Below are 222984 nucleotides of genomic sequence, written 5' to 3' on the forward strand. Positions count from 1 at the left end.
GCGATCTGCTGGCCCGGCACCTGCTCCGCGCGGGCGATCTGAAAGGCGGCGTCGCGATAGTGCAGAAACGCAATATCCGTTGGGCGCAGCGCGTGGGCCACAGCCGCCATCCCCTCGTGCCCGGATGAGCCGATGGTATAGAACCCCTGCCCCGCCTTCTGCATCGCGCGGCTGGTGCGATCCAGTGCCCGGCTTAGCACCTGCGAGCGAAACAGAGATACCGCTTCGGGCGCAGGCAGTCCCGACTGAGGAGGCGCACCATGGGGGAAATCGCGTTGCGCCACACGGGTCAGGAAATTCTCATGAACGATCTGAGCGCGATCCATTTGCGGGTCCTTTTGGTTCAACCTGGCGGCAACATCAGAAATACAGCGCCCCCTTCTTGCAGGCATTCAGCAGCTTACGCAAAGGAAATGCCTGTGATGTGTATCGGGCTGGCGCAGCGCAAATACCAGTGATATTCCCTCCCAAAGGTATGAGGATTTATCATATGATCGCGCCCCGTCGTTTCCTACCCTCAATCCCGTCGCTTCTGGCTTTGGAAGCGGTAGACCGGCTAGGCAGCGCCTCGGCTGCAGCCGAAGAGCTGTCGTTGACCCAAAGCGCGATCAGTCGACAACTCAAGGCAATGGAAGAGCAACTGGGCGTTGATCTGATTCAACGCAACCAGATGCGACTGAACCTGACGCCCGCGGCAAAAGAATATGTTCAGGTCGCCCGGTCCAGCCTGAGTCAGCTTGCTCGGGCGTCTCTGAAGCTGAAGGCCAACCCGACCGGCGGCTCACTCAATCTGTCGATTCTGCCAGCGTTCGGGATGCACTGGCTGGCCCCCCGCCTTCAGGATTTCGCCCGCAAACACCCCGAAGTCACCGTAAACCTGAACACGCGTCTTAGACCGTTTGAGTTTGAAAACGAACACTTCGACGCCGCGATTCACTTTGGCGGACGGACATGGGCCGGTGTGAACTACTTGCCGATCATGCGGGAAGATGTTCTGCCGGTCTGCGCGCCAGATCTGCTTCCGACACAGAACGATGACCCCGACTGGCTTTTGAGTGCACCCTTGTTGCACTTGGAAACGCGGCCAGATGCGTGGGAAAGGTGGTTCGCTGTACAAGGTCGATCCGTTAGTGGTATTTCTGGCATGCTATTTGACCAGTTTTCGACGATGGGTCAGGCGACAATCCACGGGCTGGGGGTCGCGTTGCTGCCGACTTATTTGATCGAAAACGACTTGAAAACGGGCAAACTGGTGCTTGCATGGAACGGCCCGAGTGTCAGCCTTGGCGACTTTTTTCTTGTCTGGCCCCAATCCCGAGCGGAATCTGAACCGCTCCGATCGTTTCGAACATGGCTACAGGATCAAATCTCTTTAGCCTGAACCAATAGACAAGACTTACCGAGCAAAACTGCGCGGCCTCCCGCCTTGCGTACAGCGGACAGCAAGGGCCGGGCAGGCGCGGGCTGCGCCCGCGCCTGCCCGGCCCAACGGAAGGAGATGTTTCTTCAGAAACGTCGACGACGGGCGGGAGTATCCCGTCGGGCTTTATGTGTCCAAGGAACGTGCGATGAGTTCCTTCATGATCTCATTGGTGCCACCATAGATCATTTGAACGCGCGCATCGGCGTAGAGGCGCGCGATAGGGTACTCCATCATAAACCCATAGCCTCCGAACAACTGCAGGCATTCATGCATGACTTCGTTCTGCACCTCGGAACCCCAATACTTGGCCATCGATGCCGTCGCTGCGTCCAGCGTTCCAGCTTCAAGCCGAGCGATACAGTCATTCACAAAGCTACGCAGAACCTCGGCTTTGGTTTTGCACTCGGCCAGTTTGAATCGTGTGTTCTGGAAATCCATAACCCGCTGACCGAAGGCTTTGCGCTCTTGCGTGTAACGCACCGTCTCGGCAATCGCGAAGTCGATCGCGCCAAGTGCGATGATCGCAATCGTCATACGCTCCCACGGCAACTGCTTCATCATTTGATAAAAGCCCTGCCCTTCTTCCGGGCCGATCAGGTTGGTCATCGGCACCTTTACGTCCTCGAAGAACAGTTCGGCCGTGTCGTTGCCCTTCATCCCCAACTTCTTGAGGTTGCGCCCCTTCCGGAACCCGTCCGCGCCTCCGGTCTCGACCGCCACCAACGAAACACCTTTCGAGCCCAGCGATTTGTCCGTTTTTGCTGCGACAAGGATAAGATCAGCCGACTGACCGTTAGTAATAAAGATTTTCGAGCCGTTTATGCGGTATGAATTGCCATCTTTATCGGCAGTTGTCCGAATGCCTTGAACATCGGAACCAGTGCCGGGCTCAGTCATCGCCAACGCGCCGACCATTTCACCCGAAGCCAGCTTGGGAAGCCATTTTTGCTTTTGCTCTTCACTGCCATAAGCGGTGATGTAATGGGTCACAATCGATTGGATCGGGTAACCCCATCCACAATCTCCGTGCGACGCCTGCGCGTACATCGTAACCGCGTCGAAACCAAGACCGCCCCCGACACCGCCATGTTCCTCGGAAATCGACCCGGCCATAAGACCCATTTCCCCAGCCTTGTGCCAGAACGCTCGATCAACTTGCCCCTGATCGCTCCAGCGTTCGGCGTTGGGGACCAATTCATCCTGCATGAAACGGTCCGCCATCTCTGCGAACATCCGATGCTCTTCGGTTACCCAATTGGCGGCATTCGTAAACAAAGACATTTCGTGTCCCCTCAAGTCAGTTTCCTTGAAGGTAACCCCCGCGATCCGGCAATCCAATGCGCCAGGAGCTTTGCTACGCAACGTCTTTTGAACGTAACGCCTCAGACCGGCAGCGCATTCGCCAATAACACCCGCGCTGCTTCCTTGGCGTCGCGCGCAGGATCACAGCTTTTCAGCAGAACAGCAGTGACAATCGCGCCTTCTTTCAACAGCAGAATCTGACATCCCAGCTTTTCAGGCTCGCGGGCGCCTGCGTCGCGGGCCAAATCAGTGAAATATTCGAGCAGCAGACGTTTGTGCTCGGCTGCTTCCAGATGGATGGGGTGGTCTTTGTCCTGATATTCGGCTCCGGCTTTGATGAACATGCAACCGCGATAGCCGTCCTCTTCAAACCACTCTCCCAAGGCATCGAAACTGGCCAGCAGTTTTTGCGCGGGCGTTTCGGCAAGCGCATCGATCCTGCCATAGAACCAGTTGCGGAAATTCTCATCCCGCAAGCGCAAGGCGGCAACGATCAATTCCTCTTTGGTTCGGAAATGCTTGTACATCGAGGTCTTCGACACACCCGTCTCTGCCACCAGTTTGTCCATACCGGTGGCGTGAAAGCCATCCCGGTAAAAAACCTGCAGAGCATTGCGGACCAGCTCGTCGCGTTTGTTCGGGCGCATGATTCGGCTCCTGAGTGTACTGATCAGTACATAACCATGGTTTCATTTCGCGACAAGATTGCCGGGAACTCAACCCCTGAAGCCTTTAAATTATAGCTCTTTAAAGGTCATTCAAAAATTTTCTCAAATTGAGACTTGCAAAAGTTTACCGATCAGTACACATTGACTTCAAGATGTACCGATCAGTAAACCTTGGAGCTAGACGATGAAACGCCGCAACAGCCCATTTTCCCCTCAGTATGTCCCCTTCCTGTTGACCCTAGCGCTGCTTGCCGCCGCACTGACCTGAAAGAACAAGATATGAGCCGACCCCCTCTGCCACCCTTCACCCTTGAGACCGCCACACAAAAAGTCCGTATGGCGGAAAACGGCTGGAACAGCCGCGACCCCGATCTTGTGACACCCGCCTATACCGAGGACAGCCAATGGCGGAACCGCGCCGAATTCTTGTCGGGCCACGAAGACATCCACGCCTTCCTGACCCGCAAATGGAACAAAGAGCTCGACTACCGTCTGATAAAGGAACTGTGGGCATTTACGGAAAACCGAATTGCCGTACGCTATGCCTATGAATGGCATGACGATAGCGGTCAGTGGTTCCGGTCCTATGGCAACGAGAACTGGGAATTTGCCGAAGATGGCCGGATGGCCAAACGCCACGCCTCGCTGAATGACCTGCCGATTGACGAAGAAGATCGTCTGTTTCACTGGCCCCAAGGCCCCAGACCCGAAGACCACCCCGGCCTGTCTGATCTGGGTCTCTAGAAAGGATCACCCATGCCCCGCGCCTTTTCTGAACTGACCTTTACTCCCGCCGTCCGCGCCCATCAGGAAAGAATGGGATCGGCCAAGACCTATGCCAAATTCATAGAAGGCGGGCCACAACAGGGGCATCAGATCGGCCCTGCGGAAAAAGCGTTTATCGAGGCGCGGGATGGGTTTTACCAATCTACTGTGTCCGAGACCGGTTGGCCCTATGTGCAATATCGCGGCGGGCCAATCGGGTTTCTAAGGGTGCTTGGGCCGACAACCATCGGATACGCCGATTTCTCGGGCAACAAACAGTATATCTCTCGCGGAAATTTGGACGGAAACGACCGGATTGCCATGATCCTGATGGATTACGCCAACCAACGGCGGTTGAAAATACTGGGCCGGGTCGATTTTACCGAAGGCGAAGCCGCCGCCGCCAGCCTCTATCCCGACGGGGCGGAAACGCCCGCGGAACGCGCCGCAATCATCCGGGTCGAGGGGTTGGACTGGAACTGCCCCCGCCATATCACACCTCGCTTTACCGAGGCCGAACTGCGCCCCCATCTGAATACGCTTGGTCAGCAATTGGCGCAACTTCAGGCCGAGAACGAAAAATTAAAACAGGAACTGGCAAAACGGGGCTGAACCGAATTGCGATCCGCCCTCAGATTGGAAACAGGGATTACCATCATGCTGCGTTCGACACTGAACCTCGCCAGTTTCTGCCTTTTTGGCATGTTGATGTGTGTGGCCATTCTGATGCTGGGGTTTTTCGCGTCTCCAGAAGCTGTCCGCAGCGCGCCGCCCGCCCAATACAACTCGCTTTTGCTCGAGGTTTTTTCAGATCGCTGACCCCAAACGCATGGCAGATATGCGTTGAAAACCCACGCAACCCCTTGACCTTCCCGTGACTGGAACCCCCATTTAAAGGAACGAAGATCTACACGGGATGAGTCGGATGACAGCCGTACACGAAACCAGGCTGAACATAACCGGAATGGGATGCGCATCATGCGTGGGACGTGTCGAAACGGCCCTGCGCGCCGTGGATAGCGTGACCGATACTTCGGTGAATTTCGCAACCAAAGTGGCGCAGGTTACCCACGACGGCCGGATCACCCGGCTAACCGATGCGCTGGACGCCGCCGGATATCCCGCCGCAACAGCCACAGCATCGCTGAAGATCGAGGGGATGAGCTGCGCCTCGTGCGTGGACCGGATCGAGCGTGTCTTGCAGGCCGACCCGGCCGTGATCAGCGCCCAAGTCAACCTCGCTACCGAAGGCGCAACAATTCAGTACGTTGAGGGGGCCAGCGATCCCTTAGCATTGGCCAGGCTATGCGCTGACGCGGGTTATCCAGCGCATGTCGCGCAGATGGATGAGGGCGCGACGGATAAGGCGCAAGAAGCCACAGCACTGACGCGCACGACCCTCATAGCTGCGGTACTGGCTCTGCCCGTCTTTGTCCTTGAAATGGGTGGGCACATGGTCCCGGCCTTTCATCACTGGGTGCATCAGACCATTGGGATGCAGACCAGCTATTTGATTCAGTTCGCGCTTACCACGGCTTTGCTGGCTGGACCGGGAAGAGTGTTTTACGCAAAGGGTGTTCCATCCCTGTTACGCCGCGCACCGGATATGAATGCGCTGGTCGCGATGGGCACGGGTGCGGCTTACTTGTATTCGATTGTCGCCACATTCGCACCGGGTCTCTTGCCGCAAGGCAGTGCGAATGTGTATTTCGAGGCCGCCTCGGTCATCGTTGTCCTTATTCTTCTGGGGCGCGCGATGGAGGCGCGGGCTAAGGGCCGCACCGGCGCTGCGATCCGCAGATTGGTGGGCCTGCAACCAAAGACGGCTCGGGTTGAACAAGGTGGTGCCACTGTAGATCGTCCCATTGCCCAGATCGTGGTGGGTGACATTCTGCAAATCCGCCCCGGTGAACGCGTCGCAGTGGATGCCGTGGTGCTGGAGGGTACGTCATACATTGACGAAAGCATGATCAGTGGCGAACCCATTCCGGTCGGCAAAGCACCAGACGACCCGGTTGTGGGTGGCACGGTGAATGGCACCGGCGCGTTGCGCGTCCGTGCAACGCGGGTTGGGGCCGACACGGTCCTGGCGCAAGTCATTCGCTTGGTCGAACAGGCGCAGGGAGCTAAGCTGCCAATTCAAGGGTTGGTCGATAAGATCACTGCTTGGTTCGTTCCAACCGTGCTGGTCATTGCGCTGCTGACCATTGCGGTCTGGCTGATCTTTGCGCCCGCGCCGGCGCTGCCAATGGCGCTGGTCACCGGTGTTTCGGTCCTTATCATTGCATGCCCTTGCGCGATGGGTCTGGCGACGCCGACCTCGATCATGGTTGGCACCGGGCGCGCGGCTGAGTTGGGTGTTTTGTTCCGCAAGGGCGACGCGCTGCAACAGTTGCAGCAGGCAAAGGTGGTCGCGTTGGACAAGACTGGCACTCTGACACTGGGTCGGCCCGAATTGGAAAGCATCACCACCGTCAACGGATTCGACCGCGATGATGTTCTGCGTCTGGCCGCTTCGATTGAGGCGCGGTCCGAGCACCCGATTGCCACCGCGATCACACGCGCCGGACCTGCGGATCTGCTGCAGCCAGTCGAATTTGAGTCTCTGACCGGATTGGGCGTGCGGGCCGTGGTCGAAGGGCGCGAGGTGTTGATCGGGTCGCCTCGGTTTATGGATCAGGGCAGCGTGAACCTGTCTGAGCTGACGCCCGAGGCAGATCAACGCGCCGCCGCAGGGGCCACGCCTTTGTTCGTTGCCGTGGACGGTCGGGCTGCTGCTTTGCTGACGGTTTCCGATCCGATCAAGCCGGGGACGGCCGAGGCTTTAGACCGGTTGCACGCGATGGGCCTGACTCTGGCCATGGTCACAGGAGACAACGCACGTACAGCGCAAGCCTTGGCCGACAAGCTGGGTATAGATCATGTCACCGCCGAGGTTCTGCCCGACGGCAAACTAAAGGCGATCAACGCACTGCGCGACCGGTTCGGTGCGCTGGCCTTTGTGGGTGACGGTATCAACGATGCGCCTGCGCTTGCCTCTGCTGATACTGGAATTGCCATCGGCACGGGCACGGATGTGGCGATCGAAACGGCCGATGTTGTGCTGATGTCCGGAGATCTGCGCGGCGTCGCCAATGCGGTCGAGATCAGCCGCCGGACAATGCGCAACATCCGCCAGAACCTGGGTTGGGCATTCGGGTATAACGCAGTGTTGATTCCGGTCGCGGCGGGTGTTTTGTTCCCCTTCGGCGGACCGTTGCTGTCCCCGGCCTTGGCGGCAGGGGCGATGGCCTTGTCCAGCGTCTTTGTCGTGACCAACGCCCTACGCCTGCGACGGGTGCGGGCCACGCTGCCCGAGCGGCAGACAGAACACCAACCTCAGACGGTGACCCCATGAATATCGGAGATGTTTCGGCCCGGACGGGCCTGCCCGCCAAGACGATCCGCTACTACGAAGACATCGGGCTGGTCAAACCACTGAGGGATAACAACGGATACCGTGTGTTTCGCAGCCAGGACGTGCACAAGCTGAACTTTCTGGGCCGCGCCCGCGCCTTGGGATTCACCATCGAAGATTGCCGGACCCTGATGGCTTTGTACGAAGACGAGACCCGCGCCAGCGCTGATGTGAAAAAAGTCGCGCGCGCGCATCTGGCGCAGATCGAGGCCAAAATCGCCGACTTGAATGCGATGCGGGATACGCTTGGTCATCTGGTGGACGCCTGCGCAGGCGATGACCGTCCAGACTGTCCAATCCTTCAAGATTTGGGTGGGAACCCTTAGCACAGGGTTGCCCTTTCCTCGCAGCTTTGATTTGTCTCTGCTGAACATTCCGGACTGCTGCGCTACGTGGTTGTCGGACAGCAGAGAGGATCTCCACATGGCAAAAGTCGCGTTTCTGGGTTTGGGTGTAATGGGCTATCCGATGGCCGGTCACCTACAGGCTGCAGGCCACGATGTCACCGTCTATAACCGCACCACAGCCAAGGCCGAGGCTTGGGTGGCCCAACATGGTGGCTCAATGGGAACGACGCCGCGCGAAGCCGCTGAGGGCGCGGAATTTGTCATGGCTTGCGTGGGCAATGACGATGACCTGCGCATGGTCTGCACCGGAGAGAACGGCGCGTTTCACGGCATGTCCGAGGGGGCGATTTTTGTCGATCACACAACAGTATCCGCCAAGGTGACGCGTGAGCTATACCACGCAGGCAAAGCCGCAGGTATCGCGTTTGTGGACGCTCCGATCTCGGGCGGTCAGGCTGGGGCCGAGAATGGGGTCTTGTCGATCATGTGTGGTGCGGATCAAGCGGCCTATGATGCAGCAGAACCGGTGATGCAGGTGTATTCCAAAATCTGTCGCCGCATCGGCGAAAGTGGCGCAGGGCAGATGACCAAGATGTGCAACCAAATCGCCATTGCCGGTTTGGTGCAGGGTTTGAGTGAAGCTCTGCATTTCGCTGAAAAGGCCGGATTGGACGGGCGCTCGGTCGTTGAGGTGATCAGCCAGGGGGCGGCCGGCAGCTGGCAGATGGCCAATCGCTATGAGACGATGCTGGACGATCATTTCGACCACGGCTTTGCCGTTGACTGGATGCGCAAGGATCTGGGGATTTGTCTGGATACGGCGGATGAGACTGGGGCATCGCTGCCGGTGACGGCTTTGGTCGATCAGTTCTACAAGGATGTGCAGAAGCTGGGCGGCGGGCGCTGGGATACGTCCTCGCTGATCAAGCGGCTGCGCGCTTTGGGGTAACGGGTCAGGGGGGCTGTCTGCCCCCCATCGCGCCGGGGCGCGATTCCCCCCGAAGGTATTTTTAGCCAGATGAAGAGGATCCCGTTTGGAAACGGGGCAATTGTGGAAATGGAAAACATGACGGAGTTCTGGGCCGGTGCCTTGCGCCAGCATTGGGGCCTGGAGGCCAAGCTGACGCGGCTGGATGGCGAGTATGACCTGAATTTCATGGTCCATGCCACCAATGGTCAGGATTACGTTCTAAAGGTCATGCGCGCGGGCTGCGAGGCCGAATTCGTCGATCTTCAGGTCAAGGCGCTGGAGCATATCGCGACTGAGGCACCGGGTCTGCCGTTTCCCAAGGTTTTCCCTGATCTGAACGGCCGTCTGCTGCCCGAGATTGCGGATCAGGACGGACAGCCCCGGCCGGTCTGGTTGCTGGAGCGCCTGCCTGGCGAGTGCTATGCCAAGGCCGCTCCGAAATCCGAGGCCCTGATCCTGAAGCTGGGCCGCGTTTTGGGGGCGACCGACCGGGCGCTGGAGGGGTTTGCCCATGACGGCTTGCAGCGCAGGGATTTCAAGTGGGACATGATGCAGGCGGGTTGGATCACGGATCAGCTTGAGGCGATCTCCGATCCCGCGCGGCGCGCTTTGCTGGCCGAGGTTTGTGCCGGGTTTGACGCGATATCACCGGTTCTGTCCCGACTGCCCAAACAGGCCATCCACAATGACGCCAATGACTATAACATTCTGGTCGAGGGTGAGATGGGCCAGCGGCAGAGCGTCTCGGGCCTGATTGATCTGGGGGATATGTGCGCGGCACCCCGCATCTGCGATCTGGCGATTGCCGGAGCGTATGTCGTGTTGGACCATCCTCAGCCCGAACGCGCGCTGACCGCCTTGGTGCAGGGCTATCACGCCGCGAACCGCTTGCGCGCGGATGAGGTTGATCTGATCTGGCCGCTGTTGCGGACGCGGCTGGCGGTGTCGGTGGTGAACTCGACTCTGATGGCCGTCGACAACCCGGATGATCCGTATGTGACCATCAGCCAGGCCCCGGCCTGGCGGTTTCTTGAGAACGCTTCAGTCAATGGCGGGTTAATGGCGGCGCGGCTGCGCGTGGCCTGCGGGCTGCCTGTGACAGATGGGGCCGAGCGCGTCCTCGACTATCTTGCCGCGCATCGCGGACAGTTCGCACCGATGTTTGGACAAGATCTGGCTGATCTTCCGATGGGGTCGCTGTCGGTGGAAAACTGCGTCTGGCCGCAGAACCCGTTTCATATGCCACTGGCCGAGGCCGCCCGCGTGGGCGAGGAATATGGCGAGGGCCTGTGGCTGGGCTATTACAATGAGCCGCGCCTGATCTATGCCGAGCCGGGGTTCCGTAAGGGGCCGTGGAAAGCCTCGGACCGGCGCACGGTGCACTTGGCGGTGGATGTGTTCGCCCAGGCGGGCACCGTGTTGCACGCGCCGATGAGCGGACGGGTTGAGGCGGTGGAAAACCGCGACGCCCATCTGGACTATGGCGGCGTGGTGATCCTGCATCACGAAACGCCCGAGGGGGACACGTTCTATACGCTCTATGGTCATCTGGACCCCGAGGTCTGTGATCGGCTGAAACCCGGTGATCCTGTGGCGCAGGGCGCTGCGTTCGCGCGATTGGGGGACGCCACACAGAACGGCGGCTGGGCCCCGCATGTGCATTTCCAGCTGGCGATGACCACGGACGGGATGCAGAACGACTGGCCCGGCGTTGGTGACCCCGATGAGATGGAGCTGTGGCACGCGGTTTGCCCCAACCCGGCGGCCTTGCTGAACCTACCTGATGACAAGGTGTTCTATCAACCGACCGACAAGCAGGCGATCTTGCAGGGGCGGCACGACCATTTTGGCGGCAACCTCAGTCTGACCTATGACGACCCGGTCATGCTGGTGCGCGGGTGGAAACACCACCTGTTCGATGAATGGGGTCGCCCCTATCTGGACGCCTATAATAACGTCCCCCATGTGGGCCACGCGCATCCGCGCATTCAGGCGGTGGCGGCGGATCAGCTGAGGCGCATGAACTCGAACACGCGCTATCTGCACCCGGCGCAGACCGCTTTTGCCGATAAGGTACTCTCGAAACTGCCCCACCACCTTGAGGTTTGTTTCTTCGTCAACTCCGGCACCGAGGCGAACGAGCTGGCCCTGCGGCTTGCCCGCGCCCATACCGGGGCCAAGGGGATCGTGACGCCCGATCACGGCTATCACGGCAATACGAATGCGGCAGTCGCGATCTCGGCCTATAAGTTCAATAAACCCGGCGGCGTGGGTCAGGCGGCTTGGGTCGAACTGGTTGAAGTGGCTGACGACTATCGCGGATCATTCAAGCGCGATGATCCCGACCGCGCTACAAAATTCGCGGATCTTGTGGACCCGGCGATTGCCGCCTTGCAGGACAAGGGCCACGGCATCGCCGGTTTCATCGCCGAGACCTTCCCCTCGGTCGGCGGGCAGATTATCCCGCCCAAAGGCTATCTGCCTGCGGTCTATGAAAAAATCCGCGCCGCAGGAGGGGTCTGTATCGCTGATGAGGTGCAGACTGGGCTGGGACGTCTGGGTGAGTATTATTTCGGTTTTGAGCATCAGGGCGCCCTGCCTGATATCCTGGTCATGGGCAAACCCATCGGCAACGGGCACCCTCTGGGCGTGTTGGTCACCACCAAAGAAATCGCGCAAAGCTTTGACAACGGGATCGAGTTCTTCTCGACCTTTGGTGGATCAACCTTGTCCTGCCGGATCGGGAAAGAGGTGCTGGACATCGTCGATGACGAGGGGCTGCAGGACAATGCCCGCGTAATGGGCGCGCAGCTGATGGACGGGTTGCGCGGGATCGAGGCCGACTTCGGCTGTGTTGGCGACGTGCGGGGCATGGGCCTGTTTCTGGGGGTCGAATTGATCAACCCCGACGGCTCCGAGGGCACCGAGATTTGCAAATACGTCAAGAACCGGATGCGCGATCACCGCATCCTGATCGGCAGCGAAGGGCCCAAGGACAATATCCTGAAAATCCGCCCGCCCCTGACGATCGAGGCGGATGACGTCGACATGATCCTGTGGGCGCTGCGTGATGTGCTGACCGAGGTCGGCGACTATGCCCCTGCCCCCGCCTGCGATCACCACCATGCCGGTTGCGGGTGTTGCTGAATGAACAAACCCCCGGCCTAACTGGGACGGGGGTCTGAGCCTGACCGAGCTGTTAATGCAACACGGCAGAGGGGGTTACGTGGCCGGTCGAAGGAAGCGGGGCCGCGACTGACATGCGACGCAATGCCAGCGCCAATTCCTCGGACAAGGCAGCAAGGGCGGGTGCGAAATCCGGACGGACGATAAGCGCCGCCAACATCATTGTGTCTTCGCGCGCACCTTCCGAGGCTGCGGCGATCATCTGCGCGAAACAGTTCTCATCCGCGCCCAGACAGGAACACCCCAGTCCGTGGCGGATCAACGGTCGTCTGCCATGATGAGCACAGAGTGAACACAAGCGATCCATAACACTCGTCGCGACACTGTCCTGATCGGATTCTTGCGCCAAACCATCTGCGCGCGCCAACGCTGCATCGCTCCACTGCCGCAAGTACAGAACCGCGCTGGCTTCAATAGGGCTAAGGTCTGCCAGTCGACCAACGGTAGCCCCGCCGCGGGCAAAACGCGCGCTCATTTCGTCAGGATCAGTTTGCCAGCGCGGGTGATGCGCAGGGTGTAAAGCTGATCACCCAGCTCAATATGAGCCAGATTTCCGCCTTTCGTCAGTTCTTCGGCTTTATGTGCCGGCAGCATGGATACGGGGTAGGATTGCGTGGGGTTCGGGTTCTGCACATTCATCAGGTCAACTCCAGAGGGTCACGGGCGAAAGGCCGATTTCTGTTCGCGTTTTCAGTGGCTGGCTGACCCGAATCCGGGTTGGCTTGGTGTCTTGATCCTTAATCTGATAATTTTACTCAGGTATGTCAAGCGTCAAAATCATACCTCATTCATCCGCGTGGAATTGCGCTGCTTTGGCGATCGGGCTAAGCCTGATGCGACAATTCAAACGCCCGAGGTTTTCCATGACTGCAACGCTCATGTTCGATCTGGACGGAACGCTGATCGACAGTTTGCCTGATATCGCGGCCGCCGCGAACCGCATGCTGCAGGACGAGGGACGCCCCCATCTTCCACAAAAGACAATCCAGCAATTCGTTGGGAATGGCCTTCCCAAATTGGTCGAACGTGTCATCAGGCATTGCGACATGCCACTTGATCGCCATGCAGAACTGACTGAGCGTACACTTGCACATTATTCCGCCGCATCCAGTGCGCTGACCGTGCCCTATCCCGGTGTTTCCGAGGCGCTACAGCAGCTGCGCGATATGGGATGCGTTTTGGGCATTTGCACCAACAAGCCCGAGGCCCCCGCCCGCGATATTCTGCGGGATTTGGGCCTCGCTCATCATTTCGATACCGTCTTTGGCGGTGATACTCTGAACGCACGCAAGCCCGACCCCGCGCATCTTCACGCCAGTTTCGCCGCCGTCACCCCGACCGGTCCGCGCCTGTTTATTGGCGACAGCGAAGTCGACGCCGAAACCGCGCAACGTGCGCAGGTTCCGTTTCTGCTGTTCACCGAAGGGTATCGGAAGTCACCTGTATCCGAAATCCCTCATGCACTTAACTACGACCACAACGAAAAGCTGCCCTCGTTGGTCCAGCAAGCGATATCGAAACTGGAAGAAACGGCCTGATCCAAGGAACTGAGGGGCCGGCCGAGGGGGTAAGAAGCCAGCCCCTCAAAGGGGGAAATGTCCTTGGTAAAACCTTGGATGATTTACAATTAAGGTATTTCGTATTTGCAAGATATTGGGGGTTTCCCGTAGAGGCAGGAAAACCTCCAACCGTCGTTCGAATTCAATCGCCCTTTTTGCAGCCCTGAAACAACTAAGGCGAAGTGGTTCCCCACCCCGCCTTAACTCTTTGCAACGGATTGTCCGGATCAGATCGCCAAATATTCCTCACGCAGTTGCGTATTCTCCAGCACTTCGCTGGCAGTGCCGTCAAACACGATACTACCTGTATCCAGGATGATTGCGCGGTCGGCCAATTCCAATGCACGCACGGCGTTTTGTTCAACGATGATCGTGGTCATGCCCTGTTGCTTTACGTGGATCAGAGTCTTTTCGATCTCATCCACGATCACCGGGGCCAATCCTTCGTAGGGCTCGTCCAACAGCAAAACCTTGATGTCGCGTGCCAATGCACGCGCTATAGCCAGCATTTGCTGCTCGCCACCTGACAGGGTCACACCCTCTTGCTTGCGTCGCTCGCCAAGACGGGGGAACAACTCGTAGATACGTTCAAGCGACCAGCCAATTGGTGGCGCAATCTGAGCAAGTTGCAGGTTTTCCTCGACTGTCAAGCCGGGGATGATCCGGCGATCCTCGGGGACAAGACCAAGACCGGCCGCTGCGGCCTCGTAGCTTGTTTTGTTGTGCAGAGGCTGGTGGTCCAGCCAGATCTCGCCATGGCGCACTTCGGGGTCATCAAGACGCGCGATCGAGCGTAGGGTCGAGGTCTTACCAGCCCCGTTCCGGCCGAGCAGAGCCAGAATCTCGCCCTCGTGCACGTTGAAGCTGACACCTTGAACGATGTAGCTTTCGCCGTAGTACGAGTGCATATCCCACACCGAAAGAAAGGCGGGCGCAGTTGTGGCCATATTGGCGTTTTTCGAAAAGTCCGGTTTCTGATTCATAGCTTTTCCTTACGCTGCCTCGCCCAGATAGGCTTCGCGAACCTTGGGGTTACCGCGAATGTTCTCTGGCGCGTCTTCCACCAAGGGTGTGCCCTGTGCCAGCACGGTAATCCGTTCGGCAAGGCTGAAGACCACATGCATATCGTGCTCAATGATCGCGATGGTGATGTCGCGTTCATCCTTGATTTGTTTCAGCAGGTCGATCGTGTTGTTGGTATCGGCCCGCGCCATGCCAGCCGTCGGTTCATCCAGCAGCAAAAGACGCGGGTTCTGGCTAAGGCACATGCCGATCTCAAGCCGACGCTTGTCACCACGCGACAAGGAAGCGGCATGCATTTCGCGCTTGTCGGCCATGTTCATCTCGACCAGCATCGCTTCGGCCTGTTCCACGATGTCCTTTTCCTTGGCAATCGTCTCATAGGCGTGCATCCGAAACGCCCCGTCTCGCATGGCGAAAATCGGGATTAACATGTTCTCCATCACCGTCAACTCACCGAAAATCTCGGGGGTCTGGAACACACGGCTGATGCCCATCTGGTTGATCTGAAACGGTTCGAGCCCTAGCACCGAGTTGTTGTCAAACAGGACCGACCCGGTGTCCGGCATCAGTTTACCCACAAGACAGTTCAGCAGGGTCGACTTGCCGGCGCCATTGGGGCCGATGATGGCATGAACCGAATTTTCCTCGACGTTCAGGTTCACGTCCGTCAGCGCCTTTAGGCCACCGAAGCGTTTACTGACGTCTTTTACACGTAGAATTGCCATAGTCGCCTCCTTTATTCCGCTGGCTCGGTTTTGCCCGAAGGCGCATCATCCGCACCGGATTTCCGACGTTTGAACCAGTTCGATACCCGCTGTCCGCCTTCGACAAGGCCGCCAGGCAGATAAATCACCACCAACATGAACAGGATACCCAATGTCAGGTGCCAGCCTTTGCCGATGAACGGGTGGATGATGAACACCACCGCGTCCTCCAACCCGTCGGGCAGGATGGCAAACCAGCTGTGCAGGACGTTATCGTTGATTTTCGAGAATATGTTCTCGAAATACTTGATGAAGCCCGCGCCCAGAACCGGACCGATCAGCGTTCCGGTACCGCCAAGGATGGTCATCAGAACCACCTCGCCCGAGGCCGTCCACTGCATCCGCTCGGCCCCGGCCAGCGGATCCATCGCGGCCATCAGGCCACCAGCCAGACCGGCATACATGCCAGAGATCACAAAGGCCGCCAGCGTATAGGGTTTCGAGTTCAGCCCGGTGTAGTTCATCCGCTGCTGGTTCGACTTCACCGCCCGCAGCATCATCCCGAAAGGCGACCGGAAGATACGGATCGCCAGATAAAACACGACCATCATAACCACCGCACACAGGTAGTAGCCTGCGTTGAAGTCAAAGCTCCACGCGCCTATGTCCAGCGTATAAGTCGCGCGCATGGGTAATCCGAAAAGGTGCGGCAGGTCGGGCGCATTGGCCCCCTGCAGGATCTGCGGGTCATCTGCATAGACCTGAAGGCCAGTCTCCCCGTTGGTCAGGTTGAATTTGGGGTTCGACAGCACCGAATAGGCCAGCGCAAAGCTCATCTGTGCGAAGGCCAGCGTCAGGATCGAGAAATAAATCCCTGACCGCCGCAGGCTGACATAACCGATCAGCAAAGAGAACAACCCAGCGATCACCACGCTCAGCGCGATGGCGGGGATGACGTTATAGCTGAGCAGCTTGAACATCCAAACGGCCGAATACGATCCCACGCCCAGAAAGGCCGCATGGCCGAAGGACAGGTATCCGGTCAGGCCAAACAGGATGTTGAACCCGATGGCGAAGATGCCAAAGATCACGAACCGCTGCATCAGGTCGGGGTAGCCCGCGTTGAACTGCGCCATGGCGCTGTCCGCCGGGAACGGGTTCAGGATGAAGGGGGCCAGCAGCGTCAGAATCCCAACGATGATCAGCAGCCCGGTGTCTTTCTTGTTCAGTCCAAACATGGATTAGTCCTCCATCACGCCTTTGCGCCCCATCAGCCCGCGTGGCCGCAGCAGCAGCACGATGATGGCGACAAGGTAGATGATGATCTGGTTGATGCCCGGAATCGTGGTCGTGGCCCAAGTGGTCGAGGCAAAGCTCTCGAGGACCCCCAGCAAGAACCCCGCCAACACGGCACCAGGCAGCGATCCCATGCCACCTACAACAACCACAACAAAGCTAAGGACCAAGAAGTCCATCCCCATGTGATAGTTGGGCGGATTGAGCGGCCCGTACATCACCCCGGCCAGTCCTGCCACCGCCGCAGCGATCCCGAACATGATGGTAAATCGGCGGTCGATGTTAATGCCCAACAAACCCACGGTTTCCCGGTCGGCCATACCTGCGCGAACAACCATGCCGAAGGTGGTGAATTGCAGGAATGAGAAGACTGCACCTATAATGGCAACCGCAAAGCCGAAATAGACCAGACGCCAGATCGGATAAATGATTGCGTTCGGATCGAACCCGATCATGGTGCCCAAATCGATAGAGCCATTAAGCGCTTCGGGCGGCGGGGTCTGGATCGGGTTGGCCCCGAAGAAATACTTGACGACCTCTTGCAGTACGATAGCCAGACCAAATGTCACAAGGATCTGATCCGCATGGGGGCGTTTGTAGAAATGCTTGATCAGCCCGCGTTCCATCACGTAGCCGACCAACAGCATGATCGGGATCGCGAACAAGATCGCCAGAGGCACCGACCAGTCGATGATTGACGCACCGACCTCGGGACCGAACCACGCCTCGACATAAGGTGTCTCGACCTTCAGCGGATTACCCAGAAAGTCCGTCTGGGTTTCGTCGATGGTCTGAAAGCTGAGGCTAAACAGCTTTTGCAGGGTAACAGCACAAAAAGCGCCGATCATGAACAGAGCCCCGTGGGCAAAGTTCACAACACCCAGCGTGCCAAAGATCAACGTCAGCCCTAGCGCGATAAGCGCATATGCCGATCCCTTATCGAGCCCGTTTAGGATTTGAAGAAGTATGGCGTCCATTGTCCCCCCCCTTTTGTTGCCTTCAAGGCAGGCTCCCCTGCGTCAGCAGGAGAGCCCAGTTTCAGGTACAAGAATTTTCGTCGAAAATTCTGAGGCGCGGATTATGCGCCCGAGTTACAGGAACCCAGGTCACCGCCGGCGAACATCGGATGATCAGGTGCATAGGTCACCTGTTCAACCGGGGTCACCTCGACGATTTCCAGCGTGTCATAGGCGTTGGTCGGGTTTTCGTTGCCACGCACGACCAGCACATCTTTGAAGCACTGGTGGTCTTCGGCGCGGTACAGCGTCTTACCGTTGCCCAGACCGTCGAACTCGAACCCTTCCAGCGCTTCGACAACGCCACAAGGGTTGAACGTACCCGCACGCTCGACCGCATCGGCATATAGCAGAACCTGCGCATAGCAGGTCTGGGCCGAGTTGGATGGCGGCTTGCCGTACTTTTCACCGAAGGATTTCACGAAGGCCTTGGTGCCCTCATCCTGCAGCTGCCAGTTCCAGTTCATCGAACCCAGCACGCCTTTGATGTTCTCACCCGCACCAGCGGCCATCAGTTCGGAATACAGCGGCACGACAATCTTGAAGTCCTTGCCATTGGCCACCTTGTCCAGCAAGCCGAACTGAATCGCGTTGGTCAGCGAGTTCACCATGTTGCCGCCATAGTGGTTTAGAACCAGAACATCCGCGCCCGAGTTCAGAACCGGAGCGATGTAGGACGAAAAGTCCGTTGACGCGAGTGGTGTTTTGACTGTGTTGACCGTTTCCCATCCCAAGGCTTCGGTCGAAGCAACAATCGACTCTTCCTGGGTCCAGCCCCAGTTGTAGTCAGCTGTCAGGTGATAAGCGCGGCGTTCCTTGCCCATCTCAGCCGCCAGCACCGGCGCCAGCGCGGCACCCGACATATAGGCGTTGAAGAAGTGGCGGAAACCGTTGGCTTTCTTGTCTTTACCGGTGGTGTCATTGGCATGGGTCAGACCCGCCATAAAGATCACGCCCGCCTCCTGGCACAGACCCTGAACCGCAACGGCCACGCCCGAGGACGATCCGCCGTTGATCATCACGGCCCCGTCTTTTTCGATCATCGACTTGGCCGAAGCGCGGGCTGCATCCGATTTGGTTTGTGTATCACCGGTTACGAACTCGACCTTTTTGCCAAGGATACCGTTCCCCTTGAGCGCCTTGGACGTAAAGGTGTTCAGGCAACCGCCATCGCCTTCGCCATTCAGATGCTCGACCGCCAGCTGTTGCGCCAGAAGTTCATCATTTCCTTCTTCGGCATATGGCCCGGTCTGCGGGACGTTGAAACCAAGGGTAACCGAAGACCCTGTGGGCTCGTTAGTGTAGGCTGCTGCTGACGAAGCGGTGAAGATCGTAGGCAGGGCCAGACCGGTTCCCGCAACGGCACCGGACTTCAGCACGCCGCGGCGTGTGACAGATTTGTTAGTCATTCATTCCTCCCATTTCCCAATTTTCACTCTCTGGCTCCTCTTCCAGCGAGTGAAGGCGCATTTCTGCGTTCTATGAGTATGGAGGCCCATCCGAAAATTTCTCAACAACCTATTAAACTTGCAACGATGTTAGGTAAACAAATACACAAGAAATGCGAAAATCAGTTAATGTTTGGTCATTTTTGAGTTTTTTACTTTTTAATTACAGATGTTTAATTGTGAATCCAATATTCTTGTCAAAAACCTAAAACCGTCGCCAAGCTCGCTGATTCAAGATGCACCCTTAGGGCCAAATGCAAAGAGTTCTCACAATGACACTTATCCGCGCCGCATTGAAACACCTGAGAGCACATTCTGAAGAGCTTAAACTTGCTGATCTTTGATGAACTTTTTTATCGCTATAACTGACATTATGAACACTCATAACGACTCAAGCCAGAGCGCATAACACGCCATGAAAGAAACAGTCTAAAGGAGCTCGCTCGTTTGTCCCCAGAAAGGAGGCCATAAAGTCACAACTTTCATTCGTTGCTCTAAATTTATGTTCCATTAATTTTCAGTTAATTTTTTAGGTGGTACTTTAGACTTTCAAAAGAATCGTTAAAGAATCGAGTGGGCATTTGTCCGCTTTTGGCGTAAGCCGCATTTTTGTTGTAATTAGTATGGAATGGTGACGTATGAATGGGGGGAAGGCTCAAACTGGAGCGTGGCTGCCAAATGCGCTTCATGCACGAGCAATCATAAATTTCATTCATTGGAGTCAGGGCGGCCTTGTTCTGGACGCAGCTCTCAATGGTATAGTGGAAGCCTTCGGTGCAGACTGCGCCGTAATAAGCCGTTTGTGGCTGAACAAAGGTGCCCACAGGGTGGCCGCGCGCTCGGACACGCGCGATCCATCAATCAGCCGCCCTCTGTTCTTGTCCTATGCCAATGACGCGCTTGGACCTTTTCGCAACATGCCGAAAAGGGCATCTGTTTTCAGTTTGCGTGAAGATGGCGAGGACCCTGCGAAACTGTCACCGGTCCTGACGGATTGGATTGCGCATCGCAAAATCTCGGACATCCTGTTCCTGTGTCTGGACCATCAGGCTGGCGAAATAGACTTTCTTGAGCTGCACTTTGGTCAGAATCCCGAACCCGGCTATAAGGAGGCAATCGAACAGATTGCTCCACAGTTGTCCGAGACGTTTCAGAGCCGGCGCGCTGGCCTTGTGACCGAGGCATTGTCCCGGCAGACCGTCGCAACCATCCGCAAGACAAGCATTGAAGTGCCTATCCTGAGCACCGAAAACCCTGCGGGGCTTACCCGTGCCGAATGGCGTGTGTGCGTATTGGTGTCTCGTGGCATATCATCCCAAGGTATCGGCGCTGAGTTGGGAATTGGACCTGCAACTGTCAGGACACACCTCAAACATATCTATTCGAAAACCGGTCTGGATAATTTCCATATGCTGGCACGCAGACTAGTGTCGGTCGAAGAGCGCGAGGCGCTGTACGGGAAACTGCATCAAGCAAGGGCTTAATGCCTGAATTAGACTGGCAAAATTGGATTGCCCTATGGCTGTTCGCGCCGCTGTTTGTGGCTACAGCGTGGACTGATTTCACTCAGTTGCGAATTCCTAACACTTATTGCATCATCGGCCTGGTCATTTTCGTGGCCACCGCCCCGTTTCTGGAATGGCACGAGTTGTTCATGCGCCTCATGATTGGCGGAGCGTGCTTTCTGCTTTGCTTTGGCCTGTTCGCAGTCAGATGGCTGGGCGGCGGGGACGCCAAGATGCTTCCTGTCGTGTTTCTCATTGTTCCAAGCCCAGCAGTTCCCGACTATTTACTGCTCTTGGCCGCAGGTATGGGTCTGGGGCTTGTTGGGATGGCCTTGGTACGACGTTATGCCAAAACCCTGTCTCCGCGCTTCAAATCAACTGCCCAATCGCGAGAGTTTCCAATGGGGATCGCAATCGGGTCTTCGGGGCTGGTTTTGACCCTGCATTCTGTCCTTCTGTATGCGTAGTCAGCCTTAGCTTCCAAAAGTCTCCATGTACCGAATCACGATGGGAGCCAGGATCAAACCAGCAATAGCTGGCAACATCAGGCTGGCCATGACTGCCGACATCTGGACGGGCAGTTTGTTGGCCTTTTCCTGAGCGCGTACTTCACGCAGTTCCCGCATCTCTTCCGCATACGTGTTCAACGCAGCAGCAAGCGGAACACCAAACCGGGTCGACTGAAGAACAACACTTACAAAAGCACTCATTTCCTCGATCCCGGTTCGACGCGCCATACGCATAAGAGCTGTGTCACGATCCCGGCCTGCCTGAATCTCGCTTAGCGCGATCAGTATTTCTTCGGACAGTTCTGGAGCAACCAATTGCATTTCGACGGCCACTTTCAGCAGAGCCTGATCGAATCCCATACCAGCTTCGATCCCAATCTGCAGAAGATCCAGCATGTTCGGGAAGGCGCTCTCCATCTGCCATTTACGCTCTTTGATACGAGCTTGCATCCACAGATGAGGAACGTAAAAACCGATCGCACCCAAAATGACCACGTTTCTTAGGGTCGCCAGCATGTCCAGACCGCCCATATATTCTGCGATCCGCGCGCCAAAGTTGTTCGGCGGCTGCCAGTTGAGCAAAAAGATAAAGGTCATCGGCAAAAACGTCGCCAAGCCCAACCGGATAAAGTAGTAACCCGCAATCGCGTTCTTCCCGCGAAAGCCAGACTTGGCCAGCACCTGCCCGACTTCGAGACGCTCGCTTGCATCAGCAGGGATAAGCGCTGCGCTCAGGCCAGTCGGCGTTTCGCCTTCCAGTTTATCCGGCGTTCCCCGAGCCAAATTTTGGCGCGGCCGGCTTGGCGCCATGCGATCAGCAGCGGTTGAACGTTCTCTGAAAGCGGACGAAATTCCGAAAAAGGCGAGCACTGCGCCAAGGATCACAATTGCAAGCAAAAGGATTTGTGACCCAATTTCGTCAGCAAGAATAGAATTGATATATTCCATCGGAGAAACTCCTTATATCCGGAAATTCACCAGCTTAAACAATACGATGGCATTCAGGACCACCGCTACCGCGATCACCCCCATTACCGGCCAGAACGACGGAGCATCCGCAACATCTCCGTAATAGGTCGGTGTCATGATCGTCATAAAGACAGCAATGAGGACGGGAATACTGGATAGGATAAATGCGGTCATTCGACCTTCAGCCGAGATCGCCTTGACTTTACGGCGCAGCGACATTCGCGCGCGAATAACCCGCGCCAGAGTTCTGAGGATTCCGGCAAGATCACCCCCCGTACCATGCTGCATCATCAACGCAACGGCCAGGTATTGAATGTCTTCTTCGTCAATACGCTCAGCAAGGGTTTTCAAGGCATCCGGCAGTTCTTCGCCGTAGGCAACCTGGTCGACAATCAGCCCGAACTCGGTGCCGATAGGATCAGGCATCTCTTCGGCAACGCTCTGCAACGTAGTGTTCAGCGGATGCCCAACTTTCAAACCCCGGGCCATAAGGTCCAGCGCATCAGGCAGTTGCTTGATCAGCATGGCCTTACGCTTTCTCAACGTGCTTCCGAGGACAACAAGCGGGCCAAACAAGAAAACCACGGCCGAGATTGGCACAACCTGCACTGGATTGGACACGAGCGAACCGCCAATTGCGCAGACAAGAAAGGCCGCAGCACAAGCTATCAGGAACACCTCGGGGGCCATGTTCAAACCGGACGCTTTCAACGCTGCCGGAAGATCCCCCACAAACGGGAAATTCCGGATCAGCGGCTTGGCTTCCTGCGGTTTAAGCAGGTTTAAAACATCTTCACCGCTCTTACCTTCGTTTAGCAGCTGAACGCGACGATTGATCGCTTCTTCACGGTTTTCACCCCGCCGCAGGAATTGCCGCAGCCCTTCCCATGCGATCAGAGCCCCCAGGAAAACAGCCAACGCGAGAACAAAGCGCGCATCAAAACCGAAGATTTCCATCTCGGGCCCAACAATTCCGTTGATATCGAGATTGGAAAAGAATGATCGAATTTGCTCGAACATGACCCGCCTCCTTAGGTGAACTGGACGGTGGACAGGTCTACCCCAGCAGCGGCCAATGCTTCGCTCGACTTCGGCCGGATACCGGTTGCCATGAACCGTCCCAAAACTTTGCCGTTCTCATCTTTGCCTTCGCGCTTGAAGACAAAGATGTCTTGCATGGTCACAATGTCCCCTTCCATGCCGGTCACTTCAGCAATGGAAGTCACGCGGCGGGTACCGTCTGACATGCGGTTCAACTGCAGAACAAAGTGCACTGCCGAGGCAATGGTGGCGCGAATGGCCGAATGCGGCAGTTCCATTCCACCCATCTGGACCATCTGTTCGACACGCGACAGGGCATCTCTTGGGCTGTTCGCGTGGACCGTAGTCATCGATCCGTCGTGGCCTGTGTTCATGGCCTGCAGCATGTCAAAGGCTTCCGAACCGCGTACCTCGCCCACGACGATACGGTCCGGGCGCATCCGCAGCGCGTTTCGAACAAGGTCACGCTGCGCCACCGCTCCTGTTCCGTCCAGACCAGCCGGACGCGTCTCCATGCGCAGCACATGTTCCTGCTGCAGCTGGAGTTCCGCAGCATCTTCGATTGTCACGATCCGTTCGTTCGCACCAATGTAAGAAGAAAGCGCGTTCAGCATCGTCGTCTTACCAGAGCCTGTACCGCCCGAGATCAGAACATTCATCTTGGCGTCAACCAGCCCTCTCAGCAGATTTGCGGCACTGTCGTTCAGGGCGCCGTTGTTCACCAAACGCTGCATCGTCAAAGGAACGCGAGCAAATTTACGGATCGACAGGGCAGGGCCATCCAAAGCGCAAGGCCGAATAATAGCGTTCACACGGCTACCATCCTCTAGACGCGCGTCCACCCAAGGCTGACGTTCATCAATACGGCGACCAACCCGGCTAACGATTTTGTCGATGATACGCAGCAGGTGGCGTTCATCACGGAACCGGGCTTCAGTTTTTTCAAGGATACCAGCGCGTTCGACAAAGATCTGCTCATGGCCGTTGACCAGGATATCGTTGATCGTCGGGTCGGCCAGCAACGGCTCGAGCGGGCCAAGGCCCAGGACTTCATGCATCAGCTCTTCGACAAGCTCTTTGATCTCTTCGCTGCGCATCGCACGGCCTTCATGGCGCAACAGATCCGTAGCGTGCTTGCCAATCTCGCCGCGCAGAGTGTCCTCTTCAACCTTGTCGATTACAGCGAGGTTCAGCTTGTCCAGCAGCGAGTTGTGCATCCGCGCCTTCAGGTCAATACGATCCTGCTGTCTTTCGCGATCAACGACCTTTTTCTCGGCTTCAAAGGCTGCGATGTCTGATACGTTAGAGTCCAGCTTCTTGGTATCCAAGGGAACGACCTTGGGTGCGCTGGGTGCTGTACGGCTCGTTCTGTCAAATTCACGAAACATTCTTTCAACCTTTTACTTTATCTTACATCACGGCTTGGGGAACGGGCGTCAGCTGTTCACGCGCGGCGGCAGAGAAGCCCGCGTGTCATCCGCCAGCTTCTTGATCGCCCGTGTCGCTGGTGCCCGGTTGGACACGTCCTGCAAGGGAACGCCTCGATCAACGGACTCGCGCACTGTACGCTCGTCCTTTGGCACCCAATACGAGAAGTCTTTTTCAAGTAGCTTGGTCGCCGCGCGGTGATGGGCCGCGGGGAACAAGGGCTTTTTCTCAAGGCTTGCAACCAGTTGAATGTCCAAAGCCGGGTTTTCGCTGTGATAAAAATCAATCAGCTTGCGGGCAGAGCGCACCGACGGTACGGCCACATCCGTAACCAGATACAGCCGGTCCGCCTGAGCGAGCACCGGAGTGATCCACTCGACCAAAGCACGCGGCAGATCAATCACAACGTAGTCGTGAGACCGGCGCAAACTGTCCAGAATAGCGTCAATCTGTTCGGCTTTGATGGCAGATAGCGGGCCATAACGTGATGGAGCTGCCAGAACATCTACACCGCATGGTGCTTTGGCCATTGCCTGATCCAGAAACGCAGTGTCAGGAATGCTTTCGTCCATTGCCATGCGCCACATGGCATCGCTTTCTTCCACGTCCATCAGGGCCGCGATGGAACCAAACTGGAAGTCCAGATCAACCACTGCAACCTCGTTGGCCGCTTTCTTCTTGAAGAAACCTTCTTTCTGCTGCAACTCGTTGGCCATGTTTGCGGCCACAAGCGAAGAACCAACACCACCACGAGATTTTGCCACGGCAATCACTTTGCCCAGCGTTGCATGACCGCCCCAAACCGCAGGCAACTGAGCTTGGCGACGAGTCCGGATCGCATCAACCTGCGGCACGATCTCCTCGTTGATCGCGGTCCGGGGTAAAACGTCATCGACGCCCAATTTCTTAAGCTGTCGAGCTTTTTCAAGCGGCAGATCTTCCGGGGCCAGCGCAATGATAATTGCGTTGGGCATCCGCGCATCGCAGATGCTCTGTGCTGTTTCCAGCATTTTGTCGCTGTCTTCCTCGACGTCGAACAGAACCACATCATTCAGCGCCGTAAGCGAGATGGCCGAACCGTTCACACCCGAGACCGTGTCTTTTCGGCCAGTGAACTGGCAGTTCTCCTGTTCAGCAAGAGACCCTTCAATCGCCGAGTAGATCTCTTCGTCGGGCGAAATCAACAATACTGAAATCTGTTTTCCACTCATTATCTTTCTCCTTACTCTGCTGCCCCGATGCCCAAGTCTTCGGCAGGAACCGAAGTGCTCATCGCGGGAAGGGAAATACTATTTGGGGTGTTTGAAGTTACCGCCGGGCTATTGGAAGCCAGTGCTGCCAGTCCGGCCAGCGGCATTACGAAATCGAAGTCCACATCAATCAATTCGGCCGTAACAACCGGCGTATAAGGGCCACCCAGAAAACCCAAGCGTGGATCGTGAGTATAGGCGAACTGCACATTCGTCGGGGTTGTGCCCGGTGGCAGAAGCGGTTGGATTTCATCCCAGATACGCTCACCGTAGGCAGTGCTTGTGTCCAGACGGCACGGGGCAGGCAAGTTCGGCACTTCACAGATGCCACCTACGCGGCACAAGGTTCCGAACCGAGGAGTGCCTGATGGATTGTTTACCAACTCATGTGACGCAGGCAACGCTCCGCACTGCGCAGGACCGACAGTTGCCAGCCGTGCTGCTTTTTGCATCGCCTTCTGAGCCGTTGTTGTCGACCAGTACAGGCGACCATAATCCACGATGCCAAACATCAGTAGAAGGAAAAGCGGAACGACCAGCGCCATTTCAACAAGGGCTGCACCACGTTCTTGCGTACGGAAATTGCGAAAGATGTTAACCAGACGTGTCATATTCCAAACACCCTGCTTTGATCCGAGATTTCCATGTTCAACGGGCCCAGAGCGCCACCGAACAAGCTGAAAACGTTGCCAAACAAGAACTCGACGCGAACCTGAGCGGTCACTTCCACCACCGAGGCCGGGTTGACCCTATAGGCGCCATCGCGACGCAGGCAGGTGGGGATCACGTCCACGACGGATGTGCCAATCGGCATGATCGATGTGCCGCCAAGCTGGTTTGTGACGATTGTCGTCGCTGTCGTTTCGTAGTCACCGCCCAATGTGACCGGCCCCGTGGCCGTCGCGCACAAGTCAATCGGAGCCGTCCTTGCGATCATCCGGGAGGCGTCGCGGACACCGGCAGCAGCCGCCTGATGCGCCCAGGTGATCCGGCTGCCTTCGATAATCACTGCAATGAACAGCATCAGCAGCGGAAGAACCATCGCGAATTCGACCATCGGTGCGCCAGATTCACAGCGCTTGAGGCGTTGGATATGCGAGATCAAACGTTTCACCGGTACAACCTCACGACATCGCGGAAAATACCGTCATCTTCACTGCCGCCCAGACCGGCGCCGCCGACTTGTTCGACCACTTCAAGGTAAATGTCGAAATCGGTACCCGATGAATTCGCCAGAGGCTGGATCATGAAGCCTTTGACATATTCCTCAACCGGAACATCTACGGCACGGCCTTGAACGTTGTTCGCGGCGCAGTCGATCGCAGCCAGAATAAAGGTGCGGCGGTCGGGATCAGTCGACGCAGGCGTAGAGCACTGCGCGCGCCCTGTTTCCGAGCGATTAGACAGGATCGGACCGCCTGAGAATTGATTGATCTCTTCAAGATACATTTGGTAGCGCGTTGTTCCGCCTGCAGATGGCAGTCCAGTCGGCATGTTACGGATCACATTGGCTCCGTCGGAATTGTTTACCGGCAGCGGATTGTTTAGAGGATCAAGGCCCGCGCCATAGTTCACATCCAGATAATCCTGGCGACCATTGGACCAATCGCCATTTCCAAACCGACCACCGCTGTTGGGGACTAGCGAACCGCAGGTATCATCTGCAAAACAGTCATCCGGCGGGAAAGGCATGGTATCTGTGGACAGCGTGGGCTGACCGCTGATGCAGCTGTTGCCGCCTCCATTGCCATTTCCATTGCCAGTGGGTTGAACCCATCCTGAAATAACCTGCGGCCCCGGCGCGTAATCGGGATCATTTCTTTCGTTGGTCAAGGTCGACGTAAAATAGTCAAAGCGCGAGTTATAGATTGCTCCACCGATGCCCTGGCGCTGACCGGGTTCGGTATCAACACCCCGCTGCACAACGCAACGACCTTTGTTACCTTGGGCAGCGATTAGGCAAATGTACAGGTTCGAGCCGTTCAGTCCCGCACATGGCCCCTCCGGATTGATGCCAAAATCAATCGGATCAAGAAACCCAAAGTTACCCGGACCCCATTCAGCATTGGCCTGACCAGTGCGCAGCTTGATCGTGGATCCGATATTCGCGTTAGCAGTCCAGCCCGACGGGATGCAGAACATTAGCGGAGTGACATCACACGCGTAGGCCGTGAAACCTGCAATCGCCTGTGCGCTGACCTCGGCATCTTGCGGGGTCGCACCAAGCAAAGTTGCCAAAGCGCGCGAGAATGGAAGGAAAACTGTCCGGGGCGTTGCAGTAACCTCAGCCATGACGGCCAAAGTCGGGTCGGTTGTCACAAAACTGGCGACAGAAGCTTCGTCACGCGCGTCATTGGGCAAACCGGTCAAAAACCGAATATCGAAGTCTGCGGCCGAGGCCAATGCACGATCGCCTTCGGCAAAAAACTGTTCGTCCGCAATCATCGCAGCGGCAGCGACCTCAGCCCGGGTAATCGCATCTCCGTTGCCGTCCAGTTCACCAGCGGCAGCCAGCGCAACGTGGTCAGCGTAGGATTGGAGGTCGGTTTGGGTGGAAACGACACGGCCAAGGTCAAAAGTCAGCGCGACAAAGCCGAAGATGAAAACCAGGCTCATTCCAACAAAAACCAGAATTGCGCCGTCTTCTTCTTTCTTGAACTCTTTAACCGAAAACATTGTCAAACCCTCCCAAACACTCCGTGCTTTAGTTCACTGTCCCGGACGTGTCCGTGACGGGGACGTCCTGTTCGGCAGACGCCGCAGTGGGATTTTCCACCCTGAACTCCTCGACCTCGGAAATACCGCGACGTACTTTGACAATCGGCTGCGGTTCACCATCTTCTGCTGGTGACTTTTCCAGAAGAATATCGCTCAGGCGTACTGCTTCGAGCGGCTCATCGTCTTCTGTGTTCAGCGAACGCAGCGAGAGGCTCAACTGGCCTGCCTTTTGCGCCAGGGCCAAACGCTGACCTTGCTGCGGGGTGACTTCAACCGTCACGGTCCGTGCGATACCGGGTTGATCCAGTTCCTCGTCCGCAGTTTGGTCGACGCCGATAATGCGAATATTTTGAAGAATGGTAATGGCGCGCAGCTCATCGTTGGACCCGCGGGTCAACACGATATCTACAAAATCGCCAGGTGTTACGAAACCGCCAACGCCGGTTTGCGCATCAACACTGATGGCAACCGCCCGGTTGTTTTCCCCGATCGTCTGCACAATCGTGACTTTCTCACCAAAGTCCGAGACCTTTGAGGCCAACAAAATCTCACCCTGTGCCAATGCGCGCTTTGCGCGGCGCGGGTCTGCTCCGGGTTCAGGTAGAACATCATCAAAGTTGGTAAACACGCCAGCCGGTACCGACTCTGCCGGCCAATCGATCGTGGTCAGCTTGTACCTTTCGATCGGTGTTCCAAATGGAATGTCTTCGGCGACTGCAACAACGCGGACGATCGATGCGTCTGCAGCAGCTTCCTGATTTCGTTGAATTTGGTCCTGGGCAATAAGAACGGCACCGCCTGCCAAACCGACACCCAAGAATGTCATCAAAAAAGACTTAACGCGCATAGTGCCCTCCAATTTCCGAAGTCGGTTCAGGCCGTCAGATTGGGGCGAATTGCTGTCTTCATTAACAAACCGACTGATTAACTGACGAAAAACCGTTTAATTCTGATGTGACACCCCGACTTTTGGCCGGGGAACCAACGTTTTAACCTATCGTCGAAGATTGGTTAGTTGGACCGGGTCGCAGCACCAACCGCGTCTGAGAAGTTCGAGCTAGTCGTGTCGGCCAAACCGGTCAGAACCACGCCGCCAACAATAATCGCAACAAACAGGGCAATGCCATATTCAACCAATGTTGCTCCGCGCTCATCTTCACGCAGTCTCAAGAAAACCTTGCGGATAGAATTTTTCATAAGTTCATACTCCATAATGTTTAACCGAGTACGAGATTTAAACGCAAACCCGTGGTGGGTGCCTCTACTTAAACTGATACCTCAATGATGTTTTTCTTCAACAACGTATGAGGTATCAGCTGTTCAATCTCGTGTCGCCGCACGGGATTGGTTAGTTGGACCGGGTCGCAGCACCAACCGCATCCGAGAAGTTCGAACTTGTTTGGTCGGACAGCTGAGTGAGCACTGTACCGCCAACAACGATGGCAACAAACAGAGCAATGCCATATTCAACCAGGGTCGCGCCGCGCTCGTCTTCACGCAGTTTCAGGAAAATCTTGCGAATTGAATTCTTCATAATTTGTACTCCAGACTGTTTTACCAAGTGCGAAATGACCGCACACACACGAGGTTCACATCCCCGTTAACAAAATTGATACCAAGCGAGGCGCGATGGAACCTCCCCCCAAACGAAAAGGTTTTCCCGCATAACGGGAATTTTTTTTCAACTTAGGCGGATTTGTGGCCAGAGTTAGGCTGAACATGACCGCCAAACACAAAAATTCACAGATTCGCCACCCACACGAATCGTGCTTTGACAGCTCGCGTAAGCCCTAAAGCCCGACAAAACACCGAAAACCAGTGCACTTTTCCGAAGTTGACCGGAAAACCTAAGCCACAAAATGCAAAACGACCCCTCGCTCGCTCGGGGGCCGTACAGCGTTTTTCGTCTTAAGTTGCTAGACGTTAGACCGTCACGCCCTGTAAAACCTGCTCTCGCGACAAGTCCTGCCTTGCCCCTTCCATCAGGATGGAACCACGTCTGAGCACGACAAAACGGTCGGCAAGGTCGTAGGCAAAGTCGAAATACTGTTCGACAAGAACGATGGCCATCTCACCCTTGCTTCTGAGATGCCGAATGACATCGCCAATCTGTTGGATGATATTGGGCTGGATACCTTCGGTCGGCTCATCCAGCAAAAGCAGTTTGGGTTTGGTGATCAAGGCACGCGCAATTGCCAGTTGTTGCTGTTGGCCACCCGACAGGTCGCCTCCCCGGCGATTTTGCATTTGCTTCAGGACAGGAAACAGATCGAAAATCTCGTCCGGGACGAAATGCTCGTCCTTCGGCAAGCACGCAAACCCGGATTCAAGGTTTTCGCGAACAGTCATCAATGGGAAGATTTCGCGACCCTGCGGAACATACGCCACTCCTTTCCATGCCATCTTATGTGCGGGCAATGGCGGCAACGCTTCGCCATTCAGCTCCAACTCACCGCCCGAACGCGGGTGGGTGCCGGAAATCGCCTTGATCAGACTGGTCTTTCCGACACCATTGGTGCCCATCACGCAGGTCACCTCGCCCAGCGCGGCCTGCATCGAGATGCCGTGCAGGATTTGCGAATGCCCATAGTGCAGAGTCAAGTCAGTCAGTGTCAGCATTGTCTAACGCCCCAGATAGACGTCAATGACGTCCTGATTTGATGTCACGTGGTCCAGAGACCCCTCGGCCAGAACCGCGCCCTCGTGCAACACCGTGACCTTGCAGTTCAGGCGACGGACAAATTCCATATCGTGTTCCACGACTACCACGGCGCGGGTCTTGGCGGCCTGCACCAGCAGGTCGGTGGTGTGTTCGCGTTCCTGCGGGGTCATCCCGGCAGCGGGTTCGTCTACCAAAAGCAAGCGCGGCTCCTGTGCCAGAAGCATCCCAATCTCGAGCCATTGCTTCTGCCCGTGGCTGAGTTCGCCCGATTTGCGGGTCAATTCGTCCTTCAAGCCGATCTCGGCGGCCAGTTCCTCGACTTTCTCCAGATCACCCTTTGAAGGGCGATAGAACAGCACACCCAGCCATCCGCGTTTGTTCTTCAACGCCATCAGCAGGTTTTCCTGCACGCTCTGGTCTTCGAACACTGTAGGTTTCTGGAACTTCCGCCCGATCCCGGCCTGCGCGATCTTGGCCTCGCTCATGCGCAGCAGGGATACGGATTTCTCGCCCCATATGACGCGGCCTTCGTCGGGTCGGGTTTTGCCGGTGACGATATCCATGAAAGTGGTCTTGCCCGCGCCGTTCGGCCCGATCACCGCGCGCAATTCTGCGTTGCCGATCTGGAAAGACAGGTTGTTGATGGCGCGGAACCCATCGAAGGAGACGGAAACGCCGCTGACTTCTAGCAAAGTACTCATTCCGTGGCCTCCTTCTCGCGCAGTGCGCTTTCATCGGGCCCAAGGGCCGCGCCGTGGCGCTGCGGTGCGCGACGATTGGTCCAGAGGTCGAACAGCCCCCCGATCCCCTGCGGGGCGAACAGCGTGACCAACACGAAGGACACGCCCAACAGCACCTGCCACCAGTCGACCCATTTGATTGTATAGAACCCCAGCGGGATGTCCGGGGCCTGCCCGCCGGTGAACCATGTGCTCAGCAGGCTGACGAACGCCGCGCCAATGACGGCACCGTACAAGCGACCGCGCCCACCGATGGCGACCCAGACGGCCAGATAGATCGAAGCGATGGGCGCCATCTCTTCGGGGTTGATGATGCCCGCCTGCGGGTAATAAAGCGCGCCCGCAATGGCCGCGATGCAAGCGGTCAGGGTGAAGACGGCCAGTTTGTAGACCTCGACTGAATAGCCAAGGAACCGCACCCGGGCCTCGTTATCGCGGATGCCGCGAATGACCGAGCCGAACTTGCCCGACACCACCCATGCCGCCAGCATGTATCCCAAGCCAAGCGCAAACGCCGAGGCCCACAGGAACCAGACCGACACCACGTCCTGTGAGGCAGTGACACCCGGCAGGTTTTGCAAGCCCGACAGGCCATTGTTGCCGCGCAAGCCGCTGTCGTTCTGGAACAGATACAGCGCCAGAGCCAAGGTCATGGCTTGGGTCAGGATCGACAGGTAGACACCCGTGACACGGCTGCGGAACGCGAGCCAGCCGAAGATCAGCGCCAGAAGTCCGGGCACCAACACGACCAGTGCCAGTTGCAGGAACAGGCTGTCGGAAAAGGCCCAGATCAGCGGGAACTCGGACGACCCGACGACGCCGAAGATTTGCGTGCCGATGGCGTCCACGACCTCGGATGACGTCGGAGGAATTTCGGCTTGCGACAGTGACTCGACCACAATCAGGCGGGTACGTTCGTACATTAGCCACATTCCGATCATGTAGCCGCCCAGCCCGAAAAAGGCGAAATGGCCAAGGGACAGGATGCCGGTAAAGCCCCAGACCAGATCCATCGCCACGGCGATCAGGCACAGGCACAGGGTCTTGCCCAGCGTCTTGACGAAACTGGTTGAGATCACGCCGATGCCGAACCCTTCGGACAGGACGGTAACGCCCAAGGTGAACAAGGACAGGATGGCCAGAAAGACAAGCACCGAGGGATTTTTGGCGACAAAGCTACGTTCCATGGCTCAATCCCCCGCCGCGCGGCCCTTGAGGGCGATGATGCCCCTTGGCCGGAACTGAATGAAGATAATGATGAAGATGATCATGTAGGTTTGCGCCGCGAGGGTGTTCGACGGGTTCATCCACTCGATCCCCTTTTGCAGGAAGCCGATCATGCCGGCCCCCGCCAGTGCCCCCCAGATATTGCCGACACCGCCGACAACCACCGTCATGAAGCTCTGCACGATATAGTCGCTGCCCAGATCGGAGGTCACCTTGGCGAACAGGCCAATCGCGACACCCGCGATCCCGGCGATGCCCGAGCCCAGCCCGAAGGTCAGCATGTTAACCCGACCCGGATTGATGCCCATAGACCCAGCCATGCGCGGGTTCTGCGTCACGGCGCGCATCTCAAGCCCCAGCCGTGTGCGCTTCATGATATAAAGGAACAGCCCCAGAAAGATCATCGCCAGCACGAATATCGCAATGCGGATATAGCTGATTGAGACCACATCGTTCAGCACCCATGCTCCGTCCAGCCAGCCGGGCGCAGTCAGCGGGCGGGCCTGCGTGCCAAAGATGTTCTTAGCCAGCTGTTGAAGCGCAATCGAGATACCAAAGGTCGCCAGCAGCGTTTCCAGCGGACGCGAATACAGCCAACGGATCACCAACCGCTCCATCGCGACGCCCATGGCGAAGGTAACGGCAAAGGCCATCGGGATTGCGACAATGATCGACAGCGTATGATCGGGGATGAACTGCTGCACCACGTATCCGGTGTAAGCGCCCATCATGATGAACTCGCCATGGGCCATGTTGATGACGCCCATCACACCAAAGGTGATGGCCAAACCGATGGCCGCAAGGAAATAGATCGAGGCCAGAGAAATCGCGTCCAGCGTCAGGTCGAGGGTCTGGTTCAGGCCGACCTTCAGCTCGATCTGCTCCAGCGCCTTTTCCGCGGCGGCTGTGACTTCGCCCGACGGCTCTGCATAGGTTTCAAAGAACACATGCGCGCCCAGCGCTGCATCGATGTCAGTCTGCGTTATCAACGCGGGAACAGTTCCGGCTTCGGCCAATGCCGCATAAGCCTGCGCGCGGGCGGCGTCGGAGTTCAGTTGCGCGACCGGAACACCGCCCACGCGGCCTCCGTCGATATTGGCAGCCAACGCCGCACGGATGTCATCCGCCGAAACACGCGGCGCGGCCAAATCGCTGGCGACCAACAGGTCATAGGCCGCATCACGCGACAGGTCATCCGAGCCGGGTTGCAGAACACCGGCGATATTCACATCCGAAGGTAAGTCTGTCGCCGTTTGCAGCCTGGTCACGACCAGAGGGTTCAAAGCCGCGCGCACGTCCACACCCAGATCGTCAGACATCTCCTCGATCGCGGCCACACGGGCTGCAGTATCTTCGTCGTAGCCGATGGTCAGCAACCGCTCGAGGCGTTGCTTCTGCGCTTTCAGATCGGCGTCGGGTTCTTCATCAATCGACGCGCGCAGCGGCTCAAGCAGAGCGCCCTCGGGATCGCGTTGGATAGATGTCAAAGCAGCCAGACGTTTTGCACGATCCGGGTCGGTCAACTGGAATTGTACCAGCGCCGTGCCGATCATCGCGCGGATGCCGCTATTGGGTTTCAACTGTTTCAGGTCGGATTTCTCAAACGTCCCGACGATCTCTCCGGTGTCGAAATCGGTCAGCTCATACGACCGCCCCTCACCCTTTTTGCCGGCAAAGAACAGGCCATCGGACTTGCGCATCCACACGTTTTTGGCGGCCCACGTCTCAAGCATGACCTGCGCTTGCGGCAACCCGCTGCTGGCAATCGCTTCAATCGCCGGTCCGATCGTCTTGCGCGAGCTTTTGGCGATGATCTCCTGATGCTCTTGCAGGATCGGTTGCAAACCGCCCTCTTGCGCGTTGGCAGTCAGGCAGGCGCACAGGATTGCGAGGCCCGCAAGGAATAGTCGTAGCATGTGGAGAAACCCGAGTGTCTTTAGGGGCAAGGCGGGCGGTCACACCCGCCTTGCGTATCGTTTAGTAGTTCGACAGCGTCTGAACGCAAGTCTTGGTCTCGGTGTTGTACATACCGCAGCCCAGCTCTTTCCAATCCGAGATCAGCACGGCCGATTCCGGCAGGAAGTCGGTCCAGGCATCGCCCGGAACAACGTCGGTCTCGCTGATGATGTCGAACTGGCCGTCTTCCTGAATCTCACCGATCAGAACCGGTTTTGCCAGGTGGTGGTTCGGCAGCATGACCGCAGTACCACCGGTCAGGTTCGGGAATTCCTGTCCGTACATCGCGGCGCGCACATCGTCGACTTCGGTCGAACCGGCTTCGGTCGCGGCGTTCACCCACATGTTGAAGCCGATGTAATGCGCCTCCATCGGGTCATTGGTCACGCGCTCGTCGCCCATGGTGGCTTTCCATGTTTCAACGAATTCAGCGTTCACATCGGTGTCTGCCGACTGGAAGTAGTTCCACGCGGCCAGATGGCCCACAAGGTTCGCGGTATCCAGACCCGACAGCTCTTCCTCACCTACCGAGAAGGCCACGACCGGAATGTCATCGGCTGAGACGCCCGCAGCGGCCAGTTCCTTGTAGAAACCGATATTCGCATCGCCGTTGATGGTCGAGATCACGCCAACCTTCTTGCCATCGGCACCCAGCGCGACAACGTCCGCGACGATCTTGGACCAGTCGGAGTGACCGAACGGTGTGTAGTTGACGAAGATATCCTCGTCCGCGATGCCTTTACCCTTCAGGTAGCTTTCCAGAATGTTGTTCGTGGTCCGCGGGTACACATAGTCAGTGCCCAGCAGCGCGAATTTCTCGACACCTAGCTCGTCCAGGAAGTAGTCAGTCGCAGGGATCGCCTGCTGGTTCGGTGCGGCACCGGTGTAGAAGACGTTTTTCGACGATTCTTCGCCCTCGTACTGAACCGGATAGAACAGCAGGCCGTTCAGCTCTTCGATCACGGGCAGAACCGATTTCCGGCTGACCGAAGTCCAGTTGCCAAAGATCACATCCACCTCATGCACAGTCAGCAGCTCGCGTGCTTTTTCAGCGAACAGCGGCCAGTCCGATGCGGGGTCGACGACAACCGCCTCAAGCTGTTTGCCCAGCAGGCCACCCTTGGCGTTTTGCTGGTCGATCAGCATCAGCATAGTGTCTTTCAGCGTGGTTTCCGAGATCGCCATTGTGCCCGACAGCGAGTGCAGCACGCCCACCTTGATGGTGTCTTCTTCGGCCAGCGCGGCGGTTGCCATGGCAGCAAAGACAAGCGAACCGGCAAGTGTGGATTTGAGAGATGTCATAAAGATCCTCCTGGCAGGGCGCAGGTGAGGGCTTGCGCAGCAGCGCGCCTTTCTTCTACCTGATCCCCGCAACTGTTGTTGCGTTCCGTGTGGCGGTTGTGTCCGAGGTCCAATTCGCGCAGCCGTCACACACCCCCAGGGATCGTCCCCGTGGCGGGCACCCATACGGTTTCTGCATCGCAGAGAATTTAGCAAATGGTTGACAGATCATTTCCCTCGATCCGTCGTGTTTGTTTAATTTTAAGGCAGTCGTTAACGTGATCGCCTAAAAATTAATCCGCCACACCGAAACACCACCCAAATCCGACACGGAAGAATAGAGTTCCGACGCCCAAACGGTGAAACAGGCGGCATAACAACGTGATCCGCAGGTGCCCCATTACACATCATGCCTCGATATTGCCCACGCAGGCCGCGCAACCGCCGCGCGCACAGGGTGCGATTCGGCTGAGTGCCAAACGATTGGGCAAAACCTCGGTTCTGGATGGGTTCCGGCAGTCAGGCTCTTTCAAATGCCTGTTCCCGCGCACCGATGGTGACGCGCTGGACGCGGTGCTGCTGAACACCGCTGGCGGGATCACCGGAGGCGACACGTTCCGCTTTACCGGCCACGCGGGCAAAGACACGACCCTGACGCTAACCACTCAAGCCTGCGAACGCGCGTACAAAGCCAAACCCGGCCCCTCGGGTCAGATCGTGAACCACCTGAACGTCGCTTCGGGCGCGCGGCTGAATTGGCTGCCTCAGGAAACCATCCTGTTCGACGGCAGCGCGCTGGATCGTCGGCTGCAGATAGACCTCGCCCCGGATGCCACTGCACTGATGGTAGAACCGCTGGTCTTTGGCCGCATGGCGATGGGCGAGACCCTGACCGATATCCGCCTGCGCGACCGGATCGAGATCCTGCGCGATAGCACCCCCCTGTTTCTGGACGCGATGCAGTTCACCGGTGATCTGCACGCCCATCTCGCCAAACCGCATATCGCAGGCGGCGCGGGGGCGATGGCGCTGGTGGCCTTTGTCTCACCCACCGCCGAGGGCCAGCTGGGCCCCATCCGCGACATGCTGCCCGACACCGCCGGAGCCTCGCTGATCCAGGACGATCTGCTGGTGATCCGGGTGCTGGCCGAGAACAGCTTTGCCCTCCGCCGCACGCTGATGCCGATGCTACGGCGGCTGAACAATGACACGCTTCCCCGATGCTGGATGATCTGACATGAACCTGACCCCCCGAGAAAAAGACAAACTGCTGGTCGCCATGGCCGCCGAGGTCGCCCGCAAACGGCTGGCCCGCGGCGTCAAGCTGAACCACCCCGAGGCGATCGCTCTGATCACCGACGCGGTGGTCGAAGGTGCGCGTGACGGCCGATCGGTGGCTGACATGATGCAAGCCGGGGCCGAAGTGATCACCCGCGCGCAATGCATGGAAGGCGTACCCGAGATGATCCACGAAGTTCAGGTCGAAGCCACCTTCCCTGATGGCACCAAACTGGTGACCGTCCACAACCCTATTCGCTAACAAAGGAAAACTGATATGACCCGTATGCTCTTCCCCGCCCTGATCCTTGCTGGCCCCGCTGCGGCCCACAACGGCACACATGTCCACGCGCATGGAACAGACTATGCCACTTTGGGCGTCGGTCTGGCGGTTGTCGCGCTGGCCGCCGTCGCATTGATGGTAAAGCTAAACAAATGATCCCCGGAGAGCTGTTCCCAGCCGAGGGTGAGATCACCCTGAACGCGAATGCCGAGGCGATCACCCTCATGGTCGCCAATACCGGCGACCGCCCGGTTCAGGTCGGCTCGCACTATCATTTCGCCGAAACCAACCCGTCACTGGATTTCGACCGCGCCGCCGCACATGGCCTGCGTCTGGACATCGCGCCGGGCACCGCCGTTCGGTTCGAACCCGGTCAGGCGCGCGAGGTCTCGCTGATCCCCATCGGAGGGGCACGCAAGGTTTACGGGTTCAACCAGAAGGTCATGGGGTCACTCTGATGCCAGCAACAATCAAACGCTCTGACTACGCCGCAATGTTCGGCCCGACCACCGGCGACAAGCTGCGGCTTGCCGATACCGATCTGGTGATCGAGGTGGAACGCGACCTGACCGCAGAACGTGCGGGCGCGGCTGCAACCGGGGGGACCGGAGACAACGCGTTGCTTTACGGCGAAGAGGTCAAATTCGGCGGCGGCAAGGTGATCCGCGACGGGATGGGGCAGTCTCAGGCCACGCGGGCCGAGGGGGCCGTGGACACGGTCATCACCAACGCGCTGATCTTGGATCACTCGGGCATCTACAAGGCGGATGTGGGTCTGAAAGACGGACGCATCGCCAAGATCGGCAAGGCCGGCAATCCCGACACGCAGCCCGGTGTTGACATCATCATCGGTCCCGGCACCGAGGCCATCGCGGGAGAAGGGCGTATCCTGACCGCCGGCGGGTTCGACAGCCATATCCATTTCATATGCCCGCAACAGATCGAAGATGCGCTGCATTCCGGCCTGACCACCATGCTGGGCGGCGGCACTGGCCCGGCCCATGGGACGTTGGCCACCACCTGCACACCTGGCCCCTGGCATATCGGGCGGATGCTGCAGGCCGCCGACGCGTTTCCGATGAATCTGGCTTTTGCGGGTAAGGGCAACGCCTCGCTGCCCGCCGCGCTGGAAGAACAAGTCAACGCGGGGGCCTGTGCTCTGAAACTGCACGAGGATTGGGGCACAACCCCTGCCGCCATCGACTGCTGCCTGACGGTGGCCGATGCGATGGACGTGCAGGTGATGATCCACACTGACACGCTGAACGAATCCGGCTTTGTCGAGAACACCGTGGGCGCCATGAAGGGCCGCACGATCCATGCCTTCCACACCGAGGGCGCAGGCGGCGGCCATGCCCCGGACATCATCAAGATCTGTGGCGAGAACCACGTTCTGCCGTCCTCGACCAACCCGACGCGCCCCTTCACCGTGAACACGGTTGAGGAGCATCTGGATATGCTGATGGTGTGCCACCACCTCGACAAATCCATCCCTGAGGACGTGGCCTTTGCCGAAAGCCGCATCCGGCGTGAGACGATTGCCGCCGAGGATATCCTGCACGATATGGGTGCCTTCAGCATCATCGCGTCCGACAGTCAGGCCATGGGTCGGGTCGGAGAGGTTCTGATCCGCACATGGCAGACCGCAGACAAGATGAAGAAACAGCGCGGCCGCCTGCCCGAGGAGACCGGCGAGAACGACAATATGCGCGTGCGCCGCTATATCGCCAAATACACGATCAACCCGGCGATTGCCCACGGGTTGAGCCATCAGATCGGCAGTATCGAAGAAGGCAAACGCGCCGATCTGGTGCTGTGGAACCCCGCCTTTTTTGGGGTCAAACCCGAGATGGTTCTACTGGGCGGCACCATTGCCTGCGCGCAGATGGGCGACCCTAATGCTTCGATCCCCACACCGCAGCCGGTCTATAGCCGACCGATGTTTGGGGCCTACGGGCGCTCGGTCGAGCATTCGGCGATCACATTCGTCTCGGGCGCGGCGCAGGCGGCGGGGATTGGTGATACACTGGGGCTGGCAAAGCAAACCGTTGCGGTAGAGAACACCCGCAATATCGGCAAGCGCGACCTGCTGCTGAACAACGCCACGCCGCAGGTTGAGGTTGATCCCGAAACCTACGAAGTCCGCGCCGATGGCGAATTGCTGACCTGCCAACCGGCCGAGGTTCTGCCGATGGCCCAGCGGTACTTTATGTTTTGACCAAAAATTGTGCTGCGTTGCTGCATTTGCAACGCGGCCATGACCAAAAACCCACTACTCAATGAGGCTGACATGACACATTTTCAAGCTCATGGGAGGACCAACGGAAACGAGGGTCCAAATGGCACATTCAGCAACTCATACCCCGACGCGGTTCTCGCTATTCGGGCTGATCGCAAACTTCGCAACACGCGTCAATTCCATGCTGTTCCGCATGGCCGAAGCTCAGACACGGGTTCGGCAAGTCGAGTTCCTACAATCGCTCAGCGACGAGGAACTGCACAAACGCGGCCTGACCCGCGACCGGATCGTTCACAGGGTGTTTGCGGACTCGATCTGGCTCTGACCGCACGCGCTGCAGAGGGGGCCAAACTATGACCGCCCTGCTCTGCACTGCTCGTCGATACAGTGACCATACGCACGGTGATCCCGCGGATCACCTGTCGCTTACCTACGAGGACCGTTTTCTGCGTCGTAAAGTTCTGACCTGCGACAGCGGCGAACAAATCCTTATTGATTTGTCCCAGACCACATCACTGGACCATGGCGGCGCATTGGTTCTGGAAGACGGGCGCGAGGTTCTCATTCAGGCCGCGCCTGAAGCGCTGCTTGAGGTCACATCCGACGATCTCACCCGCATCGCGTGGCATATCGGCAACCGCCACACACCGTGTCAGGTAGAACCGGATCGCCTTCTGATACAGGTCGATCACGTCATCCGCGATATGCTGTTGAAACTGGGGGCAACTGTGCGCGAAATCCGCGGGCCTTTCACCCCCGAAGGTGGCGCCTATGGCCACGGCAGGACCCATGGCCACGCCCACTGACGCCGATATCCTGACGCTGACGCAATGGCTGTCGCCCACATACCCTGTGGGCGGCTTCGCCTATTCCCACGGCCTGGAATGGGCCATTGAAAGTGGCAGCGTTTCCTCGGCCGCCGAAACGGAGGAGTGGATAGCCGATGTGATCCAGCACGGCTCAGGGCGCGCCGATTGCATCTTTCTGGCCGCTGCCCACGCTGGGTCGGCGGATGCGACTGCTGAAATCGACAGGATGGCGCGCGCTTTTTGCCCCTCGTCCGAGCGTTTGATGGAAACGCGCCTTTTGGGGGAAGCGTTTAGCACTGTCACGGCAGAAGTATGGTCAGTTGACCTGCCATCCCTGACCTATCCCGTGGCTCTGGGCTATGCCGCAAAACTGAACGGCCTGCCTCTGCCGCTGACGGCACAGATGTATCTGCAAGCCTTCATGTCCAATCTGGTCGCATGCGCAATGCGTCTGGTTCCCTTGGGCCAAACCGAAGGCCAACGCCTGATCCGAGATCTGACCCCGTTGTGTCAGCACGTGGCAACGGACGCTCTGGATGCGACACTGGACGATCTGACGTCCACAGCTTTCCTGTCGGACATTGCGTCGATGAAACATGAAACCCAATATTCAAGGATGTTCCGAACATGACCAGCACGAACGGCCCTCTGCGCGTGGGCATTGGCGGCCCTGTCGGCGCAGGCAAAACCACGCTGACTGCAGCACTGTCTGAGGCACTGCGCGACCGGCTTTCAATCGGTGTAATTACCAACGACATCTACACCCGTGAAGACGCCGAGGCCCTGATGCGGATGCAGATTCTGCCCCAAGACCGGATCATCGGTGTCGAAACCGGCGGCTGCCCGCATACAGCAATCCGCGAGGACGCCTCGATCAACCTTGCGGCCGTGGCTGAAATGCAGGCCCGGCACCCCGATGTCGACGTTGTTCTGATCGAAAGCGGCGGCGACAACCTATCTGCCACCTTCAGTCCGGAATTGGCGGATGTGACGCTCTATGTGATTGACGTGGCTGCTGGCGAAGAAATCCCCAGAAAGGGTGGCCCCGCGATCACCAAATCCGACATCCTGATCATCAACAAAACCGACCTTGCGCCCCATGTCGGTGCATCGCTGGACGTCATGGACCGCGACGCGACGAGGATGCGCAACGGGCGGCCGTTTGTCTTTGCATCTCTGAAACATAGACAGAGCGTCGACAGGATTGTGGACCTGCTGGCGCAGATAGGTGGATTGAACCTGTCATCGAGCTCAGATGCCCAACAACCCGTGGTTCAGAATGCGTAACCTCTGATACTGCAAAACGCACGACAGGTGCGCGGTTTCAGAACCTATTGTTCTACCAGTCTTGCGGCGTCTGCCCCAAAAACGTCGGGCCGAAACGAATTCAGCCCGACGTTGGAGCATCAGCTGCCCTGATTGCGAAAGCTCTCTTCGAACTCTTGCGTTTGATTTTCTGCGCTGCCGCCGCTTGGACCTTCGCAGGCGGCCACAAAGAGTATGCTGGCAGTGATGAGGACGGCTCGGATCATTTTGGTGGCCTTTGCATTGAAGACGTGGACATAAAAAGTGTGAGTGCTTTTGCCTAACACAGCGCGGGACGACAGCGGGTCAAACCTGTGTGACCGCTCTGTGAGCACACACGATCCGGCGGAGCCTGAGGTGCTTAAGCTTTGAGTACTAATCCCCAAAGATGTGTGTGCACTGCTCATCAGCTAAGAAAAACAAAAGTGTTCTGGGAAACAGAGGCCAATATAAAAGTGAACAGGCTTTCGCCATCACGGCTTTGTTGACGCTTATTAGCAAAATCGTGATTGCCGCTGGAACAAAGACTCGGAACTCCCAATCTAGGTTGCATCCTTATTCTTCGACTTAGAAGTCCGCTTGATCCTGGCGAATTTTGGTCGATCCCAACAGACGAGCCAAGCCATGTCGCAATTATCAACGTCCCTCCTCAACGTTTTGGAAATCCTGTCCTTGGTTTTTGTCTTTGCTGTCGGACTTGCGGTTCTATGGGTTGTCGTCGCCTACTTTCGGGACAAGACACAAACGGAAAGTACACTGCGACGGAACTATCCGGTTGTGGCCCGGTTCAGGTATTTCTTCGAACATATGGGGGAATTCTTCCGTCAGTATTTCTTTGCCCAGGACCGCGAGGAAATGCCATTCAACCGGGCGGAACGATCTTGGGTTTACCGGGCTGCGAAGAACGTGGACTCCACCGTCGCATTTGGCTCGACACGGGATCTACGCCCCACGGGTACCGTATATTTCGCCAACTGCCCCTTCCCGACACTGGAACAGGATGCGCAAGGACCATCGGATGTTACAGTTGGCCCCTTTGCACGCCACCCCTATACGACGGATTCAATGTTCAACATTTCCGGCATGAGCTATGGCGCGATCTCGATCCCAGCCGTGCGGGCGCTGTCCCAAGGGGCGAAGAAAGCGGGCATGTGGATCAATACCGGCGAGGGCGGTCTATCGCCTTATCATCTGGAAAGCGGTGCGGATGTCGTGTTCCAGATCGGCACCGGTAAATTCGGGGTGCGCAAACCCGAGGGTGGGTTTGACGAGGACAAGTTGCGCACTGTCGCGGCCCATGATGCGGTGAAGATGTTTGAAATCAAGCTGAGCCAAGGCGCCAAACCCGGCAAAGGCGGCATCCTTCCCGGCGCCAAAGTGACCGAGGACATCGCCGAAATCCGCGGGTTGCAAGTAGGTCAGGACGCGATCAGCCCGAACCGCCACCCAGAAATCGACAGCGTGGGCGATCTGCTGGATATGATCGCTTATGTGCGCGACATCACCGGCAAGCCGGTCGGCTTTAAAGCGGTTATAGGGTCGTATGGGTTCTTTGGCGATCTGTGCGCAGAGATTCTGAAACGTGGGCCAGAAAGCGCGCCGGATTTTGTGACCATCGACAGCTCGGATGGCGGTACCGGTGCGGCCCCGATGAGCCTGATTGACAACATGGGGATGCCACTGCGCGAAAGCCTGCCTCTGAGTGTAGATATGCTGAAGAAATACGGGCTTCGCGACAGGGTCAAGGTTTGCGCCAGCGGAAAGATGATCAACCCGTCCGAGGTGGCATGGGCCTTTTGCGCGGGTGCGGATTTTGTGAATTCAGCGCGTGGGTTCATGTTTGCACTGGGCTGCATTCAAGCGTTGCAGTGCAACAAGAATACCTGCCCGACCGGAATCACTACGCATAATACCAAGCTGCAGTTCGGCCTTGATCCAACCAGTAAATCGGAACGTGTGGCAAGCTATGCCCGGAACATGAAGAAAGAGGTTGGCATAATCGCCCACAGCTGCGGTGTGGCCGAACCGCGCCAGCTGAAACGACACCATGCGCGTATCGTGTTGGACAATGGCCGATCCGTTTCGATGCACGAGCTGTATCCCGAACCTGCGCAATTGCAAGCAGCTGAATAACATCGCACCATTCATCTCAGTTCAATTGTGACCTTTGCCACCGCCGGATTCGTGCGCGGATCCGGTGCGCTATCAGGAGACATCATGTCCGATCATTCGCAAAACGCACCGTCTGTCACAAAAGCCTCTGATCTGCTCGTCGCAGCGCTTGAGGCCGAAGGGGTCGAGTATATCTTTGCCGTACCGGGTGAGGAGAACCTGGATGTGCTGGAATCCTTGCGGACCTCAAGGATCGAGCTGGTCCTGACCCGCCATGAACAGGGCGCGGCATTTATGGCGGCGACCTACGGGCGCTTGACCGGCAAGGCGGGTGTTTGCATGGCAACACTGGGGCCAGGGGCCACCAACTTTGCGACTCCTGCCGCTTATGCGCATCTGGGCGGCATGCCTCTGATCATGATCACAGGCCAAAAGCCCATCAAGAAGTCGAAACAGGGCCAATTTCAGATCATTGATGTGGTCGGTCTGTTCGACCCGATCTGCAAGATGTCCAAGCAGATCGTTCATGGCAACACCATCCCATCCCTGATCCGCGAGGCGTTCCGCGTCGCACAAGAGGAACGCCCCGGCGCGGTCCTGCTTGAATTGCCAGAAGATATCGCTGCTGAAGACACAACGGAACATGTGCTCGAGCCGCATCCGCGCCACTACGCTGTCGCGGGCGACACGGTCCTGAACGAAGCCGCTGAAATGATCCGGTCGGCGAAAATGCCTCTGTTGTTGCTGGGCGCCGGAGCCAACCGCAAGCACGCTCGCAGCGCGCTAAGCAAATTTGTCGAAGACACGCAGATCCCCTTCTTCAACACGCAGATGGGCAAGGGCGTGGTGGATGAACGATCCGACCTGTTTCTTGGGACGGCTGCGCTGTCGGATGGCGATTACCTGCATTGCGCCATCGAACGGGCCGATCTGATCATCAATGTGGGCCATGACGTAGTCGAAAAACCGCCCTTCTTCATGGAGGAAGGCGGCACCAAGGTGATCCATGTGAATTACAAGGCCGCGCAGGTCGATCAGGTCTATTTCCCGCAGGTCGAAGTCGTTGGTGATTTGGCACAATCCATCGCGCGGCTGGGTGATAAACTGGGCGGCCCGCTAGATTTCGACCGAAGCTATTTCCAGCGCGTCAAGCAAGAGACCGACCAGCACACATCTGAAGGTGCCGATGACCCACGTTTCCCCGTAATCCCACAGCGTTTTGTAGCCGATACCCGCAAAGTGATGGACGATTGCGATATCATTGCGCTGGACAACGGCATCTATAAAATCTGGTACGCGCGAAACTATCTTGCCTATCAGCCCAATACCGTCCTGCTGGACAATGCCCTGGCCACCATGGGGGCCGGGTTGCCTTCGGCCATGATGGCGGCCAAGCTTTACCCCGACCGCAGAGTCATGGCGATCTGTGGCGACGGCGGGTTCATGATGAACAGTCAAGAAATCGAGACCGCGGTTCGACTTGGCCTCAATCTGGTAGTGACCGTTTTGAATGACAGCTCATACGGGATGATCCGGTGGAAGCAGTCACATGCGGGGTTCGACGACTGGGGGCTGGAATTCAACAACCCCGATTTCGTGCAATACGCGAACAGTTACGGCGCGACCGGCCATCGGATCGCACGTACCGAAGATCTGGTCCCAACCTTCGAAAAGGCGTTCCAGGCGGGCGGCGTTCACCTGATTGACCTGCCGGTGGACTACAGCGAAAACCAGCGTGTGCTGATTGATGAACTGTCTGCAAAGGTGTGCCTGATATGAGCGACACTCTGGACGTTCTCAACCCTTTTGATCTTGAGAAGATCGGTAGTGTTGCGATTAACACGTGGGATGATGTGGATTCCATGTTGGACGTGGCCCATGGTTTACACCGGTCGCGCGACGCGTGGTTGCCAGCGTTTCAGCGGATCGAGATCCTGAAAAACACAGCCCGTATCATGTCCGAAAGGGCCGACGAACTGGCGATGCTGATCGCCAGTGAAGGTGGCAAGCCTTTGGTCGACGCGCGCATTGAAGTGACCCGCGCAATCGACGGGGTCGAGCTGTGCGTCCACGAGATTGGCCATATGGCTGGCAAAGAAATCCCGATGGACCTGACAGCGGCGGGCTCGGGTCGGGTCGCCTTTACACAGCGCGAACCGATAGGCGTGGTTGTCGCAGCCAGCGCGTTCAACCATCCGCTCAACCTGATCGTTCACCAAGTCGCTCCCGCAGTGGCTACAGGCTGCCCGGTGATCGTCAAACCCGCTTTGGATACACCACTGTCCTGCAAGGCATTTGTCGACATTCTGCATGAGGCCGGTTTACCTGAGAATTGGTGCCACCTCGCGATTTGCCACAACGACGTGGCCGAGCAGACGATCACCGATACGCGCGTTGGGTTCTTTTCCTTCATCGGCTCGGCCAAGGTGGGTTGGATGCTACGGTCCAAGCTGGCCCCCGGAGTGCGATGTGCGCTGGAACATGGCGGGGCCGCACCCGTGATCGTGGATGAAAGCGCCGATATTGAGGGAATGATCCCACTCGTGACCAAAGGCGGGTTCTATCATTCGGGGCAGGTCTGCGTCTCGGTCCAGCGCCTTTTCGCGCCCACGGGCATCGCAGAGGACATAGCACAAAAGCTGGCCAAATCGGCGTCCGCACTTAAGGTTGGTGATGCGCGTCAGGAAGATACCGAATGCGGCCCCCTGATCCGTCCCGGCGAAGTTGATCGCGTTGCCGAATGGGTGGACGAGGCCGTTGAGGGTGGCGCAACCTTGCTGACCGGCGGACGAAAGCTGGGTCCGACGACATATGCGCCCACCGTCCTGCTGAACCCACCCGCCAACGCTCGGGTTTCAACATCCGAAGTCTTTGGACCAGTGGTCTGCGTCTATAGCTACGACAGGATCGAGGATGCGTTCGCCGCCGCCAACAGCCTGCCTTTCGCGTTTCAGGCGGCTGTCTTCACCAAAGCTCTGGACACGGCCATGCAGGCCATCAGACATCTGGATGCAACCGCCGTTATGGTGAACGATCACTCGGCATTCCGGGTCGATTGGATGCCCTTCGCGGGACGGAGGCAATCGGGATACAACACAGGCGGCATCGGCTATACGATGCATGACATGACTCAGGACAAGATGGCTGTAATCAAACTTTGAGGACATTGACTAGCGTGAGCAGCTGCCCGTTGTTTTGCCTGATGCGTCAGGAAAGATCAGGCCGCAACTTTTCTGTCTGATGCAGCCGAAAGTGCCTTTTGTGTCGATGATACCTGTTTCTGCTAACCTTGGGGTCGACCAAGTTTTCGCATTCAGGCCCAGTTTTCTTTGCTCTTGCTGCAGCGATGCTGTTGCAACCGATTGCAACCGCGATGCAATATTGCGTAGTATTTCCTCATGACCGCACCAATTTCTTCCATAAAACCGACTAGGCCTACATCATGAGTGTCACACTGAAAGATGTCGCGGCGCTGGCCGGAGTTTCGCGGTCTGCTGTGTCGCGCACCTTTACCGAAGGCGCCTCGGTTTCAGCCAAGACCCGCAGCAAAGTCGAAAAGGCCGCTGCCGAACTAGGCTACAGCCCAAATGCTTTGGCGTCGTCACTGACCACGGGGCGGACCAAACTGATCGGCCTGATCTCGAACAACTTTCACAACCCCATATTCCTTGAGGTGTTTGATCTGTTCACCCGCACCCTTCAGGAACGCGGCCTGCGGCCCCTGATCGTCAACCTGACGGACGAAGTTCAGCCCGCAAACTCCGTCAGGATGTTGCGGCAATACTCGGTCGATGCGGCCATCGTGGCTTCTTCGACGTTGCCGCCAAGTTTTGCCAAGGCGTTCCACGATGCAGGCGTTCCCGTGGTGCATACATTCGGGCGTTCTGCCACGTCGCCCGAGGTTCACGTGGTGGGGATCGACAACGTGGAATGCGGGCGCATGGCTGCACGAGAGTTGCTTGCAAGAGGGTACAGACGTATCGGTTATCTGGGCGGTCCCAAAGACGCGACCTCTGCCATGGACCGCTATCGCGGCTTCATGGAAGAGGTCGAAAAACACCCCGACCTGAACGTTTCGCATTCCTTCGCGGGGGCCTATTCGTTCGAGGCAGGTCGCGCCGAAATGCTGCGTCTGTTGGCGGATACCCCTGCCGAGGGGTATTTTTGTGGCGACGATATTTTGTCAATCGGCGCATTGTCAGCCTTGAGCGATCACGGGATAAAGCCGGGTCATGATATCGGAATCATCGGCCTGAACGACATGGAGATGTCGCGTTGGGAAAGCGTTGACCTCACGACAATTCACCAACCGATCAAGCAGATCATCACGGCGTCGGTCGATCTTGTGGAAGAGATGTTGAAAGACCCCGACCGCTACCCCGAGGCCCGCATCTTTCCCTGTCGGGTGATTGAGCGGGGCACATTGCGCCCCCGCCCCTAATCAGCGAAACATCGGTGGGCGCGCGTCGGTCCAGGCACCATCATTTTTGGACGACGCCACCGCTGCGTGAACGGCTGCGATGGATCGGACGCCGTCGGCAGGGGTTGGCAGCCCGTCTCGGGTCTCTCCTTGGATGGCATCGGCCAGATCGCAGTAGATATTGGCCACCGCCAGCGGGAACCCTTCGGGGTGGGCAATCGCTACGCGCGACAGGCGCTGCGCGTCAACGTGCAAACCCCCTTCGCCTTTTTCGATGATCTGAGTGCGCCCTCCCACCGGGGTATAGACAAGCTGGTTGGGCTGCTCGGATGCCCAGCGCAAACCACCGGTTTCGCCAAAGACCTGAATGTCGAATCCGTGCTGCCGACCAATCGCCACCGAGGATGTCCACAACCGCCCCACTGCGCCACCTTCGGTACGGAAGTTGATCATGGCGTCATCCTCAAGCTCGCGACTGGGGATGGTCGAGGCCATATCCGCCGACAGGGTCTTAACCTCGTCATCGCTGATGAAGCTCGCCATATGCAGCGCATGGATACCGCAATCGGCGAATTGACCAGAGACGCCTGCCATTGCTGGGTCATAGCGCCACCGCACGCGGGGATTGTCGGCGTCAGTTGCATCGCCGTGGTGGCCGTGGCTGAAATTCGTCACCACCAGACGCACCTTGCCGATATCGCCCGCCCGCACCATCGCACGGGCCTGCCGCACCATCGGATAGGCGGAATAGCAATAGTTCACCGCGCAGATCTTGCCCGAGGCTTCGGCCACACGCACGATCTCTTCGCCCTCTTCCACGGTCATGGTCATCGGCTTCTCGCATAGCACGTGGAAACCGGCCTCGAGAAAGGCTTTGGCGATCTCGAAATGGGTCGCGTTCGGGGTGGCAATCGTCACTAGATCAATGCGGTCGGGGCGGTCTTTTTCACCAGCCAACATTTCTTGCCAGTCGCCATAGGCACGGTCCTGCGCCACGCCCAGACGCTGCGCATATTCTCGCCCGACTTCTGGGCGATGGTCCAACGCGCCCGCGGTGAATTCAAACATCCCATCGGCCAGCGCGCCCAACCGGTGCGCGGGCCCGATCTGACTGCCCTCACCCCCACCAATCATGCCCCATTTCAGCTTTGCCATGATCTTAGTCTCTCTGTTATCTTGTCGTTTGTTCGATCAGAAATCACTGACGTCCTGCCATTGCCGCTGGTCCGAGGACGCAAGCACCGCCGCCAGAACGCGGTTCACCTCATGCCCGTCGCGGAAGGTCGGCCAGATGTTTTGGCCTGTATGGATGGCCTGCAGGAAATCCTTCACTTCGATGATGATTTGGTCCTGATACCCGGTGCCATGGCCCGGTCCCTGACAGAAGGGCTCATAGTCCGGGTGCGCCGGACCGGTCAGGATCTTGGTGAAGCCCCGCGACGCCTCAGGCCCTTCTCGGCGGTACAGCCACAGGGCATTCTGATCCTCCTGATCAAAGCGGATCGCGCCTTTGGTGCCAGAGATCTCATAGGCGTACCCCATCTTCCGTCCCGTCGCGACGCGGCTGAAATAGAGGTTCCCCATGACGCCATTTTCGAACCGGCACATCATCTGGGCGTGGTCGTCATTCGTGACCTCTCCGCCCGGTCGATGGCGGTGGACGGTCTCCACATCTGCCATCACCTGTGCGATAGGCCCGATCAGTGCCATCGCACCATTGACCATGTGTGGGGCCAGATCACCGATAGTGCCGTTTGCCATGCCCGTCGTGCGCCAGGTCGCTGGGGCCTGAGGGTCAGCGTAGAAATCCTCGGTATGTTCCCCCCGAAACCAGGTGACGTCGCCAATCTCGCCACTGGCAATCAACTGTCTTGCATATTGACTGGCGGGGGTCCGGATATAGTTGAACCCAACCATATTAATTGCACCGGCCGCTTCAGCGGCCGCCACCATCGCGCGGCTGTCCTCCAGTGACGCGCCCAGAGGCTTTTCGCATAGCACCGGCTTGCCCAGCGCAACGGCAGCCTCAGCTATCTGGCGATGCGTAGACTGCGGAGAGGCGATCACGATTGCCTCGACCTTTGGGTCGGCGACCAGGGCGCGCCAGTCGCTGGTCGCCTGCGCGAACCCATAGGCTGCGCGATACCGCTCTGCGCTCTGCGACGTCGACGCGCAGATCACCTCGAGCCGGGGTCGCAATGCTGTGTTGAACACCGCCCCCACCGCGGCCATTGCGACCGAATGAGCCTTGCCCATATAGCCGCCGCCGACGATTCCAATTCCGATTTCTGGCACTTGCAACCGCTCCGAACAATGTATTTGCAACCGGTTGCAAAATGAGTATCGTGTGAATCGATTCAACGCAAGGACCAACCATCCCTGCCCGCCCTATTTCGCCGGAGGACACGACGTGAGCACCCTGATGGATGGGATCAAAGGAAACCGATTTGCTGTTTTCGGGCGCGCGGGCATTGACCTGTTTGCAGATCCTGTCGGTGTCAAAAGCGAAGATGCCGGCACCTTTGGAGCCGACTTGGGGGGATCTTCAGCCAATATCTGCGCCGGGCTGGTAAAACTTGGCAGTCAGGCATCTTTGGTCACGTCGATTTCGGATGACGCGGTAGGGCGGTTCTGCATGAACAGGCTGACCCATTACGGAGTGGACACGTCTTACGTCCGCGTTCTGGGGGGTGAATATCGCACCTCTCTGGCGCTGTATGAAAGCCGGACCGAGGATTTCCAGAACGTCATTTACCGGAACGGAGCGGTCGACTTTCAGGTCACCGAAGAAGACGTCGACCGAGTAGACTACACTTCATTCACAGCCGTACTGTCAGCCGGAACTGTCTTTGCGGCTGAACCCTCGCGCAGCGCCACATTCCGCGCCCTTCAAAACGCCCGCTCGGCCGGATTGCCGGTGATTTTCGACATCGACTACCGTCCTTACAGCTGGCCGTCTGCGGAAGTGGCGGCAGATGTTTTGTCGCGCGCGGGCGCGGCCAGCGATCTGATTGTCGGAAACGATGAAGAATTCGGCTTCATGGCTGGCGGTATAGAAAAGGGCTTTGCCAAAGCGCAAGAACTGGCTGGGAAACCGGGGCGCGTCGTCATCTACAAAATGGGTGAAAAAGGCGCAGTAACACTGGCCAACGGACAAGAAATCGAAACCGGCATCTACCCCGTCGACGCGATCAAACCTGTGGGCGCTGGCGACAGCTTTATGGCGGGTCTGCTGGCCTCGATCGCGGCGGGGTATCCGCTGAAAGACGCGGTGATGCGCGGGTCGGCCTGTGCGTCCATTGTCGTGTCTAAACCCGGATGCTCTCCAGCCATGCCAACGACGTCTGAGCTGGATGCGTTTCTGGCGTCCCATCCCGGTCCAACGACCTAGGAGGTCTCATGCATATTGCCCCATTCGACAACCAGAACAAACCCATTGTGGATACTGATGACCCGACAGTGCCGTTGAACTATTTCAACATCGTCAAATTGAAAAAGGGCGAGGCGTTCGAATATCAGGTACCCGGATATGAAACCTGCATTGTTCCGGCAACCGGCAGCGTCGATGTCGACGTGGAAAGCGTCCCCTTCCCTGCTTTGGGAAACCGGGGTGAAGACGTCTGGGATGGCGAACCCGAAGGGGCCTATGTTCCCGTGGGTGCCAAAGCGCAAATGGTCTGCGTGTCTGAATCCGCCGAGGTCTTTGTAGCTGGTGCGAAATACGACAAGGTGCTGGATCCGTTCGACGTGCGTGAACATGACCTTGTGCAATATGGCAGCGATGACACCAAGACCCATCGCAAGATCAAACATATTCTGGGTCAAAAGCAGCACGACAAAGTGGGCCGGCTGCTGGTGAGTGAGTTGTTCACCGTCGGTCAAGGCGGCTGGTCAGGGTTCCCCAGCCACAAGCACGACACCAACCGCCTGCCCGATGAGACGCGGCATGATGAGACCTATAATTTCCGCTTCAAACCCAACTGGGGCTCGGGTCTGCAGATGTTACAGCGCGAAGATAACGCCCCTGGCGATGCTTATCACATCGTCGATGGCTCGACTATTTGTATAGACACCGGGTATCACCCCTGCTGCGTCTTGCCAGGGTACGAGATGTATTACTTCACCATCCTCGGTGGCCTGACCCAACGGTCTCTGGTGCAGTACTTCCAACCCACCCATGCCTATCAGATCGAAACGATTCCGGGCATCAAAGACATGATCGCCAAGTTCAAATGACCCTTGTTACGCTGAAAGATGTGCTGCAACCGGCCTACGCGCAGGGCTATGCTGTTGGCGGGCTGGTAGCGCTGGGCTGGGAGGACATGCGCGCCTATGTGGCCGCAGCCGAAGGCGAAAATGTGCCCGTCATCCTGCAAGCCGGACCAAGCTGTCGCGAGCATACGCCCTTACCCATTCTGGGAAAAATGTTCCGGCACCTGGCTGAAAACGCCTCGGTCCCTGTCGTGGCGCATCTGGATCACGGCTATACGTATGAGGAGTGCAAGATCGCGCTGGACAGCGGCTTTACCTCGTTGATGTTCGACGGCTCGCGCAAGCCTCTGCAGCAGAATATTGACGAGACCGCCGCCATCGCCGAAATGGCCCATAAGGCAGGAATCTCCTGCGAAGGTGAGATCGGGTTTGTCGGTTATTCCGGCGGGGAAGGATCGAACGGCACAGACCCCGCCGAGGCGGCGCAATTCGCCCGGCAAAGCGGTGTCGATGCGATGGCGATCTCGGTCGGCAATGTACATTTGCAACAAGACAAAGAAGGCGGATTGGACGAGGCCCGCATTGCCGAGATCGACGCATTGACCGAGGTCCCCTTGGTGATCCATGGCGGCTCGGGCGTGCCGGTGGAACAGCGCGCGCGGCTGTCGCGCGACACGTCGATCTGCAAGTTCAACATCGGCACCGAACTGCGGATGGCCTTTGGGAATGCCCTACGCGCAGCAGTCAACAGCGACCCAAACCGATTTGATCGCGTGACTATCCTGAAAGAAACGCAAGACCCGGTCGAGGCCGCCGCCCGCGCCGTGATCCGCGCTTTTGGGGCACCACCGCAGAAGTAAGACACACTCGGTCAACCGGTCGCGGCCCCCACAAGCCTGATGCCGCGAAAGAGCAGGGTCAGATCGAGCCACCCTCGACCATGAAATTCCCCGCGCTGCACATGGCGGCGTCGTCTGAGGCCAGAAAAACCGCCATCCGCGCCACATAGACCGGGTCAATCGGGTCCGGCAAACACTGGCGGTCGACCTGTTTGGCCAGCGCCTCGGGCGTGACCCACAGGTCCTTTTGGCGCTCGGTCATGATCCAGCCGGGAACTACGGTATTGACGCGTATGCGGTGATCGCCCAATTCGCGCGCCATTGTGCGGGTTAGGCCGTGCACGGCGGATTTCGCCGTGGCATAGGCCGGGAACCCTGCGCCACATTCCCACCAGGAATTCGAACCCAGATTGATGATCGAGCCGCCGCCCGCCGCAATCATACCGGGCGCAACAGCCTGAATGGCAAAGAACATGTGGCGGATATTCGTCGCCATACGTTCATCCCAATAGTCCGGTGTGACTTCGCGCCAGTCGTGGCGATCATCATGGGCCGCATTGTTGACCAGAACATGCGCCGGGCCCAGTTCCTCGGACAGTTGCTCCAGTGCGTCGCGCAGCGCGTCGATGTCGCGCAGATCGCACTGCGCGAATGCGTGCTCGCCTTCCAGCTCGGCCAGCAGTGCGTGCCCGGCATCAGCGTTGATATCCAGAAACCCGACTTTCGCGCCTTGCTGGGCAAACGCTCGGACGGTCCGCGCTCCGATACCACCGGCGCCGCCGGTAATTACGACGGTTTTGCCTTTCAAACTGGGGTAGTTCGCAAAATCTTGGGTCAACTATCTCGCTCCATGATCCATTCGACCTCGGGGGCCGGAACAAACCGCCACTTGCGCAGAGGGCCTGCCATGACGTTCAGATAGTACATCTCAAACCCATAGGGCGCGCCGCAAGGGTGATGGCCCCGCGGCACGGTCACAACATCGCCATCGGATACAGCCATCGTCTCGTCCAACTGGCCGTCATCGGTATAGACGCGCTGAATGCCGAACCCGTTGGCGGGGTTCAGGCGGTGGTAATAGGTCTCTTCCAAATAGGTGATGCGGGGAAAATCATCCTCGTCATGGCGATGGCTTGGGAAAGAGGACCAGTTGCCATTGGGTGTAAAGACCTCGGTTACCAGAAGACTGTCGGCGTAGTCTTCGCCCTCCATCGCGATGTTGTTAATGTAGCGCGTGTTGGTACCCTTGCCCCGTTCGGTCAGAGTAATGCCGTCCGGCCCGATACGACGCGCTTGATGTCCGCCTTTGCCAGGGGCGGAACACACGGCCAGAACGCAATCAGTTTCCGCCACCGCCTGCCAGTCGGTCCCGTTGGGTAGGTACAGGCAATGCGGCGGCGTCCTTTCGAACACGTCCATCCGGTCGCCCAGCACGCCCCAATCCTGCCCCGCCCCGGTGATCTGTGCCTTGCCTTCGACCATGACCAGGATGACCTCGCGGTCGCCAGTCACCTCGGCAGCTGTGTCGCCCGCGCGCAGATGGTACAGGCCAAACCCGACATAGCGCCAACCGGCACTGGCCGGGGTGATATCGTGCACCTTACCGCGCGTGCCGAAGGGTTTTTTCAGAAGGTCTGCCATCTCGTGTTCTCCGTGTTGGGCGGGCATGTTCGCCCGCCCGATATTGCCTTATGCTGCCTGTCGGGTTTCCAGCGCTGCAAGCGTCTGTGCCAGCTGTTCTTCTGTCCACCCTTCGGATACCGCGCTGCGCAGGATATCGGCTTGACTGGCGGGGGCGTTCCCACCAACCGGTGGGTCCGTATCCAGATTGGTCGGAAACGGATAACCCTCGGCAGTGGCCGCAATAGCCGCATCCAACTCCGGCCCCGACAGATCGCCACGCTGCTTCATCGCCACCAGCGCCGGGAACGCCCTCAGCGACATGGCGCGCCGGTCGATGGCCTCCATCGCGCGCCCAAAGGCTGAAGAGACCTGAAGCAGGTTTGCCATCCTGTTGATATCCGCGCTGCGGTTTTCGCCCGCCGCATGGAACAGCGCCGGGTTGAAGAAAACGGCATCGCCTTTGTCCAGTGGCAGTTGGATGTAGTTGGCTTCGAAATGATTGCGATGGGCTGCATCGTGAAACGCCAGATAGCCCGGAGCATAAAGCTGCGAAAACGGCAACAGCTTGGTCGGGCCACTTTCGACCGGCATATCGCAATGAGCCACCGCGCCCTGCAAGGTCAGAGTCGCTGTCACCAAATGCGCATGGGCCGGATACCGCGCGGCGCTTTCGGTGCTTTGGAACCCCAGATGATAGTCCCGATGCGCTTGCTGTGCCTTACCACCGGGGCGAACCTGATTGACCTGTGCAGTCATCTGATAGTTCGGGCCCAGCCACGCCTCACACGCAGCCGCAATCGAGGTGTTGCCGAAGTAAAGCGCAAAGCCTTCGGGATCCGTCATGCATTGCTTTTGCAGCGCATTCCACACCCGGTCGTTGGCACCCGAGGCCGCAAAGTGATCGCCTTCGCCTGCCCCACCTTCGCGCTCTTTGTCGATGATCTGCTGGAACACCTCGGTAGCCCGGTCGATCACGGTGGTATCCGCATAGGCGCCTTTCAGCGCGATCACCCCGGCCGAGCTGTTCAACACCTGCCCCCATTCCGCAAGCAGAGCTTGACGCTGTGCGCTATCCTCTAGCGCAGGCCGCAGGGCATTCATGTCATAAACGGGTACGTTCTTTTCAATGTCCGCCGCATGGGGCACCGCTGACGCCTGTAGGGCCTGAGAGGTCAACACCTTGAATTCATCCAGATCACAGGATTCCCGGTCAAAATATCCGACATATCCAAGTTCTTGGCTTACCATGATTTTCTCCTTTCTCATGGCTTCGGTGTTGCCCATCGGGCGGTGAGTTATGCAGTGATCGTCAGCCCAGCCTCCCCACAGACTTCGACAATGTGCTCGTAACCCTTCTTCGAATATTCGTAAGGTGGCGCTTTGGCTGGATCCTGTTCGGCCTCAACCACGATCCAGCCGCTGTAATCCATCGTCTTCAGCGCGTTTGCGACGGCTTGGAAGTCGATGCAGCCATCTCCCGGCACGGTGAAGGCCCCAGCAATGACGGCATCCAGAAAGCTGCGATTGTTCTCGCGCGTATCTTGCACGACTTGCGGGCGGATATCCTTGAAATGCACATGATGCACCCGGTCGCCCCAGCGGTTCAGGGTGGCCAGCACATCGCCGCCGCCAAACAGCAAATGGCCGGTGTCAAAGCACAGCTTGACCTCGGGGCCCGACCCTTCCATCAGCCAGTTCACGTCATCTTCGCTTTCGATGATCGTACCCATGTGATGGTGATAGGCCATGGGCATACCCTGATCCGCCATCCACTTGGCCAATTCGGTGATCTTGGCGGCGTAGGCCAGAACTTCATCCTTCGACAGTTTCGGGCGGTCGTTCACTGGGGTTCCGATCTGACCTTGAACGGTGTTCGAGCATTCGGCGTATACGATACAGGGGCTGTTCAGCGCCACGAATTGTTCGACCTGTTCGCGTACGGCCTCACGTTCGGTGCCAAAGTCATTCACCAGCGACGCGCCCGAGCACCAACCACCGCAAAGCGCGATGTCATTCGCCTCAAGATAGGCGCGCAAACCTTCAGTATCGCCGGGCATCCGCTGGCCGCGTTCGACGCCGGTATAGCCGATCGCACGCGACTCTTTCAGCGCCTGTTCCATGGTGTAGCCAGCGGTCAGATCCGGCAGATCATCATTCTGCCACGCGATCGGAGAGATTCCGATTTTCACGCTCATTTGGTATTTCTTTCCTTGATCGCCAGCTCGTAAGCCGCGCGTTTTTCGTTCACTTCAGGGCGGATGCTGACCTCGGGCACCGCCACTTCCCACCACGTGCCACCATATTCGGTCGAGGGGTAGGGATCGGTGTCGATGACAACCACATACGGCCCCTTGATATCGGCGCGTTTGGCAAGCGCGTCCTCGAGCTCGGCAATCGAGCCGACCTTGACCGAGGTCGCCCCCATCGCCGCCGCATGGGCGGCAAAGTCGATATTGGACGGGTTTTCATGCACCGCATGGTCCAACAGGTTATTAAACTCGGCCCCGCCGGTGCCCATCTGCAGGCGGTTGATGCAACCAAAGCCCCGGTTGTCGGTGATCACCACGGTGAACGAGACGCCCATCATCGCGGCCGAGGCCATCTCGGAATTGGCCATCATATAGGTGCCGTCGCCGGTAAAGCAGATCACGTCACGCTCGGGCTCGGCCATCTTGATGCCCATGGCGCCCGCAATCTCGTACCCCATGCAGCTGAAGCCGTATTCCATGTGATATGCGCCAGGGCGCGGGGCTTTCCACAGTTTGTGCAGTTCACCCGGCATGGTCCCGGCCGCGCACATCACCACCGTATCGTTATGCGAGGCGCGCTGGACTGCGCCCACCACCTGCATATCCGTCGGCAGAGCGTTCCCGTCGCCGGGCGCGTCCGTCAGCTTATCGACCTTACCGTACCAATCCGCCTTGAGCGTGTCCGAAACCGGATCGGCGCGGTAGCCTTGAAGCGCAGCGCCCAACTCCTCCAAACCCACGCGCGCGTCCGATTGCAACGGCATCGCGCCGTGTTTTTCAGCGTCATAGGCGTTAGTGTTCAGGCACACCATCTCGCGATCCGGGTTCGAGAACAGGCCCCATGACCCAGTTGTGAAATCCTGCAACCGCGTCCCTGCTGCCAAAACCAGATCAGCTTCGGCGCAGACATCATTGGCCGGTTCACCCCCGGTCACGCCAACGGGGCCCAGGTTCAACGGATGGTCCCAGGCCAACGCGGACTTGCCCGCCTGCGTTTCGGTGACGGGGATGTTGTGCATTTCCGCAAAGCTTTGCAACGCTTCCGTCGCATCCGAATAGTGCACCCCGCCCCCCGCGATGATCACCGGCCGTTTGGCCGCCTTTAGCGCCGCCACTGCGCGGGCCAGCTCACCTTCATCCGGGCGGATGCGGCGCTGATACCAGACGCGGGGCTCAAAGAAGCTTTCGGGATAGTCATAAGCTTCGGCCTGCACGTCCTGACAGAAGGACAACGTGACCGGCCCGCAATCCGCGGGGTCCGTCATGGTGCGGAACGCCCGCGGCAGAGCGGTCAGCAGGTGTTCAGGCCGAGTAATCCGGTCGAAATAACGGCTGACCGGGCGGAAGCAGTCATTGGCGCTGACCGTACCGTCGCTGAAATTCTCGGGCTGTTGCAGAACCGGGTCAGGCCCGCGTGTCGCAAACACGTCGCCGGGCAACAGCAAGACCGGTAGGCGGTTCACATAGGCCAACGCCGCCGCCGTCACCATATTCGTGGCCCCCGGCCCAATCGAGGACGTCACCGCCATCGTCTGCGTCCGCCGCTTTTGCTTGGCATAGGCAATCGCGCAATGGGCCATGGTCTGCTCGTTATGGCCGCGATAGGTGGGCAAGCTGTCTTTCACTGCATGCAGCGCCTCGCCCAGCCCAGCCACATTCCCATGGCCAAAGATGGCCCAGACGCCTGCGATAAACGGCTCCCCAGACTCGTTCAATTGCGCGCCCAGATAGCGCACCAAAGCTTGCGCTGTGGTCAGTCGGACTGTTTTGCCCATTGTGATCCCTTTCAACACAAGGCCAATTTGGCCATTCCAGAATTTTCGTTAAATGTTGGACGCTTGAGCCCAGGGTTGGGGGAACGGCGTTAAACAGTTCCGCCCAGTGAGCCTTCCAGCTGAGCCAGTTCCTGACCACCTGCCATCAGGTCCTGTAACTCTTCTGGCGTGATCTCACCACGTTTTGCAGTGCCCAGAGTCTGACCCCGATTGAGAACGGTAAAGCGGTCCCCCACGGCCAGAGCATGACGCACGTTGTGGCTGATGAAGACAACGCCCACACCTTGACTGCGCACCTTGTCGATGGTCGCCAGAACATTCGAGGTCTGACGCACGCCAAGGGCCGAGGTCGGTTCGTCCAGGATCAGAATCTTCGCGCCGAAATGCACAGCCCGCGCAATTGCCACCGTCTGACGCTCGCCCCCAGACAATGTGCCAACGGCCTGATCTGGACCACGCAGGTTGATGCCCATTTTGCGCATCTCTTCCATGGTGATCTCATCGGCTAGCTTCTTATCGAAAAAGTTGATCCCGGCCACTTTGCGCGTCGGCTCGTTGCCCATGAAGAAATTGCGGCTGACGCTCATCAGCGGAATCATGGCCAGATGCTGGTGCACCGTTGCGATCCCAGCGGAGATCGCATCGCGCGGGTCTTCGAAGTGCATAGGCTTGTCTTCGAAGAATATCTCGCCTGCGGTTGGCTTGTGCACACCGGACATAGTCTTGATGAAGGTCGATTTGCCCGCACCGTTGTCGCCCAGAAGGCAGTGACACTCCCCTGGTTTTAGGTCAAAGCTGACACCAGCCAGCGCAATGACCGAGCCGAAGTGTTTCTGGATGTCGACCATCCGAATGATCGGCTTTTGATCCTGCGCGTCGCCATGATGGAACTTGGTATCTTCGGTCATCTCAGCGTTCTCCTGTGATGATGCGACGGATATAGGTGTTCAGGATCACCGCGCCCAGCAGGATCACGCCCAGGAACACCCGGAACAGAGAGCTTTCCACGCCGGCAAAGAACAGTCCCTGTTGAACCACTCCAAAGATCAGCGCGCCGAGCGCCGCGCCAAGGACCGAGCCATAGCCGCCGGTTAGCAATGCGCCACCGATAACCACAGCAATGATCGCTTCGAACTCTTTCAGCAGACCACGATCCGCGCCGGCTGATCCGAACTCCATCACCTGACAGGTGGCGAAAACCGTGGCGCAGAAGGCCGTGAACATGAACATCAGGATTTTGACTTTGTTGACTGGAACACCCGAGTTCCGGGCTGCCTCGGCATCGCCACCAGCTGCGAAAATCCAATTGCCGAATTTGGTCTTGGTCAAAAGCACATGGCCAAAGATGATGATTACGATAGCCCAGATGATCAGCATTGGAATGCCGTCCACCACCGGCTGACCCTGACGCGTACCCCGTTCGAAAACCTCGATAATACCGTTGTCACCCAGCCAAACGAACAGGCCCTGCCCGACCTTGCCGCCAAAGATAGATGCCAGCCAATCGCCTTCGGCTGCGTCCTTGATCCCGCCGATGATGGTTTTACGTTCAATCGTCTGTGGCAGGTAAATCGTGAATCCGCGCAGAATGAACAGAAACGCCAGCGTAACAATAAAACTGGGCAGGCCTGTTCGGACAACGATGTAGCCGTTTAGCGCTCCGATGGCGACGCATAGGACAAACGTGATTATGATAGCCATCCAGACCGGCCAGCTCATCGTGACCGAGAAAATAGCAATCATCATGCCCGCAAACCCGATCATCGACCCAACGGACAGGTCAAATTCACCGGCGATCATCAGCAGGCAGGCCCCAACAGCGATGATCATGAACTGAGCCGAAACGACCGACCAATTCATGACCCCCTGAGCGGTGAACATGCCGCTGTCAAAGGCGAACAGCAGGAAAAAGGTGAATACGGCGACAGTGCCGACCATCCCACCCAATTCGGGGCGGATCAGAGCGCGGCGAAGTGGTGAGATCTCTTTGATCCGTTCGTCGCCGCCTGCCGTGGATTGAACTGACTCAGACATCGTGGTCCTCCCTCGCGCGGGGTTCTGAGTTTTGGGGGTACAGCGGGCACGCCCAATTGGTGCCCGCTGTGATTGAGAAGATCAGCGGTATTCGCCCGCGAACTCTTCGATCTTGGTCAGACCGTCTGCGGTTACGAAACCGGGGCCCGAGTTGATGTTGTTGCCCGGCAGAACGCCATAACGGTGGTAGTTGGTCATAACTACAACCGGCAGATAGGCTTGCAGGAAGGGCTGTTGGTCGATGCCCCACTGGATGGTGCCGTCCTTGATACCTTTGACGATTTCACCGCCCAGATCGAATGTGCCGAAGTAGATGTCACCGGCCATGCCGTTTTCCTGTAGCGCCAGAATGGTCGGATCAGCCGAGGTCGGGCCAAGTGTCAGAACAGCGTCGGTGTCCGGGTTAGCCGACAGATAGGCCAGAACCCGGTTCTTGATTTCGGCAGGGTCCTGCCCCGCGTCGATCATCTGCTCGCCCAGTTCGACGCCCAGACCATCGGCGAAGCCCTGACAACGCTCCTGGCTGGATGGCTGTACGATGTAGTGGTTCACGCAGAGGAACGACCCGATGCCGTCAGCCTTGGCGCGCTGACCGGCAGCGAGGCCCGCGTCATATTCTGGCTGGCCAACATACATCAGAGCGCCCACTTCGCGCGCTTTCTCAGGCGTGCCGGTGTTCATGATGATAACGTCGATACCGGAATCCACCGCAGCCCGGATTGGACCTTCCAGGATGTCTGGATCGGCCAGCGTGGTGATGATCCCATTCGGGCCAGAGGCAGCCGCCTGATCAATGATCCGCGCCATGTCCGCCAGATCGCCGGTCGGAGGGTTACGGTATTCCACCTCGACCCCCATCTGCTCGCCCGCCAAGGCGATGCCGTTTTTGATCGTATTCCACCAGCTATCGCTGTCAGGGGCGTGGCTGACCAGAATGTACTTCTCGCCCTCCGCAGCCGCGCCGGTCACGGTCGCCAGCGCCATCGCACTGGCCGCCAGAGCGCTTTTTACGAACTTATTCATTTGGTTTCCTCCCATAAGAACAGTTTGTCTTTTTTGCCGGGGTCTTAGCCCCAATCATTCGGACGGACCGAATCTCCTCCACTCCGGAAGCTGACGGAGCTGTTCCCAGTTTCCGTATATCGACTCATTTTGCAACCGGTTTCAAAACATCAGATAGGGTAACTGCCCGGCCAGATCGCAGCGAACGGGTCGCGGCCTCGGCCATGGCTAGGGCGGCCACTCCGTCTGCAAGAGTGACCGGAATAGGTGAAGAGTGTTGCGCTGCCCTCACAAACGCATCCCATTCGGCGCGGTACGCTGGCATATAACGCTCAAGGAAAAAATACGTTGGCTTGGCACCTGTGACGCCTTGAGCCGTGGATTTCACCACAGCGTTTTCCAATACGTTGTTGGCTTGCAGTAATCCGTCGGACCCCAACAACTCGATCCGCTGATCATAACCGTAGACCGCACGCCGTGAATTCTTGATGACGGCGATCTGACCGCTGCTGTAAGTCATTGTTACAACAGCCGTATCCACGTCGCCTGCTTGTCCGATTTCGGGATCGACGATCGCGCTGCCAATGGCAGAAATCTGTTCCGGCAACTGCCCCATCAAATAGTTCGCCATATCAAAATCGTGTATCATCATGTCGCGGAACAGGCCGCCAGACACTTTGACATAGCTGATCGGAGGAGGCGCAGGATCGAAGCTAGTGATAGATAGCATCTCGGGCTTTCCGATCTCCCCCTGATCAGCCGCAGCTTTAAGGGCCGAAAAGCTGGGATCGAACCGACGATTAAACCCGATCATCACAGGTTGAGCTGTCTCAGCAACCGCCATTTGACAGGCTTGAGCACGCTCTAGATCCAAATCCACTGGCTTTTCGCACAGAACAGCCTTTCCCGCGCTGGTTGCGGCTTGGATCAAATCGGAATGCGTGTCGGTTGGCGTAGCAATGAGGACCGCATCTATCGAGGAATCAGCGATAATTTCCTCAGAACTGGCCGCTTTGGCGCCGTATTGGGTCGCCAATGTATCCGCCGCCTCGGTCACTGCGTCAGAAATTGCCACCAACTCGGACTGGGGATGCCCGGCGATTGCATCTGCATGCACGCGTCCGATACGTCCTGCTCCCAGTAGTCCGATCTTTAGCATGGGGGCCTCCCGAATCCTCTTCTCAGCGTAACAATGTTCATTTTTGCAACCGGTTGCAATGCTTTTTCTCGCGGTCGGGGCATCCGTATTGCAAGTCACAAGCGCTACTCAGACTCGATTGCAGATCGAAGATCGTATGATACCTTCACGATTTCAAACGTTTCGAAGTCAGAAACCTTTCTGAAACCTGGGTGATTCTGGTGGCGCGCCTTCACGCTCCCAAAAAAGCATGGGTGGTGTAAGATCTTAATTTTCAGACACTTACGTATCACTCACCTGAGACGAAGAATTTTTACAAAATTTATGTCATAATGACCCATTGTTTTGTGGGGTGCTGTCAAAATGTTTGATTATGGAATTACATCGAAATTCAGTTTGGGCGGGTTCAATTTCGGAGAATTCGGCGTATCAACCTGGATCGGTCAAATCGTCGGGAACCCGGTTTTCCTGATCATCACAGTGGTTGGATTGTATTTTCTGGCTCGGCTGGTTTTCGCCAAATAGGCACAAGCCATCGCGACAGTGTTGGCAAATCCCCTTGGCTAGTCGCCAAGGGTTCGGTCTTTTTTAGTCAAGACTCAGCCATCAGATGAAATGGCGCCCACGGGAGGACTCGAACCCCCAACAGCCCGATTAGAAGTCGGATATTCTATCCAGTTGAATTACGTGGGCGCAAGTTCGCTTTTATTGGACAACGCCAACCCATAAGTCAACGCGGTAATTGCGGCCCTGACGCGCGGCCGAGTTTCAAGCCTTTGGGTTAAGGTCCAATCGCATGAACGCGCTATTTGGGTCTGCCTCATATCCGTAAATCGGTCCGCAATATGCGTAGCCCAGAGCTTCATAGAGCTTACGTGCGGCGTCATATTCCCCAAGATGCGCCGCTCCGGTTTCAAGAACCAATGCCGAAACGCCCTCGGCCCGCGCCAAAGTTGCCAGGTGGTTCATTATCTCGCGCGCCAGCCCTTTCCCCCGTTCAGATGAAAGAACATGTACGGACTTCACCTCGGCGGTGCCGTCCGGCAATGTTTTCAGCGCGCCGCATCCGACAGGCCTGCTGTCGTTGTACACAGCCCAAAACCGCATGTCCGGCCCGGCCAGTCCCTGCGCATCCATAGTATGGTTGCTTTCAGCCGGTCCTGCCGTTTCACTATGTGCAAAGTGAGCCTGCACCAGTTGCCGCACACCATCCGAGGTGGGATCAGCCAGGCGAATGTGGACCATTCAGTGCGTCCAGGGCGCGCGCCGGTCGGTAGCGAAGTTCTCGCCATACCCACGTGCACGCAGATTTGGTTTGCGCTTATGCGGCTCGCTGACAGTGGCTTCGATACTGTTGTCTTTGGCGTAGTCCAGCGCCTCTTCCTTGGTATCGAATTTCAGGCGCACCTGTGTCTGCGTATCGGACGACGACGTCCAACCCATCAGCGGATCAACCTCGCGCGAAGACGCAGGAGCATATTCCAGAACCCACTTGCGGGTCTTGGCCATTCCCGAAGTCATGGCATTCCTTGCAGGTTGGTAAATCCGTGCGCGCATGTCGCCTCTCCGTACTCGCTTGGCTAGGGGTGTTTATGCGTCAGACGCGCCGCCCGGACAAGCCCGCAATTGTCGCAATTGAAGCGATTGGAAATGCCCCCTTGAACAAGAACAAAAACAGACCAAAATCAGGCCCGAAAGGAATCCCCCCTTATGGCCTATGCACATTCCGACAAGACGCAACTGATCTCTGAAGATGTCCGCGCCCGCCTGAAGCTTGAAGGCGGCAAGGCATTTGTCATGCACACTGATTTTGCGCCCGCAGGGGATCAGCCAACGGCCATCAAGGAACTGGCGGGCGGCGTTCAGGACGGTGAACGTGATCAGGTTTTGCTGGGCGCGACCGGCACAGGCAAGACCTTCACTATGGCCAAGGTGATCGAGGAAACCCAGCGCCCCGCCATCATCCTTGCGCCCAACAAGACGTTGGCCGCGCAGCTCTATGGTGAGTTCAAAGGCTTCTTCCCCGAAAACTCGGTCGAGTATTTCGTCAGCTACTATGACTATTACCAGCCCGAGGCCTATGTGCCGCGTAGCGATACCTACATAGAAAAAGAATCCCAGATCAACGAACAGATCGACCGGATGCGCCACTCGGCCACCCGCGCGCTGCTGGAGCGGGATGACGTGATCATCGTGGCCTCGGTGTCTTGCATCTACGGTATCGGTTCGGTCGAGACCTATGGGGCGATGACGCAGGACCTGAAGGTGGGCAGCGAGTATGATCAGCGGCAGGTGATGGCGGATCTGGTGGCCCAGCAATACCGCCGCAACGATCAGGCGTTTCAGCGCGGTTCGTTCCGTGTTCGCGGTGACAGCCTCGAAATCTGGCCCGCCCACCTTGAGGACCGTGCATGGAAGCTGTCCTTCTTCGGCGAAGAACTGGAACAGATCACCGAATTCGACCCGCTGACCGGCGAGCGCACCGCGACGATGGAGCAGGTGCGGGTCTACGCAAACTCCCACTACGTGACGCCGAAACCAACGATGCAGCAGGCAATCATCGGGATCAAAAAGGAACTGCGCATTCGGCTGGACCAATTGGTGGGCGAAGGCAAGCTGCTGGAGGCCCAGCGTCTGGAACAGCGCACCAATTTCGATCTGGAAATGCTTGAGGCCACCGGCGTCTGCAACGGGATCGAGAACTACTCGCGCTATCTGACGGGCCGCGCGCCGGGCGAACCGCCCCCGACCCTGTTCGAGTTCATCCCGGACAACGCCATTGTCTTCGCGGACGAATCCCACGTCAGCGTCCCGCAGATCGGCGGCATGTACCGGGGCGACTATCGGCGCAAATTCACGCTGGCCGAACATGGGTTCCGCCTCCCGTCCTGCATGGACAACCGCCCGCTGAAGTTCGAGGAATGGGACGCCATGCGCCCGCAATCCGTCTTCGTCTCGGCCACCCCTGCCAAGTGGGAGATCGAACAGACCGGCGGTGTCTTCACCGAACAGGTGATCCGCCCCACCGGCCTGCTGGACCCCGAGGTTGAAATCCGCCCCGTCAGCATGCAGGTCGATGATTTGCTGGACGAGGTACGCAAAGTCACCGCCAACGGGTTCCGTACGCTGGTCACGACGCTGACCAAACGCATGGCCGAGGACCTGACCGAATACATGCACGAACAGGGCATCAAGGTGCGCTACATGCACTCGGATATCGACACGATCGAGCGAATCGAAATCCTGCGCGACCTGCGCTTAGGGGCCTTCGACGTCCTGATCGGCATCAACCTGCTGCGCGAAGGTTTGGACATCCCCGAATGCGGGCTGGTCGCCATTCTGGACGCCGACAAAGAAGGCTTCCTGCGGTCCGAGACCTCTCTGGTTCAGACCATCGGCCGCGCCGCGCGGAACGCCGATGGCCGGGTGATCATGTATGCCGACAAGATCACCGGTTCCATGGAACGCGCGCTGAATGAGACCAACCGCCGCCGCGCCAAACAGATCGCCTATAACGAGGAACACGGCATCACGCCCGAGACGGTGAAGAAGAATGTCGAGGACGTTCTGGCCGGGCTTTATGAGGGCGACGTCGACATGAACCGCGTCACCGCCACCATCGACAAACCGATGCACGGCGCGAACCTTGAGGCGCATCTGGACGGCCTGCGCGAACAAATGCGCAAAGCTGCCGAGAATCTGGAATTTGAAGAGGCCGCCAACATCCGGGATGAGATCAAACGTCTGGAAGCGGTCGATCTGGCCGTCGCCGACGACCCCATGGCGCGGCAATGGGTGGTCGAGAAGGCCTCGGAAGACGCAGTGAAAGCGCGCGGACGGTCAACGGCTGGCAGGCCGGGTCAGCGGGGTGGGAATGTGAAGCGGAGGAAACGGTAGACCGTTAAAGACGTAATTCAAAGATGCCGCGCGTGGCGAAATTTGATTCTGTCACCTTGCCCAACGGTGTTCTGTAGCTAGGTTCAGGTTATGCGAGCCGTTTTGTTATTAATGATCCTCAGCACCCCTGCCTACGCGTGGGATGTAACCGTTGATGAAATTTGCACCCTGTCGCACGAGACCGACGCGGCGAAAATATTCCTTACCTACGAGCCGTCCAAGCCGCTTTATACAATCACCGTGACCCAAGCGAACTCTGATTGGACACAGACTCCGTGGTTCGCAATGCGCTTCGAAGGATCGTCCCCAATCGAAATTGCCACATCCCGCCATATTCTTTCCGACGACGCAAAGTCATTGACGGTTACAAATACGGGTTTCGGAAACGTGCTTGATGGGTTGGAGTACAACCAAATAGCCTACGCATACACACAGGATCATGTGGCCACATTCTCGCTGGACGGCGCTGCTGACCCGGTGCGGATTTTCCGCGAATGTGCTGGGGCTCAACTGTCATAACCCATCCGGAATATGACCATTCCTGATTTTTGCCTCAGCGCGTTTCCACGGTATTTAGTTTGATTGCATAAGTCTCGAACGCCCATACCCCGCGCGAGTGCTTCTCGCGCGGGTCCGTGCTCACCCCTTATCCCAATGGGCAATCACATCATACCCAACTGGTGAGGGAGGGCCTTCCATAAATTCAGCAAAATGCCCCCAGAGCTCGGCCACTTTCGAGGCGTTCGCGTTCGATGTTTCCTCACTCTCGACCACAGAGATCACATAGCCTGAACCGTCTTCATTCATGACATTGGTAAAGCTGTGCATGCCGGGCATGCCCATAATTTCGGATTTCAGTGCATTCATCTTCTCAGTTGCGGCGTCACGGGTGCCGGGCTTCATTTTAAATTGAGTAATTCGCGCAAACATCATTTTCCTCCCTCATGGGACGAGATTGCGCTGTGCTGGGTTTGTGCAACCTCGCCAAGAACATATTAACACGCCGCTAAATAATCTCATATTGAGAGTTTGTTATTCGAGGTAATTTCAACTTTAAGCCTCAGCAATTTGCGACGGCTGACACTTCACAGTTGCAGCCCAGCGCTCTCTGCTTCACGTTTGAAATCACAAATTGTGATTCCAAACGGTTGCCATGACGAACACCTTGCCCAGCACGCATGAGGTCCAAAGCGCCATTCACCGCGTGCGTGGCACCCGCGTGGTGCTGGCCGAGGATCTGGCACAGTTCTATGGAAAATCCGTCAGCGCCTTCAATCAGGCCGTGTCGCGCAACAAGGACCTGTTCGAGGGCTACCGCTTTCAACTGACCGATGCCGAAGTCGCCGAGTTGCAATCACAAAATGTGATTTCAAAACCCAAGGGGCGCGGTGGGCGGCGGGTCAATCCTTGGGTCTATACCGACTACGGCGTGGCCATCGCCTCGGCCCTGTTCAAGGACCCGCGTGCGATCAGGATCACGCGGATGATTACCGAGGCCTTTGTCGACGGCGCGAATGCATTGGCCGAAACTCCGCGCAGCGCGCCGGAAATCCTGCCGCCCGAGGACACCCCCGCCCCGCTGCTGCCCAATGGTGAGCAGTTGCGCGATCTGGCCGAAAACATCCTCGATTCCGGGCAGCAGAGCCTTGTGGATTACATCGCCAACCCAACCACCAAGCGCCAGAAGGCCGTGGCGGCGATCATGAAAACCTTGGCTGAGACCGCAGGTGAAGAGGTCCGCACCCAACAGGAACGCCTGCGCCTGCGCATTGCCGAGCGTCTGGCTACCGGTGACTACGCCGATGATGATGACCGCAAACAGTTGCTGGAATTGCTGCAGGCGATGAAGGGTTAAACCCCCAGCTCTGCCCGCAACTTTTTAGTCAGCTTCGCAACGACCAGATCATAAGAGGTCACGATATGTTCGCGCAGCGACGCGTCACTCATCCCGCGTTCCTCGTGTACCTGCAGCCATTTCATCCCGCGCGAAGCCAGATAGGGCGCTGGGCGGATACCGGGCTCGTCACTTAGAACTTCAAAGGCGAGATCGGTGGCTTTGAAGGTGAAAGCATCCTGGCCATTGTTCCAGCCGCAGATCGCAAACACCTTGTCACCCACTTTCCAAACATCCGCATCACCCCATTGCACCACATGGGTGGTCGCTTTGAGAGTGTCGCAGAAACGGTTGAACTCGTCGCGGGTCATGCAGGGATCAGGGGCGCAGGAATCTGGCGTTACCGACCTGTTTCTCCGCTTGCAAAGGCGTATCTACCGCGCTTTGTCGGCCAGAGTCGCATGCGATTCCATCTGCATCCGGGTCATTGCGCAAATGATAGCCAGGCTGCCCTTCGTAATACGGGCCGGGCAGGATTTTTTGCGCCGCGTGGCACCCTCCGACAAGCGCCGCAAGGTGAAATACGGCCTCTTCGCGCTCAAAATCCGATGTGCGTATGAACACGCTCAGCGCAATCGCCGCAGTTGTGACCGGAAGCATCAAAATCATCAGCATAATCCGAACCGGTGACAGCGCCCTTTTACGGGTCACTTCCGCACGCCGCTGGCGTTCTGGGCAGGTCGGATCGGTAAAGACCGGACGCAGGGAGGATTCTCGGGTCGTCATACGGCCTGAGTATACACGGTTTGTGGCAATTCCGAGCCCCCTGAGTCCGAACACGAGTGATTAAGTTTTGGTGATCGGAACTGTCGCGAACCGAGACATCAAAGGTTAAAGTAATTTGGACCAGAGCAGGCGGGGCACAGAATGACAGAAACGAACCCTTTTCGAGCCGTAGATGATCACGCCCGAAAACTGGCCTACGACCTTATTGCGTCGGCGACCTTCGGGGCGTTGGCGGTAAACCGCCCGGATACAGGGTTGCCATCTGTCTCTCGGATCGCGCTGGCCATGGCACCAGATGGATTGCCCATGACGCTGATCTCTGCGTTAGCCGATCATACGCGCGCCCTGACCGCATATCCAAACTGCGCCATTTTAGTTGGTGAACCCGGCGACACCGGCGATCCGCTGACCCATCCGCGGCTGACCCTGCATGCTCAAGCCGGATTTGTCGTGCCCGGTACACCTGAACACTTTGACCTACGTAACAGCTACCTAAGCCAACGCCCAAAAGCCAAGCTGTATGTCGATTTTTCGGATTTCAGATTTGTCCGCTTTGCTGTCACTGACGCGCTGTTGAACGGCGGTTTTGGCAAGGCATGGCGCCTTGCCCCTGAAGATATTCGAGCCGATCAACGCACAACATGAACCGCACACGCCGCGTGCCGCACAACGTGGTTCGCCGTAGAGCCCAACAGCAAGTCCTGCATACCTGGGCGGTGCGATGCCATAATGATCAAGTCAGGTTTATGCTCACTGGCCCAATCCAGGATAGTACGGCCTGAATGCCCCTCGATCACGATACCCTTTGCATTGGGCAATTTGGCGGCAAGGCTGTCCAACTCGGCCTGAAGCGCTTTACGCGCCTCGGTCAGATACTCGGGTGGCATGTACGAGATGGCATAGTTGGGGATATGTTCAACCACGTGAAGTAGAGTGACCTGAGCATCTGGCGTTGCCAAAACCTCTGCCAGTTTCAAAGGGCCGGAAATATCCCGTTCTGCATCAAAGGAAATCGGGACCAAAATATTGTGATACATGACGCGTACCTCCGTTTCATTCATCGGAAATTTGCACCAATACCAAGGGGTCGGCTTTGATTTAGGTCACTAAGTACCAAATGTTTCGGCAACGTCATACATCACCGGCTCGAAGCTTTTGCACATTTCGTTTATTCTACGATTGCGGTCGCGCATTTCCGGCGTGCGTAGCATGGCCAGGAAATCCTCGCGCCGTTCCCATTGCGAATAGTTGGCAATCCGAGTTTGTGCATCATTGACATGTAAACCTGCGGCGATGAACCCCGGCTGCTTAGAAATGAACTCGGCATAGGCATCGGTCAGCGCTTCAAGCAGGTCATGACATGTGCCCGGCGTCATCTCGAATGTGGTGATTACGGTCTGGACGCTGGCATTTTTCGCGATGTGCGGCATCTGGAATCTCCCTTGTTCTGGTCGAGCCTAACACAAGTTCTAAAAAGGTCCCGGGGTTTCCTGAACGGTGCGCCACAAACCGGTATTTGCGAAAAAGTAAGAATAACTAACGTTCCGTTAACTATGCTGCCCGATGCTTTGCGCATGTTCCGGCTTGGCTGTCTTTTTGCTCTGTTGTTTATGGCGTCCCCCGCGTGGCCAGGCGCCTGGCTGCGCGCCAAGGACTCGGCATTTACTGCCGCGTCGGTCACAGTTTTCACAGATGACTACGGGTACGACTATAAGTCAGCTCTGTATGCGGAATGGGGGTACCGCGAGAACCTGACACTGGGTTTCGACTTTGAAGAAAACCGTGACATTTATGGGCACGCCACCGTTTTCGCCCGCGTTCCGGTTGCCGATCTGAACAATATAGGGCGCTTCGCAGCAGAGCTCGGCGTCGGAGTGCATCATCGACACCGTGACGCATGGGCCCTTTACAAGGCGACACTGTCCTATGGCAAAGGTTTCCAGACCGGCTGGGGCAGCGGGTGGGTCGCAATTGACACAACGCTGGAATACCGAACTCACGATGCGCTTTTCAGAAAGCTGGATATTACGACCGGTCTGTCCGCACCCAGATTGCTCAACCCGCTGTTGCAGATAGAAACATCCTATCGCTCCGGGGACCCGTTGTATTGGCGTGTGCGCCCTTCAGTCATGATCCGCAAGCAGGACAGACCGACAACATGGGTTCTGGGGTTGGAACGAAAAGATGCCCGCAATGATATGGGCATCAAGGTCGCAATATGGGCGGATTTCTGAAACCCGCAGATCAGACCTCCATTCGGATCATGGTAGACACCGTTCCGCGAAGTGACTGCGACCAGCGAAGGTTGATCACGTCATTGCCTGCACCTTGCTCAAGTTGGACATAAGGCGTGTCATGCACGATTTGCCCAAAACTATTCCTTAGCGGCCCCAGGACTGTGACCGCATCACACCCACGTGCTTTTCCCCCAAATGGTAAACGCCCTTGAGCCCAAACTCCCCACACTTGCGAGTTTGAGTTCTGCGAAAACCGCAAACGCAAAGGATTTTCGACCTTGGTCGTAACGCCGTGAAACGTGTTGTCCCTGACACTTACGTTCAGATGCCTAAAATGGTTCAGCCCCGCAAAAGTCGTGTCCACGCGTTCAGCCCGATCAATAGTCCCGTTGACCGACCGGAATTTGTTCCCAGCAATGACGACTCCATTCAGGAAATGCCCGGGGCCATGCGGGCGGATCACGATATTGCTGAACCACGGCGCAACCTCGTTGCAGTAAAAGATATTGTCAGTGATGGTCATGGCACTGAACGAAAACCCGGCCGTGTAAGTCGGGTTCGCATCCCTCTCGTTCGTCCATTGCACAAAACAGTTGTCGACGTAGCTCTCGGAAATGGTCGAGCTGTTATATGTGCCAATCATGACAAGCCCTGCGCTGCGCACGCCTTGGGCAATACTGTCCCCTTGGAAGAAATGGTTACCAAGCACCAGGTTGTTCGTCCCCGCCAGAACAGCGAAACTTTGGAACCTGACAGCTCGGTTGTGTCGCAATTTGACGTCATTGGCCGTCGCATTCAAGGCAATGGACCTGCGGTCCGGCACATTGAACGACTCCTCGCTCGACAGGAACTGACAATTATCAATCAGCATTCCCTGACATCCCGTTCCAATCGAGGTGATGCCCCGGTCCTTCGGACGGCTTATGAAACAGTTGGCCACCGCAAAGGTACTCCCGGACGGAGCAAGCCGGATCGCGCTACAGCGACCGTTGCACTGAAACTCAATCTCCTCCATGCCGAACTTGCGCAGAGTGCCAAAGCCGATGAAATCCAAAAGATACTTGAACGAATAAAACGTGAAATTTTGGGTGCCAGCGGCGTCAAAAATGGGGGCGTTCAACCTAATTTCACCCGCGCCCACGTTTTTGGACCGGACATATATTTCGCGACCAACGCCGTTTCCCTGAACCAACGCACCAACCGGTATATTGGCCACATTGGCGACATTGGTCAGGCGAGTCGGGTCCGAAGGGTTATAGGTGGCGACCGAAGTGAAAGTTTCGGTATCCCAAGCCGAATTGCTTTTCACATCAAACTGGCCGTTTCGGATGACGCGGCGCGTGGAAAAACCACTCTGTCGGTTTGGAACCGCCGCAGCCATATCTATCGGACCGTTGACCGAAATTTTGCGCCCACCCATGTCTAGCGATTCATGATCCGAATTGTTCAGCAACGCCTGAAACGCTTTTTTAAAGGCCAGCTCTTCGTCCCCAAAAGCCGTGATGTAGGCGGGCAGATCAAAGTTTTTCGTCAATAGCAACATCTTGTCGTCAGGCATTGTGACAGTGCCTTCAAACTCGATTTCAGAAGCGATGGTCGTGTTTTGCGTCAGCGCATATGTCCCTTCTGACACGAAAACACGACGCCCGGCCGCCGCCTGATCAGCAGCCACAAATGCAGCCGTATCATCTGCGACGCCATCACCAATCGCACCGAAGTCACGCACATCCACAAGGCTGATCATATCGCGTAGGAAAACACTTGTGACATCGGTGATCTCGATATCATCAACGCGAACAACGGCACCGTTTGACCCGACCAAGTCCAATCCGAAGTGGCCGTACAGCGCTGCGACGCCCCACGGCATATCAACACCGTTGCGCTGACCCGTGCCAACAATCGCGGTGATTTCCTGAACCCTGCCATATCCCGAAAGCTGGGTTGCGGGGCCTTGTTCGATCACTCCTGTCACATGCGAGTCACCTGCACCCCCTGCCCATGCGGCGATCCGAACTTCGGGCAAGGGACCGCTGATCGCTTTCACCCTCACTTTGATCTGAAGATAACACCCCGGCTGCAAAGGTGTCTGACCCATGTACCGCAGCTTTTGCGTGGCGCTGACCTTCAGGATTTCGAGACAGCCGCCAAAATCCGCATCCGCAGGAACGAACGCGCCAGTGCCCGATCCGTTATAAGTGGGCGACCCCGGTGTGCCGTCTCCGCTGGACCAGACGTTCAAACCGTTTGCGAAAGCAGGCGGCATGAACACAATGCCGTCGGTGATTGCCTTGTTCATAGAAATCCCTTTCCCAATCGCGCCACAGCCAAAAGCTACGCGCATTAACCCAGTGTCCCGGGGAATGCCCCGAACGCATAAGTCTGAGTAAGGAAAAGGAATTAACCGACGCTCATGCCAGCGCACGTTGGTGTTGCATCAGGCCGACGGATCGCCGTTACCCAGAAGCTGCACGCCATTGATCTTCCAGCCGTTTTCACGCTGCACCATCTGATAGTCCAGAATATGCACCCGGCCGTCGACGTCGGTGATCATCACCTTCTGCCACAGCAGCCCTGAGATTTCGCGCAGTTCCAGGAACCGCACATCCGACGGACGCCAAACCATCGGATAGCCGCGCTTGACCATCACGCCGAAATTCTCGGGTGTTTGAAACAGACGTTGGATGTTGGGGCTGGCAAAGGTGAAAGCGGTAGCGAAATCATCCGCCTGAAACGCCTGTATCTGGGCGGCGATATTGGCCTCGATCTCGGCATTCTGGGCAAACGCACCCGTGGCCAGACCTGCACTCAGGGACAAAGCAAGCAATAGTCGACGCATGGGGCTACCTCCTAAACCAAGGGTAGCCCCACACGGCATCAGGTCAAATCAGACCAGTTCTCCGGCCAGAGCCTTGTCGATCAGAGCGATGGTTTCGGGCACGCCATACAGTGCGATGAACCCGCCAAAGCGCGGACCTTGCGACGCACCCAGCAGCACTTCGTACAGGGCCGTGAACCAGCCGCGCATCGGATCAAACCGCTCGCGCCCGATGGAATAGACCACCGATTGCAGCGCCTCATCCTCAATCGGGCCGTCATAAGCCTCAAGCGCAGCTTTCAACGCCTCCAGCGCCTCACGTTCCTGATCGGTGGGTGCGCGGTGCTGACGGGTAGGTTTGACGAAATCGTTGAAGTAGCGAACGGCGAACCCGGCCGCCTGATCCAGATCGGGATGGGTCTCAGCCGTAGCCTCCGGCGCGTAGCGGCGGATAAAGCCCCAGAGCGCCTCTTTGTCCTCGGCACCAGATACTGAAGCCAGATTCAGCAGCATGGCAAACGGCACCATCAGCGTGGATTCGGGAACCTCACCGCCATGGATATGCCAGACAGGGTTGTTCAACTGCGCCTTCAGCTCTTGCCCGGGATAGGCGCGCAGCTGCTGATGATACTCGTCCACAGCCTTGGGAATGACGTCGAAATACAGACGCTTGGCCGTCTTGGGCTTTTGGTACATGAAATACGACAGGCTTTCGGGTGCGGCATAAGTCAGCCACTCTTCCATCGACAAGCCATTGCCCTTGGACTTCGAGATCTTCTGCCCCTGCTCATCATTGAACAGCTCATAGCTGAGCGCTTCGGGCGGCTGTTTGCCCAGCGCTCGGCAAATTTTCGACGACTGCGTGACTGAATCGATCAGGTCTTTGCCGGACATCTCATAATCCACGCCCAGCGCGGCCCAACGCATAGCCCAGTCGGGCTTCCACTGCATCTTGACGTTGCCTCCCGTGACCGGGATTTCGACCTTTTCGCCATCAGGCTCCTGATAAACAATCGTGCCTTTGGCTACGTTACGTTCCAGCGTCGGCACTTGCAGCACGTGGCCGGTTTTCGGGCTGATCGGCAAGAAGCATGAATAGGTCTCGCGCCGCTCGGGCCCGAGGGTCGGCAGCATGATTTCTTGTATCTTGTCGAAGCGCTCCAGCGCGGTCAGCAGCGTCTCATCAAACTTTCCGCTGGTGTAGTAATCAGTGGCCGAGGCAAATTCATACTCGAACCCAAAACTATCCAGAAAATCGCACAGCATCGCGTTGTTGTGCTGCGCGAACCCTTCATGCGTGCCAAACGGGTCGCGCACTTTGGTGAGCGGCAGATGCAGGTCTTCTTTCAGTTCGTCCTGCATCGGCACATTGGTCGGAACCTTGCGAAAGCCGTCCATGTCATCTGAGAAGCATATCAGCTTGGTCGGGATATCGCTGATCTGTTCAAACGCATGCCGCACCATCGAGGTCCGCGCGACCTCGCCAAAGGTACCGATATGCGGCAGGCCCGACGGGCCATAGCCGGTTTGGAACAGCACATACCCCTTTTCAGGCGCACCTTGTCTGTAGCGTTTGAGGACCCGGCGCGCCTCTTCGAAAGGCCAGGCCTTGGACGACATCGCGGTTTCACGCAGTTCAGACATTTTTAGGTGCTCCATCGGGAAATACAGCGCCGGACGCCCCATGCGACCCGACCGGCCCCTCCTATTGTGCCGGTGCAGCATGAGTCAATAAAGCGCGCTGTTTTTCTGAACGGAAACCCGGACTGCGGCTTACTCGGCTGCCGTTACTTTCGGCGGAAACTTATTAGGCAAAAGACCCAAACGCTGTGCCTCATGCACATCAGCCAGCAGATCCCTATCAGCGGCGGTAAACAGTTCTTCGGGGTCGCCCAGTACAAAATACCCCATCTGGTGCATGTCGATCCGATAAGGCGTGCGCAAGATTGTCGGGATATCGAACGGGTCCCGGTCAGGAATGTCGCTTTCCACAGCATAGACCAGTTCCGTGGGCGAGGACGCCAGCCCCGAGCCCAGCGCCTTTATCTGCCCGTCCTGTCGGCGCAATCCAAATTCAATCGAAAACCAATAGAGGCGTATCAGCCACGCATAGTCCTTGTCCCCCGCCTGCACCCCGGCCTTGCCAATCGCATGGCTGAAAGCCGCAAAACGCAGGTCGCTCAGTAGGGGCGTGTGGCCGAAGATTTCGTGAAAGATGTCGGGTTCTTCAATATAGTCAAAATCCTCCCGCGACCGGATGAACGAGGCTGCAGGAAAAACTCGATCCGCCAGCATACCAAAGAAGGTCTTGAACCCGATCAGCGCCGGAACCGGTTGAACCCGCCACCCGGTCAGGTCCAGAAGACGCTCGGATATATCCGCACAGGACGGAACGCGGGTCTTGGGCATCTCCAACCGCTTCAACCCGTCCAGATAGTCTTGCGCCATGTAGCGCTGCACATTTTTCTGCTGGGCTGCATAAAGGTCCGCCCAAACCGCATCCTCTTCGGCGGTATAGGCAATATGGCCGCGCGCGTCGGCCTGTTTGGCCACGTATTTGGTGGATTTGGGCATGGAACGTCCTCCTTGATAGAATTTTAGCCCATACTCGTGGTAAAATTGACTTCATGGCGTGAGTAATTGCTGGATTTTTGACTAAAACATTTCGATAATTATAAAATTATGACCCAAATCCTTCATCCTGCCGACATCGCCATTCTACAAGAGCTTCAGTCAGACGGACGTCTGTCCATGCAGGATCTCGCCGACCGGACCGGGCTGTCGGCCTCGCAATGCTGGCGGCGCGTGAGGGATCTTGAGGCAACGGGCATCCTCGCAGGATATGCCGCGCGTGTGCCCGCAAAATCGGTGGGGCTGAACGCGATCGCCTACGTTCACATCGCCCTGAAAGACCACCAAGAAGACAGCATCGCGTCCTTCCTGCGTCTGGTCGAGACAGAACCCCAGATCGTCGAATGCGCATCGATTACCGGAGATCACGACTTCATCCTGAAAGTCTATGCGCGTACGCCCGAAGACCTTGAGCATTTCATTATGCAGCGCTTACTGAAGTTCGGCCTCGTCCGAGATACGCGCAGCAATTTCGTATTACGTCAGACGAAAACGCGCGGACCTCTACCCATCCTGTGACGCTTTGGCCGCCGAAATGCGTTGAACCCGATCCCGGTCCCTCCTATCGTGCGCCCTCAGAACAGCTTTATCAGGACCCCGCCATGACCGATCAAGTGCCTCACCCGATGTCCCCGCAGGATTGCCTTGTTGCGATCATGGTGGCGATTTCAGCGTCGGACGAAACCATTCGCACGGCTGAATTGGTCAAAATCGAAGGCGCGGTGAACATGCTGCCGGTTTTTGCAGAATACGATGCCGACCGCACCCGGCGCGTATCGCAAATCGTGTTCGACCTGTTCGAGCAAGAGGACGGGTTAGATGCATTGTTCGGCCTGATCCGCGAAAACCTGCCCGCGCGATTGAACGAAACAGCCTATGCACTGGCCTGCGACGTGGCAGCCGCTGATGGGTCGCTGGCGGAAACCGAGCTGCGTTTGTTGGAAGAAATCCGGTACGAGTTGAATATCGACCGCTTGCATGCTGCAGCGATCGAGCGTGGCGCGCGTGCGCGTCACACGACTTAACTGCCGCTTAGGGTTCCCCATCTTGCAATGAGGGCGCGCTGCAATCTGCGCGACCGGCTATTCCAACTTCGTGCGCCTGACGGGCGTTCGCGTTGAGAGCGTGGTATTTTTGCGCGATGATCAACATCGGCGGTAAAGATGGCGAAAGCCAGTTCAGACCCGTCAGGCGTCGTAATAAACCCACCCAGGCCGGACACGAAATTCAAAGTTCCGGTTTTGGCGTCCACCTTGATTGGGTGGTTCTTGACCGGCCGGCCTTGACTGTCAGTTAGATTAAACCGTTTCAGCAAGGGGCGCAGCGCGCCAGATTTTTGCGCCGCGACCAGCATCTTGACCAGAGCGCTCGGGGCAATGCGCGACGCATCCCCCAATCCCGAGTGATCCACCATTGCGACGCCATCAACCCCATAAGTCTCGGCGGCCCAAAGGTTCATCTCATCCGCCGAATCCGTCAGACTCTGCAATTCCGCGCCACGCGCTCTTGATGCCGTCATACCCACCATTTCGGCAGTGATATTGGTCGAGTATTTGAGCATTCCGCGCAAAATGCTGTCCAGCTGATCGCTGTTATGCACAACCAAAGCAAGACCGACTGGCGCTTGGCGCGTCACTTGCACCCGATCCAAGACAATCCCGTTGGACCGGGCAAGCGTCCGAAACACATCTCCCGCATAAAGGGCGGGTTTGCGCACCGGTAGCCATCGCGCTCCGCCGTTGCCAAGGGCAGCGCGCGCAACAGTCCAGCGATCCTGCCGGGCACTGGCTTCATAGGTGTAGATCGGGGCCTTGCGGGCTTCGACCCACATCGTCGCCATGTCCACCGCGGGCTTATACCGAGCGCTGCGCGCATCCATGGTCACATCGTAGTTGGTTCCGGCCCGTTTCCATTCAAAATGAACACGGTTGAAGTTTAGGGATATCCCGCTGATGGCAGGGCTGTAACCCAAATGGTCAGGTTGCCCCGGATCAATGCTGAACACGTAAGGCAACGCCCCATCATACACTTTGAATGCGCCCCGAACTTCGGTGATCCCAACCTCGCGCAGATTGGCTGCCATCGTTGCCAACGCATCTGTATCCAACAATGGGTCGCCGCCACCCACAAGGATCAGGTCGCCATTCAAAACGCCATTTTCAATGGTGCCATCCGCAACCAGCTTTGTCTCAAAGCGGAATTCCGGGCCCAGAACATCCAACGCGTAAAGCGCGGTCAGTGCTTTTGCCACGCTCGCTGGCGGCAAGCCGAGATCTCCTCCAACCGCTTCCAACTCGACCCCGGTCTGCGCATCGGCAACGGCGAAAGCAACCTCACCGCGCAAACCCGCAGCTTGTATCAGACGTTCCGCCCCTAGCGGTTGCGCGCCCCGGAGTTGCGGCCTAAGGGAAACCAGCGGTGCATTTGCCAGGGCAACGCCCGGAGCCATCGCCGCCCCAAGGCCAGCCAAAACAAAACGACGTGTGAAACGATCAGCCATAGCCAATTAAAATCCTACAGATCGCGGGCGAACAACCGGTCAAAAGGATTATGCTCCGGTGGGGGCTATTCCGGCAACACCCCATTCGCCGTGATGCCGCGATTGCGAAGTTCAGTTGAACTCACATCAAGCATTGGGACATTGACAAAACACCACGCCGGGGCCTGCGCCCGCCCCAGAAGATGCCGCGCCTGCCCGTCTATGCGATACGTCGCATAGACCTTGGCCGCCGGAGACATTCGCGCTGAAATACGATCACCTGGGCGTGCGACAACACCGACAGGCACGTTATCCATGATGGTTCGCCAGTCTTTCCAGAGGTGGAACTGGGCAAGATTGTCAGCCCCCATGATCCATACGAACCGTACCTGCGGATAAAATCGCTGCAATGCCGCCAGAGTATCTGCGGTCGCCCGGGTCCCCGTCACCGCTTCGATATCCGTGACCTCGACACGCGGATGTTGCATCACGTTCTGCGCGGCCCGGACACGCTCCGCCAATGGCCCTGGCCCGCGTGCTTTCAGGGGATTTCCTGGGGATACCAGCCACCATACCCGATCCAACCCAAATGCCTTCATAGCCTCTCGCGTGACATGAACATGTCCCTGATGCGGTGGATCAAAAGACCCCCCGAACAGACCGATTACCTGACTGGGCCTCGCGTATGGTATGGCAAAACGTTCCATCCTTTGCTGTTGTTCAGAACTGGGACGGCTTGTCAATCAACGGGCTGCACGACATCGCCCAGCTTGACCCGGCCGGGTTTGACGACTTCAGCACACCAGCCCCCATGGCCGCGCACGGCAGAATAGCCGCCTTTACCGAAAGCATCCTCCATCCGGCTGCAGGGCGCGCAGATCACGGTAAAGCGCAAAATCGCTTCACAGACTTGCACCTCACGCCCCTTGAGAGCGGCCAGATTGATCCCTGAGACAACCAGATTGCGCCGCAAGATTTCAGGCGCGACTGGCCCGCGACCCAGATACGATCCAATCGCGACCAGATGCTCCTGCTGGATCAGCGTCACCGCCCGTTTGCCCGCACGAGCGCGGTCGCCTTCCAAACCATCGGCTGAGATCAAAACGTTATCGACCGGTTGAACGTCGGCCCTGCGATCAGGTCGCAGACCAATCCATTCCAGCCGACCCGGCTTGGCCCAACCTGCAATCAGTGCCGCCAAATCCGCCATGCTTCCCCCTTTGCTACAATCGGACAACTACCGCCGCACATCCGAATGCAAAATTCACAAAACCACCAGCTTGCCCCGCCCGCCCCGCTTGGATATCAAGCGGATCAACCCAATTTCCCCGACCCAGAGGACGCGACATGGCCGCCTATCAATATGTCTACCACATGCAGGGTGTCTCAAAGACCTATCCCGGTGGCAAGAAGTGCTTTGAAAACATCCACCTGAGCTTTCTGCCCGGCGTGAAAATCGGTGTTGTCGGCGTCAACGGCGCGGGTAAATCGACCCTGATGAAGATCATGGCCGGTCTCGACAAAGATTTCACCGGCGAGGCATGGGCCGCCGAAGGTGCCATGGTCGGCTACCTGCCTCAAGAACCGCAGCTGGATGAATCGCTGACCGTCCGCGAAAACGTTATGCTGGGCGTGGCCGAGAAGAAAGCGATCCTCGACCGTTACAACGATCTCGCCATGAATTACTCGGACGAAACAGCCGATGAGATGGCCAAGCTGCAGGACGAGATCGACAGCCAGAACCTCTGGGATCTCGACAGCCAGATCGACGTCTCGATGGAGGCGCTGCGCTGTCCGCCGGACGATGCCAACATCGCCAACCTCTCGGGCGGTGAAAAACGCCGCGTGGCGCTCTGCAAGCTGCTGCTGGAAGCGCCCGACATGCTGCTGCTCGACGAACCGACCAACCACCTGGACGCCGAGACCATCGCCTGGCTGCAACAACACCTGATCGACTACAAGGGCACCATCCTGATCGTCACCCACGACCGGTATTTCCTGGATGACATCACCGGCTGGATTCTGGAACTCGACCGCGGCCGTGGCATTCCTTACGAGGGCAACTACTCGGCGTGGCTGGAACAAAAGGCCAAACGGCTGGAGCAGGAAGCCCGCGAGGACAAATCCAAGCAGAAGACTCTGCAGCGCGAGCTGGAATGGATGCGTCAGGGTCAGAAGGCCCGTCAGGCCAAATCCAAGGCCCGGATCAACGCCTATAACGAGCTGGCCGAGCAGTCCGAGCGCGAAAAGCTGACCCGTGCCCAGATCGTCATCCCCAACGGCCAGCGCCTTGGCGGCAAGGTGATCGAGGTCGAGGGCCTGTCGAAACATATGGGCGACAAGCAACTGATCGAAGGGCTGGACTTCGCCCTGCCCCCCGGCGGCATTGTGGGCGTCATCGGCCCCAACGGCGCCGGTAAATCGACGCTATTCAAGATGCTGACAGGTCAGGAACAGCCCGACAGCGGCACCATCACACTGGGCGACACGGTCGAGCTGTCCTATGTCGACCAGTCCCGTGATGACCTTGCCGACAACGACACTGTGTGGGAGGCGATCACCGGCGGCGCCGAGATCATCCAGCTAGGCGACGCGCAAGTCAATTCCCGCGCCTATTGCTCGTCCTTCAACTTCAAGGGCGGTGACCAGCAGAAAAAGGTCTCGCTACTGTCAGGCGGTGAGCGCAACCGCGTCCACATGGCCCGCCTGTTGAAAGAGGGCGGCAACGTCCTGCTGCTCGACGAACCGACCAACGACCTCGACGTCGAAACCCTTCGCGCGCTGGAAGACGCGCTGGTCGATTTCGCCGGCTGCGCCGTGGTGATTTCGCACGACCGCTTTTTCCTCGACCGTATCTGCACGCATATTCTGGCGTTTGAGGGTGATGCCCATGTGGAGTGGTTCGAGGGCAACTTCGAGGACTACGAAGAGGATAAAAAGCGCCGTCTGGGACCGGACGCGCTGGAGCCCAAGCGGTTGAAGCATAAGAAGTTTGCCCGGTGAGAACCCGAATTTCCAAATGTGTGTTCCAATCGCTGTTCTTGGCGATTGGACGCATTGCAAGGTTTGGAAAGACATCAGACCGCGACCATTGCGTCATAGTCGCAAGCAACGGTCGATCCGGAAGTACCGTGACTTATCTTGCCCTTAGCAAGGCACTAAGAAAAAGAAACCCTTCAGCTGTAGAACGCTCGGCCTTCGTTGCTCGTCTCAAGGACGCCGAATTCAAAGCGCCGTTCATCTACAAGACCCATGATTTTCCGCAGGCGTTGTTAGAGTGGCCGGCCGAAACCAGAGTGGTCTTTTGCTTCGGTTCCACCAAAGATTCGGCCTTTTCCGTCTATTCGGCAAAAGAGCGGTATGGCGAAGATTGGATCCGACAGCATTTTTATCACCTTCGTGCGACTGGCGAATATTGCGATCTGTTTCAGCGGGATATTCTGCAACAAGCCAAGCAGATAAAAGAATGGGCCGTATTTGAGGGCGTCCCCGTTTTATGCGTTCACTATGATGCGATATGGGATCATCAAAACGACATATCGGAATTTACCGGCCTGAAAATGAAGCTCCCGAAACGTGAACGGCGCGCGCCCAAAGAGATTCCGACTGAACTCAGGTCGGCGGCAAGCCAAGTCTACGATTCGATTGATGAAATTGTCGAAGAACTGCCAAGGTGTTTCATAGCATCACCCAAATTCGCTGATATTGTCGCCAAGCTTCCGGTTTAGGTGCAAAGCGGAAGGCCAGCGCAAACCCGCTAACTCGGGCGATCGATGACGCCTTATGAACCGATTACGGTACACAAAGACGATCACCCTTGCCACATCCCTACACCAATGCCATATCCAAAGGGCTAACGTTTTTCTATTTCGACCTACTGTCTCCTCTTTCGGCGCTCAGTCATTCGATCCAGACTACGACGCCAGGCTGCCGCATCCCCGTGGGCAGCACCAAACAGGAGAATACGGATATGCCCGCAGGCACCGTTAAATGGTTCAACACCACCAAAGGCTACGGCTTTATCGCACCCGAAGATGGCGGCAAAGACATCTTCGTTCACATCTCGGCTGTCGAGCGTTCGGGCCTGACCGGTCTGGCCGACAACCAGAAAGTCACGTACGAGCTGCGCTCGGGTCGTGACGGCCGCGAAAGCGCCGACGACATTCAACTGGCATAAGCCATTGAAAGGGCAGAGGCTTTCCTCTGCCCTTTTTCTCAAAGGGCCCGGAAAGTGTGGCCCGTTGACGACATCACATTTCAGTTACTCTTCACCGCAGATTGACCGGATCGGATATCATTCCGACACTCTGTTCAAGATTTTGTTTTTCGAGTGAAGAGATACGACATGTTTACACGCCGAAGCTTCATGACAAGCGCCACCGCCCTAAGCCTTGTGCCGGGCGTTGCATCAGCAAAAACGAAGACTGCTGAATACGACCCGACGCCCCAGTACGTTCGGATCAAGAAAGAATTCCTGCCCGGCCAGCTTCTGGTCGTACCGAGGTCTTTCTACCTGTATTTCGTGACCGAACCGCGCAAGGCGATTCGCTATGGCTGCGGAGTCGGCAAAGCAGGGCTCGAGTTTACGGGAACAGCGACCATCGACGTCAAGAAAGAGTGGCCCACATGGCGCCCCACCACCGAGATGATCGAGCGCGAGCCGGTAACCTATGCCCGTTTCAAGGATAACGACTACGTCCAACCCGGCGGAGGGGACAACCCGCTTGGCGCGCGGGCGTTGTACCTGTTTCAGAACGGGGTCGACACGTATTTTCGCATTCACGGCACCACGCAGCCACAGACGATTGGCACCGCCGCATCAAACGGATGCATCCGGATGCTGAATTCACATGTTGTCGATCTTTACGAACGTGTGCCGATCGGAACCGTGGTTACAGTCATTTGATCTATTCTATGGCTTAATCGGCAAGATTCAGAACGTAAGGCCCAAGGTCCTGAACGATTAACGCAACGCCTTCGGCATTGGGGTGGATGCCGTCAGGTTGCATAAATCGGCGCGCTGCATTCGGGTCTGCGTCAGATGTGAGACCCGTGAAAAAGCTAGGGGCATAGGCGGTGTCAAATTGCTGCGCAAGATCAGGGTACATCTGATCGAAGGCCGCCTTGTATCCAGCCCCGTAGTTGCCCGGGGCCTGCATGCCGACCAGCAAGACCTCAACACCCGCCTCCTGCGCGGTTTTAAGGATGGCTGTAAGATTGGCACGCGAAACGGCCGGGTCGATTCCCCTCAATAGGTCATTTCCGCCAAGCGCGACGATCAACCCGTCAACTTCGGGGGTCAGGGTCCACCCCACCCTTGCAGCACCGCCAGCGGTTGTGTCGCCTGAAACACCGGCGTTGATCAAGCGGATATCAGCATTCTGACCATCAAGCCAACGGCCAAGTTGCGGCACAAACCCATCACGTTCTGGCAGGCCGTATCCTTGCGTCAGGGAATCTCCCAATGCCGCAATCACGACGGTTTCCGCTGTTGCCATGACGCCCCAGCAGGCAAAAAGCATCGTGATCAAAGCCTTGCGCAACATCATAACCGCTCCATATCAATCAACAACGCCCCCGATTTGGATCGCTCTATGACTCTACCAGTTCTGTCCCTTGAACATGCCGCTTTATCGCTGGATGGCAATGCCGGTCGGGTGGATATCCTGCATGACATCACTCTTTCGGTTGCTCAGAATGAAACTCTGGGGCTGGTTGGGCCGTCCGGGTCTGGCAAGTCTTCGCTGCTGATGCTGATGGGCGGGTTGGAACGGGCAACCAGCGGCAAGATCAACGCACTCGGCCAGGATTTGGGTCGTATGGACGAAGATGCTCTGGCTCGGTTCCGTCGTAACACGATGGGCGTGGTGTTCCAGAACTTTCACCTGATCCCAACTATGACAGCATTGGAAAATGTAGCAACGCCGCTGGAGCTTGCCGGCCAGAAAGATGCATTCTCCCGTGCGCAAGCGGAATTGGATGCGGTCGGCCTTTCCCACCGGCACGAACATTACCCTGCACAGCTGTCGGGTGGCGAACAACAGCGCGTCGCACTTGCGCGCGCGGCTGCTCCTCGACCGAAAATATTGCTGGCGGATGAGCCAACTGGAAACCTTGATGAAACCAACGGCGCTGCAATCGTCGATCTTCTGTTTGACCTGAGGGACCGCCACGGCGCGACATTGGTCCTTGTAACCCACAGCCATAGCCTGGCCCGTAAGTGCGACCGTGTGATCCGCTTGCGCGATGGCAGGATTACCGAAGATACACGGCAAGAGGCCGCCGAATGAGCCTGCGCCTTGCGGGGCGGCTAGCGCGGCGCGAGTTGCGCGGCGGCTTGCGTGGTTTCCGCGTTTTCCTTGCCTGTCTGGCGCTTGGGGTGGCTGCCATCGCAGCTGTTGGCTCGGTCAGATACGCAATTCAGAACGGCCTGTCACAGGAAGGGGCCGCGTTGTTGGGCGGAGACGCACAGTTAGAGTTCACCTATCGCTTCGCGTCCGACGATGAGCGTGCTTGGATGGCACAGGCGGCCGAGGCAACCTCCGAAGTCGTCGATTTCCGGTCGATGGCCGTAACCGGGCAGGCAGAGACCGCGCAGCGCGCGCTGACGCAAGTAAAATCCGTGGACGATGCCTATCCTTTGGTGGGCGAAACCGTATTAGAGCCCACCATGACTCTGTCCCAAGCTCTTGAGGGCGATCAGGGTTTGCCCGGTGCGGTCATGGACCCGTCTTTAATGGACCGATTGAACCTGTCGGTGGGCCAAACTTTTGCTCTTGGCTCGCAAGACTTTGTGCTGACAGCTGCGCTTATCCACGAACCCGACGGAGCGGCAGACGGGTTCGGGCTGGGCCCACGCACACTGGTTCGCACCGAGGATTTGGGCAGTTCGGGGTTGTTGGCACCCGGAACACTGTTTTCAACCAAGTACCGGTTGGACTTGCCACGCGACACTGACCTTGCCCAGCTGGCCACGACCGCAGAAAAGACGTTCGACGGCACCGGAATGCGATGGACCGACGCCCGAAACGGGGCACCCGGCATCGCCGAGTTCGTAGATCGGCTCAGCGCGTTTCTGGTGCTGGTTGGCCTGTCCGGACTGGCGGTCGGAGGCATCGGCGTATCAGCCGCCGTACGGGCCTATTTGTCACAAAAAACGGAAACGATTGCGACGCTGCGCACACTGGGTGCGGATCGAGCAACAATTTTCCAAACCTATATGATCCAGATCGGGATCCTGTCTGGTATCGGGATCCTGCTGGGCCTTGTGCTGGGTGGTCTGACACCCGTGCTTCTTGCCCCATTGATCGAGGCGCGCCTGCCCGTACCCGCAGTGTTTTCTTTCTACCCCAAACCGCTGGCCGAGGCGGCACTTTATGGAGTGCTAACTGCGTTTTTGTTTACCCTTTGGCCATTGGCCCGCACTGAACAGGTCCGCGCGGCAACACTCTTCCGCGATGCCCTTTCATCGGCACGCGTTTTTCCGCGCCCTGTATTCCTAGTGGCGACGGTCATCGGGCTGGGATTGCTTGTTGCCTCTGCAGCTTGGTTCAGCGGATCGACCCGCCTGACGCTCTGGACTGCCGGAGGGTTGGTCGGCGCGCTGGCGCTGTTGGCCCTATCGGCATTTGCCATCCGCAAGCTGGCTCGTGTCAGCGCCCCCTGGGCACGCGGTAAACCCGCAATGCGATGGGCGCTGTCTGCCATTTCCGATCCAAGGGAAGGGGCAGCGTCGGTTGTTCTTTCGCTTGGTTTGGGGTTGTCTGTTTTGGCGGCAGTTGGCCAGATCGACGGCACACTTCGCAATGCGATCTCGGGAAATCTGCCGGATGTGGCACCGTCGTATTTTTTCGTAGACATCCAAAAAGACCAAATGCCCGGCTTTCTCGAACGTCTGGAAACCGACCCGGCGGTCAACCGCATCGAGAGTGCTCCGATGCTGCGCGGCATCATCACTCAGATCAACGGCAGCCCTGCGCGTGATGTGGCGGGTGATCACTGGGTTCTGGACGGCGACCGAGGCGTTACGTATTCAGCAACGCCACCAAGCAACGCGCGTGTCACCAAAGGGGACTGGTGGGACGAGGACTATGCAGGCCCCCCTCAGGTCAGTTTCGCCGCAGAAGAAGCCGAAGAGATGGGGCTTAACCTTGGCGACATGCTGACAGTCAACATCCTCGGGCGCGACATCACGGCAGAGCTGACATCCCTGCGCGAAGTCGACTTTTCCAATGCTGGCATGGGATTCATCATGTCGATAAACCCGTCCGCCTTGGCCGGAGCACCGCACAGTTTCATCGCGACAGTCTACGCCGAAGAACAGGCCGAAGGTCCGATACTGCGTGACCTTGCCGGGCAGTTTCCCAATATCACTGCCATTCGGGTGCGCGACGCAATTGACCGGGTGTCAGACCTACTGGCCGGTCTGGCCGCTGCGACCTCTTACGGTGCAGGCGTATCGCTGTTGACCGGGTTTCTGGTTTTGATCGGCGCCGCTGCGGCGGGCGAACCGGCCCGACGATATGAAGCCGCGATCCTGAAAACGCTGGGCGCTGACAGGCGTCGCATCCTGCTCAGCTTCACCATGCGCGCAGCTCTCTTGGGGGCAGCTGCCGGAAGCGTTGCGCTGTTGACGGGTATTCTGGGCGGATGGGCCGTCGCCACCTATATTTTTGACACTCGTTTTGCGGTCATCTGGCCCTCGGCCATTGGCATTGTTCTGGCCGGGGTTCTGGTCACGCTGGGCGCAGGTCTGATCTTCGCTTTGCGCCCTCTCGCGGTGAGACCGGCCCGCATTCTGCGCGCCAGTGACTGATCCTATCGCACGCAGGCCACGGGTTGCAGTATCTGCAACAGTTGGTCGTTATCGCATACCAGCGCGTCCAGCGTGATGTCGTCTAACGACGCATAAAACACTTCGGCAGCATCTTGCAGCGCCAACCGCAAACGGCACGCATCGGTCAATGGGCAAGTGTTGTCTGCATCGGCAAAACACTCGGCCAGCGGCAGGTTCCCTTCGACATGGCGAAAGACCGACCCGATACGAATCTGGTCAGCGGGTCTGGCAAGCGTCATGCCTCCGTTTCGACCCCGTTGCGTGCTAAGATAGTTAAGCTGGCTCAGTTGATTGATCACCTGCGCCAAGTGGTTTTCCGAGATGTTGCACACTTCGGCAATCTCGGATTTGGTCACAAGCCTGTCCTGATGCGCGGCACAATACATCAGCAGGCGCACCGCAATATTCGTCCGTTTGGTAATGCGCATGGTCGCCTCCCAAATTTCAAGATGCGACCTTATTGCATGTCCGGCAAAAAAGCGGTTTGACATACATCAATCGGCGCAAAGGACACAGTGGCACATGGCAGACCCTTACTTCTTTGGCTACGGAAGCCTGGTCAACCTTGCGACCCACGATTTTCCGGATGCCCGCCCTGCCCGCCTGAAGGGCTGGCGCCGCGCTTGGAGGCATACGGACCTTCGCCCGGTGGCATTTCTAACGGCCATCCCTGATCCGAACAGCGAAATCGAAGGCATGATCGCACATGTGCCTCGAAACGATTGGGCCGCTCTGGATGAACGCGAATGGGCCTATGATCGAGTACCCGCAACCCAAGCCGTGACACATCCCCTGACTCATGATGTGGAAATCGCCGTCTATGCAGTGCCTCATGGCCGTCACGCCGAACCGACCAATCGCCATCCCTTGCTGCTCAGCTATATCGACGTGGTTGTACAAGGCTATCTGCGGGCCTTTGGCGAAGCAGGGGCGGACCGCTTTTTTGCCACCACTGATGGATGGGATGCTCCGATCCTAAACGACCGCGCCGAACCTCGCTATCCGCGCCACCAGCAGTTGAAACCGAACGAGACCGAATTTGTGGATACCCGCCTGCAGCATCTTTCTGCAAAACTGGTCCACTCTTTGTAAAAAAGGCCGGGGACGCTTGCCCCGCCATTCTTTGGTAGAAAATACGTGCGCCGCAGAGCGCGTTTATCACCCGCGCGCGCGGATCACTTGCAGCAAGGGCAGCAAAGTCGCCATTTCCGGTCCGCGCTCCATCCCTGTCAGCGCTTTGCGCAACGGCATGAAAAGCCCCTTACCTTTGCGGCCCGTGGCCTCTTTGACGGCCTTGGTCCAGGCACCCCAGGTTTCCCCGTCAAACGGGCCTTCTGGCAGCAGCGCAACAGCTTCGGCGATGAATGCCCGATCCTCGTCAGCGATCAAAGGTTCGGCCCCGTCGCGGCACAGGTCCCACCAGCCCTTCAGATCAGCCAGAGTCGTGATGTTCTCGCGCGCCATGGCCCAGAACGACTCGGCCAGCTCAGCCGGGACACCCGCATCGGCGACCGCATCGGCCACATCGGCCAGTGGCAACGATTGCAGGTGTTTTGCGGTCAGCGGAAACAGGTCCTGCACGTCGAATTTAGTCGGCGCCGCGCCAAAACGGACAATGTCAAACCCGTCTATCAGCTCGGCCATGTCCGAACGCAATTCGACCGGATCAGAGGACCCCAGACGCGCCATCAAGCTCAGCAGAGCCATCGGCTGCACGCCCTGTTCGCGCAGATCGCGCAAGGCCAGCGTACCCAGACGTTTCGACAGCGCCTCACCCTGCGGGCCAGTCAGCAGCGAGTGGTGCGCAAAGCGCGGGCAGTCTCCGCCCAGCGCCTGAATGATCTGAATCTGCGTCGCGGTATTGGTCACATGGTCCGAACCGCGCACCACATCGGTCACGCCCATCTCGGTATCGTCGACCACAGACGCGATGGTGTACAGAACCTGACCATCCCCCCGGATCAGCACCGGATCAGACACTGACGCCGCATCAATCGAGATGTTGCCGAGAATACCATCATTCCACTCGATCCGTTCGTGATCCAGTTTGAAGCGCCACACACCATTGCCACGTTCCGCGCGCAGAGCCTCTTTCTCGGCCGCCGACAGGTTCAGCGCGGCGCGGTCGTAGACCGGCGGCTTGCCCATGTTCAGCTGCTTCTTGCGTTTCAGGTCCAGCTCGGTCGGTGTCTCGAACGCCTCATAGAAACGACCCATCTCGCGCAGCTTGTCGGCTGCTTCGGCATAACGATCCAGACGGTCGGACTGACGCTCGACCCGGTCCCAATGCAAACCCAGCCACTCCAGATCCTGCTTGATCGCGTCGACATATTCTTCCTTCGACCGCTCGGGATCGGTGTCGTCGATGCGCAGGATGAACGTGCCGCCTGCCTTGCGAGCGATCAGATAGTTCATCAGCGCGGTGCGCAGGTTGCCCACATGGATGTAACCGGTGGGCGACGGGGCGAAACGGGTGGTTGTCATAGGTGTCTCCTGTTGGCGCGGCTCTTGTCACAGGATTGGCATTTTGTCCAGCACATGCAGGAAAACGGGGCGGCAGGAAACAAATCTGCCTTCAGATCCGGCGCGGATCGTAACATGAGCAAAAATTAACATGCTATGTTCGCTCACGCAGCCCATTTCACTGATGTGTGAACTGGCAAGTGGCCTTCACCGATCTAGGATTACAACTGGTGCTCTGACAGGGAGAATGAGACATGACCATCAAACTGACACGCCGCGCAGCGCTCGGATCAGCCGCAGCATTGCCTTTTGCCGCCGCTGCAACCCCGGTGCTGGCAGCAACGAACGAAACCAAAGCGAACTCAACAATCGCCAAATCGTTTCAACTGGGCGATTTCACTGTCACCTCGCTTTTGGATGGCAGTTTGCCGCGTGACGGCGCCAAAGAGATTTTCGGCGGCGGTGCCTCGGACGAGGAATTTGCCAAGGTCTCGGCCGACAATTTCATCCCTGCCGACCAAGCACAATTCTTCTTTACCCCGACGCTGGTCAACACCGGATCCGAGCTGGTTCTGTTCGACACCGGCTTGGGTCAGGGGGGTATTCAGGCCGCTCTTGCAGATGCGGGGGTTACCGCTGATCAGATCGACGTCGTCGTACTTACCCATATGCATCCCGACCACATCGGCGGCATGACAACCAATGATGCCCCCACATTTACCAACGCGCGTTTTGTGACCGCTTCCCCCGAATATGATTTCTGGGCAGCTCAGGATGCAGGGAACCGCGTCGGCGATCTGGTTGCCGCCAAGGTCACTCCGCAAGCTGAAAAGATGACATTCCTTGGCGATGGCGGAGAAGTCGCATCAGGCATCACAGCCGTCGCGGCGTATGGCCATACACCGGGCCACACTGTCTATCACCTTGAAAGCAACGGGCAGCGTCTGGTTCTGACTGCTGACCTCGCAAACCATTACGTCTGGTCTTTCGCGCATCCCGAATGGGAGGTTCGCTTTGACATGGACAAAGCTGCAGCCACAGCATCACGCCGTAAGGTTTTGGGTATGCTGGCCGCAGATAAAGTCCCGATGATCGGATTCCATATGCCGTTCCCTGCAGCAGGTTTTGTTGAAACACGTGGGGATGGTTTCCGCTTTGTCCCCGTCAGCTATCAGATGATGGGCTAACCCTTAATATCCTGGGTCCGGCCGCACGCGTGAACCATCGGTAAAACGTGACAGACGAAACGCGGCCGGATCAACACATGGTGTTGTGCCCGCGACCAAATCAGCCATAAGGAGGCCCGCGCCGGGCGCTATGCCAAAGCCGTGGCCGGAAAATCCCGTGGCGATGAACATACCCGGCATCGTATCCACACCCGAAATGACAGGTATGGCATCGGGTGTAACGTCGATCATCCCCGCCCAACTCTGAACCAGTTCACTTGCCTGTAAGGCCGGAATTGCTCTCTGCGCACTCGCCCAAGCGCGGCGAAGAACCTTGCCCGAAGGATCGGGGTCCAGAACGCGGGTATGCTCGAACGGCGTGACATCCGTAGGCAGCCACGATCTGACCTCTTGTGCTTCGACCGCCCAACGTTTGGACCATCGGAACCGGAGTGATCGCCATTCCTGCCGAAGTGCGGGCAGAAAACGCCGGGCCAATCGAAAGCTGTCAGGGACGATATCAACCGTATTCTCATGGCCAGATGCTATTGTGTACCCTCCATCCGCACGTTTACGAATTGCGAAGTCGTCCGACCATAAAGCTGTCTCGGGACCTGCAACCGGAGAAGCCCGTAAAACCGTGTTCAGCACTTTGAGCTGTGGCAAATCTATACCCGCGTTGCCTGCGAAAAGGCGGGACCAGGCACCTCCTGCCAATACCGCGGAATCACAGGCGACACGGCCGCGTTCAGTGAAAACCCCGGCAATGCGCCCATCCTGCACATCCACGCTGCGCACTGCACAGTTGGTCATGAGCACCGCACCCCTGTCGCGGGCTGCCTCGGCGATCGCAGGGGCTGCCCACTGCGGCTCGGCCCGCCCATCGCGAGGCATGTAAAGCGCGTAGTTCAATCCAGTTTCGTGGTCCGGCAACACAGCGTCCAGTTCAGCGCCAGACAGCAATTCTGCGCCTGTCTGCAATCCCTCAACATGCTGCGCCCACCGTTCGAGGTTTTGGGCCCCGCGGCGACCCGAAGCACCAAACAGAATTCCTGACCGGGTAAATCCGGTTTTGCGCCCGACACGGTCATCAAGCCCATCCCAGAGTTTCTGGGCCTCCAGCATCAAAGGAATTTCGCGAGGATCCCGCAAACCCAATCGCACCCAACCCCAATTGCGCGAGCTCTGCTCACCAGCTATGTGGCCTTTTTCGCAAAGTAGAACCCGTGCGCCCCGCTCGGACAACTCCAAAGCGGTTACGGCACCAATAATACCTCCTCCGATCACCACGACATCCACGGATTTCGGAAGGTTCAAATCTGGTTCCACGTGGGTGGGTTTCGGGCCGGGCATCTACCGCTCTTTTATCATTGCTCGGACCGCAATGAATGCCCGTGGCACAACCAGTGGCAATACGACCGAAGTCGTGGTTGTCACTATTTTCGTGATCTGTGTCTATCGCGCACAGTTTCCAAAAACCGCAAGCGCTCAGGCCGCCCCGACCAGTTCAGCCCATTTTTGCCGTAGCGAGGCAGAAAACCCGATGACAGTGTCAGGCGCGGCTTCGTGCGGCTTGTCCGCGGATGCCGGAATCGTTGGAGGTGTTGGCTCTGGTTCCGACTTGACCGAATGCTCTTGGTTCATCAGGTCGGCAATCGCCAGGTCCAGCTTGGTTTCATCCAGGACCTGACCTTCCGATTCCATGGACTTCCACGGTAACGGAGAATGCAGCGGTTTATCGTATTCCTCACGCATGGCGATACCAAATCGTTAACACAGACATCTGAGGCGACGCGCAAACTGACCTGGTCGATTCAACCGTCCGGTTTGTCCAACCCAATTGCGTCACACCCGCCCGACATTGGGCGATAATACAGCTAAAATGTGGCGAAAAAGCGGCCTGTCGACAAGGAAAACTGCCAAACAAAGGCTGTCACCCCGCCCAAAGGGGATTGAGTGGAAACACTTTACCACAGCTAGGGAAATTGGATCGGGATTACCGACAATTTATCTCAGGAGCGGTCGCGCCACCGGTTCGCTATCGGATAGCGGCGATCCAGCCAGAATGCACGACTTGTCAGACGTGTTCCGGGCGCAGACTGAAACCGCTTGTACTCTGAGATATAGATTAGATGCTCGACCCTGCGGGCATCCGCTTCGTCAAAACCAGCAGCAACGCAATCAGCGATCGAGCCGTCCTGATCGACTAGAATATCCAAAAGCGCGTCCAACACCGGATAATCCGGCAAGCTGTCACTGTCTTTCTGATCCGCGCGCAGCTCGGCGCTGGGGGGTTTGTCGATAACCGACGGCCGAATAACTTCGCCATTGGGGCCCTTCATCCAGTCGCGATGATTGGCATTCCGCCAACGGCATGTTTCGAAAACCCGTGTCTTGTACAGATCTTTGATCGGGTTATAGCCGCCATTCATATCGCCGTAGATCGTGGCGTAGCCCACGGCGACCTCGGATTTATTACCGGTGGTCAGCAACATCTCGCCGAACTTGTTTGATATCGCCATCAGCAGCAGCCCGCGCAGACGGGATTGAATGTTTTCCTCGGTCAGATCCTCGTCCCGCCCGGCAAAGAGCTGGGACAGAGTCCCAGTAACGGCCGCCCGGCTATCCGAAATCGGAACATAGTCGTAATGCACGCCCAGCGCCTTGGCGACGGCCTCGGCGTCGTCCAGCGAGGCCTGGCTGGTATATTCCGACGGCAGCATGACACAGCGCACGTTCTCGGCCCCAAGCGCATCCACGGCAATCGCGGCAACCAGAGCCGAATCCACCCCCCCGGACAATCCAAGGACACATTTTTTGAACCCCGTTTTACCCATGTAATCCCGCAGAGACTGGACCATGGCGCGGTAGTCCTGCTCCCATGCATCGGGCTGCGGCACGATATCTGCCGGAACGATACGCCACCCGTCGTCCCCACGCTCCAGATCAACATGAGCCAGAGCCGCGTCAAAAACGGGCATTCGGAAAGCAAGCTCTCCGCCCGGGTTCAGGCCAAAGGTCGCGCCGTCAAATACCTGATCGTCTTGTCCACCGACCATATTCAGATAGATCAGGGGCAACCCGGTCTCGATCACACGTGCAACCATATGATTCAGGCGGATATCGTATTTGTCGCGAAAATAGGGCGAACCATTCGGGATCAGCAGGAACTCGGCCCCGGTCTCCTCCAGCGTCTCGGCCACATCCGGATGCCAACTGTCCTCGCAGATCGGGCTGCCGATGCGCGTATTGCCAACTGAGTAAGGTCCCCCCAAAGGGCCTGAATCATAAAGGCGCACTTCGTCGAAAACGGTTTCATTGGGAAGATGATGTTTCAACACCTTGCTACTGACCTTGCCGCCCTTCAGAATCAGGTAAGCGTTGTATAGGTGGCCGTCTTCCACCCAAGGCCCGCCGATCGCCAGAGCAGGCCCATCTGCACATTTCGCGGCCAACGCCTCGACAGCGGCCATGGCAGTGCGATGAAAGGCCGGCTTCATGACCAGGTCCTGCGTATTGTACCCGGTTATGAACATTTCCGGCAAAGCCACCATGTCGGCCCCAGCGGTGCGCGCTTGTTCCCATGCGTCAAGCGCCTGCGCCGCATTGCCTTCGATATCCCCCACAGTCGGGTTGAGTTGCGCCAGAGTGATGCGGAAACGGTCGGCCATGCTGCCCTCTTGCCCTCGTCAGTCTTATGCCATTTAGCAGATCGCGGCGCGAGTGAAAGGCAAATGCGGCAAAAGCCGTTGCCCTGCCCCCTGCGGTATCTTAGTTTTGCGCAAAAGGATGATAACCGGGCAGGTTGGAACGATCATGAATGCATTCCGCACCTCAATTGCTGTAACGGCCCTGGCCTTGATGGCCGGAACCGTTAGCGCGCAGGAAGGACAGGTGATCACGGCCGATGACGAGGTCGGCGGCGTCTACGAAGGTACGTTTCTGAACGGCCTGCGCCACGGAACCGGCACGTATCGCCTACCGGACGGGTTCGAATACACTGGCCAGTGGTCCGAGGGCGAAATTCAAGGCAGCGGTATCGCCCGATACGCGAATGGGTCGATCTACCAAGGTATGTTTGCAAAGGGTCAGCCCGAGGGGCGTGGTAAGATCATTTATACTGACGGTGGCAGCTATGAGGGCGACTGGGCTAACGGCACGATCAACGGCACCGGCATTGCGACATATGCGAACGGTCAACGGTACGAAGGTGGGTTCAAAGATGCCAAGCGTCACGGCAAAGGCATTCTGACCAATCCGAACGGCTACACCTATGACGGTGATTGGGTCGAGGGCGTCAAGCAAGGCAAAGCCAAAATCACCTGGGCAAACGGTAACGTTTATGAAGGCGACGTCCTGAATGGGCAGCGCCATGGTGAAGGCACTCTGACCGTTCCCGACGGCATGACCTATAGCGGTGCGTGGCTTGAAGGTCGGATGACCGGAAAGGGCCGGCAGGTTCTGGCGAACGGAGACGTCTACGAAGGCGACATGGTGGACGGGCGCCGTCAGGGCATCGGCAAGGCGACCTATGTGAACGGCACGACATACGAAGGCGCGTATGTCGATGACCGTCGAGAAGGCAAGGGCCGCTTTGTTGGCGCAGACGGGTTTGAATACAACGGCGAATGGTCCGGAGGCCAGATCGACGGGTTCGGCGAGATGACCTATCCTGACGGCTCGGTCTATGTGGGGGATTTCAGCGTCGACCTGCCCCACGGCAAAGGCGTACACACTTACCCGGATGGCACTATATACGACGGTGACTGGATCGCTGGCATCTACGAAGGCCGCGGAACCGTCACCTATCCCAACGGCGTGGTCTATTCGGGCCAGTTCAGGAACGGCCTGAGCCATGGCTCAGGTGTGCTGAAATTGGCCAATGGTTATATATACGAGGGCGAATGGGTTGACGGAAACCGCCAAGGCACTGGCAAAGCCAGCTTTCCGGATGGCACAGTCTACGAAGGCGAATTCCTGAACGGCAAGCGGCACGGCCAAGGCACCGTCACCACGGCACGCAATTTCACATATACCGGTGGGTGGGTTGACGGAAAAATCAGTGGTAGCGGTATCGCGACCTATGCCACCGGCGACGTCTACGAGGGCAATTTCCGCGACAATAAACGCCACGGTGACGGCACCATGCGTTATGCCAATGGAGAGGTCGAGACTGGCACCTGGGAAAACGACGTTTTGCCCAGCAGCGGCGAGGCTGAGACGACAGCGCCAGAGGAAACCCCGCCCGCGTCCCAATCGACCGAGACACCCTCGGACGGGTAGCTCAGGCTACCACGGAACGGTCTGACCCGCCCAATCGAAGAAGCCGCCGGTATCAGCATGGGTCAGTGATTGAGCCACTGCCAGCAGGTTCTGAGCCGCCTTGCCCGGTTTAACTGCCGGATGTCGACCTACGTATTTCTCGGTGAACGCGGTTTGAACCGTGCCAGGATGCAATGCCACGCACACACTTTGTTTATGCGTCCGCGCCAATTCGATCGCGGTTGTATGCACAATCTGGTTCACGGCGGCCTTGGCCGCGCGGTAACTGACCCATCCACCCAACCGGTTGTCGCCGATGGACCCAACGCGCGCCGAAAGCACGGCAATCAAGCAGCGCCTGTCACGGGGCATCAGTCTGGCTGCGTGCCCCAGAACCAAAGCGGGGCCTACCGCGTTCAACGCAAACTGATCCATCATAGCTTGTGCAGACACTGCCTTTATCGACTTTTCCGGCGTGGCCCCGTCGATCTCAAGCGCGCCGGACGCGACGAAGATCATGTCATAAGGGCCAGTTAGCGTGCCGAGAATCGCGTTGGATTTGTCCGGATTCATCAAATCGAACCCGTCCGCTGACCGCGACAGGGTCGTGACTGAAACAGATTGCCCGAGTAGCCGCGCGTGAAGGGCTGAACCGATCCCCCCGGACGCGCCGATGATAAGTGCCGTTTGCATGCCTCTTCACCTAGCAGCCCGCCCTCACCAATCAATATTTCCCGAAAAACAAACACGACCGGTAACAAGCTGCAAATTCCGTCTTTTCATTCGCAGCGCTGTCTGTATAACCTCAACCCCATGATCAACCGCGCAGATATCCTTGTTGCCGACACCGCCTTTCGTGGTGCATCGCTGCGTGGCCTACTGATCCTAATCCGCCTCTGAGCGTGCCATCCGGCGCGCCCGCTCAGAGGAGGACGCCCGCGCGCCATAGGCTTTAGGACAGAAGAAGAAAGAGATTCCCATGACCAACGTGACCGACCAAGACCGCGTCTTGATCTTTGACACCACATTGCGCGACGGCGAACAAAGCCCCGGCGCAACCATGACCCATAACGAAAAGCTCGAAATTGCCGAGCTGCTGGATGAAATGGGCGTCGACATCATCGAGGCCGGTTTCCCCATCGCCTCCGAGGGTGATTTCAAAGCTGTCAGCGAGATTGCCGAGCGCTCGAAAAACAGCCGCATCTGCGGTCTGGCCCGCGCCAATTTCGCAGACATTGATCGCTGCTGGGAGGCGGTGAAACACGCACGCCTGAACCGCATTCATACCTTCATCGGCACCTCTCCGCTGCATCGCGCCATTCCGAACCTGACCCAGGACGAGATGGCCGAGAAGATCCACGAAACGGTCAGCCATGCACGCAATCTGTGCGACAACGTGCAGTGGTCGCCGATGGATGCCACCCGGACCGAGTGGGATTACCTGTGCCGCGTGATCGAGATCGCGATCAAGGCAGGCGCGACGACGATCAACATCCCCGACACGGTGGGTTATACCGCTCCGGTCGAAAGCGCCGACCTGATCAAACGCCTGATCGAGACCGTACCGGGTGCAGATGAGGTGGTTTTCGCCACCCACTGTCACAACGATCTCGGCATGGCGACGGCGAACTCTCTGGCTGCTGTGGCGGGCGGAGCGCGACAGATCGAGTGTACCATCAATGGTCTTGGCGAACGCGCCGGCAACACCGCGTTAGAAGAGGTCGTGATGGCCCTGCGCACGCGCAATGACATCATGCCGTGGCACACAGGTATCGACACCACGAAGATTATGCATATCTCGCGTCGTGTGGCGACAGTTTCCGGGTTCAATGTGCAATTCAACAAAGCCATCGTCGGCAAAAACGCCTTTGCGCATGAAAGCGGCATCCATCAGGACGGCATGCTGAAAAACCGCGAAAACTTTGAGATAATGCGCCCCGAAGATATTGGCTTGTCCGGCACGTCTTTGCCGTTGGGCAAACACTCGGGCCGCGCGGCCCTGCGCGACAAGCTCGAGACCTTGGGCTTTGATTTGGGCGACAATCAGCTCAAGGACATCTTTGTTCGGTTCAAGGATCTGGCCGACCGCAAGAAAGAGGTCTTTGACGACGACCTCATTGCCTTGATGACCATGGATCAGCACGACGACTATTTGCAGCTCGTGTCGATGAAGGTGACCTGCGGCACAGGCGGCCAAGCCGAGGCTACGGTCGAACTTGAGATGGATGGCAAGGATATCATCGCCACCGAACATGGCGACGGTCCAGTGGACGCGACTTTCAAGGCAATCCGCGCGATCTATCCCAACAAAGCGCATCTGCAACTCTATCAGGTCCACGCAGTGACCGAAGGAACCGATGCCCAAGCCACGGTGTCTGTTCGGTTGGAAGAGGACGGCATGATCGCCACCGGTCAGTCGGCGAACACCGATACCGTCGTCGCCTCGGCCAAAGCTTACATCCACGCGCTGAACCGCCTGATTGTAAGACGTGAAAAAGCGGGTCCGGGCGCTGATGCGCGCGAGATCAGCTACAAAGATTTGACTTGACCGAACGGCGGCCCGTCTTTGCGGGCCGCTTTTTCGTCGCAAAGGTCAGGATAACCCGGCCTTTTGCATCCCATCCACAAAATGCCGAAAATCTTCATCGCTGGCGTAGTGCAGCATGCCTTCAATATCAGCGATCTTGAACTTTGGCTGGGCCTCGTAAATTGCGTCAACGTACGCTCGCGCTTCGTCCTGGTTTCCCAGCCACGCATGGCAGGCAGCGACATATGCGTTCTGAAGCGAGTCGAGGGCAGGCAACCGGGCGAAATCCTCTAATGCCTGATCATACTTCTTAGCACCGAACCGCGCCTTTCCAAGATGGCTCCAGAACCGTGCAGGGTGGTGAGGGTTCAGACGCATCGCCTTTTGTATCCACTCGGCACCTTCATCGGCACGACCCGACCATGTCAGCAATTCGCCCATCTGAACCACAACCAGATCGTAATTCGGGTTCAGCGACAGCGCGCGTTCCTGATGATACCGCGCCCGGCCAAGGTTGTTTCGCAAAATCTCTACCGCAGCCATCAAACGATGAACATCCGCGTCGTTATCATCCAGAGAAGCGGCCTTGAGGATCGCCTTTTCACACTCACCCAGCATGGCTTCACGATCATCGCACCAACCGTATCCCCAGGCCTGACCGCGGATACAACCGCTCCAGGCATGGGCGTGCGCGTAATCCGGATCCAGTTCAATAGCGCGATCGATCAACTTTGTCGCCTCGGCATTGTCCTCGCGCGTGCTGCGGTGATGCAGGACTTTCGCGGCCAAAACGCATTCATAGGCTGCAAAACTGGAAGGTTTCTTGCGCGTCAGCCCCTCTTGCTGCGAGGCTTCGATACGACCGGGAAGTGTGGCAACCACGGCCGAGATAACCTCGTCCTGTATTGTGAAAATGTCATCCAGGTCGCGATCATACTTCTCAGCCCAGACATGGCCATCACTGTAACTATCAATCAGCTGAACGGTGACACGTACCCTGTTGCCAGCCTTTCGGACACTACCTTCGACGATGTATTGCGCACCCAGCTTAGCACCCACTTCGCGTACATTCACAGCCTGTCCCTTGTAGACAAAACTGGAATTGCGCGAGATCACGAACAGCTCATGCCGGCGGCTCAACTCGGTCAGCAAATCTTCGGTAAGACCGTCGGCAAAAAACTCCTGTTCGGTATCTCCACTCATGTTTGCGAAGGGCAAAACCGCGATAGAGGGTTTGACCACTTTGGTATCGCCATCACCTGCTGGCGCATCGTCTGCAACCGTGCCATCCAAAGCGACCCGATAGGCATGAACAGGTTGAGACAGGTTCTTAAGTGTCAGATCGCCTAGATCATCATATTGCAACTCCAATCGGTCCGAGACTTGTTCATGCACCGCGCCCGAGATCAGAACCTCACCAGCATTTGCAGATTGCTCAAGCCGCGCGGCGATATTGACACCGCTGCCGAAGATATCGCCATCCTCAAAAATGATCTCATCCAGATTTATCCCGATGCGGAAATGAATGCGCTGGTCCTTCGGAACATCTGCATTGCGACGCAACATCCGGTTCTGCACCGCGACCGCGCAGGTCACTGCTTCGCTGGCGCTGGGGAATTCAACCAGCATCCCGTCGCCCGTTGTTTTGATGATTTTTCCGCGGTTCTTGTCGATTGCCGGGTCGATCAGCTCGATACGGTGCGTACGCAGACGGGCAAGCGTGCCTTGTTCATCCGCTTCCATCAGCCGACTATAGCCCACCATGTCAGCGGCCAGAACCGTAGCTAGTCGGCGATCCATCGCGCACCTCCCTGACCAAAGTCTAGGACCGAACACCCCATTTCCAAAACAGATTTTGTAAAAACACCCAAGGCGTGTATCGCGAAGACGCGAATGCCCTGATCAAGTGTATTCAGGCATCTTCAGAGCTTGGCAAACAACGCATCCAAACGGCGCATCTCATCCGCAATTCCGAATGGCGCATTTACAACGAACATCCCTGATCCGATCATGCGATGCCCTTCGCGCGCGGCGGGAAAGCCGACTTCGTGACACTCGACCTTTGGTAAGTCTTGCCCTTGCAGCGCCGCGACCATCGACTTGTGCCGCCCATCCGCAAGGATTGGATACCACAAGGCAATAACGCCTACGTTCCATTTCCGATGCACTTTAGAGATAAAACCCGGCAGCCGGTCATACTCTGACTTCACCTCGTAGCTCGGATCAATCAACAGAACTCCTCGCCTTGGCGTTGGCGGCAGCAGCGAATGCGCCAACTCATATCCGTCATGCTTGTAGGTTTTTGCTCCGAACCGCGACACGGCCAGCGACAAGGCGCCGAATTCTTGTGGATGCAGTTCGGCCAAATGCATGCTGTCCTGATCGCGAAGCAAATTACCCGCGATCAGGGGTGAACCTGCATAGGCGTGCCGTCCGTGTGTCGCCTGAACCTGCGTCAGTGCACGTGACAGCGGATGATCCGCTTTGAACCAACCTTCGCGCTGCACCCGCTTTATCCCGGCCAAAGCCTCGCCTGTTCGCACTGCTTCATCCGCGTCCAAGTGATACAAACCACGACCTGAATGTGTTTCGAGATAGGTCAATGGTTTGTCTTTTTGGGTCAAATATTCCAGCACCCATGCCAACAAAGCGTGCTTTTGCACATCAGCCAGATTTCCAGCATGGTAAATATGTTGATATGAGAGCATGTTGCCTTCTAAAGTCCCTATCAATAAGGCGGAAAGGTGCTGATTTACGCGGAATCAGCCCTTTTACCGGGCGAGATGGCACCCTATAAGACATCCGTCCCGGAACCGTCGAGTCGCGGGCAGTGGAAATTTTGACGAACGGGATCATTAAAAACATGGGAATCTTTGGCAATCTGGGCGGCCTGTTCACAGCGGACATGGCGATTGACCTTGGGACGGCGAACACGCTGGTTTATGTCAAAGGGCGCGGTGTGATCCTGTCGGAGCCTTCGGTGGTGGCCTATCACGTCAAGGACGGCGTCAAAAAGGTTCTGGCCGTGGGCGAAGATGCCAAGCTGATGCTGGGTCGAACGCCCGGCTCGATCGAGGCGATCCGTCCGATGCGCGAAGGCGTGATTGCCGATTTCGACACTGCCGAAGAAATGATCAAGCACTTTATCCGCAAGGTACATAAACGGTCGACCTTCTCGAAGCCCAAGATCATCGTCTGCGTACCCCATGGCGCGACGCCAGTTGAAAAGCGCGCGATCCGTCAGTCGGTTCTGTCGGCAGGTGCGCGCCGCGCGGGCCTGATTGCCGAACCGATTGCAGCCGCCATTGGTGCTGGCATGCCGATCACTGATCCGACCGGCAACATGGTTGTCGATATCGGCGGCGGCACCACCGAAGTGGCCGTTCTGTCGCTGGGCGACATCGTCTATGCGCGCTCGGTCCGCGTCGGCGGAGACCGTATGGACGAGGCGATCATCTCTTACCTGCGGCGTCAGCAAAACCTGCTGGTGGGCGAATCTACTGCAGAACGTATCAAAACCACCATCGGCACCGCCCGGATGCCAGACGATGGTCGGGGCCAGTCAATGCATATCCGGGGCCGCGACCTGCTGAACGGCGTGCCCAAAGAAATCGAGATCAGCCAAGCCCAAGTGGCCGAGGCCCTTTCAGAACCTGTCCAGCAGATTTGCGAAGCGGTGATGACTGCATTGGAAACCACACCGCCCGATCTGGCCGCCGACATCGTGGACCGGGGCGTGATGCTGACCGGCGGCGGCGCGCTGCTGGGCGATCTGGACCTTGCCCTGCGCGAACAGACCGGTCTGGCTGTGTCGATTGCCGATGAAAGCCTGAATTGTGTGGCTTTGGGCACCGGCAAAGCGCTGGAATACGAAAAACAACTGCGCCACGCGATTGACTACGAAAGCTAAGGCGCGCACCCTTTCGGGGTAAGAACTCGGGCAAGAGCAGCACGGGAAGGTAACCTGTGGCAAACGACCGGTCACAGCGCGATGAATACACGGCACCTCTGCGCCGCTTGTTGCTGGGGATTGTTGTGCTTTGCCTGTTGGGCATCTTTCTCGTCTGGCGCATCGACAGCCCTCGGGTTGAACGGTTTCGCGCGCAAGTGGTCGACAAGGTTGTGCCCTCGATGGAATGGGCGATGGTGCCAGTCACAGGAATCGTCAATCTGGCCCGTGACTTCCAAAGCTATCAGCGGCTGAGCGAACAGAACCAGGAACTGCGCAGCGAGTTGCGCCTGATGCGCGCCTGGAAAGAGGCCGCACTGCAGTTGGAACAGGAAAACGCACGCCTTCTGGACCTTAACAATGTACGGCTTGACCCGCGCCTGACCTATATCACTGGTGTCGTTATGGCCGACAGCGGCTCACCCTTTCGGCAATCGGTTTTGCTGAATGTTGGTGAACGCGACGGCATAATGGATGGCTGGGCAACGATGGACGGTATTGGCGTGGTAGGGCGCATCTCGGGCGTTGGCCCCGACACGGCCCGGGTCATCCTATTGACCGATGCCTCAAGCGCTATTCCCGCGACGATTCAGCCTTCGGGCCAGACTGCACTGATCGCGGGCGATAACACATCCGCACCCGCCGTCGAGTTTCTGGAAAATCGCGAACTTGTACGACCGGGCGACCGTGTTGTCACGTCAGGTGATGGCGGAGTGTTTCCCGGCGGCCTGCTGATCGGCCAGATCACGGCCGATCCGGGCGGGCGTCTGCGCGTACGCTTGTCTGCGGATTTCGAACGGCTGGAATTCTTGCGTGTTCTTAGGTTCCACTCGGCTCCTGCCATCGAAGACTCGGGGGATATCGTCGGACCACGACGTCCCGAAGCCGCCCTGACACCAGCAGAGGTCGGAGATGGATAGGAATGCGTCTCAGCTTTGGACCAAGCGTGCATTGTATCTGTTTCTGGCAATGCTGATCTTGTTCATGCACCTTCTTCCGCTGGATACAAAACCGGACCGCTGGCCCTTTCCCGATCTGTTGATCGCGTTGACGTTCGCGTGGGTCATGCGGCGGCCCGAATTTGTGCCGATTCCGCTGATAGCGGTTGTGATGCTGACTGCCGACCTGTTGCTTCAGCGTCCGCCGGGCCTGATGGCGGCATTGGTGGTAATGGGCGCGGCCTATCTGCGAACAGCATCGCTGGGCATGAGGGATGCCGGTTTTCCAAGTGAGTGGATGACATCAGCGGTGGTGATCACGGCAGTTTTTGTGCTCAACCGCGTTATTCTTGCTATTGTGTCCGTGCAACAGGCGGCATTGGGGCCAGTCGTGATTCAAGTGGTTCTGACAATAGCTATTTACCCCTTGATCGTTCTGCTGACACAGAGCGCATTCGGCGTTCAACGCATATCCGCCGCCGAAACCGGCACGATGGGGGCACGCTGATGAAGCAACAGAAGCCCAAGTCGCAAGGATTGGCCTATAAACGCTTACCCCGTCGGGCCTTGATTCTTGGCGGGTTGCAAGCTGCCTTTATCGGGGGTTTGGCCGCCCGCATGCGTTATATGCAGGTCGATCAGGCCGATGAATACCGCCTGCTGGCCGAAGAAAACCGCATCAACATTCGCCTGATCCCTCCGACGCGCGGACGTATATATGACCGAAACGGTCAGATCATCGGGCAAAACTCTCCTTCCTACCGTATCGTGATGGTCCGCGAGGACGCAGGCGATGTGGACGAAGTGCTGACGCGGCTGTCGTCCCTGATTCCGCTGACCGAAGACGAAATGGAACGCGCCAAGACCGAGATGCGCCGTTCGGCCCCGTTTCTTCCGGTGACGTTGGCTGATCAGGTCACGTGGGAGGATATCTCGAAAGTCGCCGTCAATGCGCCTGCCCTGCCGGGGGTGACACCCGAAGTCGGCATGACGCGGCAATATCCGCGCTACGAGGATTTTGCCCATGTGGTCGGATATGTCGGCCCAGTCAGTGATTATGACCTAAGCCAGATCGACGACCCCGAGCCGGTTTTGCGCATCCCCCGCTTTCAAATCGGCAAGGTTGGACTTGAGGCCAAGCAGGAAAGCACCCTGCGCGGCAAGGCCGGGGCCAAGCGGGTCGAAGTCAACGCCACCGGTCGCGTCATGCGCGAATTGGACCGGCAAGAAGGCGAGGCCGGCGCCGATCTGCAACTTTCCGTCGATGCCGATCTGCAGCAATACGCGCAAGCCCGTTTGGCGGGTGAAAGCGCCGCGGCGGTGGTAATCGACTGTGAGACCGGCGATATCCGCGCGATCAGTTCAGCACCCAGTTTCGACCCGAACCTGTTTGTGCGCGGTATCTCGGTTGGGGATTACCGAACCCTCACACAAGACAATTACCGCCCGCTTGCGAATAAGACAGTCCAAGGCACGTACCCTCCGGGATCAACCTTCAAGATGATCACCGCCATGGCCGCGCTTGAGGCCGGAGTGATCGGCCCCGGCAATACCGTTTATTGCCCCGGCCATCTAAAGGTGGGCAGCCGCCGTTTCCACTGCTGGAAGCGCGGCGGGCATGGGACTGTCGATCTGAACCTTTCGCTCAAGCGCAGCTGTGATGTCTATTATTACGATGTGGCGCTGCGGACCGGTATCGACAAGATTTCCGACATGGCGCGTGTTTTCGGGCTGGGCATCAAACATGACATTCCGATGTCGGCAGTTGCGGCCGGGCTGGCACCGAACCAGGCATGGAAAGAGCGGGTACACGGTGAAAGCTGGCTTGTGGGCGACACAGCAAATGCGTCGATTGGTCAGGGTTTCATGCTGGCCTCACCTCTGCAGCTTGCGGTCATGACTGCACGGATCGCCACCGGACGTGAAGTGAAGCCAAGACTTGTTCGTTCGATCAATGGGGTCGAAGAACCCTCGGGTCTGGGTGAACCTTTGGCGGTGAACCCGAACAATCTTGAACAGGTGCGCAAGGCCATGTTCTCGGTCTCGAATGACCGGGGTGGTACCGCCTATCGCAGCCGCATCATTGCTGACGATCTGCGCATGGCTGGCAAGACCGGCACCAGTCAGGTGCGCAACATCACCAAGGCCGAACGTGCCGCAGGCGTGATCCGAAATGAAGACCTGCCATGGGAACGCCGCGACCACGCGCTGTTCGTCAGCTTTGCCCCCTATGACAAACCGAAATACGCAATCGCTGTTGTTGTGGAACACGGCGGAGGCGGCTCTAAGGCCGCCGCACCTGTTGCGCGGGACATTATGCTACAGGCGCTTTACAACGGCACGCCCCCACTCGAAGCCTATCCTGTCGCAGACCGGGAACGCATAAAGGAACAACAGAAACAGCTTGAAGGCGACCGCCGCCCCAAAGCGCGTCCAACCACAAAGGACCGCGCATGAGCTATCTTGAATACGCCGTCAAATCCACGCCATCGGGGTTCCGCAAGTTCCTGTACATGAACTGGCCCCTGACGCTTTTGCTGATCAGCACAGCCAGCGCCGGGTTCCTGATGCTGTTTTCCGTGGCCGGAGGATCCTGGACCCCGTGGGCCGAGCCACAGATGGAACGTTTTGGTCTGGGCCTCACAGTGATGTTCATCATCGCGCTGGTTCCGATTTGGTTCTGGCGAAACATGTCTGTTTTGGCCTACCTGGGCTCGATCGGGCTGCTGATCATGGTTGAGCTTTTCGGAACAATCGGTATGGGCGCGCAGCGCTGGATTGATCTGGGCTTCATGCGGCTGCAACCCTCCGAGGTGATGAAAGTGGCGTTGGTGATGGTATTGGCCGCTTACTACGACTGGCTCCCTTCGCATAAAACCTCACGCCCGATATGGGTTCTGATCCCGGTTGCGCTGATCCTGATCCCGACGGCGCTGGTCCTGAAACAGCCTGACCTGGGCACGTCGATCCTGCTGCTTGCGGCGGGCGGAGGTCTGATGTTCCTGGCCGGTGTCCACTGGGCCTACTTTGCCGCCGTCATCGCGGCGGTGGTCGGCCTGATCGCCACTGTGTTCAACAGCCGCGGGACCGAGTGGCAATTGCTCAAAGACTACCAGTTCCGTCGCATTGATACGTTTCTGGACCCATCGACCGATCCCCTGGGCGCAGGGTATCACATCACCCAGTCCAAGATCGCGCTGGGATCAGGAGGGTGGAATGGGCGCGGCTTCATGCAAGGCACGCAATCGCGCCTGAACTTCCTGCCGGAAAAACACACCGATTTCATCTTTACCACCTTGGCCGAAGAGTTCGGCTTTGTCGGCGGCATCACCCTGCTGACGCTATACGGGCTGATCCTTGTGTTCTGCCTAGTCACGGCGCTGTCGACCAAGGATAGGTTCTCGTCGCTGGTAACGCTAGGCATCGCGTTGAATTTCTTCCTGTTCTTTGCAGTCAACATGTCGATGGTGATGGGGCTGGCCCCGGTGGTGGGTGTACCCCTGCCGATGGTCAGCTACGGTGGCTCGGCGATGCTTGTTCTGATGGCGGCCTTCGGTATTGTGCAAAGCGCCCATATCCACCGTCCCCGCTGATTTGAAAGGCCCCCGATGCCCGTAAACGTTCTGTTTTCCGCGCGCCCTGAATTGTGGCCCGTGTATGAACCACTGCTGACCAAAGGGTTGGAACAAGCAGGCGTGGATGCCCATCTTGCCACCGACCTGCCGGCCGATCAGGTCGACTATGTGGTCTATGCCCCGAATGGAGGGCTGCTGGATTTCACCCCCTATACGCACCTCAAGGCCGTGCTTAGCCTCTGGGCCGGGGTCGAGAAGATCGCGGGCAACGCCTCTCTGATCGTCCCGCTGGCGCGGATGGTCGATCACGGGCTGACGCAAGGCATGACCGAATGGGTGGTCGGCCATGTGCTGCGTTATCATCTGGGGATGGACCGCCATATCACCCTGCAAGACGGCACATGGACACCCGAGGCCCCACCGCTGGCCCCTGAACGCACCGTTTGCATTCTGGGCCTTGGCATGTTGGGCGAGGCATCCGCGCGGGCATTAAGGGCGCTGGGTTTCAACGTCACAGGCTGGAGCCGCTCACCCAAGGACATCCCCGGTGTTTCCTGTCTACATGGCGATGAAGGGCTGCGCAACGCGCTGGCCAGCGCTGAAATCGCCGTTCTACTTCTGCCCGACACACCGGCGACCGAGAACCTGCTGAACGCGGAAACCCTCGCCCTACTGCCCAAGGGCGCATGTCTGATCAATCCGGGCCGAGGCCCTCTGATCGACGACGACGCCCTGCTGGATGCGCTGAGCGCCGGACACATCGGCCACGCTACGCTGGACGTGTTCCGGGTTGAACCCTTGCCAATCGACCACCCCTATTGGGCGCATCCGAATGTGACGGTCACGCCGCATATCGCCTCGGAAACGCGGCCAGTGACAGCCGCGCAGGTGATCGTTGAGAACATTCGACGTGGCGAGGCGGGCGAACCCTACCTGCACCTCGTCGACCGCGCTTTAGGCTACTAGCCCGCGCCCTTTCAGCAACGCCTCAACCCCCGGCAACCGGCCCCGGAAGGCCAGATACAGGTCTTCGGCCTCGCGCGAGCCTCCGGTGGACAGGATGTTTTCCTCCAGCGCCTTGGCGCGGTCGGGGTCGAAAGCGCCTCCAGCCTCTTCAAAGGCGGCGAAGGCGTCGGCGTCCATGACCTCGGACCACATATAGCTGTAATAGCCCGAGCTATAGCCGTCGCCCGCGAACACATGCGCGAAATGCGGCGTCGCGTGGCGCATCCCGATGGCCGGGGGCATCCCCAGACCCTTCAGCACCTGCGCCTGTTTCGCCATCGGATCCGGCGGGGCCGCGCCGTCATGGAACTCCAGATCGACCAGCGCCGAGGCGACATATTCGACCGTCTGGAACCCCTGATCGAAATTGGCGGCCTTCAGCACCTTGTCCAGCATGTCCTGCGGCATTGGCGCGCCGGTGTCGGCATGGGTGGCAAACTCGGCCAGAACCTCGGGCACCTCTAGCCAATGCTCATAAAGCTGGCTGGGCAGTTCCACGAAATCGCGCGCAACAGACGTGCCCGAAATGCTTTCATAGGTCACATCCGACAGCATCTGGTGCAGCGCGTGGCCGAATTCATGAAACAGCGTCCGCGCATCATCATAGGACAGCAGCGCCGGATCGCCCTTGGCGAAGTTGCAGACATTGATCACGACCGGGGCCTGCACCTTAGGAAACTTGGCCTGTGACCGCATAGCGCTGCACCACGCGCCGGATCGTTTGGAGCCCCGCGCGAAGTAATCCCCGATGAACACCGCGATATGCTGACCGTTGCGCGTGACCTCCCACGCGCGGCAATCGGGGTGGTAGAGCGGTACGTCCAGCGGCGCGAACTCCAACCCGAACAGGCGGTTGGCGCAGGCAAAGGCGGCCTCGATCATTCGGTCCAGCTGCAGGTAGGGTTTCAACGCGGCCTCATCCAGATCATGCTCGGCCTTGCGGCGTTTCTCGGCGTAGTAGCGCCAGTCCCACGCGGCCAGTGGGCCATTGACCCCATCCGCCTGCATCATCTGCGTCAGGGTCTCGGCATCCGCATCCGCGCGGGCCTTGGCGGGCTCCCACACTTGCATCAGCAGGTCACGCACCTTGTCTGGAGTGCGGGCCATCTCGGTTTCCAGCTTGTAGGCCGCGAAATTGTCATAACCCAACAGCTTGGCGCGTTCTTCGCGTAGCGAAAGGATTTCAGCGGCGATCTCGCGGTTGTCTGTCTCGCCACCGTTGGCCCCACGCGCGGTCCATGCCTTGTACGCCACCTCACGCAGATCGCGGCGGGGCGAGAATTGCAGGAACGGCACGATGATCGAGCGCGACAGAGTCACAACCGGGCCGTCCGCGCCCTTTTCCTGCCCGGCGGCGCGGGCCGCATCGACTACGAAATCGGGCAGACCGTCCAGATCATCCTCGGACAGGGGCATGAACCACGCGCGCTCATCCGCCAGCAGGTTCTGGGTGAAGGATGTACCCAGCGAGGCCAGCTGCGCCTTGATTTTCTGCATCCGCGCGTCTGCATCCCCGGTCAGGGCCGCGCCCGCGCGCACAAAGCCCCGATGGGTCAGCATCAGAACCCGCGCCTGTTCGTCGGTCAGGTTCAGATCATCTTTTCGGTCCCATAGGTCGGCCACCCGCTGAAACAGCGCTTTGTTAGAGGAAATGCCCGAGAAATGCGCCGCCAGCTTGGGCGAGAAGTCACGCTGCAGCTCTTCACGCGCCGGGTTGCTGTCGGCCCCGGCCACGGTAAAAAAGACGGACAGGACCTTGTCCAACTGCTCACCCGCGGCCTCAAGCGCCTCGACCGTGTTGGCAAAGCTCGGCGCGTCGGGGTCGCCTGCAATCGCGTCGATCTGCGCGTTGTGGGCCTGTAGGGCGGCGTCCAATGCGGGGGCGAAATCGGTGTCGGCAATCGTGTCGAAGGGCGCGATTTCAAACGGTGTGGTCCAGTCGGACAGGATCGGGTTGGTCATGAAACTCTCCTTTGAGCACAACCTAGGAACACGAGGTGGAATGATCCAGTGCGCGCGCTCACTTACCGCAAATCGGACAATCGGCGCGGCGTGAAAGGGTGATCTTGCGGCTTTCCCCATAAAGCGCGTCATAGATCAGCATCTCACCGCGTAGGGCCTGCCCAGCCCCGGTGATCACCTTGATCGCCTCGACCGCCATCATAGAGCCTACAACACCGGGCAGAGGGCCGATCACGCCTGCCTCGGAACACGACGGGGCCAATCCGGGGGCCGGGGCCTCGGGGAAGATGCACTGATAGCAGGGGGCGTTATGAGCGGGGTCAAAGACGCTCAGTTGCCCTTCCCATTGCGACAGCGCACCCGAGATCAGCGGCTTGCCCAGCGCAACCGCCGTGCGGTTGGCCAGATAGCGAGTGTCGAAATTGTCAGTCCCATCGAGGATCAGATCGAAATCGGCAAACAAATCCTGCGCGATCTCTTCGGTCAAACGACGGTGATAGGGCAGAACGATCACATTAGGATTTTGCGCCTGCATGGCCTGCTGCGCCGAGAACACCTTGGGCATCCCGATATCCGCGTCGCGGTGGATCACCTGACGTTGCAGGTTCGCGTTCTCGACCTCGTCATCGTCGATCACACCGATGGTTCCAACCCCGGCTGCGGCCAGATATTGCAGGGCGGGCGCGCCCAGACCACCAGCGCCAATGACCAGCACTCGGGCCTGTTTCATCTTTTTCTGACCCGGTCCGCCCAATTCCCGCAATACGATATGGCGAGCATAACGTTCCAGTTCGGTCTCAGAGAAATGGCCGGATGGCATGGCGGGCTCCTTCGTGGCGGGCGTTGCGCGGTTTCGCAACGCTTTCAGCACCCTTCCATAAACCAGAACCAGAACCGCGAAACCACCCAAGATCAGCCACATCGCTGCAGAGCCGCCAGTCGCCTGACGCAAGGGGTGGCCATCCGGCAGAACCAGTTGCGCCGTGATCACGCCCAACAGCAGCACCCCGACGGATGTCATGCGTGCGGTGCGCGACACGCCCGCCAGATAGCCCACGCCCCACAGCCCGGCAGCCAGAATGAAAACCAACAGCATCAGCCGCGCCCGGTCGAGCCGAACCCACCCGCGCCGCGATCAGTGTCGCTGAGTGTATCGGCCGTTTCGAACGTGGCCTGCACAACCGGGGCCACGACAAGCTGCGCGATGCGTTCGCCGTGGGTGATCTCGAACACCTCTTGCCCAGCGTTCAGCACGATCACACCCAGCGGGCCGCGATAGTCGCTGTCGATTGTACCCGGGGTGTTAGGCAACGTGATCCCGTGTTTCAACGCCAGCCCGGACCTTGGGCGCACCTGCACCTCATAGCCATTCGGGATTTCGATCCGCAGACCGGTGGGAACCAAGGCGCGCTGGCCAGGCTCCAACGTGATCGACGCACCATCCGGTAGATTGGCCCGAACATCCGCCCCCGCCGCGCCGGGGGTTTCGTAGGACGGCAACGGTACTGAGGGGTCAGAGCCGTCCTCGCGGATCACGCGAATTGCAACCATCTTGTTTCCCTTCCCTCACGTGGTCAGCGCGTCGGCGATCTTTTGCGCCAGCCGCTCTGCCACGGCGTCTTTTCCCATGCGCGGCCATTCCTCGGCCCCTGCGTCCGAAATCAGCGTAACCGCATTCTCGGACCCGCCCATGATGCCGGTGGCGGGGCTGACATCATTGGCCACAATCCAGTCACACCCCTTACGCGCGCGCTTCGCGGTGGCGTGTTCGATCACACTATCGGTTTCGGCGGCGAAGCCCACGACCAGCGCGGGGCGATCCGTTTCCAGATGCGAGACACGTTTCAGAATGTCGGGGTTTTCTGCAAATTCCAGCGCGGGCAGGCCGTCACGGGTTTTCTTCAACTTCCGGTCCGAGGCGCTGGCCACCCGCCAATCCGCCACAGCCGCCGCAAACACGCCTGCATCCACGGGCAAGGCGGCGTCCACCGCATCCGACATCTGTTGCGCGGTCTCGACCGCAACCACCTGCACGTCTTGGGGCGGAGCCACATCCGCCGGGCCGGTGACAAACACCACCTCGGCCCCCAGCGCAGCGAGCGACCTCGCCACCGCCGTTCCCTGCGCGCCCGAGGACCGGTTGGCGATATAGCGCACCGGATCGATGGGTTCATGGGTGGGGCCCGAAGTGACCAGAATACGCTTGCCCTGCAAGGGGCCGCCGCCCAGCTGCGCCTCGACCGCCGCGACGATCTCCAGCGGTTCGGACATGCGGCCGGGGCCGTATTCGCCACAGGCCATATCGCCCTCGTTCGGGCCGACAAAGCGGATGCCATCGGCCTGCAGCTGCGCCAGATTGCGCTGTGTCGCCGGGTGATCCCACATCCGTACATTCATCGCAGGCGCACACAGAACCGGCGTGTCGGTCGCCATCAGCAGGGTCGAGGCCATGTCGTTGGCCAGCCCGCCGGACATCTTTCCCATCAGATCGGCAGTGGCCGGGGCAACCACTACAAGATCGGCAGAGCGGGACAGTTGGATATGGCCCATCTCGGCCTCATCGGTCAGATCGAAGAGATCGCGATAGACCTTCTCTCCGGCCAAGGCAGACACGGACAAAGGCGTCACGAATTCTTCAGCCGCGCGGGTCAGAACCGGGGTCACGGCCGCGCCGCGTTCGCGCAGGCGGCGGATGAGATCCAGCGATTTATAGGCTGCGATGCCTCCGCCGATGATCAGCAGAATTCGTTTCGATGCCAGCATGTTCAGCCCTTCCCGTCCCGGTCGGCCCTGACATTAGGCAAGCAGGCCAGACAGTTCCAGCGGTTAATTCTGCGTCTGGAATGCCAGACAGGGGTCTTCGCGTTCGACCGAAGGGCTGTCGATCACCGCGTCAAACTCGCCTGAGATCGCGCCATCCTCGGACTGCCCCAACACAAAGACTTTCAAACCAGGGCGCAGCCGGGACGTGAATGTCGGAATCCCGCGATCCTTGCGGGCATGCCCATTGCCGGTGATCACAGCAATCGGCCCGCCTGTTTCGTCATCGGCACGCAAGATCGAACGCGTCAGAACCGCGTCGCGCAAACGTTGGATGGCCACCATCTGAGGCAGCGCCTCTTTCGGGAGCGCATCGCAATGCGCCGCCAGTTGATCTGCCTCGCGTTCAGCCTGCTCCGCAGCCGAAAGAGGCACGGTCAGCCCATAGCGCGCCGCATCCGCGCCCAGCGCCGTGGCAGCACCCCGTTCCATTGCAGCGCGCGCCGCCGCACGGGGAACCATCGCCCCATAGACCGGCGCATCGGTAGCCTGAAAGACCGGGTAATACATACTGAGGGACGGCCACCCCATCTCGGCCCATTTCAGGATACGGTCCAATTCCTCGGGATTGGTCGCAGCTTTCTGAGCCAGCCGTTGCGCGCCCTCTTCGGTGACCATTTCCCAGACCACGGCCGAGGGGTTGACGATCTCTAATGCTTCTTTTTGTACGATGTGATGCTGCGGGTTGTCGTGGATTTCACCCAGGATCACCACGTCAGCCGCACGCATCGCATCGGCGACGTCATCCGGAATCAAACCGTCAGCCCGGCCTATACCGGCTGTAACCACAAACGCGCACAGCAGAATCGCAAACTGTCTCATGCGATGAAGTGTTGCACCTCGCGCGATTGCGCTTCAAGGTTCTTGCGCATTTTTACGAATGCCGCCGCTTCAAGCTGACGCACCCGTTCTTTTGAAAGACCCAATTCCTGCCCCAGGCTTTCCAAGGTACGCGAAGGCTCACGTAGTTTCCGTTCGCGGACGATAAACCGCTCGCGCTCGTTGAGCGATTGCATCGCGGCGACCAGCCAATGGCGCAGCTGTTCCATATCATGGCTGTTTTCGACCATTTCGGCAGCCTGTTCGCGCTCATCTTCCAGCGCGTCAATCCATTCTCGACCATCCTCATCCGCAGATTGCACCGCATTCAGCGAGAAATCCGATCCCGAAAGACGGCCTTCCATCATCTCGACATCGCGCAGAGGCACACCAATTTCTGCGGCGATCATTTGATGCAACTGATGGCGGTCCAAATCCATTCCATCCGTCGCGGCCTCACGCTCCAGCCGGGCCTGCACACGACGCATATTGAAAAACAGTGATTTCTGGGATGAGGTCGAGCCGGTGCGCACCATCGACCAGTTGCGCATCACGTAATCCTGAATGCTGGCCTTGATCCACCAGACTGCATAGGTCGAGAACCGCACGCCCCGGTCCGGGTCGAACTTGTCGGCGGCTTTCATCAGGCCCAAACCGGCCTCTTGAATCAGGTCATTCATCGGCGCGCCGTACCGTTTGAATTTGGCCGCCATGGAAATCGCCAGCCGCATATAGGCGGTAATCAAGCGATGCAGGGCTTGCTCGTCGCGATGATCCCGCCACGCATACGCCAGTTTCAGCTCGGTTTCTGCATCCAGCAGTTCCGCTTTCATCGCCTGTCGCGACATCGAAAAATCGTTTGTATTATCCAGAGCCATGGAAGCCTCCCATTTTCGCAGGCGTAGCCAGCCTTGCCTTGTCGACTTGAGGTCGATACGCAGGACAAAACCGGGTGGATCACATGGAAGGTAACACCAGTGGGTTGGGATTTGACCTTTGTTATCGGCGGAGCAGCCTCGGGAAAGTCGGCATTTGCCGAACAACTCACTGTTTCCACAGAGAAAAGCCGCATCTACCTCGCGACTTCACAAGTGTTTGATGATGAAATGCACAAAAAGGTGAAGTCGCACGTGAAGCAACGAGGGGAGGGTTGGACGACGATCGAGGCTCCGTTCGACCTGCGCCCTGCTCTGGCCGCTCTGACGCAGGATCAGGTCTGTCTGATTGACTGTGCGACGATGTGGCTGACCAACCATATGATGGCGGAAAACGATCTGGAACAAGAACAAGCCCTGCTTTTGGATGCGCTGAATACCTGCAAAGCCCAGATTGTAATCGTATCGAACGAAGTCGGCCACGGCATTGTCCCCGACAACGCCCTGTCCCGCCGCTTTCGAGAGGCACAGGGACGTCTGAACATCGCATTGGCCGCGCAGGCCGATCTGGCGGTGCAAGTCACAGCCGGGCTGCCTCTGGTACTGAAAGGACAGCTGCCGTGACTCGCCTGCATCTTGTCCGCCACGGCCCGACCCATGCCAAAACCATGGTCGGCTGGTCCGACCTGCCCGCTGATCTCAGCGACACAGTGGCGATCCAGCGCTTGCATGACCATCTGCCGTCTGATGCGGTTGTTATCTCATCCGACCTGTCCCGCGCCGCGGATACGGCCTCGGCCATTCAGGGAGCACGCACCCGCCTGCCCCATCACCCCGACCTGCGCGAGATCAATTTCGGCACGTGGGAGCTGCGCGGCTTCCGCGAGATTGAGGCCGAAGACCCCGACCTCGCCTTTGCCTATTGGGACAATCCCGGTGACGTGCGCCCCCCAAGCGGCGAAAGCTGGAACGAGGTGCGTACGCGGGTAGATGCCGTGATCGACCGGCTGATTGCCGATCATAGCGGGCGCGATCTGGTCGTCGTGGTGCATTTCGGCGTGATCCTGACACAGGTACAGCGCGCGCTGGACGTGACCGCACAAGAGGCGTTCAGCCACAAGATCGACAACCTCTCGGTCACGGAACTGACCCATCACGGGGATTGCTGGTCGGTCGGGCGGATCAATCACCTCGCGTGATGCACCTGCGCACAAATCACTGATTTACCGACGCGATTGTCCACGCCATCCTGCACCTATGACCTATGATCTGTTTATCGGGGACCGACTGTTTTCCAGCTGGTCCATGCGCGGCTGGCTGATGCTGGAAAAGTTCAGCCTGCCTTACAAAACCCAAATGATCGGCCTCTATTCCGGCACCATGACTGAGGATATGAAGCCACTCGCCCCCGCCCGTCTGGTGCCCGCCTTGCGCATGCCCGACGGGACGGTGGTAGGCGAAAGCCTCGCCATGGCCGAAACTCTGGCCGAACGACATCCCGACGCCGGGCTGTGGCCTGCAGATCCAGCCGCCCGCGCCACCGCGCGCTGGTTATGCGCCGAGATGGTGGCCGGGTTCACCGCCTTGCGCGGCGAATGCCCGATGCAGTTGCACCATTGCTGGACCGGGTTTGAACCCTCAGCAGATACCCTGCGCGACCTTGACCGGATCGAGACCCTATGGGCCCATTCTCGCAGCGTATCCGGGGCCACCACCGGTCCGCTGTTTGGCGCCTATTCCCTGGCGGATGTCTTCTATACGCCGGTGGCCGCGCGGATTATCGGCTATGGTCTGCCAGTCTCGGACGCAAACCGGGTCTATTGCCTTGACCTGCTGTCAGACCTGTCCGTCCGCCAATGGCGCGCGATGGGATTGACTGTGTCCTATGACCCTTTCCCCTACGCACTGGGATTGGCAACACAACCCTGGCCAGTCGGCTCGCCCGTAGCCCGCGTTGTGGACGCAGGCCCCTCGGTCAACACCACATGCCCCTATTCCGGCGACCCTGTGACAGATTTCCTTGAACTGGACGGCCGCATCTGGGGCTTCTGCAACCCGTTCTGCCGTGACAAAACCGCCGCAGACCCGGGCGCTTGGCCGAAATTCTCTGCCATGGTCGCAGGCGTTAACGATTCCTAAACCGCCTGCGTGCCAGCAACGACCTGTTAACCAAAAAGGTCGTTCATGGTCGCCCGCTCTCATACCGTCGCTTTCCAAGGGGTTGAGGCCCGCCCGGTCGAGGTGCAATGCGCCGTCGAGCCGGGCCTGCCCGCTTTTTCCATCGTCGGCCTGCCCGACAAAGCCGTGTCCGAGGCCCGAGACCGCGTGCGCAGCGCGCTCAGTTCCATGGCCATCGCTCTGCCGTCGAAACGCATCACCATCAACCTCTCGCCCGCCGATCTGCCAAAAGAAGGCAGCCATTTCGACCTGCCCATCGCCGTCGCGCTGCTATCCGCACTGGAAATAATCCCTCCCGACGCCGCCGAAGGTGCGGTGTCCTTGGGTGAGCTGTCACTGGACGGATCGCTTGTACCCGTGGTCGGCGCTCTGCCCGCTGCCATGACCGCCGCCGCCGAAGATCGCGCGCTGCTGTGCCCCAAAGCCTCCAGCGCCGAGGCGGCTTGGGTCGATGCTACACAGGTTATCGGGGCCACATCACTGGGCGATGTGGTGCGGCATTTCTCAGGTCAGGCCCCTTTATCCGCCGCCCAACCCGGCGAGGTCAGCCTTGCGCCCAGCGCGCGCGACCTGCGCGATGTGAAAGGGCAAGAGCGGGCCAAACGCGCGTTGGAAATTGCCGCCGCCGGGCGACACCACCTGATCATGATCGGCACGCCGGGGTCGGGCAAATCCATGCTGGCCGCGCGTCTGCCGGGAATTCTGCCGCCTTTGGCCCCATCCGAGGCGCTGGAAACCTCTATGATCCAATCACTCTGCGGGTTGCTGGACGAAGGCGGGATCAGCCGCACCCGTCCGTTTCGCGAGCCGCACCATACCGCCTCAATGGCTGCAATTGTCGGAGGCGGCCGGGGTGCCAAACCCGGTGAGATTTCCTTGGCTCATAACGGAGTTCTGTTCATGGACGAATTCCCCGAATTTCCGCGCACCGTTCTGGAAACCCTGCGCCAACCGATTGAAACGGGCGAGGTCATGGTCGCCCGCGCCAATGCCCATGTGAAATACCCTTGTCGCTTCATGCTGGTGGCCGCCGCCAACCCCTGCAAATGCGGATATCTAACGGACCCCGCCCGCGCCTGTTCCCGCGCGCCAGTCTGTGGTGAGGATTATCTGGGCCGTATCTCTGGCCCGCTTTTGGATCGGTTCGACTTGCGGATTGAGGTGCCTCCGGTCGGGTTCACCGATTTGGACCTGCCGCCTTCCGGAGACAACTCTGCCACCGTTGCCGCAAGGGTCGAAGCCACCCGTACTGTGCAGGCGGAGCGGTTTGAGGGCATGGAGCCCCGCCAGAACGCGGATATGGAGGGTAAGTTGTTGGAGGAAATCGCCGCCCCCGACGCCGAAGGCAAAGAGCTGTTGCTGAAAGCCGCCGAACGGTTCGGCCTGTCGGCGCGCGCCTATCACCGCATCCTGCGGGTCGCGCGCACCATTGCTGATCTTGAAGGCGCGCCAGATATCCGCCGACCCCACGTGGCCGAGGCGCTGAGCTTTCGCATCAGCGCCCGGGCGGCGTCTTAAACCTTGGCCTCAATCGCCTGCCAGATTTTTTCGGCGATGTTCACACCGTCGAACCGCTCCAACTCCTGAATACCGGTGGGCGAGGTCACGTTGATCTCAGTCAGATAATCTCCGATCACGTCGATACCGACGAAGATCTGGCCTTTTTCCTTCAGCAACGGACCGATGGCGGCGCAAATCTCCAAATCCCGGTCGGACAGGCCGATCTTTTCCGGGCGGCCACCCACATGCATGTTCGACCGCGTCTCTCCCTTGGCCGGCACACGGTTGATTGCGCCGACTGCCTCACCATCAACCAGAATCACCCGTTTGTCGCCATTGCTGACGTCGGGCAGGAACTTCTGCACGATCAGCGGCTCACGCGAGAACCCGGTGAACAGTTCATGCAATGAGGTCAGATTTCGGTCACTGGCATCCAGCCGGAACACGCCCGCACCGCCGTTGCCATAAAGCGGCTTGAGAATGATATCGCCATGCTTTTCCTTGAACGCTTTGATCGTCTGTAAATCACGCGCGATGGTCGTCGGCGGCGTTAGATCGGGGAAATCCAGAACCAGCAGTTTTTCGGGGTAATTGCGCACCCAGAACGGATCATTGACCACCAGCGCCTTGCCCTTCAGACGGTCCAGCAAATGCGTTGACGTGATATAGTGCATATCGAACGGAGGATCCTGACGCAGCCAGATCACATCGAAATCAGCCAGATCAACCTCACGCTCGGGGCCCAGCTCTGCCGGATTGCCCGCCACGCGCTGAACGGTCATGTCGTGGCCGCGCGCCGTGACCCGCCCTTCCTGATACGCCAACTGATCCGGCCCGTAGAAAAACAGTGAGTGCCCACGCGCCTGCGCCTCTTCGGCCAGTCGGAATGAGCTGTCTGCATTAATATCCACGGCCCCGATCGGGTCCATCTGAAAGGCGATTTTCATGGCGTGTCCCTCGGTTTCACGCCAGATACATGGCCCAGCAGGGCCACGGGATCAATGGGGGTCAGGCCTCGCCAAAGGCGTTTTCGATGATTTGAACAGCGCCCGAGGCGTCCACAAGCGCGGCGTCAAAGCGCACATTTGTCAGCTGCCCATCGGGTTCATGTTCTAGAAACTGCGCCGCCGAGGCACAAATCCGGTTCATCTGTCGCCGATTGATCCGCGCCGCCGCCGCGTCAAAACTGCTGCTTTTCTTGACCTCGATGAACACCAGACCATCGGCGTTACGCGCGATCAGGTCTATTTCCCCACCGGCCCCGCGCCAACGACGATGCGCAATCGAAAAGCCGCGACGTTCATAGTCGGTCGCAACCCGCATCTCGGCGGATTGACCCGCCTGATAAGACACAGAGCTCCGAACAGCGCGCGCGGACATGTCATCCCTTTCCCAGTTTCAGCGCCTTTTGATAAATCGGACGGCGCGGAAGTTTGTACATTTCCGAAACCAGATCCGCCGCATCCCGAACCGAATGGGATTCCAAGGCCCTTTTCAGAGCTTCTTCTACGTCAGATTCGTTAACAGTTTCCGAATGGCTGCGATCCACCAGAAGAACAATTTCGCCTTTGATGGTCTGATCCTGCAGCCCTTGGGCAAGGTCTTTCAGGGTCCCGCGGCGAACCTCTTCGAATTTCTTGGTTAATTCGCGGCACAGGGCGGCATGACGCGACTCTCCCAATACATATGCCAGATCGGACAGGCAGGCCGCGACACGCTTTGGCGATTCGTAGAAAACAAGCGTGCCGGGTATGTCGCGCAACGCCTCGATCCGTGCCCGGCGCGCGCCCGATGCATTGGGCAAGAATCCGGCAAAAAAGAACGCATCCGTTGGCAATCCGGCCAGTGTCAGGGCCATTAAAGCCGCCGATGGCCCGGGCGCACAGGTCACCATGTGACCGGCCTCAGCCGCCTGACGCCCCAGCTCATAACCCGGATCAGCAATCAGTGGCATCCCAGCCTCAGAGGCATAGGCAACCGATTTCCCTTCGGCCAGCGCGTCCAGGATCTTGCCCCGCGCGCCTGCACCGCTGTGATCGTGATAGGCCAGAATGCGCCGTCCCTCCAACGGCACACCGTGAATCTCCATCAGGCGCCGAAGGCTGCGGGTATCCTCGGCAGCGACCACATCAGCCGAGGCCAGCACATCCAGCGCCCTGAGCGTGATATCGCGCGCCGTTCCGATCGGAGTGGCGACAAAATACAGGCCCGCGCCCAATCTGACTTTTTGGTGATTCAAAGCTGGACCCTCGCAGCGTGACGTTTATTATCGCGACCTAATAAAATGGCGTCTTTCAAGTCGCCGGGACAGGGAGTTTTCATTCAGATGTTTACCGTTTGCAAGCCCGTTCGCAAACTGGCAAAAACCGCCGCCGTTTTGGCCACCGCCGCTTTTCTGACCGCCTGTGAGACAACAGGACTGGGCGGAGGGCCATCGATTAACACCTCTAAGCCGGTGCCTGTGGCGCTGCTGGTTCCGGCGGGATCGGCCAATTCGGGCGATGCGGCCTTGGCCCGAAGCCTTGAGAATGCAGCACGTATGGCCATGGCAGATTTGCAAAATGTGCAGATCGACCTTCGGGTTTATGACACGCGCGGCAGCTCGAACACAGCGGCGGAGGTGGCCCAACGGGCCGTGGCGGATGGTGCAAAGGTTATCCTGGGTCCGGTTTACGCGCAGGCAGCAAACTCGGCAGGGTTAGCCGTTTTAAACAACAACGTGAATGTCCTGTCGTTCTCGAACAACACCAGCATCGCGGGCGGGAACGTCTTTGTCCTGGGCCCCACCTTCGACAACACGGCTAACCGACTCGTTAATTTTGCCGGTTCGCGGGGCAAAAACAACATGGTCATCGTGCACAGCAACGATGCGGCAGGCCAGTTGGGACAATCTGCCATCGCCAACGCGCTAAGTAACAGTCGCGTCAACAACGCTGGAACAGTCGGCTATGACCGGTCCCAGCAGGGCGTGATCAACTCGGTTCCGACAATCAAGGCCACGGTGGATGCATCTGCGGCTGACTCGGTGTTCCTTACGGCAACCACGGCTGGTGCGTTGCCACTCTATTCGCAGTTGCTGCCAGAGGCGGGTGTCTCGCCAGCAACGACGCAATATATCGGTCTGACACGCTGGGATATTCCGGCTCAGACGCTTGAATTGCCGGGCGTGCAGGGGGGATGGTTCGCGCTACCCGACCCGGCCAAGGCACAGTCCTATCGTCAGCGGTACAACAATTCCTATGGTGAGGCACCGCACCCTATCAGCGGGCTGGCATACGACGGCATCGCAGCAATCGGAGCCTTGGTCAGCCAGGGTAAATCGGATGCGCTTACGGCTTCGGCCCTGACACAAAATGCCGGTTTCCAGGGCGTGGGCGGCATCTTTCGCTTGCGCTCGAACGGTACCAACGAACGCGGTCTGGCAGTTGCCACGATCCAGAACAAACAGGTAGTAGTGATTGACCCTGCCCCACAAAGCTTCTCAGGCGCCGGTTTCTGATCGACCGGCACTGACGCTCACCCCAAAAGGTGAGCTGATCTGCCCGGCCCAAGACATATTCGACAGCACCACCGTTCTGGCGCAACTGTCGGAAGCCTTTGAAAACGTATCAAACAACACCGCGCGCCGGGCCGAATGCGTGCGCATTCTGCGGGATGCCCAAAAGGCAGGGCGGCAAGCCATCGCTGATGCGTTTTCCCAACACCCGTTCGACGCCCGGCCGCTGACCCATTCTTACACCTATCTGACCGATGGACTGGTCTGCACCGCCATGCAGGTCGCAAGCCATGACCTTCACCCTCTGGCCACGCCGACGCAGGGCGAAAAGATCGCCGTTCTGGCTGTGGGCGGCTATGGGCGGGGCGAGATGGCCCCCGCGTCAGATGTCGATCTGCTGTTTTTGACGCCCTACAAAATCACTGCCTGGGCCGAAAGCGTGATCGAGTCCATGCTGTATATCCTGTGGGATTTGCGTCTGAAGGTCGGGCATTCTTCGCGCACCATCAAGGATTGTCTGCGGCTTGGGGGCGAGGATTTCACCATCCGCACTGCTATGCTGGAGCAGCGTTATCTGGCGGGCGACACGGCCTTGGGCGATGAACTCAAAACCCGCCTGCGGGACGAGTTGTTCAAGGGCACCGAACGTCAATTTATCGAAGCCAAACTGCAAGAGCGTGACGAGCGCCACAAAAAGCAGGGCCAGCGTTATATGGTCGAGCCTAATGTCAAAGAAGGCAAAGGCGGGCTGCGCGACCTGCAGTCGCTGTATTGGATCGCGAAATACATCTACGACGTTCAGGACGTTTCTGAATTTGTACCGCTGGGGCTGATAACAGAAGGCGAGTACAAAGCCTTCGACGAGGCCGAGGAGTTCCTGTGGGCCGTGCGCTCGCATCTGCATCTGGTAACGGGCCGCGCTACTGAGCACCTGACCTTCGATATGCAGGTCGAGGTGGCCGATCGCATGGGCTATGAGGATCGCGCCGGTCGCCGTGCCGTCGAGGTTTTCATGCAGCGGTATTTCCGCGAGGCGACGATGGTGGGCGAATTGACCCGCATCTTCTTGACCAAGCTGGAAGCCGCGCACATGAAGGGCGCACCGCTGCTGGAACGGATTTTCCGCCGTCGCCCACGGGTCAAGGCAGGGTATCAAGTCGTTCATGGTCGTTTGGACGTCGCTGACCCGGACCAGTTCCTGTCCGATAAGGTGAACCTGCTGCGTCTGTTCGAGGAAGGGTTGCGCACGGGCATGCTGATCCATCCGGATGCGATGCGTCTTGTGACAGCGAATCTGAACCTGATCGATGAGGACATGCGCGAAGACAAGGAAGCACAACGTATCTTCCTTGATCTTATGCTGAAACACGGCAACCCCGAACGCGCCCTGCGCCGGATGAACGAGCTGGGGGTCCTGTCAGCCTTTATCCCCGAATTTGAGCACATCGTCGCGATGATGCAGTTCAACATGTATCACAGCTATACGGTGGACGAACACACCATCCAGTGCATCGTCAACCTCAACCAGATCGAACGCGGAAAACTGGTGGAATCCCTCCCGTTGGCTTCGTCGATCCTGAAAGAGGGCGTGAACCGCAAGGTTTTGTATGTCGCCCTGCTGATCCATGATATTGCCAAGGGGCGGCCCGAAGATCACTCGATCCTCGGCGCGCAGATGGCACGCAAAATCGCGCCGAGGCTTGGGTTGAACAAGGCCGATTGCGAAACGGTCGAATGGCTGGTGCGATATCACCTGCTGATGTCTGACATGGCGCAGAAGCGCGATATTTCCGATCCGCGCACGGTACGTGATTTCGCGAAGGCCGTGAAAACAGTCAAACGGTTGGACCTGCTGACAGTTCTAACGGTCTGTGACATTCGCGGCGTAGGGCCGGATACGTGGAACAACTGGAAGGCCACTCTGCTGCGGGCGCTGCACGCGGAAACCAAACGTGCCCTTGAAACCGGGATGGAAGACCTCAACCGTGCCAATCGCGGAGCCGAGGCCAAAAAGACCCTGCGCGCCGAATTGGCCGATTGGTCCAAGGCTGACCTGAAAACCGAGACCGGTCGGCATTACGACCCCTATTGGCAGGGCCTTAACCTGTCGACGCATGTTGAGTTTGCCGAGATGTTGCAAGCGCTTGATCACAGTGGCGACGCGGGCGCGATGGAAATTCGCCTGCAACCGGACGAGGATCGCGACGCCACTCGCGCCTGTTTCGCCATGGGCGATCATCCGGGTATTTTCGCGCGGATCGCTGGCGCGCTGGCGCTGGTTGGGGCGAACGTGGTCGATGCGCGCAGCTATACGACCAAAGATGGTTATGTCACGGATGCATTCTGGATACAGGACGCAGATGGCCGCCCATTCGAAGCCAGCCGCCTGCCACGCCTGACGCAGATGATACACAAAACGTTAAAGGGCGAAGTTGTGGCGCGTGACGCGCTGAAATCGCGCGACAAGATCAAGAAACGCGAACGCGCCTTCAACGTGCCGACGCATATCATCTTCGACAATGACGGGTCCGAGATCTACACGATAATCGAGGTCGATACCCGTGACCGTCCCGGTTTGCTCTATGATCTGGCGCGCACGCTGGCCGCAGCCAATGTCTATGTCGCCAACGCGGTGATCGCGACCTATGGCGAACAGGTGGTGGACACGTTCTATGTCAAAGACATGTTCGGGCTGAAATACCACTCGGACAGCAAGCAGCGCGGGCTTGAAGCCAAGCTGCGCAAAGCCATCACCGAGGGCGCTGAGCGCGCGGAATCATGAAGCAGATCCGGCTGTTCTCGGGCCTGTTCACGGTTGGGTTCTGGACCCTGGCCAGCCGGATATTGGGGTTTCTTCGGGAAATTCTTCTGACGGCCTTTATCGGGCCGGGCCCGGTGATGGACGCCTTTGTGGCCGCCTTCCGCCTGCCCAACATGTTCCGCCGCTTCTTTGCCGAAGGTGCGTTCAACGCGGCCTTCGTGCCGATGTTTTCCAAACGGCTGGAAGGGGACGAGAACGCCGAAGGATTCGCACAGGATGCCTTCAACCTGCTGGCCGTGGCGGTTCTGGGGCTGGTTGGGCTCGCGATGGTGTTCATGCCCGCACTGATCTGGATAACCGCCGAAGGGTTCTATGGCGACGACCGGTTCGATCTGGCCGTGGATTATGGTTACGTGGTTTTCCCCTACATCCTGTTCATGTCACTGGCAGCACTGTTTTCGGGCGTTCTGAACGCCACGGGCCGCTTTGCGGCCGCTGCCGCAGCGCCCGTTCTGCTGAACATCTTTGCCTGCACCGCCATGATCGCCGGAGCCCTGTCGGGCGGCGAAGTCATACGCTGGCTGATCGCCATCATCCCCTTGGCCGGAGTTGCGCAGCTTGCACTGGTCTGGGTCGCGACCGAACGTGCGGGCATCCGCATCCGTCCCGGTCGGCCGAAACTCAGCCCGGAAATGCGCCGTATGGTCCGTATCGCCGTGCCCGCGGCACTGGCGATGGGGGTCACACAGGTCAATCTGGTCGTGGGGCAGCTTGTGGCCTCAAAAACCGAAAACGCGGTCAGTTGGTTGTTTGCCGCGGACCGGCTGTATCAACTGCCTTTGGGTGTGGTGGGCATCGCCGTTGGAATCGTGTTGCTGCCTGACCTGTCTCGCCGCCTGCGTGCGGGTGACAAAGACGGCGCCCGCAACGCCTTTTCCCGCGCCGGAGAGTTCACGCTGCTACTGACCCTTCCGTCAACCGTGGCCTTTGTGATCATGCCGATCCCTCTGGTCTCGGTCCTGTTTGAGCGTGGCCAATTCACCGCCGAGGATACCGCCGCCACCGCGCTGGCCGTGGCGATCTATGGCATCGGCCTGCCGGCTTTCATGCTGCAAAAGCTGTTGCAACCGCTGTTCTTCGCGCGCGAGGACACAAAATCTCCGTTCCGCTACGCGGTGGTGGCGATGGTGGTGAATGCGGGGCTGGCCTTTGGGCTTTATCCGCTGGTGGGCTGGATTGCGCCTGCGATTGCAGCCTCGGTCGCCGGGTGGGCCATGGTCGGACTGCTCGCGCTAGGAGCGCGACGCATGGGCGAGGAGGCGCGCTTTGATGACCGGTTCAAACACCGGGCATGGCGGATCGTGGCCGCATCGCTTGGGATGGGCGTTGGCCTATTTGCCGCGCTTTCCCTGTTCGGGTGGGCATTTCACCTGCCAGGCTGGCGCTATGTAGCACTGTTGGCCCTCATCATCGGTGCGGCAGTGCTGTATTTTGTGCTGGGCCACCTGCTGCGCGCCTTCGAGATCAACGAGTTCAAAAAGGCCCTGCGGCGGTCCTGATCAGTCGCGGCGGATACCACCAATGATCCGGGACCAACCGCCGGGACCAACCACAAATGACAGAACAAAGCCTGTGGCGAACCCGCCCAGATCGGCCACCCAGTCCAGCGTGCCGCCGAAGATCAGACCGAACAACAACTGGATCCCCATCAAAACAGCGATCAGGCTGAAGGCCCGTGACTGGTTTTCGCCTACCAAAGATAACCTACGCCACAAAATCCACGTGAACGCTCCGATCAGGCCGTATACGGGTGGGAACCCTCCGACCAGCGGATATTGCGGGTCCAGCAGCAGCGCATAGGCCAGCGCCCCGCCGATGCCCGACAGCACAAAGATCACCAGCATCTGCACGCTGCCAAAAACCTCGGCCACCATTTTGCCCATGGCCAGAACAAAGACGCACACAAAGATGGCCTGAGTGAAATTGGCCGACACGAACGGATATGTCACTAAGCGGATCAGATGTTCAAACGTCCAGCGCCCGTTTTCCATCATCCAGTCGAAAATGTCCGGCGAAAAGGAATAGTGCTGCAACGCATCCAGCCGCCAGCCCACGGCCGATGGCCCGCCGACCAACCCACGCGAGCCCAGCGTCAGGGCCAGTTCGATCCCGAAGATGAACAACGCCAGCGCCGCCACCACGGGCGGCAGAGGGTTCACGGCGGGTGTATAATGCTCACTGCTCATTGGGCTGGCCTTTCGCGGCTGTTGACGTCCCTTGGCCTCATGGGTAAGCGACGGGGGCTTATTTTTCCAGACGGGAGTTCCCTTCGATGACCGACACCCAGTTCACACCGCGCGTGTTTTCCGGCATCCAGCCGTCGGGGAACCTGCATCTTGGCAACTATCTGGGTGCGCTCAAGCGGTTCGTGGATATGCAGGGCGACGATTTTGAGACCATCTATTGCATGGTCGATCTGCACGCGATCACCGTCTGGCAGGACCCCGCCCGCCTACGCGAAAAGACCCGCGAGGTCTGCGCCGGTTTCATCGCCGCTGGTCTGGACCCGGAAAAATCCATCCTGTTCAACCAAAGCCAAGTGCCCGAGCACACGCAACTGGCCTGGATTTTCAATTGTATCGCCCGGATGGGCTGGATGCAGCGGATGACGCAGTTCAAGGACAAGGCGGGCAAAAATGCGCAGAATGCCTCACTGGGTCTGTTTGCCTACCCGGCGCTGATGGCGGCGGACATCCTAACCTACCACGCGACGCATGTGCCGGTGGGTGAGGATCAGAAACAGCATCTGGAACTGACCCGCGACATTGCCATCAAGTTCAACCATGATTATGGCGTCGAGTTCTTCCCTGTGACCGAACCCGTCATCGGCGGCCCTGCCCCGCGCGTGATGAACCTGCGGGATGGGTCGCGCAAGATGTCGTCCTCGGACCCGTCGGATATGACGCGGATCAACATGACCGATGACGCCGACACGATTGCCAAGAAAATCCGCAAGGCCAAGACCGACCCCGATGCTCTGCCTTCGGATGTGGATGGCCTGTCCGAACGCCCTGAGGCGCGCAATCTGGTCAATATCTACGCGGCGCTCAGCGATCAGACCGCCGAGCAGGTTCTGACCGAGGTTGGCGGCAAGCAGTTTGGCGAGTTCAAACCGATGCTGGCCGAACTGGCCGTGTCGAAACTGGCTCCGATTTCGGGAGAGATGGCCCGCCTGATGGGCGAAGAGACCGAGATTGACCGGATTCTGGCCAATGGGGCAGAAAAGGCGCGCGCTGTTGCCGCTCCGATCCTGCAACAAACTTACGAAATCGTGGGCATGGTTGGCGCAAAACAGGGCTGATTGCTCTGGACGTTACCGCGGCGTCTTCCTAGGTTTGCCGCAAAGCTTGGGAGGGCGTGATGGCAGTCGGCAAGAATATTCGCACCTATTTCGAAGGTCAGTGGCATGACGGTGATGCGCCCATCATGCGGGCAGCCGATCACGGCGCTTGGCTAGGGTCGTCCGTCTTCGATGGAGCCCGCTATTTCGACGGTCTGGTCCCCGATCTTGAGGCGCACTGTGCCCGCGTGAACCGCTCGGCCGAGGCTTTGATGCTGACGCCGTTTGTGACCACCGAGCAGATGGTCGAGATCATCCGCGAAGGGCTGGAAAGTTATGCGCCCGACGCAGCGGTTTATATCCGTCCGATGTATTGGGGCATCGACGGCGACCGAACGGCAATCGTACCGCTGGAGAACAGTACGGGCTTCGCGATTTGCCTCGAAGAGATTCCAATGGCGCCCGAATCTGCGTCGGTGACACTGGGCTACACGCGCTTCCGTCGCCCGGTTCTTGAATCGGCGGTTGTGAACGCCAAGGCGGGCTGTCTCTACCCCAACAATGCGCGGATGTTGCAAGAAGTTCGGTCCAACGGCTTCTCAAACGCCCTGGTCGCGGATGCGCTGGGACATGTGGCCGAAACCGCGACTGCGAACATTTTTTTGGTCCGGGATGGCGAGGTGTTCACCCCCACCCCCAATGGTACGTTTCTGGCCGGAATCACCCGCGCACGCCACATCGAAAACCTGCGTGCAGACGGTGTGACCGTGCACGAAGCGATCCTGAGTTTCGAGGATTTCCACAAAGCTGATGAGGTCTTCATGACCGGCAACATGAGCAAGATCACCCCGGTCACGGCGTTGCAGGATACGCAATATCAGGTCGGCCCCGTCGCCCGTCGCGCGCGCGAGTTGTATTGGGACTGGGCTGCCAGCACGCGATAGGCTTCGGTTGCCAGCGCGCATTTGGTCGGGCATGATCGCCCGAAATGAATGAGGACACCCATGCGTAAGTTCCTGGTGGTATTGGATGACAGCCGCGAATGCCTGAACGCAATGCGTTTTGCAGCCATGCGCGCGGCCCATACGGGCGGCGGCGTGACGATCCTGTCGGTCATTCCCCCCGATGAGTTCAACCACTGGATCGGAGTGGCCGAGGTGATGCGCGAGGAATCGCGTGAACGCATCCACGCCCATTACGAAGTGTTCGCCAAATGGATGCGTGACAAGCAGGGCGTTGATCCGGAACTGGCCATCCGCGAGGGCGAGCCAGTGGCGCAAATCATCGAACACGTGCAATCCGATCCCGAGATCGGCGTGCTGGTACTGGGCGCGGGCGTCGAAAAGAAGGGCCCCGGTCCTCTGGTGACGCAACTGACCAAAAACTCCGGCAGTTTACCGATCCCGATCACCATCGTTCCCGGTGATCTGAGCAAGGAAAAACTGGAAGAAATCACCTAGATGCCCCGCAGCATTCAGTTCTGGTTCGAGTTCGCCTCGACCTATTCCTACCTCAGCGCGATGCGGATCGAAGAGGCCGCCGCCCGGCACGGCGTGAGTGTCGATTGGCAGCCCTTCCTGCTGGGCCCGATCTTTTTTGCACAGGGCTGGACGGATTCGCCCTTCAACCTCTATCCAGCCAAAGGGCAGTATATGTGGCGCGATATGGAGCGTCTGACCGCCCACCGCGGCCTGCCGTTCCAGCGCCCCGATCCATTTCCGCAAAACGGCTTGAAGGCGGCCCGCCTGACGCTGGCCATCGAAGACCCGGCCCAAAAAGCCGCCTTTGTCCGCGCCGTCTATTCCGCTGAGTTTGCCCATGGCCAGAACATCGCTGATGACGCGGTTCTGGTTACTTGTCTGACCGCCGCCGGATTGCCCGAAGAGACGCTGAGCCGGACGCAAAACCCTCAGATCAAAGCTGCGTTGAAAAAACAATCCGAGATCGCGCAGGCCAAAGGACTGTTCGGTGCCCCCAGTTTTCTGGTCGGGGATGAACTGTTCTGGGGCGATGACCGGCTAGATGAGGCGATAAAGCTGGCGGCTGGAATTTAGAATCGTTCCAAATCTTGACTTCCCGCGCGCGGACCCGCATATCAGAGGCAACTGAAACGGAGCCGCGCTATGTTCATCCAGACCGAATCCACGCCGAACCCTGCAACCCTGAAATTCCTGCCCGGTCAAACTGTGCTGGAGGCGGGCACCGCAGATTTTCCATCGGCAGAAGCGGCTGAGAAGTCACCTTTGGCCAACCGGATTTTCACCGTCAACGGCGTAACCGGCGTCTTTTTTGGCAATGATTTTGTGACTGTCACCAAATCTGACGATGTTCAGTGGGACCACATCAAGCCCGCGATCCTTGGCGCAGTTATGGAGCATTACCAGTCGGGCCAGCCGGTCATGGCTGCTGACGCCACAACCGCATCTGGCCATGCCGAACACACCGGCGAAGACGCGGAAGTCGTTAATCAGATCAAGGACCTTCTGGATAGCCGCGTGCGCCCTGCTGTGGCCCAAGATGGTGGCGATATCACCTTCCATGGTTTTGACCGCGGCGTTGTGTATCTGCACATGCAAGGGGCTTGCGCGAACTGTCCGTCCTCGACCTTGACACTGAAAATGGGGATCGAGAACCTGCTGCGTCACTACATCCCTGAAGTGACCGAGGTTCGCCCCGTTGCCGTCTGACCCGCTGATTCTGGCGTTTGATACATCGGCCGCGCATTGCGCGGCCGCTTTGTTACGCGGAGATCAGATCATTGCCGTTCGAGTCGACGCCATGACACGCGGTCAGGCAGAACACTTGATGCCCATGCTGGAAGATTTTCTGACACAGGCCGGATACACGTGGAAAGACCTTTCAGCCATCGGCGTTGGTATCGGGCCGGGCAATTTCACCGGCATCCGAATTTCGGTATCCGCTGCGCGTGGGCTGGCGTTGGGCCTTGGCGTTCCGGCCGTCGGCGTTTCGGGTTTTGAGGCGCTGGCGCAAGAAACTCAAGGCGCGTTACCGGCCATTCGCGCACCACGGGATCAAGTGTATATCTCACCCGAAGGTCAAGACCCGGCCTTGATCCCGCTTGAACAGGCAGAATCACTAGGTCCACTGGCTTTCAACGATGACCCCGAAGTACAGGTTCGCGGGATCGCAAATGTGGCTTCTCAGAAGTGGCAAACCACAAACAGCGCGCCTGCGCCGCTTTACATCCGCGCGGCAGATGCGGCCCCGTCCAAAGACTCGCCACCGGTTTTGTTGGACGGATGACTCCGCAAGCCCTTGCCAAAACCCATTCTGCGGCTTTTACACAATCCCGCCCGTGGTCCGAGGCAGAATTCGCGGATTTACTGCAGAATCGTTTTACTCACGTAGTCGGAATCGCGACGTCCTTTGCTTTGTTTCAGGTAATCGCCGACGAAGCGGAACTGCTGACAATAGCGACGCATCCTGACCTGCAGCGTCAGGGGCTCGCAAGAATCCGTATGGCCGAGTGGCATGCAAAGGCCCAAAGATTGGGCGCGACGCGCGCCTTTCTGGATGTGGCGCAGGACAATCTTCCGGCGCTGTCCTTGTACCATAGCTGCGGCTACCGCCCCTGTGGATTACGCAAATCGTACTATGTGCGCGAAAACAATCAGAAAATTGACGCTCTCGTGATGGAATGTGACTTGACCTGAATAGTCGTCGAATTTTTTCTCGACCAAATGGTCAAAAATCAGTTGACCCCGGCTGTTGCAAACGGCCTTAATTCCCGCCATCACAACAGATATGCTCGCTCTTAGTGGGTGAACGGGGCTATCTTGGCTCCGACCGACAATAACAACGGGAGTAACAAATGACCCTGATGAAATCCTTGATGGGCGCCGCCGCAGCCGTCGCACTGACCGCAGGTGCGGCCTTGGCTGAACCGGCCCTGATCTTTGACCTGGGTGGTAAGTTTGACAAGTCATTCAACGAGGCCGCCCATAATGGCGCGCAGCGTTGGGCCGATGAAACCGGTGGCAGCTATCGCGAAATCGAACTGCAATCCGAAGCCCAGCGCGAGCAGGCTTTGCGTCGCTTTGCCGAGGCTGGTCTGAACCCGATCATCACCATGGGTTTCGCCATGGCCGATCCGCTGTCGGCAGTTGCGGGCGACTACCCCGACACCAAATTTGTCGCGGTTGACGTGAACTGGCTGGACGCTCCGAACATCCGTCAGATCGGCTTTGCCGAGCATGAAGGTTCGTATCTGGTTGGTATGATGGCGGCAATGGCGTCTGAATCTGGCACCGTTGGCTTCATTGGCGGCATGGACATCCCGCTGATCCGTCACTTTGGCTGTGGTTATGCCCAGGGCGCAAAAGCTGTGAACCCCGATATCGAAGTTGTTGCCAACATGACCGGCACCACTCCGGCTGCATGGAACGACCCGGTGAAAGGGTCCGAGCTGACCAAAGCGCAGATCAGCCAAGGTGCTGACGTGATATATGCAGCCGCAGGCGGCACCGGCGTGGGTGTTCTGCAAACCGCTGCCGACGAAGGCATCCTGTCGATCGGCGTGGACAGCAACCAGAACCACCTGCATCCGGGCAAAGTTCTGACTTCGATGCTGAAACGCGTGGACGTTGCCGTTTATGACGCGATGAAAGCGGGTGAGAACCTTGAAACCGGCGTCTTCGCCATGGGTCTGGCCGAAGAAGGCGTGGGCGTTGCCATGGACGACAACAACGCGTCGCTGGTCTCGGACGAGATGAAAGGCGCGGTCGACAAGGCGCGTCAGGACATCATTGACGGCAATGTTACGGTGACCAGCTACTACGAGAACGACAGCTGCCCCGCACTGCAGTTTTGATATCGCGCGGGCGGGGGTTTTAGCCTCCGCCCGGCCTCCACTCTGCCGCGTGCCATGCGGCCCTTTCGGCAATCTGAGGACAAGACATGACCGTCCCCGCCATTGAGCTCAAAGGGATTTCCAAAGCCTTTGGGCCGGTTCAGGCCAACAAAGACATTTCCATCAGCGTCGCCCCCGGATCGATCCATGGGATCATCGGTGAAAACGGTGCGGGCAAATCCACGCTGATGAGTATCCTCTACGGCTTTTACAAGGCCGATAAGGGCGAGATTTGGATCAACGGTGACAAGACCGAAATTCCCGACAGTCAGGCTGCGATTGCGGCAGGTATTGGGATGGTGTTCCAGCATTTCAAGCTGGTGGAAAACTTTACCGTTCTGGAAAACATCGTTCTGGGTGCCGAGGACGGAGGGCTGCTTGCCCCCTCGCTGTCCAAAGCGCGTAAAGAACTGAAAGCGCTGGAAGAAGAATACGAGCTGTTCGTCGACCCTGACAAACGTATCGACGAAATAGGCGTGGGCATGCAGCAGCGTGTCGAAATCCTCAAAGCCCTGTATCGCAAGGCCGAGATCCTGATTCTGGACGAACCCACCGGGGTTCTGACCCCGGCCGAGGCCGATCAGCTGTTCCGCATCCTCGACCGGCTGCGGTCCGAGGGCAAGACGATCATCGTGATCACCCACAAGCTGCGCGAGATCATGGAAAACACCGACACCGTCTCGGTCATGCGGCGTGGTGAGATGACGGCCACAGTCAAAACCGCCGATACCAACCCGCAGGAACTGGCCGAGCTTATGGTTGGGCGCAAAGTGCTGTTGCAGGTGGATAAACTGCCCGCAAAACCCGGCCAGCCCGTGCTTGAGATTGAAAATCTGAGTGTCACCGATGGTGCGGGTGTTGAGCGGGTCAAAGGCATCGACCTGACCGTCCGCGCGGGTGAAATCGTGGGCATCGCTGGCGTCGCCGGTAATGGCCAGTCTGAACTGCTTGAGGTTCTGGGCGGGATGCGTCCGGGCCAAGGCACGATCCGCCTGAACGGCGCATCATTGGCGCTGAGCGGGGCGGGCTCGGATGGTCAAACCCGCCGTGCGCAGGGCATTGCGCATGTACCCGAGGACCGCCAGCGCGAAGGTCTGATCATGGAGTTTCACGCGTGGGAGAACGTGGCCTTCGGCTATCACCGCGACCCGGCCTACAAGCGGGGGCTGTTCATGGACAACGCAGCCCTACGCGCTGATACAGAGGCCAAGATGGAAAAGTTCGACGTCCGCCCGCCCGATGGCTGGCTGGCGGCCAAGAACTTCTCGGGCGGAAACCAACAAAAAATTGTCGTCGCGCGCGAGATCGAGCGGAACCCCGATCTGTTGCTGGTTGGTCAGCCAACACGCGGCGTGGATATTGGTGCGATCGAGTTCATTCACAAACAGATCGTTGCTCTGCGCGATCAGGGCAAGGCGATCTTGCTGGTTTCGGTCGAGCTGGAAGAGATCTTCTCGCTGTCCGACCGGATTGCGGTGATGTTTGACGGACATATCATGGGCGAACGCCTGCCCCATGAGACGGATGAAAAAGAGCTGGGCCTGCTGATGGCCGGTGTTGCGGGAAAGGCCGCGTGAAGCATGGATAAAATGCCCAAATGGGCCGATGTCGTTCTGATTCCGCTGATCAGTCTGGTATTGGCCGCAATCCTCTCGGCGCTGGTGATCCTCGCCATAGGTGAAAACCCCATCGAGGCCGTGAACCTGATGGTCACCGGCGCGCTGGGGTCGACCTATGGCTGGGGCTATACGCTGTATTACGCGACCAACTTCATGTTCACCGGTCTGGCCGTAGCCGTGGCATTTCACGCGCGTCTGTTTAACATCGGCGGCGAAGGTCAGGCCATGCTGGGCGGTCTGGGCGTTGCCATGGTGTGCCTCTATATCGACTGGCCACACTGGAGCATTGCCCTGCTGGCCGCCTGTGTCGGATCGGCCCTGTTCGGTGCCATGTGGGCGGCAATCCCCGCCTACCTGCAAGCCAAGCGCGGCAGCCACATCGTAATCACCACGATCATGTTCAACTTCATCGCGGCAGCCTTCCTGAACTATATGCTGGTCAACGTGATGCGCCCGCAGGGCTCGCAAGACCCGGCAACCGCGCGTTTCCCCGAAACGGTGCATTTGCCAACCTTCCAATCCATGTTCTCAACCGCCGAGAATGCTCTGTTCCGGGGCGCGCCCGCGAATATCTCGTTCTTCGTGGCCTTGCTGGCCTGTGTCGCGGTCTGGGCGCTGATCTGGCGGACGCGGCTGGGTTATGAAATCCGCGCCTATGGCCATTCGGAAACCGGGGCCGTCTATGCCGGGATTTCCCCGGTGCGCATTACCATCATCGCCATGCTGATCTCGGGCGGATTGGCCGGAATGATGGCCATCAACAACGTCATGGGCGAGGCGGAACGTTTGGTCCTGAACTCGACCGAGGGCGCGGGCTTTATCGGCATCGCCGTGGCGCTGATGGGGCGGTCGCACCCGTTCGGGGTGTTCCTTGCAGCGATCCTGTTCGGGTTCCTCTATCAGGGCGGTGCAGAACTTGCGCTGTGGACCTCGATCCCGCGTGAGCTGATCGTGGTCATTCAGGCGCTTGTGATCCTGTTCACCGGAGCGTTGGACAACATGGTACGGATGCCGCTTGAAAAGCTGTTCCTGAGCCTGCGGAAAGGAGCGCAGTGATGGAAGCTTTCGTAACCCTCGTCCAAGTCCTCGACTCGACCATCCGACTTGCAACACCACTGCTGCTGGCCTGTCTGGCGGGGCTCTATTCCGAACGCGCTGGTATCTTTGATATCGGGCTTGAGGGCAAGATGCTTATGTCCGCCTTCTTCTCGGCCGCCGTGGCCGCTGTGACCGGCTCGGTCTGGCTGGGCCTTCTGGCAGGAATCGGGGCTTCACTGATCCTGTCGGCCCTTCATGGCGTTGCGTCGATCACGTTCCGGGGCAATCAGCTGATCTCGGGCGTCGCGATCAACTTCCTGGCCTCGGGGATGACCGTTCTGGTCGCACAAAGCTGGTTCCAGCAGGGCGGGCGAACTCCGTCCCTGTTCGGCGGCGGCCGGTTCGAGCCGATCAACTTCCCCTTTGCCGACGCCATAAGCGGCGTACCCATCGTTGGACCGATCTACTCCGAGCTTCTGTCGGGGCATTCCATCCTCGTCTATGTCGCCTTCCTGATGGTACCGCTGACGTGGTGGATTCTTTACCGCACCCGCTTTGGCTTGCGCCTGCGGGCAGTGGGCGAAAACCCGGCCGCTGTAGATACCGCAGGTGTCTCGGTCGTGGGGCTGCGCTTTGCCGCCGTGGCGATTTGCGGCGTGCTGTGCGGAATCGCGGGCGCCTATTTGGCGACCGCCCTGCAAGCCGGGTTCGTCAAGGAAATGACCGCCGGACGGGGTTTCATCGCACTGGCCGCGCTGATCTTTGCCAAATGGCGGCCTTGGCATGCGATGGGTGCGTGTCTGCTGTTCGGTTTGCTTCAGGCTGTTGCGCTGAGATTCCAGAATATTGATCTGGGCGGCGTTGTCATCCCGGTACAGGTCATGGACGCCCTGCCCTATATCTTGACCGTGGTGATTCTGGCCGGGTTCGTTGGCAAAGCCGTTCCACCCCGCGCGGGTGGCGAGCCCTATGTGAAAGAGCGATGATAAGTCCAGTTTCGGACAGATTTCAGTCCTGTTCGCTGCAGAGCGGCATGCACAGTTGATTTTGCATGCCGCAGACGCTCTAAAGAGGTATGCGAGTGTTTCCTGTGCCAGCCAATTCCGGACACATACCCACCCGGGTAAATTGCCCAATGGGTTCAAAGCCACGCCTCACGCAGAATTCAAAGCTCTTTCCGGAAACGGACCGCATATCATCACCTAACACACCTGTTAACAAGACCTAGTGCCCCATGCAGATTTACCTTCCTATCGCCGAAGTCTCTGTTAACGCTTTTCTGCTGCTGGGTTTGGGCGGTATGGTCGGTATCCTCTCCGGCATGTTTGGCGTCGGCGGCGGGTTCCTGATGACACCGCTTCTGTTCTTTATTGGTATCCCTCCGGCCGTTGCTGTTGCGACCGAGGCGAACCAAATCGTCGCGTCTTCGTTTTCCGGTGTTCTGGCACATTTCAGGCGTAAGACCGTCGACCTAAAGATGGGCACTGTCCTGCTGACGGGAGGTCTAATCGGCGCGGCCCTTGGGGTGGTGGTATTCAACTACCTCAAGAGTCTTGGTCAGGTCGATCTGCTGGTTACCCTGTGCTATGTTGTTTTCCTGGGCGTGGTCGGCAGCCTGATGTTCATCGAAAGCCTGAATGCGCTGCGAAAGTCCAAAAAAGGTGGCGCTGCGCCTGCGAAACGACGACAGCGTGGCTGGGTTCATGCCATGCCCTTCAAAATGCGTTTCCGCACCTCGGGCCTTTATATCTCGGTCATCCCGCCGATTGTGGTAGGGCTGTGCGTTGGGGTTCTTTCAGCGATCATGGGGGTCGGAGGCGGCTTTATCATGGTGCCTGCTATGATCTATCTGCTGGGAATGCCCACCAAAGTTGTCGTCGGCACCTCGCTTTTTCAGATCATTTTCGTAACAGCGTTCACCACGATGCTGCACGCGACAACGAACTATACGGTTGATATCGTTCTGGCTGTTCTGCTGCTGGTCGGAGGCGTCATAGGCGCGCAGATCGGCACGGTGATCGGCGCGCGTATGCCGGCCGAGCAGCTGCGCGTTCTGCTGGCTGCGTTGGTTTTGGTCGTTTGCGGAAAACTGGCGCTTGATCTGCTTTTGGAACCGTCCGAGCTGTATTCGCTGGGCGTGGAAGGGGGGCACTGATCATGCTGAAACGCCTGATCCTTTTGTTTGCCCTGTGCGTGACACCCGCGTTGGCCGAAGAAGAATCCGTTGTTCTTGGCCTTAGCCAGGATCGTGTGGCGATCACAGCCACGTTTGACGGGTCCGAGATTCTGATTTTCGGGGCCGTCAAACGCGAAACACCCATTCCGTCCGGTCCCCCGCTTGAGGTCATCGTCGCCGTTGCGGGGCCATCCAGCCCGGTGACCGTTCGCAGAAAAGAACGCAAGCTTGGCATTTGGGTCAATACCGACAGCGTTCTGGTCGACCTTGCGCCCAGTTTCTACGCCGTCGCAACAAGCGCGCCGCTGGATGACATTTTATCGGATACCGAAGACCTACGCTATCGTGTTTCGATTGAACGTGCGATCCGATCTGTCGGTGCAGCGATGCACATTCGCGGGGCACAGGACTTCGCCGATGCCGTGGTGCGAATCCGCGAAGACGAAGGGCTGTATTCCATTCGCGAGGACACGGTTGCAGTGGACGAACAAACCTTATTTCGGACCTCAATCGACATGCCAGCGGACCTGACCGAAGGAGAGTATGCGGCGCGCATTTTCCTCACCCGTGGCGGCGCAGTCGTGTCGCAGTTTGAAACCATCATCGACGTGCGCAAAGTGGGGCTGGAACGGTTCCTTTATACAATGTCCCGCGAACAACCCGTCTGGTATGGGCTGATGTCTCTGGTCATCGCGATTGCCGCTGGCTGGGGCGCTTCTACCGCCTTCCGGCTACTACGCGAAACCTGAGTTACCCACGCCCAATGTAAGGCATCGTAGTCGCCATAACCGTCATGAACTGAACATTCGCATCGGGCGGCAAACTGGCCATGTGAAGCACCGAACGGGCAGCGTCACCAACGTCCATCGTGGGGTCCAGCTGCTGCCCCGCTGCGACGGCATTGTCTACCAAATCCTGCACCATCTGCGTCCGCGCGTTGCCGATATCGATCTGACCGCAGGCAACGCCAAATGCCCGCCCGTCCAAAGACAAGCTACGTGTCAACCCAGTGATCGCGTGTTTCGTTGCCGAATAATGCACCGAGTTTGGTCGCGGTACGTGGGCTGCAATCGATCCGTTATTGATGATCCGGCCGCCCTGAGGCGTTTGGTGTCGCATGATCCGAAAGGCTTCGCGCGCGCATAGGAACATTCCGTTCAAGTTGACGTTTACACTTTGGTACCAGTCTTCCAACGCGATCTCATCAATGGTGCCGCCGGGGGCAAAGATACCCGCATTGTTGAACAGGACATCCAGCCTGTCCGCCCTATTGGAAAACGTCCGAAAGGCCCGAGATACCGCAACCGGATCCGTCACGTCGGCAGCCAGAACGATCGCCTTGGGGTGCTGTTGCGCAATTTCGTCTAGCTTATCGGCACTGCGGGCCAACAAACCTACGGTCCAACCCTCATTCAGAAACAGCTCGGCTGTGGCGCGCCCTATGCCAGAGCTTGCGCCGGTTACGATGATCGTCTTCATGTCTCTTCCGCCTCCAATGTCAGCGAGGCCGCCGGAACCGCCCTCAGATCATCCACGCGCAGAGGATAAGTCGGCTTGGCCAAACGGTTTCGCACCACCCAAATCAACCGTTCCTGCGCACGCGTGATGGCCACATAGGCCAGACGTTTCCAAAGGGGCTGCCCCGCTTCGGTTCGGCCCATCCGAGCAGCCGCGTAGATATCGGGTGCAAAGACCTGCACCGTGTCCCATTGCGAGCCCTGCGCCTTGTGGATGGTCACGGCCGCCCCATGCAGAAAGGTCGCGCCCATGCGGGCGGCATAGGGGATGAACGGCTCTTCCTCATCTGGCATTTCGATTTTCACGATCGAGGCCGCGCTGACCTGCGGGTCCTCGGCCCCCATGACGTGCAGGCGCGAAAAACCCGGCTTGCGACCCGGCCCCAGATAAACAACCTGCGCCCCTTTGATCAGCCCGCGCGCTTCAAGGTCCAGACGCTTCTTGCGATGCTTCAAGGGCAGTTCGATCCCATCACAGATCAGCGGCTCGCCTTCCAGCAATTCGGTGTCCGGGGCACCATGCACCTGCCGAAACGCCTGAATCAAACGGATACGTGTCGCATTGCGCCACACCAGAACCGGGCTGCGGGCCATCAGATCAACCTCGACCCGCTGCCCCCACACGACGCGGTCATCCTGCCGGGCCGTTTGTTCAACCAGACGCTCGAAATCTTCAAACCCCATGGCAGGGTCCGCCAGCGCATGGGCCAAATCCAAAATGGGGTTGTCTGCAGTCTGGCGGTGCACCCGGTGCAGGATTTGCTTGCGCGGCTCGGGCAGACCGTCAAACACCATGCTGCCCGATTGATTGACCGGAGCAAGCTGCGCCGGATCGCCAAACAGCAACAACGTTGGGAAAATCTCCTGCAGGTCTTCGAACTGCCGGTCATCCAACATCGAAGCTTCGTCCACGAACCCGATATCCAAGGGTTCTTCCCGACGCTTCCAGCCAGTAATGAAATCCGAACCACGTAGCCCCGCCGCGGCCAATGCACCCGGAATGGACTTGTTGTTTTCATAAAACGCGGCGGCACGGTCCAGTGCCTCGTCCGTCAGCCCCTCGATCTCGGGGCGTTCGTCGTTTCCGGCCAGCCACTCGGCAATCCGCTCATATTCTGGGTCATAGACCGGGGTATAGAGGATGCGGTGGATCGTGGTCGCAGGAACCCCGCGCAACCGCAATACGCTGGCGGCCTTGTTGGTGGGGGCCAGAATTGCAAGGCTGCGTTTGTCCCGCGCCTTGCGGCTTTCAAAATCGCCCGAGACGATCTGAACGCCAGTTTCAGCCAGCGCCTTATAAAGCTCGGCCAACAGCAGCGTCTTGCCCGACCCAGCCTTGCCGATCACCGCCATCACACCGGATTTTCCGTTGCCCGGCAGTTTCAGCAAGGCATCGTCATCCAGATCAACGCCTGCCGACCTCAACATCTCTGCGATGTTGTCATAGGCGGCGGCCTGATCGTCCGAGAAGGTCACGAGGGGCGTAGACATGGCGCGACCCTACAAGGCCGCGCCAGCTATCACCAGATGCGGTTTCCGCTTTTCCGCAAGTTATGCCGACAGAGCAAACCGATGCTGCCGCGCGGTTCCGAAAGCGGTCTTGAACCAAAGACGCGACAGTTCACGCGGGATACCGGCCCGTTCGGCCACACGGTTGCAATCGTCAGAAGAATAAGGCCACAGCCCTACCGAAATCTGATTACGCCCCGTTCCTTGCGACCCCAACACCACCGGAGACGACCCGATCAGCCGGTAAATCCTGATCATTCGTGCATCAAACACGCCGGCGATGTGGGTCAGGCCGAACCCTTCCATGATTTCGCCCCCGCTCAGCATGATAGCACCGGCGGTATGCGGGCTAGCGGTGCGCGACAGGCAAAACCGCGTTACTTCCCAGATCAATGGACTGTGGATCGGCTCACCTCCGGTCAAATGTCCGAAGACTTCGTTTACCATGACGCGCCCGGTTGTCGGCAACACACGCATCGAGCCGCCATGACTGCCGTCTTCTTCTTCCCAGATAACATAGAGCGGGTTCAGATCATCATATTGATCCCGCTCTTCCCCCCTTTCATTGACATATACGTCCCAACCCAGTCGGGTTTTGAACTGATCGGCTCGGTCGCGGAACATTCCGTCGGCGAGCTCCGGAAACTTGTTAAGTTCGTCGGCAAACAAATAGCGCAACATGACATTTCCCCTTGTCGTCCTGTGCAGGAACGAAGGGGGTACGAAGTCGTGGTTAATTTACCGTTCGAGGTGCGCGCGGCCGTTAAACCACTATTAATCCCCGGCTTAACGCTGTTGCGATCGCATGGGTCGTGTTCTGTGCCCCAAGTTTGGCACGGGCACTTTCGATATAAACCCTCAGTGTATGCTCAGAGATCGACAGAGAATGCGCCACCTGTGCGCGACTGTAGCCCCGCGCAAGTAGGGTCATGGCGTCCACCTCGCGGGGTGACAATCCACGCGGCGCGTCTGGTTGGCGGTCGGTCTCAAATTCCAGCGCTTTGCGATTGAAATAATGAGCAATCAAAATCAGCTCGCGCCCATGCGCATCAATAAATCTTTTCCAGCTGTTATCGTCGCAGGAATGGTTAACGGTGAACAAGGCAAACTGACCATTAGGACCTCGAATCGGGATAGAATAGCCCTGATTGCCCACCCCGTGTTCGAGCGCATCCTGAAGAAAACTCTTCGCCACCTTGCCCGACCAGTCCAAGGACTTCCAATCCACCGGGTGAAAGCGTTGGAAACAGCCCAGAATTACCGGATCAATACGGTGGTAATTCCGCTCGCGGTATCGTTCTGCCCAGGCGTCGGGATAGGTGGTATAACCGTATTGGTCACCTGCCCCGTCAACCCAATGATATATAAGATGTTCAACCTGTAGCCGGTCGCGCAACCTGACGGCAACATCGCTTAGTTCATCAAGCGCGCTGGTGTTTTCCAAGTCCTCCAGGACCTGAGCCATATCCGGTGTTGTTCCCATTCGCGGGCGTCCGAGCCTCATCCTTCAAGGACGCAATCTCAGCCGCTGCGATCAGCTTGGTGTCATCCAACTGCTCGGCAAGCGCGGTCAAACCGTTCTCAACGGCGAATGCGTTGAGATCCGACAAAACGTCCAGTATCCACTCATTTTTCGCCATCTAGAGTCGCTCCGAAACGGTTAACGAAGGGTTAACACAACCATAACATGTGCAGTGTTTTTGCGACTATTCACTGGTTTCTACTCCCCAAAAATAGCGGGATCGGGTTTTGCAAGTCGTTGAAAACGATCACCCGCGCCCAAAACGCAGCGCACCCGCGAACCGAATTAACGATTCGCGGGCGCAATTTCTAGGAAGCAGGCCGGTTACCCGCGTGCGTCCAGAACCTCTTCGAGGGTGCGCATTCCGGTGCGCGGTGCCTGAACCAGAACCGACATGTTGCCGGGCTTATGCTCGTTGCGCATCATTTTCATGTGGGCTTCGGGCAGCTCGTTCCACGCAAAGACTTCAGACATGCAGGGGTCCAGACGACGCTCGACCATCAGCTGGTTTGCCGCCGATGCCTGCTTCAGATGTGCAAAGTGCGAACCCTGAAGACGCTTCTGGTGCATCCACATATAACGCACGTCGAAGGTCAGGTTGTATCCGGTGGTGCCAGCACAGATGACGACCATACCGCCCTTTTTCACCACGAAGGTCGAGACAGGGAAAGTGCTTTCGCCGGGGTGTTCGAACACCATGTCGACATTCACACCCTTGCCGGTGATGTCCCAGATGGCCTTGCCGAATTTGCGGGCCTCTTTGAACCACTCGGCATATTCCGGCGTGTTTACGGTAGGCAGCTGACCCCAGCAGTTGAAATCTTTGCGGTTCAGAACGCCCTTTGCGCCCAGACCCATCACGAAATCACGCTTGCTTTCATCCGAGATCACACCGATCGCATTTGCGCCCGCCGTATTGATCAACTGGATCGCATAAGACCCCAGACCACCCGAAGCGCCCCAAACCAAAACGTTCTGACCGGGTTTCAGGTCATGCGGCTCGTGACCGAAAAGCATCCGGTAGGCGGTGGCCAGTGTCAGCGTATAGCAGGCGCTTTCTTCCCAGGTCAGGTGCTTGGGGCGCGGCATCAACTGCTGCGCTTGGACATTGGTGAACTGGGCAAAAGACCCGTCCGGTGTCTCATAGCCCCAGATACGCTGGCTGTCGGAGTACATCGGATCGCCGCCATTGCAGGCTTCGTCGTCGCCGTCATCCTGATTGCAATGGATCACGACCTCATCACCCACTTTCCAGCGGCGCACTTTGTCGCCCACGGCCCAGACGATGCCCGAAGCATCCGAACCCGCGATATGGAACGGTTGACCGTGACCGTCAAACGGGCTGATCGGTTTGCCCAGCGACGCCCAAACGCCGTTATAATTCACACCTGCCGCCATCACCAGAACCAGCACCTCGTGGCTGTCCAGCTTGGGCACATCGACCACTTCCAGCTGCATGGCCGTGTCCGGCTCGCCATGGCGTTCCTTACGGATCGCCCACGCATACATTTTCTTAGGTACAAATCCCATCGGAGGGATTTCACCCATCTCATAGAGGTCTTTTTCCGGCGCGTCGTAGGACGCGATACCGCTTTCGGTGTCCAGAGCCATGTTGGCCTCCTTTTATCTAACCCTTCGCCGCGATGCAGAATCGCCTGCGTTACCAGATGAGATATTTGGACCTGAGCAATATTGCAATAGAATTTGAACCTATTTTGTAATTTTATGACCCAGCGGGTGCAGAAATTTCTTTTGCTGACGCAGCATCCCCAAACTCGATATCTTCCCGCGCAGAGGCCGCGTAGTAGTTCAACAGGTCAACCCGTTGACCAGATTGGGATATTTTTCCATCCACCTGCTTCAGGATCCGCCTCTGCACGAGTTGGTCCAGAGCTTGGGTTATCACAGTGTCATCTGGATCTGCCGAAGTTCCGTCGCGTCGCATGGAATCCGAAACAATACGTCGGACGTCATCTTCCAGCAATTCACCACGTTCCTGGATCAGTTTGCAGATCGCCGGCAGAGGGACAAGCGGGATAGCATCTTTAATACGGCCCATCAGGGCACGCGCCAGATCTGTCATAACGTCCCGCTCATGCTCGGTACGAAACTCCCGCAACGAGATCGGTTTCCCATACCGCACCGACGCGAGTCCGAACCGAGTGTACCGCCCGATCAAACGGCGACCGATCTGCTTGAGAATCCAACCCGTGATCACCCCAATACGGGCGCGAAAACGCCTTTCATTCCCCAGTGCAGCCTTGGTCAGGATCGTATCTTCAAGAACCCGGTCGTAATTCAGCGCGACAGGCACAAAGACCACATCTCGTCCATCCGGTTTGGTTCCATCCAGAATATACTTTAGAAGACCCAGCTTAGGGCGCCCCAGAGCACCACTTAGGCTTAGCCCCCCTTCAGGGAACATAGCCTGCGTTACCCCTGCTTCGGTCGCGTGACGCACATAACAGGCCAGGACCTGCCGGTAGAGCTCGCTGCCCGATCTGCGGCGGATAAAGTAAGCGCCCATGGCCCGGATCAGGCGGCTGAGCGGCCAGACACGCGCCCACTCGCCCACCGCATAGGACAACGCCGAGTGCTGCGCGGCCAGATACGTGACCAAAACGTAATCCATGTTGCTGCGATGGTTCATCACAAACACAACGGTTGCGTCGTGGTCGATGTTTTTTATCGCCTCGTCATCCTGATAGCTGAGGCGCACATCGTAGAACGCATTGCTCAGCATGCGGGCGACCCGAATTGCAAAACTGAAATACGCCACCGCCGAGAAAGATGGCACGATCTCACGCGCGTAACGGCGGGCGGTTTCGAAAGCCACCGCTTCGGGGACGCCGGTTTCATGTGCATGATCCTGAACCGCTTGTCCCACTTGGGGGTCGTAAATCAGGCGCTGGATCATGTCGTGCCGCTCGGCCAGCTTGAAAGGCTGAATCGGGCGCTGCAGCCGCGTATTCAGGCGCTTAACCGCACGTTCAAGGCGACGACGAAAGAACCATCGCACGGACGGAAACAGAAAATGCGAAGCAAATGTGACCGCGGCAAACACCAGGATCAGCAAAAACAGCCAAAGCGGAAGCTCCACGGTCTCAGTCATGCGCGCACCCTGACAGCAAACGTTGCGTCCTACAATCACAAGAACTGCATATGCCGCATCGCAGCGAATTGACATATCCCGAAAATTGCGCTTTAGAAGCCTTCAAAGTAATTTTATTGCCCACCAAGGACACGAGGCCCGCCATGACGCAGACGCAGAAAGATCGCCCCTGGCTCATCCGAACCTACGCCGGTCATTCCACCGCAAAGGCGTCGAACACATTGTATCGCGGCAATCTGGCAAAGGGTCAAACCGGGCTGTCAGTGGCCTTCGATTTGCCCACTCAAACTGGTTATGACAGCGACCATACGTTGGCTCGGGGCGAGGTCGGGAAAGTCGGCGTTCCTATCAGTCACTTGGGCGACATGCGAGTTCTGTTCGACCAAATTCCGCTGGAACAGATGAATACCTCGATGACCATCAACGCAACGGCACCATGGTTGCTGGCGCTTTATATCGCCGTGGCCGAAGAACAAGGCGCGGATGTCTCCAAGCTGCAAGGCACGGTTCAGAACGATCTGATCAAGGAATATCTGAGCCGCGGCACTTACGTGTGCCCGCCGAAACCGTCGCTGAAGATGATCGCGGATGTGGCCGAGTACTGCTATACCAACGTGCCAAAATGGAACCCGATGAACGTGTGTTCCTATCACTTGCAAGAAGCTGGCGCGACACCTGAACAAGAGCTGGCCTATGCCCTTGCAACAGCAATCGCTGTTCTGGACGAGCTGCGCCCGCGCGTACCGGCCGAAGATTTCCCCGCGCTCTGCGGTCGGATTTCGTTTTTTGTGAACGCGGGCATCCGTTTTGTCACCGAGATGTGCAAGATGCGCGCCTTCGTGGATCTTTGGGACGAGATTCTGAAAGACCGTTACGGGGTCGAAGATCCCAAGTTCCGCCGCTTCCGCTACGGCGTGCAGGTGAACTCGCTCGGCTTGACCGAGCAACAACCAGAAAACAACGTCTATCGCATCCTGATCGAGATGTTGGCCGTGACTCTGTCGAAAAAGGCCCGCGCCCGCGCGGTTCAGTTGCCTGCCTGGAACGAGGCGCTGGGTCTGCCCCGCCCATGGGATCAGCAATGGTCGATGCGGATGCAGCAGATTCTGGCCTATGAGACCGATCTTCTGGAATACGGCGATCTGTTCGACGGCAACCCCGCTGTCGACGCTAAGGTCGAAGAACTGAAAGCAGGCGCGCGCGCCGAGTTGGCAAATCTGGATTCGATGGGTGGTGCTGTCGCTTCGATCGAATACATGAAGTCCCGTCTGGTGGACTCGAACGCCGAGCGCCTGAATCGCATCGAACGTAATGAAACCGTTGTCGTCGGCGTGAACAAGTGGACCGAAGGTGAACCCTCACCGCTGCAGACCGAAGACGGCGGCATCATGGTTGTCGATCCAGCGGTCGAGCAAGAGCAGATCAGCCGTCTCAACGAATGGCGCTCCGAGCGCGATGACGCGGCCGTTACCGCGGCGTTGGCGTCATTGCGCGAAGCGGCGCAGACAGGTGCGAACGTCATGGAGCCTTCGATCGCAGCTGCCAAGGCCGGTGTCACCACTGGCGAATGGGCCGAAGAAATGCGCAAGGTTTATGGCACCTATCGTGGGCCGACCGGTGTGTCCGGGTCGGTATCGAACAAAACCGAAGGTTTGGAAGACCTGCGCGCCGCTGTGGATGCGGTCAGCGACAAGCTTGGTCGTCGTCTGAAGTTTCTGGTCGGCAAGCCAGGGTTGGACGGCCATTCAAACGGCGCGGAACAGATCGCTTTCCGCGCCCGCGATTGCGGTATGGACATCAGCTATGAAGGCATCCGTCTGACACCCGAAGAAATTGTGACCGCGGCGATGGAAGATCAGGCTCATGTGATTGGCCTTTCAATCTTGTCGGGCAGCCATATTCCTCTGGTGCAGGATGTCATGGCGCGCCTGAATACCGCCGGCTTAGACGTTCCGGTAATTGTCGGCGGGATCATCCCCGAAGATGATGCGGAAAAGCTGAGAGCAATGGGCGTCGCGCAGATCTATACCCCCAAGAACTTTGAGCTGAACGCAATAATGGGGGATATTGTTACGCTGGTTGACCCTCAAAACATTGCCGCTCAATAACAGTCGCATTACCTGTTCTTTTTCAATATCTATTCCATGGTAAATTGGGATAGATATCGCCCGTTGTTGGATTTACGGCATTGCTTTGAAAACGCCGTAATAAAACTTGGGCTGGGAGAACACGAATGGCGATTAACCTTGAAAAAATGTCGCGCAAAGAGCTGATTGACCTGCGCGGACAGTTAGATAAGGCATTAATAAAAGCAGAAAAACGCGAACGGCAAGAGGCTTTGAAAGCTGCAGAAAAAGCTGCGGCAGAATTCGGCTTTTCCTTGTCTGAATTGTCGGATGGCGGCATCGGATCGGGCAGTAAACCAAAAGCAAATGCCAAATATCGCAACCCATCTGAGCCAACTCAAACGTGGTCTGGACGCGGACGCAAACCGCAATGGGTTCATGACGCGCTCAATTCCGGAGCGGATATAGCCGATTTGGAAATCTGATAGGAATTAACTTTGACATGACAATTCATATTGGTGCCGAAAAAGGCGAAATTGCAGAAACGGTTCTTTTGCCCGGCGACCCATACCGGGCAAAATGGGCGGCCGAAACGTTTCTGGACGACGTAAAACAAGTCAACAATGTGCGCGGCATGTTGGGGTTCACCGGGACGTGGAAGGGCAACCGCGTAACCATTCAGGGCAGCGGGATGGGTATGCCATCGCTCTCGATCTACGTGAACGAGCTGATCCGCGATTATGGAGCCAAGACCCTGATCCGCATCGGTTCATGCGGCGGCATGCAGGATAAGGTCAATATCCGCGACGTGATCCTTGCGATGACATCGACCACGCTTAGCACGCCGTCCCGCGGGATCATGAAAGAGCTGAATTTTGCCCCGTGTGCGGATTGGGACCTGTTGCAAGCCGCCGCGACGGCTGCAGCCGCGAAGGGTACGCCGACCCTTGTAGGGGGCATTTACTCGTCCGACGTTTTTTATGATGAGCGCCCCGACTTGAATGAACAGATGGTGCGTCATGGTATCTTGGGCGTCGAAATGGAAGCTGCCGAGTTGTATATTCTGGCCGCCCGCCATCAATGCAGGGCACTGGCCGTTCTCACCGTCTCGGACCACTTGCTGACCGGAGAGGCTCTGCCCTCTTCCGAGCGTGAAAGCAGCTTTGGCGATATGGTCGAGATCGCTCTGCACGCAGCCTTTCCCGCAGCATAGATTCAAGCAGGGCGAAACTGCCCTGCTTGTTTAGCGCTCTCTAAGACATATGTTCGGCGCGTCTTTACCCTCATGCTGGGCGCCGCAAAACGCGCAGACCCAGATGCCTTCCTTTCGATGTTGACGCCACCGGCAATCGCGCGACAGGGACGTCGTTCTGGACCGCCAATAAAGGTAGGCGAAAACACCGGCGGCAAGTAAAAGCAACAGAACAGGCATGGCTATCCATTGCCCATTCCGCCCATCGCATCAAGCCGCGTTCGCGTATTCAAAAAGCTCAGGTTCGCGCAGCTCTGCAGTTTCGGTGGGTTCAGGCATGTAGTAAGCCCACGCCTGTTCCAAAAGCGCCAGCGCCTCAGCTGCGTTCGATTTGTTTTCAGATTCTTGCACTTGCATCGGAGCGATCCCATTCCGGTTCCATCACTCCTCCCTGTGCGGAAAATAGGCTGTCAAGCTGCGGGGGTCACCTCATCTTTTTGCAGTCTCGCCATTCCTCATTTGCATGCAAGGCTGGCATATGGTTTTGCCAACCTTGCGGGTCATTTGATTTACGCGGTGACACAGGCATTCGCTTGGGCGGCCTGCGCTTCGCTAACCCCGCTGCCCGGAACAAACACCTCGGTGTGTTTGCCATCCTTTCAGACAATCTGAGTGGTGAATTGGCCTTCAATCCCGGCTTGATTTGCGCAATCCACCTGTTTGAAAACAAGGTCCGCCCGGCTGCCACTTGATCCGCTGCATGCGGACACAACCGCAAGCGCAACGAGGGGAAAAACCTTTGTCAGCATTCTAGTCATTGAGGTACTCCGATATTTCAATACCCGCATGACACGAAAAACCCCGGGAGGTTTCCATCCCAGGGTTTGTCATTTTTTGAAACTGTGATCAAACTGCCCGTTCGACCATCATCTTTTTGATTTCGGCAATCGCCTTGGCCGGGTTCAGACCCTTGGGGCAAGTCTTGGCGCAGTTCATGATCGTGTGGCAACGATACAGTTTGAAGGGATCTTCCAACTCGTCCAGACGTTCACCCGTGGCCTCATCGCGGCTGTCGATGATCCAGCGATAGGCGTGCAACAATGCTGCGGGCCCAAGGTAGCGATCGCCATTCCACCAATAGCTGGGGCACGAGGTCGAGCAGCTTGCGCACATCACGCACTCATACAGACCATCCAACTTTTTGCGATCTTCGATGGACTGCTTCCACTCTTTCGCAGGGCGGTTGGTCTTGGTTTCCAGCCATGGCATGATCGAGGCATGCTGAGCATAGAAATGCGTCAGGTCCGGTATCAGGTCCTTGACGACCGGCATATGCGGCAGCGGGTAAATCTTAACATCGCCCTTGATCTCATCCATGCCATAGATACAGGCCAACGTGTTGATCCCGTCGATGTTCATCGCGCAGGATCCGCAAATGCCTTCGCGGCAGGACCGGCGGAAAGTCAGGGTTGGGTCAATCTCGTTCTTGATCTTGATCAGCGCGTCCAAAACCATTGGACCACAGTTGTCCATATCAACGAAATAGGTATCAACCCTAGGATTCTGACCATCATCCGGGTTCCAGCGATAGATCTGAAACTTGCGCACGTTGGTTGCGCCATCCGGCTTGGGCCAGGTTTTTCCGGTTGTGATCCGGGAATTCTTTGGCAGGGTGAGCTGTACCATTTCCGACCTCGCTAAATTCCTGCGCATTGATACACTCAGAACCGCTGAAAGCCAACCATTTAGCCTTGAAAACACCCAATAAAATTAGGCAAATTCGCCTATGCACCGGGATTTAGCAATCAGGCAAGACCCCGCAAATGATGAGCAGCATCCGGGACCCTAAATGCAGACCAAAGTCGCCAATTTCCCATACGGCACGAAGAACCCTTATCAGGATATGATGTATTCGGCTTGCAGCCCCGAATTCACTTTGTCCGCCCCACGCGAGGTTTCGTTTGCGCAATTCGCAAACCCCGATTTCAGAGCAGCACACAGGATTATTCATCTTCATTGGGATGACCGCCTGTTCCGTATCGTCGAATCCGATGACACAAGTCCGCTTTTTCATGAAGTCAAACGAGGGCTAGAGCGCTACCGGGAAAACGGCGGGCGTCTGATTTGGACCATCCACAACCAGGCAGCGCATTCGCAGGCCGAGCTTACCGACAATTTTCGGCAGATTCGCCAGCAACTGACTCAGATGTCTGACCTGATTCATGTGCATACACCCCACGCGGCGCGTCACATGATCTCGGAATATGGTGCAGATTCAGAGAAGATTCGATTGATTCCCCATCCAAGTTACCTTGGCGTCTATGAGCCGACAGAGGTCACGCTTAACCGGTCAGCGCCCGCAAACCAACCGATCCGATTCCTGGCTTTTGGTGCAATGCGTGGAAATCGTGACCTGGACAAGCTGCATGAAGTCGCCCGCAAATTGACCAATCGCGGACATTCGTTCGAGCTATCGGTGGTCGGGAAAGTCTTTCGCTCGGGACGCAGGCTAATGCGTCGAATGCAGGTGAATCCGAATGTGACCGTGATTTCCGACCGTGTTCCGGACGACGAAATTCCCACGATTTTCTCGCAATCGCATGTCTACACCTTGCCATCAATGAACACGTTTACGTCGGGAACTGCCATGCTGGCCCAAACCTTCGGGCTTCCGATCATTGGCCCGGACATTGATCCACACAAACACACGACCCCCGAAGCCTGTCATGACCTGTTGTATCCGGCGCAAAACCCGCGCGGATTGATCCGGACGATGATGCGGGTGATGGAAATGTCAAAAGACGAACTGAACGAAAAACGCCGAGCCTGCTTGCAATTCGCTGTTGCCCGTCAACCAGCCCATATTTCTGGTCAGTTGAAGCAAGCTCTTGCAGAACTCACATAGGGAGACTGTCTCATAAAAAAGCCACCCAGCTTATGGGTGGCTTTTTTGTGGTTTTTAAACAAATGCGTCAGAAAGTCCGCGCCTTCGGTGCGATTTTCTTGAGGCTGATTCCGCCTTCGGCTTCGGTCGTCAGCGGGTCCGCAATCACAGGACGATAGCTGAGCTCAACCTTATTACCCTCGACCCGGCTGACGGTGTGAACACGCCAGTTCTCATCATCGCGCTCGGCAAAATCCTCATGGGCATGGGCACCACGAGATTCCTTACGCGCTTCGGCTCCGACGATCGTTGCCAATGCGCTCGGCATCAGGTTGCCCAGTTCCAGCGTCTCCATCAGGTCGCTATTCCACACCAACGAGCGGTCGGTGACTTTCAGATCATCCATCTTAGCCGCAATGGCCGTCATCTTTTCGACGCCTTCGGCCATGGTCTTGGCGGTACGGAATACTGCCGCGTCAGCCTGCATGGTTTTCTGCATCTCAAGCCGCAGGTCGGCGGTCGGAATCGAACCATTGGCGTTGCGTGCCGCATCGAACCGGTCAAAAGCCTTATCGACCGACGCCTGATTCAGCACCGGATTCGCAGCCTCGGCATCTACAACCTTACCGGCCCGGATCGCGGCCGCGCGGCCAAAGACCACAAGGTCGATCAAAGAGTTCGAGCCCAAGCGGTTTGCCCCATGAACTGAGGCACAACCGGCCTCGCCCACAGCCATCAGGCCGGGAACCACGGCGGTTGGGTTATCGGCGGTGGGGTTCAGAACCTCGCCCCAATAGTTTGTGGGGATACCGCCCATGTTGTAGTGAACCGTCGGCAGAACCGGGATCGGTTCCTTGGTGACATCCACGCCCGCAAAGACGCGCGCAGATTCTGAAATGCCCGGCAAACGCTCGGCCAGCGCCTCGGCAGGCAGGTGGCTGAGGTTCAGGTGGATATGGTCGCCATTGTCACCGTGGCCACGGCCTTCGCGGATTTCCATCGTCATCGAACGGCTTACATAGTCACGGGGCGCCAGGTCTTTGTACTGGGGCGCATAGCGCTCCATAAACCGCTCGCCTTCCGAGTTGGTCAGGTATCCGCCCTCTCCTCGCGCGCCTTCGGTGATCAAGCAGCCCGAACCGTAGATGCCGGTGGGGTGGAACTGCACGAACTCCATATCCTGCAAGGCCAGGCCTGCACGGGCCACCATGCCGCCGCCGTCGCCGGTGCAGGTATGGGCCGAAGTTGCGCTGAAATAGGCGCGACCGTAACCGCCGGTCGCCAGCACAACCATCTTGGCATTGAAAACATGCATCGTGCCGTCGTCCAGCTTCCAGCAGACGACGCCCTGACACTGCCCATCGTCGGACATGATCAGGTCGATGGCGAAGTATTCGATGTAGAACTCGGCGTTGTTCTTCAGCGATTGCCCGTACAGAGTATGCAGGATCGCGTGGCCGGTCCGGTCAGCAGCCGCACAGGTGCGCTGCACTGCAGGGCCTTCGCCAAATTCGGTGGTGTGGCCACCGAACGGGCGCTGATAGATCTTACCTTCCTCGGTCCGGCTGAAAGGCACACCGTAGTGCTCCAGCTCGTACACGGCCTTGGGCGCCTCACGCGCGAGGTATTCCATTGCGTCAGTATCGCCCAGCCAGTCCGAGCCTTTGACGGTGTCGTACATGTGCCACTGCCAGTGGTCCGGACCCATATTCGACAGTGACGCGGCAATGCCGCCCTGCGCCGCCACTGTATGCGAGCGGGTCGGAAAAACCTTGGTTACACAGGCGGTGCGCAACCCTTGTTCGGCCATGCCCAGGGTGGCCCGCAGACCCGCCCCACCGGCGCCGACAACGACCACGTCATATTCGTGCGTTTCGTATTCGTATGCAGCCATTTCTTTCAGCTCCGGGAATTAGAGGGCAATGCGGGCGATGGCGAATAGGCCCGCCGCAGCCGCGCCGTAGGACAAGCAGGTGGTCAGGATGATCAGGACCTTCTCGGTCGTGCCGTGGGTATAATCCTCAAGCATCACCTGCGCCCCTTCGGCGAAGTGTTTCATGCCGATCACAAGCGTCAGTGCCGCAACAATTGCCGGGAACGGGCGCGAATAGTAGTCCAGCACCACATCATAAGGCTGCCCCAGCATGGGACCAAAGGTGAAGATGAACAGCGGAACAAGGATCAGCAATGCCACCGAGCTGACCTTCATCCGCCAGAAATGAGCTGTGCCTGCCTTGGCCGATCCAAGGCCACTGGCGCGTTTGCGGTCTGTCAGATAACGCATGTCTGGCCTCCTTTACGCAACGATGATCAGGGTCAGCAGGGTCAGGACAACCGACCCGATGACAACCGCCCAACCCAGCTTCTCCGCGACCTGCAACTCCAGCCCCTTCGCGTTGTCCCAGATCAGGTGCCGAGCACCTGCCAGCGTGTGGTACCACAACCCCCACAGGGACAGAGCCATCACAAGATCACCCAAAACCGATGTCAGCCACCAATTCGCACGCTCGTATGCTTCGGGCGAGGATGCGGCGGCCAGAAACCACCATACGATCAGCAAGGCCGCCACGATCATCGCGTTCCCGGTGATACGGGTCAGAATAGAGGTGACCGAGGTCAACTGCGGGCGATAGATCGACAGATGCGGCGATAACGGGCGATTGCCCCGGTTAACATCGGCCATGGCGGCTCCTTTTCGGTTGGCTACCGAACGTTTTACTGTTTTTTGCGACTCTGTCACGTGCTGCAGATGCAAAAAAGCCTAATATTGGAGCAAAATGACGCATATTTGAGAATTGTGATCACACAAAATAATGACGTGATCACAAATGAATTCAAGTCCATCGAGTGTTAGCGCCGCGACTTCCGAATCTGCATTCACTCAGTCCAGACCTGCGGTTTGCTGCGTCACTTCCCGCAACAATTTCTTGCGAATACGTTCGGGGTAATCTTCAAACCCCGCAGCCGAGACCACAAAGGCCCCTTCGCCCACGATCACGTTTTCAAAGAAGTAGGCGGTCAGGTCTGGTTCGCTTTCTTCGATCGCAATCGCGTTCACTGTTACACCTTGGCTACGCAAAACTTCATGTATCTCGCTAGGCTCAACCCCTTCGTTAGAGGTTCCATCACCCGAGATATCGATAAGATGCCTTTTGCAGGTGGCGACTTCGTCAAAACTCGACAGCGTCATTTCCAGGGCCTCGCCTATTGCGGTCGAGAAATTACGCCAGACGCGCGGGTCAGCAGCCACCTGATCTGCAAACAGATCCAGCGTTTCGAAACTGTCGATATTGGTCCAGGGGATTGTGATCTTCTGCCGCGAGGCGCCTGTCCATTGCACAAGCATCAAGCGGGCCTGACCACGCACCAGTGCTTCAGACACGATGGGATCGCGCAAACCTGCAGCCAACCCGTCCATCTGAATACGGTATTCCGAGGAATCAACCGATCCAGAGACATCCACTGCCAACGCCAGCGCAAGATCGCAGGCCATGGCGGGTGAAGCCAGGCAAAAACTCAAAGCTATAGATCGGAACGCGCGCATGACCGCAGCCTAGCACGAATGACGCGGGCTGCGATCACATGAATGTGGGTAGGTATCAAACAGGCATCAATGCCCAGTAGTCCAGATCAAGCAACACATTGGGCATATAGCGCCCGTCTTCGTTTTTCAGCAGGAAGGGTTCGCCGCACTTTGTTGCGACCAAGCGTAGACGGATCGCCCCCACGCCGGGCACGCCGGTTTCGGCCTTGTCCAGAACCTCGGACCACGCCTTGATCGTATCACCCGCAAAACACGGGTTGGCGTGCGCGCCGCCATTCAGGCCCACCACCATCTGCGCATTGGCCAGACCATTGAAAGACAATGCCCGCGCCATCGAGATCACGTGACCGCCATAAATCAGGCGTCCCTCCGGGCGGAAGGTCAGGTCGAAATGCACTTTGGCGGTGTTCTGCCAAAGGCGGGTGGCCAGCATATGCTCGGCCTCTTCTATTGTGACACCGTCCACGTGGTCGATCTTTTCGCCGATCTCATAATCGCCCCAGCGATGCGCCTCACAGGCTTGGGCAAAATCGTAGTTCGAGAAATTCAAACCCTGCGGAATGACCAGATCACTTGGCTCCAACGCCTTTTTCAACTCGGGCACCACTGCGTCGGGTGCGGGGGCGGACAGGTCTGATTTGCGGACCATCACCCAGCGGACATATTCCATGACCGCCTCATCGCGCTGATTCAGGCCACGGGTGCGCACATAAACCACCCCGGTTTTGCCGTTCGAGTTCTGCTTGACCCCGATCACCTCGGATTCCGACCGCAGAGTGTCGCCAGCATAAACCGGTTTCAGCCAGCGCCCCTCGGCATAGCCCAGATTGGCAACTGCATTCAGAGAGACATCCGGCACTGTCTTGCCGAACACCACATGAAACGCCGCCAGATCGTCCAACGGGCTTTGTGGCAAGCCGGATGCCCGGGCAAACTCGTCCGAGGAATAGAGCGCATGACGCGCAGGATAGAGCGCGTGATACAGCGCCCGCTCACCATCGGTAACGGTGCGCGGCACCGCGTGTTGCAGCACCTGCCCGACGGAATAGTCCTCGAAAAAGCGGCCCGGATTGGTCTTTGCCATTATTGCTGTCCCAGTTTCATATCGGGTGAATAGTCGGCCGCGACCTCTTTGGTCACAGCCTGCGCACAGCGCATCACGTTGTTTGCGGCGTCAAAGGCATAGGACGGGTCACCATACAGCTCCCACCCTTTGGCCAGAGCGTCGGACACTTTGTGGCAAAAGGCCGAGGTGTCCTCCTCCGTCAGCAGACGATAGAGTTTTGCCATTTTATTCCCCTCACGATCCGAACGGAGACGGGCCGACCAGCCCGTGAATATAACCGATGACACCCAGCAGAACGATCGAGGCCACAAAGAACATCGCGTCTTTGCCGTAGGTTCCGGGTTCACCGGGTGTCCAGTCAGGCTCGGACTTGTTGATCACGATCACTTCGACCACGGCCCAGGCCAGCAATCCGCCGAACAGGATGATCGAGGCCAGATCGCCATTTACCAGCAGATGCGCAAAGGCCCACAGCTTGAACCCGCCCAGCATCGGATGGCGCAGCTTGTTCAGCAGGCGGCCTTTCTTGGGTGCGGGGCTCATCAGGAAGATGGCGATCAGCACCAGCAGGTTGTTGACGTGGATCAGGAATGTGGGCGGCGCCCAGACATAGATGAAATCGGTCATGCGATAGCCGAAGATCATCAGCAAAATCGCCGCCACCAGCGCCAGTGCCACCGCACCTTTGCCGCCATTGCCCATGGCCTCGCGCTGCGTAGGCGCGACGCGTTTTAACAGATGTGCGGCCCACCAAAGCGCCACACCAAGGATCAGAAGAACGAAGCCCATGCTGGCTTACCCCGCTTGCAAAGCTGAAATCGCCTCTGCTTTTGCCAGAATTTCGCGGGCGGTTGCAACGTGCAGGTTCTCAACAATTTTGCCATCCACGACAGCAACGCCTTGCCCTTGCGCCTCGACCTCTTCAAAAGCAGCGATCTGACGTTGGGCCAAGTCGATTTCCGCATCCGAGGGCGCATAGGCCGCGTTGGTGATTTCGACCTGAGCCGGGTGTATCAGCGTCTTGCCGTCAAAGCCCATATCGCGGCCCTGCGTACATTCTGCGGCTAGCCCCTCGTCATCCTTGAAGGCGTTATAAACGCCGTCCACGATGATCAGGCCCTCGGCCTTGGCGGCCAGCAGACACAGGCCCAGCGAGGTCATCAGCGGCAGGCGATCGGGACGGAAACGGGTCTGCAATTCCTTGGCCAAATCGTTGGTGCCCATCACAAACCCCGCCATCAGCGGATGCGCGGCAATTTCGGCGGCGTTCAGCATACCGCGCGGTGTCTCCATCATCGCCCAGATCGGGATATCTCCGGTGATCGCCGCCAGAGCGTCTACATCAGCGGCCGAGTTCACCTTAGGCAACAGAACCACATCGGCATCCATGTCCCGCACGGCCTCGGCATCAGCACGGCCCCATTTGGTGTCCAGCCCGTTGATGCGCACGATCTTGACCCGCGCGCCGTATCCGCCCGCGGCCAAAGCGGCCTTGAGCGTTTCCCGCGCGTTCTCTTTTTCATCCGCGGCAACCGCATCTTCCAGATCAAAGATGATCGCGTCGACCGGCAGGGTGCGCGCCTTGTCCAGCGCCCGATCTTTCGAGCCGGGGATATACAGTACAGAACGATAGGGGCGCTGACGGGGGTCCATTGGCCTCTCCCTTAAGAAATAAAGTTGCGCGGAATGGGGCATTTTTTGCCGGAAAGTTCAAGAGCAAAATCGCCGCATTGCAGCATAAGCGACGCAACGTGCGTTGGCTTAACCGGATTTCGGTGCCTCGCCTGCACCCTTTGGGGCAGATGGAATCGAAAGGGTGCACGGATGAAAAAGACGCTGTTCAAGATGACGATGGGGCTGGGCATCATGGTGCTGGCCGCCCAGCAGGTACAGGCCCGGAACTGCGCCCCGCGCGAAGACGTGGTCAAGCGGTTGACCGAAACCTATGGCGAGACCCGTCAGGGCATCGGCATCGCGCGCCGAGGCGCGGTGATGGAGGTCTATGCCTCGGACACAAGCGGTAGTTGGACGATCACGGTGACGATGCCAGACGGAATGACCTGTCTGATCGCGTCCGGTCAGTCTTATGAGGACATGGCCGAGGCGCTGCCGCCCAACGTCTAGGTCAGCGCGTCCCAGATCAGTTTGCTGCCGGTCAGGGTCAGCAGGACATAAGCGATGCCAAAGAACAGGCGCTCTGACAGCATGAAATGCGCCCGGACGCCCAGCCACGCGCCAAGAATGGCGAAAGGGGTCAGTAGTAGATCCGCCAGCGCCGTGTGCCATGTGAACAGGCCCAAATAGGCGAAGGGCACGAATTTCGCTGCGTTGATGACCCAGAAAACCAGCACGGTGCTGGCCTGAAACTCGGTCTTCGTCAGGCGTTGCGACAGCAGGTATACGGCTGCGGGCGGGCCGCCGGCGTGGCTGACAAAGCTGGTGAACCCAGCCACCAGCCCCGCAAACAGCCCGGCCGAGGGTGGCAGCCGGTTGGCAAAGCCGCGAATCCAGCCCTTGCTTTGCGCCACATGCCAGACCACGAACCCGACCGAGATCCCCCCGATCAGCAGACGCAGCAAATCGTCATCTGTCACGCGATACAGCCACGCGCCCAGCGCGATACCAGGCACAGCGCCAAGGATCAGCAGGCGCGAATCCGGCCAGCTCCAGCGTTTCCAATAGGGTTTCAGCGTGGCGACGTCGATCACCATCAGGATCGGCAGCATCAGCGCAAGCGCCTGTCCCGGCGTCAGGATCAGCGCCAGAATCGACGAAGACGCGAAGGCCACGCCCGACCCGAACCCGCCCTTGGAAATGCCGGCGAAGATCACGGCCGGGATCGCCACGGCAAAAAACATCAGGTCCAGTTCGAACATTTAGTCTTCCGAATACTTCAGGAATCGCGCCCCTCGGACGGCACAAATACGGTATGCGGTTGTATGCCACGCAGCACAACCCTTGCACAAATCCGTTTTACCGACTAGCACAACCGCGATTTCTAACCCCATCGGAGATTTTCCACATGGCCAGACCCAAGATCGCGCTGATCGGCGCAGGTCAGATCGGCGGCACGCTCGCCCACCTCGCTGCAATGAAAGAACTGGGTGACGTCGTCCTGTTCGACATCGCCGAAGGCACCCCCGAAGGCAAGGCGCTGGACATCGCAGAATCCGGCCCCTCCGAAGGGTTCGACGCCAAGCTGAAGGGCACCCAGTCCTACGAAGACATCGCAGGCGCGGACGTCTGCATTGTGACCGCCGGTGTACCCCGCAAACCGGGCATGAGCCGCGACGACCTGCTGGGCATCAACCTGAAGGTCATGAAATCCGTGGGTGAAGGCATCGCTGCCAATGCTCCTGATGCGTTCGTCATCTGCATCACCAACCCGCTGGACGCAATGGTCTGGGCGCTGCGCGAATTCTCGGGCCTGCCCCACAAAAAGGTCTGCGGCATGGCCGGCGTTCTGGACTCGGGCCGTTTTGCCCATTTCCTGTCGGAAGAATTCAACGTCTCGATGCGCGATGTGACCGCATTTGTGCTGGGCGGCCACGGCGACACCATGGTGCCGTCGGTGCGCTACTCGACCGTTGCCGGTATCCCGCTGCCCGATCTGGTCGAGATGGGCTGGACCACGCAGGAGAAACTGGACGCCATCGTTCAGCGCACCCGTGACGGCGGTGCCGAAATCGTTGGCCTGCTGAAGACCGGCTCGGCCTTCTATGCTCCGGCCACCTCGGCGATCGAAATGGCCGAAGCCTATCTGAAAGACCAGAAGCGCGTTCTGCCCTGTGCCGCCTATTGCAATGGCGAGCTGGGCGTAGATGGCATGTATGTCGGCGTCCCCACCGTGATCGGCGCAGGCGGCATCGAGCGTGTTGTCGACATCAAGCTCAACGAAGAAGAGCAAGCCGGTTTCGACAACTCGGTCAACGCCGTGAAGGGCCTGATCGAAGCGTGCAAGGGTATCGACAGCTCTCTGGCCTGATCCTTCCACAGCACAAAATTCAAAAAAACCGGTCCTCTTTGGGCCGGTTTTCTTTTGCAATCAAGGCTGATGTTAGACGTGTCGCCAATGTTGGCGCAAACGTCGCAAATCCTTTATTTGTTGGCACCAATGGCCATGCGTATCCAGATATCGAATCAACATACACCGCCCACAAAATTTGTGATCACACCAGAAAATACTGTGATCACAAATGCTGAAAATCTTTGCTAAAAACCGCGTCGGCGGCAAAAAAACCTTTAAACTTGTCCCCTAGACACCCCTATAACGATCTAATCGTAGTCAGACGGGACAATTTCGATGAATATTCACGAATACCAAGCCAAGGCTCTTCTTCGCAGCTATGGCGCTCCGGTCTCCGAAGGTCGCGCGGTTCTGCGCGCCGAGGAAGCCAAAACCGCAGCCGGTGAACTGGATGGCCCCCTTTGGGTTGTCAAAGCCCAAATCCACGCAGGTGGCCGCGGCAAGGGCTCGTTCAAAGAGGCCGACGCCGGTGAAAAGGGCGGTGTCCGTCTGACCAAATCGGTCGAAGAGGCCGCCGAAGAAGCCAAAAAGATGCTGGGCCGCACGCTGGTTACACATCAGACCGGCCCCGCGGGCAAGCAGGTCAACCGCATTTATATCGAGGCCGGGTCCGGCATCGAGCGTGAGTTGTATCTGGCGCTGCTGGTGGATCGCCAGACCAGCCGCATTTCCTTTGTCTGCTCGACCGAAGGCGGCATGGACATCGAAGAAGTGGCCGAGTCCACGCCCGAGAAAATCCTGTCCTTCTCGGTGGACCCTGTGACCGGCTATCAGGCCTATCACGGTCGTCGCATCGCCTTCTCGCTGGGTCTGCAAGGCGCGCAGGTCAAGCAATGCGTCAAGCTGATGGGTCAGCTGTACCAAGCCTTCGTCGAGAAGGACATGGAGATGCTGGAGATCAACCCGCTGATCGTGGCCGAAGGCGGCGACCTCAAGGTGCTGGACGCCAAGCTGGGCTTTGACGGCAACGCGGTTTACCGCCACCCCGACATCGCTGAACTGCGCGACGAGACCGAGGAAGACCCCAAAGAACTCGAAGCCTCGAAATACGACCTGAACTACATCGCGCTGGATGGTGAGATTGGGTGCATGGTGAACGGTGCCGGTCTGGCGATGGCGACCATGGACATCATCAAACTGTATGGTGCCGAGCCTGCCAACTTCCTCGATGTAGGTGGCGGAGCCACCAAAGAGAAAGTGACCGAGGCGTTCAAGATCATCACCTCGGACCCGAACGTCAAAGGCATTCTGGTCAACATCTTCGGCGGCATCATGCGCTGTGATGTGATTGCCGAAGGCGTAGTCGCCGCGGTGAAAGAGGTCGGCCTCAAGGTTCCCCTGGTCGTGCGTCTGGAAGGCACGAACGTTGAGAAGGGCAAAGAGATCATCAACACCTCTGGCCTGGACGTAATCGCAGCGGACGACCTGAAAGACGGTGCCGAGAAGATCGTGAAGGCCGTCAAAGGCTGATGTCATCCCGTTGGATGGGCTTCGGCCCATCTTTCCCAAGATTTCGGTGGGCTGAGGCCCGCCCTACAAAGGAGAACGCCAGATGGCAGTCCTCATCGACGAAAATACCAAAGTGATCTGTCAGGGCTTTACCGGCTCGCAGGGCACATTCCACTCTGAACAGGCCATTGCTTATGGCACCAAGATGGTCGGCGGCGTGACCCCCGGCAAAGGCGGGATGACCCATCTTGACCTGCCCGTGTTCAACTCGGTCCACGAGGCCAAGCATGTGACCGAAGCCAATGCCTCGGTGATCTATGTGCCACCGCCCTTCGCAGCTGACTCGATCCTCGAAGCGATTGACGCCGAGATGGAAGTGATCGTCTGCATCACCGAAGGCATCCCGGTTCTGGACATGATGAAGGTAAAGCGCGCGCTGGAAGGCTCCAAATCGCGCCTGATCGGCCCGAACTGCCCCGGTGTCATCACGCCGGATGCCTGCAAGATCGGCATCATGCCCGGCCACATCCACAAGCGCGGCTCGGTCGGCGTTGTGTCTCGTTCCGGTACCCTCACTTATGAGGCTGTCAAACAGACCACTGACGTGGGTCTGGGCCAGTCAACCTGCGTCGGCATCGGCGGCGACCCGATCAAAGGCACCGAACATATCGACGTGCTGGAGTGGTTCCTGGCCGATGACGAGACCCACTCGATCATCATGATCGGTGAGATCGGTGGCTCGGCCGAGGAAGAGGCCGCTCAGTTCCTGGCGGATGAAGCCAAGAAGGGCCGCAAAAAGCCGGTTGCCGGTTTCATCGCTGGGCGCACAGCCCCTCCGGGCCGCCGCATGGGCCACGCGGGCGCGATCGTCGCTGGCGGCAAAGGCGGTGCCGAGGACAAGATCGAAGCCATGCGCTCGGCCGGTATCGTCGTGGCAGAAAGCCCGGCAACGCTGGGTGAGGCCGTGCTGGAAGCGATTGGGTAAAATGGAACAGGCGCTGATCTCAGAACTGAGGGCAGCGCCCGCCCAAGGGGTGGGCAAGAAGCACCCGCCCTTTGGGGCGGGTTGGGCGATGCCCGGCGGTGCCCACCGTGCGGGTCTCTTAATTTTGCTCTCCTTTCTAGGAACATCTGTTGCATCCCAAAACTCTGGTATTGTTCCAATGGATCAATTCGTTGTTCGAGCTATTCCAGGCCTCGATGGTGCCGAAACAGATTTACTAGAGAACGACAAGATCGCTTTCACCTATCTGAACATTCGAGTTGACGACGCCGAAATGCGTGCAGCGGCCGAATTATGGTGTTCACAGTTTGACGGAAAAGCGCGTTTGGTTTCAGACGTGCAAGTGGGACGTTACTACTGGTTGCTCGAACGTCGTCAAACTACGTTTGATTGCACCGGTGTAAACTAAAGAGGAGGAAGAGTTTAAATCGCCATGACCTTCTCCGATGCCATCCGCACCTGTTTCTCCAAGTTCTTCACGTTCTCTGGTCGCGCCTCGCGGCCTGAATACTGGTTCTTTTTCCTGTTCATCGTGATCTGGAGCCTCATCGCAGGTTTCATCGACCTTCAGTTTTTCACGCAAGTCGCCACGACCGAGACCGAAACGACGAAATCCGTCGCTGCCACATCGAGTCAACCGGTGCAGAGCATTGTCAGCCTAATCGTCTTCTTCCCGCATCTCGCGGTCGCATGGCGGCGAATGCATGATACCGGACGCAGCGGGCTTTATGCTCTGTTTCCGCTGCTCCTGATGGCCGGGGCCGTTGCGGTGCTGGTGTTCGGTATCGGCATGGCGTCCAGCTTCCAGCATGGCGGCAACCTGGATGTCCTGTTCACCCGCGCGACTTTACTGATTGTTATACCCACCCTTCTAATCCTGATGATCTCGCCGCTTCTGGTGCTGTGGTGGCTGACCCGCCCCAGCCAGCCAGGCACCAACAAATACGGTCCCAACCCATATGAGGTAACCCAATGACCGAGCACTCGCCCAACTCCGCCTTTCATGCCTCAAGCTTCATGCAGGGGCACAACGCCGAATACCTGGAGCAGCTTTACGCTCAATACACGCGCGACCCGAACGCGGTTGATGCGGCCTGGGCCGAGTTCTTTCGCGCCATGGGCGATGCCTCGCCGGATGTGCAGCGCGAGGCCGAGGGGCCATCCTGGGCGCGCACCGACTGGCCGCCGATGCCGGCGGATGACCTGACCGGGGCGCTCACGGGCGAGTGGGCCGAGATTGACGCCAAGGCGGCGGGCAACAAGATCAAAGATAAGGCGGCGGCCAAGGGCGTTGAGGTCAGCGAAGACCAGATCAAGCGCGCGGTGCTGGACAGCCTGCGGGCCTTGATGCTGATCCGGGCCTATCGGATTCGGGGCCATCTGGCCGCCGATCTCGACCCGCTGGGGATGCGCGCCGCAACAAACCACCCCGAGCTGGATCCAAAGACCTATGGCTTTACCGAGGCCGACATGGACCGGCCTATTTTTATCGACAACGTGCTGGGCCTGCAGATGGCCTCTATGCGGCAGATCGTTGATATCGTGAAACGCACATATTGCGGCACCTTTGCGCTGCAATACATGCATATCTCGGATCCAGAACAGGCTGCTTGGCTGAAGGAACGGATCGAAGGTTATGGCAAGGAAATCGCGTTCACCAAGGAAGGACGCAAGGCGATCCTGAACAAGATGGTCGAGGCCGAGGGCTTCGAGAAATTCCTGCACGTCAAATACATGGGCACCAAGCGGTTCGGCCTGGACGGCGGTGAGGCTCTGATCCCCGCGATGGAACAGATCATCAAGCGCGGCGGCGCGCTGGGTGTGCGTGACATTGTTATCGGGATGCCGCACCGAGGCCGTCTTAACATTCTGGCCAACGTGATGCGCAAACCCTATCGCGCGATCTTCAACGAATTCCAGGGTGGCAGCTTCAAGCCCGAGGATGTGGATGGCTCAGGCGATGTAAAATACCACCTCGGCGCCTCGAGCGACCGCGAGTTTGATGGCAACAGCGTTCACCTGTCGCTGACGGCCAACCCCTCGCACCTTGAGGCGGTGAACCCCGTCGTTCTGGGCAAGGTCCGCGCTAAGCAGGACCAGTTGAAAGACAGCGAGCGTACCGCTGTGATGGGCATCCTGCTGCATGGCGACGCGGCCTTTGCTGGTCAGGGTGTCGTGGCCGAAGGGTTTGGCCTGTCGGGTCTGCGCGGTCACAAAACCGGCGGCACCATGCATATCGTAGTGAACAACCAGATCGGGTTCACCACTGCGCCGCATTTCAGCCGCTCCAGCCCCTACCCCACCGATATCGCGCTGATGGTTGAGGCACCGATCTTCCACGTGAACGGTGACGACCCTGAGGCCGTGGTTCATGCCGCCAAGGTTGCGACCGAGTTCCGCCAGAAGTTCCACAAGGATGTGGTCATCGACATCTTCTGCTACCGCCGGTTTGGTCACAACGAGGGCGACGAGCCCATGTTCACCAACCCGATCATGTACAAGAAGATCAAGACACATAAGACGACCCTGTCGCTGTATACCGAGCGTCTGGTCAAAGACGGCCTGATCCCCGAAGGCGAGATCGAGGATATGAAAGCCGCCTTCCAGGCGCAGCTGAATGACGAGTTCGAAGCCGGGAAAGACTATAAGCCCAACAAGGCCGACTGGTTGGATGGGCGCTGGTCACATCTGGACAAGAATAAAGACGAATATGTCAGGGGCGATACCGCGATCACGCCAGAAACTATGGCCGAGGTCGGCACAGCCCTGACCCATGTTCCTGCGGATATTGCTTTGCACAAAACAGTGGGCCGTCTTTTGGACCACAAAAAGCAGATGTTCGACAATGGCAAAGGCTTTGACTGGGCTACAGGTGAGGCGCTGGCCTTCGGCTCGCTTTTGACCGAAGGCTATCCGGTGCGTCTGTCTGGCCAAGACGCGACACGCGGGACGTTCAGCCAACGCCATTCTGGCTTTGTCCATCAGGAAACAGAAGAGCGGTACTATCCGCTGAACAACATCCGGGCCGGTCAATCACAGTACGAGGTGATCGACTCGATGCTGTCGGAATACGCGGTGCTTGGGTTCGAATATGGCTATTCGCTGGCAGAACCCAACGCGCTGACCCTGTGGGAAGCGCAGTTTGGCGACTTTGCCAACGGCGCGCAGATCATGTTCGACCAGTTCATCAGCTCGGGCGAAAGCAAATGGCTGCGCATGTCTGGTCTGGTCACGCTGCTGCCGCACGGGTTCGAAGGGCAAGGCCCCGAACACTCGTCAGCGCGTCTGGAACGGTTCCTGCAGATGTGTGGTCAGGACAACTGGATCGTGGCGAACTGTACGACGCCTGCGAACTATTTCCACATCTTGCGCCGTCAGCTGCACCGGACCTTCCGCAAACCGCTGATCCTGGTGACGCCGAAATCGCTGTTGCGGCACAAGCTGGCCGTCAGCACGGCTGCGGATTTCACCACCGGCTCCAGCTTCCATCGGGTGCTGTGGGATGACGCGCAGCATGGCAATTCTGACACCAAGCTGGTCAAGGATGACAAGATCAAGCGAGTCGTTCTGTGTTCGGGCAAGGTCTACTATGACTTGCTGGAAGAACGGGACGCGCGCGGCATCGACGACGTCTATCTAATGCGGATCGAGCAATATTATCCTTTCCCGGCGCACTCGCTGATCAACGAGCTTGAGCGTTTCAAGGGCGCCGAGATCGTCTGGTGTCAGGAAGAGCCCAAGAACCAGGGTGCCTGGTCCTTTATCGAACCCAACATCGAATGGGTTTTGACCCGGATTAAAGCAAAACATACACGGCCCCGCTATGTCGGCCGCGCTACTTCGGCCTCGCCCGCGACGGGTCTGGCCAGCCAACACAAAGCCCAACAAGAAGCGCTGGTGAACGAAGCGCTGAGCATTGAAGGAAAATAATGATGTCCATTGAAGTTCGTGTTCCCACGCTGGGCGAGTCGGTCACCGAGGCCACAGTTGCAACCTGGTTCAAGAAACCGGGTGACGCAGTGGCCGTGGATGAAATGCTGTGCGAGTTGGAGACTGACAAAGTCACAGTCGAAGTTCCTGCCCCCGCAGCGGGCGTGATGGGTGAGATCGTCGCGGCCGAGGGTGAAACCGTTGGCGTTGATGCCTTGTTGGCCACTATCACCGCAGGCGAAGGCGCAGCCGCTGCTCCGGCACCGGCGGCGGCGGCCCCGCCAGCTGAGGCTCCGGCCGCATCGGGTGGCAGCGTTGACGTAATGGTCCCCACTCTGGGCGAATCCGTGACCGAGGCGACCGTGTCCACATGGTTCAAACAGGTCGGCGACGCCGTCGCGCAGGATGAAATGCTGTGTGAGCTGGAAACCGACAAAGTTTCGGTCGAAGTTCCGGCCCCCGCCGCAGGTGTTCTTGCGGAAATCACCGCGCCGGAGGGCACGACCGTTGACGCATCGGCGAAACTGGCCGTGATCTCGGGCGCAGGTGCTGTTGCGGTTCCGGCGGCTGCTCCGGCAGCGGCGGCCCCTGCAGCTGCGGCCACGGGCAAGGACGTGTCCAACGCACCTTCGGCTGAGAAAGCGATGGCACAAGCCGGTCTGTCGGCTGATCAGGTCACCGGCACCGGCCGCGACGGCCGCATCATGAAAGAGGACGTGGCCCGCGCCGTGGCAACCGCTGCGGCCCCTGCGCCCGCCGCGGCTCCGGCTCCGGCCCCTGCGCCGCGCGCGCCAGTGGCCGCTGATGACGCCGCGCGCGAGGAACGGGTCAAGATGACCCGCCTGCGCCAGACCATCGCCAAGCGCCTGAAAGACAGCCAGAACACCGCCGCAATGCTGACCACTTATAATGAGGTGGACATGACCGAGGTGATGGCCCTGCGCAACCAGTACAAAGACCAGTTCGAGAAGAAGCACGGTGTGCGTCTGGGCTTTATGTCCTTCTTCACCAAGGCTTGCTGCCACGCGCTGAAAGAAGTGCCCGAGGTGAATGCCGAGATCGACGGCACCGACATCGTTTACAAGAACTTCGTCCATATGGGCGTGGCCGCCGGTACCCCGACCGGTCTGGTGGTTCCGGTCATCCGCGATGCTGACAGCATGTCCTTCGCGGCGATCGAAAAAGCCATTGCCGAAAAGGGCAAACGTGCTCGTGACGGCAAGTTGTCGATGGCGGAAATGCAGGGCGGCACCTTCACCATCTCGAACGGTGGTGTTTACGGCTCACTGATGTCCTCGCCGATCCTGAACCCCCCGCAATCGGGTATTCTGGGCATGCATAAGATCCAGGATCGCCCGATGGCGATCAATGGTCAGGTTGTGATCCGTCCGATGATGTATCTGGCGCTGTCCTATGACCACCGGATCGTCGACGGCAAAGGCGCTGTGACCTTCCTAGTGCGCGTGAAAGAAGCGCTGGAAGATCCGCGCCGCCTGCTGATGGATCTTTAATCATGGCAACACATGTTCTGTGGCAGGCCGATGTAGCCGATTTCGATGCCTGGCTGACCGTGTTCCGCGAAGATCAGCCTATGCGCAAGGCGGCAGGCATCTACGACCTGCACGTTTGGCGCGACCCCGATCAGCGCGACCACGCCATCGCGATGTTTGAGGTGCGCGATCTGGACAAGGCCCGTGCTTTTCTGGATTCGCAGGAATTGGCGATGCACCACGAACGCGGCGGCGTTGCCCATATCCAGGTGAAACTGCTGCAGCCTGTCTGACTCTGAAACAGCCCGTGTGCGGGACGATCTCGCACACGGGCACGCACATACCTGTGAACCCAGCCTGCCTTCACCCCCGGCGGATGGTAATCGCAAGACCGGACTGAGATTTACAAAAGGATAAACATCATGTCTTCCGAGCTTTCGATACTTGCCCTCTATGGCCTTGTGGTCATCGTTGTGGTGCTGCTGAATGTCCTGACTGCAATGTCTCAGGTCGGGCTGATGACGCTGGGTGGCGCGCGCGATGACATGCCGCCTTTGACCGGAGTTGCCGGACGAGTGGAACGCGCACTAGCAAATTCCGTCGTGGCCATGGCCCTGTTCGCCCCTGCAGTTTTGGTCCTGTCTGCCAAAGACGCCTTTACCGGTGGTACGTTGTTTGCAGCACAGATCTTTCTGCTCGCGCGGATCGCCTTTGTGCCGATCTACGCCTTTGCCATCCCCGTTCCGTTCCTGCGCACCACTGTCTGGCTGGCAGGGTTCCTGGCAACGGCTTACCTTTACCTTCAAGCGCTTTGAGGCGCGACTCGCCGCGCCCTACACAATGGCGCGGCTCTGACACAGTTTGCCGCGATCAGGCTCTGCAACGAATACCGGATGGTAGACATGACCCCCGAAACCACAGTTCTTACCCTGGCCGCCCTGCTTTGGGCCGTTCAGTTCATCGCATATCTGGCCGTCGGCCACGGCAAGATTGACCTGAACAAAGCCATAGGCCCCCGCGACACAGAGGTTGATCGCCCCGGAGCGTCGGGCCGGATGCACCGCGCGCTCAGCAACATGACCGAGGGGCTGACCCTGTTCGCCATTGCCGCCCTTGTCATTACCGTGACAGGACAATCGACCTCATTCACCGCCACTGCCGCCTGGATTTTTCTGATCGCGCGCGTTCTTTATGTTCCGGCCTATGCGCTGGGCTGGACGCCGTGGCGCACAATCATCTGGATGGCCGGCTTTTTAGCAACTGTCGCAATGCTGCTTGCGGCGCTGTTTTAACCGTGTTTCTCAGGTTAGAATAAAACGCCTAGGGATCAGGGCGCACGCCCACACCATAGAACAACAAAGGACCATTTGAATGGCAAACTATGACGTCATCGTAATCGGAGCCGGCCCCGGCGGCTATGTCTGTGCCATCCGCTGCGCCCAGCTGGGCCTGAAAACTGCCGTTGTCGAAGGGCGTGACACGCTGGGCGGCACCTGCCTGAACGTGGGCTGCATCCCGTCCAAGGCGCTGCTGCACGCGAGCCATCAGCTGCACGAGGCCGAGCATAACTTTGCCAAGATGGGTCTCAAGGGCAAAAGCCCCTCGGTCGACTGGAAGCAGATGCAGTCCTACAAGGATGAAGTGATCGACGGCAACACCAAGGGCATCGAGTTCCTGTTCAAGAAGAACAAGATCGACTGGCTGAAAGGCTGGGGTTCGATCCCCGCTGCCGGGCAGGTCAAAGTGGGGAACGAGGTTCACACCGCCAAGAACATCATCATCGCATCCGGGTCCGAGCCGTCCTCGCTGCCCGGAGTTGAGGTGGATGAAAAGGTCGTCGTGACCTCGACCGGCGCGCTGTCGCTGGGCAAGATCCCGAAAAAGATGGTCGTGATCGGCGCGGGCGTAATCGGGCTGGAACTGGGCTCGGTCTATCAGCGTCTGGGGGCCGAGGTGACGGTGATCGAATTCCTCGACGTGATTACGCCGGGCATGGACCCCGAGGTTCAAAAGACCTTCCAGCGCATCCTCAAGAAGCAGGGCCTGAAATTTGTCATGGGCGCCGCCGTGCAAAAGACCGAGGCCACCAAGACGAAGGCCAAGGTCACCTACAAGCTGCGCAAAGATGACAGCGAGCATGTGATTGAGGCTGACACCGTGCTGGTCGCCACCGGGCGCAAGCCATTCTCGGACGGTCTGGGACTGGAGGTTTTGGGCGTCGAGATGACCCAGCGCGGTCAGATCAAAGTGGGGGCCGACTGGCAGACCAACGTGCCCGGCATCTATGCCATCGGCGATGTGACCGAGGGCCCGATGCTGGCCCACAAGGCCGAGGATGAGGGCATGGCCGCAGCCGAACAGGTCGCGGGCAAGCATGGCCATGTGAATTATGGAGTCATTCCGGGCGTCATCTACACTTGGCCCGAGGTCGCCAATGTCGGTGAGACCGAGGAAACCCTGAAAGCTGCAGGTCGCGCCTATAAGGTCGGCAAGTTCATGTTCATGGGCAATGGACGTGCCAAGGCAAACTTCGCCGCTGATGGGTTCGTCAAGATTCTGGCCGACAAAGAGACCGACCGCATTCTTGGCGCCCACATCATCGGCCCCGCAGCGGGTGATCTGATCCACGAGGTCTGCGTTGCAATGGAATTCGGGGCCTCAGCCGAGGATCTGGCCCTGACCTGCCACGCGCACCCGACCTATTCCGAGGCGGTACGCGAAGCGGCGCTGGCCTGCGGCGACGGTCCGATCCACAGTTAAGTTATGTGACCCCGGCGACTACTTTGCCGGGGTCAACCACGCTATCAAATATCCCTCTAGTCGGTCTGTAAACGTGCTGGCCGAGTGTAGCGCGCAGAATTTCAGCGACATCGCTTGCAAGGCAAAGGCCTGAACCCCTTCGGCCTGTAGGTCCGCCGAAATATCCTGACGCAATTGGGCGGTTTTCAACCAATCGGAAACCAGACGGAAATACCTTTCGAAACACTGCGCAATCGGGCCTATTTCAGCGATCGCCGCCGCCCCTGAATAACGCAGTATCAGATCGAACACATAGCGTTCGGACATCATAAAACTGTGTATCGGCTCCAACGCTACTACAATTTGGTGCACGTTTTGCGGGGACGATCCAGCTTCGACAGAATCAAAACACGCGCTTAGCTTTTCGCCAATCAGGATTTCCATCAAGGCGTCCTTGTCCTTGAAATGCGCAAAGAACGTGCCCTTTGCCACGCCGGCAGTCTGCACCACGTCCTCAACGCGCAGAGCTTCAAACCCGCCGCTCTCAACAACTTCTGCCGCAGCAGCCAACAGGCGCGCACGAGTTTTCAAAGTACGTTTTTGCATAAGGTTCTTTCGCACAGTTTTTGACCGTGGTCAAATTTTTTATTGACCGTGGTCATTTTTGATTCTAAATAAATGACCGTGGTCACTTTTAGGAGAAATCAAATGAAACTCAAAAAGATCCTCATCCTTGATGGGCACCCGGCTGAAAACAGCCTGTCCCGGACTTTCGCACAGACCTACGCAGACGCTGCACGCGCCAAAGGACATGAAATACGGATGGTTCATCTGAGCGAACTGCAGTTCGATCACGACTTTGGCCAGGGCAATTACCAGAATTTCAAACCGTTGGAGCCGGTGTTGGAGCAGGTTTTGCAAGACGTCGAATGGAGTGATCATCTGGTTTTGACGACACCGATGTGGTGGGGTGGTCTTCCCGCCAAGCTGAAGGGATTGATAGACCGGATGTTCATCCCCGGCCGAACCTTTGACACCAGAAACACCACCCTGGCAGGCTTGCCCGCACCCTTACTTTCCGGCCGCACAGCGCGCGTGATCCTGACGTCAGACACACCTGGCTGGTTTATGCGGCTTGTCTACCGGCAGGCTCTGGTAAGGCAGATCAAAGGTCAGATTCTTGGATTTGTCGGCTTTAAACCGACCCGATTCACTTATTTCGCCGGGGCGAGCCAACCCAAAGAAGGCCTCGTGGAACAATGGATCTCACATATCGCTAAGATCGGAGCAGCCGCAATTTGATATTCTGCTTACCACATCGTTTGTGCGGCGCGTGCGCCCCACTCCCGGTCATAGCGCAAGCCACCCTCGTCTCCATCTGACGCTTCGGCCAGAAGTTCACCAACTGTGGGCAGATCGGCCGTCTCGTCCCCGTTGTTCCAGGTTCGAGCGCGCATCAAGGCGCGGGCGCATTGCGAATAGATTTCGGCGATCTGAACGACAATCACGGTGGTCGGTCGTTTACCCTGTTTTTCGAACCGAGCTACCAGATTCTCGTCAGCAGTCACTTTGGCGGTTCCGTTCACGCGCACGACGTTGTTGGAACCGGGCACCACGAACATCAGTGATACGCGAGGATCGCGGACTATGTTGCGTAGGCTATCGAGGCGATTATTTCCACGCCAGTCCGGCATGGCAATTGTGTGCGGATCCAATTCAAGAACCACCGGGCCGTCATCCCCGCGTGGACTGCCATCTACGCCTTCGGGGCCCACAGTGCTGAGAACGCATAGGCGTGAGGCCATTATCCACTTGCGATACAATGGCGTCATCCTGTGCACCACCTTGCGCAGCGAAGGTGCCGCCGGCGTACCATACAATCCCTTTAGGGTTTCGATATCCTCAACGAAATTCATCAGGATCAAACCCCACTTCTTTCATCAACGTGTTCGAGCGATCCTCTATCACATCTTCTAGGCGTTCCAAAAATGAACCCCGTTCAACACCCGGTTCGATCCGATCAAGAAAGTCGACAATCGCCAGGCCGGGTTTACGCATGATGCCCGAGCGTGGCCAGAACACGCCCGCATTTGTGGCGACAGGTACACAGGGAAAACCCAGCCCCTCGTACAGGACCGCAGTGCCCACCTTATAAGGTTTCTGCACCCCAGGCGCGACGCGCGTTCCCTGGGGATAGATGACCAGTTGACCGGGTTCGGAGAATTCTTTCGCGACGTCCTTGACCATCTTTGCCACCGCCGCACCTTTTTTACCGCGGTCCACCGGAATGCACCCCAAACGACGCGCGTAAACTCCGATAATCGGGGTCCACATAAGCTCTCGTTTCATGATGAACTTGGCCTGCGGCATCGCGTTGAAGATCATGATGATATCTAAGAAAGACTGGTGCTTCGCGCCTACGACAACCTCATCTACTGGCGCGGTTCCACGCACTTCGCATCGAATACCAACCATCCAACGCGCCAGCCACATAGTAGACCGCGCATAGGACTTGCACGCCTTCCGAGCCCCCTGCTTTGCAAAGATGGCGTAGGGCGCGAAGACGATACCAAGGATCAGCATCCAAACATAGATGACGATCATGAAAACCAAAGAGCGAAACCACTGAACCGCTGTTGCCATCAAGAAAGCTCCTTCAGTTTTCGGCTGGCGGCGCTCCATGTCGCCAGAAACGCGACAGTGGCCCCCAGTATCGGAATCAGGGTTGGCAGTAGCCAGCCGACCCCTTTGAAACCAAGCCCAGTCAAAAAACCACCTTCATCCGAAGCCTCGGGCAACAGCAGAACACCGGTCATACCAAGAAACATTCCAACCATCGCCCCAAAGAACGCACGATACGTGAACCGTCTGACAAACGCATTGGCGATAAACCGGTCCTGCGCCCCAACAAGACGCAGAACCTCGATGATCTGGGCATTTGCGGCAAGCGACGCATTGGCCGCCAGCGTGATCATCGCCGCTGTGGCGCCCCCGATCAGCAGGATCGAGACCCACCCCAGCCTGCGTAAGGACATCGCCGCATCGACCAGAGGCTCGCGCCATCGGGTATGATCATCCAACACCGCTCCGGGCACCTCGGCCCCCAGGCGCAGACGCAAACCTGCGGCATCCATACCGGGCTCGCCTTCGATCACTTCGATCAATTGCGGGACGGGCAGCGTGTCCAGTGGCAGATCAGAACCAAACCAAGGAGATAGCAGGGCGATTTGTTCCTCGGCCGTCAAAGCACGGGCTGACGCCACGCCAGGTGTTTGCGACAGAACGGCCAGCGCAGCCTTGGTTTGGGCCGCAAGCTGATCTGCGGGCGCGTTGATGCGCAGGGTCGCCGCCCCGGCCAGCTCGGTGGCCCAACGATCCGCCAACCGTCCCGAAGCTAGTGACAAAGCCAAGGCAAAAACGGCCAGGAACGCCATAGCGCCTGACACGAACACGGTCAGTTGCGCAGTATAGCCGGTGGGCGGGACAACACGATCAGCGCTGGTGTCCCGCTTCAACAGGTTGCGGATGGCACCGTTGCTCATAGATCCGCCCCCGCCAGTTGCACTTGTCGCTGAGAAATACGCAACACCCGTGCCTGAACCTGACTTTTGGCCGCCCGTATTAGGCTAAGGTCATGCGTAGCGATCAGCACCGTCTTACCCATCTTGTTCAACTCGACCAACAGGCGCAGCAGTCGTTGGGACATTTCCCAATCAACGTTGCCGGTGGGTTCATCTGCCAAAACGACGTCAGGAGACAGGATCACCGCACGCGCCAGTGCCGCGCGTTGGCGCTCACCCCCGGACAGTTCCGGCGGAAGCGCGTCCTTGCGGTCTCCCAAACCAACCCAGTTCAGCAGCTCCGAAAGGTCCTCTTGTTGCGCAGCTTCACCGCGCCCTGACACCATCAGCGGCAGCGCTACGTTTTCGGCAAGGGACATGTGATCCAGAAATCGGCAATCCTGATGCACTACACCAATCCGGCGGCGCAGCAGCGCCATCTGATCCCGGTCCAGCCCGGCAATGTCTTGTTCAAATGCGGACAACCGACCCGACGTCGGCAACAAAGCGCCATAGCAGAGTTTGAGCAGCGTCGTTTTCCCTGCCCCCGAGGGACCGGTCAAAAAGTGGAATGATCCGGACTGCAACCGTAAGGATACATCGCTCAGCAGGGCGCCACCACCATAAGTATAGCTGACATTTTCCAGCTCGATCACGAAAGCCCCCAGTTTGCTTACCGCTCTTCTTGCCCGAGCGTCGTTGTTGTTTCAATGCCTGCACCGGGTCGAATTGGTGACACTTAGTTGGCGAAACCGAAAACACCCTTTGCTGTCAGGTCTTAACGGAATATCATCCCTGAAAAAACTATTATCAGGCCAGTTCCCCGGCCCGGAGGCAGCATGCGTCTTACATGTCCGAATTGCAGTGCCCAGTACGAGGTTCCAGATGAGGTCATTCCCGCCGAGGGTCGGGATGTGCAGTGTTCGAACTGTGAAAAGACCTGGTTTCAAAGCAAACACCCCGTAGCCGATACGGCAGAGGTTGAGCCAAAGGTTGAGCCCGAGACCGTTCCGGTTGCTCCGCCGGTCGACGAACCGGCTCTGGCCCCTGCGCCACAAAAACCCGACGTGGCGGCTGAACAACCGGCCAAATCGGAAGACACGCAGAAATCTGTCCATGTCGATCCTGACGTTGCCAGTATTCTTAAGGAAGAGGCCGCACGCGAGGCTGATCTACGCGCAAAGGAAGCCGAAAACCTTGAGACCCAGCCCGATCTGGGCCTGGATCCTCCGCAAGCGCCCGATCCCGAGGAACGTATCAAGGAACTGACCCGCACCGAGGCAGCAAAGGATGCAGCCGAAGTCGAACCGCTACCGGATGTTGAGGCAATAAACTCGAGCCTGCGCAGCGATGAACCTGTAGCGAAGAAAAATGAGGTTCAGCCTCTGCCACGCAGCTCGGGCAGCGGCTTCAAGCGTGGCTTTGTGATCGCCATCGTCATCGGTGTTGTTTTGCTGTTGCTCTATGCCAACGCGCAGCAGATTTCCGAAGCCGTACCGCAAGCCGATCCGGTTCTGGGCAGCTATGTTTCGCTGGTCGACCAAGCCCGTTTGTGGCTCGAGGCACAGACGGGATCAGGAAGCTAATCCTGCAATCAGAACCGTTCGAGAAGCCGCTTGAGGTATTCCAATTCGATATCGGGGCGATCCGACTCACCCGTACGGCGGCGGATTTCGTCCAGCAACTCGCGCGCGCGGCGATAGACATCTTCGCCCTGCAACAGGCTGTCATCAGTCGAAATCGTGCCTGAAGAACCGGGGCTGCGACCAAGCGGGTCACGATTGTTGGCTTGCATGTCGCCTTCCTGCGAGCCCTGACCCGGTTGGTTCTGTTGGTTCTGAGCCAGCGCTTCACCAAGCGAACGCATTCCCTCGCGAAGAGCTTCCATAGCTTCGGACTGGTTGTCGATTGCGTCGGCCAATTCATCATTGCGCAACGCTTGCTCGGCCTCATCCATCGCGCGTCCAGCGCGTCCCAACGCATCCCGCGCGGCGTCACCCTCGGGCGTTCCTGCACCGGGCAGGTTTTGCTGTTGCCGTCCCAGCTCGTCTCTCAGAGCCTGCTGGCGATCGGCCAGCGACCCTTGGCCCTGCTGGCCCTCACCAGCCTGATCCGAACCTTGACCCTGACCCCCTTGGCCTTCGTGGCTTTCACCGCGGCCCTGACCACCATTGCGGCCCTCGTTGCCCTGGTTTTCACCGGCCTGCGCGCCGGGGTTGAACTGTTCCTGCAAATCCCGGAAAGCCTGGTCGCTGAGGCCCTGCTGCTCGCGCAGAGTCTCGGCCAGACCTTCCATGGCCTGTTGGCCTTCGGATTGCTGCCCCTGACCCTGGCCTTGGGTGACTCGCATATTTTCCATCATCTGCTGGAACTCTTCCAACGCTTGCTGCGCCTCGGCCATGCGGCCCTGTTCCATCAGCTCTTGAATGCGATCCATCATCCGTTGCAGATCGTCCTGCGTCATTTGCATGGTCTCGCCGTTCTGACCTTGCTGGTTTTCACCACCTTCGCCATTTTCCTGCGCCAGGCGCTGCAGCTGGCGCATATAGTCCTGCGTCGCCTCGCGCAGTTCTTGCATCAGCTCGGCAATTTCTTCGTCCGACGCGCCGTTCTGCATCGCTTCGGTCAGACGTTCCTGCGCGCGGCGCATACGCTCCAGCGCATCAGCCAGCGTCCCATCTTCGATCAGAACCGCCAATTCCCACAGCGATTGCGCGATCTCTTCCTGCTGTTTCGGCTTCAGATCATATTCGGTAAATGTTTCGAGCCTGCGCAAGGTCACCCGCAGGCGCAGATATGCGGTATCCGAACGAAAGAACCCCTCGGGAAGATGCGAAATGGCCCGCAACAGCTGGGCCACTCTGGGCGCGTTCTCACGCGACCACAACAGATCTCGCCGCTGCTCTATGATCGCCGCGGCCAACGGATCAAAGAACCGACGAGCTGGCAGAGCGGTCATGTAGGGTTCTGATTGCCCCTCTTGATTCGCAGCGTCACGCGCTGTCAGAGAGATTTTGACCGGAAGATGTGCCCATGGATGCTGTGAAAAATCCTCAATCAGGTCTTCGACAAAATCCGCACGATCACCGGTGATCGGCATGGGGAGCTCGACCTGAATGGATTCGCGCGACTCGGGGTCTGTTGTCAGGCCGTAACGACGATCAACCGAAGCCAGATCCAACTCAATCACGGCCGCACCGGACACGACGCCATAATCATCGCTGGCTGCGAAGGGCAGCTTCATCTGCCCCCCGGCCTCGGCCTCGGCACTGTCGGCAACGCTGATCAGCGGCGGGGAATCGGCAATGACGTTCAACGCCCAGTCCTTGCCCGCAGGGCCTTCGATCTTCAGTTCGCCCGACCGGTCCGCAACAAATTCCTGTTCGGGTTCGGTTGCAGCTTCGGTGCCAAGCGCAGTGGTCGTCTCGGTCAGGCTGTGCGCGCCGACTTCACCATAAAACCGCAGAGTGATGCGGCTGCCTTGTGGAACAGACAGTGTCGCATCGGATTGGTCCGCCAAATAAAGCGTCGGCAATCCGGTATAGCGCGGAGGTTCCACCCAGCCTTCCCACGTCGGACCCTGCCCAGCGACGGCCGCACCGGGCGCCATCTCGGCCACCGACCCAATTCGCCAGAACGACCCGAACAAGGCAGCGACAACCAAAGCCAGCAAAGCAGAATAGCGCAACGCATAGGGGTCGCGATCTGCCAGACGCAGGTTGGGTTTGACCGGATCAGCCTGCGCCGCCCGTTGCGCCATTCGCTGCTGATGCGCATGCCACAACGCCACCGAATCCGAATCCATTGCCCCAATGGCCTGATCGTCCATCAGCGCCTGAATGGGGCGACCAGGCAGAGTCTCGTCCAAACGCGCAAGCGCCTCGGCCCGAGTCGGCAGGTGGAATCGCTGCACCCCAAACGCCAAGGCCGCCATAAGGCCAAGCACGGCCAGAGAACCGATAATCCATACGGTCTCAACCGATACGAGATCTTGCAGGCCCAGCATCAAAGCGGCCAAAACGGCCATAATACCCGAGAAAAGAGGCCAAAATGCGCGCCAAACCCGTTCGGCCAGCATACCCGCATGCGTCAGCCACAGGGACGGTCTTGGGATCGGCAAGGTCTGTTTGGCCATAAAGGCGAGCCTCCGTCAGCAGGCCCGCGCGCCAATCGCGTCAAAGCCACTCGGGTATGGTATCGCGGTTTATGATTTCGTCAAAGCTTGGCCGTTCACGAATAACTGCAAATTGATCCCCATGCACCAGAACTTCGGGGATCAAAGGGCGCGTGTTGTATTCGCTGGACATCACCGCTCCGTAAGCTCCGGCACTGCGGAAAGCGACCAGATCACCAGCGGCCAGAGGCGGCATGTTGCGCTGTTTTGCGAATGTATCGCCCGTTTCACACACAGGGCCCACGATGTCATAGGGTTGCTGTTCTACTCCCGGCGCGGGTTCGTTCACGGCGACGATGTCGTGATGCGCCTCATACATCGCGGGACGGATCAGGTCGTTCATCGCACCATCAAGGATCAGGAAATCGCGGCCCTCGCCCGATTTCACATAGATCACCTTACTGACCATCAAACCCGCATTGCCCGCGATCAGACGGCCTGGTTCGATCTCAATCTCGCACCCAAGATGGCCCAGCGTTTTCTGGATAAGCGCGCCGTACTCCACCGGCAGCGGCGGCGCGTCATTGGCGCGAGTGTAGGGGATGCCCAGCCCGCCGCCCAAATCGAGACGGCGGATATTGTGGCCTTCGGCGCGCAGCTGTTCGGTCAGCTCGGCGACCTTGGTATAGGCCAGCTCGAACGGTGCCAGCTCGGTCAGTTGCGAGCCGATATGGACGTCGATGCCAATCACCTCCAGCCCCGGCAGGGTGGCGGCATGTGCGTAAACCTCGAACGCGCGCGCGATCGGGATGCCGAATTTGTTTTCCGACTTGCCGGTGGCGATCTTGGCGTGAGTCTTGGCGTCCACATCCGGGTTCACCCGCACGGTGATCGGTGCGATCACGCCCAATTCCATAGCGATGGCGTTGATCACTTCCATCTCGGGCTCAGATTCCACGTTGAACTGGCGAATGCCGCCGGTCAGCGCAATGCGAATCTCATCCGCTGTTTTACCAACACCCGAGAACACGATCTTGTCGCCCGGCACGCCTGCGGCTTTGGCCCGCAGATATTCCCCGCCCGAGACCACATCCATCCCCGCGCCCGCCTGCGCCAGCGTCTTCAGAATCGCCTGATTGCTGGCGGCCTTCATCGCATAGCAGACAAGGTGATCCATCCCGTCCAGCGCATCGTCAAACAGCTTGAAATGCCGCAGCAGAGTTGCTGTCGAATAGACATAGAACGGGGTTCCGACCGCGGCTGCGATCTCGGAAATCGGGACATCCTCGGCGAAAAGCGCGCCGTCGCGGTAGAGAAAGTGATCCATACCTGCGCGCTTAGACCAAAAGAGGTCTGCGGATCAATGGATTCCGTGCGACTTGCAACGTTGCCTTAGTTGGATGTCGACACACCCACCCGACCATAACCGGAAATCGAAATGCCCGAACCGCTGGGTTCGGGTTCTGGTTCTGGGCGTGGTGCATAATTCGGGTCACATGCCGCAAGCACGACAAGGGTCAGGATAAGGCCGGTCAGTTTCATTCTGCTCTCATTTGAAAAACGTTGTGCGTCAAGCAAGGCCGTCGCAGTTACAGCCCCAAAAAGACACCAAGGCCGCCTTTGCGCAGCCCAACGCCTACGCCACCATAAGTACCGCTGCTTCCGACACCGATATTCGCGCTCATTGTGGGTTGGATTGGCTCGCCATCCGCTCCGCAGGCCGCAAGGCCGAAACCGGTAGCAATCAAAACCAGAACTTGCACAATCCGCATTACAGCCGCGCCTTCCATCGCTTGATCTGGGTACGAACCTGATCGGGGGCCGTACCGCCGTAGGATTGTCGCGAGTTTACCGAATTTTCGACCGTAAGGACAGAATAGACATCATCGGTAATATCGCCGTGGACCGATTGCATGTCGTCCAACGTCAGATCAGGTAGATCGCAGCCCTTGGTTTCGGCCATGGCCACAAGCGACCCGGTGACATGGTGCGCGTCGCGAAATGGCAGGCCCAGAACGCGCACCAACCAGTCGGCCAGATCAGTTGCGGTCGAGAAGCCCGAGCCTGCTGCAGCCGCCAGACTGTCGCGATTGGCGGTCATGTCCTTAACCATCCCTTCCATCGCGGCCAATGCCAGCATCCAGTTGTCAGCGGCGTCAAAGACCTGTTCCTTGTCTTCCTGCATGTCCTTGGAATAGGCCAGTGGTAGGCCCTTCATCACCATCATCAGTGCGGTATTGGCCCCATAAATCCGCCCCACCTTGGCGCGGATCAGTTCCGCCGCGTCGGGGTTTTTCTTCTGCGGCATAATTGAAGAGCCGGTCGAGAACCGATCCGACAGCGTCACAAACCGGAACTGGGCCGACGACCAGATCACCAGCTCTTCTGCAAAGCGCGACAAGTGAACCGCGCAGATCGAGGCTGTCGACAGGAATTCCAGCGCAAAATCCCGGTCGCTGACTGCATCCAACGAGTTTGCGGCGGGACGGTCAAAGCCCAATGCCTCAGCCGTCATCCGGCGGTCGATCGGGAAAGATGTACCTGCCAACGCCGCCGCACCCAGTGGGGATTCGTTCATCCGGGCACGCGCGTCGCGGACGCGGGACAGATCGCGGCCAAACATCTCGACATAGGCCATCATGTGATGGCCCCATGTGACGGGCTGCGCCGTTTGCAAGTGCGTGAATCCGGGCATGACCCAATCGGCCCCAGCCTCGGCCTGTGTCAACAGCGCTCGGATCAGGGCCAGAAGGCCGGTTTCCGCAGCGTCGAACTGATCACGCACCCAAAGTTTGAAATCGGTCGCGACTTGGTCATTGCGACTGCGCCCGGTGTGCAGACGCCCCGCGGGTTCTCCGATGACTTCTTTCAGGCGCGCCTCGACATTCATGTGAATATCTTCCAGCGCGGTCGAAAACTGAAACGAACCGGACTGGATTTCTGACAAGACTGTGAGCAGCCCTTCCCGAATAGCCTGCGCATCACTATCACTTATGACGCCTGTGGCCGCTAACATGGCGGCATGGGCGCGCGAGCCTGCGATGTCCTGGGCTGCCATCCGCTGATCGAACCCGATCGAGGCATTGATTGCCTCCATGATCGCGTCTGGACCGGCGGCAAAGCGGCCGCCCCACATCTGGTTCGAGGATTGATCGGTCATGTAAGAAAACCCGGAGTTGATATGCGCCTATTTCGTCTGATCCCCCTTTATATGGCCCTTGCGTTAGGTGCAAATGCCGCTTTGGCCGCAGATGCCGAAACCCTGGCGCCGCTGCGCGACGGCACTCTAAAACGCCTGATCTTGCACAAGGAACCCAAGCCCAAGGCCCCCATTGAGTTCCAGTTAGAAGATGACGGCGGCACCGCAACGTTGGCTGATTACAAGGGCAAATACGTTCTGGTGAATTTCTGGGCCACGTGGTGCGCACCCTGCCGCAAGGAAATGCCACAGATTGCTGAGCTGCAGGAAGAGTTCGGCGGCGACAAGTTCGAGGTCGTGACGCTGGCCACCGGCCGCAATTCGCCCGCCGGGATCAAGAAGTTCTTCGAGGAAAACGGCATCGCCAACCTGCCCCGCCATCAGGACGCGGGCTCGGCTGTGGCGCGAGAATTTGGCGTGATTGCCTTGCCGATCACTGTGATCCTTGATCCCAACGGGGATGAAATAGCCCGCCTGATCGGCGATGCCGAATGGAACTCCGACAGTGCCAAAGCAATTGTTGGCGCATTGGTGGGCGGCGAAGGCTAATCGCAGTCGACTTTGAAAATGCGGTAACCGGTCCGTACCTCGCGGGCCGGTCTTTTTCTGCGAGAGGCTTACGCAACGCCACCTTTGACACTGCCGCAAGCGACTTGCACTCTGCCCTGCGGGAGGATGGCCATGCCGCTTGGAATATTGCTGGTTCTGGTGATCGGGGGGATCGCGGGGATCACCTTGATGATGCATCTTGCGGGCAAGTCTCGTATCACGCAGCTAACCCCGGACAGCGCAAAAGCCGCTTGGTTGCGACACGTACCCGGCGACGAGGTTGTTGATGTAACGATCACCAATGACGGCCATACGGCCTTGATCCGAACACCTGCGGGCAACGGCCTTGTCTGGTCGTTCGGCGCCGACACCGTGGCGCGTCACCTTCTGGATTTTGACAGGCTTGACCGCGCCGAAGGGTTTGAAATCCGGTTTCACGATTTCGCCACACCCAAAGTTCTTATCCGTCTTGACGATTTCGAGCGCCAGCACTGGCAAAACCTGATGGAGCCCGTATGACCGACCAAGTAACCTTCCCCGACGCCGTTCAGTGGGCCGTTCCATTCTTTATCGCCGCCATTCTGGCCGAGTTCCTTTGGATCGCCGCCAAAGGCAGAGGTGGCCGGTACGAGACGCGTGACGCGGTGACCTCGTTGATCATGGGTGCGGGGAATATCACCTCGGGCCTGTTATTGGGCTTTATCGCCTATGCGTTCTTCATGTGGCTGTGGCAGGTGACGCCCTTGAACCTGGGCACCTCGATTCCGGTCATCATTCTGTGTTTTGTACTGGACGATTTAAGGTACTATTGGGTTCATCGGTTCGGTCATCGCATCCGCTGGGTCTGGGCCAGCCACGTCAATCATCACAGCTCACAGCACTACAACCTGACGACTGCGCTGCGGCAAACTTGGACTTATACTTTCACCTTCATGATGGTGGTGCGCGCGCCTCTGATCCTGTTGGGGTTCCACCCGGCTATGGTGCTGTTCGTGGGCGGACTGAACCTGATCTATCAGTTCTGGATCCACACCGAAGCGATTGGCAAAATGCCGCGCTGGTTCGAGGCGGTGATGAACACACCCAGCCACCACCGCGCCCATCATGGCCGAAATGCGCGCTATCTGGATTGCAACTATGCTGGTGTCTTCATCATCTGGGACAAGATGTTTGGTACATTTGTACCCGAGCAAGAGGATGATCGCGTCGATTTCGGGCTGGTCCATAATATTGGTACGTTTAACCCGCTTCGCGTGGCCTTCCATGAATGGGTCGGGATCTGGCGCGACGCAACACAACCCGGCCTGAGCCTTCGTCAGCGAATGGCCTATTGCTTTGCCCCGCCCGGCTACAGTCATGACGGCAGCCGTGACAACTCGGATCAGATCAAAGCCAAGCACATCGCATTGCATCCCGAGGATCGTGGAACGCCCGGATTCGAGCGTTTCCAGCCCGAAGCGCCTAATTCTGAGGCAAAACAGGCTTGAACCCGCCGACCGACCTGGGGTCGTTCCTTGAAAACCGGTCACCGTCGCCCATATCACTTTGATATGTAGCTGTCCGACAGGAGACCCGAAATGACCCGTTTAGTGACCATATCCACAGTGTTGGGTTTGACGGGTCTTGTGATCGCCATGATGACCGCTTTGAGCGGCGCAGCGTCTCCGATCGTGGCACTCGGTTTTGCCATGATGGCCCTCGGCTTTGCCGGAGCGGTGATCGGGGCGGCCATTTCGGTCGGACGGATGTCGCCGATCGCGCGCTAACGTAGTCGAGCGGCATTAACCGCAAATTCACAAGTTTGTCCTGAAATCCACCCATGACCGATGACGGTAAAAGGTGGACCACGCATGACGGACAAGAAACTCGCGGATTTGCCAGAAGGGTCCGACAGCCCGTTAAATGCGGCCGTGATCTCTCGAGATGCGTCAACCGTTCAAATGGCAACCGACGCTGTGAAGCACAAACAATGTAAACTGGCTTTTCAACCCGTGATGCAGGCGAACCCTCCGCATGGTGTCGCGTTTTACGAGGGGTTCATTCGGGTTCTGGATGAAACCGGCCGGGTGATACCGGCGCGAGACTTTATGCCTCAACTGGAAAACACGCCAATTGGCCGCGAGTTGGACTGTATCGCGCTGGAAATGGGGCTGCGCGCATTGGCCCGGCATCCGGAGATACGCATGTCCGTCAACATGTCGGCACGATCAATTGGATACAGCAGATGGTCGCGCGTCCTCGAAAGATTCCTGAAGAAAGACACCAGTATCGGAGAGCGGCTGATCCTGGAAATCTCGGAAAACTCCGCCATGACAGTTCCAGAACTGGTCATGGACTTCATGGACCGGATGCAGCCGCGCGGCGTCGCCTTTGCACTGGACGACTTTGGCGCCAGCAATTTCAGCTTTCGGCATTTCCGCGAGTTTTTGTTTGATGCAGCCAAGATTGACGGCCAGTTCATACGTGGGATCAGCGCGAATCCGGACAATCAAGCCCTGGTTCGCGCGCTTATTGCCGTCGCGCGCGAGTTCGAAATTCTGGTTACAGCCGAATCGGTCGAAACCAAAGAAGATGCAGAATTTCTGGTCGCTAACGGCGTCGATTGCCTTCAAGGTTTCTTGTTCGGCGCCCCCACAGTGTCCGCCCCTTGGAAGACAAAAAACGAAATAAAAACAGCGGGGTGAGCTCCATTACCTAGCGGCACCCTACCTGAGACAAGCTGACCGTTGCTGCAGCAGCAGCATTGCGTTATTCCAATATCAGTTGGAGCGGGGGATCATGAGGCGCTCTGAACCGATAGGGACCTTTCCCTGTTGCCTGCGCCGTCACGTTTCCCACAGAACCTTGACGGTAAAGGATTGTCTTAATGACCAACGTAGTAATCGCATCCGCAGCACGCACTGGTGTCGGTAGTTTTGGCGGCTCGTTCGCAAACACACCCGCGCATGACTTGGGTACCGCCGTTCTCGAAGCCGTTGTCGAACGTGCAGGGATCGAAAAGGGCGAGGTCAGCGAGACCATTATGGGTCAGGTTCTGACAGCAGCACAGGGTCAGAACCCTGCGCGTCAGGCGCACATCAACGCGGGTCTGCCCAAAGAAAGCGCCGCATGGGTCATCAACCAGGTTTGTGGTTCGGGCCTACGGGCGGTTGCCCTGGGCGCACAGCACATCCAACTGGGAGATGCCGATATTGTCGCCGCCGGCGGTCAGGAAAACATGACCCTGTCGCCCCACGCCGCAGCACTGCGTGCCGGTCACAAGATGGGCGACATGAAATATATCGACACCATGATCCGCGACGGTCTGTGGGACGCATTTAACGGCTATCACATGGGTCAGACCGCTGAAAACGTAGCCGAGCAATGGCAAATCAGCCGCGACATGCAGGACGAATTTGCCGTCGCCAGCCAGAACAAGGCCGAAGCTGCGCAAAAGGCTGGTAAGTTCGCGGATGAGATCACGCCCTTCACCATCAAGACCCGCAAGGGCGACATCGTGATGGACAGCGACGAATATATTCGCCACGGCGCAACCATGGAGGCCATGGGCAAGCTGCGCCCTGCCTTCACCAAAGAGGGTTCGGTTACGGCGGCGAACGCATCCGGTTTGAATGACGGTGCGGCGGCGACACTTCTGATGTCGGCCGAGAATGCGGAAAAGCGCGGGATTGAGCCTCTGGCCCGCATCGCGTCCTTCGCCACTGTTGGTCTGGACCCGTCGATCATGGGCGTCGGCCCGATCTATGCCTCGCGCAAAGCGCTGGAGAAAGCGGGTTGGTCAGTTGACGATCTGGATCTGGTTGAGGCAAACGAAGCCTTCGCCGCACAGGCTTGTGCTGTGAACAAGGACATGGGTTGGGATCCGTCGATCGTGAACGTGAATGGTGGCGCCATCGCCATCGGCCACCCAATCGGTGCCTCGGGCTGCCGGGTTCTGAACACGCTGCTGTTCGAAATGAAGCGCCGTGATGCGAAAAAGGGTTTGGCGACCCTTTGCATCGGCGGCGGCATGGGCGTCGCCCTGTGCGTGGAGCGCGACTAAGCTTTTAAGCACTGAACATCGAAAGGGCGCCCCGCAGGCGCCCTTTTTTGTTACAGTGGGGCTGACTCAAAGATGCGACGATATTGCCCTATGGGTTTCGACGATTCTCAACGAAACAATATTGCGCAAGATTACCTATCAAAGTAACAGCATTACCAAGACGACTTAAATTGGAGGAAGCCTAAATGGCACGTACAGCACTCGTCACCGGCGGTTCCCGCGGCATCGGCGCAGCAATTTCCAAGGCGCTGAAAGCCGAAGGATACAATGTTGCAGCCACCTATGCCGGCAACGATGAAGCGGCCGCAAAATTCACCGAGGAAACCGGCATTGCCACATACAAGTGGAACGTGGCTGATTATGACGAATCCAAAGCGGGTATCGAAAAAGTAGAGGCCGAGGTTGGCCCCATTGACATCGTGGTCGCCAACGCGGGCATCACCCGCGACGCCCCGTTCCACAAGATGACCCCGGAACAGTGGCATCAGGTGATCGACACCAACCTGACCGGCGTGTTCAACACTGTGCACCCCGTCTGGCCCGGCATGCGCGAGCGCAAATTCGGTCGCATCATCGTCATCAGCTCGATCAACGGTCAGAAGGGTCAGTTCGCGCAGGTGAACTATGCGGCGACCAAGGCCGGTGATCTGGGCATCGTGAAATCACTCGCGCAGGAAGGCGCGCGGGCTGGTATCACCGCAAACGCCATCTGCCCCGGCTACATCGCAACCGAGATGGTCATGGCTGTGCCTGAGAAGGTACGCGAATCGATCATCGGCCAAATCCCCGCAGGACGTTTGGGCGAACCCGAGGAAATCGCACGCTGCGTGGCTTTCCTGGCATCGGACGATTCGCAGTTCATCAATGGATCGACCATTTCGGCCAACGGTGCGCAGTTCTTCGTTTAATCCCTGTGCAAAACGAAAACGGGCCGGTCTTTTAAGACCGGCCCTTTTTTATCCCGTAAGAACGCGCGCGCTGCGCTCAGCGGGAACCGAATAGCCATTTCACCAAGTCACCGATCGCGCGGGACCGTTCGAAATGGGCACGCCGAAAGGCGCGGGCGACAGAGGGGCTGGAGGTTGCCTCGATCATGGAATATCTCCTTTCAGTTCAGCGTTGTTTGACTTGAGATCAATATGAGGCTTATTTTTACGGCTGACAAACGAGCTTTCTTCTGATCTCAGTTAAGATATTCTTACCCTATGAGCGACTACCTACCGCCACTTACCGCCCTACGGGCCTTTGATGCCGCCGCGCGCCACATGTCTTTTTCCAAGGCTGCAGAAGAACTGCATGTCACGCCCGCAGCCCTGTCCTTTCAGATCAAATCGCTGGAGGAGCATCTGGGACGCCCCCTGTTTCGTCGCCTCAACCGGGCGGTGGAATTGACGGAAGCCGGGCGCGCCTTGGCCCCCGGTGCGGCAGACGGATTCGCCACGCTACAAGCCGCGTGGCAGGCGGCCCGGCGGCTGGGCAATGACACCAGCCTGACCGTTACGGCGGGCCCGGCGTTGACGGCCAAGTGGTTGGCTCCGCGGCTCTATGACTTTGCCCGCGCGCATCCAGAGATCGACCTGAAGTTCTCGGCCACACTACGTAACATGGACCTCGAGAGGGATGATGTAGATGTGGCGATCCGCTTTGGCTATGGCGGGGACGAAGGGCTGTATTCCGTCCCCGTTCGCAAGGAGTGGCTGACCCCGGTGATGACCCCGGATATGGCCGAACAATTTCCAACGCCTGAAAGCCTGCGGGAGGCCCCCTTGATCTTTGACGACTCGATTGCGTTTCTGCGGCCCCCATCTGACTGGCCCACTTGGTTTCGGGCCGTCGGGGTAGACTTCAACCCACAGCACGGCGCGCATTTTTCCAACGCGGATCATGCGATTGACGCAGCAGTTGCCGGAGTGGGCGTCGTGCTCGGCCGAAGGGCTATGATTATCAAGGATCTGGCGGAAGGCCGTTTGGTAGCCCCCTTCAAGGTCGCAATCGAGACCATGGGCCGCTTCCGGTTTCTGTGTCTTAAAGGGGCCGAAAACAGACCTCAGATTGCGGCGTTCCGCGATTGGTTCATGTCCGAGATTGAAAAGACTGCGCATTTGTCGGATGAGTTCGAAATCATTCCGGTGGAAGAGGTGCCCGCACCGTGACAAGAACGCGCGCAACAGGAATCGGCTTTGTCGCCGTCCTGCTTTGGGCCCTGCTGGCCCTCTTTACGGTTGGGTCCGCGCCCACGCCGCCTTTGCTGCTGAACGCGTTGTGCTTTTCCATCGGTGGAGCGCTGGGATTGGGTTGGACATGGGCCACAGGCGGATTGAGTCAGCTTCGAGAAATCCCGTGGACGACCTATCTGTTCGGTACAATCGGTCTTTTTGGCTATCATGCGCTGTATTTCTCGGCTTTGCGCATGGCCCCTGCCGCAGAGGCCGGGCTTATCGCCTATCTGTGGCCTCTGCTGATCGTCCTGCTCTCGGGGCTCTTGCCCGGAGAACAATTGCGCATCGGCCACCTGATCGGGGCCTGCCTGGGTTTCGCCGGGGCCGCCGTGATCATCGCGGGTGGCGGTAGCAGCGGTTTTCAGGCTGAACACCTGCCTGGGTATGCCTTGGCCTTGATGTGCGCGCTGACATGGTCGGGCTATTCCGTGCTGTCGCGTCGTCTGGGCGACACGCCAACCAGTTCGGTGGCTGTGTTCTGTGTGGCCACGGCCATCGCCTCGGGCCTTTTGCACATCGCCGTTGAAGAGACAGTCTGGCCAGAAACCATTCTGGGTTGGGGATCAGTCATAGCTCTTGGGTTGGGGCCCGTTGGCTTGGCGTTTTATGTCTGGGATATCGGGATCAAGCAGGGCGACATTCAAATTTTGGGCACGTCATCTTACGCGGCCCCGCTTCTGTCTACGCTTGTTCTGGTGGTCGCCGGGATCGCCGCCCCAAGCTGGGGTCTGGCGATCGCGGCCGTTTTAATCACTGGCGGCGCTTTGATCGCCGCCCGGGCCAGTATGCGTCGTTAACTCGACAATCGCTCAATCTCTTCCTTGAGCCTTAGCTTCTGTTTTTTGAGCTGAGCAATGTGAAGGTCGTCGATACCAGGCGAGCGTTGTGCTTGTTCAACTTCAAGACCGAGGTTTTCGTGCTTTTTCTTAAGTTCGGTCAGGTGTGCGCTCACGCTCATGGCGGTACTCCTCTGTTGATGTCTGAGTTTCACGTAAGAAGTTGAGCACATCGTTTCCACCCTGTCACGCTGCGGGTGCATAGAAAATATAACAAATCCGACAAAATCGGCTGGTTAATGCCTGTCAGCTGGAAAATCCGGGCAAGCCAGCCCCTTCGCGCAATACGGCCGAAACTGGCGGAGTGTAACTGTCACCGTCTACCTCATGGCGCTCACCTGAATGGAGAACCAGCGGGGCATGCAGTTGAAACGCGGCTTTTCCGCCCTTTCTGCCCCTCAGAATAACCAGTTCAGCACGTCGACCAACACGGGCGAACAACGGCAATACTTCGACAGACCCCAAGCACCCCTCACAGGCGGCCAGCATATCTGGTAACCGGTCCGCTTTCTGAATCATGTGCAGATAACCCCGGGGGGCAAGGCGTTTGGCCGCAGTCTCGATCCAAAGGTTCAACGGCGTGTTCTCACCCAATGCGGCGCTACGGCCTTCATCCGCCGCCGGGCTGTGGGCTCCGGCCCGATAATAGGGCGGGTTCGCAATAACGTGATCGAACTGGCGCTGTTTGAGATCGGACGGCAAAGCGGTCAGATCAGCCTCAAAAAGCTCAAGCGAGACGGAATTCTCAGCGGCATTCCGCCGCGCCAGATCGGCATATGCAGGCTGCAACTCGACCCCCACAGCCTGCAGATCGGGTACGCGGGCCATCAGGCAAAACACAGCAGCACCGGCGCCGCATCCCAGATCCAGAACTGTCTGACCGGGTATTGCGGGTACAGATGCGGCCAATAAAACAGGGTCCACGCCTGCGCGATAGCCCATTATGGGTTGCCACAGGCGCACACGCCCGCCCAGAAAGTCGTTTCGGGTCAGGTCGGGGTCAGCAAACAGTGTCATCGACCCAAAGGGATATCATTGTCGTGCATGACACGTTCGGCGCGGGTCAGGTCATCGGCGCGCACCATCAAGCGGCGGGGGAAGATTCCAATGCCACCTTCGAGGATGCTCATATTTACGTCCATCTGAAAGCAGTCTATATCCTCGCCCTCAAGAAGGGCGGATGCAAAGGCCAGAATCGTCGGATCAGTGCTGCGCAAAAGTTCTTTCATGGGGATGGATGTAAGGGCAAGGCGGCCGCGATGTCGAGCCTTGTATCAAGGGTGTGATGAATATCGACACGGTTACAAAACCGCATGAGCGTTTGGCGGAAATCCTGACGGGCGAAATGGGCGCGGTCAACGAGTTGATCCGCACGCGCATGGCGTCAGAACACGCGCCGCGCATTCCCGAAGTCACCGCGCATCTGGTCGAGGCAGGCGGCAAACGCCTGCGCCCGATGCTGACCTTGGCGGCGGCGCGGCTGTTTGGCTATGCCGGAGATCACCACGTACGTCTGGCCGCGACGGTCGAGTTTATTCACACCGCAACCCTGCTGCATGATGATGTGGTCGACGAGAGCGCCCAACGGCGCGGGCGGCCTACAGCGAACCTTCTGTGGGACAACAAATCCAGCGTTCTGGTCGGTGATTACCTGTTCTCCCGCAGCTTTCAGTTGATGGTTGAGACAGGATCGCTGCGGGTTCTGGATATCCTCGCCAATGCCTCGGCCACGATTGCCGAAGGCGAAGTGCTGCAAATGACTGCCGCAACCGATCTGGGCACGACCGAGGCGATTTACTTACAGGTTGTGCGCGGCAAGACGGCGGCGCTGTTCTCGGCTGCGACCGAGGTGGGCGGCGTGATCGCAGGCGCGACCGAGGAACAGGTCAAGGCGCTTTATAACTATGGCGACGCGATGGGGATTGCGTTCCAGATTGCGGATGATCTGCTGGACTATCAAGGCGACAGCGCAGCCACCGGCAAGAATGTGGGCGACGATTTCCGCGAGCGTAAGCTAACCTTGCCAGTGATCAAAGCTGTGGCGCAGGCCACCCCCGACGAACACGCCTTCTGGGAACGCACCATCGGACGCGGTCGTCAGGAAGAGGGTGATCTGGACCACGCGCTTGGGCTGATGGCCAAGTACAGCACGCTTGAAGCAACGCGGGCGGATGCATTCGGCTGGGCAAACAAGGCCAAAGCATCGCTGGAGGCTCTGCCTGATCACGAGATCCGCACGCTGTTGTGTGACCTCGCCGACTACGTGGTCTCGCGCCTCAATTAAGCTGAGTCGCGCGGCACCACCAATCGGGATGGGCCGCACCGATCTCATAAGCCGCGAAATGCGCGTCTTTCATCGTGGGATAAAGCGCAAAACAGGTCGAACCCGACCCTGACATGCGGGCCATAAAGGCCGCTTTGGTGCCTGCCAGTTCATCCAGAACGCGGGCGACCTCAGGGGCCAGGCCCGTTGTTGGCGGCTCAAGGTCGTTGCGTTGACTCCGCAACCAATCGGCGCAGGTTTCGACAGTCTCAAACTCGGGGATATCAGCGGGCATTGGTGGATTGTCGCGGCTTTCCAGCGCCGAGAATACGCGCCCTGTGGGCACCTCGACGCCAGGGTTAACCAACAGGGCTGGCAGAGAGGGCAGCGAAGCGGGCGTCAGATCGTCCCCAATGCCCCGCATTCGCATGGCCCGAGCCGCGACGCAGACCGGGATATCGGCCCCCAGCGACAGGGCCACGTCGGGTAAGACTGTCCTGCCCTGCTCTGCCGCCATCCGTAGTGTCGCCGCCGCGTCCGAGGACCCGCCCCCAATGCCGCCGCCATGCGGTAGCACTTTGTTCAGGTCGATTTGTCCGGTCCAACCCGCCGCCTGTGCGGCTTTCCAAACCAGATTTCGGCTATCTGCTGGTACGCCATCGGCGTGTTCACCCGTCACTGCAATCGTCAGGGCATCGCCAGGAGTGAACTGCAGCGTGTCACCCACATCAGCAAAGACCACCAGAGAATCCAGCAGGTGATAGCCATCCTCGCGGCGGCCGGTCACATGCAGGGTCAGATTGATCTTGGCGGGGGCAAACGCCTCAGCCTTCATTGGCCACTTTCAGGGGCTCGGCCCCTTCTTCGACAAGAACCGCGTCCAGTCCAATTTCCAGCTTGCGGCGGATACGGTCCGGATCGGCCTCGCCATCCGTGTCTTCGGGGTCGATGAAAGACAGAGCACGTTTCCACTGGAACTCGGCCTCGCGCGCACGACCCACGGCCCAATAGACATCGCCCAGATGATCATTGACGACCGGATCAACAGGCATCAGCTCGACCGCATGCTCCATATGTTCGACCGCCTCGTTGTAGCGGCCTAAACGGAACAGAACCCAGCCAAGGCTGTCAACAATATAGCCGCTGTCAGGGCGCGCTGCCACGGCGCGTTCGATCATATCCAGCGCCTCATCCAGCTTTTCCTGACGCTCGACCAGCGAATAACCCAGATAGTTTAACACCTGCGGCTGATCTGGATTCAGCTCCAGCGCGCGGCGGAAATCGGCTTCGGCCTGATCCCACTGCTTGAGGCGTTCGTGCGAGATGCCTCGGGCGTAGTGCAGGAACCAGTTGCCCCCCACACCCGAATCGATCAGTTCGATCGCAGTGTTATAGGTTTCCACTGCAGCCGCGTAGTCTTCCTCGCGGCGCTGCAGATCGGCAAGCGCCACATGCACACTGGGCAGGTCAGGGCTTTTGGCGGCCAGGTTCTGCAGAACTTCGGCCGCGGCATCTGTCTTGCCCGCGCGGCCCAAAACCTCGGCGCGGCCTAGTTCAGCCGCATGGTAGTCGCTGCTGGTCGCTGGCACTTTACGATAGGCTTCGACCGCAAGATCATATTGCTCAAGCCCATCTAGCAATTCAGCACTCAGCAGGATCGCGTCGACATGATCCGAGCGTAGAAAGGCCGCGAGCTGAGCATAAAGCAGGACATAGTTCTGTGCGGCTTCGCGACTGAGAGCTGCCCCGACAGAAAAGAACACTTCGGCCATGCCGTCTTGCGGAGAACCGATATGTGTAAAGGGCAAAGTCTCGCCAGCTTTCAGACGCGCCTCGTACCCTTCGATGGACGGGTCGCTTCCTGCGACAAAGACTTCATCCAAAAAAACCAACGCATCTTCGTTGCGGTCCAGCTGCGACAGCACTTCGGTACGGGCCAGTGCGGCACGTCGGGTAAAGCGCGCGATCGCGCCGTCATTGGCCGCAAAGATCGCCTCGGCCCCTTCGAAATCTCCGATCGAGGCCAGGGCCAGCGCCTTGTGGTAAAGCGCAAATTCGGTAAGCCCTTCTTGCGTGGCAACAGTATCAAACTGCTCCATCGCGTTGGTCATCGCACCCTGGCCGACATAGGCCCATCCCAACAGTAATCCGTCGACGAGCGGCCCTATGCCTTGCGTTTCCGGGTCACGGGACAGGAATTCATCCAGCTCGCCCTGGGCCAGCAGATTAACCGCAATGGCCATACGGGCCGCTTGGCTGGCCATACCGAGCTCTTCAATCGCTTGGGCGACCGGCAACGCGCGTTTTATCTGGCCCAGCGACAGCCGTGCGACCACAACGCTTTCCAGCAGCTTACCGTTCTCGGGGTCGGCACGCAGAGCTTGCGCATAGTATCGTTCGGCCGCGGAGTAATCGTTCTGGAAAATTGCCTGACGTCCGGCCAGATAGGCTCCGGATCCAGTATCCGCAAAACCCGGAAACGAAAAGGCCGATGAAAGAAGCGCGGCAACTGCCGCGCGACGTAAGAAGGATACCACCAAAATCCTGCCCTGCCATTGTTGACTGCTGTCTAAGCTAGGGCTTCGGCCGGAAAGAGGCAATGGCAGAGCCTTCACGACCCTGCCATTGCCCGTTTTTCGCTTACATGTTGGGATAATTCGGTCCGTCGCCACCCTGCGGCGTTGTCCAGGTGATGTTCTGGCTGGGATCCTTGATATCGCAGGTCTTGCAGTGAACACAGTTCTGGAAGTTGATGACGAATCGCGGACCGTTTTCATCCTCGACCATTTCGTAGACACCCGCCGGGCAATAGCGTTGCGCAGGTTCGTCGAACTTGGGCATGTTGACACTGACCGGGATTGCCGGGTCGGCCAGTTTCAAATGACAAGGCTGGCTTTCCTCGTGATTGGTGGCCGCGAAGGATACGTTGGTCAGGCGGTCGAAAGACAGCACGCCATCGGGTTTTGGATAGTCGATGGGCTTGTGCTTGCTGGCTTCCTCGGTCGCCTCGGCATCGTTCTTGCCGTGGCCAACTGTCCCGAACAACGAAAAGCCCAGCGTGTTGGTCCACATGTCCATTCCGCCTAGCATCAGCGATGCGGTCAGGCCCCATTTCGACCAGATCGGCTTGACGTTTCGCACCTTTTTCAGGTCGGAGCCGATGGCACCTTCGCGCACGTCGGTCTCGTATGCGGTCAGTTCGTCGCCCGAACGGTCGGCTTTGATGGCGTCAAAGGCGGCCTCGGCTGCGGCTTTGCCCGACAGCATCGCGTTATGGTTGCCCTTGATGCGCGGCACGTTGACCATACCCGCCGAACAGCCCAGCAGCGCCACACCCGGCGCAACCAGTTTCGGCATCGACTGATAGCCACCCTCGGTGATCGCACGAGCGCCATAGGCCACGCGCTTGCCGCCTTTCAGCAGTTCAGCCACCATCGGATGGTGCTTGAAGCGCTGGAATTCCATGTAGGGATACAAGTGCGGGTTTTTATAGTTCAGGTGAACCACGAAACCGACATAGACCTGATTGTTTTCCAGGTGATAGATGAACGATCCGCCACCCGCGTTGCTGCCCAGTGGCCAGCCCATCGTGTGTGTGACTGAGCCTTCTTTGTGCTTTGCCGGGTCGATCTCCCAGATTTCTTTCATGCCAACGCCGTATTTCTGCGGCTCTTTGCCCGCTGACAGGTCGTATTTGGCGATAACCTCTTTGGACAGCGATCCACGCACACCTTCCGACAGGAAGACGTATTTGCCGTGCAGCTCCATCCCCGGCTCGGTGTTCGGACCATATGAGCCATCGGCTTCCAAACCAAAGACACCGGCCACCACGCCTTTGACTTCGCCATTTTCGCCGTAAACCAGATCGGAACAGGCCATACCTGGGAAGATTTCTACGCCCAGTTCTTCGGCCTGTTCGGCCATCCAGCGGCAAACATTGCCCATCGACACGATGTAGTTACCGTGGTTGTTCATCAGCGGCGGCATCGGCCAGTTGGGGATGCGGATCTGACCGGCCTCACCCAGCATATAGAAATTGTCTTCATGCACCTCTGTGTTCAGCGGCGCGCCCTTCTCTTTCCAGTCCGGGATCAAAGCATCCAGGCCGCAGGGATCAAGCACCGCACCAGACAGAATGTGCGCCCCGACTTCCGAGCCCTTTTCCAGAACGACAACGTTCAGATCGGCATCCAGCTGTTTCAAACGGATGGCTGCAGACAGACCGGCCGGGCCTGCGCCCACGATCACCACATCGTATTCCATCGCTTCGCGTTCAATATCGGCCATCGCGGGCTCCTTAGCTAACTTTCCGAATTGGCGCTTTGTGCACGTGCTCGGCGCAATTTTCTTTCCCTGCTGACTACATGTTCACCAAGTCCTTGGTCAATCAGAACACGGCGTAACAATGCCGCAATGCGGCAGATCACGCGTCCGGGCTGTCCCCCAGCAGGTACCTGGGGCCACTTCCCTTTGACTTGGCCCGGTCATCCGGGTTGTAAAGCGCACATTTGGGCAAGCTCAGACAGCCGCAGCCAATGCATCCATCCAGATTGTCACGCAACCGCGTCAGCGTCTCGATTCGCTGATCCAGATGCGCGCGCAGCCCGACGCTGATCTTTTGCCAGTCTTTTGGTGTTGGCGTCCGATTGCCCGGCAGGCCCGACAACACCTGCCGAATTTCCGGCAGAGACAAACCAAACTGCTGGGCGATCATGACAAAGCTCAGCCGCCGGATATCAGCGCGCTGATACCGCCGCTGCCCGCCCGCATTGCGCCACGGGGTGATCAACCCTTGCGCCTCATAGTAGCGAATGGCCGAAACCGCCAATCCCGTGCGCCGGGCCAAAGCGCCAATGGCCAGCCCCTCGGATAACGCCAACTTTTCCTCCAACAAATACCTTGACCTAAAGTTAGGTTTAGAAATTACAGTGAGTCGCGATACGCCTCAAGATGAAAAAGGAGATCCCATGATGGCGACGCTTGAACACACCAACTTTACCGTCCGCGACCCTCAGGCCTCGGCCAAATGGATGCACGAAGTCTTTGGTTGGAAAACCCGCTGGGAAGGACCGGCCATCGCGGGCGGATATACGGTCCATGTGGGCAGCGCACACACATATTTGGCGCTTTACGCGCCCAGCGATCCCAAACCATCACAAGAAAGCAGCTATGACATCGTTGGTGGGCTTAATCATGTTGGTGTTCTGGTCGAAGATATCGACGAAACCGAAGCCCGCGTTATCAAGGCAGGATTCACGCCAACGTCGCATGCTGATTACGAACCGGGCAAAAGGTTCTATTTTGATGACGACAACGGGATCGAATTCGAGGTGATTAGCTACACGTAGGCTGTAATCCGCGTTGGCGTGATTTAGCCCCCTTGCATTTCACGCGCCATTTGGGTCAGGTACTTGACGACCCAATCATTCGCCCCGGCGCCAATCTCGTGCGGCGGGGCGACTCAATTTATGCGTGGACGACGAGAATATGGAAAAGATTCCCATGACGCCTGCGGGCAATGCCGCGCTCGAGGCGGAGCTGAAAAACCTCAAATCCATCGAGCGCCCGGCGATCATCGAAGCCATCGCCTCGGCCCGAGAGCTGGGCGACCTGAAGGAAAACGCCGAGTATCACTCGGCGCGTGAAAAGCAGGGCTTTATCGAAGGCCGCATCAAAGAACTGGAAGGTATCTTGTCGCTGGCCGACGTGATCGACCCAGCAAAGCTGTCCGGTGCTGTGAAATTCGGCGCCAAGGTCACTTTGGTCGATGAGGACACTGACGAGGAAAAGACCTGGCAGATTGTGGGTGAATATGAGGCCAGTATCGAAAGTGGCCTGCTGAATATCAAATCTCCTATCGCCCGCGCCTTGATCGGCAAGGAAGAAGGTGACAGTGTCGAAGTCCGCACCCCTGGTGGTGTACGTTCCTATGAAATCCTGAGTATCGAGTACGCCTAAGCCAAGCGCCGACAATGTCCGAGTCCACGCCAGAGCACGAAACCGAACGGCCCACACCGATTGGTATGTATGACCGGCCAGCGGAACCCGCGTTGACCGAAATCGAAATCGCGTCCATCGTTCTCAGCCTTATCTGGCTGGTCGTGTCGGTCGTATTCCTAGTGTTGCCCGGCAAAATAGAAGGCGGCGGTTTCGTGGTAACGCTGCTGGCGGTTTTCATGCCGATTGCCATGATCTGGGTGGCAGCCACGGCACTGCGCGCCAGCCGTATCATGCGTGAAGAAAGCGCGCGGCTACAAAGTTCGATCGACGCGATTCGCAATGCGTTGATCGCTCAGCAGCAGCGCGCCTCCAGCGGCTATGAGCCCAATGTGTCCAAGAAACTGGACGAAATTGTCGAGACAGCCAAAAAGACAGAAAGTACCCTGGCCACGTTTTCCACGCATCGGACTCAGCCTGTTCGGGGCAAGACCCCGAATGCAAACGGCGACCAGACCACGCTGGAACTTGGAACACAGGCCGAAGACATCGCGCCTCCGCTTGGGACGGATGTGTTCATCCGCGCCCTGAACTTCCCTGAAACGCAGGAAGACACCGAAGGGTTCAATGCCCTGAGGCTGGCGCTGAAAGACCGCAAGACCGCGCAGCTGGTGCAGGCGTCGCAGGATGTGCTGACCCTGCTCAGTCAGGAAGGCATCTACATGGATGACCTGCGCCCCGACATGGCGCGTCCGGAAATCTGGCGGCAATTTGCGCAAGGATCACGCGGGCGTGCCGTGGCTGCTTTGGGCGGCATAAGGGACCGTTCGTCACTGGCGCTGACGTCAGCCCGGATGAAGCAGGATCCCATCTTCCGCGATGCCGCGCACCACTTTCTGCGCCGGTTCGACCACATGATCATCGAGTTCGAGCCCGAGGCCAGCGATGCCGACTTGACCGCGCTTGGCGACACGCGCACCGCGCGGGCGTTCATGTTGTTGGGTCGAGTGGCTGGAACCTTCGATTAAAGATCAAAGCTGCCGTAGGGGATGAACCGGACCATGTCGCCCGGTTTGATATGGCACGCGCCATCCCCAATCTCGACCAGCCCTTCAGCCCAGCTTAGCCCACTGATCCGACCTGAGCCCTCGGAGGCGAACACCTCAGCCCGGCCATCACGGATGCGGGCGCGCAGATACTCGCGGCGGCCCGGTTTCTTACGCTTTTCAAACGCGGCGGGCAGGTCAAAGCCTTGAGGGGTCGACCAACCCTCGCCCGCCATCAGGCCCAAGGCCGGGCGCGCAAAGATCAGCGTGCAAACCAACGCGGCCACCGGGTTTCCGGGTAGGCCGAACACAGGCGTTCCGTCCCACATCCCAAGCGCCAGAGGGCGACCGGGTTTCAACGCAATCCGCCATTCCTGCATCGCCCCTGCCTGCCGCAACAGGGCCGAGACATGGTCCTCATCCCCGGCAGACGCGCCGCCACTGGTCAGGATCACATCCGCGCGTACAGCGGCTTGGTTCAGACAAGTCCGCAACGCCTCGCGGTCGTCGGGCACCCGGCCCATATCTACCACCTCAAACACCATGCGTTCCAACAAGGACAACAGCATCGGACGGTTGGCATCGTAAATCTGGCCCGGCCCGGCGGATTCACCGGGTTCGACCAGTTCATCCCCCGTGGACAGAACCGCCACGCGCAGCACTTTGCGCACCGGAACCTCGGCCAGACCGGTGGCCGACAATAGCGCCAGATCAGCCGGGGTCAGGCGACGTCCGGCGGGCAGAATCGCGTCGCCCTCAGCCACATCCTCGCCTGCCTTGCGGGTATTTGCGCCGCGTTTCAGCGGCCCGTGAAAAGCGATGTGGCCGTCCTGAACGGTCACGTCCTCCTCCAGAATGACTGTATCCACGCCCGCAGGCAGTGCCGCCCCGGTCAAAACACGCAACGCATGGCCTTCGGGCACAGTGCCATCAAACGGTATCCCAGCCGCCGCGCGCCCCGGATGCAGCGGCATCACCTGCGGGCCGTCAAGTGCGACCCCGGCAAAGCCATAGCCATCCACCGCCGTATTGGGCTGCGGCGGATTCGAACGTTGGGCGATAACCTCCTGCGCCAGAATACGCCCGCCGGTGGCCTGCACCAAAGGCACGGTTTCCACGCCTGCAACCACGGTCAGCCGGTCGCGCAACAGGGCCAGCGCATCTTCGACCGGGGTCCAGTTCACCCCGGCGGGCAAGGCAAAACAATCGTTGCGCAGGGGTGGGGGCGCAATGTCGGGTTTGGTCATAGCCCCACCTCTCGCAAGATGAAATCGGCAATCGCCGCTGTGTCGTTCAGGTCGAAAACCGGTTGCTCTACGCTTAGCGGCGTGTCGCTGGCCACGGCGCGGATCGTCGGGTTTTCGGGGGCCATCAGCGCGTTTCCGGCCTCGGCCCGGAACGCCTCGATCTTTGGATGGCCTTCTCGCTTGAACCCTTCGATCAGCACCAGATCGACCGGAGTCAGGCGGGCCAAAAGGTCGTCTATCGAAGGCTCGGGCGCGCCGCGCAGTTCTTGCATGATGGCGACACGCTGACCCGAGACCAGCAGCACCTCGGACGCGCCTGCCGTGCGGTGGCGATAGCTGTCAGTACCGGGCTGATCCACATCAACGCTGTGATGCGCATGCTTAAGGGTCGAGACAGTAAACCCCCGTCCGGTGATTTCTGCCACCAGACGCTCCATCAGACCAGTCTTGCCGGCGTTTTTCCAGCCGGTGACGCCGTAAGCCCTCATGCCTGCTCCAGCAGCTGTTCGGCCCGCGCGAGATCGTCGGGCGTGTTGACGTTAAAGAACGGATCAAACGGCTCGGCGGGGAACAGCGCCTCGCGCCCGTCGTGCTGGTCGGTCCAGATCACCACCTTGCGCAAACCGTCCTGCAGCGCCGCCCGCAGATCATCGCGCAGCGCCACGGGCCATAGACCAAAGGTCGGGTGCCGGTTGATGCGTTTGCCCCCGCCGGATTTCAGCATTTCGTCCCCCCTGCGCGGCGTGGTGGCCAGCACGAGCGGGTGGGTCTGGCCCTGCGCAGCCTCGGTCAATCGCGTCACCAGATCACGGGGGAAAAACGGCGTGTCGGCAGCGGCGGTGATGATAGAGTCCGCGCCTTGTGTCGCCGCCCAGTCCAAGCCCGCCAGCACCCCGGCCAGAGGGCCCGCGAAGCCGTCAATCGTATCCGGCAGGATCGGCAGGTTCAGATCGGCAAACCGCTCAGGATCACCATTTGCGTTCAAGGCCAGCCCGCCCACCTGAGGCGCAAGCCGGTCGATCACATGCGCCATCAGGCTCTGCCCGCCGATGCGCAGCAGCCCTTTGTCGCCGCCACCCATCCGGGTCGCCAGTCCTCCGGCGAGGATAACTCCGAGGGGTTTGGTCATGTCGCTAGTCCTTTCACAGCGGGCCAGTTCGGAGTCCGAACAAAGGTTACGACCGCGAACAAAACCAGAAGGCCAGCCAACCAGAACGACCAAACGCTGGCGATCAGAAAGACAGAGAGGAATATAGCCAAATTATTTAGCCGGTATCGCCGCGCCGCGGTTAAGGTCGGCCTATCCAGCCCTTTCAACGCGGGCAATCCCCAAAACAAAACACGCAGACGCGTCGACTTTCGCCGTGTCGGGTTCCCAGACACCCGAGAAGCTGCGATCAAGTCAGTCAGAGCGCCCCACCCAAGCTGATCCAGTACTTCGTCGGGAAAGGCTCCAAGCGCCATATCCATCGCCAGTTCATCCGCATATTGGAATTTAATGGAATAGAGCGTTGTGACACAGAGAACCGGGAGGACAAACAACGCCTCCATACCTGCGAGTATTTCAATCATCCCGCACTCTTCCTGCGATGTTTCTTATCCTCGACCGCCACGCTGGCCGGGTCGATATCGCGCAGCAGGCGGTCCTCGCCCGCCAGGCACACGAAACGTTGTCCGCGCATTCGGCCGATCAGGGTCAGGCCGACTTCGCGCGCGATCTCGACGCCCCACGCCGTAAACCCGGACCGAGACGCCAATACCGGGATACCCATCATCGCCGTTTTGATCACCATCTCGGACGTCAAACGGCCCGTCGTATAGAGGATCTTGTCCCCAGCCTCTGCACCCTCGGACAGCATCCAGCCCGCGATTTTGTCGACTGCGTTGTGACGACCCACGTCTTCCATATAGACCAGAGGGCGATTTTCGTGGCACAGAACCGTGCCGTGAATCGCCCCGGCTTCAAGGTACAATGACGGCGTGCGGTTGATCTTGGCGGCCAAATCATACAGCCACGAGGTACGAACCTGCACCTGTGGCAGGCGCACGTCCTCAAGCCCCTCCATCATGTCGCCAAAGACCGTGCCCACGGCGCAGCCGCTGGTGCGGGTCTTTTTCTTGAGCTTGTCCTCATACGAGGTTTCACGCGCCGTGCGCACGACCACGGTTTCCAGATCATTGTCACAATCAACGCGGGTGATTTCATCATCCGCCAGCAGCATCCCCTGATTGCGAAGGAACCCCAGCGCCAGATATTCGGGGTAGTCGCCAATGGTCATCGCCGTCACGATTTCCTGCGAGTTGAGGAAAATGGTCAGCGGCCGCTCCTCAACCACCGAGATATGGCTGACCTCACCATTCTGGTCCACGCCCTCAACCGCGCGGGTCAGGCCGACCGCGCCGGGATCGGGGGCGATGATGTAGTCCGAAAGATCGAGTTCCGTGGCCAATTGCAACCCCTTCGTAAGACAGATACTGCTGCGGGCATCACCATAGGATTTAGCCATGGCAGACACCACATCCAAGTCTTACTTCTGGAAGGGTTTTCGCGACGGGACGCCGTTCATCTTTGTGGCGATCCCCTTCGGCACCCTGTTCGGCGTCTTCGCGACCGAAGCCGGGCTGAACCTGTTGCAAACCATGACGCTGACCGCGACCGTCTTTGCCGGGGCGGCGCAGTTTGCCGCGCTGCAACTGCTGCAGGACCAGACGCCGACGGCAATCATCCTGATCTCGGCTTTGGCGGTGAACCTGCGGATGGCGATGTATTCCGCCTCGCTGACGCCCTTTCTGGGGGCCGCGCCGATGTGGCAGAGGGCATTCGCGGCCTATCTGACCGTGGATCAATCCTATGCCAGCTCGATCATCCAGTTCGAAAAACAGCCCGACATGAGCGTGCCGCAGCGAATGGCCTATTTCGTGGGCTCAGTTACGCCGATCACGCCGTTGTGGATCTTGGCGACCTATCTGGGGGCAGTGCTGGGCACGCGTATTCCTGAAAGCTGGGCGCTGGATTTTGCCTTGCCGATCACCTTTCTGGCCATGATCGGGCCGATGATGCGAACCTTACCGCACGTGGTCGCGGCCCTTGTTGCCATCGTCGTGTCGCTGTTCACCGTCGGCGTCCCCTATAACCTTGGCCTGCTGATCGCCGGATGCGCGGGCATGATCGCAGGCGCTCAGGCCGAACTCATCGCTGAGCGCAGAAAGGCCCGGACATGACCCCGCCAGATCCCGTTACCGTCTGGACCATTATCATCGGACTGGCGATCGGCAGCTATGGGCTGCGCTTTGTCTTTATAGGATTGGTCGGAGACCGACCGATGCCCCCCTGGCTGCTGCGCCATCTACGCTATACAGCCGTGGCGATCATCCCTGCGCTGATTGCGCCGCTGGTGGTCTGGCCAACCGCGACCGAAGGCCAGCCGGACATACCGCGCATGTCGGCTGCGGCGGTCTCAGTGGCCGTGGGGCTTTGGACCAAGAACGTGATCGCCGCGATTTTCAGCGGGGCCGGAACCCTTTACGGATTGCTGTATCTACTGGGCTAGGGCCGTGTCCTGCTGGTTCAGCAGGGCATTGTTCGCTGCCAACCCAGCTTGCAAGTCAGCCGAGTCATTCTCGCGGTATTCCGTCGTCACCACTCCCGGTATCTGGCCGAACTGATCGGACAGTTTCACGGGGTAAAAGGTGGTGCTGATCTGCTCGAACCCCGGCACCTGCTGCAGCAGTTGCGCGGTAGAATTGGTACAAAACGCCCCCGCCACCGGGCCGGATTGTTTGGCCAGTTGCAGCGCGATTTCGGCCTGTTGCGGGGTCACTTCGATTGTCTGGACGCGGGCATAGTGCGTCTCGCGCGCGTGGCTGCTGCGATAGGCGCGCTCCACGTTGGGAGTGATGCCATACAGCACATCATCCTTGATCGGCACCACATCGGCGCGGAAAGATCCTGCGGGGTCAAAAATCACCCGCTCGCTGCCGCTGATCATCAACGAGGTATGAGCCCCCGAACCGGTGCGTGTGCTGATCATCGTATAGAGCGTCAGGGTCGACGGGCCGGGATCACTATAGGACCGGGCCGCAATCTCTGAGAAATCGGCCTGCGGACGTTGAGAGCCCACGCAGCCAGCCACCGTTGCTGCCAGAAGGCAGGCAATCACTATCCTGATCACGATGGACCCCGATTTTAAGGTTTAAGAAGCGAAAACCGCCAAGAACAGGCACAGGAAGGCAATGGCTACGACGCACCACGTGGTCGCCTTGATAAAGCCGTCAAATGTTTTTTCCTGAACTTTGATGTCCATTTCGCCGTGCTTGTATTCAGCCATGTGAAAGATTCCCAATTCGCGTGTTTGAGACGTTGGTAATCGAAAACGCGAGGGCTGTCACCACGTCATTCGCGCGCAGGGGCCGCAGATTGGAACACCGAACAGCCCGGATACCCGAAGCCCCAGCGCCACGGCAGGCCAGAACAGGGTGCGCCGCCGAATCGAACAGCCGCAAACATCGCTTCGGCTGTCACGGAATGGGCGGTGCGAATCTGGTCGGGTGTCATGTCATATCGGACGGAATACTCTTCGGCGTGCTCAGTGCCGTGCTGTTTCACGCAGGCGCGCAGCGTGTCATCCGCTGACAGGCGCGCGTCATAACTGTCTTCGGCGCGCAGGGCTGCACCCGCGTTGTGATAGGCCCGATCATGGGCCACGCAGCAGTATTCCCAGGGTGGGTGCGCTTCATACAAAGCGCGGAACTTCGGGAAGGTCTCGGCCACGAACCGCCAGCTGGTCGACAACCCGCCCGAGCATCCATCAGTCTCGAATACTGTTAAATCTGCTCCCTCGCTTTGCGCGATCAGCGCGCGATGGGCGGGCAGTTCGAGGCTGCGCATGAAATCTTGCGCCGCGACCGGGCTGGCCAGAACCGACAGGATCAGCGCCAGTTTACGGGCTTGCATCGCGCATCGCCTGTTTGTCCACGGACATGCCAAAAGTAGTTGCAAGCCACAGCAAAAGGCGCTCAGCCGGGCCCATCTCGGCCCGGATGCGCAACACCTCGTTTGCCAGCGCCGGGTCATCGGTGATCAACCCGTCTACCCCCATCGAAGCCATGGCCGACATCTGCAGCGGGTCATTCACCGTCCAGACATAGATATCCTTGCCCGCCGCCTGCACGCTGCGGACCAGCCCCGGCGTCGCCATGCCCGTATTGACGGCCACAAATTCACCTTCAAGCCCTGAAAGGTCTCCGACCGCCGTGGCGGCCAGAACACCGGCACGCCAGTCAGGGCGCAGTTTTTCCATTTTCTGCACGGCGGGGTATTTCAGCGACATGGTGGCGATGTCGTCCTGCATCTCGAACTCTTCCACCAGCGCGGCGACGCGATTTTCCAGATCGACGTCGTGACCGTAATATTTCAACTCAATGATGACCTTGGCCTTGCCCTTTGCTGCCTCCAGAACTTGTCGCAGAGTCGGGGTGCGTTCGTCGGCGTATTCAGGATCGAACCAACTGCCGATGTCGATCTCGGCCACGTCTTCCATCGTGGCATCCCAGACCTTGGTGGGCACGCCCGCCAGTTTCATGAAATCACTGTCATGAGCCACGATCACCACGTCATCTGCCGTTTCCTGCACGTCGATCTCGACCCAATCGGCACCGTCCTCAATGGCTTTCAGAACTGCGGCCATGGTGTTTTCCGGCCGCAACGCTGCAGCCCCCCGGTGGCCGATCACCTCGGCCCGGTCGGGGGCATCGACACGGTCCAGCACCTCCTGCCCGACCCATAGCCCCGCAACCAAGGCCACCGCCGCGCCGCCAAGAGCGGCGAGAAGCGGCACGCGCAGATTGCCCGGTTCGGGATGCGGGGGCTCCGAGGTCTTGATCTCGAAAAACCCATCCAGCAGCACCGCCAGCGCGCCCAGCGCCGTTGCGGCCAGAACCAGCCCGGCCAGAGACCACAGCCCGGCTACGATCAGACTGTAGATCAGCGCCATTTTCAGATGAGACGCCCCCTGCAGCGGCACCAGATCGAACAACAACCCCGCCACCGTCGCAATCAACGCGGCAATGACAATGCGCAGGCACAGCCAGATCGCCAGCTCAAGCTTGAGCCGCCCGCGCTTACCCTCCATCCGGGTGGCGCTGACGTTGAAGGCGCTGGCGGGGGCAACGGATTCGAACAACACCAGATGCAGGCCCAGCGCCCAGGCCGAGAGCCTGCGGATCAACACCCAAGCCATGACCAGCACCACCGCGCCGATCAGGCCCACGGCCACAAGGAAGGATGGCGGGCGGAACGTCAGGTAATAGTTGATGTCATATTCGGTCAGGGTCCACCACGCGATCACCGCCGCGACAGCGGCAAATGGCACAACCAACAGCAACACCCGCAACACGAACCGCACCGCGAAACCGAATAGAGCGGGCAGGCGCGATAGGATCAGGCCAATGGCGGAACTGCCCGCGCGCCACGGGTCACGTTCACCCATTCGCAACGAGGCTGCCATGACCGAAAAGACCAGCACCTCAGCCAATAGAAACAGGCTAAGCACCACCACAGCCGCCACGAACCCGACCGGAGACAGGATGAATGCGGCGATGGCCTGATCCGTCAGCGCGGTCTGGTTTGAGAGCGACACCGCCAGATTGACTGTAATCGCCACCCCCGGCGCGATCAGCGCAACCAGCAGCAGGCGCACGGCCAGATAGATCGGCACAAAGACACGTCGTCGCGCCCAGGCGCCGCGATAGGATGTTGTAACGGCTGAAAAAAGGCTCACCAGCGTTCCCCTTGAATGACCAACATATTCAAGGCCGCGCAGAGGTGAATTGCAAGATGTACGCTCAGCTTTCTTCCAGATCGGCCGCCAGGCGGAACCCAATACGGTTGGCTGGCTTGTCCTCGACCGATTTGGGCAGGGCGCGCAGCATCACGTTCAGCTGGCTTACATGCTGCACCAATTGCGTCCGCGCGCCGGGCCCGTCCGAGCCATAAAAGGTGATCATATCAGGGTCGAAATAGCCCATCCCTTCGATCCGCATCACGCCTGCATCGCCACCAGTGAAACCCATGGCGACCTCGTGATCGGCATCCAGCGTTTTCTCGAAATTCTGGATATAAAGGATCAGCCGCTCATAGGCCCATTGCGCCGGGCTTTTGCTTTCAACCGGTTTTTGCAGTGTGTCGGGCAGATTTTGTGTGCCGGATTGGGCGTCAGGGTTGGCATGGACTTCGTAACAGCGGGGCAAGGCCGCCGCTTCTGCTGCCTCGGCCGAGGTTTCGATTTTGTCCATGGCATTACCCTTTGCGTTGAAACTCCCACGCCCCGTCTGCGCGCCGCGTCCGGGTCACCGCTCCAATGTGGTAAAGATGGTTCAGATGTGCAACCGACTCGACCAGAGCCAGCCCATATTCGCCATCGCCGATCTGGCGTTTGAACAGGGGCGGAAAGCACTCGGCGGCGGTTTTGGGCGTGTCCAGATAGTTTTGCAGACGCTCCAACGCACCATGGTGATTGTCGATCAGTTGCTTCATCCGCAGCGGAAGGCCAGTGAAGGGCAGCTTGTGCCCGCCCAACGCCAGGTGATCGGGGCGCGCCAACCCTTGCAGCCGCTCACAGGCCTCAAGCCATTCGGCCACCGGATCGGCCAGCGGCTCGGTCACATAAACCCCCAGATTGGGGCTGATTGAGCTTAGGATCTGATCGCCGGTGATCACCAGATTGTCGTCACGGCTCCAGAAGGTCGCGTGTTCGGGGGCGTGGCCATTGCCCATATGCACGTCCCAATCGCGCCCGCCCATTCGGATCACGCTGCCCTGCTTGATCCGGGTAAAGCCCAGCGGCATCGGATAGACCGTGTCGCAGAAATTGAACGGCCGTTCGGTCATGCGTTTGGCCAAGAAATCCGCATCCATCCCGGCGCTGCGGTAATAATCCAGCGTCTCGGTCGGCCAGGTTTCCTGCACGTCCAACTGCAGCATCCGCGAAAACAGCCATGCGGTGCGGGTTGTCACCAGCTCGGCCCCGTGTTCGGACTGGAACCAACCGGCATTGCCGACATGGTCAGGATGGTGATGTGTCACCACCACCCGTTTGACCGGCTTGCCGCCCAGCGGACCCGCCATCAAACCAGCCCATATGCGGCGCGTCTTGTTCGAGGACAGACCGGTGTCGATCACCGTCCAACCGTCGCCATCATCCAGCGCATAGATGTTGACGTGATCCAGCGCCATGGGCAGCGGCAAGCGCATCCACAGCACGCCCTCGGCGACCTCAGTCGCCTCACCCGGGGCCGGAGCCTCGGGCCAGGGATAACGGATCGTCAAAGGGCTCTCGCCGTCCATCAGGCGGCCAGTTCTTCTGCGCTGAGACCGTAGACATCCTCGGCCCCGTTTTGCGCCTGCGCCAGCAGACCTGAGTATTCCGGCAGCAGTGCGTTGATGTAGAAGCGCGCCAGCTTGAAGCGCGTACCTTCGGGCTCGGCCAGCGCCGCCTTCAGGTGGTAATGCGCGCCCAAAACACGAGCGAAAGCGTGCAAATAGGGAACCGCACCGGCAAAGCGGTTGTTCATGTCAGCCTGCGACACCAACCACTCGGTGGCCTCGCGCAGGCTTTCGGTGGCTTCCCAGACCGGACCGGCCAGTTCCGGCATGGTCGCACGGGCCGTTTCAGCGTGATCCTCGATCTCGTCCAGAAGACGGCTGGCCGCTTCGCCGCCATCCATCATCTTGCGGGCCACCAGGTCCATCGCCTGAATGCCGTTGGTTCCCTCATAGATCGCTGTCACGCGGACATCGCGATAGAACTGTGCCGCGCCGGTTTCCTCGATGAAGCCCATGCCGCCATGGACCTGCACGCCATCTTCCGAGACGCGCATGCCTGTTTCGGTTCCAAACGCCTTGCTGATCGGGGTCAGCAGCGCAGCGCGCGACACCCATTCGGGATCATTGGTGGCCGTCGCCATGTCGATCGCCGCCGCATTGGCCAGCATGATCGCCCGCGCCGCAAACGTGTCGGCACGCATGCTCATCAGCATCCGCCGCACATCGGCGTGATCAATGATCGTCCCCGAGGGCGTCTTGCCCTGCTTGCGTTCCAGCGCATAGGCCAATGCGTGCTGATAGGCACCCTCGGCCACGCCAACGCCCTGACCACCCACGCCCAGACGCGCGTTGTTCATCATGGTAAACATCGCGGCCATACCGCCATGTTCCTTGCCCACAAGCCAGCCTTTGGCACCGTCATACTGCATCACGCAGGTCGGCGAGCCGTGAAGGCCCATCTTGTGTTCTAGCGAAACCACTTTCAGGTCATTCGCCACACCGGGATTGCCGTTTTCGTCCGGTAGGTATTTGGGTACCAGGAACAGCGAAATCCCCTTGGTTCCGGGGACGCCGTCGGGCAGACGCGCCAGAACAAGGTGGCAGACGTTTTCCGCAAAGTCGTTGTCGCCCCAAGAGATGTAGATTTTTTGGCCCGACACCGCATAGGTACCATCGCCATTGGGTTCCGCTTTTGATGTCAGCGCACCCACATCCGAACCGGCCTGCGGTTCGGTCAGGTTCATGGTGCCTGACCACTCGCCCGCGATCATCTTGGGCAGGTACAGCTCTTTCAGCGCATCACTGGCGTGGTGTTCCAACGCTTCGATCTGGCCCTGCGTCATCAGCGGAGCCAATTGCAGTGACAGACAGGCCGCTGACATCATCTCGTTTACGGCGGTTGTCAGAGTCATCGGCAGGCCCATGCCACCATATTCGGGATCCGCGCTCATGCCGATCCAGCCGCCTTCGGCAATCGCTTTCCAGCCGTCACCATAACCCGGTGAGGTGCGCAAAACACCGTTCTCCAGCCGCGCCGGCTCCAGATCGCCGGGGCGTTGCAGCGGGGCCATGACCTCTTCGCACATCTTTCCAGCTTCGGTCAGAATCGCGCTGACCACGTCTTCGCTGGCTTCCGAAAACTTGTCAGTGGCGGCGATCTGTCCGAAATCGACCGCGTGGCGGAACAGGAATTCGTAGTCAGAGACTGGTGCGCGATATGGCATGGCTTCACCTCGGGGCTGTATAAAGGTCTGCAACGGCGGGGTTGGAAAACCCAGCGCCCACCGTTATTCATCTGGATTTGGACGATTACGTACCTGTCCCCATGATACAAGCAATCAAAACGCGGCGTCACCACCCATGATCCCCAACGGAACACACGAACTGTTCGCCGACCCAGACGGAATTGCGCAGGCAGCGAACCTGCTGCGGCAAGGACAGCTTGTCGCTTTCCCGACCGAGACTGTCTATGGGCTGGGCGGCGATGCCCGCAACGGAGAGGCCGTGGCCCGCATTTATGCAGCCAAAGGCCGCCCCAGTTTCAACCCATTGATCGCGCATGTCGCATCGGTCGACGCCGCAAAACGATTTGTGACATGGTCCGATCAGGCACAGGTTCTGGCAGATGCTTTTTGGCCCGGCCCGCTGACTTTGGTTTTGCCATTGCGCGCTGACCATCAAGTGTCGTCTCTGGTGACCGCTGGCCTCGATACGCTGGCCGTTCGCGTTCCGGCCCATCCTACGGCACACGCTATTCTTGAAGCCTTTGACGGGCCCGTTGCGGCGCCGTCAGCGAACCCGTCAGGGCAAATCAGCCCGACAACCGCTGATCATGTGCGGGCCGGTTTGGACGGACGCATTGCCGCTATCATGAACGACGGCCCGTGCGGGGTCGGTCTGGAATCGACCATCGTCGGACTGGCCGGTGAGCCAACCTTGCTACGCCCCGGCGGCGTCGCGCTGGAAGAGATCGAGAGCACCCTGAACACCCGCCTCCATCTACATCAAACCGGAGATCTGCTGACAGCACCCGGCCAGTTACTATCCCACTACGCGCCCGATGCCCCGGTTCGCTTGAATGCTGACGCCACTCAGGGGGACGAGGTGCTGTTGGGTTTTGGGTCTGTTCCTTGCGACCTCAACCTGTCGGCTAAAGGCAATTTGGTCGAAGCCGCCGCTAACCTGTTTGCAGCGCTGCACCAGTTGAATACCACCGGTCGACCGATTGCGGTTTCGCCAATCCCGGATCACGGCCTTGGGGCAGCAATCAATGACCGTCTGCGCCGCGCCGCTGCACCGCGCGATCGCTGATCAGGCACGCCCGGCGCTGGCCGACAAAGTCAACGGATCAACACCCAAAGTGGCAAGCGCGGCCTCCCATTTCTCGTCATCGGGGACGTCGAACACCAGTTTCGAGGACGCATCCGTGGTCAGCCAGCCATTCATGGCGATCTCATCCTCAAGCTGGCCCGGACCCCAGCCGGAATAGCCCAGCGCCAATGTCGAATTGAGTGGACCACGACCCGAGGCCAGATCTTCAAGGACGTCCAATGTCGCGGTCATGCTGAAATCATCCGAAATTTTCATCGAATGAAGATTCGCATCATAGTCTGAACTGTGCAGAACAAAGCCGCGCGACATCTCGACCGGCCCACCAAAATGTACGAGGCGTTCGCCCACGACAGGGATTCGGCAGGCGATGTTGAGCTGCCCAAGCAAAGTCTTGATCCGCAGGTCTGACGGCTTGTTGATGATCAGACCCATCGCCCCATCATCTCCGTGGCTGCACATATATACCACCGAATGATCGAAGCGCGGATCGCCCATACCCGGCATCGCAATCAACAGTTTTCCGGTCAGGTCCATAAGATGGCATCTCTTGCTTGGTGCCCTTCAACAATGGCCCCGAGCGGCAGCGATTGGCAAGAGATCAGCGCAGATTTCCGCAGATTTCATTCGAGTGACCTGAACGTGACTTGGAATCCGCGTCGGGACCGCGCATTTATAGGTTATGAACGTACATATGACAGTCTCAGCGGTCGCATTGACCTTCGCCCTTGGATTTGTTGCCCCGGCATCCGCTCAGGTGACTGGTACCGTGGCAGAATTGGATATTCTCGACGGTGGTCGCACCACGCAGGGAACCTATATGACAGCCGTGCGGGTGACGTTGGATGATGGGTGGAAAACCTATTGGCGCGCGCCCGGTGATGCAGGCATTCCACCGCATTTCGATTGGAACAGTTCGGACAATGTTGGGAACGTGTCGATCACCTGGCCGACCCCTGAAGTCTTTGTCCAGAATGGACTGCAATCCATCGGGTACGAAGACCAGCTTGTTCTGCCGGTTGAGATTACACCGAAGAATCCCGGCCAACCAGTGCACCTGAAAGGCACGATGGATCTTGGCGTGTGCAAGGAAGTCTGCATCCCGGCACAACTGGACTTCGATCACAAGCTGAACGCCGATGCCGGGCGCAACCCGGCCATTGCCGCAGCACTCGCGCAGCGCCCCTATTCCGCAAAAGAGGCAAGGGTCGCTCAGGCCAGCTGCCGCCTGACACCGACATCGGACGGGATGCAGATCGAAGCTCGGGTGACCATGCCCTCGGCTGGCGGTCAGGAACTGGCAGTGATTGAGCCCGGCAATCCCACTCTTTGGGCATCACAACCCGACACTGAGCGCCAGGGTGACACGCTTGTTGCCACGTCCGAAGTGATCAGCGCATCCGGGGCGCCCTTTGCGTTGGAGCGGTCCGAGATCAGAATCACCGTTCTGGGTGCAAATCACGCGGTTGACATCAAAGGGTGCAGCGCAGGCTGATCCCGATGGTTCAAACGCCAAAAATCGGGGCACTGGCTGTCGTCATACACGACGCGCAGGTTCTGCTTGTGCAACGCAGCAAACAGCCAGACGCCGGATTGTGGGGCTTTCCCGGCGGTCATGTGGAATGGGGCGAAACGGTTCTGCAAGCCGCACAACGCGAATTGCATGAGGAAACTTCGGTCACGGCGAAGCCTCTGCATTATCTGGACAATCTGGATCTGTTGCGACGGGACTCGCACGGTGCTGTAGTGTCGCATTATCTTTTGGTTGGTGTGGTGTGCGCATACCAGTCCGGGCAGCCTGTTGCAGGCGACGATGCGTTGGATGCGCGTTGGTTTCCCTTGGAACAGATACGGCGCGGTGACCTGCCCATGAGCAATCGGGTCAACGATCTATTGGAGACGGCGCTGCGCCGAAACTAGGCCGAGCGGGCCTTGAGACGTGCGAAAAACAGGCCAGACGCGGCGATGCTGAGCACAAGAATGACAACCGCCCCCGCAATAAATGCGCCCAGCCCCATTTGCAGGGCTACGAGGCCGTCCGCAGACCCATAAAGCCCAGACAATATACCCAAAGGCGCACCCGTAATGACCGGGAGCACCATGGTTATGCCGAACCAAACCAGCAACGCTGTACCGGTGGCGGCAAGAGCGCCCTGCACCACACGGTCAGGCGCGCGCACCGCGCGCCGCATAGCCGTGATCGGACGCGACAGGTCGTTCAGAATGCCCAACAGCGCCGGCACCAGAACCAGCACCAAAATCATCCCGAAGGCCAGGCCATAGACCAGAGTAATCACCGTCGGTTTGAGGAATTGCGCCTGTTGCGACCCCTCATACAGCAACGGGGTCAGGCCAAGAACAGTCGTCAGCGTTGTCAGCATAACCGGACGCAATCGGTCTGCGGTTCCTTCGATGATAGACGGCACCAGCCCGCGATCCTGCTGATAAGCATCAATCGTCGTCACCAAAACGATCGAGTCGTTGATGATAATCCCGGTCATCCCCAGCAGCCCTACAACGGTGAACATGCTCAGTGGCACCTCCCAGATGTAGTGGCCCCAGATCGTTCCAACCAACCCAAACGGAATAATCGCCATAACGACCAGAGGTCGCGTCCAACTGGCAAAGACCCAGGCCAGAACAAGATAGATGCCGGTCAGACACAAGATCAGACCGGTGCGGGCCTCGGACAGAAACTCATCCTCCTGCTCGCTCAAACCCGCCATGGTCCATTCGACCTGACGTTTGGCGGCGATGTCGGGTAGAATTTCCTCGCTCATCGCGCGGTTTATCTCTTCGGCGCGGGTGGGGTCGTCTTCAGCGATGTCGCCATTGACCGAGATGACCCGCAGGCCGTTTTCACGGCGGACAGTAGAAAACCCTGACTTGCGCTGAACTGATACGATATCGGCCAGCGGCACATACACGCCATCCGGGGTCCGCATCAGTGTGCGTTCCAGGAAATCGGCAGTCAGCTCGTCTTCGGGCAATTCAACCCGGATTTCAGCGCTTCGGGGACCGTCGGGGAAGGTCGCGGCCTCAATCCCGTTCAAACGATCGCGCAACACACGGCCAAGTGTTTCAATCCGGAAGCCCAGTGCTTGTCCCTGCGCCGTCAGATCCAGAATGAACTCTTCCTTGTCATAGGCAAGATTATCCTCCAGCGCCGAGACTTCGGGGTATTTCGAAAGCTCGGCCTGCAGGTCTTCGGATGCGGCCTTAAGCGTGTCTACGTCTGCCCCATAAAACTGAACGTCAATCGCATCACCGCCCGGCCCCGAACGCCAGCCACGGAAACTGAGCAATTCGACCTTGGGATGACGCGGGACGAAATCCTGCAATTCGCCAACGAATTCAAAACTGGAATAAGGGCGCAGATCGGCATCGATCAACTCGATCGAGATGCCGCCGAGAAGATCTTCGTCCTTGCCATCCGCCGCAGACAGTCCGCGGCCTGCCGATCCGCCAATCTCGGACAAGACATAGTCAATAGGATTGCGCCCATGGCGTTCTTCGTAAATTTGCCCCAATTCGTCCACGGCAGTCTGCAGCTGGCGCATCATGGCCAGCGTGTCCTGACGCGTCGCGCCTTCTGCCATGATGAAATTGCCGGTGACCGAACCACGCTCGGGCGCATTGAAGAATCGCCAGTTCACATCACCTTTGATGAACAGCGCCGCCTGACTTGCCAGGATCAGGATCATCAGTGCCACAACGACATAACGCGCCCAGATGACCCATGCGATGAATGGGCGGAACAACTGATCGCGCACCCAGCGGAACCCGCGATTGACGACCCGGTTAGGCCAATCATACCAGTGTTCTTTCGCGGAATGTGCAATGGCGTGGGCCATATGGTTCGGCAGGATCAAAAAACACTCGATCAACGAGGCGATCAGAACCGCAATCACAGTGAAAGGTATGTCCCGGATCAACTCACCGAACCGACCGCCAATCGCGGTCAAACCGAAAAAGGCAATGACCGTTGTCAGGGTCGCGGCAAAAACCGGCATCGCCATGCGCCGCGCCGCGCTTTCAGCTGCCACCATCGGGGCCTCGCCCAAGCGACGAGCACGGAAATCGGCATGTTCACCGACAACAATTGCGTCGTCCACAACGATACCCAGCGTGATGATCAGACCAAACAGCGACACCATGTTGATCGACAACCCGCCAATATACATGAAAGCAATCGCCGCAGACATCGCCACCGGGATCCCCGCCGCCACCCAGAACGCGATACGCGCATTCAGGAACAGAAACAGCAGACACACAACCAGCCCCAGGCCCATGAGGCCATTGTCAATCAGGATGTCCAGCCTGTCGGTGATCGCCTGCGCGCGGGTTCGGATCAGCTCGACCGACACGCCTGCAGGCAGGCTGGCCTGCATCTCGGCTACGACCTCCTCGACAGTGCCCTGAATCTCGATCGCGTCCCCTAGGTTCGAGCGATCCACCCGCACTGACATCGCTGGATCTTCACCTACGAAATAGCTGCGAATTCGGTCAACGCCCTCAAGGCGGATCTGCGCCACGTCGCCGATCAGCAACTTGGACCCGTCAGGGAAATTGCGCAGCGGGATGCCTTCGATTTCCTCAGGTGTTCGCTTCTCGGTGCCGGTGCGAATGCGGGCATTGGCGCCCGTAACATCCCCGGCGGGGTTAGCCGTGGCTTCGGCCGCAACGGCGGTCGCGATCTCGGACAGTGTGATATCGTTGGCAATCAACTGCGCGGTCGGAACCTCGACCACCACGCGCGGTGCAGCCAGCCCCCGGATGGTCGTCCGTGTAACACCCACGGCAAACAGGCGGTTGATCAGTTCATCGGTGAATTTGGCAAGCTGATCCGGGGCAACAGGCCCGGTTACCACCACATCCGTTACCCGGTCCCGCCACGCACCGCGTCGGATCGTAGGCTCTTCGGCATCTTCTGGCAGGTTGGTCACGCCATCAACAGCTGTTCTGACTTCTTCTACTGCGCGGGACATGTCCCAATTCGGCTCGAATTCCAGCCGGATGCTGGTCCGCCCCTCGCGCGAGGTCGCCTCGGTACTGGAAACGCCCTCAACCGCCAGCAGCGCAGGCTCAAGCGCCTGAACGATGCCATTGTCCACATCCTCGGGGCCCGCTCCTTCCCACACGACGTCGACGTCAACACGTTCAAGGATGACGTCTGGAAAGAACTGCGCCCGCATGTTGGGCAAAGCCGCCACACCCAGCACCAGCAAAACCAGCAGCAACAGGTTCGCCACTGTGCGATGCCGGGTGAAATAGCTGAGTATACCGCTTGCCGCGCCGGGGATCTCGCGCATCATAGCGGTTAACCTCCGGCCCGGTTTTCAATGCGACGCACCAGAGATGCCGGAACTTTCGCCTCGCTGAGCTGCCCCAGGACGCGGTCTTTCATATCCTTCGGCATCTTGTCGCTGGCCTCAACCTGCGCGACAAGCTGCGCGCGCTGCTCGTCCGACAGCTCGACCAAATCGGGTTCAGCCCCGGCATTGGCTTCGATCCGCAAGGGGCGGACACGAACACCAGCACCCAGCAACGGCGTGCGCCCGATGACAACCTCGCGGCCGTCCAGACCTTTACCCCGCAACAAAACCTCGTCGCCCTGACGACGGATCAGTTCGACCGGCAAAGCTTCGAGCCGGTCATCCGTGCCCAGCACCAGAACCGTGCCAACCGCATCCAGAACCGAAGATGGCAGCCGCACTACATTGTCCAATGGCTGTTCCTGCACGGTCACTGTCACGAAGTCACCGGGTTTGAAACCCGACGTGTTGTCCATCCGCGCATAAAGCAAGCGCCCCGTTTGCCCCTCGCCGGCTGATCCACTATCGCGGCTTATTCGACCAGTAGCGGCCAGATCAGTGCCCGTGACCTCAAGCGAGACCGTGACAGGTGCGTTGATCAGATCGCCCTCGGCATCCAGCAAACGCACGAATTGCGCGGTCGAAACGCGGAACGCGACTTCAAGCGCATTCGGATCGACCAGTTCTGCCAGTTTTTCGTTGGCGGATACCAAACGGCCTTCGACCAGCGTTACATCCGTCAATGTCCCGCCAAAACGGGCGCGGACGGTCATGTCCTCCAAATCACGTTCGGCGGCCTCAAGCGCGATACGGGCGCGTGACAATAAAGTTGTGGCTTGATCCACCCGCGACTCGGCCTGCGCCAACGCGATCCGGCGGGCCAGAACGGCCTGCTGCGCTGCAGCTTCGGCCAATTCGGCTTCTTCTACCGATGCCGCGGCGCCAACACCCCGGCTTTGCAGGTCTTTTTGCCGTTGCATGGCACGCCCACGCAGCTCTGCCTGTGCCTCGGCCGAGTTCAACTCATCCTGAGCAAGCAACAAAGACCGCTCGGCGTCGCGTTCTTCGAATTGGGCATCCAGCAGATCTGACTTGGCCCGATCCAGCGCCGATTGCGCATCGGCGGGGTCCAGTTCGACCAAAACCTCGCCGGCACTAACGGAACCGCCATCCTCGAAGTCATCCGACAGAGACACTACGCGCCCGCCTAGTGCCGCGCGCAGTTCCAAGCGTCTGCGGCTTTGTACTTCACCAAATGCCTCGAGATAGGGTGTCACGGTTTCCAATTCGGCTGGACGAACCGTAACAGCAAAAATACGTTCACGCGCCTGCGGGGCCGCGTCTTCACGCGTCAACAAATCCTGAACCGCGCCCGCAATAATCTGGGCGGCCGCAAACAAGAGAGCCAGCGTCAAAGACGCTAGAAACACCCCGACAAGGCTTTGCCTCAGAAAACGCATATTGCACTTACCCCGGTTGCATCAGGCTACCTGCCGCAAAAGGTAGCTGTGCGGTCAAAAATGCCAAGCCACAAAGCGGTTATGAACAGTTGAACGTGCGACCAGTCTACTTCCGTCGCAGATGTTCGTCCAATCTTGGCATTATTTCCACAAAATTGCAGGGACGGTGGCGGTAGTCGAACTGCTTTTCAAGAATCGCGTCCCAAGCATCCTTGCAGGCGCCAGGGCTGCCGGGCAACGCGAACAGATAGGTGCCGCCGGCCACGCCCCCCGTGGCGCGGGATTGAACGGCCGAAGTGCCGATCTTCTCCATCGACACGATCGTGAACACTGTTCCGAAGGCTTCGATCTCTTTCTCATAGACGTCCCGATGCGCCTCGACCGATACATCGCGCCCGGTCAGACCAGTGCCACCGGTCGAGATCACAACGTCGATATCGGGATTGGCGACCCAATCGCGCAACTGATCAGCAATCTGAGCGCGCTCATCGCGGATGATCTTGCGGTCCGCCACCAAATGACCTGCCTTTTCGATTCGCTCCACCAGTGTCTGCCCCGAGCGGTCCTCGTCCAGCGAGCGGGTGTCCGAGACGGTCAGAACCGCGATCCGTACCGGAATGAAGTCTTTGGTTTCGTCGATGCGTGACATCTTGCGTCAAGCCCTTTCCATAATGGCTAGCCGGATGGCGAGGGCGGCGAAAATCCCTCCTGTCACCCAGCCCATGATACGCGAGGCGCGCGGGTTCGAGATCAGAACCTTGCCCGCGCCACCGGCAAACACCCCGACCAGCCCATTCACCACGAACCCACCCAGCGCGATCACCACGCCAAAGATCAGGAATTGCGGTAGGATCGGGCCAAGGGCCGGATTTACGAATTGCGGGATAAAGGCCAGCACGAACAGAATGACCTTGGGATTGGTCAGGTTCACCACCATGCCATCCCTGAAAGCGTGATGTGCGGGTCTGGCGGGTGTGTCTGCAGATATAGCCCCGTTTCGGATCGCACCCCAGGCCAGATACAGCAGATAGGCCACGCCCATCCAGCGGATCACGTCAAACAGCCACGGCAGCGCCGCCACCGCAGCCCCCAGCCCCAGCCCGGCCAGAAGAACATGCACCATCAGCCCGACCGAGACGCCAGCGCTGGCCACCAAGGCCGGTTTAGACCCCGATTTCAGACCCTGCCCGAAACAGAACATCATATCCGCGCCCGGCGTGAAGTTCAGCGCCAAAGCCGCCGGTATGAAAGCCAGTAAGGTGACAGTTTCAATCATGCCGCACCCTCAAACCAATTCACGCGCGGCCCTAGATTGGCGATCTGAGTGCGTCCCAGCGTACCGCGATATCCCCAACTGTCGTGGATATGCCCGTGCAACGACAACTGTGGCTGTAGCCGCTCAATAGCGTCACGCACGGCGGTAGATCCTACCGCATCACCGGTCGACGTCACATCTCCATAGCCTTTGGGCGGAGAATGCGCGATCAGGATGTCAGTCCCATCGCAGCGGTCCAGCAGCTCGGTCGCCTCGGCCTCGGTCAGGTCGCAGGACCAGTCTCCGAACGGTGTGAGCGGCACGCCGTAACCCAGACCGAACAGGCGCAGGCCGTCTATCGTCATGCCCGAGCCGTGCAGGACATGGACACCCTGCGGCGCGGCTTGTGTTAACTCCTCGGCGCTTTCGGCATTGCCGGGTACCAAAACCAAAGGCGAGGCGATGCTGGACAGCATCTCCATCGCTTCGTCCAAACCTTGCCGCATCTTGCAGAAATCCCCGGCGCCAATCACCAAATCAGCTTCTGCGCTAGCTGTAACCAGTTGGTTGGCGTGGTTGCGGGACATATGCAGGTCAGAAAAGGCCAGAATGCGCATTACTTGCCCTCCAACCGGGCTTTCAGCTCCAGCAAATCGGCCCAGGCTTGCCGTTTGGCCTGTGGCTGGCGCAGCAGATAGGCGGGGTGGAACATAGGGATCACCGGTAGGTTCATCGCCTGATCCCAGTGACCGCGCAGTCGGGTTATACCGCGTTTGCCCAGCACCGCCTGACAGCTGATATTGCCCATGACCACCAGAACCTCGGGCTTGGCCAAGGCCACGTGCCGTTCCAAAAACGGCTTCATCATCCCGATCTCTTCGGGCTTGGGATCCCGGTTTTGCGGAGGCCGCCATGGCAGCACATTGGTAATGTAGACGTTCTTGTGACGATCCAGATCAATCGCGGCTAACATCCGGTCCAATAACTGACCCGCGCGGCCGACAAAGGGTTTACCTTCGCGATCTTCCTCGCGCCCCGGAGCCTCGCCGATGATCATCACCCGCGCACCCGGCGTGCCATCGGCAAACACCAACTGCCGCGCACCGCGTTTCAGCTCGCAATGGTCAAACGACTCCATGGTCGCGCGCAATTGATCCAGCGATCCCGCGCCTTGAGCCGCAGCCTTGGCCACCGCAGCCGGATCGACCTGTTTGGGTTTTTCCGGCGCCGCCTGCGCCACGGGTTTCTTGACCTTGGGTCCAGTGTCGGGCAACGCGTAGCGGTCTATCGGCACATCCCCGATAGACTCTGTCGCGCCCAGTTCGATCTGCCAGTCCAAAAGGGCCCGCGCCGTGTGATAATCCAAAGCCGATTCCATGCCTCACAATCTAACCAGCTTTTGACCGAGGGAAAGCGAATAGCACTTGATCGACCCGGCAACCGGGCAGACCATGGCACTATTCATGCCGAGCCTTATTCGATTCTTTCTGGTCATCTTGCTGCTGATCCCCGTCAGTACCTCTGGCTTTGCGCAGGTGAACGACCGTTTCGGCGTTCAGAACCGAGGTATCCAAGATCGCAACGGCTTCCAACAGCGCAACCGTATCCAGAACCAATGCCGCGCGGGGCAACTCAGATGTGGACGGAATTGCTGCCCCGTTGGACAGCGCTGCAGTTTTGACGGAAACTGCATCCCGCCCGGTGGCACCTATTGCGGCGGCGGCTTTTCCTGCGGTCCATTTGAACGCTGCGTCGGCAATCGTAGATGTGCCCCAAAGGGCGAAAACAAGTGCCGGTCCAGTCTGGACTGCCCCAGCGGCACCGCCTGCAACGGGCGTGGCGAATGCGAAGCGATCCAGCTGGAATTCACTCTGCCCCGGCCAAAATGCGACGATGGCCGCACCTGCGCCAGCGGCACAAGCTGCCTGCCCGGCGGTGGATGCACCCGCCCCGGCTGGTTCCTGTGCGAAGAGACCGGATCACAATGTCGGCAGGGTTTCAAATGCTCGACCAATCAGGGCTGCGTCCCGGTCAAAGCGGTCGATTGCGGCAATGCCAAATGGTGCAGACCCGGCGAGCGATGCCTGCCCGAAGGCGGATGTGAGAAACTGCCCGAAG

Annotated in this window: 230 protein-coding genes, 1 tRNA gene and 1 pseudogene (2 of these 232 running past the window's edge); 108 read left to right on the forward strand and 124 right to left on the reverse strand. The window is 58.4% G+C overall.

Features of this window, described 5'->3' with window-relative positions:
- Nucleotides 1–326, reverse strand: partial view of a dehydrogenase E1 component subunit alpha/beta gene (locus GOW48_RS03940; RefSeq protein ID WP_170751560.1) — the 5' portion only. It extends 1867 nt beyond the left edge of the window; 326 of the gene's 2193 nt are visible here — the first part of the coding sequence; its start codon is at nt 324–326; its stop codon lies beyond the left edge, outside the window.
- 164 nt (nt 327–490) lie between these two features.
- Between GOW48_RS03940 and GOW48_RS03945 the strand changes: the two genes are divergently transcribed.
- Entirely contained in the window at nt 491–1381 is an 891-nt protein-coding gene (locus GOW48_RS03945) for a LysR substrate-binding domain-containing protein (protein ID WP_170751562.1), read from the forward strand.
- A 165-nt stretch (nt 1382–1546) separates the two neighbouring features.
- On the opposite strand, the gene GOW48_RS03950 is transcribed toward GOW48_RS03945, so the two are convergent.
- Entirely contained in the window at nt 1547–2704 is a 1158-nt protein-coding gene (locus tag GOW48_RS03950) for an acyl-CoA dehydrogenase family protein (protein ID WP_170751564.1), read from the reverse strand.
- A 101-nt stretch (nt 2705–2805) separates the two neighbouring features.
- Nucleotides 2806–3372 (reverse strand): TetR/AcrR family transcriptional regulator, encoded by a 567-nt coding sequence (locus GOW48_RS03955; RefSeq protein WP_170751566.1) that lies wholly within the window; start codon nt 3370–3372, stop codon nt 2806–2808.
- A 300-nt stretch (nt 3373–3672) separates the two neighbouring features.
- Between GOW48_RS03955 and GOW48_RS03960 the strand changes: the two genes are divergently transcribed.
- The 7 genes from GOW48_RS03960 to GOW48_RS03990 all read left to right on the forward strand — a co-directional run bounded on the left by GOW48_RS03960 (nt 3673) and on the right by GOW48_RS03990 (nt 12079).
- Nucleotides 3673–4137 (forward strand): nuclear transport factor 2 family protein, encoded by a 465-nt coding sequence (locus tag GOW48_RS03960; RefSeq protein WP_170751567.1) that lies wholly within the window; start codon nt 3673–3675, stop codon nt 4135–4137.
- Nucleotides 4138–4149: 12 nt separating this feature from the next.
- On the forward strand, nt 4150–4770 hold the full coding sequence (locus tag GOW48_RS03965; RefSeq protein WP_170751569.1) for a pyridoxamine 5'-phosphate oxidase family protein: 621 nt from the start codon (nt 4150–4152) through the stop codon (nt 4768–4770).
- Between the two features lie 45 nt (nt 4771–4815).
- On the forward strand, nt 4816–4977 hold the full coding sequence (locus GOW48_RS03970; protein ID WP_170751571.1) for a hypothetical protein: 162 nt from the start codon (nt 4816–4818) through the stop codon (nt 4975–4977).
- Between the two features lie 106 nt (nt 4978–5083).
- Nucleotides 5084–7555, forward strand: a complete 2472-nt coding sequence (locus GOW48_RS03975) for a heavy metal translocating P-type ATPase (protein ID WP_170751573.1) — start codon at nt 5084–5086, stop codon at nt 7553–7555.
- Nucleotides 7552–7941, forward strand: a complete 390-nt coding sequence (cueR, locus tag GOW48_RS03980; RefSeq protein ID WP_170353378.1) for a Cu(I)-responsive transcriptional regulator — start codon at nt 7552–7554, stop codon at nt 7939–7941. Before GOW48_RS03975 ends, cueR begins: the two co-directional genes overlap by 4 nt.
- Before the next feature lie 97 nt (nt 7942–8038).
- Entirely contained in the window at nt 8039–8911 is an 873-nt protein-coding gene (locus GOW48_RS03985; RefSeq protein ID WP_170751575.1) for an NAD(P)-dependent oxidoreductase, read from the forward strand.
- Nucleotides 8912–9019: 108 nt separating this feature from the next.
- Nucleotides 9020–12079 carry an aminotransferase class III-fold pyridoxal phosphate-dependent enzyme gene (locus GOW48_RS03990; RefSeq protein WP_170751578.1) on the forward strand — a complete coding sequence of 1020 codons (3060 nt, stop codon included), beginning with the start codon at nt 9020–9022 and terminating at the stop codon, nt 12077–12079.
- A 52-nt stretch (nt 12080–12131) separates the two neighbouring features.
- Here the strand turns inward: GOW48_RS03990 and GOW48_RS03995 are convergent, their stop codons facing one another.
- Together GOW48_RS03995 and hemP are read right to left on the reverse strand one after the other, a co-directional pair.
- Entirely contained in the window at nt 12132–12593 is a 462-nt protein-coding gene (locus tag GOW48_RS03995) for a hypothetical protein (protein ID WP_170751579.1), read from the reverse strand.
- A complete protein-coding gene (gene hemP, locus GOW48_RS04000) occupies nt 12590–12757 on the reverse strand; it encodes a hemin uptake protein HemP (protein ID WP_170751582.1) in 168 nt (55 codons plus the stop codon). Before hemP ends, GOW48_RS03995 begins: the two co-directional genes overlap by 4 nt.
- A 224-nt stretch (nt 12758–12981) precedes the next feature.
- Between hemP and gph the strand changes: the two genes are divergently transcribed.
- Nucleotides 12982–13656 (forward strand): phosphoglycolate phosphatase, encoded by a 675-nt coding sequence (gene gph / locus GOW48_RS04005; protein ID WP_170751584.1) that lies wholly within the window; start codon nt 12982–12984, stop codon nt 13654–13656.
- A gap of 248 nt (nt 13657–13904) precedes the next feature.
- Here the strand turns inward: gph and GOW48_RS04010 are convergent, their stop codons facing one another.
- The 5 genes from GOW48_RS04010 to GOW48_RS04030 all read right to left on the reverse strand — a co-directional run bounded on the left by GOW48_RS04010 (nt 13905) and on the right by GOW48_RS04030 (nt 19125).
- Nucleotides 13905–14660, reverse strand: a complete 756-nt coding sequence (locus GOW48_RS04010; protein WP_170751586.1) for an ABC transporter ATP-binding protein — start codon at nt 14658–14660, stop codon at nt 13905–13907.
- 9 nt (nt 14661–14669) lie between these two features.
- Entirely contained in the window at nt 14670–15425 is a 756-nt protein-coding gene (locus GOW48_RS04015; protein WP_170751588.1) for an ABC transporter ATP-binding protein, read from the reverse strand.
- 11 nt (nt 15426–15436) lie between these two features.
- A complete protein-coding gene (locus GOW48_RS04020; RefSeq protein WP_170751590.1) occupies nt 15437–16642 on the reverse strand; it encodes a branched-chain amino acid ABC transporter permease in 1206 nt (401 codons plus the stop codon).
- A 3-nt stretch (nt 16643–16645) separates the two neighbouring features.
- Nucleotides 16646–17677, reverse strand: coding sequence for a branched-chain amino acid ABC transporter permease (locus tag GOW48_RS04025; RefSeq protein ID WP_170353386.1), 1032 nt, complete (start codon nt 17675–17677; stop codon nt 16646–16648).
- Between the two features lie 101 nt (nt 17678–17778).
- A complete protein-coding gene (locus GOW48_RS04030; RefSeq protein WP_170353387.1) occupies nt 17779–19125 on the reverse strand; it encodes a substrate-binding protein in 1347 nt (448 codons plus the stop codon).
- Nucleotides 19126–19991: 866 nt separating this feature from the next.
- On the opposite strand from GOW48_RS04030, the gene GOW48_RS04035 reads away from it, so the two are divergent.
- Nucleotides 19992–20648: a helix-turn-helix transcriptional regulator gene (locus GOW48_RS04035; RefSeq protein ID WP_170751592.1), complete on the forward strand. Its 657-nt coding sequence runs from the start codon at nt 19992–19994 to the stop codon at nt 20646–20648.
- Nucleotides 20648–21136 (forward strand): A24 family peptidase, encoded by a 489-nt coding sequence (locus GOW48_RS04040; RefSeq protein ID WP_170751594.1) that lies wholly within the window; start codon nt 20648–20650, stop codon nt 21134–21136. Before GOW48_RS04035 ends, GOW48_RS04040 begins: the two co-directional genes overlap by 1 nt.
- 6 nt (nt 21137–21142) lie before the next feature.
- Here the strand turns inward: GOW48_RS04040 and GOW48_RS04045 are convergent, their stop codons facing one another.
- From GOW48_RS04045 to urtA, 15 genes are all read right to left on the reverse strand, one after another.
- Nucleotides 21143–22126, reverse strand: a complete 984-nt coding sequence (locus GOW48_RS04045) for a type II secretion system F family protein (RefSeq protein WP_170751596.1) — start codon at nt 22124–22126, stop codon at nt 21143–21145.
- A 12-nt stretch (nt 22127–22138) separates the two neighbouring features.
- Entirely contained in the window at nt 22139–23167 is a 1029-nt protein-coding gene (locus GOW48_RS04050; RefSeq protein ID WP_170751598.1) for a type II secretion system F family protein, read from the reverse strand.
- Between the two features lie 11 nt (nt 23168–23178).
- Entirely contained in the window at nt 23179–24576 is a 1398-nt protein-coding gene (locus GOW48_RS04055) for a CpaF family protein (RefSeq protein ID WP_170751600.1), read from the reverse strand.
- A gap of 48 nt (nt 24577–24624) precedes the next feature.
- Nucleotides 24625–25827 (reverse strand): AAA family ATPase, encoded by a 1203-nt coding sequence (locus GOW48_RS04060; RefSeq protein WP_170527250.1) that lies wholly within the window; start codon nt 25825–25827, stop codon nt 24625–24627.
- An 11-nt stretch (nt 25828–25838) separates the two neighbouring features.
- Nucleotides 25839–26477, reverse strand: coding sequence for a TadE/TadG family type IV pilus assembly protein (locus GOW48_RS04065; RefSeq protein WP_170751602.1), 639 nt, complete (start codon nt 26475–26477; stop codon nt 25839–25841).
- Nucleotides 26474–26980, reverse strand: a complete 507-nt coding sequence (locus GOW48_RS04070; RefSeq protein ID WP_170751604.1) for a TadE/TadG family type IV pilus assembly protein — start codon at nt 26978–26980, stop codon at nt 26474–26476. Before GOW48_RS04070 ends, GOW48_RS04065 begins: the two co-directional genes overlap by 4 nt.
- Nucleotides 26977–28542: a Tad domain-containing protein gene (locus tag GOW48_RS04075; RefSeq protein ID WP_170751606.1), complete on the reverse strand. Its 1566-nt coding sequence runs from the start codon at nt 28540–28542 to the stop codon at nt 26977–26979. Before GOW48_RS04075 ends, GOW48_RS04070 begins: the two co-directional genes overlap by 4 nt.
- Before the next feature lie 28 nt (nt 28543–28570).
- On the reverse strand, nt 28571–29431 hold the full coding sequence (gene cpaB, locus GOW48_RS04080; protein ID WP_170751608.1) for a Flp pilus assembly protein CpaB: 861 nt from the start codon (nt 29429–29431) through the stop codon (nt 28571–28573).
- Between the two features lie 164 nt (nt 29432–29595).
- Complete coding sequence (locus tag GOW48_RS04085; RefSeq protein WP_170751610.1) at nt 29596–29781, reverse strand: Flp family type IVb pilin; 186 nt, start codon at nt 29779–29781, stop codon at nt 29596–29598.
- Nucleotides 29782–29932: 151 nt separating this feature from the next.
- Nucleotides 29933–30118, reverse strand: coding sequence for a Flp family type IVb pilin (locus tag GOW48_RS04090; RefSeq protein ID WP_170751612.1), 186 nt, complete (start codon nt 30116–30118; stop codon nt 29933–29935).
- A 389-nt stretch (nt 30119–30507) separates the two neighbouring features.
- Nucleotides 30508–31203 (reverse strand): urea ABC transporter ATP-binding subunit UrtE, encoded by a 696-nt coding sequence (urtE, locus tag GOW48_RS04095; protein WP_170353399.1) that lies wholly within the window; start codon nt 31201–31203, stop codon nt 30508–30510.
- Between the two features lie 3 nt (nt 31204–31206).
- A complete protein-coding gene (urtD, locus tag GOW48_RS04100; protein ID WP_170751614.1) occupies nt 31207–31947 on the reverse strand; it encodes an urea ABC transporter ATP-binding protein UrtD in 741 nt (246 codons plus the stop codon).
- Complete coding sequence (urtC, locus tag GOW48_RS04105) at nt 31944–33173, reverse strand: urea ABC transporter permease subunit UrtC (RefSeq protein WP_170751616.1); 1230 nt, start codon at nt 33171–33173, stop codon at nt 31944–31946. The genes urtD and urtC overlap by 4 nt, the downstream gene beginning before the upstream one ends.
- Before the next feature lie 3 nt (nt 33174–33176).
- Nucleotides 33177–35129, reverse strand: coding sequence for an urea ABC transporter permease subunit UrtB (urtB, locus tag GOW48_RS04110; protein ID WP_170751618.1), 1953 nt, complete (start codon nt 35127–35129; stop codon nt 33177–33179).
- Between the two features lie 61 nt (nt 35130–35190).
- Nucleotides 35191–36471 (reverse strand): urea ABC transporter substrate-binding protein, encoded by a 1281-nt coding sequence (urtA, locus tag GOW48_RS04115; RefSeq protein ID WP_170751620.1) that lies wholly within the window; start codon nt 36469–36471, stop codon nt 35191–35193.
- 360 nt (nt 36472–36831) lie between these two features.
- On the opposite strand from urtA, the gene GOW48_RS04120 reads away from it, so the two are divergent.
- The 13 genes from GOW48_RS04120 to GOW48_RS04180 all read left to right on the forward strand — a co-directional run bounded on the left by GOW48_RS04120 (nt 36832) and on the right by GOW48_RS04180 (nt 48917).
- Nucleotides 36832–37686 carry an urease accessory protein UreD gene (locus tag GOW48_RS04120; RefSeq protein ID WP_331251766.1) on the forward strand — a complete coding sequence of 285 codons (855 nt, stop codon included), beginning with the start codon at nt 36832–36834 and terminating at the stop codon, nt 37684–37686.
- A gap of 1 nt (nt 37687) precedes the next feature.
- Nucleotides 37688–37990: an urease subunit gamma gene (locus GOW48_RS04125; RefSeq protein WP_152460019.1), complete on the forward strand. Its 303-nt coding sequence runs from the start codon at nt 37688–37690 to the stop codon at nt 37988–37990.
- A 15-nt stretch (nt 37991–38005) separates the two neighbouring features.
- Nucleotides 38006–38167, forward strand: coding sequence for a peptidase M23 (locus GOW48_RS04130; RefSeq protein ID WP_170353404.1), 162 nt, complete (start codon nt 38006–38008; stop codon nt 38165–38167).
- Nucleotides 38164–38469 (forward strand): urease subunit beta, encoded by a 306-nt coding sequence (locus tag GOW48_RS04135; protein WP_170751621.1) that lies wholly within the window; start codon nt 38164–38166, stop codon nt 38467–38469. The genes GOW48_RS04130 and GOW48_RS04135 overlap by 4 nt, the downstream gene beginning before the upstream one ends.
- The gene (gene ureC, locus GOW48_RS04140; RefSeq protein WP_170751624.1) at nt 38469–40229 is read left to right on the forward strand and encodes an urease subunit alpha; all 1761 of its coding nucleotides are present in this window, start codon (nt 38469–38471) and stop codon (nt 40227–40229) included. Before GOW48_RS04135 ends, ureC begins: the two co-directional genes overlap by 1 nt.
- A gap of 121 nt (nt 40230–40350) precedes the next feature.
- The gene (locus GOW48_RS04145; RefSeq protein WP_170751626.1) at nt 40351–40575 is read left to right on the forward strand and encodes a DUF1127 domain-containing protein; all 225 of its coding nucleotides are present in this window, start codon (nt 40351–40353) and stop codon (nt 40573–40575) included.
- A gap of 28 nt (nt 40576–40603) precedes the next feature.
- The gene (locus GOW48_RS04150) at nt 40604–41056 is read left to right on the forward strand and encodes an urease accessory protein UreE (protein WP_170751628.1); all 453 of its coding nucleotides are present in this window, start codon (nt 40604–40606) and stop codon (nt 41054–41056) included.
- Nucleotides 41022–41690 (forward strand): urease accessory protein UreF, encoded by a 669-nt coding sequence (locus GOW48_RS04155; RefSeq protein WP_234899363.1) that lies wholly within the window; start codon nt 41022–41024, stop codon nt 41688–41690. Before GOW48_RS04150 ends, GOW48_RS04155 begins: the two co-directional genes overlap by 35 nt.
- Nucleotides 41687–42346 carry an urease accessory protein UreG gene (ureG, locus tag GOW48_RS04160; RefSeq protein WP_170751630.1) on the forward strand — a complete coding sequence of 220 codons (660 nt, stop codon included), beginning with the start codon at nt 41687–41689 and terminating at the stop codon, nt 42344–42346. Before GOW48_RS04155 ends, ureG begins: the two co-directional genes overlap by 4 nt.
- A gap of 642 nt (nt 42347–42988) precedes the next feature.
- Nucleotides 42989–44497, forward strand: coding sequence for an FMN-binding glutamate synthase family protein (locus GOW48_RS04165; protein WP_170751632.1), 1509 nt, complete (start codon nt 42989–42991; stop codon nt 44495–44497).
- Nucleotides 44498–44581: 84 nt separating this feature from the next.
- Nucleotides 44582–46255: an acetolactate synthase large subunit gene (locus GOW48_RS04170; protein ID WP_170751634.1), complete on the forward strand. Its 1674-nt coding sequence runs from the start codon at nt 44582–44584 to the stop codon at nt 46253–46255.
- Complete coding sequence (locus tag GOW48_RS04175) at nt 46252–47637, forward strand: aldehyde dehydrogenase family protein (protein WP_170751636.1); 1386 nt, start codon at nt 46252–46254, stop codon at nt 47635–47637. Before GOW48_RS04170 ends, GOW48_RS04175 begins: the two co-directional genes overlap by 4 nt.
- Nucleotides 47638–47918: 281 nt before the next feature.
- Complete coding sequence (locus GOW48_RS04180; protein WP_170751638.1) at nt 47919–48917, forward strand: LacI family DNA-binding transcriptional regulator; 999 nt, start codon at nt 47919–47921, stop codon at nt 48915–48917.
- Here the strand turns inward: GOW48_RS04180 and GOW48_RS04185 are convergent, their stop codons facing one another.
- Together GOW48_RS04185 and GOW48_RS04190 are read right to left on the reverse strand one after the other, a co-directional pair.
- Nucleotides 48918–50051, reverse strand: a complete 1134-nt coding sequence (locus GOW48_RS04185; RefSeq protein WP_170751639.1) for a Gfo/Idh/MocA family protein — start codon at nt 50049–50051, stop codon at nt 48918–48920.
- Nucleotides 50052–50087: 36 nt separating this feature from the next.
- Nucleotides 50088–51191 (reverse strand): Gfo/Idh/MocA family protein, encoded by a 1104-nt coding sequence (locus GOW48_RS04190; protein ID WP_170751641.1) that lies wholly within the window; start codon nt 51189–51191, stop codon nt 50088–50090.
- Between the two features lie 127 nt (nt 51192–51318).
- Between GOW48_RS04190 and iolC the strand changes: the two genes are divergently transcribed.
- From iolC to GOW48_RS04205, 3 genes are read left to right on the forward strand one after another with little or no spacing between them, the layout of a single operon-like run.
- Nucleotides 51319–52287, forward strand: coding sequence for a 5-dehydro-2-deoxygluconokinase (gene iolC, locus GOW48_RS04195; RefSeq protein ID WP_170752225.1), 969 nt, complete (start codon nt 51319–51321; stop codon nt 52285–52287).
- Between the two features lie 8 nt (nt 52288–52295).
- Nucleotides 52296–53132: a 5-deoxy-glucuronate isomerase gene (locus tag GOW48_RS04200; protein ID WP_170751644.1), complete on the forward strand. Its 837-nt coding sequence runs from the start codon at nt 52296–52298 to the stop codon at nt 53130–53132.
- Nucleotides 53129–53968 carry a class II fructose-bisphosphate aldolase gene (locus GOW48_RS04205; protein ID WP_170751646.1) on the forward strand — a complete coding sequence of 280 codons (840 nt, stop codon included), beginning with the start codon at nt 53129–53131 and terminating at the stop codon, nt 53966–53968. Before GOW48_RS04200 ends, GOW48_RS04205 begins: the two co-directional genes overlap by 4 nt.
- A 58-nt stretch (nt 53969–54026) precedes the next feature.
- On the opposite strand, the gene GOW48_RS04210 is transcribed toward GOW48_RS04205, so the two are convergent.
- The 9 genes from GOW48_RS04210 to iolG all read right to left on the reverse strand — a co-directional run bounded on the left by GOW48_RS04210 (nt 54027) and on the right by iolG (nt 63789).
- On the reverse strand, nt 54027–54785 hold the full coding sequence (locus GOW48_RS04210) for an SDR family NAD(P)-dependent oxidoreductase (RefSeq protein WP_170751649.1): 759 nt from the start codon (nt 54783–54785) through the stop codon (nt 54027–54029).
- Nucleotides 54782–55588: a 5-deoxy-glucuronate isomerase gene (gene iolB, locus GOW48_RS04215; protein ID WP_170751651.1), complete on the reverse strand. Its 807-nt coding sequence runs from the start codon at nt 55586–55588 to the stop codon at nt 54782–54784. Before iolB ends, GOW48_RS04210 begins: the two co-directional genes overlap by 4 nt.
- A gap of 48 nt (nt 55589–55636) precedes the next feature.
- On the reverse strand, nt 55637–56818 hold the full coding sequence (locus tag GOW48_RS04220; protein WP_170751653.1) for a phytanoyl-CoA dioxygenase family protein: 1182 nt from the start codon (nt 56816–56818) through the stop codon (nt 55637–55639).
- A gap of 47 nt (nt 56819–56865) precedes the next feature.
- Nucleotides 56866–57765 carry a myo-inosose-2 dehydratase gene (iolE, locus tag GOW48_RS04225; RefSeq protein ID WP_170751655.1) on the reverse strand — a complete coding sequence of 300 codons (900 nt, stop codon included), beginning with the start codon at nt 57763–57765 and terminating at the stop codon, nt 56866–56868.
- Entirely contained in the window at nt 57762–59594 is a 1833-nt protein-coding gene (gene iolD / locus GOW48_RS04230; protein WP_170751657.1) for a 3D-(3,5/4)-trihydroxycyclohexane-1,2-dione acylhydrolase (decyclizing), read from the reverse strand. Before iolD ends, iolE begins: the two co-directional genes overlap by 4 nt.
- 89 nt (nt 59595–59683) lie before the next feature.
- Entirely contained in the window at nt 59684–60502 is an 819-nt protein-coding gene (locus tag GOW48_RS04235; protein WP_170353423.1) for an ATP-binding cassette domain-containing protein, read from the reverse strand.
- Nucleotide 60503: 1 nt separating this feature from the next.
- The gene (locus tag GOW48_RS04240; RefSeq protein WP_170353424.1) at nt 60504–61628 is read right to left on the reverse strand and encodes an ABC transporter permease; all 1125 of its coding nucleotides are present in this window, start codon (nt 61626–61628) and stop codon (nt 60504–60506) included.
- An 81-nt stretch (nt 61629–61709) separates the two neighbouring features.
- A complete protein-coding gene (locus GOW48_RS04245; protein WP_234899385.1) occupies nt 61710–62612 on the reverse strand; it encodes a sugar ABC transporter substrate-binding protein in 903 nt (300 codons plus the stop codon).
- 163 nt (nt 62613–62775) lie between these two features.
- On the reverse strand, nt 62776–63789 hold the full coding sequence (gene iolG, locus GOW48_RS04250) for an inositol 2-dehydrogenase (protein WP_170751659.1): 1014 nt from the start codon (nt 63787–63789) through the stop codon (nt 62776–62778).
- A gap of 342 nt (nt 63790–64131) precedes the next feature.
- On the opposite strand from iolG, the gene GOW48_RS04255 reads away from it, so the two are divergent.
- On the forward strand, nt 64132–64293 hold the full coding sequence (locus GOW48_RS04255) for a hypothetical protein (protein WP_170353427.1): 162 nt from the start codon (nt 64132–64134) through the stop codon (nt 64291–64293).
- Between the two features lie 91 nt (nt 64294–64384).
- Here the strand turns inward: GOW48_RS04255 and GOW48_RS04260 are convergent.
- The 3 genes from GOW48_RS04260 to GOW48_RS04270 form a co-directional block, all read right to left on the reverse strand.
- Nucleotides 64385–64461: transfer RNA gene (locus GOW48_RS04260), tRNA-Arg, on the reverse strand.
- 75 nt (nt 64462–64536) lie between these two features.
- Nucleotides 64537–65013, reverse strand: coding sequence for a GNAT family N-acetyltransferase (locus GOW48_RS04265; protein WP_170751661.1), 477 nt, complete (start codon nt 65011–65013; stop codon nt 64537–64539).
- Nucleotides 65014–65325: an ETC complex I subunit gene (locus GOW48_RS04270; RefSeq protein WP_170751663.1), complete on the reverse strand. Its 312-nt coding sequence runs from the start codon at nt 65323–65325 to the stop codon at nt 65014–65016.
- A 153-nt stretch (nt 65326–65478) separates the two neighbouring features.
- On the opposite strand from GOW48_RS04270, the gene uvrB reads away from it, so the two are divergent.
- On the forward strand, nt 65479–67665 hold the full coding sequence (gene uvrB, locus GOW48_RS04275) for an excinuclease ABC subunit UvrB (protein ID WP_170751665.1): 2187 nt from the start codon (nt 65479–65481) through the stop codon (nt 67663–67665).
- Between the two features lie 111 nt (nt 67666–67776).
- On the forward strand, nt 67777–68184 hold the full coding sequence (locus GOW48_RS04280) for a hypothetical protein (protein ID WP_170751667.1): 408 nt from the start codon (nt 67777–67779) through the stop codon (nt 68182–68184).
- 120 nt (nt 68185–68304) lie between these two features.
- Here GOW48_RS04280 and GOW48_RS04285 read toward each other — a convergent pair whose 3' ends face one another.
- Entirely contained in the window at nt 68305–68598 is a 294-nt protein-coding gene (locus tag GOW48_RS04285; protein ID WP_234899364.1) for an antibiotic biosynthesis monooxygenase family protein, read from the reverse strand.
- A 220-nt stretch (nt 68599–68818) separates the two neighbouring features.
- Here GOW48_RS04285 and GOW48_RS04290 point away from each other — a divergent pair, with 220 nt between their 5' ends.
- Nucleotides 68819–69520, forward strand: a complete 702-nt coding sequence (locus GOW48_RS04290; RefSeq protein WP_170751669.1) for an ORF6N domain-containing protein — start codon at nt 68819–68821, stop codon at nt 69518–69520.
- Here GOW48_RS04290 and GOW48_RS04295 read toward each other — a convergent pair.
- Nucleotides 69517–69870 (reverse strand): MmcQ/YjbR family DNA-binding protein, encoded by a 354-nt coding sequence (locus tag GOW48_RS04295; RefSeq protein ID WP_170751671.1) that lies wholly within the window; start codon nt 69868–69870, stop codon nt 69517–69519. The two genes, GOW48_RS04290 and GOW48_RS04295, sit on opposite strands and share 4 nt — an antisense overlap.
- A 7-nt stretch (nt 69871–69877) precedes the next feature.
- A complete protein-coding gene (locus GOW48_RS04300; RefSeq protein ID WP_170756377.1) occupies nt 69878–70168 on the reverse strand; it encodes an excalibur calcium-binding domain-containing protein in 291 nt (96 codons plus the stop codon).
- 258 nt (nt 70169–70426) lie between these two features.
- Here GOW48_RS04300 and GOW48_RS04305 point away from each other — a divergent pair, with 258 nt between their 5' ends.
- Nucleotides 70427–70930 (forward strand): HugZ family pyridoxamine 5'-phosphate oxidase, encoded by a 504-nt coding sequence (locus tag GOW48_RS04305; RefSeq protein WP_170751675.1) that lies wholly within the window; start codon nt 70427–70429, stop codon nt 70928–70930.
- On the opposite strand, the gene GOW48_RS04310 is transcribed toward GOW48_RS04305, so the two are convergent.
- Nucleotides 70915–71322 carry a universal stress protein gene (locus GOW48_RS04310; protein ID WP_170751677.1) on the reverse strand — a complete coding sequence of 136 codons (408 nt, stop codon included), beginning with the start codon at nt 71320–71322 and terminating at the stop codon, nt 70915–70917. The two genes, GOW48_RS04305 and GOW48_RS04310, sit on opposite strands and share 16 nt — an antisense overlap.
- Nucleotides 71323–71391: 69 nt before the next feature.
- Nucleotides 71392–71715, reverse strand: a complete 324-nt coding sequence (locus GOW48_RS04315) for an antibiotic biosynthesis monooxygenase family protein (protein WP_170353438.1) — start codon at nt 71713–71715, stop codon at nt 71392–71394.
- 123 nt (nt 71716–71838) lie between these two features.
- On the opposite strand from GOW48_RS04315, the gene GOW48_RS04320 reads away from it, so the two are divergent.
- Nucleotides 71839–72519 (forward strand): nitroreductase family protein, encoded by a 681-nt coding sequence (locus GOW48_RS04320; RefSeq protein WP_234899365.1) that lies wholly within the window; start codon nt 71839–71841, stop codon nt 72517–72519.
- A gap of 10 nt (nt 72520–72529) precedes the next feature.
- Here the strand turns inward: GOW48_RS04320 and GOW48_RS04325 are convergent, their stop codons facing one another.
- From GOW48_RS04325 to phhA, 4 genes and pseudogenes are all read right to left on the reverse strand, one after another.
- Nucleotides 72530–74818, reverse strand: a complete 2289-nt coding sequence (locus tag GOW48_RS04325; RefSeq protein ID WP_170751679.1) for a glycosyl hydrolase family 28-related protein — start codon at nt 74816–74818, stop codon at nt 72530–72532.
- Between the two features lie 138 nt (nt 74819–74956).
- Nucleotides 74957–75358: a DUF4864 domain-containing protein gene (locus GOW48_RS04330; RefSeq protein WP_170751680.1), complete on the reverse strand. Its 402-nt coding sequence runs from the start codon at nt 75356–75358 to the stop codon at nt 74957–74959.
- A gap of 48 nt (nt 75359–75406) precedes the next feature.
- Entirely contained in the window at nt 75407–76981 is a 1575-nt protein-coding gene (locus tag GOW48_RS04335) for a lysine--tRNA ligase (protein ID WP_170751682.1), read from the reverse strand.
- Between the two features lie 129 nt (nt 76982–77110).
- Nucleotides 77111–77920 (reverse strand): annotated as a pseudogene (gene phhA, locus GOW48_RS04340) (phenylalanine 4-monooxygenase); the annotation flags it as partial.
- Nucleotides 77921–78019: 99 nt separating this feature from the next.
- Between phhA and GOW48_RS04345 the strand changes: the two are divergent.
- Both GOW48_RS04345 and GOW48_RS04350 read left to right on the forward strand, forming a co-directional pair.
- The gene (locus tag GOW48_RS04345; protein WP_170751686.1) at nt 78020–78487 is read left to right on the forward strand and encodes an Lrp/AsnC family transcriptional regulator; all 468 of its coding nucleotides are present in this window, start codon (nt 78020–78022) and stop codon (nt 78485–78487) included.
- 83 nt (nt 78488–78570) lie between these two features.
- Nucleotides 78571–78993 (forward strand): tellurite resistance TerB family protein, encoded by a 423-nt coding sequence (locus tag GOW48_RS04350; protein WP_170353444.1) that lies wholly within the window; start codon nt 78571–78573, stop codon nt 78991–78993.
- Here GOW48_RS04350 and dacB read toward each other — a convergent pair.
- From dacB to GOW48_RS04365, 3 genes are all read right to left on the reverse strand, one after another.
- A complete protein-coding gene (gene dacB / locus GOW48_RS04355; protein WP_170751688.1) occupies nt 78990–80468 on the reverse strand; it encodes a D-alanyl-D-alanine carboxypeptidase/D-alanyl-D-alanine endopeptidase in 1479 nt (492 codons plus the stop codon). The two genes, GOW48_RS04350 and dacB, sit on opposite strands and share 4 nt — an antisense overlap.
- 65 nt (nt 80469–80533) lie before the next feature.
- The gene (locus tag GOW48_RS04360; protein WP_170751690.1) at nt 80534–81154 is read right to left on the reverse strand and encodes a nicotinate-nucleotide adenylyltransferase; all 621 of its coding nucleotides are present in this window, start codon (nt 81152–81154) and stop codon (nt 80534–80536) included.
- Nucleotides 81155–81186: 32 nt separating this feature from the next.
- Entirely contained in the window at nt 81187–81657 is a 471-nt protein-coding gene (locus GOW48_RS04365) for an MOSC domain-containing protein (protein WP_170751691.1), read from the reverse strand.
- Nucleotides 81658–81794: 137 nt separating this feature from the next.
- Between GOW48_RS04365 and ettA the strand changes: the two genes are divergently transcribed.
- From ettA to GOW48_RS04385, 4 genes are all read left to right on the forward strand, one after another.
- Nucleotides 81795–83450, forward strand: coding sequence for an energy-dependent translational throttle protein EttA (gene ettA / locus GOW48_RS04370; RefSeq protein WP_170751693.1), 1656 nt, complete (start codon nt 81795–81797; stop codon nt 83448–83450).
- Between the two features lie 128 nt (nt 83451–83578).
- Complete coding sequence (locus GOW48_RS04375) at nt 83579–84175, forward strand: hypothetical protein (RefSeq protein WP_170751695.1); 597 nt, start codon at nt 83579–83581, stop codon at nt 84173–84175.
- A 242-nt stretch (nt 84176–84417) separates the two neighbouring features.
- A complete protein-coding gene (locus tag GOW48_RS04380) occupies nt 84418–84624 on the forward strand; it encodes a cold-shock protein (protein ID WP_170350547.1) in 207 nt (68 codons plus the stop codon).
- 168 nt (nt 84625–84792) lie between these two features.
- Complete coding sequence (locus GOW48_RS04385) at nt 84793–85353, forward strand: L,D-transpeptidase (RefSeq protein WP_170751697.1); 561 nt, start codon at nt 84793–84795, stop codon at nt 85351–85353.
- Nucleotides 85354–85366: 13 nt separating this feature from the next.
- Here GOW48_RS04385 and GOW48_RS04390 read toward each other — a convergent pair whose 3' ends face one another.
- On the reverse strand, nt 85367–85993 hold the full coding sequence (locus GOW48_RS04390) for an arylesterase (protein WP_170752229.1): 627 nt from the start codon (nt 85991–85993) through the stop codon (nt 85367–85369).
- A gap of 48 nt (nt 85994–86041) precedes the next feature.
- Between GOW48_RS04390 and GOW48_RS04395 the strand changes: the two genes are divergently transcribed.
- Nucleotides 86042–86737, forward strand: a complete 696-nt coding sequence (locus tag GOW48_RS04395) for an ABC transporter ATP-binding protein (protein WP_170353452.1) — start codon at nt 86042–86044, stop codon at nt 86735–86737.
- The gene (locus tag GOW48_RS04400; RefSeq protein ID WP_170353453.1) at nt 86734–89262 is read left to right on the forward strand and encodes an ABC transporter permease; all 2529 of its coding nucleotides are present in this window, start codon (nt 86734–86736) and stop codon (nt 89260–89262) included. The genes GOW48_RS04395 and GOW48_RS04400 overlap by 4 nt, the downstream gene beginning before the upstream one ends.
- Nucleotides 89263–89264: 2 nt before the next feature.
- Here GOW48_RS04400 and GOW48_RS04405 read toward each other — a convergent pair whose 3' ends face one another.
- Complete coding sequence (locus tag GOW48_RS04405) at nt 89265–89711, reverse strand: RrF2 family transcriptional regulator (protein ID WP_170353454.1); 447 nt, start codon at nt 89709–89711, stop codon at nt 89265–89267.
- Nucleotides 89712–89805: 94 nt separating this feature from the next.
- Here GOW48_RS04405 and GOW48_RS04410 point away from each other — a divergent pair, with 94 nt between their 5' ends.
- The gene (locus GOW48_RS04410) at nt 89806–90375 is read left to right on the forward strand and encodes a gamma-glutamylcyclotransferase family protein (RefSeq protein WP_170353455.1); all 570 of its coding nucleotides are present in this window, start codon (nt 89806–89808) and stop codon (nt 90373–90375) included.
- A gap of 66 nt (nt 90376–90441) precedes the next feature.
- On the opposite strand, the gene gltX is transcribed toward GOW48_RS04410, so the two are convergent.
- A complete protein-coding gene (gltX, locus tag GOW48_RS04415) occupies nt 90442–91767 on the reverse strand; it encodes a glutamate--tRNA ligase (RefSeq protein WP_170353456.1) in 1326 nt (441 codons plus the stop codon).
- Between the two features lie 233 nt (nt 91768–92000).
- Here gltX and GOW48_RS04420 point away from each other — a divergent pair, with 233 nt between their 5' ends.
- A complete protein-coding gene (locus GOW48_RS04420) occupies nt 92001–92933 on the forward strand; it encodes an MBL fold metallo-hydrolase (protein ID WP_170751699.1) in 933 nt (310 codons plus the stop codon).
- Between the two features lie 3 nt (nt 92934–92936).
- Here GOW48_RS04420 and GOW48_RS04425 read toward each other — a convergent pair whose 3' ends face one another.
- The 3 genes from GOW48_RS04425 to GOW48_RS04435 form a co-directional block, all read right to left on the reverse strand.
- Nucleotides 92937–94265 carry an NAD(P)/FAD-dependent oxidoreductase gene (locus GOW48_RS04425; RefSeq protein WP_170751701.1) on the reverse strand — a complete coding sequence of 443 codons (1329 nt, stop codon included), beginning with the start codon at nt 94263–94265 and terminating at the stop codon, nt 92937–92939.
- A gap of 135 nt (nt 94266–94400) precedes the next feature.
- Nucleotides 94401–94667 (reverse strand): hypothetical protein, encoded by a 267-nt coding sequence (locus GOW48_RS04430; protein ID WP_170751703.1) that lies wholly within the window; start codon nt 94665–94667, stop codon nt 94401–94403.
- A 257-nt stretch (nt 94668–94924) separates the two neighbouring features.
- Nucleotides 94925–96583 (reverse strand): NAD+ synthase, encoded by a 1659-nt coding sequence (locus GOW48_RS04435; RefSeq protein WP_170751705.1) that lies wholly within the window; start codon nt 96581–96583, stop codon nt 94925–94927.
- Between the two features lie 145 nt (nt 96584–96728).
- On the opposite strand from GOW48_RS04435, the gene GOW48_RS04440 reads away from it, so the two are divergent.
- A complete protein-coding gene (locus GOW48_RS04440; protein WP_170752231.1) occupies nt 96729–98195 on the forward strand; it encodes an MORN repeat-containing protein in 1467 nt (488 codons plus the stop codon).
- Nucleotides 98196–98201: 6 nt separating this feature from the next.
- Here the strand turns inward: GOW48_RS04440 and GOW48_RS04445 are convergent, their stop codons facing one another.
- Nucleotides 98202–98867, reverse strand: coding sequence for an SDR family NAD(P)-dependent oxidoreductase (locus GOW48_RS04445; RefSeq protein ID WP_170751707.1), 666 nt, complete (start codon nt 98865–98867; stop codon nt 98202–98204).
- Nucleotides 98868–99153: 286 nt separating this feature from the next.
- Here GOW48_RS04445 and GOW48_RS04450 point away from each other — a divergent pair, with 286 nt between their 5' ends.
- The gene (locus GOW48_RS04450) at nt 99154–100722 is read left to right on the forward strand and encodes a 2-isopropylmalate synthase (RefSeq protein WP_170751708.1); all 1569 of its coding nucleotides are present in this window, start codon (nt 99154–99156) and stop codon (nt 100720–100722) included.
- Nucleotides 100723–100767: 45 nt separating this feature from the next.
- Here the strand turns inward: GOW48_RS04450 and GOW48_RS04455 are convergent, their stop codons facing one another.
- Together GOW48_RS04455 and GOW48_RS04460 are read right to left on the reverse strand one after the other, a co-directional pair.
- On the reverse strand, nt 100768–102501 hold the full coding sequence (locus GOW48_RS04455; protein ID WP_170751710.1) for an adenylate/guanylate cyclase domain-containing protein: 1734 nt from the start codon (nt 102499–102501) through the stop codon (nt 100768–100770).
- A gap of 122 nt (nt 102502–102623) precedes the next feature.
- Nucleotides 102624–103409: a 23S rRNA (adenine(2030)-N(6))-methyltransferase RlmJ gene (locus GOW48_RS04460; protein ID WP_170751712.1), complete on the reverse strand. Its 786-nt coding sequence runs from the start codon at nt 103407–103409 to the stop codon at nt 102624–102626.
- A gap of 155 nt (nt 103410–103564) precedes the next feature.
- Between GOW48_RS04460 and GOW48_RS04465 the strand changes: the two genes are divergently transcribed.
- The 6 genes from GOW48_RS04465 to GOW48_RS04490 are packed head-to-tail and all read left to right on the forward strand — an operon-like array spanning nt 103565 to nt 110129.
- Nucleotides 103565–104611 carry a rod shape-determining protein gene (locus GOW48_RS04465; protein WP_039523195.1) on the forward strand — a complete coding sequence of 349 codons (1047 nt, stop codon included), beginning with the start codon at nt 103565–103567 and terminating at the stop codon, nt 104609–104611.
- A gap of 56 nt (nt 104612–104667) precedes the next feature.
- Nucleotides 104668–105570, forward strand: a complete 903-nt coding sequence (gene mreC / locus GOW48_RS04470) for a rod shape-determining protein MreC (protein ID WP_170353465.1) — start codon at nt 104668–104670, stop codon at nt 105568–105570.
- The gene (locus GOW48_RS04475) at nt 105563–106096 is read left to right on the forward strand and encodes a rod shape-determining protein MreD (protein WP_170751714.1); all 534 of its coding nucleotides are present in this window, start codon (nt 105563–105565) and stop codon (nt 106094–106096) included. Before mreC ends, GOW48_RS04475 begins: the two co-directional genes overlap by 8 nt.
- Nucleotides 106096–108045 (forward strand): penicillin-binding protein 2, encoded by a 1950-nt coding sequence (gene mrdA, locus GOW48_RS04480; protein ID WP_170751716.1) that lies wholly within the window; start codon nt 106096–106098, stop codon nt 108043–108045. The genes GOW48_RS04475 and mrdA overlap by 1 nt, the downstream gene beginning before the upstream one ends.
- A complete protein-coding gene (gene rodA / locus GOW48_RS04485) occupies nt 108042–109181 on the forward strand; it encodes a rod shape-determining protein RodA (protein ID WP_170353468.1) in 1140 nt (379 codons plus the stop codon). Before mrdA ends, rodA begins: the two co-directional genes overlap by 4 nt.
- A 15-nt stretch (nt 109182–109196) precedes the next feature.
- Nucleotides 109197–110129, forward strand: a complete 933-nt coding sequence (locus GOW48_RS04490; RefSeq protein WP_170751718.1) for a 2-hydroxyacid dehydrogenase — start codon at nt 109197–109199, stop codon at nt 110127–110129.
- Here the strand turns inward: GOW48_RS04490 and GOW48_RS04495 are convergent.
- The 6 genes from GOW48_RS04495 to GOW48_RS04520 all read right to left on the reverse strand — a co-directional run bounded on the left by GOW48_RS04495 (nt 110118) and on the right by GOW48_RS04520 (nt 116647).
- Nucleotides 110118–112130 carry a M3 family metallopeptidase gene (locus GOW48_RS04495; protein WP_170751720.1) on the reverse strand — a complete coding sequence of 671 codons (2013 nt, stop codon included), beginning with the start codon at nt 112128–112130 and terminating at the stop codon, nt 110118–110120. The genes GOW48_RS04490 and GOW48_RS04495 overlap by 12 nt on opposite strands.
- Nucleotides 112131–112188: 58 nt before the next feature.
- Nucleotides 112189–113226 (reverse strand): HesA/MoeB/ThiF family protein, encoded by a 1038-nt coding sequence (locus GOW48_RS04500; RefSeq protein ID WP_170751722.1) that lies wholly within the window; start codon nt 113224–113226, stop codon nt 112189–112191.
- The gene (gene dut / locus GOW48_RS04505; protein WP_170751724.1) at nt 113226–113681 is read right to left on the reverse strand and encodes a dUTP diphosphatase; all 456 of its coding nucleotides are present in this window, start codon (nt 113679–113681) and stop codon (nt 113226–113228) included. The genes GOW48_RS04500 and dut overlap by 1 nt, the downstream gene beginning before the upstream one ends.
- A gap of 15 nt (nt 113682–113696) precedes the next feature.
- A complete protein-coding gene (gene coaBC, locus GOW48_RS04510; RefSeq protein ID WP_170751726.1) occupies nt 113697–114893 on the reverse strand; it encodes a bifunctional phosphopantothenoylcysteine decarboxylase/phosphopantothenate--cysteine ligase CoaBC in 1197 nt (398 codons plus the stop codon).
- Between the two features lie 63 nt (nt 114894–114956).
- On the reverse strand, nt 114957–115772 hold the full coding sequence (locus GOW48_RS04515; RefSeq protein ID WP_170751728.1) for a ChaN family lipoprotein: 816 nt from the start codon (nt 115770–115772) through the stop codon (nt 114957–114959).
- Nucleotides 115769–116647 carry an RNA polymerase factor sigma-32 gene (locus tag GOW48_RS04520; RefSeq protein WP_170353475.1) on the reverse strand — a complete coding sequence of 293 codons (879 nt, stop codon included), beginning with the start codon at nt 116645–116647 and terminating at the stop codon, nt 115769–115771. Before GOW48_RS04520 ends, GOW48_RS04515 begins: the two co-directional genes overlap by 4 nt.
- A 99-nt stretch (nt 116648–116746) precedes the next feature.
- Here GOW48_RS04520 and cobU point away from each other — a divergent pair, with 99 nt between their 5' ends.
- The 4 genes from cobU to GOW48_RS04540 are packed head-to-tail and all read left to right on the forward strand — an operon-like array spanning nt 116747 to nt 120340.
- Nucleotides 116747–117268 carry a bifunctional adenosylcobinamide kinase/adenosylcobinamide-phosphate guanylyltransferase gene (cobU, locus tag GOW48_RS04525; RefSeq protein WP_170752233.1) on the forward strand — a complete coding sequence of 174 codons (522 nt, stop codon included), beginning with the start codon at nt 116747–116749 and terminating at the stop codon, nt 117266–117268.
- Nucleotides 117265–117843 (forward strand): histidine phosphatase family protein, encoded by a 579-nt coding sequence (locus GOW48_RS04530; protein WP_170751730.1) that lies wholly within the window; start codon nt 117265–117267, stop codon nt 117841–117843. Before cobU ends, GOW48_RS04530 begins: the two co-directional genes overlap by 4 nt.
- A gap of 58 nt (nt 117844–117901) precedes the next feature.
- The gene (locus tag GOW48_RS04535; protein ID WP_170751732.1) at nt 117902–118783 is read left to right on the forward strand and encodes a glutathione S-transferase; all 882 of its coding nucleotides are present in this window, start codon (nt 117902–117904) and stop codon (nt 118781–118783) included.
- Between the two features lie 45 nt (nt 118784–118828).
- Nucleotides 118829–120340, forward strand: a complete 1512-nt coding sequence (locus GOW48_RS04540) for a YifB family Mg chelatase-like AAA ATPase (RefSeq protein WP_170751734.1) — start codon at nt 118829–118831, stop codon at nt 120338–120340.
- Here the strand turns inward: GOW48_RS04540 and gshB are convergent.
- The 3 genes from gshB to rsmI form a co-directional block, all read right to left on the reverse strand.
- Nucleotides 120337–121269 (reverse strand): glutathione synthase, encoded by a 933-nt coding sequence (gene gshB / locus GOW48_RS04545; RefSeq protein WP_170751736.1) that lies wholly within the window; start codon nt 121267–121269, stop codon nt 120337–120339. The two genes, GOW48_RS04540 and gshB, sit on opposite strands and share 4 nt — an antisense overlap.
- A 61-nt stretch (nt 121270–121330) precedes the next feature.
- Nucleotides 121331–121702 (reverse strand): YraN family protein, encoded by a 372-nt coding sequence (locus tag GOW48_RS04550; protein WP_170751738.1) that lies wholly within the window; start codon nt 121700–121702, stop codon nt 121331–121333.
- A gap of 1 nt (nt 121703) precedes the next feature.
- Complete coding sequence (gene rsmI / locus GOW48_RS04555; RefSeq protein WP_170751739.1) at nt 121704–122561, reverse strand: 16S rRNA (cytidine(1402)-2'-O)-methyltransferase; 858 nt, start codon at nt 122559–122561, stop codon at nt 121704–121706.
- Between the two features lie 87 nt (nt 122562–122648).
- Between rsmI and GOW48_RS04560 the strand changes: the two genes are divergently transcribed.
- The 3 genes from GOW48_RS04560 to murJ are packed head-to-tail and all read left to right on the forward strand — an operon-like array spanning nt 122649 to nt 128138.
- The gene (locus tag GOW48_RS04560) at nt 122649–123821 is read left to right on the forward strand and encodes a penicillin-binding protein activator (RefSeq protein WP_170751741.1); all 1173 of its coding nucleotides are present in this window, start codon (nt 122649–122651) and stop codon (nt 123819–123821) included.
- The gene (locus GOW48_RS04565; RefSeq protein WP_170751743.1) at nt 123781–126600 is read left to right on the forward strand and encodes a [protein-PII] uridylyltransferase; all 2820 of its coding nucleotides are present in this window, start codon (nt 123781–123783) and stop codon (nt 126598–126600) included. The genes GOW48_RS04560 and GOW48_RS04565 overlap by 41 nt, the downstream gene beginning before the upstream one ends.
- A complete protein-coding gene (gene murJ / locus GOW48_RS04570) occupies nt 126597–128138 on the forward strand; it encodes a murein biosynthesis integral membrane protein MurJ (protein ID WP_170751745.1) in 1542 nt (513 codons plus the stop codon). Before GOW48_RS04565 ends, murJ begins: the two co-directional genes overlap by 4 nt.
- On the opposite strand, the gene GOW48_RS04575 is transcribed toward murJ, so the two are convergent.
- Nucleotides 128139–128825, reverse strand: coding sequence for a rhomboid family intramembrane serine protease (locus tag GOW48_RS04575; protein ID WP_170751747.1), 687 nt, complete (start codon nt 128823–128825; stop codon nt 128139–128141).
- A gap of 86 nt (nt 128826–128911) precedes the next feature.
- On the opposite strand from GOW48_RS04575, the gene trpS reads away from it, so the two are divergent.
- From trpS to GOW48_RS04640, 13 genes are all read left to right on the forward strand, one after another.
- A complete protein-coding gene (gene trpS / locus GOW48_RS04580; protein WP_170751749.1) occupies nt 128912–129940 on the forward strand; it encodes a tryptophan--tRNA ligase in 1029 nt (342 codons plus the stop codon).
- Between the two features lie 59 nt (nt 129941–129999).
- A complete protein-coding gene (locus GOW48_RS04585) occupies nt 130000–130863 on the forward strand; it encodes a branched-chain amino acid aminotransferase (protein ID WP_170353487.1) in 864 nt (287 codons plus the stop codon).
- Nucleotides 130864–130923: 60 nt separating this feature from the next.
- Nucleotides 130924–131379: a universal stress protein gene (locus tag GOW48_RS04590; RefSeq protein ID WP_170353488.1), complete on the forward strand. Its 456-nt coding sequence runs from the start codon at nt 130924–130926 to the stop codon at nt 131377–131379.
- The gene (locus GOW48_RS04595) at nt 131380–131973 is read left to right on the forward strand and encodes a 2-hydroxychromene-2-carboxylate isomerase (protein ID WP_170751751.1); all 594 of its coding nucleotides are present in this window, start codon (nt 131380–131382) and stop codon (nt 131971–131973) included. It abuts the gene before it with no gap.
- 69 nt (nt 131974–132042) lie between these two features.
- Nucleotides 132043–132606, forward strand: coding sequence for a NifU family protein (locus tag GOW48_RS04600; RefSeq protein ID WP_170751753.1), 564 nt, complete (start codon nt 132043–132045; stop codon nt 132604–132606).
- Complete coding sequence (tsaB, locus tag GOW48_RS04605; protein ID WP_170751755.1) at nt 132596–133183, forward strand: tRNA (adenosine(37)-N6)-threonylcarbamoyltransferase complex dimerization subunit type 1 TsaB; 588 nt, start codon at nt 132596–132598, stop codon at nt 133181–133183. The genes GOW48_RS04600 and tsaB overlap by 11 nt, the downstream gene beginning before the upstream one ends.
- A complete protein-coding gene (locus GOW48_RS04610; protein WP_170353492.1) occupies nt 133180–133593 on the forward strand; it encodes a GNAT family N-acetyltransferase in 414 nt (137 codons plus the stop codon). The genes tsaB and GOW48_RS04610 overlap by 4 nt, the downstream gene beginning before the upstream one ends.
- Nucleotides 133594–133751: 158 nt before the next feature.
- A complete protein-coding gene (locus GOW48_RS04615) occupies nt 133752–134750 on the forward strand; it encodes a BMP family lipoprotein (RefSeq protein WP_170353493.1) in 999 nt (332 codons plus the stop codon).
- Between the two features lie 86 nt (nt 134751–134836).
- Nucleotides 134837–136366, forward strand: coding sequence for an ABC transporter ATP-binding protein (locus GOW48_RS04620; RefSeq protein ID WP_170751757.1), 1530 nt, complete (start codon nt 134837–134839; stop codon nt 136364–136366).
- A 3-nt stretch (nt 136367–136369) separates the two neighbouring features.
- Nucleotides 136370–137464: an ABC transporter permease gene (locus tag GOW48_RS04625; RefSeq protein ID WP_170751759.1), complete on the forward strand. Its 1095-nt coding sequence runs from the start codon at nt 136370–136372 to the stop codon at nt 137462–137464.
- Entirely contained in the window at nt 137464–138432 is a 969-nt protein-coding gene (locus GOW48_RS04630; protein ID WP_170353496.1) for an ABC transporter permease, read from the forward strand. Before GOW48_RS04625 ends, GOW48_RS04630 begins: the two co-directional genes overlap by 1 nt.
- A gap of 248 nt (nt 138433–138680) precedes the next feature.
- On the forward strand, nt 138681–139601 hold the full coding sequence (locus tag GOW48_RS04635; RefSeq protein ID WP_170751761.1) for a sulfite exporter TauE/SafE family protein: 921 nt from the start codon (nt 138681–138683) through the stop codon (nt 139599–139601).
- 2 nt (nt 139602–139603) lie between these two features.
- On the forward strand, nt 139604–140371 hold the full coding sequence (locus GOW48_RS04640) for a TIGR02186 family protein (RefSeq protein ID WP_170751763.1): 768 nt from the start codon (nt 139604–139606) through the stop codon (nt 140369–140371).
- Nucleotide 140372: 1 nt separating this feature from the next.
- Here GOW48_RS04640 and GOW48_RS04645 read toward each other — a convergent pair whose 3' ends face one another.
- From GOW48_RS04645 to GOW48_RS04675, 7 genes are all read right to left on the reverse strand, one after another.
- The gene (locus tag GOW48_RS04645) at nt 140373–141101 is read right to left on the reverse strand and encodes an SDR family oxidoreductase (RefSeq protein ID WP_170751765.1); all 729 of its coding nucleotides are present in this window, start codon (nt 141099–141101) and stop codon (nt 140373–140375) included.
- A complete protein-coding gene (locus GOW48_RS04650) occupies nt 141098–142630 on the reverse strand; it encodes an ATP-dependent DNA helicase (protein ID WP_170353500.1) in 1533 nt (510 codons plus the stop codon). Before GOW48_RS04650 ends, GOW48_RS04645 begins: the two co-directional genes overlap by 4 nt.
- Before the next feature lie 60 nt (nt 142631–142690).
- Entirely contained in the window at nt 142691–143329 is a 639-nt protein-coding gene (locus GOW48_RS04655; protein WP_170751767.1) for an acyl-homoserine-lactone synthase, read from the reverse strand.
- A gap of 82 nt (nt 143330–143411) precedes the next feature.
- A complete protein-coding gene (locus tag GOW48_RS04660; protein WP_170751769.1) occupies nt 143412–144131 on the reverse strand; it encodes a helix-turn-helix transcriptional regulator in 720 nt (239 codons plus the stop codon).
- Nucleotides 144070–144288, reverse strand: a complete 219-nt coding sequence (locus tag GOW48_RS04665) for a hypothetical protein (protein WP_170751400.1) — start codon at nt 144286–144288, stop codon at nt 144070–144072. The genes GOW48_RS04660 and GOW48_RS04665 overlap by 62 nt, the downstream gene beginning before the upstream one ends.
- Nucleotides 144289–144494: 206 nt before the next feature.
- Nucleotides 144495–145781 (reverse strand): crotonyl-CoA carboxylase/reductase, encoded by a 1287-nt coding sequence (ccrA, locus tag GOW48_RS04670; RefSeq protein WP_170751771.1) that lies wholly within the window; start codon nt 145779–145781, stop codon nt 144495–144497.
- Nucleotides 145782–145893: 112 nt separating this feature from the next.
- On the reverse strand, nt 145894–147282 hold the full coding sequence (locus GOW48_RS04675) for a 1-acyl-sn-glycerol-3-phosphate acyltransferase (RefSeq protein ID WP_170751773.1): 1389 nt from the start codon (nt 147280–147282) through the stop codon (nt 145894–145896).
- Nucleotides 147283–147425: 143 nt separating this feature from the next.
- On the opposite strand from GOW48_RS04675, the gene GOW48_RS04680 reads away from it, so the two are divergent.
- From GOW48_RS04680 to deoD, 3 genes are all read left to right on the forward strand, one after another.
- The gene (locus GOW48_RS04680) at nt 147426–149390 is read left to right on the forward strand and encodes a protein meaA (protein WP_170751775.1); all 1965 of its coding nucleotides are present in this window, start codon (nt 147426–147428) and stop codon (nt 149388–149390) included.
- Between the two features lie 125 nt (nt 149391–149515).
- Nucleotides 149516–149833 (forward strand): H-NS histone family protein, encoded by a 318-nt coding sequence (locus tag GOW48_RS04685; protein WP_170353506.1) that lies wholly within the window; start codon nt 149516–149518, stop codon nt 149831–149833.
- 17 nt (nt 149834–149850) lie between these two features.
- Nucleotides 149851–150561: a purine-nucleoside phosphorylase gene (deoD, locus tag GOW48_RS04690; protein ID WP_170751777.1), complete on the forward strand. Its 711-nt coding sequence runs from the start codon at nt 149851–149853 to the stop codon at nt 150559–150561.
- A 249-nt stretch (nt 150562–150810) separates the two neighbouring features.
- On the opposite strand, the gene GOW48_RS04695 is transcribed toward deoD, so the two are convergent.
- Nucleotides 150811–150957 (reverse strand): hypothetical protein, encoded by a 147-nt coding sequence (locus tag GOW48_RS04695; RefSeq protein WP_170751779.1) that lies wholly within the window; start codon nt 150955–150957, stop codon nt 150811–150813.
- Nucleotides 150958–151446: 489 nt separating this feature from the next.
- A complete protein-coding gene (locus GOW48_RS04700; protein ID WP_170751781.1) occupies nt 151447–152226 on the reverse strand; it encodes a succinate dehydrogenase iron-sulfur subunit in 780 nt (259 codons plus the stop codon).
- A gap of 163 nt (nt 152227–152389) precedes the next feature.
- On the opposite strand from GOW48_RS04700, the gene GOW48_RS04705 reads away from it, so the two are divergent.
- Nucleotides 152390–153445, forward strand: coding sequence for a glycosyltransferase family 4 protein (locus GOW48_RS04705; RefSeq protein ID WP_170751783.1), 1056 nt, complete (start codon nt 152390–152392; stop codon nt 153443–153445).
- Between the two features lie 67 nt (nt 153446–153512).
- Here the strand turns inward: GOW48_RS04705 and sdhA are convergent, their stop codons facing one another.
- The 8 genes from sdhA to GOW48_RS04745 all read right to left on the reverse strand — a co-directional run bounded on the left by sdhA (nt 153513) and on the right by GOW48_RS04745 (nt 159687).
- On the reverse strand, nt 153513–155318 hold the full coding sequence (gene sdhA, locus GOW48_RS04710) for a succinate dehydrogenase flavoprotein subunit (RefSeq protein WP_170353512.1): 1806 nt from the start codon (nt 155316–155318) through the stop codon (nt 153513–153515).
- An 18-nt stretch (nt 155319–155336) separates the two neighbouring features.
- Nucleotides 155337–155708, reverse strand: a complete 372-nt coding sequence (sdhD, locus tag GOW48_RS04715; protein ID WP_170353513.1) for a succinate dehydrogenase, hydrophobic membrane anchor protein — start codon at nt 155706–155708, stop codon at nt 155337–155339.
- 12 nt (nt 155709–155720) lie between these two features.
- Nucleotides 155721–156107, reverse strand: a complete 387-nt coding sequence (gene sdhC / locus GOW48_RS04720; RefSeq protein WP_170751785.1) for a succinate dehydrogenase, cytochrome b556 subunit — start codon at nt 156105–156107, stop codon at nt 155721–155723.
- A gap of 198 nt (nt 156108–156305) precedes the next feature.
- Nucleotides 156306–156968, reverse strand: a complete 663-nt coding sequence (locus tag GOW48_RS04725) for a DUF1194 domain-containing protein (RefSeq protein ID WP_170353515.1) — start codon at nt 156966–156968, stop codon at nt 156306–156308.
- Nucleotides 156969–157023: 55 nt separating this feature from the next.
- Nucleotides 157024–158052 (reverse strand): MaoC family dehydratase, encoded by a 1029-nt coding sequence (locus GOW48_RS04730; protein ID WP_170751787.1) that lies wholly within the window; start codon nt 158050–158052, stop codon nt 157024–157026.
- On the reverse strand, nt 158052–158258 hold the full coding sequence (locus GOW48_RS04735) for a DUF1737 domain-containing protein (RefSeq protein ID WP_170751789.1): 207 nt from the start codon (nt 158256–158258) through the stop codon (nt 158052–158054). The genes GOW48_RS04730 and GOW48_RS04735 overlap by 1 nt, the downstream gene beginning before the upstream one ends.
- Before the next feature lie 10 nt (nt 158259–158268).
- Nucleotides 158269–158823, reverse strand: coding sequence for an NnrU family protein (locus tag GOW48_RS04740; RefSeq protein WP_170751791.1), 555 nt, complete (start codon nt 158821–158823; stop codon nt 158269–158271).
- A 6-nt stretch (nt 158824–158829) separates the two neighbouring features.
- Nucleotides 158830–159687, reverse strand: coding sequence for an HpcH/HpaI aldolase/citrate lyase family protein (locus tag GOW48_RS04745; RefSeq protein WP_170751793.1), 858 nt, complete (start codon nt 159685–159687; stop codon nt 158830–158832).
- A gap of 171 nt (nt 159688–159858) precedes the next feature.
- On the opposite strand from GOW48_RS04745, the gene GOW48_RS04750 reads away from it, so the two are divergent.
- Entirely contained in the window at nt 159859–160158 is a 300-nt protein-coding gene (locus GOW48_RS04750; protein ID WP_170353520.1) for a hypothetical protein, read from the forward strand.
- Here GOW48_RS04750 and GOW48_RS04755 read toward each other — a convergent pair.
- A complete protein-coding gene (locus GOW48_RS04755; protein WP_170751795.1) occupies nt 160155–160910 on the reverse strand; it encodes a sulfite exporter TauE/SafE family protein in 756 nt (251 codons plus the stop codon). The genes GOW48_RS04750 and GOW48_RS04755 overlap by 4 nt on opposite strands.
- Nucleotides 160911–161056: 146 nt before the next feature.
- Between GOW48_RS04755 and mdh the strand changes: the two genes are divergently transcribed.
- The 11 genes from mdh (at nt 161057) to lpdA (ending at nt 172693) form a co-directional block, all read left to right on the forward strand.
- Entirely contained in the window at nt 161057–162019 is a 963-nt protein-coding gene (mdh, locus tag GOW48_RS04760; protein ID WP_170751797.1) for a malate dehydrogenase, read from the forward strand.
- A gap of 318 nt (nt 162020–162337) precedes the next feature.
- Nucleotides 162338–163531, forward strand: a complete 1194-nt coding sequence (sucC, locus tag GOW48_RS04765) for an ADP-forming succinate--CoA ligase subunit beta (RefSeq protein ID WP_170751799.1) — start codon at nt 162338–162340, stop codon at nt 163529–163531.
- Nucleotides 163532–163613: 82 nt separating this feature from the next.
- Nucleotides 163614–164495, forward strand: a complete 882-nt coding sequence (gene sucD / locus GOW48_RS04770) for a succinate--CoA ligase subunit alpha (RefSeq protein ID WP_170353524.1) — start codon at nt 163614–163616, stop codon at nt 164493–164495.
- 1 nt (nt 164496) lies between these two features.
- On the forward strand, nt 164497–164922 hold the full coding sequence (locus GOW48_RS04775; RefSeq protein WP_170751801.1) for a hypothetical protein: 426 nt from the start codon (nt 164497–164499) through the stop codon (nt 164920–164922).
- A gap of 24 nt (nt 164923–164946) precedes the next feature.
- Entirely contained in the window at nt 164947–165489 is a 543-nt protein-coding gene (locus GOW48_RS04780; protein WP_170751803.1) for a DUF805 domain-containing protein, read from the forward strand.
- Complete coding sequence (locus GOW48_RS04785; protein ID WP_170751805.1) at nt 165486–168443, forward strand: 2-oxoglutarate dehydrogenase E1 component; 2958 nt, start codon at nt 165486–165488, stop codon at nt 168441–168443. The genes GOW48_RS04780 and GOW48_RS04785 overlap by 4 nt, the downstream gene beginning before the upstream one ends.
- 2 nt (nt 168444–168445) lie before the next feature.
- Complete coding sequence (odhB, locus tag GOW48_RS04790; protein WP_170751807.1) at nt 168446–169954, forward strand: 2-oxoglutarate dehydrogenase complex dihydrolipoyllysine-residue succinyltransferase; 1509 nt, start codon at nt 168446–168448, stop codon at nt 169952–169954.
- Between the two features lie 2 nt (nt 169955–169956).
- Nucleotides 169957–170226: a hypothetical protein gene (locus GOW48_RS04795; protein WP_170751809.1), complete on the forward strand. Its 270-nt coding sequence runs from the start codon at nt 169957–169959 to the stop codon at nt 170224–170226.
- 129 nt (nt 170227–170355) lie between these two features.
- Nucleotides 170356–170748, forward strand: coding sequence for an MAPEG family protein (locus tag GOW48_RS04800; RefSeq protein ID WP_170751811.1), 393 nt, complete (start codon nt 170356–170358; stop codon nt 170746–170748).
- 87 nt (nt 170749–170835) lie between these two features.
- Nucleotides 170836–171225, forward strand: coding sequence for an MAPEG family protein (locus GOW48_RS04805; protein WP_170353531.1), 390 nt, complete (start codon nt 170836–170838; stop codon nt 171223–171225).
- Between the two features lie 79 nt (nt 171226–171304).
- A complete protein-coding gene (lpdA, locus tag GOW48_RS04810; protein ID WP_170751813.1) occupies nt 171305–172693 on the forward strand; it encodes a dihydrolipoyl dehydrogenase in 1389 nt (462 codons plus the stop codon).
- Nucleotides 172694–172711: 18 nt separating this feature from the next.
- On the opposite strand, the gene GOW48_RS04815 is transcribed toward lpdA, so the two are convergent.
- On the reverse strand, nt 172712–173278 hold the full coding sequence (locus GOW48_RS04815) for a TetR/AcrR family transcriptional regulator (RefSeq protein WP_170751815.1): 567 nt from the start codon (nt 173276–173278) through the stop codon (nt 172712–172714).
- A 102-nt stretch (nt 173279–173380) separates the two neighbouring features.
- Here GOW48_RS04815 and GOW48_RS04820 point away from each other — a divergent pair, with 102 nt between their 5' ends.
- Nucleotides 173381–173974 (forward strand): NAD(P)H-dependent oxidoreductase, encoded by a 594-nt coding sequence (locus GOW48_RS04820; protein ID WP_170353534.1) that lies wholly within the window; start codon nt 173381–173383, stop codon nt 173972–173974.
- Nucleotides 173975–173982: 8 nt separating this feature from the next.
- Here the strand turns inward: GOW48_RS04820 and GOW48_RS04825 are convergent, their stop codons facing one another.
- Genes GOW48_RS04825 through GOW48_RS04840 form a run of 4 tightly spaced genes read right to left on the reverse strand, consistent with a single transcriptional unit; the run spans nt 173983 to nt 176888 of the window.
- Nucleotides 173983–174588 (reverse strand): pyridoxamine 5'-phosphate oxidase family protein, encoded by a 606-nt coding sequence (locus GOW48_RS04825; RefSeq protein ID WP_170751817.1) that lies wholly within the window; start codon nt 174586–174588, stop codon nt 173983–173985.
- Nucleotides 174575–175315 (reverse strand): lysophospholipid acyltransferase family protein, encoded by a 741-nt coding sequence (locus GOW48_RS04830; protein ID WP_170751819.1) that lies wholly within the window; start codon nt 175313–175315, stop codon nt 174575–174577. Before GOW48_RS04830 ends, GOW48_RS04825 begins: the two co-directional genes overlap by 14 nt.
- A complete protein-coding gene (locus tag GOW48_RS04835) occupies nt 175315–176214 on the reverse strand; it encodes a cell division protein FtsX (protein ID WP_170751820.1) in 900 nt (299 codons plus the stop codon). Before GOW48_RS04835 ends, GOW48_RS04830 begins: the two co-directional genes overlap by 1 nt.
- Nucleotides 176211–176888 carry a cell division ATP-binding protein FtsE gene (locus GOW48_RS04840; RefSeq protein ID WP_170724088.1) on the reverse strand — a complete coding sequence of 226 codons (678 nt, stop codon included), beginning with the start codon at nt 176886–176888 and terminating at the stop codon, nt 176211–176213. Before GOW48_RS04840 ends, GOW48_RS04835 begins: the two co-directional genes overlap by 4 nt.
- Nucleotides 176889–177071: 183 nt before the next feature.
- On the opposite strand from GOW48_RS04840, the gene GOW48_RS04845 reads away from it, so the two are divergent.
- Nucleotides 177072–177818, forward strand: coding sequence for a zinc-ribbon domain-containing protein (locus GOW48_RS04845; RefSeq protein WP_170751822.1), 747 nt, complete (start codon nt 177072–177074; stop codon nt 177816–177818).
- A gap of 8 nt (nt 177819–177826) precedes the next feature.
- Here the strand turns inward: GOW48_RS04845 and GOW48_RS04850 are convergent, their stop codons facing one another.
- The 5 genes from GOW48_RS04850 to argH all read right to left on the reverse strand — a co-directional run bounded on the left by GOW48_RS04850 (nt 177827) and on the right by argH (nt 183506).
- Nucleotides 177827–180367, reverse strand: coding sequence for a TIGR02302 family protein (locus GOW48_RS04850; RefSeq protein ID WP_170751824.1), 2541 nt, complete (start codon nt 180365–180367; stop codon nt 177827–177829).
- A 40-nt stretch (nt 180368–180407) separates the two neighbouring features.
- Nucleotides 180408–181673, reverse strand: a complete 1266-nt coding sequence (gene lysA / locus GOW48_RS04855) for a diaminopimelate decarboxylase (RefSeq protein WP_170751826.1) — start codon at nt 181671–181673, stop codon at nt 180408–180410.
- Between the two features lie 65 nt (nt 181674–181738).
- Nucleotides 181739–181888, reverse strand: coding sequence for a hypothetical protein (locus GOW48_RS04860; RefSeq protein ID WP_170751828.1), 150 nt, complete (start codon nt 181886–181888; stop codon nt 181739–181741).
- A 47-nt stretch (nt 181889–181935) separates the two neighbouring features.
- A complete protein-coding gene (locus GOW48_RS04865) occupies nt 181936–182118 on the reverse strand; it encodes an argininosuccinate lyase (protein ID WP_170353542.1) in 183 nt (60 codons plus the stop codon).
- A complete protein-coding gene (gene argH, locus GOW48_RS04870) occupies nt 182118–183506 on the reverse strand; it encodes an argininosuccinate lyase (protein ID WP_170751831.1) in 1389 nt (462 codons plus the stop codon). The genes GOW48_RS04865 and argH overlap by 1 nt, the downstream gene beginning before the upstream one ends.
- Before the next feature lie 21 nt (nt 183507–183527).
- Between argH and GOW48_RS04875 the strand changes: the two genes are divergently transcribed.
- From GOW48_RS04875 to yddG, 9 genes are all read left to right on the forward strand, one after another.
- Complete coding sequence (locus tag GOW48_RS04875) at nt 183528–184094, forward strand: TlpA disulfide reductase family protein (protein WP_170751833.1); 567 nt, start codon at nt 183528–183530, stop codon at nt 184092–184094.
- 132 nt (nt 184095–184226) lie between these two features.
- The gene (locus GOW48_RS04880) at nt 184227–184613 is read left to right on the forward strand and encodes a hypothetical protein (protein WP_170751835.1); all 387 of its coding nucleotides are present in this window, start codon (nt 184227–184229) and stop codon (nt 184611–184613) included.
- Nucleotides 184610–185581 carry a sterol desaturase family protein gene (locus GOW48_RS04885; RefSeq protein ID WP_170751837.1) on the forward strand — a complete coding sequence of 324 codons (972 nt, stop codon included), beginning with the start codon at nt 184610–184612 and terminating at the stop codon, nt 185579–185581. The genes GOW48_RS04880 and GOW48_RS04885 overlap by 4 nt, the downstream gene beginning before the upstream one ends.
- Before the next feature lie 90 nt (nt 185582–185671).
- Nucleotides 185672–185860 carry a hypothetical protein gene (locus GOW48_RS04890; RefSeq protein WP_170751840.1) on the forward strand — a complete coding sequence of 63 codons (189 nt, stop codon included), beginning with the start codon at nt 185672–185674 and terminating at the stop codon, nt 185858–185860.
- An 84-nt stretch (nt 185861–185944) separates the two neighbouring features.
- Nucleotides 185945–186778: an EAL domain-containing protein gene (locus GOW48_RS04895; protein WP_170751842.1), complete on the forward strand. Its 834-nt coding sequence runs from the start codon at nt 185945–185947 to the stop codon at nt 186776–186778.
- Nucleotides 186779–186960: 182 nt separating this feature from the next.
- Complete coding sequence (locus GOW48_RS04900; RefSeq protein WP_170751844.1) at nt 186961–188136, forward strand: acetyl-CoA C-acetyltransferase; 1176 nt, start codon at nt 186961–186963, stop codon at nt 188134–188136.
- Between the two features lie 185 nt (nt 188137–188321).
- The gene (phbB, locus tag GOW48_RS04905) at nt 188322–189044 is read left to right on the forward strand and encodes an acetoacetyl-CoA reductase (RefSeq protein ID WP_170353550.1); all 723 of its coding nucleotides are present in this window, start codon (nt 188322–188324) and stop codon (nt 189042–189044) included.
- Between the two features lie 297 nt (nt 189045–189341).
- A complete protein-coding gene (locus GOW48_RS04910; RefSeq protein WP_170751846.1) occupies nt 189342–190289 on the forward strand; it encodes a transcriptional regulator GcvA in 948 nt (315 codons plus the stop codon).
- The gene (yddG, locus tag GOW48_RS04915; RefSeq protein WP_170751848.1) at nt 190286–191152 is read left to right on the forward strand and encodes an aromatic amino acid exporter YddG; all 867 of its coding nucleotides are present in this window, start codon (nt 190286–190288) and stop codon (nt 191150–191152) included. The genes GOW48_RS04910 and yddG overlap by 4 nt, the downstream gene beginning before the upstream one ends.
- Here the strand turns inward: yddG and GOW48_RS04920 are convergent.
- The 3 genes from GOW48_RS04920 to GOW48_RS04930 form a co-directional block, all read right to left on the reverse strand.
- On the reverse strand, nt 191149–191313 hold the full coding sequence (locus GOW48_RS04920; RefSeq protein ID WP_170353553.1) for a YdcH family protein: 165 nt from the start codon (nt 191311–191313) through the stop codon (nt 191149–191151). The genes yddG and GOW48_RS04920 overlap by 4 nt on opposite strands.
- A 124-nt stretch (nt 191314–191437) precedes the next feature.
- Complete coding sequence (locus tag GOW48_RS04925) at nt 191438–192208, reverse strand: tRNA1(Val) (adenine(37)-N6)-methyltransferase (RefSeq protein ID WP_170751850.1); 771 nt, start codon at nt 192206–192208, stop codon at nt 191438–191440.
- Nucleotides 192205–192420 (reverse strand): putative signal transducing protein, encoded by a 216-nt coding sequence (locus GOW48_RS04930; protein WP_170353555.1) that lies wholly within the window; start codon nt 192418–192420, stop codon nt 192205–192207. The genes GOW48_RS04925 and GOW48_RS04930 overlap by 4 nt, the downstream gene beginning before the upstream one ends.
- A gap of 56 nt (nt 192421–192476) precedes the next feature.
- Here GOW48_RS04930 and GOW48_RS04935 point away from each other — a divergent pair, with 56 nt between their 5' ends.
- Nucleotides 192477–193475 carry a polyprenyl synthetase family protein gene (locus tag GOW48_RS04935; protein WP_170751852.1) on the forward strand — a complete coding sequence of 333 codons (999 nt, stop codon included), beginning with the start codon at nt 192477–192479 and terminating at the stop codon, nt 193473–193475.
- Here the strand turns inward: GOW48_RS04935 and GOW48_RS04940 are convergent.
- From GOW48_RS04940 to soxR, 4 genes are all read right to left on the reverse strand, one after another.
- A complete protein-coding gene (locus GOW48_RS04940) occupies nt 193468–194289 on the reverse strand; it encodes a 4-(cytidine 5'-diphospho)-2-C-methyl-D-erythritol kinase (protein ID WP_170751854.1) in 822 nt (273 codons plus the stop codon). The genes GOW48_RS04935 and GOW48_RS04940 overlap by 8 nt on opposite strands.
- A complete protein-coding gene (locus tag GOW48_RS04945) occupies nt 194279–195994 on the reverse strand; it encodes a tetratricopeptide repeat protein (protein WP_174821809.1) in 1716 nt (571 codons plus the stop codon). The genes GOW48_RS04940 and GOW48_RS04945 overlap by 11 nt, the downstream gene beginning before the upstream one ends.
- 100 nt (nt 195995–196094) lie before the next feature.
- Nucleotides 196095–197741, reverse strand: a complete 1647-nt coding sequence (locus tag GOW48_RS04950; RefSeq protein ID WP_170353558.1) for an electron transfer flavoprotein-ubiquinone oxidoreductase — start codon at nt 197739–197741, stop codon at nt 196095–196097.
- 136 nt (nt 197742–197877) lie between these two features.
- The gene (soxR, locus tag GOW48_RS04955; protein ID WP_170353559.1) at nt 197878–198333 is read right to left on the reverse strand and encodes a redox-sensitive transcriptional activator SoxR; all 456 of its coding nucleotides are present in this window, start codon (nt 198331–198333) and stop codon (nt 197878–197880) included.
- A gap of 88 nt (nt 198334–198421) precedes the next feature.
- On the opposite strand from soxR, the gene GOW48_RS04960 reads away from it, so the two are divergent.
- The 3 genes from GOW48_RS04960 to GOW48_RS04970 all read left to right on the forward strand — a co-directional run bounded on the left by GOW48_RS04960 (nt 198422) and on the right by GOW48_RS04970 (nt 200419).
- Nucleotides 198422–198802 (forward strand): VOC family protein, encoded by a 381-nt coding sequence (locus tag GOW48_RS04960; protein WP_170751858.1) that lies wholly within the window; start codon nt 198422–198424, stop codon nt 198800–198802.
- A gap of 139 nt (nt 198803–198941) precedes the next feature.
- Nucleotides 198942–199412 (forward strand): transcription elongation factor GreA, encoded by a 471-nt coding sequence (greA, locus tag GOW48_RS04965; protein WP_170751860.1) that lies wholly within the window; start codon nt 198942–198944, stop codon nt 199410–199412.
- Between the two features lie 14 nt (nt 199413–199426).
- Nucleotides 199427–200419: a hypothetical protein gene (locus GOW48_RS04970; protein WP_170751862.1), complete on the forward strand. Its 993-nt coding sequence runs from the start codon at nt 199427–199429 to the stop codon at nt 200417–200419.
- On the opposite strand, the gene GOW48_RS04975 is transcribed toward GOW48_RS04970, so the two are convergent.
- The 5 genes from GOW48_RS04975 to GOW48_RS04995 are packed head-to-tail and all read right to left on the reverse strand — an operon-like array spanning nt 200416 to nt 204191.
- Nucleotides 200416–201684 carry a molybdopterin-binding protein gene (locus GOW48_RS04975; protein WP_170751864.1) on the reverse strand — a complete coding sequence of 423 codons (1269 nt, stop codon included), beginning with the start codon at nt 201682–201684 and terminating at the stop codon, nt 200416–200418. The genes GOW48_RS04970 and GOW48_RS04975 overlap by 4 nt on opposite strands.
- Nucleotides 201681–202172, reverse strand: a complete 492-nt coding sequence (mobB, locus tag GOW48_RS04980) for a molybdopterin-guanine dinucleotide biosynthesis protein B (protein WP_170751867.1) — start codon at nt 202170–202172, stop codon at nt 201681–201683. Before mobB ends, GOW48_RS04975 begins: the two co-directional genes overlap by 4 nt.
- A complete protein-coding gene (gene mobA / locus GOW48_RS04985) occupies nt 202169–202813 on the reverse strand; it encodes a molybdenum cofactor guanylyltransferase MobA (RefSeq protein WP_170751868.1) in 645 nt (214 codons plus the stop codon). The genes mobB and mobA overlap by 4 nt, the downstream gene beginning before the upstream one ends.
- Nucleotides 202810–203256, reverse strand: a complete 447-nt coding sequence (locus tag GOW48_RS04990; RefSeq protein ID WP_170751870.1) for a hypothetical protein — start codon at nt 203254–203256, stop codon at nt 202810–202812. Before GOW48_RS04990 ends, mobA begins: the two co-directional genes overlap by 4 nt.
- A complete protein-coding gene (locus GOW48_RS04995; RefSeq protein ID WP_234899366.1) occupies nt 203253–204191 on the reverse strand; it encodes a formate dehydrogenase accessory sulfurtransferase FdhD in 939 nt (312 codons plus the stop codon). Before GOW48_RS04995 ends, GOW48_RS04990 begins: the two co-directional genes overlap by 4 nt.
- Between GOW48_RS04995 and GOW48_RS05000 the strand changes: the two genes are divergently transcribed.
- Nucleotides 204190–204906, forward strand: a complete 717-nt coding sequence (locus tag GOW48_RS05000; RefSeq protein ID WP_170751872.1) for an AzlC family ABC transporter permease — start codon at nt 204190–204192, stop codon at nt 204904–204906. The genes GOW48_RS04995 and GOW48_RS05000 overlap by 2 nt on opposite strands.
- On the forward strand, nt 204903–205235 hold the full coding sequence (locus GOW48_RS05005; RefSeq protein ID WP_170353567.1) for an AzlD domain-containing protein: 333 nt from the start codon (nt 204903–204905) through the stop codon (nt 205233–205235). The genes GOW48_RS05000 and GOW48_RS05005 overlap by 4 nt, the downstream gene beginning before the upstream one ends.
- On the opposite strand, the gene GOW48_RS05010 is transcribed toward GOW48_RS05005, so the two are convergent.
- The 7 genes from GOW48_RS05010 to GOW48_RS05040 form a co-directional block, all read right to left on the reverse strand.
- Nucleotides 205224–205856 carry a hypothetical protein gene (locus GOW48_RS05010; protein ID WP_170751874.1) on the reverse strand — a complete coding sequence of 211 codons (633 nt, stop codon included), beginning with the start codon at nt 205854–205856 and terminating at the stop codon, nt 205224–205226. The two genes, GOW48_RS05005 and GOW48_RS05010, sit on opposite strands and share 12 nt — an antisense overlap.
- A gap of 21 nt (nt 205857–205877) precedes the next feature.
- Nucleotides 205878–206012: an aa3-type cytochrome c oxidase subunit IV gene (locus tag GOW48_RS05015; protein ID WP_170353569.1), complete on the reverse strand. Its 135-nt coding sequence runs from the start codon at nt 206010–206012 to the stop codon at nt 205878–205880.
- Nucleotides 206013–206077: 65 nt separating this feature from the next.
- Complete coding sequence (locus tag GOW48_RS05020; RefSeq protein ID WP_170751876.1) at nt 206078–206638, reverse strand: hypothetical protein; 561 nt, start codon at nt 206636–206638, stop codon at nt 206078–206080.
- Nucleotides 206625–208463, reverse strand: a complete 1839-nt coding sequence (locus tag GOW48_RS22710; RefSeq protein WP_170751879.1) for a glycerophosphodiester phosphodiesterase family protein — start codon at nt 208461–208463, stop codon at nt 206625–206627. Before GOW48_RS22710 ends, GOW48_RS05020 begins: the two co-directional genes overlap by 14 nt.
- A gap of 64 nt (nt 208464–208527) precedes the next feature.
- Nucleotides 208528–208977 (reverse strand): DUF6173 family protein, encoded by a 450-nt coding sequence (locus GOW48_RS05030; protein ID WP_170353572.1) that lies wholly within the window; start codon nt 208975–208977, stop codon nt 208528–208530.
- A 4-nt stretch (nt 208978–208981) separates the two neighbouring features.
- Complete coding sequence (locus GOW48_RS05035) at nt 208982–210028, reverse strand: MBL fold metallo-hydrolase (RefSeq protein ID WP_170751881.1); 1047 nt, start codon at nt 210026–210028, stop codon at nt 208982–208984.
- Nucleotides 210028–211731 carry an acyl-CoA dehydrogenase gene (locus tag GOW48_RS05040; RefSeq protein WP_170751884.1) on the reverse strand — a complete coding sequence of 568 codons (1704 nt, stop codon included), beginning with the start codon at nt 211729–211731 and terminating at the stop codon, nt 210028–210030. Before GOW48_RS05040 ends, GOW48_RS05035 begins: the two co-directional genes overlap by 1 nt.
- A 136-nt stretch (nt 211732–211867) precedes the next feature.
- On the opposite strand from GOW48_RS05040, the gene GOW48_RS05045 reads away from it, so the two are divergent.
- Nucleotides 211868–212818: an L-threonylcarbamoyladenylate synthase gene (locus tag GOW48_RS05045; protein WP_170751886.1), complete on the forward strand. Its 951-nt coding sequence runs from the start codon at nt 211868–211870 to the stop codon at nt 212816–212818.
- Here GOW48_RS05045 and GOW48_RS05050 read toward each other — a convergent pair whose 3' ends face one another.
- The gene (locus GOW48_RS05050; RefSeq protein ID WP_170353576.1) at nt 212819–213373 is read right to left on the reverse strand and encodes a YqgE/AlgH family protein; all 555 of its coding nucleotides are present in this window, start codon (nt 213371–213373) and stop codon (nt 212819–212821) included.
- A 157-nt stretch (nt 213374–213530) separates the two neighbouring features.
- On the opposite strand from GOW48_RS05050, the gene GOW48_RS05055 reads away from it, so the two are divergent.
- Nucleotides 213531–214331, forward strand: coding sequence for a protein-disulfide reductase DsbD domain-containing protein (locus GOW48_RS05055; RefSeq protein ID WP_234899367.1), 801 nt, complete (start codon nt 213531–213533; stop codon nt 214329–214331).
- 5 nt (nt 214332–214336) lie between these two features.
- The gene (locus GOW48_RS05060) at nt 214337–214756 is read left to right on the forward strand and encodes an NUDIX hydrolase (protein ID WP_170751889.1); all 420 of its coding nucleotides are present in this window, start codon (nt 214337–214339) and stop codon (nt 214754–214756) included.
- Here the strand turns inward: GOW48_RS05060 and GOW48_RS05065 are convergent.
- The 6 genes from GOW48_RS05065 to GOW48_RS05090 form a co-directional block, all read right to left on the reverse strand.
- Nucleotides 214753–218151 (reverse strand): efflux RND transporter permease subunit, encoded by a 3399-nt coding sequence (locus GOW48_RS05065; RefSeq protein ID WP_170751891.1) that lies wholly within the window; start codon nt 218149–218151, stop codon nt 214753–214755. The two genes, GOW48_RS05060 and GOW48_RS05065, sit on opposite strands and share 4 nt — an antisense overlap.
- 5 nt (nt 218152–218156) lie before the next feature.
- Entirely contained in the window at nt 218157–219611 is a 1455-nt protein-coding gene (locus tag GOW48_RS05070) for an efflux RND transporter periplasmic adaptor subunit (protein WP_170751893.1), read from the reverse strand.
- 106 nt (nt 219612–219717) lie between these two features.
- Complete coding sequence (gene moaB / locus GOW48_RS05075) at nt 219718–220260, reverse strand: molybdenum cofactor biosynthesis protein B (RefSeq protein WP_170353581.1); 543 nt, start codon at nt 220258–220260, stop codon at nt 219718–219720.
- A gap of 6 nt (nt 220261–220266) precedes the next feature.
- A complete protein-coding gene (locus GOW48_RS05080; RefSeq protein ID WP_170751895.1) occupies nt 220267–220887 on the reverse strand; it encodes a LysE family translocator in 621 nt (206 codons plus the stop codon).
- On the reverse strand, nt 220884–221483 hold the full coding sequence (locus tag GOW48_RS05085) for a metallophosphoesterase family protein (RefSeq protein ID WP_170751897.1): 600 nt from the start codon (nt 221481–221483) through the stop codon (nt 220884–220886). Before GOW48_RS05085 ends, GOW48_RS05080 begins: the two co-directional genes overlap by 4 nt.
- The gene (locus GOW48_RS05090) at nt 221483–222244 is read right to left on the reverse strand and encodes a uracil-DNA glycosylase (RefSeq protein WP_170751899.1); all 762 of its coding nucleotides are present in this window, start codon (nt 222242–222244) and stop codon (nt 221483–221485) included. Before GOW48_RS05090 ends, GOW48_RS05085 begins: the two co-directional genes overlap by 1 nt.
- 73 nt (nt 222245–222317) lie before the next feature.
- Here GOW48_RS05090 and GOW48_RS05095 point away from each other — a divergent pair, with 73 nt between their 5' ends.
- A protein-coding gene (locus GOW48_RS05095; protein WP_170751901.1) for a scavenger receptor class F, member 2 crosses the window boundary here: on the forward strand, nt 222318–222984 show its 5' portion. Its footprint extends 14 nt past the window's final position; 667 of the gene's 681 nt are visible here — the first part of the coding sequence; the start codon lies at nt 222318–222320; its stop codon lies off the right edge, out of view.

The sequence above is a fragment of the Ruegeria lacuscaerulensis genome, from assembly GCF_013033355.1.
Classification (GTDB): Bacteria; Pseudomonadota; Alphaproteobacteria; order Rhodobacterales; family Rhodobacteraceae; genus Ruegeria; species Ruegeria lacuscaerulensis_A.

Excerpts from the sequence above, each read along its gene's own strand:
- GOW48_RS03945 (WP_170751562.1), top strand. The coding sequence starts at position 491 with ATGATCGCGCCCCGTCGTTTCCTACCCTCAATCCCGTCGCTTCTGGCT.
- GOW48_RS03950 (WP_170751564.1), bottom strand. The coding sequence starts at position 2,704 with ATGTCTTTGTTTACGAATGCCGCCAATTGGGTAACCGAAGAGCATCGG.
- GOW48_RS03955 (WP_170751566.1), bottom strand. The coding sequence starts at position 3,372 with ATGCGCCCGAACAAACGCGACGAGCTGGTCCGCAATGCTCTGCAGGTT.
- GOW48_RS03960 (WP_170751567.1), top strand. The coding sequence starts at position 3,673 with ATGAGCCGACCCCCTCTGCCACCCTTCACCCTTGAGACCGCCACACAA.
- GOW48_RS03965 (WP_170751569.1), top strand. The coding sequence starts at position 4,150 with ATGCCCCGCGCCTTTTCTGAACTGACCTTTACTCCCGCCGTCCGCGCC.
- GOW48_RS03970 (WP_170751571.1), top strand. The coding sequence starts at position 4,816 with ATGCTGCGTTCGACACTGAACCTCGCCAGTTTCTGCCTTTTTGGCATG.
- GOW48_RS03975 (WP_170751573.1), top strand. The coding sequence starts at position 5,084 with ATGACAGCCGTACACGAAACCAGGCTGAACATAACCGGAATGGGATGC.
- cueR (WP_170353378.1), top strand. The coding sequence starts at position 7,552 with ATGAATATCGGAGATGTTTCGGCCCGGACGGGCCTGCCCGCCAAGACG.
- GOW48_RS03985 (WP_170751575.1), top strand. The coding sequence starts at position 8,039 with ATGGCAAAAGTCGCGTTTCTGGGTTTGGGTGTAATGGGCTATCCGATG.
- GOW48_RS03990 (WP_170751578.1), top strand. The coding sequence starts at position 9,020 with ATGGAAAACATGACGGAGTTCTGGGCCGGTGCCTTGCGCCAGCATTGG.
- GOW48_RS03995 (WP_170751579.1), bottom strand. The coding sequence starts at position 12,593 with ATGAGCGCGCGTTTTGCCCGCGGCGGGGCTACCGTTGGTCGACTGGCA.
- hemP (WP_170751582.1), bottom strand. The coding sequence starts at position 12,757 with ATGAATGTGCAGAACCCGAACCCCACGCAATCCTACCCCGTATCCATG.
- gph (WP_170751584.1), top strand. The coding sequence starts at position 12,982 with ATGACTGCAACGCTCATGTTCGATCTGGACGGAACGCTGATCGACAGT.
- GOW48_RS04010 (WP_170751586.1), bottom strand. The coding sequence starts at position 14,660 with ATGAATCAGAAACCGGACTTTTCGAAAAACGCCAATATGGCCACAACT.
- GOW48_RS04015 (WP_170751588.1), bottom strand. The coding sequence starts at position 15,425 with ATGGCAATTCTACGTGTAAAAGACGTCAGTAAACGCTTCGGTGGCCTA.
- GOW48_RS04020 (WP_170751590.1), bottom strand. The coding sequence starts at position 16,642 with ATGTTTGGACTGAACAAGAAAGACACCGGGCTGCTGATCATCGTTGGG.
- GOW48_RS04025 (WP_170353386.1), bottom strand. The coding sequence starts at position 17,677 with ATGGACGCCATACTTCTTCAAATCCTAAACGGGCTCGATAAGGGATCG.
- GOW48_RS04030 (WP_170353387.1), bottom strand. The coding sequence starts at position 19,125 with ATGACTAACAAATCTGTCACACGCCGCGGCGTGCTGAAGTCCGGTGCC.
- GOW48_RS04040 (WP_170751594.1), top strand. The coding sequence starts at position 20,648 with ATGCCTGAATTAGACTGGCAAAATTGGATTGCCCTATGGCTGTTCGCG.
- GOW48_RS04045 (WP_170751596.1), bottom strand. The coding sequence starts at position 22,126 with ATGGAATATATCAATTCTATTCTTGCTGACGAAATTGGGTCACAAATC.
- GOW48_RS04050 (WP_170751598.1), bottom strand. The coding sequence starts at position 23,167 with ATGTTCGAGCAAATTCGATCATTCTTTTCCAATCTCGATATCAACGGA.
- GOW48_RS04055 (WP_170751600.1), bottom strand. The coding sequence starts at position 24,576 with ATGTTTCGTGAATTTGACAGAACGAGCCGTACAGCACCCAGCGCACCC.
- GOW48_RS04060 (WP_170527250.1), bottom strand. The coding sequence starts at position 25,827 with ATGAGTGGAAAACAGATTTCAGTATTGTTGATTTCGCCCGACGAAGAG.
- GOW48_RS04065 (WP_170751602.1), bottom strand. The coding sequence starts at position 26,477 with ATGACACGTCTGGTTAACATCTTTCGCAATTTCCGTACGCAAGAACGT.
- GOW48_RS04075 (WP_170751606.1), bottom strand. The coding sequence starts at position 28,542 with ATGTTTTCGGTTAAAGAGTTCAAGAAAGAAGAAGACGGCGCAATTCTG.
- cpaB (WP_170751608.1), bottom strand. The coding sequence starts at position 29,431 with ATGCGCGTTAAGTCTTTTTTGATGACATTCTTGGGTGTCGGTTTGGCA.
- GOW48_RS04085 (WP_170751610.1), bottom strand. The coding sequence starts at position 29,781 with ATGAAAAATTCTATCCGCAAGGTTTTCTTGAGACTGCGTGAAGATGAG.
- GOW48_RS04090 (WP_170751612.1), bottom strand. The coding sequence starts at position 30,118 with ATGAAGAATTCAATTCGCAAGATTTTCCTGAAACTGCGTGAAGACGAG.
- urtE (WP_170353399.1), bottom strand. The coding sequence starts at position 31,203 with ATGCTGACACTGACTGACTTGACTCTGCACTATGGGCATTCGCAAATC.
- urtD (WP_170751614.1), bottom strand. The coding sequence starts at position 31,947 with ATGAGTACTTTGCTAGAAGTCAGCGGCGTTTCCGTCTCCTTCGATGGG.
- urtC (WP_170751616.1), bottom strand. The coding sequence starts at position 33,173 with ATGGAACGTAGCTTTGTCGCCAAAAATCCCTCGGTGCTTGTCTTTCTG.
- urtB (WP_170751618.1), bottom strand. The coding sequence starts at position 35,129 with ATGCTACGACTATTCCTTGCGGGCCTCGCAATCCTGTGCGCCTGCCTG.
- urtA (WP_170751620.1), bottom strand. The coding sequence starts at position 36,471 with ATGACATCTCTCAAATCCACACTTGCCGGTTCGCTTGTCTTTGCTGCC.
- GOW48_RS04125 (WP_152460019.1), top strand. The coding sequence starts at position 37,688 with ATGAACCTGACCCCCCGAGAAAAAGACAAACTGCTGGTCGCCATGGCC.
- GOW48_RS04130 (WP_170353404.1), top strand. The coding sequence starts at position 38,006 with ATGACCCGTATGCTCTTCCCCGCCCTGATCCTTGCTGGCCCCGCTGCG.
- GOW48_RS04135 (WP_170751621.1), top strand. The coding sequence starts at position 38,164 with ATGATCCCCGGAGAGCTGTTCCCAGCCGAGGGTGAGATCACCCTGAAC.
- ureC (WP_170751624.1), top strand. The coding sequence starts at position 38,469 with ATGCCAGCAACAATCAAACGCTCTGACTACGCCGCAATGTTCGGCCCG.
- GOW48_RS04145 (WP_170751626.1), top strand. The coding sequence starts at position 40,351 with ATGGCACATTCAGCAACTCATACCCCGACGCGGTTCTCGCTATTCGGG.
- GOW48_RS04150 (WP_170751628.1), top strand. The coding sequence starts at position 40,604 with ATGACCGCCCTGCTCTGCACTGCTCGTCGATACAGTGACCATACGCAC.
- GOW48_RS04155 (WP_234899363.1), top strand. The coding sequence starts at position 41,022 with ATGGCCACGGCAGGACCCATGGCCACGCCCACTGACGCCGATATCCTG.
- ureG (WP_170751630.1), top strand. The coding sequence starts at position 41,687 with ATGACCAGCACGAACGGCCCTCTGCGCGTGGGCATTGGCGGCCCTGTC.
- GOW48_RS04165 (WP_170751632.1), top strand. The coding sequence starts at position 42,989 with ATGTCGCAATTATCAACGTCCCTCCTCAACGTTTTGGAAATCCTGTCC.
- GOW48_RS04170 (WP_170751634.1), top strand. The coding sequence starts at position 44,582 with ATGTCCGATCATTCGCAAAACGCACCGTCTGTCACAAAAGCCTCTGAT.
- GOW48_RS04175 (WP_170751636.1), top strand. The coding sequence starts at position 46,252 with ATGAGCGACACTCTGGACGTTCTCAACCCTTTTGATCTTGAGAAGATC.
- GOW48_RS04180 (WP_170751638.1), top strand. The coding sequence starts at position 47,919 with ATGAGTGTCACACTGAAAGATGTCGCGGCGCTGGCCGGAGTTTCGCGG.
- GOW48_RS04185 (WP_170751639.1), bottom strand. The coding sequence starts at position 50,051 with ATGGCAAAGCTGAAATGGGGCATGATTGGTGGGGGTGAGGGCAGTCAG.
- iolC (WP_170752225.1), top strand. The coding sequence starts at position 51,319 with ATGGATGGGATCAAAGGAAACCGATTTGCTGTTTTCGGGCGCGCGGGC.
- GOW48_RS04200 (WP_170751644.1), top strand. The coding sequence starts at position 52,296 with ATGCATATTGCCCCATTCGACAACCAGAACAAACCCATTGTGGATACT.
- GOW48_RS04205 (WP_170751646.1), top strand. The coding sequence starts at position 53,129 with ATGACCCTTGTTACGCTGAAAGATGTGCTGCAACCGGCCTACGCGCAG.
- iolB (WP_170751651.1), bottom strand. The coding sequence starts at position 55,588 with ATGGCAGACCTTCTGAAAAAACCCTTCGGCACGCGCGGTAAGGTGCAC.
- GOW48_RS04220 (WP_170751653.1), bottom strand. The coding sequence starts at position 56,818 with ATGGTAAGCCAAGAACTTGGATATGTCGGATATTTTGACCGGGAATCC.
- iolE (WP_170751655.1), bottom strand. The coding sequence starts at position 57,765 with ATGAGCGTGAAAATCGGAATCTCTCCGATCGCGTGGCAGAATGATGAT.
- iolD (WP_170751657.1), bottom strand. The coding sequence starts at position 59,594 with ATGGGCAAAACAGTCCGACTGACCACAGCGCAAGCTTTGGTGCGCTAT.
- GOW48_RS04235 (WP_170353423.1), bottom strand. The coding sequence starts at position 60,502 with ATGACCGAAGATACCAAGTTCCATCATGGCGACGCGCAGGATCAAAAG.
- GOW48_RS04240 (WP_170353424.1), bottom strand. The coding sequence starts at position 61,628 with ATGTCTGAGTCAGTTCAATCCACGGCAGGCGGCGACGAACGGATCAAA.
- GOW48_RS04245 (WP_234899385.1), bottom strand. The coding sequence starts at position 62,612 with ATGGCGCTGGCGACCGTGACCGGCGCGGCTGCGGAGGGCGAGAAGTAC.
- iolG (WP_170751659.1), bottom strand. The coding sequence starts at position 63,789 with ATGCTAAAGATCGGACTACTGGGAGCAGGACGTATCGGACGCGTGCAT.
- GOW48_RS04255 (WP_170353427.1), top strand. The coding sequence starts at position 64,132 with ATGTTTGATTATGGAATTACATCGAAATTCAGTTTGGGCGGGTTCAAT.
- GOW48_RS04265 (WP_170751661.1), bottom strand. The coding sequence starts at position 65,013 with ATGGTCCACATTCGCCTGGCTGATCCCACCTCGGATGGTGTGCGGCAA.
- GOW48_RS04270 (WP_170751663.1), bottom strand. The coding sequence starts at position 65,325 with ATGCGCGCACGGATTTACCAACCTGCAAGGAATGCCATGACTTCGGGA.
- uvrB (WP_170751665.1), top strand. The coding sequence starts at position 65,479 with ATGGCCTATGCACATTCCGACAAGACGCAACTGATCTCTGAAGATGTC.
- GOW48_RS04280 (WP_170751667.1), top strand. The coding sequence starts at position 67,777 with ATGATCCTCAGCACCCCTGCCTACGCGTGGGATGTAACCGTTGATGAA.
- GOW48_RS04285 (WP_234899364.1), bottom strand. The coding sequence starts at position 68,598 with ATGATGTTTGCGCGAATTACTCAATTTAAAATGAAGCCCGGCACCCGT.
- GOW48_RS04290 (WP_170751669.1), top strand. The coding sequence starts at position 68,819 with ATGACGAACACCTTGCCCAGCACGCATGAGGTCCAAAGCGCCATTCAC.
- GOW48_RS04295 (WP_170751671.1), bottom strand. The coding sequence starts at position 69,870 with ATGACCCGCGACGAGTTCAACCGTTTCTGCGACACTCTCAAAGCGACC.
- GOW48_RS04300 (WP_170756377.1), bottom strand. The coding sequence starts at position 70,168 with ATGATTTTGATGCTTCCGGTCACAACTGCGGCGATTGCGCTGAGCGTG.
- GOW48_RS04305 (WP_170751675.1), top strand. The coding sequence starts at position 70,427 with ATGACAGAAACGAACCCTTTTCGAGCCGTAGATGATCACGCCCGAAAA.
- GOW48_RS04310 (WP_170751677.1), bottom strand. The coding sequence starts at position 71,322 with ATGTATCACAATATTTTGGTCCCGATTTCCTTTGATGCAGAACGGGAT.
- GOW48_RS04315 (WP_170353438.1), bottom strand. The coding sequence starts at position 71,715 with ATGCCGCACATCGCGAAAAATGCCAGCGTCCAGACCGTAATCACCACA.
- GOW48_RS04320 (WP_234899365.1), top strand. The coding sequence starts at position 71,839 with ATGCTGCCCGATGCTTTGCGCATGTTCCGGCTTGGCTGTCTTTTTGCT.
- GOW48_RS04325 (WP_170751679.1), bottom strand. The coding sequence starts at position 74,818 with ATGAACAAGGCAATCACCGACGGCATTGTGTTCATGCCGCCTGCTTTC.
- GOW48_RS04330 (WP_170751680.1), bottom strand. The coding sequence starts at position 75,358 with ATGCGTCGACTATTGCTTGCTTTGTCCCTGAGTGCAGGTCTGGCCACG.
- GOW48_RS04335 (WP_170751682.1), bottom strand. The coding sequence starts at position 76,981 with ATGTCTGAACTGCGTGAAACCGCGATGTCGTCCAAGGCCTGGCCTTTC.
- GOW48_RS04345 (WP_170751686.1), top strand. The coding sequence starts at position 78,020 with ATGACCCAAATCCTTCATCCTGCCGACATCGCCATTCTACAAGAGCTT.
- GOW48_RS04350 (WP_170353444.1), top strand. The coding sequence starts at position 78,571 with ATGACCGATCAAGTGCCTCACCCGATGTCCCCGCAGGATTGCCTTGTT.
- dacB (WP_170751688.1), bottom strand. The coding sequence starts at position 80,468 with ATGGCTGATCGTTTCACACGTCGTTTTGTTTTGGCTGGCCTTGGGGCG.
- GOW48_RS04360 (WP_170751690.1), bottom strand. The coding sequence starts at position 81,154 with ATGGAACGTTTTGCCATACCATACGCGAGGCCCAGTCAGGTAATCGGT.
- GOW48_RS04365 (WP_170751691.1), bottom strand. The coding sequence starts at position 81,657 with ATGGCGGATTTGGCGGCACTGATTGCAGGTTGGGCCAAGCCGGGTCGG.
- ettA (WP_170751693.1), top strand. The coding sequence starts at position 81,795 with ATGGCCGCCTATCAATATGTCTACCACATGCAGGGTGTCTCAAAGACC.
- GOW48_RS04380 (WP_170350547.1), top strand. The coding sequence starts at position 84,418 with ATGCCCGCAGGCACCGTTAAATGGTTCAACACCACCAAAGGCTACGGC.
- GOW48_RS04385 (WP_170751697.1), top strand. The coding sequence starts at position 84,793 with ATGTTTACACGCCGAAGCTTCATGACAAGCGCCACCGCCCTAAGCCTT.
- GOW48_RS04390 (WP_170752229.1), bottom strand. The coding sequence starts at position 85,993 with ATGTTGCGCAAGGCTTTGATCACGATGCTTTTTGCCTGCTGGGGCGTC.
- GOW48_RS04395 (WP_170353452.1), top strand. The coding sequence starts at position 86,042 with ATGACTCTACCAGTTCTGTCCCTTGAACATGCCGCTTTATCGCTGGAT.
- GOW48_RS04400 (WP_170353453.1), top strand. The coding sequence starts at position 86,734 with ATGAGCCTGCGCCTTGCGGGGCGGCTAGCGCGGCGCGAGTTGCGCGGC.
- GOW48_RS04405 (WP_170353454.1), bottom strand. The coding sequence starts at position 89,711 with ATGCGCATTACCAAACGGACGAATATTGCGGTGCGCCTGCTGATGTAT.
- GOW48_RS04410 (WP_170353455.1), top strand. The coding sequence starts at position 89,806 with ATGGCAGACCCTTACTTCTTTGGCTACGGAAGCCTGGTCAACCTTGCG.
- gltX (WP_170353456.1), bottom strand. The coding sequence starts at position 91,767 with ATGACAACCACCCGTTTCGCCCCGTCGCCCACCGGTTACATCCATGTG.
- GOW48_RS04420 (WP_170751699.1), top strand. The coding sequence starts at position 92,001 with ATGACCATCAAACTGACACGCCGCGCAGCGCTCGGATCAGCCGCAGCA.
- GOW48_RS04425 (WP_170751701.1), bottom strand. The coding sequence starts at position 94,265 with ATGCCCGGCCCGAAACCCACCCACGTGGAACCAGATTTGAACCTTCCG.
- GOW48_RS04430 (WP_170751703.1), bottom strand. The coding sequence starts at position 94,667 with ATGCGTGAGGAATACGATAAACCGCTGCATTCTCCGTTACCGTGGAAG.
- GOW48_RS04435 (WP_170751705.1), bottom strand. The coding sequence starts at position 96,583 with ATGGCCGACCGTTTCCGCATCACTCTGGCGCAACTCAACCCGACTGTG.
- GOW48_RS04440 (WP_170752231.1), top strand. The coding sequence starts at position 96,729 with ATGAATGCATTCCGCACCTCAATTGCTGTAACGGCCCTGGCCTTGATG.
- GOW48_RS04445 (WP_170751707.1), bottom strand. The coding sequence starts at position 98,867 with ATGCAAACGGCACTTATCATCGGCGCGTCCGGGGGGATCGGTTCAGCC.
- GOW48_RS04450 (WP_170751708.1), top strand. The coding sequence starts at position 99,154 with ATGACCAACGTGACCGACCAAGACCGCGTCTTGATCTTTGACACCACA.
- GOW48_RS04455 (WP_170751710.1), bottom strand. The coding sequence starts at position 102,501 with ATGGATCGCCGACTAGCTACGGTTCTGGCCGCTGACATGGTGGGCTAT.
- GOW48_RS04460 (WP_170751712.1), bottom strand. The coding sequence starts at position 103,409 with ATGCTCTCATATCAACATATTTACCATGCTGGAAATCTGGCTGATGTG.
- GOW48_RS04465 (WP_039523195.1), top strand. The coding sequence starts at position 103,565 with ATGGGAATCTTTGGCAATCTGGGCGGCCTGTTCACAGCGGACATGGCG.
- GOW48_RS04475 (WP_170751714.1), top strand. The coding sequence starts at position 105,563 with ATGGATAGGAATGCGTCTCAGCTTTGGACCAAGCGTGCATTGTATCTG.
- mrdA (WP_170751716.1), top strand. The coding sequence starts at position 106,096 with ATGAAGCAACAGAAGCCCAAGTCGCAAGGATTGGCCTATAAACGCTTA.
- rodA (WP_170353468.1), top strand. The coding sequence starts at position 108,042 with ATGAGCTATCTTGAATACGCCGTCAAATCCACGCCATCGGGGTTCCGC.
- GOW48_RS04490 (WP_170751718.1), top strand. The coding sequence starts at position 109,197 with ATGCCCGTAAACGTTCTGTTTTCCGCGCGCCCTGAATTGTGGCCCGTG.
- GOW48_RS04495 (WP_170751720.1), bottom strand. The coding sequence starts at position 112,130 with ATGACCAACCCGATCCTGTCCGACTGGACCACACCGTTTGAAATCGCG.
- GOW48_RS04500 (WP_170751722.1), bottom strand. The coding sequence starts at position 113,226 with ATGCTGTTGGTTTTCATTCTGGCTGCCGGGCTGTGGGGCGTGGGCTAT.
- dut (WP_170751724.1), bottom strand. The coding sequence starts at position 113,681 with ATGGTTGCAATTCGCGTGATCCGCGAGGACGGCTCTGACCCCTCAGTA.
- coaBC (WP_170751726.1), bottom strand. The coding sequence starts at position 114,893 with ATGCTGGCATCGAAACGAATTCTGCTGATCATCGGCGGAGGCATCGCA.
- GOW48_RS04515 (WP_170751728.1), bottom strand. The coding sequence starts at position 115,772 with ATGAGACAGTTTGCGATTCTGCTGTGCGCGTTTGTGGTTACAGCCGGT.
- GOW48_RS04520 (WP_170353475.1), bottom strand. The coding sequence starts at position 116,647 with ATGGCTCTGGATAATACAAACGATTTTTCGATGTCGCGACAGGCGATG.
- GOW48_RS04535 (WP_170751732.1), top strand. The coding sequence starts at position 117,902 with ATGACCTATGATCTGTTTATCGGGGACCGACTGTTTTCCAGCTGGTCC.
- GOW48_RS04540 (WP_170751734.1), top strand. The coding sequence starts at position 118,829 with ATGGTCGCCCGCTCTCATACCGTCGCTTTCCAAGGGGTTGAGGCCCGC.
- gshB (WP_170751736.1), bottom strand. The coding sequence starts at position 121,269 with ATGAAAATCGCCTTTCAGATGGACCCGATCGGGGCCGTGGATATTAAT.
- GOW48_RS04550 (WP_170751738.1), bottom strand. The coding sequence starts at position 121,702 with ATGTCCGCGCGCGCTGTTCGGAGCTCTGTGTCTTATCAGGCGGGTCAA.
- GOW48_RS04560 (WP_170751741.1), top strand. The coding sequence starts at position 122,649 with ATGTTTACCGTTTGCAAGCCCGTTCGCAAACTGGCAAAAACCGCCGCC.
- murJ (WP_170751745.1), top strand. The coding sequence starts at position 126,597 with ATGAAGCAGATCCGGCTGTTCTCGGGCCTGTTCACGGTTGGGTTCTGG.
- GOW48_RS04575 (WP_170751747.1), bottom strand. The coding sequence starts at position 128,825 with ATGAGCAGTGAGCATTATACACCCGCCGTGAACCCTCTGCCGCCCGTG.
- trpS (WP_170751749.1), top strand. The coding sequence starts at position 128,912 with ATGACCGACACCCAGTTCACACCGCGCGTGTTTTCCGGCATCCAGCCG.
- GOW48_RS04585 (WP_170353487.1), top strand. The coding sequence starts at position 130,000 with ATGGCAGTCGGCAAGAATATTCGCACCTATTTCGAAGGTCAGTGGCAT.
- GOW48_RS04590 (WP_170353488.1), top strand. The coding sequence starts at position 130,924 with ATGCGTAAGTTCCTGGTGGTATTGGATGACAGCCGCGAATGCCTGAAC.
- GOW48_RS04595 (WP_170751751.1), top strand. The coding sequence starts at position 131,380 with ATGCCCCGCAGCATTCAGTTCTGGTTCGAGTTCGCCTCGACCTATTCC.
- GOW48_RS04600 (WP_170751753.1), top strand. The coding sequence starts at position 132,043 with ATGTTCATCCAGACCGAATCCACGCCGAACCCTGCAACCCTGAAATTC.
- GOW48_RS04610 (WP_170353492.1), top strand. The coding sequence starts at position 133,180 with ATGACTCCGCAAGCCCTTGCCAAAACCCATTCTGCGGCTTTTACACAA.
- GOW48_RS04615 (WP_170353493.1), top strand. The coding sequence starts at position 133,752 with ATGACCCTGATGAAATCCTTGATGGGCGCCGCCGCAGCCGTCGCACTG.
- GOW48_RS04620 (WP_170751757.1), top strand. The coding sequence starts at position 134,837 with ATGACCGTCCCCGCCATTGAGCTCAAAGGGATTTCCAAAGCCTTTGGG.
- GOW48_RS04625 (WP_170751759.1), top strand. The coding sequence starts at position 136,370 with ATGGATAAAATGCCCAAATGGGCCGATGTCGTTCTGATTCCGCTGATC.
- GOW48_RS04630 (WP_170353496.1), top strand. The coding sequence starts at position 137,464 with ATGGAAGCTTTCGTAACCCTCGTCCAAGTCCTCGACTCGACCATCCGA.
- GOW48_RS04635 (WP_170751761.1), top strand. The coding sequence starts at position 138,681 with ATGCAGATTTACCTTCCTATCGCCGAAGTCTCTGTTAACGCTTTTCTG.
- GOW48_RS04640 (WP_170751763.1), top strand. The coding sequence starts at position 139,604 with ATGCTGAAACGCCTGATCCTTTTGTTTGCCCTGTGCGTGACACCCGCG.
- GOW48_RS04645 (WP_170751765.1), bottom strand. The coding sequence starts at position 141,101 with ATGAAGACGATCATCGTAACCGGCGCAAGCTCTGGCATAGGGCGCGCC.
- GOW48_RS04650 (WP_170353500.1), bottom strand. The coding sequence starts at position 142,630 with ATGTCTACGCCCCTCGTGACCTTCTCGGACGATCAGGCCGCCGCCTAT.
- GOW48_RS04655 (WP_170751767.1), bottom strand. The coding sequence starts at position 143,329 with ATGTTGCGCTATTTGTTTGCCGACGAACTTAACAAGTTTCCGGAGCTC.
- GOW48_RS04660 (WP_170751769.1), bottom strand. The coding sequence starts at position 144,131 with ATGGGAACAACACCGGATATGGCTCAGGTCCTGGAGGACTTGGAAAAC.
- GOW48_RS04665 (WP_170751400.1), bottom strand. The coding sequence starts at position 144,288 with ATGGCGAAAAATGAGTGGATACTGGACGTTTTGTCGGATCTCAACGCA.
- ccrA (WP_170751771.1), bottom strand. The coding sequence starts at position 145,781 with ATGGCTCTGGACACCGAAAGCGGTATCGCGTCCTACGACGCGCCGGAA.
- GOW48_RS04675 (WP_170751773.1), bottom strand. The coding sequence starts at position 147,282 with ATGACTGAGACCGTGGAGCTTCCGCTTTGGCTGTTTTTGCTGATCCTG.
- GOW48_RS04680 (WP_170751775.1), top strand. The coding sequence starts at position 147,426 with ATGACGCAGACGCAGAAAGATCGCCCCTGGCTCATCCGAACCTACGCC.
- GOW48_RS04685 (WP_170353506.1), top strand. The coding sequence starts at position 149,516 with ATGGCGATTAACCTTGAAAAAATGTCGCGCAAAGAGCTGATTGACCTG.
- deoD (WP_170751777.1), top strand. The coding sequence starts at position 149,851 with ATGACAATTCATATTGGTGCCGAAAAAGGCGAAATTGCAGAAACGGTT.
- GOW48_RS04695 (WP_170751779.1), bottom strand. The coding sequence starts at position 150,957 with ATGCAAGTGCAAGAATCTGAAAACAAATCGAACGCAGCTGAGGCGCTG.
- GOW48_RS04700 (WP_170751781.1), bottom strand. The coding sequence starts at position 152,226 with ATGGTACAGCTCACCCTGCCAAAGAATTCCCGGATCACAACCGGAAAA.
- GOW48_RS04705 (WP_170751783.1), top strand. The coding sequence starts at position 152,390 with ATGCAGACCAAAGTCGCCAATTTCCCATACGGCACGAAGAACCCTTAT.
- sdhA (WP_170353512.1), bottom strand. The coding sequence starts at position 155,318 with ATGGCTGCATACGAATACGAAACGCACGAATATGACGTGGTCGTTGTC.
- sdhD (WP_170353513.1), bottom strand. The coding sequence starts at position 155,708 with ATGCGTTATCTGACAGACCGCAAACGCGCCAGTGGCCTTGGATCGGCC.
- sdhC (WP_170751785.1), bottom strand. The coding sequence starts at position 156,107 with ATGGCCGATGTTAACCGGGGCAATCGCCCGTTATCGCCGCATCTGTCG.
- GOW48_RS04725 (WP_170353515.1), bottom strand. The coding sequence starts at position 156,968 with ATGCGCGCGTTCCGATCTATAGCTTTGAGTTTTTGCCTGGCTTCACCC.
- GOW48_RS04730 (WP_170751787.1), bottom strand. The coding sequence starts at position 158,052 with ATGGCAAAGACCAATCCGGGCCGCTTTTTCGAGGACTATTCCGTCGGG.
- GOW48_RS04735 (WP_170751789.1), bottom strand. The coding sequence starts at position 158,258 with ATGGCAAAACTCTATCGTCTGCTGACGGAGGAGGACACCTCGGCCTTT.
- GOW48_RS04740 (WP_170751791.1), bottom strand. The coding sequence starts at position 158,823 with ATGGGCTTCGTTCTTCTGATCCTTGGTGTGGCGCTTTGGTGGGCCGCA.
- GOW48_RS04745 (WP_170751793.1), bottom strand. The coding sequence starts at position 159,687 with ATGGACCCCCGTCAGCGCCCCTATCGTTCTGTACTGTATATCCCCGGC.
- GOW48_RS04750 (WP_170353520.1), top strand. The coding sequence starts at position 159,859 with ATGAAAAAGACGCTGTTCAAGATGACGATGGGGCTGGGCATCATGGTG.
- GOW48_RS04755 (WP_170751795.1), bottom strand. The coding sequence starts at position 160,910 with ATGTTCGAACTGGACCTGATGTTTTTTGCCGTGGCGATCCCGGCCGTG.
- mdh (WP_170751797.1), top strand. The coding sequence starts at position 161,057 with ATGGCCAGACCCAAGATCGCGCTGATCGGCGCAGGTCAGATCGGCGGC.
- sucC (WP_170751799.1), top strand. The coding sequence starts at position 162,338 with ATGAATATTCACGAATACCAAGCCAAGGCTCTTCTTCGCAGCTATGGC.
- sucD (WP_170353524.1), top strand. The coding sequence starts at position 163,614 with ATGGCAGTCCTCATCGACGAAAATACCAAAGTGATCTGTCAGGGCTTT.
- GOW48_RS04775 (WP_170751801.1), top strand. The coding sequence starts at position 164,497 with ATGGAACAGGCGCTGATCTCAGAACTGAGGGCAGCGCCCGCCCAAGGG.
- GOW48_RS04780 (WP_170751803.1), top strand. The coding sequence starts at position 164,947 with ATGACCTTCTCCGATGCCATCCGCACCTGTTTCTCCAAGTTCTTCACG.
- GOW48_RS04785 (WP_170751805.1), top strand. The coding sequence starts at position 165,486 with ATGACCGAGCACTCGCCCAACTCCGCCTTTCATGCCTCAAGCTTCATG.
- odhB (WP_170751807.1), top strand. The coding sequence starts at position 168,446 with ATGTCCATTGAAGTTCGTGTTCCCACGCTGGGCGAGTCGGTCACCGAG.
- GOW48_RS04795 (WP_170751809.1), top strand. The coding sequence starts at position 169,957 with ATGGCAACACATGTTCTGTGGCAGGCCGATGTAGCCGATTTCGATGCC.
- GOW48_RS04800 (WP_170751811.1), top strand. The coding sequence starts at position 170,356 with ATGTCTTCCGAGCTTTCGATACTTGCCCTCTATGGCCTTGTGGTCATC.
- GOW48_RS04805 (WP_170353531.1), top strand. The coding sequence starts at position 170,836 with ATGACCCCCGAAACCACAGTTCTTACCCTGGCCGCCCTGCTTTGGGCC.
- lpdA (WP_170751813.1), top strand. The coding sequence starts at position 171,305 with ATGGCAAACTATGACGTCATCGTAATCGGAGCCGGCCCCGGCGGCTAT.
- GOW48_RS04815 (WP_170751815.1), bottom strand. The coding sequence starts at position 173,278 with ATGCAAAAACGTACTTTGAAAACTCGTGCGCGCCTGTTGGCTGCTGCG.
- GOW48_RS04820 (WP_170353534.1), top strand. The coding sequence starts at position 173,381 with ATGAAACTCAAAAAGATCCTCATCCTTGATGGGCACCCGGCTGAAAAC.
- GOW48_RS04825 (WP_170751817.1), bottom strand. The coding sequence starts at position 174,588 with ATGAATTTCGTTGAGGATATCGAAACCCTAAAGGGATTGTATGGTACG.
- GOW48_RS04830 (WP_170751819.1), bottom strand. The coding sequence starts at position 175,315 with ATGGCAACAGCGGTTCAGTGGTTTCGCTCTTTGGTTTTCATGATCGTC.
- GOW48_RS04835 (WP_170751820.1), bottom strand. The coding sequence starts at position 176,214 with ATGAGCAACGGTGCCATCCGCAACCTGTTGAAGCGGGACACCAGCGCT.
- GOW48_RS04845 (WP_170751822.1), top strand. The coding sequence starts at position 177,072 with ATGCGTCTTACATGTCCGAATTGCAGTGCCCAGTACGAGGTTCCAGAT.
- GOW48_RS04850 (WP_170751824.1), bottom strand. The coding sequence starts at position 180,367 with ATGGCCAAACAGACCTTGCCGATCCCAAGACCGTCCCTGTGGCTGACG.
- lysA (WP_170751826.1), bottom strand. The coding sequence starts at position 181,673 with ATGGATCACTTTCTCTACCGCGACGGCGCGCTTTTCGCCGAGGATGTC.
- GOW48_RS04860 (WP_170751828.1), bottom strand. The coding sequence starts at position 181,888 with ATGAAACTGACCGGCCTTATCCTGACCCTTGTCGTGCTTGCGGCATGT.
- GOW48_RS04865 (WP_170353542.1), bottom strand. The coding sequence starts at position 182,118 with ATGCGGATTGTGCAAGTTCTGGTTTTGATTGCTACCGGTTTCGGCCTT.
- argH (WP_170751831.1), bottom strand. The coding sequence starts at position 183,506 with ATGACCGATCAATCCTCGAACCAGATGTGGGGCGGCCGCTTTGCCGCC.
- GOW48_RS04875 (WP_170751833.1), top strand. The coding sequence starts at position 183,528 with ATGCGCCTATTTCGTCTGATCCCCCTTTATATGGCCCTTGCGTTAGGT.
- GOW48_RS04880 (WP_170751835.1), top strand. The coding sequence starts at position 184,227 with ATGCCGCTTGGAATATTGCTGGTTCTGGTGATCGGGGGGATCGCGGGG.
- GOW48_RS04885 (WP_170751837.1), top strand. The coding sequence starts at position 184,610 with ATGACCGACCAAGTAACCTTCCCCGACGCCGTTCAGTGGGCCGTTCCA.
- GOW48_RS04890 (WP_170751840.1), top strand. The coding sequence starts at position 185,672 with ATGACCCGTTTAGTGACCATATCCACAGTGTTGGGTTTGACGGGTCTT.
- GOW48_RS04895 (WP_170751842.1), top strand. The coding sequence starts at position 185,945 with ATGACGGACAAGAAACTCGCGGATTTGCCAGAAGGGTCCGACAGCCCG.
- GOW48_RS04900 (WP_170751844.1), top strand. The coding sequence starts at position 186,961 with ATGACCAACGTAGTAATCGCATCCGCAGCACGCACTGGTGTCGGTAGT.
- phbB (WP_170353550.1), top strand. The coding sequence starts at position 188,322 with ATGGCACGTACAGCACTCGTCACCGGCGGTTCCCGCGGCATCGGCGCA.
- GOW48_RS04910 (WP_170751846.1), top strand. The coding sequence starts at position 189,342 with ATGAGCGACTACCTACCGCCACTTACCGCCCTACGGGCCTTTGATGCC.
- GOW48_RS04920 (WP_170353553.1), bottom strand. The coding sequence starts at position 191,313 with ATGAGCGTGAGCGCACACCTGACCGAACTTAAGAAAAAGCACGAAAAC.
- GOW48_RS04925 (WP_170751850.1), bottom strand. The coding sequence starts at position 192,208 with ATGACACTGTTTGCTGACCCCGACCTGACCCGAAACGACTTTCTGGGC.
- GOW48_RS04930 (WP_170353555.1), bottom strand. The coding sequence starts at position 192,420 with ATGAAAGAACTTTTGCGCAGCACTGATCCGACGATTCTGGCCTTTGCA.
- GOW48_RS04935 (WP_170751852.1), top strand. The coding sequence starts at position 192,477 with ATGAATATCGACACGGTTACAAAACCGCATGAGCGTTTGGCGGAAATC.
- GOW48_RS04940 (WP_170751854.1), bottom strand. The coding sequence starts at position 194,289 with ATGAAGGCTGAGGCGTTTGCCCCCGCCAAGATCAATCTGACCCTGCAT.
- GOW48_RS04950 (WP_170353558.1), bottom strand. The coding sequence starts at position 197,741 with ATGGCCGATATTGAACGCGAAGCGATGGAATACGATGTGGTGATCGTG.
- GOW48_RS04960 (WP_170751858.1), top strand. The coding sequence starts at position 198,422 with ATGATGGCGACGCTTGAACACACCAACTTTACCGTCCGCGACCCTCAG.
- greA (WP_170751860.1), top strand. The coding sequence starts at position 198,942 with ATGGAAAAGATTCCCATGACGCCTGCGGGCAATGCCGCGCTCGAGGCG.
- GOW48_RS04970 (WP_170751862.1), top strand. The coding sequence starts at position 199,427 with ATGTCCGAGTCCACGCCAGAGCACGAAACCGAACGGCCCACACCGATT.
- GOW48_RS04975 (WP_170751864.1), bottom strand. The coding sequence starts at position 201,684 with ATGACCAAACCCGACATTGCGCCCCCACCCCTGCGCAACGATTGTTTT.
- mobB (WP_170751867.1), bottom strand. The coding sequence starts at position 202,172 with ATGAGGGCTTACGGCGTCACCGGCTGGAAAAACGCCGGCAAGACTGGT.
- mobA (WP_170751868.1), bottom strand. The coding sequence starts at position 202,813 with ATGACCAAACCCCTCGGAGTTATCCTCGCCGGAGGACTGGCGACCCGG.
- GOW48_RS04990 (WP_170751870.1), bottom strand. The coding sequence starts at position 203,256 with ATGATTGAAATACTCGCAGGTATGGAGGCGTTGTTTGTCCTCCCGGTT.
- GOW48_RS05000 (WP_170751872.1), top strand. The coding sequence starts at position 204,190 with ATGGCAGACACCACATCCAAGTCTTACTTCTGGAAGGGTTTTCGCGAC.
- GOW48_RS04995 (WP_234899366.1), bottom strand. The coding sequence starts at position 204,191 with ATGGCTAAATCCTATGGTGATGCCCGCAGCAGTATCTGTCTTACGAAG.
- GOW48_RS05005 (WP_170353567.1), top strand. The coding sequence starts at position 204,903 with ATGACCCCGCCAGATCCCGTTACCGTCTGGACCATTATCATCGGACTG.
- GOW48_RS05015 (WP_170353569.1), bottom strand. The coding sequence starts at position 206,012 with ATGGCTGAATACAAGCACGGCGAAATGGACATCAAAGTTCAGGAAAAA.
- GOW48_RS05020 (WP_170751876.1), bottom strand. The coding sequence starts at position 206,638 with ATGCAAGCCCGTAAACTGGCGCTGATCCTGTCGGTTCTGGCCAGCCCG.
- GOW48_RS05030 (WP_170353572.1), bottom strand. The coding sequence starts at position 208,977 with ATGGACAAAATCGAAACCTCGGCCGAGGCAGCAGAAGCGGCGGCCTTG.
- GOW48_RS05035 (WP_170751881.1), bottom strand. The coding sequence starts at position 210,028 with ATGGACGGCGAGAGCCCTTTGACGATCCGTTATCCCTGGCCCGAGGCT.
- GOW48_RS05040 (WP_170751884.1), bottom strand. The coding sequence starts at position 211,731 with ATGCCATATCGCGCACCAGTCTCTGACTACGAATTCCTGTTCCGCCAC.
- GOW48_RS05045 (WP_170751886.1), top strand. The coding sequence starts at position 211,868 with ATGATCCCCAACGGAACACACGAACTGTTCGCCGACCCAGACGGAATT.
- GOW48_RS05050 (WP_170353576.1), bottom strand. The coding sequence starts at position 213,373 with ATGGACCTGACCGGAAAACTGTTGATTGCGATGCCGGGTATGGGCGAT.
- GOW48_RS05055 (WP_234899367.1), top strand. The coding sequence starts at position 213,531 with ATGACAGTCTCAGCGGTCGCATTGACCTTCGCCCTTGGATTTGTTGCC.
- GOW48_RS05060 (WP_170751889.1), top strand. The coding sequence starts at position 214,337 with ATGGTTCAAACGCCAAAAATCGGGGCACTGGCTGTCGTCATACACGAC.
- GOW48_RS05065 (WP_170751891.1), bottom strand. The coding sequence starts at position 218,151 with ATGATGCGCGAGATCCCCGGCGCGGCAAGCGGTATACTCAGCTATTTC.
- GOW48_RS05070 (WP_170751893.1), bottom strand. The coding sequence starts at position 219,611 with ATGCGTTTTCTGAGGCAAAGCCTTGTCGGGGTGTTTCTAGCGTCTTTG.
- moaB (WP_170353581.1), bottom strand. The coding sequence starts at position 220,260 with ATGTCACGCATCGACGAAACCAAAGACTTCATTCCGGTACGGATCGCG.
- GOW48_RS05080 (WP_170751895.1), bottom strand. The coding sequence starts at position 220,887 with ATGATTGAAACTGTCACCTTACTGGCTTTCATACCGGCGGCTTTGGCG.
- GOW48_RS05085 (WP_170751897.1), bottom strand. The coding sequence starts at position 221,483 with ATGCGCATTCTGGCCTTTTCTGACCTGCATATGTCCCGCAACCACGCC.
- GOW48_RS05090 (WP_170751899.1), bottom strand. The coding sequence starts at position 222,244 with ATGGAATCGGCTTTGGATTATCACACGGCGCGGGCCCTTTTGGACTGG.